General features: G+C 71.2%; 219 protein-coding genes and 1 pseudogene (2 of these 220 running past the window's edge). 100 read left to right on the plus strand and 120 right to left on the minus strand.

Annotated features, from left to right (window positions below):
- The 5 genes in view from JNX00_RS03225 to JNX00_RS03245 are tightly spaced (at most 53 nt apart) and all read left to right on the plus strand, a layout consistent with a single transcriptional unit that may run on beyond the window.
- Window positions 1-493, plus strand: partial view of an SAM-dependent methyltransferase gene (locus tag JNX00_RS03225; RefSeq protein WP_204744059.1) — the 3' end only. 650 nt of this gene lie to the left of the window's left edge; the window shows 493 of its 1,143 coding nt (coding positions 651-1,143); its start codon lies off the left edge, out of view; the stop codon is at window positions 491-493.
- A gap of 2 nt (window positions 494-495) precedes the next feature.
- Window positions 496-690 carry a DUF2905 family protein gene (locus JNX00_RS03230; RefSeq protein WP_070400356.1) on the plus strand — a complete coding sequence of 65 codons (195 nt, stop codon included), beginning with the start codon at window positions 496-498 and terminating at the stop codon, window positions 688-690.
- Window positions 691-734: 44 nt separating this feature from the next.
- Entirely contained in the window at window positions 735-1,184 is a 450-nt protein-coding gene (gene trxC, locus JNX00_RS03235; RefSeq protein ID WP_204744060.1) for a thioredoxin TrxC, read from the plus strand.
- Between the two features lie 26 nt (window positions 1,185-1,210).
- Window positions 1,211-2,194 carry a glucokinase gene (gene glk / locus JNX00_RS03240; protein WP_204744061.1) on the plus strand — a complete coding sequence of 328 codons (984 nt, stop codon included), beginning with the start codon at window positions 1,211-1,213 and terminating at the stop codon, window positions 2,192-2,194.
- A 53-nt stretch (window positions 2,195-2,247) separates the two neighbouring features.
- Entirely contained in the window at window positions 2,248-2,502 is a 255-nt protein-coding gene (locus JNX00_RS03245; RefSeq protein ID WP_070400353.1) for a hypothetical protein, read from the plus strand.
- A 31-nt stretch (window positions 2,503-2,533) separates the two neighbouring features.
- Here JNX00_RS03245 and JNX00_RS03250 read toward each other — a convergent pair whose 3' ends face one another.
- From JNX00_RS03250 to JNX00_RS03295, 10 genes are all read right to left on the minus strand, one after another.
- On the minus strand, window positions 2,534-2,962 hold the full coding sequence (locus JNX00_RS03250) for a hypothetical protein (protein WP_204744062.1): 429 nt from the start codon (window positions 2,960-2,962) through the stop codon (window positions 2,534-2,536).
- Window positions 2,963-3,073: 111 nt separating this feature from the next.
- Window positions 3,074-3,985: a mechanosensitive ion channel domain-containing protein gene (locus JNX00_RS03255; protein WP_204744063.1), complete on the minus strand. Its 912-nt coding sequence runs from the start codon at window positions 3,983-3,985 to the stop codon at window positions 3,074-3,076.
- On the minus strand, window positions 3,982-5,376 hold the full coding sequence (locus JNX00_RS03260) for a trehalose-6-phosphate synthase (protein WP_070400350.1): 1,395 nt from the start codon (window positions 5,374-5,376) through the stop codon (window positions 3,982-3,984). The genes JNX00_RS03255 and JNX00_RS03260 overlap by 4 nt, the downstream gene beginning before the upstream one ends.
- The gene (locus JNX00_RS03265; RefSeq protein WP_204744064.1) at window positions 5,373-7,199 is read right to left on the minus strand and encodes a glycoside hydrolase family 15 protein; all 1,827 of its coding nucleotides are present in this window, start codon (window positions 7,197-7,199) and stop codon (window positions 5,373-5,375) included. The genes JNX00_RS03260 and JNX00_RS03265 overlap by 4 nt, the downstream gene beginning before the upstream one ends.
- The gene (otsB, locus tag JNX00_RS03270) at window positions 7,196-7,930 is read right to left on the minus strand and encodes a trehalose-phosphatase (RefSeq protein WP_070400349.1); all 735 of its coding nucleotides are present in this window, start codon (window positions 7,928-7,930) and stop codon (window positions 7,196-7,198) included. The genes JNX00_RS03265 and otsB overlap by 4 nt, the downstream gene beginning before the upstream one ends.
- 101 nt (window positions 7,931-8,031) lie before the next feature.
- The gene (locus tag JNX00_RS03275) at window positions 8,032-9,222 is read right to left on the minus strand and encodes a multifunctional CCA tRNA nucleotidyl transferase/2'3'-cyclic phosphodiesterase/2'nucleotidase/phosphatase (protein WP_204744065.1); all 1,191 of its coding nucleotides are present in this window, start codon (window positions 9,220-9,222) and stop codon (window positions 8,032-8,034) included.
- A 58-nt stretch (window positions 9,223-9,280) separates the two neighbouring features.
- Complete coding sequence (locus JNX00_RS03280; protein WP_070400347.1) at window positions 9,281-9,979, minus strand: glutathione S-transferase family protein; 699 nt, start codon at window positions 9,977-9,979, stop codon at window positions 9,281-9,283.
- A 110-nt stretch (window positions 9,980-10,089) separates the two neighbouring features.
- On the minus strand, window positions 10,090-10,401 hold the full coding sequence (locus tag JNX00_RS03285) for a metal-sensitive transcriptional regulator (protein WP_070400346.1): 312 nt from the start codon (window positions 10,399-10,401) through the stop codon (window positions 10,090-10,092).
- Window positions 10,402-10,503: 102 nt separating this feature from the next.
- Window positions 10,504-11,457 (minus strand): complex I NDUFA9 subunit family protein, encoded by a 954-nt coding sequence (locus JNX00_RS03290; protein ID WP_204744066.1) that lies wholly within the window; start codon window positions 11,455-11,457, stop codon window positions 10,504-10,506.
- A gap of 26 nt (window positions 11,458-11,483) precedes the next feature.
- Window positions 11,484-13,439, minus strand: coding sequence for a lytic transglycosylase domain-containing protein (locus JNX00_RS03295; RefSeq protein ID WP_239478250.1), 1,956 nt, complete (start codon window positions 13,437-13,439; stop codon window positions 11,484-11,486).
- 96 nt (window positions 13,440-13,535) lie between these two features.
- Between JNX00_RS03295 and JNX00_RS03300 the strand changes: the two genes are divergently transcribed.
- On the plus strand, window positions 13,536-14,186 hold the full coding sequence (locus JNX00_RS03300; protein ID WP_239478251.1) for a 5-formyltetrahydrofolate cyclo-ligase: 651 nt from the start codon (window positions 13,536-13,538) through the stop codon (window positions 14,184-14,186).
- 6 nt (window positions 14,187-14,192) lie between these two features.
- On the opposite strand, the gene JNX00_RS03305 is transcribed toward JNX00_RS03300, so the two are convergent.
- Window positions 14,193-15,101, minus strand: coding sequence for a DMT family transporter (locus JNX00_RS03305; RefSeq protein ID WP_070400344.1), 909 nt, complete (start codon window positions 15,099-15,101; stop codon window positions 14,193-14,195).
- Between the two features lie 73 nt (window positions 15,102-15,174).
- Window positions 15,175-16,200, minus strand: coding sequence for a LysR substrate-binding domain-containing protein (locus JNX00_RS03310; RefSeq protein ID WP_070400343.1), 1,026 nt, complete (start codon window positions 16,198-16,200; stop codon window positions 15,175-15,177).
- Window positions 16,201-16,315: 115 nt separating this feature from the next.
- Between JNX00_RS03310 and JNX00_RS03315 the strand changes: the two genes are divergently transcribed.
- On the plus strand, window positions 16,316-16,777 hold the full coding sequence (locus JNX00_RS03315; protein ID WP_204744067.1) for a DUF2917 domain-containing protein: 462 nt from the start codon (window positions 16,316-16,318) through the stop codon (window positions 16,775-16,777).
- On the opposite strand, the gene JNX00_RS03320 is transcribed toward JNX00_RS03315, so the two are convergent.
- Window positions 16,763-17,134 (minus strand): TfoX/Sxy family protein, encoded by a 372-nt coding sequence (locus JNX00_RS03320; protein WP_204744068.1) that lies wholly within the window; start codon window positions 17,132-17,134, stop codon window positions 16,763-16,765. The genes JNX00_RS03315 and JNX00_RS03320 overlap by 15 nt on opposite strands.
- Before the next feature lie 34 nt (window positions 17,135-17,168).
- Here JNX00_RS03320 and JNX00_RS03325 point away from each other — a divergent pair, with 34 nt between their 5' ends.
- From JNX00_RS03325 to JNX00_RS03335, 3 genes are all read left to right on the plus strand, one after another.
- A complete protein-coding gene (locus JNX00_RS03325) occupies window positions 17,169-17,780 on the plus strand; it encodes a TetR/AcrR family transcriptional regulator (protein WP_204744069.1) in 612 nt (203 codons plus the stop codon).
- Window positions 17,781-17,865: 85 nt separating this feature from the next.
- The gene (locus JNX00_RS03330; RefSeq protein ID WP_070400339.1) at window positions 17,866-18,846 is read left to right on the plus strand and encodes an MBL fold metallo-hydrolase; all 981 of its coding nucleotides are present in this window, start codon (window positions 17,866-17,868) and stop codon (window positions 18,844-18,846) included.
- 254 nt (window positions 18,847-19,100) lie between these two features.
- Window positions 19,101-20,351 carry an SLC13 family permease gene (locus tag JNX00_RS03335; RefSeq protein WP_070400338.1) on the plus strand — a complete coding sequence of 417 codons (1,251 nt, stop codon included), beginning with the start codon at window positions 19,101-19,103 and terminating at the stop codon, window positions 20,349-20,351.
- A gap of 18 nt (window positions 20,352-20,369) precedes the next feature.
- Here JNX00_RS03335 and JNX00_RS03340 read toward each other — a convergent pair whose 3' ends face one another.
- Window positions 20,370-21,278 (minus strand): DUF6279 family lipoprotein, encoded by a 909-nt coding sequence (locus JNX00_RS03340; protein WP_204744070.1) that lies wholly within the window; start codon window positions 21,276-21,278, stop codon window positions 20,370-20,372.
- Between JNX00_RS03340 and glmU the strand changes: the two genes are divergently transcribed.
- Window positions 21,277-22,686 (plus strand): bifunctional UDP-N-acetylglucosamine diphosphorylase/glucosamine-1-phosphate N-acetyltransferase GlmU, encoded by a 1,410-nt coding sequence (gene glmU, locus JNX00_RS03345; protein ID WP_204744071.1) that lies wholly within the window; start codon window positions 21,277-21,279, stop codon window positions 22,684-22,686. The two genes, JNX00_RS03340 and glmU, sit on opposite strands and share 2 nt — an antisense overlap.
- A gap of 1 nt (window position 22,687) precedes the next feature.
- Here the strand turns inward: glmU and JNX00_RS03350 are convergent, their stop codons facing one another.
- On the minus strand, window positions 22,688-23,434 hold the full coding sequence (locus JNX00_RS03350; protein ID WP_070400336.1) for a DUF2726 domain-containing protein: 747 nt from the start codon (window positions 23,432-23,434) through the stop codon (window positions 22,688-22,690).
- A gap of 150 nt (window positions 23,435-23,584) precedes the next feature.
- Window positions 23,585-24,076, minus strand: a complete 492-nt coding sequence (locus JNX00_RS03355; protein ID WP_204744072.1) for an Lrp/AsnC family transcriptional regulator — start codon at window positions 24,074-24,076, stop codon at window positions 23,585-23,587.
- A 136-nt stretch (window positions 24,077-24,212) separates the two neighbouring features.
- On the opposite strand from JNX00_RS03355, the gene glmS reads away from it, so the two are divergent.
- On the plus strand, window positions 24,213-26,081 hold the full coding sequence (gene glmS / locus JNX00_RS03360; RefSeq protein ID WP_070400334.1) for a glutamine--fructose-6-phosphate transaminase (isomerizing): 1,869 nt from the start codon (window positions 24,213-24,215) through the stop codon (window positions 26,079-26,081).
- A 73-nt stretch (window positions 26,082-26,154) separates the two neighbouring features.
- Here glmS and JNX00_RS03365 read toward each other — a convergent pair whose 3' ends face one another.
- Both JNX00_RS03365 and JNX00_RS03370 read right to left on the minus strand, forming a co-directional pair.
- Window positions 26,155-27,207, minus strand: coding sequence for a hypothetical protein (locus JNX00_RS03365; RefSeq protein WP_204744073.1), 1,053 nt, complete (start codon window positions 27,205-27,207; stop codon window positions 26,155-26,157).
- A gap of 232 nt (window positions 27,208-27,439) precedes the next feature.
- On the minus strand, window positions 27,440-28,492 hold the full coding sequence (locus JNX00_RS03370; protein WP_204744074.1) for a DMT family transporter: 1,053 nt from the start codon (window positions 28,490-28,492) through the stop codon (window positions 27,440-27,442).
- 266 nt (window positions 28,493-28,758) lie between these two features.
- Between JNX00_RS03370 and JNX00_RS03375 the strand changes: the two genes are divergently transcribed.
- Together JNX00_RS03375 and JNX00_RS03380 are read left to right on the plus strand one after the other, a co-directional pair.
- Entirely contained in the window at window positions 28,759-30,303 is a 1,545-nt protein-coding gene (locus tag JNX00_RS03375) for a methyl-accepting chemotaxis protein (RefSeq protein ID WP_204744075.1), read from the plus strand.
- 167 nt (window positions 30,304-30,470) lie between these two features.
- The gene (locus JNX00_RS03380) at window positions 30,471-30,782 is read left to right on the plus strand and encodes a DUF4148 domain-containing protein (RefSeq protein ID WP_204744076.1); all 312 of its coding nucleotides are present in this window, start codon (window positions 30,471-30,473) and stop codon (window positions 30,780-30,782) included.
- 80 nt (window positions 30,783-30,862) lie between these two features.
- Here JNX00_RS03380 and JNX00_RS03385 read toward each other — a convergent pair whose 3' ends face one another.
- From JNX00_RS03385 to JNX00_RS03405, 5 genes are read right to left on the minus strand one after another with little or no spacing between them, the layout of a single operon-like run.
- Entirely contained in the window at window positions 30,863-31,543 is a 681-nt protein-coding gene (locus JNX00_RS03385; RefSeq protein ID WP_070400790.1) for an ABC-type transport auxiliary lipoprotein family protein, read from the minus strand.
- Window positions 31,540-32,508 (minus strand): MlaD family protein, encoded by a 969-nt coding sequence (locus tag JNX00_RS03390; RefSeq protein WP_070400791.1) that lies wholly within the window; start codon window positions 32,506-32,508, stop codon window positions 31,540-31,542. Before JNX00_RS03390 ends, JNX00_RS03385 begins: the two co-directional genes overlap by 4 nt.
- Window positions 32,505-33,290 carry an ATP-binding cassette domain-containing protein gene (locus JNX00_RS03395; protein WP_204744077.1) on the minus strand — a complete coding sequence of 262 codons (786 nt, stop codon included), beginning with the start codon at window positions 33,288-33,290 and terminating at the stop codon, window positions 32,505-32,507. Before JNX00_RS03395 ends, JNX00_RS03390 begins: the two co-directional genes overlap by 4 nt.
- Window positions 33,291-34,055: an ABC transporter permease gene (locus JNX00_RS03400; RefSeq protein WP_070400793.1), complete on the minus strand. Its 765-nt coding sequence runs from the start codon at window positions 34,053-34,055 to the stop codon at window positions 33,291-33,293. It lies immediately after the preceding gene.
- A gap of 60 nt (window positions 34,056-34,115) precedes the next feature.
- Window positions 34,116-35,456, minus strand: coding sequence for an MFS transporter (locus JNX00_RS03405; RefSeq protein WP_204744078.1), 1,341 nt, complete (start codon window positions 35,454-35,456; stop codon window positions 34,116-34,118).
- A gap of 201 nt (window positions 35,457-35,657) precedes the next feature.
- On the opposite strand from JNX00_RS03405, the gene JNX00_RS03410 reads away from it, so the two are divergent.
- From JNX00_RS03410 to JNX00_RS03430, 5 genes are all read left to right on the plus strand, one after another.
- Window positions 35,658-37,703 (plus strand): AsmA family protein, encoded by a 2,046-nt coding sequence (locus JNX00_RS03410; RefSeq protein ID WP_204744079.1) that lies wholly within the window; start codon window positions 35,658-35,660, stop codon window positions 37,701-37,703.
- A gap of 105 nt (window positions 37,704-37,808) precedes the next feature.
- Entirely contained in the window at window positions 37,809-38,732 is a 924-nt protein-coding gene (locus JNX00_RS03415; protein ID WP_070400795.1) for a LysR family transcriptional regulator, read from the plus strand.
- A 134-nt stretch (window positions 38,733-38,866) separates the two neighbouring features.
- On the plus strand, window positions 38,867-39,859 hold the full coding sequence (locus tag JNX00_RS03420) for a tripartite tricarboxylate transporter substrate binding protein (RefSeq protein ID WP_070400796.1): 993 nt from the start codon (window positions 38,867-38,869) through the stop codon (window positions 39,857-39,859).
- Between the two features lie 13 nt (window positions 39,860-39,872).
- The gene (locus tag JNX00_RS03425) at window positions 39,873-41,066 is read left to right on the plus strand and encodes an aromatic ring-hydroxylating dioxygenase subunit alpha (protein ID WP_070400797.1); all 1,194 of its coding nucleotides are present in this window, start codon (window positions 39,873-39,875) and stop codon (window positions 41,064-41,066) included.
- 8 nt (window positions 41,067-41,074) lie between these two features.
- Complete coding sequence (locus JNX00_RS03430) at window positions 41,075-42,034, plus strand: PDR/VanB family oxidoreductase (protein WP_204744080.1); 960 nt, start codon at window positions 41,075-41,077, stop codon at window positions 42,032-42,034.
- A gap of 21 nt (window positions 42,035-42,055) precedes the next feature.
- On the opposite strand, the gene JNX00_RS03435 is transcribed toward JNX00_RS03430, so the two are convergent.
- The 4 genes from JNX00_RS03435 to JNX00_RS03450 all read right to left on the minus strand — a co-directional run bounded on the left by JNX00_RS03435 (window position 42,056) and on the right by JNX00_RS03450 (window position 44,396).
- Window positions 42,056-42,538 (minus strand): hemerythrin domain-containing protein, encoded by a 483-nt coding sequence (locus tag JNX00_RS03435; RefSeq protein ID WP_204744081.1) that lies wholly within the window; start codon window positions 42,536-42,538, stop codon window positions 42,056-42,058.
- A gap of 105 nt (window positions 42,539-42,643) precedes the next feature.
- Complete coding sequence (locus tag JNX00_RS03440) at window positions 42,644-43,192, minus strand: hypothetical protein (RefSeq protein WP_204744082.1); 549 nt, start codon at window positions 43,190-43,192, stop codon at window positions 42,644-42,646.
- Window positions 43,193-43,201: 9 nt separating this feature from the next.
- Window positions 43,202-43,444, minus strand: coding sequence for a F0F1 ATP synthase subunit C (gene atpE, locus JNX00_RS03445; protein WP_070400801.1), 243 nt, complete (start codon window positions 43,442-43,444; stop codon window positions 43,202-43,204).
- A 67-nt stretch (window positions 43,445-43,511) separates the two neighbouring features.
- Entirely contained in the window at window positions 43,512-44,396 is an 885-nt protein-coding gene (locus JNX00_RS03450; RefSeq protein WP_239478252.1) for a LysR substrate-binding domain-containing protein, read from the minus strand.
- A gap of 95 nt (window positions 44,397-44,491) precedes the next feature.
- Here JNX00_RS03450 and JNX00_RS03455 point away from each other — a divergent pair, with 95 nt between their 5' ends.
- From JNX00_RS03455 to JNX00_RS03465, 3 genes are all read left to right on the plus strand, one after another.
- On the plus strand, window positions 44,492-45,457 hold the full coding sequence (locus tag JNX00_RS03455; RefSeq protein WP_204744083.1) for a tripartite tricarboxylate transporter substrate binding protein: 966 nt from the start codon (window positions 44,492-44,494) through the stop codon (window positions 45,455-45,457).
- An 11-nt stretch (window positions 45,458-45,468) separates the two neighbouring features.
- Window positions 45,469-46,266 (plus strand): alpha/beta fold hydrolase, encoded by a 798-nt coding sequence (locus JNX00_RS03460; RefSeq protein ID WP_204744084.1) that lies wholly within the window; start codon window positions 45,469-45,471, stop codon window positions 46,264-46,266.
- Between the two features lie 105 nt (window positions 46,267-46,371).
- Window positions 46,372-46,698, plus strand: a complete 327-nt coding sequence (locus JNX00_RS03465) for a hypothetical protein (RefSeq protein WP_070400802.1) — start codon at window positions 46,372-46,374, stop codon at window positions 46,696-46,698.
- A 6-nt stretch (window positions 46,699-46,704) separates the two neighbouring features.
- Here JNX00_RS03465 and JNX00_RS03470 read toward each other — a convergent pair whose 3' ends face one another.
- A complete protein-coding gene (locus JNX00_RS03470) occupies window positions 46,705-47,145 on the minus strand; it encodes a PACE efflux transporter (RefSeq protein WP_204744085.1) in 441 nt (146 codons plus the stop codon).
- A gap of 122 nt (window positions 47,146-47,267) precedes the next feature.
- On the opposite strand from JNX00_RS03470, the gene JNX00_RS03475 reads away from it, so the two are divergent.
- Together JNX00_RS03475 and JNX00_RS03480 are read left to right on the plus strand one after the other, a co-directional pair.
- Window positions 47,268-48,182, plus strand: coding sequence for a LysR family transcriptional regulator (locus tag JNX00_RS03475; protein WP_204744086.1), 915 nt, complete (start codon window positions 47,268-47,270; stop codon window positions 48,180-48,182).
- Window positions 48,183-48,255: 73 nt separating this feature from the next.
- Window positions 48,256-48,459 carry a putative motility protein gene (locus tag JNX00_RS03480; RefSeq protein WP_070400805.1) on the plus strand — a complete coding sequence of 68 codons (204 nt, stop codon included), beginning with the start codon at window positions 48,256-48,258 and terminating at the stop codon, window positions 48,457-48,459.
- 16 nt (window positions 48,460-48,475) lie between these two features.
- Here JNX00_RS03480 and JNX00_RS03485 read toward each other — a convergent pair whose 3' ends face one another.
- Window positions 48,476-49,468, minus strand: a complete 993-nt coding sequence (locus tag JNX00_RS03485; protein WP_204744087.1) for a LysR substrate-binding domain-containing protein — start codon at window positions 49,466-49,468, stop codon at window positions 48,476-48,478.
- Between the two features lie 126 nt (window positions 49,469-49,594).
- On the opposite strand from JNX00_RS03485, the gene JNX00_RS03490 reads away from it, so the two are divergent.
- Genes JNX00_RS03490 through JNX00_RS03500 form a run of 3 tightly spaced genes read left to right on the plus strand, consistent with a single transcriptional unit; the run spans window position 49,595 to window position 51,817 of the window.
- The gene (locus JNX00_RS03490; protein ID WP_204744088.1) at window positions 49,595-50,572 is read left to right on the plus strand and encodes a tripartite tricarboxylate transporter substrate-binding protein; all 978 of its coding nucleotides are present in this window, start codon (window positions 49,595-49,597) and stop codon (window positions 50,570-50,572) included.
- A 1-nt stretch (window position 50,573) separates the two neighbouring features.
- On the plus strand, window positions 50,574-51,131 hold the full coding sequence (locus tag JNX00_RS03495; protein ID WP_204744089.1) for a DUF4863 family protein: 558 nt from the start codon (window positions 50,574-50,576) through the stop codon (window positions 51,129-51,131).
- Complete coding sequence (locus JNX00_RS03500) at window positions 51,128-51,817, plus strand: nitroreductase (protein WP_204744090.1); 690 nt, start codon at window positions 51,128-51,130, stop codon at window positions 51,815-51,817. The genes JNX00_RS03495 and JNX00_RS03500 overlap by 4 nt, the downstream gene beginning before the upstream one ends.
- Before the next feature lie 54 nt (window positions 51,818-51,871).
- On the opposite strand, the gene JNX00_RS03505 is transcribed toward JNX00_RS03500, so the two are convergent.
- The 4 genes from JNX00_RS03505 to JNX00_RS03520 all read right to left on the minus strand — a co-directional run bounded on the left by JNX00_RS03505 (window position 51,872) and on the right by JNX00_RS03520 (window position 58,737).
- Window positions 51,872-53,308, minus strand: a complete 1,437-nt coding sequence (locus tag JNX00_RS03505) for an efflux transporter outer membrane subunit (RefSeq protein ID WP_204744091.1) — start codon at window positions 53,306-53,308, stop codon at window positions 51,872-51,874.
- 12 nt (window positions 53,309-53,320) lie between these two features.
- Window positions 53,321-56,545: an efflux RND transporter permease subunit gene (locus JNX00_RS03510; protein WP_204744092.1), complete on the minus strand. Its 3,225-nt coding sequence runs from the start codon at window positions 56,543-56,545 to the stop codon at window positions 53,321-53,323.
- Between the two features lie 25 nt (window positions 56,546-56,570).
- Window positions 56,571-57,809: an efflux RND transporter periplasmic adaptor subunit gene (locus JNX00_RS03515; RefSeq protein ID WP_070400812.1), complete on the minus strand. Its 1,239-nt coding sequence runs from the start codon at window positions 57,807-57,809 to the stop codon at window positions 56,571-56,573.
- Between the two features lie 91 nt (window positions 57,810-57,900).
- The gene (locus JNX00_RS03520) at window positions 57,901-58,737 is read right to left on the minus strand and encodes an alpha/beta hydrolase (protein WP_204744093.1); all 837 of its coding nucleotides are present in this window, start codon (window positions 58,735-58,737) and stop codon (window positions 57,901-57,903) included.
- Window positions 58,738-58,857: 120 nt separating this feature from the next.
- On the opposite strand from JNX00_RS03520, the gene JNX00_RS03525 reads away from it, so the two are divergent.
- The 4 genes from JNX00_RS03525 to JNX00_RS03540 all read left to right on the plus strand — a co-directional run bounded on the left by JNX00_RS03525 (window position 58,858) and on the right by JNX00_RS03540 (window position 62,632).
- Window positions 58,858-59,769 (plus strand): LysR family transcriptional regulator, encoded by a 912-nt coding sequence (locus JNX00_RS03525; protein WP_070400814.1) that lies wholly within the window; start codon window positions 58,858-58,860, stop codon window positions 59,767-59,769.
- 49 nt (window positions 59,770-59,818) lie between these two features.
- A complete protein-coding gene (locus JNX00_RS03530) occupies window positions 59,819-60,439 on the plus strand; it encodes a response regulator transcription factor (RefSeq protein ID WP_204744094.1) in 621 nt (206 codons plus the stop codon).
- An 8-nt stretch (window positions 60,440-60,447) separates the two neighbouring features.
- Window positions 60,448-62,244, plus strand: coding sequence for a hybrid sensor histidine kinase/response regulator (locus tag JNX00_RS03535; protein WP_204744095.1), 1,797 nt, complete (start codon window positions 60,448-60,450; stop codon window positions 62,242-62,244).
- A gap of 79 nt (window positions 62,245-62,323) precedes the next feature.
- Window positions 62,324-62,632: a hypothetical protein gene (locus tag JNX00_RS03540; RefSeq protein WP_070400817.1), complete on the plus strand. Its 309-nt coding sequence runs from the start codon at window positions 62,324-62,326 to the stop codon at window positions 62,630-62,632.
- Between the two features lie 7 nt (window positions 62,633-62,639).
- Here JNX00_RS03540 and JNX00_RS03545 read toward each other — a convergent pair whose 3' ends face one another.
- From JNX00_RS03545 to JNX00_RS03600, 12 genes are all read right to left on the minus strand, one after another.
- On the minus strand, window positions 62,640-63,152 hold the full coding sequence (locus tag JNX00_RS03545) for a hypothetical protein (protein WP_204744096.1): 513 nt from the start codon (window positions 63,150-63,152) through the stop codon (window positions 62,640-62,642).
- Between the two features lie 103 nt (window positions 63,153-63,255).
- On the minus strand, window positions 63,256-64,134 hold the full coding sequence (locus JNX00_RS03550; protein ID WP_204744097.1) for a sugar phosphate isomerase/epimerase family protein: 879 nt from the start codon (window positions 64,132-64,134) through the stop codon (window positions 63,256-63,258).
- Window positions 64,134-65,318 (minus strand): dihydrodipicolinate synthase family protein, encoded by a 1,185-nt coding sequence (locus tag JNX00_RS03555; protein ID WP_204744098.1) that lies wholly within the window; start codon window positions 65,316-65,318, stop codon window positions 64,134-64,136. Before JNX00_RS03555 ends, JNX00_RS03550 begins: the two co-directional genes overlap by 1 nt.
- Before the next feature lie 131 nt (window positions 65,319-65,449).
- On the minus strand, window positions 65,450-66,625 hold the full coding sequence (locus tag JNX00_RS03560; protein ID WP_204744099.1) for a Gfo/Idh/MocA family oxidoreductase: 1,176 nt from the start codon (window positions 66,623-66,625) through the stop codon (window positions 65,450-65,452).
- Window positions 66,626-66,663: 38 nt separating this feature from the next.
- On the minus strand, window positions 66,664-67,635 hold the full coding sequence (locus tag JNX00_RS03565) for a tripartite tricarboxylate transporter substrate binding protein (protein WP_070400822.1): 972 nt from the start codon (window positions 67,633-67,635) through the stop codon (window positions 66,664-66,666).
- 27 nt (window positions 67,636-67,662) lie between these two features.
- A complete protein-coding gene (locus JNX00_RS03570) occupies window positions 67,663-69,018 on the minus strand; it encodes an enolase C-terminal domain-like protein (protein WP_204744100.1) in 1,356 nt (451 codons plus the stop codon).
- Window positions 69,015-69,845, minus strand: a complete 831-nt coding sequence (locus JNX00_RS03575; RefSeq protein WP_204744101.1) for a sugar phosphate isomerase/epimerase family protein — start codon at window positions 69,843-69,845, stop codon at window positions 69,015-69,017. Before JNX00_RS03575 ends, JNX00_RS03570 begins: the two co-directional genes overlap by 4 nt.
- Window positions 69,842-71,341 (minus strand): tripartite tricarboxylate transporter permease, encoded by a 1,500-nt coding sequence (locus JNX00_RS03580; RefSeq protein ID WP_070400824.1) that lies wholly within the window; start codon window positions 71,339-71,341, stop codon window positions 69,842-69,844. The genes JNX00_RS03575 and JNX00_RS03580 overlap by 4 nt, the downstream gene beginning before the upstream one ends.
- A gap of 12 nt (window positions 71,342-71,353) precedes the next feature.
- Entirely contained in the window at window positions 71,354-71,857 is a 504-nt protein-coding gene (locus tag JNX00_RS03585; RefSeq protein WP_204744102.1) for a tripartite tricarboxylate transporter TctB family protein, read from the minus strand.
- Between the two features lie 18 nt (window positions 71,858-71,875).
- Window positions 71,876-72,883, minus strand: a complete 1,008-nt coding sequence (locus JNX00_RS03590; RefSeq protein ID WP_204744103.1) for a tripartite tricarboxylate transporter substrate binding protein — start codon at window positions 72,881-72,883, stop codon at window positions 71,876-71,878.
- 78 nt (window positions 72,884-72,961) lie between these two features.
- Window positions 72,962-73,612: a TetR/AcrR family transcriptional regulator gene (locus JNX00_RS03595; protein WP_070400827.1), complete on the minus strand. Its 651-nt coding sequence runs from the start codon at window positions 73,610-73,612 to the stop codon at window positions 72,962-72,964.
- A gap of 118 nt (window positions 73,613-73,730) precedes the next feature.
- Window positions 73,731-74,129 carry a DUF4148 domain-containing protein gene (locus JNX00_RS03600; protein ID WP_070400828.1) on the minus strand — a complete coding sequence of 133 codons (399 nt, stop codon included), beginning with the start codon at window positions 74,127-74,129 and terminating at the stop codon, window positions 73,731-73,733.
- A gap of 210 nt (window positions 74,130-74,339) precedes the next feature.
- Between JNX00_RS03600 and JNX00_RS03605 the strand changes: the two genes are divergently transcribed.
- Entirely contained in the window at window positions 74,340-74,939 is a 600-nt protein-coding gene (locus JNX00_RS03605) for an NAD(P)H-dependent oxidoreductase (RefSeq protein ID WP_070400836.1), read from the plus strand.
- 22 nt (window positions 74,940-74,961) lie between these two features.
- On the opposite strand, the gene JNX00_RS03610 is transcribed toward JNX00_RS03605, so the two are convergent.
- The 8 genes from JNX00_RS03610 to JNX00_RS03645 all read right to left on the minus strand — a co-directional run bounded on the left by JNX00_RS03610 (window position 74,962) and on the right by JNX00_RS03645 (window position 82,401).
- A complete protein-coding gene (locus JNX00_RS03610) occupies window positions 74,962-75,711 on the minus strand; it encodes a glucose 1-dehydrogenase (RefSeq protein ID WP_204744104.1) in 750 nt (249 codons plus the stop codon).
- A 7-nt stretch (window positions 75,712-75,718) separates the two neighbouring features.
- Window positions 75,719-76,222, minus strand: a complete 504-nt coding sequence (locus JNX00_RS03615; RefSeq protein ID WP_070400830.1) for a flavodoxin — start codon at window positions 76,220-76,222, stop codon at window positions 75,719-75,721.
- A gap of 12 nt (window positions 76,223-76,234) precedes the next feature.
- Window positions 76,235-76,747 (minus strand): CBS domain-containing protein, encoded by a 513-nt coding sequence (locus tag JNX00_RS03620; RefSeq protein ID WP_070400831.1) that lies wholly within the window; start codon window positions 76,745-76,747, stop codon window positions 76,235-76,237.
- Window positions 76,748-76,890: 143 nt separating this feature from the next.
- Window positions 76,891-77,676, minus strand: coding sequence for a helix-turn-helix domain-containing protein (locus tag JNX00_RS03625; RefSeq protein WP_204744105.1), 786 nt, complete (start codon window positions 77,674-77,676; stop codon window positions 76,891-76,893).
- A gap of 157 nt (window positions 77,677-77,833) precedes the next feature.
- Window positions 77,834-78,472 (minus strand): response regulator transcription factor, encoded by a 639-nt coding sequence (locus tag JNX00_RS03630; RefSeq protein ID WP_204744106.1) that lies wholly within the window; start codon window positions 78,470-78,472, stop codon window positions 77,834-77,836.
- Window positions 78,473-78,543: 71 nt separating this feature from the next.
- On the minus strand, window positions 78,544-80,607 hold the full coding sequence (locus JNX00_RS03635; RefSeq protein ID WP_204744107.1) for a PAS domain S-box protein: 2,064 nt from the start codon (window positions 80,605-80,607) through the stop codon (window positions 78,544-78,546).
- Complete coding sequence (locus tag JNX00_RS03640) at window positions 80,604-81,266, minus strand: phosphoribosyltransferase family protein (RefSeq protein ID WP_070401098.1); 663 nt, start codon at window positions 81,264-81,266, stop codon at window positions 80,604-80,606. Before JNX00_RS03640 ends, JNX00_RS03635 begins: the two co-directional genes overlap by 4 nt.
- 94 nt (window positions 81,267-81,360) lie before the next feature.
- Complete coding sequence (locus JNX00_RS03645; RefSeq protein WP_204744108.1) at window positions 81,361-82,401, minus strand: hypothetical protein; 1,041 nt, start codon at window positions 82,399-82,401, stop codon at window positions 81,361-81,363.
- 184 nt (window positions 82,402-82,585) lie between these two features.
- On the opposite strand from JNX00_RS03645, the gene JNX00_RS03650 reads away from it, so the two are divergent.
- Window positions 82,586-83,038 carry a hypothetical protein gene (locus JNX00_RS03650; protein ID WP_204744109.1) on the plus strand — a complete coding sequence of 151 codons (453 nt, stop codon included), beginning with the start codon at window positions 82,586-82,588 and terminating at the stop codon, window positions 83,036-83,038.
- 70 nt (window positions 83,039-83,108) lie between these two features.
- On the opposite strand, the gene JNX00_RS03655 is transcribed toward JNX00_RS03650, so the two are convergent.
- The 3 genes from JNX00_RS03655 to JNX00_RS03665 all read right to left on the minus strand — a co-directional run bounded on the left by JNX00_RS03655 (window position 83,109) and on the right by JNX00_RS03665 (window position 88,613).
- Entirely contained in the window at window positions 83,109-84,095 is a 987-nt protein-coding gene (locus tag JNX00_RS03655; RefSeq protein ID WP_070401096.1) for a hypothetical protein, read from the minus strand.
- A complete protein-coding gene (locus JNX00_RS03660) occupies window positions 84,092-86,782 on the minus strand; it encodes a bifunctional acetate--CoA ligase family protein/GNAT family N-acetyltransferase (protein ID WP_204744110.1) in 2,691 nt (896 codons plus the stop codon). The genes JNX00_RS03655 and JNX00_RS03660 overlap by 4 nt, the downstream gene beginning before the upstream one ends.
- Window positions 86,783-86,843: 61 nt before the next feature.
- Window positions 86,844-88,613 carry an alpha/beta fold hydrolase gene (locus JNX00_RS03665; protein ID WP_204744111.1) on the minus strand — a complete coding sequence of 590 codons (1,770 nt, stop codon included), beginning with the start codon at window positions 88,611-88,613 and terminating at the stop codon, window positions 86,844-86,846.
- A 168-nt stretch (window positions 88,614-88,781) separates the two neighbouring features.
- Here JNX00_RS03665 and JNX00_RS03670 point away from each other — a divergent pair, with 168 nt between their 5' ends.
- The 10 genes from JNX00_RS03670 (at window position 88,782) to JNX00_RS03715 (ending at window position 96,885) form a co-directional block, all read left to right on the plus strand.
- Entirely contained in the window at window positions 88,782-89,771 is a 990-nt protein-coding gene (locus JNX00_RS03670; protein ID WP_204744992.1) for a zinc-dependent alcohol dehydrogenase family protein, read from the plus strand.
- 116 nt (window positions 89,772-89,887) lie between these two features.
- Entirely contained in the window at window positions 89,888-90,319 is a 432-nt protein-coding gene (locus tag JNX00_RS03675; RefSeq protein ID WP_204744112.1) for an Hsp20/alpha crystallin family protein, read from the plus strand.
- Entirely contained in the window at window positions 90,316-91,818 is a 1,503-nt protein-coding gene (locus tag JNX00_RS03680; RefSeq protein ID WP_070401091.1) for a bifunctional aminoglycoside phosphotransferase/ATP-binding protein, read from the plus strand. Before JNX00_RS03675 ends, JNX00_RS03680 begins: the two co-directional genes overlap by 4 nt.
- An 84-nt stretch (window positions 91,819-91,902) precedes the next feature.
- Entirely contained in the window at window positions 91,903-92,256 is a 354-nt protein-coding gene (locus JNX00_RS03685; RefSeq protein WP_204744113.1) for a hypothetical protein, read from the plus strand.
- A gap of 383 nt (window positions 92,257-92,639) precedes the next feature.
- Window positions 92,640-93,650, plus strand: a complete 1,011-nt coding sequence (locus tag JNX00_RS03690) for a thiamine pyrophosphate-dependent dehydrogenase E1 component subunit alpha (protein ID WP_239478253.1) — start codon at window positions 92,640-92,642, stop codon at window positions 93,648-93,650.
- A 22-nt stretch (window positions 93,651-93,672) separates the two neighbouring features.
- Window positions 93,673-94,731 carry an alpha-ketoacid dehydrogenase subunit beta gene (locus JNX00_RS03695; protein ID WP_070401089.1) on the plus strand — a complete coding sequence of 353 codons (1,059 nt, stop codon included), beginning with the start codon at window positions 93,673-93,675 and terminating at the stop codon, window positions 94,729-94,731.
- Window positions 94,728-94,997 carry a lipoyl domain-containing protein gene (locus JNX00_RS03700; RefSeq protein WP_070401088.1) on the plus strand — a complete coding sequence of 90 codons (270 nt, stop codon included), beginning with the start codon at window positions 94,728-94,730 and terminating at the stop codon, window positions 94,995-94,997. Before JNX00_RS03695 ends, JNX00_RS03700 begins: the two co-directional genes overlap by 4 nt.
- Before the next feature lie 3 nt (window positions 94,998-95,000).
- On the plus strand, window positions 95,001-95,696 hold the full coding sequence (locus tag JNX00_RS03705) for a hypothetical protein (RefSeq protein ID WP_204744114.1): 696 nt from the start codon (window positions 95,001-95,003) through the stop codon (window positions 95,694-95,696).
- On the plus strand, window positions 95,693-96,346 hold the full coding sequence (locus JNX00_RS03710) for a BON domain-containing protein (RefSeq protein WP_070401086.1): 654 nt from the start codon (window positions 95,693-95,695) through the stop codon (window positions 96,344-96,346). Before JNX00_RS03705 ends, JNX00_RS03710 begins: the two co-directional genes overlap by 4 nt.
- Window positions 96,347-96,411: 65 nt before the next feature.
- Window positions 96,412-96,885, plus strand: a complete 474-nt coding sequence (locus JNX00_RS03715; protein WP_070401085.1) for a phasin family protein — start codon at window positions 96,412-96,414, stop codon at window positions 96,883-96,885.
- A gap of 25 nt (window positions 96,886-96,910) precedes the next feature.
- Here JNX00_RS03715 and JNX00_RS03720 read toward each other — a convergent pair whose 3' ends face one another.
- The 5 genes from JNX00_RS03720 to JNX00_RS03740 form a co-directional block, all read right to left on the minus strand.
- On the minus strand, window positions 96,911-97,378 hold the full coding sequence (locus tag JNX00_RS03720; RefSeq protein ID WP_204744115.1) for a helix-turn-helix transcriptional regulator: 468 nt from the start codon (window positions 97,376-97,378) through the stop codon (window positions 96,911-96,913).
- 91 nt (window positions 97,379-97,469) lie between these two features.
- The gene (locus tag JNX00_RS03725) at window positions 97,470-98,024 is read right to left on the minus strand and encodes a dihydrofolate reductase family protein (RefSeq protein ID WP_070401083.1); all 555 of its coding nucleotides are present in this window, start codon (window positions 98,022-98,024) and stop codon (window positions 97,470-97,472) included.
- Window positions 98,025-98,078: 54 nt separating this feature from the next.
- Window positions 98,079-98,927, minus strand: coding sequence for a CoA ester lyase (locus JNX00_RS03730; protein WP_204744116.1), 849 nt, complete (start codon window positions 98,925-98,927; stop codon window positions 98,079-98,081).
- The gene (locus JNX00_RS03735) at window positions 98,924-100,159 is read right to left on the minus strand and encodes a CoA transferase (RefSeq protein ID WP_070401081.1); all 1,236 of its coding nucleotides are present in this window, start codon (window positions 100,157-100,159) and stop codon (window positions 98,924-98,926) included. The genes JNX00_RS03730 and JNX00_RS03735 overlap by 4 nt, the downstream gene beginning before the upstream one ends.
- The gene (locus JNX00_RS03740; protein ID WP_204744117.1) at window positions 100,152-101,531 is read right to left on the minus strand and encodes an amidase; all 1,380 of its coding nucleotides are present in this window, start codon (window positions 101,529-101,531) and stop codon (window positions 100,152-100,154) included. Before JNX00_RS03740 ends, JNX00_RS03735 begins: the two co-directional genes overlap by 8 nt.
- A gap of 151 nt (window positions 101,532-101,682) precedes the next feature.
- Between JNX00_RS03740 and JNX00_RS03745 the strand changes: the two genes are divergently transcribed.
- From JNX00_RS03745 to JNX00_RS03785, 9 genes are all read left to right on the plus strand, one after another.
- On the plus strand, window positions 101,683-102,507 hold the full coding sequence (locus tag JNX00_RS03745) for an IclR family transcriptional regulator (protein ID WP_204744118.1): 825 nt from the start codon (window positions 101,683-101,685) through the stop codon (window positions 102,505-102,507).
- Between the two features lie 61 nt (window positions 102,508-102,568).
- A complete protein-coding gene (locus JNX00_RS03750) occupies window positions 102,569-103,261 on the plus strand; it encodes an aldolase/citrate lyase family protein (RefSeq protein WP_204744119.1) in 693 nt (230 codons plus the stop codon).
- A gap of 30 nt (window positions 103,262-103,291) precedes the next feature.
- On the plus strand, window positions 103,292-104,116 hold the full coding sequence (locus JNX00_RS03755) for a class II aldolase/adducin family protein (RefSeq protein ID WP_204744120.1): 825 nt from the start codon (window positions 103,292-103,294) through the stop codon (window positions 104,114-104,116).
- Between the two features lie 66 nt (window positions 104,117-104,182).
- Window positions 104,183-105,262 (plus strand): TRAP transporter substrate-binding protein DctP, encoded by a 1,080-nt coding sequence (dctP, locus tag JNX00_RS03760; protein WP_204744121.1) that lies wholly within the window; start codon window positions 104,183-104,185, stop codon window positions 105,260-105,262.
- Between the two features lie 58 nt (window positions 105,263-105,320).
- On the plus strand, window positions 105,321-105,863 hold the full coding sequence (locus JNX00_RS03765; RefSeq protein WP_204744122.1) for a TRAP transporter small permease: 543 nt from the start codon (window positions 105,321-105,323) through the stop codon (window positions 105,861-105,863).
- Window positions 105,860-107,152, plus strand: a complete 1,293-nt coding sequence (locus tag JNX00_RS03770) for a TRAP transporter large permease (RefSeq protein ID WP_204744123.1) — start codon at window positions 105,860-105,862, stop codon at window positions 107,150-107,152. Before JNX00_RS03765 ends, JNX00_RS03770 begins: the two co-directional genes overlap by 4 nt.
- Entirely contained in the window at window positions 107,152-108,552 is a 1,401-nt protein-coding gene (locus tag JNX00_RS03775) for an amidase (RefSeq protein ID WP_204744124.1), read from the plus strand. The genes JNX00_RS03770 and JNX00_RS03775 overlap by 1 nt, the downstream gene beginning before the upstream one ends.
- 9 nt (window positions 108,553-108,561) lie before the next feature.
- Window positions 108,562-110,313 (plus strand): thiamine pyrophosphate-binding protein, encoded by a 1,752-nt coding sequence (locus JNX00_RS03780; protein WP_070401072.1) that lies wholly within the window; start codon window positions 108,562-108,564, stop codon window positions 110,311-110,313.
- Window positions 110,306-111,247 carry an NAD(P)-dependent oxidoreductase gene (locus tag JNX00_RS03785; RefSeq protein WP_204744125.1) on the plus strand — a complete coding sequence of 314 codons (942 nt, stop codon included), beginning with the start codon at window positions 110,306-110,308 and terminating at the stop codon, window positions 111,245-111,247. Before JNX00_RS03780 ends, JNX00_RS03785 begins: the two co-directional genes overlap by 8 nt.
- Window positions 111,248-111,312: 65 nt before the next feature.
- On the opposite strand, the gene JNX00_RS03790 is transcribed toward JNX00_RS03785, so the two are convergent.
- Window positions 111,313-111,624 (minus strand): DUF4148 domain-containing protein, encoded by a 312-nt coding sequence (locus JNX00_RS03790; RefSeq protein ID WP_070401071.1) that lies wholly within the window; start codon window positions 111,622-111,624, stop codon window positions 111,313-111,315.
- A 171-nt stretch (window positions 111,625-111,795) separates the two neighbouring features.
- On the opposite strand from JNX00_RS03790, the gene JNX00_RS03795 reads away from it, so the two are divergent.
- The 4 genes from JNX00_RS03795 (at window position 111,796) to JNX00_RS03810 (ending at window position 113,884) form a co-directional block, all read left to right on the plus strand.
- Complete coding sequence (locus tag JNX00_RS03795) at window positions 111,796-111,984, plus strand: hypothetical protein (protein WP_070401070.1); 189 nt, start codon at window positions 111,796-111,798, stop codon at window positions 111,982-111,984.
- 30 nt (window positions 111,985-112,014) lie between these two features.
- Window positions 112,015-112,743, plus strand: coding sequence for a phenylalanine--tRNA ligase beta subunit-related protein (locus JNX00_RS03800; RefSeq protein WP_204744126.1), 729 nt, complete (start codon window positions 112,015-112,017; stop codon window positions 112,741-112,743).
- Window positions 112,744-112,892: 149 nt separating this feature from the next.
- The gene (queE, locus tag JNX00_RS03805; RefSeq protein WP_204744127.1) at window positions 112,893-113,525 is read left to right on the plus strand and encodes a 7-carboxy-7-deazaguanine synthase; all 633 of its coding nucleotides are present in this window, start codon (window positions 112,893-112,895) and stop codon (window positions 113,523-113,525) included.
- On the plus strand, window positions 113,522-113,884 hold the full coding sequence (locus tag JNX00_RS03810; RefSeq protein ID WP_204744128.1) for a 6-carboxytetrahydropterin synthase: 363 nt from the start codon (window positions 113,522-113,524) through the stop codon (window positions 113,882-113,884). Before queE ends, JNX00_RS03810 begins: the two co-directional genes overlap by 4 nt.
- A gap of 58 nt (window positions 113,885-113,942) precedes the next feature.
- Here JNX00_RS03810 and JNX00_RS03815 read toward each other — a convergent pair whose 3' ends face one another.
- The 7 genes from JNX00_RS03815 to JNX00_RS03845 form a co-directional block, all read right to left on the minus strand.
- On the minus strand, window positions 113,943-114,638 hold the full coding sequence (locus JNX00_RS03815; RefSeq protein WP_204744129.1) for a helix-turn-helix transcriptional regulator: 696 nt from the start codon (window positions 114,636-114,638) through the stop codon (window positions 113,943-113,945).
- Between the two features lie 9 nt (window positions 114,639-114,647).
- Complete coding sequence (locus JNX00_RS03820) at window positions 114,648-114,992, minus strand: antibiotic biosynthesis monooxygenase (protein WP_204744130.1); 345 nt, start codon at window positions 114,990-114,992, stop codon at window positions 114,648-114,650.
- Complete coding sequence (locus tag JNX00_RS03825; protein WP_070401064.1) at window positions 114,989-115,327, minus strand: NIPSNAP family protein; 339 nt, start codon at window positions 115,325-115,327, stop codon at window positions 114,989-114,991. The genes JNX00_RS03820 and JNX00_RS03825 overlap by 4 nt, the downstream gene beginning before the upstream one ends.
- Before the next feature lie 84 nt (window positions 115,328-115,411).
- Window positions 115,412-116,170 carry an ABC transporter permease gene (locus tag JNX00_RS03830; RefSeq protein ID WP_204744132.1) on the minus strand — a complete coding sequence of 253 codons (759 nt, stop codon included), beginning with the start codon at window positions 116,168-116,170 and terminating at the stop codon, window positions 115,412-115,414.
- Entirely contained in the window at window positions 116,167-116,955 is a 789-nt protein-coding gene (locus tag JNX00_RS03835) for an ABC transporter permease subunit (RefSeq protein WP_204744134.1), read from the minus strand. The genes JNX00_RS03830 and JNX00_RS03835 overlap by 4 nt, the downstream gene beginning before the upstream one ends.
- Window positions 116,948-117,739: an ABC transporter ATP-binding protein gene (locus JNX00_RS03840; RefSeq protein WP_204744136.1), complete on the minus strand. Its 792-nt coding sequence runs from the start codon at window positions 117,737-117,739 to the stop codon at window positions 116,948-116,950. Before JNX00_RS03840 ends, JNX00_RS03835 begins: the two co-directional genes overlap by 8 nt.
- On the minus strand, window positions 117,736-118,674 hold the full coding sequence (locus tag JNX00_RS03845; protein ID WP_204744138.1) for an ABC transporter substrate-binding protein: 939 nt from the start codon (window positions 118,672-118,674) through the stop codon (window positions 117,736-117,738). The genes JNX00_RS03840 and JNX00_RS03845 overlap by 4 nt, the downstream gene beginning before the upstream one ends.
- Before the next feature lie 231 nt (window positions 118,675-118,905).
- Between JNX00_RS03845 and JNX00_RS03850 the strand changes: the two genes are divergently transcribed.
- Window positions 118,906-119,355, plus strand: a complete 450-nt coding sequence (locus tag JNX00_RS03850; RefSeq protein ID WP_070401060.1) for an SRPBCC family protein — start codon at window positions 118,906-118,908, stop codon at window positions 119,353-119,355.
- A gap of 22 nt (window positions 119,356-119,377) precedes the next feature.
- On the opposite strand, the gene JNX00_RS03855 is transcribed toward JNX00_RS03850, so the two are convergent.
- Window positions 119,378-120,148 (minus strand): SDR family oxidoreductase, encoded by a 771-nt coding sequence (locus tag JNX00_RS03855; protein ID WP_204744140.1) that lies wholly within the window; start codon window positions 120,146-120,148, stop codon window positions 119,378-119,380.
- A 107-nt stretch (window positions 120,149-120,255) separates the two neighbouring features.
- On the opposite strand from JNX00_RS03855, the pseudogene JNX00_RS03860 reads away from it, so the two are divergent.
- Window positions 120,256-121,140, plus strand: a pseudogene (locus JNX00_RS03860) (LysR family transcriptional regulator); the annotation flags it as partial.
- A 17-nt stretch (window positions 121,141-121,157) separates the two neighbouring features.
- Here JNX00_RS03860 and JNX00_RS03865 read toward each other — a convergent pair.
- From JNX00_RS03865 to JNX00_RS03885, 5 genes are read right to left on the minus strand one after another with little or no spacing between them, the layout of a single operon-like run.
- Window positions 121,158-122,054 carry a ThiF family adenylyltransferase gene (locus JNX00_RS03865; RefSeq protein ID WP_345774096.1) on the minus strand — a complete coding sequence of 299 codons (897 nt, stop codon included), beginning with the start codon at window positions 122,052-122,054 and terminating at the stop codon, window positions 121,158-121,160.
- Between the two features lie 19 nt (window positions 122,055-122,073).
- Entirely contained in the window at window positions 122,074-123,375 is a 1,302-nt protein-coding gene (locus JNX00_RS03870) for a TRAP transporter large permease (RefSeq protein ID WP_070401058.1), read from the minus strand.
- Window positions 123,372-123,857, minus strand: a complete 486-nt coding sequence (locus JNX00_RS03875) for a TRAP transporter small permease subunit (protein ID WP_204744144.1) — start codon at window positions 123,855-123,857, stop codon at window positions 123,372-123,374. Before JNX00_RS03875 ends, JNX00_RS03870 begins: the two co-directional genes overlap by 4 nt.
- Window positions 123,857-124,846, minus strand: coding sequence for a TRAP transporter substrate-binding protein DctP (gene dctP / locus JNX00_RS03880; protein ID WP_070401056.1), 990 nt, complete (start codon window positions 124,844-124,846; stop codon window positions 123,857-123,859). The genes JNX00_RS03875 and dctP (JNX00_RS03880) overlap by 1 nt, the downstream gene beginning before the upstream one ends.
- A gap of 45 nt (window positions 124,847-124,891) precedes the next feature.
- Window positions 124,892-125,344, minus strand: a complete 453-nt coding sequence (locus JNX00_RS03885) for a type II 3-dehydroquinate dehydratase (protein WP_204744146.1) — start codon at window positions 125,342-125,344, stop codon at window positions 124,892-124,894.
- A 154-nt stretch (window positions 125,345-125,498) separates the two neighbouring features.
- On the opposite strand from JNX00_RS03885, the gene JNX00_RS03890 reads away from it, so the two are divergent.
- Together JNX00_RS03890 and JNX00_RS03895 are read left to right on the plus strand one after the other, a co-directional pair.
- A complete protein-coding gene (locus tag JNX00_RS03890) occupies window positions 125,499-126,293 on the plus strand; it encodes an IclR family transcriptional regulator (RefSeq protein WP_070401054.1) in 795 nt (264 codons plus the stop codon).
- Window positions 126,294-126,367: 74 nt separating this feature from the next.
- On the plus strand, window positions 126,368-127,087 hold the full coding sequence (locus tag JNX00_RS03895) for an MgtC/SapB family protein (protein ID WP_070401053.1): 720 nt from the start codon (window positions 126,368-126,370) through the stop codon (window positions 127,085-127,087).
- A 3-nt stretch (window positions 127,088-127,090) separates the two neighbouring features.
- Here JNX00_RS03895 and JNX00_RS03900 read toward each other — a convergent pair whose 3' ends face one another.
- Window positions 127,091-127,513 (minus strand): VOC family protein, encoded by a 423-nt coding sequence (locus tag JNX00_RS03900; protein WP_070401052.1) that lies wholly within the window; start codon window positions 127,511-127,513, stop codon window positions 127,091-127,093.
- A 97-nt stretch (window positions 127,514-127,610) separates the two neighbouring features.
- On the opposite strand from JNX00_RS03900, the gene JNX00_RS03905 reads away from it, so the two are divergent.
- The 4 genes from JNX00_RS03905 to JNX00_RS03920 all read left to right on the plus strand — a co-directional run bounded on the left by JNX00_RS03905 (window position 127,611) and on the right by JNX00_RS03920 (window position 130,822).
- Entirely contained in the window at window positions 127,611-128,192 is a 582-nt protein-coding gene (locus tag JNX00_RS03905) for a TetR/AcrR family transcriptional regulator (RefSeq protein ID WP_070401051.1), read from the plus strand.
- Window positions 128,193-128,317: 125 nt separating this feature from the next.
- Window positions 128,318-128,941: a TetR/AcrR family transcriptional regulator gene (locus JNX00_RS03910; RefSeq protein ID WP_070401050.1), complete on the plus strand. Its 624-nt coding sequence runs from the start codon at window positions 128,318-128,320 to the stop codon at window positions 128,939-128,941.
- Window positions 128,938-129,291 carry a DUF1428 domain-containing protein gene (locus JNX00_RS03915; RefSeq protein WP_070401049.1) on the plus strand — a complete coding sequence of 118 codons (354 nt, stop codon included), beginning with the start codon at window positions 128,938-128,940 and terminating at the stop codon, window positions 129,289-129,291. Before JNX00_RS03910 ends, JNX00_RS03915 begins: the two co-directional genes overlap by 4 nt.
- Window positions 129,284-130,822, plus strand: coding sequence for an MFS transporter (locus JNX00_RS03920; protein WP_070401048.1), 1,539 nt, complete (start codon window positions 129,284-129,286; stop codon window positions 130,820-130,822). Before JNX00_RS03915 ends, JNX00_RS03920 begins: the two co-directional genes overlap by 8 nt.
- 119 nt (window positions 130,823-130,941) lie before the next feature.
- On the opposite strand, the gene JNX00_RS03925 is transcribed toward JNX00_RS03920, so the two are convergent.
- From JNX00_RS03925 to JNX00_RS03940, 4 genes are all read right to left on the minus strand, one after another.
- On the minus strand, window positions 130,942-134,094 hold the full coding sequence (locus tag JNX00_RS03925; protein WP_204744148.1) for an error-prone DNA polymerase: 3,153 nt from the start codon (window positions 134,092-134,094) through the stop codon (window positions 130,942-130,944).
- A 58-nt stretch (window positions 134,095-134,152) separates the two neighbouring features.
- Window positions 134,153-135,487, minus strand: a complete 1,335-nt coding sequence (locus JNX00_RS03930) for a DNA polymerase Y family protein (protein ID WP_204744150.1) — start codon at window positions 135,485-135,487, stop codon at window positions 134,153-134,155.
- Entirely contained in the window at window positions 135,429-136,220 is a 792-nt protein-coding gene (gene imuA, locus JNX00_RS03935) for a translesion DNA synthesis-associated protein ImuA (RefSeq protein ID WP_070401046.1), read from the minus strand. The genes JNX00_RS03930 and imuA overlap by 59 nt, the downstream gene beginning before the upstream one ends.
- Before the next feature lie 168 nt (window positions 136,221-136,388).
- Window positions 136,389-136,820: a YciI family protein gene (locus tag JNX00_RS03940; RefSeq protein ID WP_070401045.1), complete on the minus strand. Its 432-nt coding sequence runs from the start codon at window positions 136,818-136,820 to the stop codon at window positions 136,389-136,391.
- A 200-nt stretch (window positions 136,821-137,020) separates the two neighbouring features.
- Between JNX00_RS03940 and JNX00_RS03945 the strand changes: the two genes are divergently transcribed.
- The 11 genes from JNX00_RS03945 (at window position 137,021) to JNX00_RS03995 (ending at window position 148,307) form a co-directional block, all read left to right on the plus strand.
- Complete coding sequence (locus tag JNX00_RS03945) at window positions 137,021-137,626, plus strand: TetR/AcrR family transcriptional regulator (RefSeq protein ID WP_070401044.1); 606 nt, start codon at window positions 137,021-137,023, stop codon at window positions 137,624-137,626.
- On the plus strand, window positions 137,607-138,029 hold the full coding sequence (locus tag JNX00_RS03950) for a cobalamin-dependent protein (protein WP_070401043.1): 423 nt from the start codon (window positions 137,607-137,609) through the stop codon (window positions 138,027-138,029). Before JNX00_RS03945 ends, JNX00_RS03950 begins: the two co-directional genes overlap by 20 nt.
- Window positions 138,026-139,708: an acyl-CoA mutase large subunit family protein gene (locus tag JNX00_RS03955; protein WP_070401042.1), complete on the plus strand. Its 1,683-nt coding sequence runs from the start codon at window positions 138,026-138,028 to the stop codon at window positions 139,706-139,708. The genes JNX00_RS03950 and JNX00_RS03955 overlap by 4 nt, the downstream gene beginning before the upstream one ends.
- A gap of 5 nt (window positions 139,709-139,713) precedes the next feature.
- Window positions 139,714-140,907 carry a methylmalonyl Co-A mutase-associated GTPase MeaB gene (gene meaB / locus JNX00_RS03960; protein ID WP_204744152.1) on the plus strand — a complete coding sequence of 398 codons (1,194 nt, stop codon included), beginning with the start codon at window positions 139,714-139,716 and terminating at the stop codon, window positions 140,905-140,907.
- Entirely contained in the window at window positions 140,904-141,230 is a 327-nt protein-coding gene (locus tag JNX00_RS03965) for a hypothetical protein (protein WP_139147146.1), read from the plus strand. Before meaB ends, JNX00_RS03965 begins: the two co-directional genes overlap by 4 nt.
- Before the next feature lie 12 nt (window positions 141,231-141,242).
- On the plus strand, window positions 141,243-143,189 hold the full coding sequence (locus JNX00_RS03970) for an AMP-binding protein (protein ID WP_204744154.1): 1,947 nt from the start codon (window positions 141,243-141,245) through the stop codon (window positions 143,187-143,189).
- Between the two features lie 11 nt (window positions 143,190-143,200).
- Window positions 143,201-144,058: an ABC transporter ATP-binding protein gene (locus tag JNX00_RS03975; protein WP_070401343.1), complete on the plus strand. Its 858-nt coding sequence runs from the start codon at window positions 143,201-143,203 to the stop codon at window positions 144,056-144,058.
- Window positions 144,059-144,074: 16 nt separating this feature from the next.
- Entirely contained in the window at window positions 144,075-145,004 is a 930-nt protein-coding gene (locus tag JNX00_RS03980) for a branched-chain amino acid ABC transporter permease (protein ID WP_070401342.1), read from the plus strand.
- A 10-nt stretch (window positions 145,005-145,014) separates the two neighbouring features.
- Complete coding sequence (locus JNX00_RS03985; RefSeq protein WP_204744156.1) at window positions 145,015-146,091, plus strand: branched-chain amino acid ABC transporter permease; 1,077 nt, start codon at window positions 145,015-145,017, stop codon at window positions 146,089-146,091.
- Between the two features lie 69 nt (window positions 146,092-146,160).
- Window positions 146,161-147,486 carry an ABC transporter substrate-binding protein gene (locus JNX00_RS03990; protein ID WP_204744994.1) on the plus strand — a complete coding sequence of 442 codons (1,326 nt, stop codon included), beginning with the start codon at window positions 146,161-146,163 and terminating at the stop codon, window positions 147,484-147,486.
- The gene (locus JNX00_RS03995) at window positions 147,483-148,307 is read left to right on the plus strand and encodes an ABC transporter ATP-binding protein (RefSeq protein ID WP_070401108.1); all 825 of its coding nucleotides are present in this window, start codon (window positions 147,483-147,485) and stop codon (window positions 148,305-148,307) included. The genes JNX00_RS03990 and JNX00_RS03995 overlap by 4 nt, the downstream gene beginning before the upstream one ends.
- Before the next feature lie 41 nt (window positions 148,308-148,348).
- On the opposite strand, the gene JNX00_RS04000 is transcribed toward JNX00_RS03995, so the two are convergent.
- The 5 genes from JNX00_RS04000 to JNX00_RS04020 all read right to left on the minus strand — a co-directional run bounded on the left by JNX00_RS04000 (window position 148,349) and on the right by JNX00_RS04020 (window position 156,186).
- Entirely contained in the window at window positions 148,349-149,863 is a 1,515-nt protein-coding gene (locus JNX00_RS04000) for a Do family serine endopeptidase (protein ID WP_070401109.1), read from the minus strand.
- On the minus strand, window positions 149,860-150,216 hold the full coding sequence (locus JNX00_RS04005; RefSeq protein WP_070401110.1) for a hypothetical protein: 357 nt from the start codon (window positions 150,214-150,216) through the stop codon (window positions 149,860-149,862). Before JNX00_RS04005 ends, JNX00_RS04000 begins: the two co-directional genes overlap by 4 nt.
- 155 nt (window positions 150,217-150,371) lie before the next feature.
- Window positions 150,372-152,969, minus strand: coding sequence for a bifunctional lysylphosphatidylglycerol flippase/synthetase MprF (mprF, locus tag JNX00_RS04010; protein ID WP_204744158.1), 2,598 nt, complete (start codon window positions 152,967-152,969; stop codon window positions 150,372-150,374).
- Window positions 152,970-153,126: 157 nt separating this feature from the next.
- Window positions 153,127-153,432, minus strand: a complete 306-nt coding sequence (locus JNX00_RS04015; RefSeq protein ID WP_204744159.1) for a hypothetical protein — start codon at window positions 153,430-153,432, stop codon at window positions 153,127-153,129.
- A gap of 174 nt (window positions 153,433-153,606) precedes the next feature.
- Window positions 153,607-156,186, minus strand: coding sequence for an ATP-binding protein (locus JNX00_RS04020; RefSeq protein WP_204744161.1), 2,580 nt, complete (start codon window positions 156,184-156,186; stop codon window positions 153,607-153,609).
- An 82-nt stretch (window positions 156,187-156,268) separates the two neighbouring features.
- On the opposite strand from JNX00_RS04020, the gene JNX00_RS04025 reads away from it, so the two are divergent.
- A complete protein-coding gene (locus tag JNX00_RS04025; RefSeq protein ID WP_070401113.1) occupies window positions 156,269-157,018 on the plus strand; it encodes a response regulator transcription factor in 750 nt (249 codons plus the stop codon).
- A gap of 21 nt (window positions 157,019-157,039) precedes the next feature.
- On the opposite strand, the gene arsC is transcribed toward JNX00_RS04025, so the two are convergent.
- The gene (gene arsC, locus JNX00_RS04030) at window positions 157,040-157,465 is read right to left on the minus strand and encodes an arsenate reductase (glutaredoxin) (RefSeq protein WP_070401114.1); all 426 of its coding nucleotides are present in this window, start codon (window positions 157,463-157,465) and stop codon (window positions 157,040-157,042) included.
- A gap of 110 nt (window positions 157,466-157,575) precedes the next feature.
- On the opposite strand from arsC, the gene JNX00_RS04035 reads away from it, so the two are divergent.
- From JNX00_RS04035 to JNX00_RS04085, 11 genes are all read left to right on the plus strand, one after another.
- Window positions 157,576-157,896 carry a helix-turn-helix transcriptional regulator gene (locus tag JNX00_RS04035; RefSeq protein ID WP_070401115.1) on the plus strand — a complete coding sequence of 107 codons (321 nt, stop codon included), beginning with the start codon at window positions 157,576-157,578 and terminating at the stop codon, window positions 157,894-157,896.
- Between the two features lie 61 nt (window positions 157,897-157,957).
- Window positions 157,958-159,274, plus strand: coding sequence for a HipA domain-containing protein (locus JNX00_RS04040; protein ID WP_070401116.1), 1,317 nt, complete (start codon window positions 157,958-157,960; stop codon window positions 159,272-159,274).
- Window positions 159,275-159,375: 101 nt separating this feature from the next.
- Entirely contained in the window at window positions 159,376-160,554 is a 1,179-nt protein-coding gene (locus JNX00_RS04045) for a glycosyltransferase (protein WP_204744163.1), read from the plus strand.
- 199 nt (window positions 160,555-160,753) lie between these two features.
- Window positions 160,754-161,143 carry a response regulator gene (locus JNX00_RS04050; protein ID WP_070401118.1) on the plus strand — a complete coding sequence of 130 codons (390 nt, stop codon included), beginning with the start codon at window positions 160,754-160,756 and terminating at the stop codon, window positions 161,141-161,143.
- 216 nt (window positions 161,144-161,359) lie between these two features.
- Entirely contained in the window at window positions 161,360-167,662 is a 6,303-nt protein-coding gene (locus JNX00_RS04055; protein WP_204744165.1) for a PAS-domain containing protein, read from the plus strand.
- A gap of 120 nt (window positions 167,663-167,782) precedes the next feature.
- The gene (locus tag JNX00_RS04060) at window positions 167,783-168,976 is read left to right on the plus strand and encodes an ATP-binding protein (protein ID WP_070401120.1); all 1,194 of its coding nucleotides are present in this window, start codon (window positions 167,783-167,785) and stop codon (window positions 168,974-168,976) included.
- Window positions 168,977-169,108: 132 nt separating this feature from the next.
- Entirely contained in the window at window positions 169,109-170,110 is a 1,002-nt protein-coding gene (locus JNX00_RS04065; RefSeq protein WP_083293358.1) for an ABC transporter substrate-binding protein, read from the plus strand.
- Window positions 170,107-172,758 (plus strand): PAS domain-containing protein, encoded by a 2,652-nt coding sequence (locus tag JNX00_RS04070; protein WP_204744168.1) that lies wholly within the window; start codon window positions 170,107-170,109, stop codon window positions 172,756-172,758. Before JNX00_RS04065 ends, JNX00_RS04070 begins: the two co-directional genes overlap by 4 nt.
- The gene (locus tag JNX00_RS04075) at window positions 172,755-173,285 is read left to right on the plus strand and encodes a response regulator (protein ID WP_286850866.1); all 531 of its coding nucleotides are present in this window, start codon (window positions 172,755-172,757) and stop codon (window positions 173,283-173,285) included. The genes JNX00_RS04070 and JNX00_RS04075 overlap by 4 nt, the downstream gene beginning before the upstream one ends.
- 29 nt (window positions 173,286-173,314) lie before the next feature.
- Window positions 173,315-173,749 carry a universal stress protein gene (locus JNX00_RS04080; RefSeq protein WP_116958491.1) on the plus strand — a complete coding sequence of 145 codons (435 nt, stop codon included), beginning with the start codon at window positions 173,315-173,317 and terminating at the stop codon, window positions 173,747-173,749.
- Window positions 173,750-173,884: 135 nt separating this feature from the next.
- Window positions 173,885-174,391 (plus strand): hypothetical protein, encoded by a 507-nt coding sequence (locus JNX00_RS04085; protein ID WP_139147149.1) that lies wholly within the window; start codon window positions 173,885-173,887, stop codon window positions 174,389-174,391.
- Window positions 174,392-174,484: 93 nt separating this feature from the next.
- Here the strand turns inward: JNX00_RS04085 and JNX00_RS04090 are convergent, their stop codons facing one another.
- The 8 genes from JNX00_RS04090 to JNX00_RS04125 form a co-directional block, all read right to left on the minus strand.
- Window positions 174,485-176,764, minus strand: a complete 2,280-nt coding sequence (locus JNX00_RS04090; protein ID WP_204744169.1) for an ATP-binding protein — start codon at window positions 176,762-176,764, stop codon at window positions 174,485-174,487.
- Window positions 176,761-177,291 (minus strand): hypothetical protein, encoded by a 531-nt coding sequence (locus JNX00_RS22315; protein WP_239478254.1) that lies wholly within the window; start codon window positions 177,289-177,291, stop codon window positions 176,761-176,763. The genes JNX00_RS04090 and JNX00_RS22315 overlap by 4 nt, the downstream gene beginning before the upstream one ends.
- Window positions 177,292-177,316: 25 nt before the next feature.
- Window positions 177,317-178,414 (minus strand): chemotaxis response regulator protein-glutamate methylesterase, encoded by a 1,098-nt coding sequence (locus tag JNX00_RS04100; RefSeq protein ID WP_070401126.1) that lies wholly within the window; start codon window positions 178,412-178,414, stop codon window positions 177,317-177,319.
- A gap of 117 nt (window positions 178,415-178,531) precedes the next feature.
- The gene (gene cheD / locus JNX00_RS04105) at window positions 178,532-179,182 is read right to left on the minus strand and encodes a chemoreceptor glutamine deamidase CheD (RefSeq protein WP_116958538.1); all 651 of its coding nucleotides are present in this window, start codon (window positions 179,180-179,182) and stop codon (window positions 178,532-178,534) included.
- Window positions 179,183-179,255: 73 nt separating this feature from the next.
- Window positions 179,256-180,188, minus strand: a complete 933-nt coding sequence (locus JNX00_RS04110) for a CheR family methyltransferase (RefSeq protein WP_083293360.1) — start codon at window positions 180,186-180,188, stop codon at window positions 179,256-179,258.
- 2 nt (window positions 180,189-180,190) lie between these two features.
- Complete coding sequence (locus tag JNX00_RS04115) at window positions 180,191-182,302, minus strand: chemotaxis protein CheW (protein ID WP_204744171.1); 2,112 nt, start codon at window positions 182,300-182,302, stop codon at window positions 180,191-180,193.
- A gap of 111 nt (window positions 182,303-182,413) precedes the next feature.
- Entirely contained in the window at window positions 182,414-182,776 is a 363-nt protein-coding gene (locus JNX00_RS04120; protein ID WP_070401129.1) for a response regulator, read from the minus strand.
- A gap of 47 nt (window positions 182,777-182,823) precedes the next feature.
- Window positions 182,824-183,267: a hypothetical protein gene (locus tag JNX00_RS04125; protein WP_070401130.1), complete on the minus strand. Its 444-nt coding sequence runs from the start codon at window positions 183,265-183,267 to the stop codon at window positions 182,824-182,826.
- Between the two features lie 165 nt (window positions 183,268-183,432).
- Between JNX00_RS04125 and JNX00_RS04130 the strand changes: the two genes are divergently transcribed.
- Genes JNX00_RS04130 through JNX00_RS04140 form a run of 3 tightly spaced genes read left to right on the plus strand, consistent with a single transcriptional unit; the run spans window position 183,433 to window position 185,631 of the window.
- Window positions 183,433-184,587, plus strand: coding sequence for an ATP-binding protein (locus tag JNX00_RS04130; RefSeq protein ID WP_070401131.1), 1,155 nt, complete (start codon window positions 183,433-183,435; stop codon window positions 184,585-184,587).
- The gene (locus tag JNX00_RS04135; protein ID WP_070401132.1) at window positions 184,565-185,194 is read left to right on the plus strand and encodes a response regulator transcription factor; all 630 of its coding nucleotides are present in this window, start codon (window positions 184,565-184,567) and stop codon (window positions 185,192-185,194) included. The genes JNX00_RS04130 and JNX00_RS04135 overlap by 23 nt, the downstream gene beginning before the upstream one ends.
- Window positions 185,191-185,631: a hypothetical protein gene (locus JNX00_RS04140; protein WP_070401133.1), complete on the plus strand. Its 441-nt coding sequence runs from the start codon at window positions 185,191-185,193 to the stop codon at window positions 185,629-185,631. The genes JNX00_RS04135 and JNX00_RS04140 overlap by 4 nt, the downstream gene beginning before the upstream one ends.
- Window positions 185,632-185,646: 15 nt before the next feature.
- On the opposite strand, the gene JNX00_RS04145 is transcribed toward JNX00_RS04140, so the two are convergent.
- From JNX00_RS04145 to fliF, 16 genes are all read right to left on the minus strand, one after another.
- Complete coding sequence (locus tag JNX00_RS04145) at window positions 185,647-187,044, minus strand: MATE family efflux transporter (RefSeq protein ID WP_204744173.1); 1,398 nt, start codon at window positions 187,042-187,044, stop codon at window positions 185,647-185,649.
- A 2-nt stretch (window positions 187,045-187,046) separates the two neighbouring features.
- Window positions 187,047-187,745 (minus strand): SDR family oxidoreductase, encoded by a 699-nt coding sequence (locus JNX00_RS04150; protein WP_204744175.1) that lies wholly within the window; start codon window positions 187,743-187,745, stop codon window positions 187,047-187,049.
- A gap of 77 nt (window positions 187,746-187,822) precedes the next feature.
- A complete protein-coding gene (locus tag JNX00_RS04155; RefSeq protein WP_204744177.1) occupies window positions 187,823-188,434 on the minus strand; it encodes a TetR/AcrR family transcriptional regulator in 612 nt (203 codons plus the stop codon).
- A 105-nt stretch (window positions 188,435-188,539) separates the two neighbouring features.
- Window positions 188,540-189,304, minus strand: a complete 765-nt coding sequence (gene fliR, locus JNX00_RS04160) for a flagellar biosynthetic protein FliR (protein ID WP_070401137.1) — start codon at window positions 189,302-189,304, stop codon at window positions 188,540-188,542.
- Window positions 189,305-189,411: 107 nt separating this feature from the next.
- Window positions 189,412-189,681 (minus strand): flagellar biosynthesis protein FliQ, encoded by a 270-nt coding sequence (fliQ, locus tag JNX00_RS04165; protein WP_070401138.1) that lies wholly within the window; start codon window positions 189,679-189,681, stop codon window positions 189,412-189,414.
- Between the two features lie 8 nt (window positions 189,682-189,689).
- Window positions 189,690-190,466, minus strand: coding sequence for a flagellar type III secretion system pore protein FliP (gene fliP / locus JNX00_RS04170; protein ID WP_070401139.1), 777 nt, complete (start codon window positions 190,464-190,466; stop codon window positions 189,690-189,692).
- A 1-nt stretch (window position 190,467) separates the two neighbouring features.
- Window positions 190,468-190,839 carry a flagellar biosynthetic protein FliO gene (locus JNX00_RS04175; RefSeq protein ID WP_204744178.1) on the minus strand — a complete coding sequence of 124 codons (372 nt, stop codon included), beginning with the start codon at window positions 190,837-190,839 and terminating at the stop codon, window positions 190,468-190,470.
- Between the two features lie 117 nt (window positions 190,840-190,956).
- Window positions 190,957-191,376, minus strand: coding sequence for a flagellar motor switch protein FliN (gene fliN / locus JNX00_RS04180; protein ID WP_070401141.1), 420 nt, complete (start codon window positions 191,374-191,376; stop codon window positions 190,957-190,959).
- Window positions 191,377-191,395: 19 nt separating this feature from the next.
- On the minus strand, window positions 191,396-192,400 hold the full coding sequence (gene fliM / locus JNX00_RS04185) for a flagellar motor switch protein FliM (RefSeq protein ID WP_070401142.1): 1,005 nt from the start codon (window positions 192,398-192,400) through the stop codon (window positions 191,396-191,398).
- An 18-nt stretch (window positions 192,401-192,418) separates the two neighbouring features.
- Window positions 192,419-192,976, minus strand: coding sequence for a flagellar basal body-associated FliL family protein (locus JNX00_RS04190; protein ID WP_204744179.1), 558 nt, complete (start codon window positions 192,974-192,976; stop codon window positions 192,419-192,421).
- A 126-nt stretch (window positions 192,977-193,102) separates the two neighbouring features.
- Window positions 193,103-194,383, minus strand: a complete 1,281-nt coding sequence (locus tag JNX00_RS04195; RefSeq protein WP_204744180.1) for a flagellar hook-length control protein FliK — start codon at window positions 194,381-194,383, stop codon at window positions 193,103-193,105.
- Complete coding sequence (fliJ, locus tag JNX00_RS04200; RefSeq protein WP_070401145.1) at window positions 194,380-194,859, minus strand: flagellar export protein FliJ; 480 nt, start codon at window positions 194,857-194,859, stop codon at window positions 194,380-194,382. Before fliJ ends, JNX00_RS04195 begins: the two co-directional genes overlap by 4 nt.
- Before the next feature lie 58 nt (window positions 194,860-194,917).
- Window positions 194,918-196,363, minus strand: coding sequence for a flagellar protein export ATPase FliI (gene fliI / locus JNX00_RS04205; protein ID WP_239478315.1), 1,446 nt, complete (start codon window positions 196,361-196,363; stop codon window positions 194,918-194,920).
- Between the two features lie 53 nt (window positions 196,364-196,416).
- Window positions 196,417-197,121: a flagellar assembly protein FliH gene (locus JNX00_RS04210; protein WP_070401147.1), complete on the minus strand. Its 705-nt coding sequence runs from the start codon at window positions 197,119-197,121 to the stop codon at window positions 196,417-196,419.
- A 7-nt stretch (window positions 197,122-197,128) separates the two neighbouring features.
- Entirely contained in the window at window positions 197,129-198,127 is a 999-nt protein-coding gene (gene fliG, locus JNX00_RS04215; RefSeq protein ID WP_070401148.1) for a flagellar motor switch protein FliG, read from the minus strand.
- Window positions 198,128-198,142: 15 nt separating this feature from the next.
- Window positions 198,143-199,831: a flagellar basal-body MS-ring/collar protein FliF gene (gene fliF / locus JNX00_RS04220; protein ID WP_204744182.1), complete on the minus strand. Its 1,689-nt coding sequence runs from the start codon at window positions 199,829-199,831 to the stop codon at window positions 198,143-198,145.
- 200 nt (window positions 199,832-200,031) lie between these two features.
- On the opposite strand from fliF, the gene JNX00_RS04225 reads away from it, so the two are divergent.
- Both JNX00_RS04225 and fliE read left to right on the plus strand, forming a co-directional pair.
- On the plus strand, window positions 200,032-200,742 hold the full coding sequence (locus JNX00_RS04225; protein ID WP_204744183.1) for a hypothetical protein: 711 nt from the start codon (window positions 200,032-200,034) through the stop codon (window positions 200,740-200,742).
- 118 nt (window positions 200,743-200,860) lie between these two features.
- Window positions 200,861-201,175 carry a flagellar hook-basal body complex protein FliE gene (gene fliE / locus JNX00_RS04230; protein WP_070401151.1) on the plus strand — a complete coding sequence of 105 codons (315 nt, stop codon included), beginning with the start codon at window positions 200,861-200,863 and terminating at the stop codon, window positions 201,173-201,175.
- A gap of 55 nt (window positions 201,176-201,230) precedes the next feature.
- On the opposite strand, the gene JNX00_RS04235 is transcribed toward fliE, so the two are convergent.
- Window positions 201,231-201,764 carry a hypothetical protein gene (locus JNX00_RS04235; protein WP_204744184.1) on the minus strand — a complete coding sequence of 178 codons (534 nt, stop codon included), beginning with the start codon at window positions 201,762-201,764 and terminating at the stop codon, window positions 201,231-201,233.
- Between the two features lie 10 nt (window positions 201,765-201,774).
- Entirely contained in the window at window positions 201,775-202,713 is a 939-nt protein-coding gene (locus tag JNX00_RS04240) for a hypothetical protein (RefSeq protein WP_204744186.1), read from the minus strand.
- Window positions 202,714-203,087: 374 nt separating this feature from the next.
- Between JNX00_RS04240 and JNX00_RS04245 the strand changes: the two genes are divergently transcribed.
- The 3 genes from JNX00_RS04245 (at window position 203,088) to JNX00_RS04255 (ending at window position 206,986) form a co-directional block, all read left to right on the plus strand.
- Window positions 203,088-204,014: a hypothetical protein gene (locus JNX00_RS04245; RefSeq protein ID WP_204744187.1), complete on the plus strand. Its 927-nt coding sequence runs from the start codon at window positions 203,088-203,090 to the stop codon at window positions 204,012-204,014.
- A 92-nt stretch (window positions 204,015-204,106) separates the two neighbouring features.
- Entirely contained in the window at window positions 204,107-205,651 is a 1,545-nt protein-coding gene (locus tag JNX00_RS04250) for a hypothetical protein (protein WP_204744189.1), read from the plus strand.
- 147 nt (window positions 205,652-205,798) lie between these two features.
- On the plus strand, window positions 205,799-206,986 hold the full coding sequence (locus JNX00_RS04255) for a hypothetical protein (protein ID WP_204744191.1): 1,188 nt from the start codon (window positions 205,799-205,801) through the stop codon (window positions 206,984-206,986).
- Between the two features lie 57 nt (window positions 206,987-207,043).
- Here JNX00_RS04255 and JNX00_RS04260 read toward each other — a convergent pair whose 3' ends face one another.
- The 8 genes from JNX00_RS04260 to JNX00_RS04295 form a co-directional block, all read right to left on the minus strand.
- Window positions 207,044-207,349: a flagellar protein FliT gene (locus tag JNX00_RS04260; protein ID WP_070400978.1), complete on the minus strand. Its 306-nt coding sequence runs from the start codon at window positions 207,347-207,349 to the stop codon at window positions 207,044-207,046.
- 1 nt (window position 207,350) lies between these two features.
- Window positions 207,351-207,758 (minus strand): flagellar export chaperone FliS, encoded by a 408-nt coding sequence (gene fliS / locus JNX00_RS04265; RefSeq protein WP_070400979.1) that lies wholly within the window; start codon window positions 207,756-207,758, stop codon window positions 207,351-207,353.
- Between the two features lie 202 nt (window positions 207,759-207,960).
- Window positions 207,961-209,142: a flagellin gene (locus JNX00_RS04270; protein WP_070400980.1), complete on the minus strand. Its 1,182-nt coding sequence runs from the start codon at window positions 209,140-209,142 to the stop codon at window positions 207,961-207,963.
- A gap of 32 nt (window positions 209,143-209,174) precedes the next feature.
- Window positions 209,175-210,347: a flagellin gene (locus JNX00_RS04275; RefSeq protein ID WP_070400981.1), complete on the minus strand. Its 1,173-nt coding sequence runs from the start codon at window positions 210,345-210,347 to the stop codon at window positions 209,175-209,177.
- Between the two features lie 262 nt (window positions 210,348-210,609).
- The gene (locus JNX00_RS04280; protein ID WP_116958463.1) at window positions 210,610-211,764 is read right to left on the minus strand and encodes a flagellin; all 1,155 of its coding nucleotides are present in this window, start codon (window positions 211,762-211,764) and stop codon (window positions 210,610-210,612) included.
- A 27-nt stretch (window positions 211,765-211,791) separates the two neighbouring features.
- A complete protein-coding gene (locus JNX00_RS04285) occupies window positions 211,792-212,979 on the minus strand; it encodes a flagellin (RefSeq protein WP_204744193.1) in 1,188 nt (395 codons plus the stop codon).
- Window positions 212,980-213,162: 183 nt separating this feature from the next.
- On the minus strand, window positions 213,163-214,578 hold the full coding sequence (gene fliD / locus JNX00_RS04290) for a flagellar filament capping protein FliD (protein ID WP_070400983.1): 1,416 nt from the start codon (window positions 214,576-214,578) through the stop codon (window positions 213,163-213,165).
- Between the two features lie 26 nt (window positions 214,579-214,604).
- Window positions 214,605-215,804 carry a flagellin gene (locus JNX00_RS04295; RefSeq protein ID WP_204744195.1) on the minus strand — a complete coding sequence of 400 codons (1,200 nt, stop codon included), beginning with the start codon at window positions 215,802-215,804 and terminating at the stop codon, window positions 214,605-214,607.
- A gap of 376 nt (window positions 215,805-216,180) precedes the next feature.
- On the opposite strand from JNX00_RS04295, the gene flhD reads away from it, so the two are divergent.
- From flhD to cheY, 5 genes are all read left to right on the plus strand, one after another.
- Window positions 216,181-216,522: a flagellar transcriptional regulator FlhD gene (gene flhD, locus JNX00_RS04300; RefSeq protein WP_070400985.1), complete on the plus strand. Its 342-nt coding sequence runs from the start codon at window positions 216,181-216,183 to the stop codon at window positions 216,520-216,522.
- Between the two features lie 26 nt (window positions 216,523-216,548).
- Window positions 216,549-217,088, plus strand: coding sequence for a flagellar transcriptional regulator FlhC (flhC, locus tag JNX00_RS04305; RefSeq protein ID WP_070400986.1), 540 nt, complete (start codon window positions 216,549-216,551; stop codon window positions 217,086-217,088).
- Between the two features lie 127 nt (window positions 217,089-217,215).
- Window positions 217,216-218,079, plus strand: coding sequence for a flagellar motor stator protein MotA (gene motA / locus JNX00_RS04310; protein WP_070400987.1), 864 nt, complete (start codon window positions 217,216-217,218; stop codon window positions 218,077-218,079).
- 102 nt (window positions 218,080-218,181) lie between these two features.
- Window positions 218,182-219,180 carry a flagellar motor protein MotB gene (gene motB / locus JNX00_RS04315; RefSeq protein ID WP_070400988.1) on the plus strand — a complete coding sequence of 333 codons (999 nt, stop codon included), beginning with the start codon at window positions 218,182-218,184 and terminating at the stop codon, window positions 219,178-219,180.
- 41 nt (window positions 219,181-219,221) lie between these two features.
- On the plus strand, window positions 219,222-219,544 hold the 5' portion of the coding sequence (gene cheY, locus JNX00_RS04320; protein ID WP_070400989.1) for a chemotaxis response regulator CheY. It continues 64 nt past the right edge of the window; 323 of the gene's 387 nt are visible here — the first part of the coding sequence; its start codon is at window positions 219,222-219,224; its stop codon lies off the right edge, out of view.

The raw sequence follows: 219,544 nt of genomic DNA on the forward strand, positions 1-219,544 counted from the left end.
CGGCGAGCACGACTACACCACCGAGGTGCACCCGCAGGTCGAGGCCTTCGTGCGCACCATCGCCGATCGGCTGGCGCGCGGCGCGGCCCTGTTCATCGACTACGGTTTCCCCGAGGCCGAGTACTACCACCCGCAGCGCCACATGGGCACGCTGGTGGCGCACCGCGCCCACCGCAGCGACGACGCCGTGCTCGATCACCCGGGCGAGAAGGACATCACCGCGCACGTGAACTTCACCGGCGTGGCAGTGGCGGCGCAGGACGCGGGGCTGGACGTCATCGGCTACACCAGCCAGGGGCGTTTCCTCATCAACCTGGGCCTGGTCGAGCTCGCGCAGGGCGCCGACCCGCGCGAGCGCTCGCGCATGCAGATGCTGGTGCTCGAGCACGAGATGGGCGAGCTGTTCAAGGTCATCGCGCTGGCGCCGCCCGCCAGCGCCGGGGGCTGGACGCCGATCGGCTTCGCGCAGGGCGACCGCACCCACCGGCTCTGAGCATGATCCGCTGGATGATCGTCATCTTCCTGGCCCTGCTGCTCATCAGCTGGGCCACGCCGCTGCTGCGCCGCCTGGGCCTGGGGCGGCTGCCGGGCGACCTGCGGTTCCGCGCCTTCGGCCGCGACTGGTTCCTGCCCTTCGCCAGCACCGTGCTGCTGAGCTTCATCGCCAGCCTCATCGGCTACCTGGTCTGAGCCGACGGGCTTGCAATCGGCGCGCCGGCCTTCATCTGAAGACCATGAACGCCACCGCCGCCCCCCTGCACCTCGTCTGCCCGCACTGCGGCACCACCAACCGGCTCGCGCCCGACGCGCTGGACCGCGCGCCGGATTGCGGCCGCTGCCACGCCCCGCTGTTCACGGGCGCGCCGGTGGCGCTGGACGAGGCCGGCCTGCGCAAGACCATCGAACGCTCCGATCTGCCGGTGCTGGTGGACTTCTGGGCGCCCTGGTGCGGCCCCTGCCGTGCGATGGCTCCGCAGTTCGAGGCGGCGGCGCGCGAACTCGAGCCGCGCGTGCGGCTGGTGAAGCTCAACACCGAAGAGGCACCCGCGCTGTCGGCGGCGATGAACATCCGCAGCATTCCCACGCTGGCGCTGTTCTCGGGCGGCCGCGAGATCGCGCGCCAGCCCGGTGCCATGGGCGCGGCCGACATCGTGCGCTGGGCGCGCGCCCACCTGCCCCGCTGAGGCGGCGCGGCCTATCATCGGCCGCCATGAGCCAGCGCATCCCCAGCCCCGGTGGCCGGCTGCTCGCCGACATCGGCGGCACGAACGCCCGTTTCGCTTTCCAGTCCGCGCCCGGTGAGCCCTTGAGCGAGGTGAGCGTGCTGCCCGTGGCCCGCTACCCGGCGGTGCAGGACGCCTTGCGCGAGTACCTGGGGGGCCTGGGCCCGCGCCGCGTGCGCGCCGCGGCCATCGCCATCGCCAACCCGGTCACGGGCGACGCGGTGCGCATGACCAACCACGACTGGGCTTTTTCGCAGCGCGCGCTGCAGGCCGAGATGGGCTGGGAGCGCCTGCGCGTGCTCAACGACTTCACCGCGCTGGCCCTGGCGCTGCCGGTGCTGCCGGCGAGCGATCTGCGCCAGCTGGGCGGCGGCGACGCCGTGCCGCGCGCCGCGCGCGCGCTGCTGGGGCCCGGCACGGGGTTGGGCGTCTCGGGCTTGCTGCCCTGCGGCGGGGACGGCTGGGTGCCGCTGGAGGGCGAGGGCGGCCACGTCACGCTGCCGGCCGCCACACCGCGCGAGCGACTGCTGATGGACGCGCTGGCGGCGCGCCACGGCCGGGCCTCGGCCGAGCGCGTGTGCTCGGGCGCGGGCCTGCTCGAGAGTTTTCGCGTGCTCTGCGAGGCCGACGGCGTGGCCGTGCGGGGTGTGGAGCGGGCGGCCGACGTGACCGAGGCCGCGCTCCAGCACGGCCAGCCGCAGGCGCTGGAGGCGCTGAACCTCTTCTGCGCGCTGCTGGGCTCGGTGGCCGGCAACCTCGCGCTCACGCTGGGCGCGCGCGGTGGGGTGTACCTGGGCGGCGGCATCGTGCCGCGCCTGGGCGCCTGGTTCGACACCTCGCCCTTTCGCGCGCGCTTCGAGGACAAGGGCCGCTTCAACGGCTACCTGCGCGCCATTCCGGTGTGGGTGATCACCGCGCGCGAATCGCCCGCGCTGCTGGGCGCGGCGCGCGGCCTGGACGGCTTGGACTGAGCCCCGCCTTGCGCTAACCTGGGCCCTCGCCCGCTGCGTCACCAGGAGACCCCATGACCACCCCGCTCAGAACCGTGCTCGTCTTCACCCCCGAGGACCAGGCCTGGCTGCGGCGCATGCAGCTGGTGGTGCCCGACTACTGGCGAGGCCACGGCGCCGCGCCCATGCCGGGCGACGTGTTCCGCGTCGGCGGGCGCCAGTTCACCATCCAGGGCCGCCTGTGGGAGCACGACCTGCAGGGCCCGATGCTGCGCGTCTTCGTGGGTTCGGCCCACGCGGAGAGCGATTCGGTGTTCGCGGGCATGTGAGGGCGGCGGCCGAGGCGCGCGCCGGCGCGCCTCAGCTGTCGTCCACGTCCCACTCGAACGCGCAGCGCTTGCAGCACACCGGTACCAGGCGCGCCGCGCCGTCCTCGCCGCCGCGGCGGCGCACCGGCCGCTCCGACAGGCTCAGCTGCCCATAGGCGTGGCAGCGCGGGCAGTTGGCCTGGTTGGCCACTTCCTCGGCGTGCATCAGCAGGTAGGCGTAACGCTGCAGCGCCCACAGCGTGATGCCGCCGGTGAGCACCACGAAGGCGGTGTCCATCAGCTTCTCGCCCACGCTGGCGCCGCCGAAGGCCTCGAAGCTCGCCAGCATGGCCACGGCGGCCAGCACCGCCAGGGCCATGTGCGCGTGGCTGGAGAGCAGCTCGCGCTCGTACCACTTGCGAAACCCCAGGCGCCGGATGCCTTCGGCGAGCGGCGGGTTCAACGGGTTGGATGCGGGCATGGCGGCCTCCGGTGGTCGAAGGCGCATGGTGGCACCGCGCGCGGCGCCGGACCAAGGCCGTCTGGCAATCCTGCGCGCCGCGCTCGGGCAATTGGCCGGGCGGGCGGCCGTTCAGCGCGTCGCCGCGGCGGCGGCGGCCTCGCGCAGGCTGGCGGCGTTGGCGGCCTCGGCGTCGGCGTGCACCGTGAGGTTGGGGTAGGGCAGGCGGATGCCGCGCGCGACGAACGCGCCCTTGAGCCGGCGCAGGAACTCGCGGCGGATGCCCCACTGCTCGATGGGCAGGGTGCGGAAGCGGCAGCGGATCACCACCGAGGCGTTGTCCCAGCGCTCCACGCCGGCCACCTCCAGGTCGGCCAGGATGCGGTCGCCGAAGGCCTCGTCGGCCCGCAGCCCGGCGGCGACCTCGCGGATGACCCGGACCACGGCGTCCACGTCCTCGTGCACCGAGACGGCGATGTCGCAGACCGCCTGGCTGAAACCGCGCGTCATGTTGATCACCGTGGTGATGGTGCCGTTGGGCACGTAGTGCACGTTGCCGTCGTAGTCGCGCAGCTGCACGTAGCGCAGCGTGACTTCCTCGACCACGCCGGAGTGGCTGCCGAGCTGCACCACGTCGCCCTGGCGGATCTGGTTCTCCAGCAGCAGGAAGAAGCCGGTGAAGTAGTCCTTCACCAGGCTCTGCGCGCCAAAGCCCACGGCCAGGCCGACCACGCCGGCGGCGCCGAGGATGGGCGCCACCGATACGCCCAGTTCGCCCAGCACCAGCATGCCCGCGATCAGGCTGACCACCACCACGACCAGGTAGCGGAACACGCGGCTGAGCGTCTCGGCGCGCTTGATCGCCTCGCGGTCGTCGTCGAGCCGGCCGGCCACGCGGTTGCGCAGCAGGCGGATGGCGCGCTGGGCGACGCGGACCACGACCCAGGCCAGGATCAGGATGAGCACGATGCGCAGCCCGCTGGTGGCCAGGCTGCCGAGGCACTGCCACCAGCCGGTGGCGATGTCGATGAGGTTGTCGTTCATGCTTCTTTCTCCGGTTCTTGTGTGTCGCGCAAGGCGCGCAGGAAGCTCTCGCGCCACCAGTGCACGTCCTGCGCGCGGATGCGTTGCAGCAACGCCGCGTGGCGCTGCTGGCGCTCGGCCAGCGGCATCTGCAGCGCGCGTTGAATGGTTTCGGCGGTGCGCGCCGTGTCGTAGGGGTTGACCAGCAAGGCCTCGCTCATCTGCTCGGCCGCGCCCGCGAAGCGCGAGAGCACGAGCACGCCGGGGTCGGCCGGGTCCTGCGCGGCCACGAACTCCTTGGCCACCAGGTTCATGCCGTCGCGCAGCGGCGTGACCAGCGCCACCGCGGCCGCGCGGTACAGGCCGGGCAGGCGCTTGCGCGCTACGTTGCGGTGGATGTAGCGCAGCGGCATCCAGTCGAGTTCGCCGTGCTCGCCGTTGATGGCGCCCGACAGGCTCTCCAGTTCGGCGCGCAGCGCGGCGTAGGCGTCCACCGATTCGCGGCTGGGCGAGGCGATCTGGATCAGCGTGGCGCTGCCCTGGTTCTCGGGGTAGTTCTGCAGCAGGGTGCGAAAGGCCTTGAGGCGCTGCGGCAGGCCCTTGGAGTAGTCCATGCGCTCCACGCCCACCAGCAGGCGGCGGCGCGCGTAGTCGCTGCGCAGCTGCTCGAACATCTCGCGCGCGTCCTTGCCTTCGCCCAGGGCCTGGAACTCGTCCACGTCGATGCCGATGGGGAAGGCGCGCACCTGCAGGGTCTTGCCGAAGGCGTGCCAGCCGTGCTGGCCCACCCATTGCGCGCGCAGTTCGTCGCTGGCGTAACGCTCGAAGTGCGTGACGTCGGTCTGGCTCTGGAAACCCACGAGGTCGTACGCGAAGAGCGAGCGCATCAGCCAGTCGTGCTCGGGCAGCGCGGCCAGCATCAGCGGCGGCGGCAAGGGCACGTGCAGGAAGAAGCCGATGCGTTGCTCGCAGCCCATGGCGCGCAGCTCGGCCGCCAGCGGGATCAGGTGGTAGTCGTGCACCCAGATGGTGTCGTCGGGCCGCAGCAGGGCCTTGAGTTTCTGCGCGAAGAGCTGGTTCACGCGCCGGTAGCCCGCGATGCCGCCGCTGTCGAAGTCGGCCAGGTCGAGCCGGTAGTGCAGCACCGGCCACAGCACGCCACTGCTGTAGTTCAGGTAGTAGCTGTCGTGGTCCTCGCGGCTGAGGTCCAGGGTGGCGAGCTGCACCGCGCCGGCCTGCTGGCGGTTGACCTCGCCCTGGCCCGGCGCGCCGTTCTCGGCGATGCGCCCGCTCCAGCCGAACCACAGGCCACCGCTGGCCTCCAGCGCCTGGCCCAGCGCCACGGCCAGGCCACCGGCCGCGGTCTTGCGCGGATCGGCGATGCGGTTGGAGACGACGACGAGGCGGCTCATACCACCGAATCCCAGTGCGCGGACAGGCGAACGGCGGCGTTGATCAGGCCCACCATCGAATAGGTCTGCGGGAAGTTGCCCCACATCTCGCCGGTGGTGGCGTGCGTGTCCTCGGACAGCAGGCCCAGCGGGTTGCGCACCGCGAGCATGGCCTCGAAGACCTCGCGCGCCTCGCGCACGCGCCCGGTGCGCGCCAGCGCGTCGATGCGCCAGAAGGTGCAGATGTTGAAGGCCACCTCGGGCTTGCCGAAGTCGTCGGCGGCCTCGTAGCGGCGCATGTAGGGCCCGTCGCACAGGTGGGCCTCCAGCGCGTGCAGCGTGGAGAGGAAGCGCGGGTCCTTGGGGTCGATGAAGCCGACCTCGGCCATCAGCAGCACGCTGGCGTCCAGGTCGTGGTCGCCGAAGGCCGCGGCGAAGGCCTGGCGTTGCTCGCTCCAGGACTCGGCCAGGATGCGCTCGCGCATGGCCTGCGCGTGGCCCGCCCAATAGGCGGCGCGATCGGGCAGGTGCAGGGTGCGCGCGATCTTGGCCAGCCGGTCGCAGGCGGCCCAGTTCATCAGCGCCGAGGAGGTGTGCACGCGCGCGCGGGTGCGCAGCTCCCACATGCCGGCGTCGGGCTGGTCGAAGACGCGCCGCGCGTGCTCGCCCACGGCCTCCAGCCGCTCGAACTCGGCGCGCCCCGGTGGGTGCAGCAGCCGGCGGTCGTGGAAGGCCTGAGAGGACGCGAGAACGATGTTGCCGTACACGTCGTGCTGGAAGTGTTCGTGCGCCTGGTTGCCCGCGCGCACCGGGCCCATGCCGCGGTAGCCCGGCAGGGTGTCGACGATCCGCTCCGGCAAATGGCGTTCCAGCCCCACGCCGAAGAGCGGCTGCACGTGGCCGCCGCTGTCCAGGCGCGCGCTGCCCACCACCACGTCGGACAGCCAGCGCAGGTAGTCCTCCATGGTGCCGATCTCGGACAGGCTGTTGAGCGCGCGCACCACGAAGAAGGCGTCGCGCAGCCAGCAGTAGCGGTAGTCCCAGTTGCGCTGGCTGTTCGGCGCCTCGGGGATGCTGGTGGTCATGGCGGCGACGATGGCGCCGGTGTCCTCGAACAGGGAGAGCTTGAGCGTGATGGCCGCGCGGATCACCGCCTCCTGCCACTCCAGCGGCAGCGCCAGGCGCTGGCTCCAGGTGCGCCAGTAGGCGCGCGTTTCCTGTTCGAAGTGGCGCGCCACGTCGCTCACGCTGCCGGCGACGGTTTCGTCGGGGCCGAGCAGGAAGTTGTGCTCGTGCACCAGCAGGAAGGGCTCGCTGGAGAGCACGTGGCTGATGGGCGCGTCGGTGTAGAGGCGCAGGGTGAGGTCCTCGCCCACGTAGCGCACGTGGTTGCTGCCCGAGGTGATGCGCGGCGCCTGCGAGCCCCAATGGAAGCGCGGCGCCAGGCGCACGCGGATGCGCGGCGTGCCCTTGAGCGCGCGCACGCGCCGCACGATCTGCATGGGCCGGAAGAAGCGCCCGCGCGCGGCGAAGCGCGGCGCGAAGTCGACCACCTGCAGGCCCTGGCCGTGCCGGTCCCACAGCTCGGTCACGAGCACGGCGGTGTTGGGTTCGTAGCGCTGGCGCGTCTCGGCCAGGTCCTCGATTTCGATGGCCCAGGAGCCGGACTCGCCGTCGGCGCCGCCCAGCAGCGAACAGAACACGGGGTCGCCGTCGAAGCGCGGCAGGCAGCTCCAGACGATGCGCGCGCGCGCATCGACCAGCGCGCCGATGGTGCAGTTGCCGATCACGCCCAGGTGCAGCGACGCGGCTGCTGGCGAGGCGAATCCACTGGCGGGGGTCATGGCGAAACCTCGTTGGTTTGTTGTCGCAACCAGTCGCGCAGGGCCTGGGGGCTGTCGCAGCGCAGGCGCGCCGCGCTCGGCCCCTGGCCTACCTTGATGCCGTCGCCACCGTGCGACTGGACCACCGCGAAGCCGTCCTCGTCCGTCACGTCGTCGCCCGCGAACACCGGCCGGCGGCCGGCGAAGGGCGGCTCGCGCAGGAAGCCGGCGATGGCGGCGCCCTTGCTGGTGTGCGCGGCCTTCACCTCCACCACGGCTTTGCCCTGCAGCAGGCGCAGGTCGGGGTGGTTGGCGATGGCCTGGAACATCGCCTCCACGCAAGCCGGTCCCAGTTCGGGCGCGGCGCGGTAGTGCAGGGCCAAGGCGGTCTGCTTCACCTCCAGCAGCAGCGCCGGGTGGCGGGCGGCGAAGGCCTGCGCCGCCATGACCACGGGGCCCAGCTCGGGCGTCACGGCCAGTCGGTCGACGCCATCGGCGCCCACGCGCAGCGCGCCGTGTTCGAAGGCGCCGGGCCAGCGCTGCACCGGCAGCCAGCGCTGCAGGTCGATGCGGGCGCGGCCGGTGACCAGCGCGAGCGCGCCCCCCAGCCGCTCGTGCAGGGCATCGAGCAGGCTCGGCAAATCGGGAGGGATCCGCACCGCATCGGGTCGGCTGGCCAGTTCGGCCAGGGTGCCGTCGAAGTCCAGAAACAGTGCCGACCCATGGGTCGACAGCGTGGGCAGCGTCGTCATCAGCCCGCCACCGTACCTTGGCCCCGCCCCTGGGGCAAGTTGCGGCGGCTTTGTCCGAGCCCTCGGGTGAGAGACTGCGCCAGCGCTTGACGCGCGCGGCTTCAGTCGTTCCAGATGTCGCGTTGCAGCAAATAGTGGAGGCGAGCTGTGTGTAGGCGCTCACCTATCTGCTCACCCATGGCGCCATCGGCCTGGGCCTGGCGCACGGCGGCGGCACTGTCGAAGCCCAACAGGGCCTGCAGCGCCCGATCGAGGCGGCGGATGCTGCGCCGCACCGCGGCGCCGCCGTCGGGATCGGCCAGAGCCAGGCCTTCGATCGCCCGCAGCAGTTCGCGGCAGCGCTCGGGTTTGCGCAGGGCGTCGCAGCGCTGCAGGCGCCGCAGCGCCTCGGCGGCGTCCAGGGCCTCGGGCGCGGGCCAGTCGGCGCGCTCGCGCTGAGCCATCTGCGCCAGCGCCTGCAGGGCATTGGGCACGCGCCAGTGCGCGCCCAGGGCCTGCTGGGCGGCCGCGTCGAGCGGTGCCACCAGCCAGGCCCAGCGCACGGCCAGCGGCGCGCCGGTGAACAGCGGGTGGTTGTCGGCCTCGCCGGGCAGCGCCGTGGGCAGCCGATCGGCCTGCGGGCGCGCGGCCGGCGGCAGCAGCCGGGGCAGGGCGCCGCAGTCGCGCAGGGTGTCGAGCAGCCGGCCGGGCCGGGCCTCCATCAGGCCGCGCGACACCTCTTGCCACACGCGCTCGGCCACCAGGTGGTCGGCCTCGCCGCGCTCGACCATGGCGCGCATCAGCGCGGCGGTTTCGGGCGCGGCGTCGAAGCCGGGCCAGCGCGCCCGAAACCGCGCCAGCCGCAGGATGCGCACCGGGTCCTCGGCGAAGGCCTCGGTGACGTGGCGCAGCGTGCGCGCGCGCAGGTCGGCCAGGCCGCCCCAGGGGTCGATCAGCGGGGCGCTGTCGGGGTGCTCGGCGTCCTGCGCCGCGACGGCCATGGCGTTGATGGTGAGGTCACGGCGTGCCAGGTCTTGTTCGAGCGTGACGTCGGGCGCGGCGTGGAAGGCGAAGCCGTGGTAGCCGGGCGCGGTTTTGCGCTCGGTGCGCGCGAGCGCGTATTCCTCGCGGGTGCGGGGGTGCAGGAAGACGGGAAAGTCGCGCCCCACGGGCTCGTAGCCCTCGGCCACCATGGCCTCGGGCGTGGCGCCGACGACGACCCAGTCGCGGTCGGCCTGCGCGGGCGCCGGCAGCCCGAGTTCGCGCGCCATGAGCGCGTCGCGCACCGCGCCGCCCACCAGATAGATCTGCATGGGCGCGAGTGTAGGTGGCCGGTTCGGGCCGGTCTCGCGCGGGGCCCGGCCGTGGGCGTCAGCGTGCGGCCGGGCGCAGGCGGTAGGGCTCGTCGAAATCGATGAAGTCGCGCTCTTTCAGGGCGCCGTCCACCCAGGCCGTCACGCCGGGCAGGGCGAGCACGCGGTCGACGTAGGCGCGCACCACGTCCGACACCGGCAGGGCGTAGGTGCGGATGCGCGTGCACACGGGCGCGAAGAAGGCGTCGGCGATGCTGAAGGCGCCGAACAGCAGGCCGTCGCCGGGCTGGGCGGCGAGCAGCTCGCCCCACATGGCCTCCAGGCGCGCGACGTCGGCGCGCAGGCCGGCCTGGTCGCGCCAGAGCAGGGCGCCGGTCTCGGGCAGCGAGGCCTCGATGTTCATGGGGCAGTGGTTGCGCAGGGCCGAGAAGCCGCTGTGCATTTCCGCGCAGACGCTGCGCGCGCGGGCGCGCTGGCGGGCGTCGGTGGGCCAGAGCGACTGGTCGGGGAAGCGCTCGGCCAGGTACTCGGCGATCGCCAGCGAGTCCCAGATGGCGAAGCCGTCGTCGACCAGCGCGGGCACCTTGCCGAGCGGGTTGACGGCCTTCACGCGCTGTTTGAAGACGGAGTCGGCTTCGAAGGAGTCGAAGCGGATGAGGACTTCCTCGAACGGGATGCCGGCCTGGCGCATGAGCACCCAGGGACGCATGGACCAGGACGAGTAATTTTTGTTGCCGATGAACAGTTGCAGGGGCATGGACGGGCTCCGTGAGAAGCCCGCATGCTAGGCGCCCCCGGCGGCCGAATCGATGCGAAAAACGGGCCCGATGGATGCGGGCCCGTCATGAATGCCTGGGTGCGCCGCGGTCAGGCGTATTTTTCGAGGATGCGCGTGGAGCGCTCCACGTCGCGCATGGCCGAACCTTCACCCGCGGACTCGGAAACGGCGGTCATCAGGGAGCAGGCCATCATGCGGTAGAAGGCCTTGTCCATCGCCTTGCGCGCGGCCGACATCTGCTGGGCCACCTCTTCGCAGGAGCGCTCGGTCTGCACCATGTCGATGAGACCGCGGATCTGCCCCTCGATGCGCTTGAGCCGATTGACCACATCGCGCTGGTTTTCGCTGCGCGGTTGGCTGGCGTGGCGGGAGGGGGGCGAAAAACCGTCGTACTGGGTCATGGTCCACCTATCAGTGAAAGGTACTCATTTGCGGAGGCGCGAGTGTGCCCCGAAACACCACCCCCGTACCGTTCGATGGACGCGATTGCGATGATGAAGCGATCAACGTCGCGCCTGCTGCCGCAAATGCAGTAGCTGGCTGCGCGGGTTGCGCTCGCCCAGGTAGGTGGGCGCGATGGCGTGCACGCTGGCGGGCGCGATGCCCAGGCTGTCCAGGCCCGGCAGCGCGCCGCTGGCCACGTTGGGCACCGACAGCGAGGCCACGTTGTCGCGGCTCATGAGCGGCTCGCCGGGCAACAGCTCCAGCAGGGCGGCTTGCCAGCGGCCGACGGCCAGCGGCAGCGGAACCACGGGACGCTGGGTGCTGCCCAGCCGGCCGGCGAGCCGCACCAGTTCGCCCAGCTCCAGCACCTCCGGTCCGGCGCACTCGATGGTGCGGCCAATGCTGGCGCGCCCCCAGGCGTCGTCGCCCAGGCAGGCCGCGACCGCCTCGGCCACGTCTTCCACCCACACCGGCTGCAGGCGCGCGTCGGCACCGGCCAGCGGCACCAGGGGGGAGAAGCGCTGCAGCCGCGCGAACAGATTGAGGAAGCGGTCGCCGCGCCCGAAGATGACGCTGGGGCGCAGCAGGGTGAGGGCCAGGCCCGAGGCGCGCAGCACCTCTTCGCCGCGCGCCTTGCTGCGCTGGTACATGGAGGGGCCATCGACCGAAGCGCCGAGCGCGCTGATGTGCACCAGGCGGCAGGCCGCGTCGGCCAGGCAGGCCTCGGCGATGGCCAGTGGCAATTCCACGTGCACGCGTTCGAAGGCGGCCTCGTCGCCGTGCAGGATGGCCACCAGATTGACCACCGCGTGCTGCCCCTCCATGAGGCGCAGCAGCTGGCGCGTGTCGTGCACGTCGGCCTCGACCACCGTCACGCGCGGCAGGGGCAGCACGGCGGCGGCCTTGGCCGGCTGGCGCGTGGGCACCGTGATGTGCCAGCCGCGCCGCTGCAGCTTCTCGCAGACGTGGCGGCCGACAAAGCCGGTGCCGCCGAGCACGAGGACCTTCTTCATGACGCACCTCCTGGGGCGATGGCTCCTTATGGCAACTCGGTGTTCTCCGCCGGTGCCGCCACGCTGCGCGGCCCGACGGTGCCCAGCCGCTGACGCAGCGACTGCGGCGCGCCGCTCATGAGCGCGGCGTAGTTGACGGTGTTGGTGAGCACGCGCTGCACGTAGTCGCGCGTTTCCTCGAAGGGGATGTTCTCGGCCCAGATCTCGCCGGGCAGCACGGGGCCGTTGCGCCAGGCGCGCGCGCGGCCGGGGCCGGCGTTGTAGGCGGCCGCGGCCAGCGGCATCGAGCCCTCGAAGTCGTCGAGCGCGAACTTGAGGTAGGCGGTGCCGATCTGGATGTTGGTGTCGCGCTCGCCGATCTGCTGCGGCTGGAAGTTGGACAGGCCGATCTTGCGGGCCGTCCAGCGCGCGGTGGCCGGCATCACCTGCATCAGGCCCGAGGCGCCCACCTGCGAGCGTGCCTCCACCACGAAGCGGCTTTCCTGGCGGATCAGGCCATACACGTAGGCCGGGTCCAGGCCGATGTCGCGCGTGCGGGCCACCACCTGCTCGCGGTGCGGCGTGGGAAAGCGCTGCTGCATGTCGATGGCCTCGCGGGTGCGCTGGCTGGTGTTGATGCAGCGGTCCCACAGCTGTTCGCGGCAGGCCAGGTCGGCGGCGGCGAGCAGCTCGCGGTCGCCCATGCCGCCGGGCGCGTGCAGCGCGATCTGGTAGTTCCACTCGCGCACCCCTTCGCCGCGCAGGCCCAGGCGGATGGCGGCGAGCGCGCGGCGCAGGCCAGGGTTCTGTTCGGCGGCGCGGCGCTCCTCGGCCGTCAGGGGCTCGGGCGGCGCGGGCGCCACGATGGGCAGGCCCAGCGACTCCATGGCCAGCATGCCGTGGAAGTCGCGCGGCGAGGCGATGGTCTCGTAGATCTCGCGCGCCTGGGCGCGCGCCACGCCGGCGTCGGGGTCCTGCAGGGCCTCGATGGTGCGCGCGCGCCAATAGGTCCAGCCGGCCTCGCCGCGCTGCGCGGGGCTCATGGCGTAGATGGCGTCGCGCACCGCGTCCCAGCGGCCCAGGCGCAGGCCGGCGCGCGCCATCCAGGCCAGGTGGTCGTCGGTCATGAAGCGCAGCTCGCCGCGCGCGAAGTAGCCCAGCGCCTCGGCCTGCAGGCGCTGCGCGCTGCGCTTGCCGATCACGCCCCAGAGCCAGCCGCGCTCCTCGGCCGTGAGCTGGGCGCGCCACTTCAGGCTGTCGAGTTCGCTGGCCGCGGCCGCCGGGTCCTGCGAGGCCAGGCGGATGATGGCCAGCGTGACCAGCTCCTTGGTGCGCGGGCGGATCGCGGTGATCTTGTCGTCGAGGTATTTCGCCGGGTTGGCCGCGACGGCGTCCACCGTGGGCACGGCCTCGGGCCGCACCAGGCCCACGGCCTGGCTGGCCGCGCGGCCGCGGCCGACTTCCATCATGAGCCGCGCGCGCTGCCAGGCCACGGCGGGCCGCAGGTGGCCGCTGGCCAGCAGGGCCTGCGCGGCGGTGGCGCAGCCGTCCTCGGCGTCGCGCTGCGCCAGCCAGAGCTCGCGCACGCGCTCGGCCGCCACCTCGGGCGGCAGCCGGCCGCCGGCGGCGTCCAGCATGACCGTGTAGCAGGTGACCTGGCGGTCGTCGTTCATGCGGAACAGCGGGCGCTCGGTCTCGAAGCGCGCCCAGTCGCGCGCCTTGCCGAGCTGCAGCAGCCAGTCGTTGCGCAGCCGGTCCTCCCAGTAGGTGCCGGCCATGGCGTCGAGCGCGGCGCGGATCTCGGGGGCGGGCGCGCTGTCCAGCCGCACGCGCATTTCCCAGTAGCGCGCCAGCGGCTCCAGCACATGGCCGCGCGCGCTGGGCAGCAGGCGCGTGAGTTCGCCGGACTGGCCGCGGCGGTAGGCCTCGCTCATGGCGAGCAGGGTCTGGTCGGACGCGGCGTTCTGCGCCCAGGCCATGGAAGGCAGCAGCAGCGCCGCCATAATGAGCCGCGCCCCCTGAATGGGGCGGGCCGCGAAACGCGCCATCCAGCGCTTGCGAAATCCCTGCATATCGACCTTCGTGACCACCAGCCGATTATGGACAGCAACGACGGCCAGAGTTCCCCCCCGCCCGTGGACAAGACGGCCGGCGGCACGCCCGGCGAGCAGAAGGCGCAGTGGCGCAAGGCGCTGGTGGACAAGCGCCAGCGCCTCGGCGACCGCCTGTGGCGAAACGACCAGTTGCAGCGGGTGATGCGCGTGTGGCTGGTGAACCGGCCCGACAGCGTCATCGGCGCCTACTGGCCCATCAAGGGCGAGTTCGATCCGCTGCCCGCGCTGTTTCGCTGGCAGGAAGCGGGGCTCGAAGAAGACGCGCAGGGCCAGCAGCGGCACCGCCGCATCGCCCTGCCGGTGGTGAACAAGATCGACAAGACGCTGACCTTCTACACCTGGTACCCCGGCTGCCCCATGGAAGAGGACGCCTACGGCATCCCCAAGCCCAAGGACACCGAAATCGTCCATCCCACGCTGATCTTCGTGCCCTGCGTGGGGTACGGCCCGGGCGGCTACCGCCTGGGCTACGGCGGCGGTTTCTACGACCGCACGCTGGCCACCTTGCGGCCCCGGCCGTTCACGGTGGGGTTGGGCTATGACTTCGCCTTCCTGCCCATGCTGCGGCCCGAGCCGCACGACGTGCCGCTGGACGCCGTGCTGTGCGACACCGGCGTGGCCTGGCCGGTGAACTGAGTGGTCTCAGGGGTGCTCGGCCGTGGCGTGCGCCTCGGTGATGCGGCGCTCGTGGCGGACCAGGTAGATGCCGCTGCCCACCACGATGGCCGCGCCCAGCCAGGTGTGCGCGCCCGGTAGCGTCTGCCAGATCAGCCAGTCCAGTCCCAGCCCCCAGGCGAGCGCGCTGTACTCGAAGGGCGCCACGATGGAGGCCTGGCCGTGGCGGAAGGCCTCGGTGATGGCGAGCTGGCCGCAAAACCCCGTGATGGCCAGCGCCAGCAGCAGCGGCAGGTCGGCGCGCGCGATCGGCAGCCAGTTCGGCAGCGCGAGCAGGCCCGCGCCCACCGCCATGGACAGCATCATGGTGAGGATCAGCGATTCGCTGCTGTCGCTGCGGCTGGCCAGGCGGCCCGCCACCGCGGCCACGGCGTAGCACAGCGCCGCGCCCAGGATGGCCAGCCCACCCGCGGTGGCCAGGCCAGCCTGCAGTTCGCTGCCGCTGGGCCGCAGGGCGATGAGCACGCCACCGAAGCCCACCGCGATGGCCCACCAGTGCGCGGGCGGCACGCGCTCCTTGAGGACCGGCACCGATAGCGCGGTGATCAGCAGCGGGGCGATGAAGAACAGGGTGTACGCGGCCGACAGTGGCAGCGTGCGCACGCCCAGCGTGAACAGCGTGAGCATGACGATGCCCAGCACGCCGCGCAGCGCGTGCAGCGGCCAGCGCGCGCGCAGCACCGTGTGCCAGGTGCCGCGCCAGGCGATATAGGCCAGCACCAGCGGCAGCGCGGTCAGGCCGCGCAGCGCGGCGATCTGCAGCGCCGGGTAGCGCGCCGACAGGGTCTTGAGCACCGCGTCCATGAGCGCGAAGAAGCCCACGGCGATGAGCATGGCGACGATGCTGCGGAGGTTGCCGTTACTGGGTGGGGACATGTGTTGGCGCGAAGAAGCGTTGAGTCCGAGGGGGCGCGGAACCGGTTTTGCCGGGCCGCAGGCGGCGCGGGGGTTAGTCAATCTGATCGACGGTGTCGGGGTCCGGTACGTCGCCGATGGCGTTGCGCGTGGCGGCGGCCTGGCCCAGCAGCCAGTCGGCGAAGGCCTTCACCTCGGGTCGTTGCTCGCTGCGCGGCGCCAGCACCAGCCAGTACACCAGCGGTGAGTCGATGCGCGTGTGCGGCAGCGGCTCCACCAGTGCGCCGCTGGCCAGGCTTTCGGCCACCAGCGGCAGGCGCGCCAAGGCCACGCCCTGGCCGATGATGGCCGCCTGCACGATCTGCTGCGCGTAGTTGAAGTACAGCCAGCGCTGCGGGTTCAGGCGCGGCTTGCTGCTGGCCCCCTTGCGCCCGCGCGGCGCGGGCTCGGGGCCGGCGAAGTGGTCCAGCCAGCGCTGCCAGGTGAGCCATTCCAGGTGGCGCGTGCGGTGCGCGTCGCCAGCCTCGATGAGCGAACAGCCGGCCAGGTCCTCGATGCGCTGGATGGGGTGGCTCTGCAGCAGCCAGGGGCTGGCCACGGGCGTGAGTTTTTCGCCGAACAGGCGCACCGCGCCCGGCGGCACGGCCTGCGGCACGGCGTAGCGCAGCGCCATGTCGACGTCCGCGGTGGCCAGGTCCACTGCGGCATCGGTGGCGTCGATGCGGATGTCGATGTCGGGGTGGTCGCGCTGGAAGGCCTCCAGGCGCGGGATCAGCCACATCGAGGCGAATGAGGCCCAGGTGGTGATGGCCACGCTCTTGCGACCGGCGTTCTGGCGGATGTGGCGCACCGTGTGGTCCACGCGCTCCAGCGCGCTGGAGGCGGCGCGCAGCAGCATGCCGCCCGCGCTGGTGAGTTCCACCGCGCGCGTGTGGCGCAGGAACAGCGAGGTGCCCACCTCGTCCTCCAGCGACTGGATCTGCCGGCTCACCGCGCTTTGCGTGAGCGACAGCTCCTCCGCCGCGGCGCGGAAGTTCAGGTGCCGCGCGACCGCCTCGAAGGCGCGCAGGTGCCCCATGCCGATGGGGCGGGTTCGGGGGTGGCGGGGCGTCAGGCTCATGACCGATTGATGCGGTGGACGAATCAATAGCTTAGCCGGCTTTCATTGGACGTGTTGCGCTCCAGGCCCGAGGATCACATCCGCGCCAATACCCCCTGGCGCATGGAGAAACCCCATGGAAACCCGTTCCGAATCGGCATCAACCTCGCAGCGTCCCGGCTTCGCTGTGGGCGCCCACCGGGCCATCAGCCTGCGCCCCGCCGAAGACAGCCGCCTGCTCATCACCGCCGGGCGCGCCTGGGTCACGCTGAACCTGCCGCACCAGCCCGACGGCTTCGGTGACCACCGCGTCTGCGCCGGCGAATCGCTGCTCGTGCCGGCCGGCGCCCACCTGGTGATGGAGCCCTGGACCCGCGGCGACGCCCTGCGCTTCGACTGGAGCGTGCTGCCGCAGGCCGAGGCCCGCCCGCAGCGCTTCTCGCGCGACGTGGTCAAGCCCTCGCGCGAACTCGCGCTCGCGCTGGGCCAGGCCGCGCTGGCCTTCGGCCGGCTGCTGCGCGGCGTGCTGGGCTACACCGAGTTCCTCGTCGCCGGCCGCGGCCGCGTGCTCTCGCGTTTCGAGTCAAACCCGCCTTGATCGCGCGGCGGCCTTCTTGCGCGGCGCGCGCGCGGCCACCGCGGCCTGCAGCGCCAGTCGCGCCCAGGGCTGCATGAGGGCGGGCGATTCCATCGCCTCCTCGGGCGCCGTGAAGTAGTTCAGCCGCATGGGCTTGCCTTTGGCCTCGTAGACGAAGGGCTGGCAGCCCGCCGCCAGCCAGCGCGGCTCGGTCTCGGCATTGCCTTTCAGGTACAGCGTGTTCCAGGCCACCAGGCCCACGTTCATGCCGTCCACCGACACACCCCAGCCCCCGAACATGCGCCGGGCCACCACGGGGCCCAGCGGCGACAGCAGTTCGCAGACGTGTTCGACGAAGGGATCGGAGGCGGCGGGCATGGGCGGATGAAAAGGCGGAAGGCAGAATCCTGACATGGCTCGCCCCAAGTCCGCTACCCATGACCTCAAACGCGACGAAATCCTCGACGTCGCCGCCCAGTGCTTCGCGCGCCAGAGCTTTCCGGCCGCCAGCATGAACGACATCGCCAAGGCCTGCGGCACCAGCAAGGCGCGGCTGTACCACTACTACGAGAGCAAAGAAGCGATCCTGTTCGACCTGCTGGACCGCTACACCCAGCGCCTGCTGGCCCTCATCGGCGAGGCCGAGGGCCGGGCCCAGCGCAAGAATCTGTCCGAGCGCGACGCGCTGAGCGAGCTGGTGCGCGCCTTCCTGGCCGAGTACGAAACCAGCGCCACGCGCCACGCGGCCCTGGTGTCCGACACCAAGTTCCTCGGTCCGGCGCAGCGCGAACTGGTGGTGAACCGCCAGCGCGACGTGGTGGCGGCCTTCACGCGCTTCATCCGCCGCGCCTACCCCGAGCGCGTGACCCCCACCAACCAGACCGCCCTGACCATGATGCTGTTCGGCATGATCAACTGGACCTTCATCTGGCTGCGCCCAGGTGGCCCGATGAGCTACGCCGGCTTCGCCGAAGAGGTCGTGTCGGTGCTGGAAAACGGCCTGGCCGGGCGCCGGCCCGACTGAATCCGAGGGGATTTTGGGCGTTTACTTATATGAAATGAATTTCGTTTAGTTAAAATCGCAGCTTCCCCCACCGGAGACAGACCCCATGAGCAAAGCCTTCGCTTCCCAAGCCGACCTGCAGGACAAGAAGATCACCTTCGAGCAGCTCAGCCCGCACTGCTGGGCCTACACCGCCGAAGGCGACCCGAACTCGGGCGTGATCATTGGCGAGAAGTTCATCATGGTCAGCGACGCCACGGCCACGCCCGCCATGGCGCAGGACCTGATCCAGCGCATCCGCCAGGTCAGCGACAAGCCCATCAAGTACGTGCTGCTGACCCACTACCACGCGGTGCGCGTGCTGGGCGCCAGCGCCTACCTGGCCGAAGGCGCCACCGAAATCATCGCCAGCCGCGGCACCTACGAACTCATCGTCGAGCGTGGCGCCGAGGACATGCAGAGCGAGATGGAGCGCTTCCCGCGCCTGTTCCGCGGCGCCGACAGCGTGCCCGGTCTGACCTGGCCCACCATGGTCATCGGCGATGGCCAACCCGGCCGCCAGGGCTCGCTCACCGTGGACCTGGGCGGCGTGAAGGTCGAGATCTGGCACCCCGGCCAGGGCCATACGCGCGGCGACACCATCGCCTGGGTGGAAGACGAAAAGGTGCTGTTCAGCGGCGACCTGGTCGAGTACGAGGCCGGCGTGTACACCGGTGACGCCCAGCTTGAGGAATGGCCCGCCACGCTCGAGGCCCTGCGCGCGCTCAAGGCCGAGGCCATCGTGCCGGGCCGGGGCGAAGCCATGAAGGGCAATGCCGACGTGAACAAGGCGCTGGACTACACCAAGCGCTGGGTCACCACCCTGTTCCAGGCCGGCAAGGAAGCCGCGGCCGCGGGCATGGACCTCAAGGCCGCCATGGCCCACACCCGCAAGAGCATGGACCCGGTGTTCGGCCACGTCTTCATCTACGAACACTGCCTGCCCTTCGACGTCAGCCGAGCCTTCGACGAAGCCCAGGGCATCAAGAACCCGCGCATCTGGACGGCCGAGCGTGACAAGGAGATGTGGGCGGCCTTGCAGGCCTGAACGCGCAGCGGGCGGGCCTACAAGCCCCCCGCGGCCTTGCAGGCCTGAACGCGCAGCGGGCGGGCCTACAAGCCCCCGCGGCCTTGCAGGCCTGAACGCGCAGCGGGCGGGCCTACAAGCCCCCGCGGCCTTGCAGGCCTGAACGCGCAGCGGGCGGGCCTGCAAGCGAACCGAGCCGCCCGTCCTCGGGCCGCGCCCTTCGAGAAGCCGCCTTCGGGCGGCTTTTTGCTGTCCGCCGCTACGATGCGCGCTCCATGCCCTCCAACGATCCCCTGCTGAACGCCGCCACCGACTGGGCCGTCATCGCCATTTTTGGCGTGGTCTACCTGGGCATGTTCCTCGGCGGCCTGCCGCGCCTGCGGCTCGACCGCTCGGGCGTGGCCTTGCTCGGCGCCATCGCCGTGATCGCGGTCTCGGGCATGGGCGTGGCCGAGGCGGCCCAGGCCATCGACCTGCCCACCATCCTGCTGCTGTTCGCCTTCATGGTGATCTCGGCGCAAATGCGCCTGGGCGGCTTCTACGCCGCCCTCACGCAGCGCGTGGGCGCGCTGCCGCTGTCGGACAACGCCCTGCTGGCCGCCCTGATCGCCGTGGCGGCCACGCTGTCGGCCGTGTTCTCCAACGACGTGGTCTGCCTGGCCATGACGCCCATCGTGGCGCGCCTGTGCCTGCGGCGCGGCGCCAACCCGTTGCCCTTCCTCATCGGCCTGGCCTGCGCGGCCAACATCGGCTCGGCCGCCACGCTCATCGGCAACCCGCAGAACATGCTGATCGGCTCGGTGCTGCGGCTCGACTTCGCGGGCTACGCGCGCGCGGCCGTTGTGCCGGTGCTCATCAGCCTGGTGCTGTTGTGGGGCTGGCTGGTGTGTGTGCCGCACGTGCGCGTCGAGCCCCTGCCGGCCACCGACCGGCGCGCCAGCGACCCGCCGCTGGACATGTGGCAAACCACCAAGGGCCTGGTGGTGGCCGGCGCGCTGATGGGCCTGTTCCTGTTCCGCGACGGCCCGCACGAGGTGATGGCCCTGGTGGGCGCGGCCCTCCTGCTGCTCAGCCGCCGGCTGGCCTCGGCCGACTTCCTGAGGCAGGTGGACTGGCCGCTGTTGATCCTGTTCATGGGCCTGTTCGTGGTGAACCACGCCTTCGAGCGCACGGGCCTGTCCGCCGGGGCCGTGGCCTGGCTGGCCGGGCAGGGCGTGCGCCTCACCGATCCCGGCCCGCTGATGGTGGTGGGCGTGGTCCTGTCCAACCTGGTGTCCAACGTGCCGGCGGTGATGCTGCTGTTGCCGCACCTGTCGGGCGAGCCGGGCGCGGGGGTGTTGCTGGCGCTGGTGACCACCTTCGCAGGCAACCTGCTGCTGGTGGGCTCCATCGCCAACCTCATCGTGGCCGACCTCGCGCGCGCCCAGGGCATCGTCATCGACTGGCGGCGCCACGCCGTGGTGGGCGCGCCGGTGACGCTGCTGTCGCTGGGGGTGATCTGGATCTGGCTGCGCTGGGGGGCTTGAGCCCGGCGGCCACGCGGCTCAGCGCTGGGCGCTGAGCACTTCCATGTCGCGTTCGTACGACTGCAGCTCGCGCACGGCCTTGCGCCGCTGCTCGGGCGTGGTGCTGTTGTGCAGCGCGGCGACTTGCGCGCAGCCGTGGCGCACGCCAGCGTCGCTGTGCGCCTGGTAGCCCGGCGTGGGCGAGTCTTGCAGGCGTTGCAGGTAGGCCCGCAGAGCGGGCTGTGCCTGGGCGGGGTCGGCCCGGACCCGGCGAAGCGTCTGCAGCAGATCGGCCTGGCGGCGCTGGCGCTCGGCCTGGGCGCGTTCGGGGTCCCAGGGCGATTCGGCGAGCCAGCGGCGCAGCAGCTCACGCTGGGCCGCGCTGAGCGGGCCGTAGAACGTTTCGCTGCGCGAGACCGCCTGCTCCAGCCGGCGCTGCAGGCGCTGCTCGGGCGAGCCGCGCAGGAAGTCGCGCGCGAACTCCTCGTCCCCGCGCGCCTGGCGGCGCTGCAACTGCTGCAGCTGCGCGGCGCTCAATTGGGGGGCCAGGCGCGCGAAGGGGGGGATCAGCCGCTCGCCCGTGCTGACGAGGCGGGCGCGCACGGTTTCGAACTGTGCGCACACCTCTTGCGCGGTGAGCTCGCGCGCGGCCATGGCCTGCCACTGGCGCAGCAGGCCCGCCACGGCGGGCAGCTCCTCGCGCCGGTGCCAGGCGAAGAAGGCGTCGATGTCGCCGCGCACCTGCTCGGCCTGCGCGTCGTCGAAATCGAAATGGCTGTCCAGCCACCAGTAGCCGAAGTGGGGCGCCTGGTTGTAGGCGAAGCGCGCGGCGGTGCAGGCGGCCAGCAGCGCGACCAGGGCCAGCACCAGCAGGGCGCGGGCGATAATCCGCCGCGTTCCGGCGCTGCCCTCCTGGCCGCGTCCGGCGGACGCGAAAGAGGTCTTCATGTCGTTACCGGTGGATGTGGTGGTGATGGCCGCGGGCAAGGGCACCCGCATGAAAAGCCAACGGCCCAAAGTGTTGCACCGACTGGGCGGCCGCGCGCTGGCCCAGCATGTGATCGACTGCGCCGCGGGGTTGTCGGCGCGCTCGGTGGTGGTGATCACCGGCCATGGCGCCGAGCGGGTGGAGGCCGGCCTGGCGGCGCCCGCCGCCACGGCCCTGCGCTTCGTGCGCCAGGAGCCGCAACTGGGCACCGGGCATGCGGTGCAGCAGGCGGTGCCCGTGCTGGCCGACGACGGCGTGGTGCTGGTGCTCAATGGCGACGTTCCCCTGATCGAGCCGGACACGCTGCGCGCGCTGATCGCGGCTTGCGCCGGGCAGCACCTGGCGCTGCTCAGCGTGGACACCGGCGAAGACGCCAGCGGCTACGGCCGCATCGTGCGCGCCCCGGATGCCGGGCGCTCGGTGCGGGCCATCGTGGAGCACAAGGACGCGAACGCCGAGCAGCGCCGCCTGACCGAGTGGTACAGCGGCGTGATGGCCGCCCCCGCGGCCCTGCTCAAGCCCTTGCTGGCCCGGCTGACGAACGACAACAGCCAGGGCGAGTACTACCTCACCGACGTGGTGAAGCTCGCCGTGGCCGAGGGCCGCGAGGTGCGCGCCATCGTCACCGACGACGCCGTCCAGGTGGCCGGCGTGAACAGCCCGCAGCAACTGGCCGAGCTGGAGCGCGCCTACCAGCGGCGCCTGGCGAACCGCTTCATGGCCGATGGCGTTCGCCTGGCCGACCCGGCGCGCTTCGACGTGCGCGGCGAACTGGTCTGCGGGCAGGACGTGGAGATCGACGTCAACACCGTGTTCGAGGGCCGCGTCGAACTCGGGGACGGCGTGCGCATCGGCGCGAACTGCGTGATCGCCAACGCGCGCATCGGGGCCGGCGCGGTGATCCATCCCTTCACCCACATCGACGGCGAAGCGGCCGGCGTGCGCGTGGGCCCGGGCGCGCTGGTGGGGCCCTTCGCGCGCCTGCGCCCCGGGGCGGACCTGGGCGCCGAGGTGCACATCGGCAACTTCGTCGAGGTGAAGAACAGCACCCTGGCCGCGGGCGCCAAGGCCAACCACCTGGCCTACCTGGGCGACGCCACCGTGGGCGAACGCGTCAACTACGGCGCGGGCAGCATCACCGCCAACTACGACGGCGCCAACAAGCACCGCACCGTGATCGAGGCCGACGTGCACGTGGGCAGCAACTGCGTGCTGGTGGCGCCGGTCACCATCGGCGCGGGCGGCACGGTGGGCGCGGGCTCGACCATCACCAAGAGCACCGAGCCCGGGGCGCTGGCCGTGGCGCGCGGCCGCCAGTCCAGCATCGCGGGCTGGGCGCGGCCGAAGAAGGCCCCGAAGGCCTCTTGACTCAGCGCCCGCCGCGCACGTCGAACGAACTGCCGTCGTAGCGGCTGTCGCCGCCGCCAGCGCCGCCGCGGCGGCGCTGCTCGCGCGGCTTGAGTTCGTCTTCCAGGTCCATCAGGCCGCTCAGGCCCAGCACCTCGGAGTCGCGGTAACCCGAGCGGCCATAGCGGTCGTCGAAGCCGGACATCTGCGTTTCCAGCTGCTGCATCACGCTGTCGCGCTCATCGGCCGGCTTGGGCGCGGGCGCCTTGGGCTTGGGCAGTTCCACCAGGTTGAGCTGCTCGCGGAACTCGGCCGGCGAGGGCATGCGGTGGATGCCGTTCTTGAGGAAGACGAAGCGCACGCCAGCGGTCTTGAGGATGCGGTTCTTCACCTTCGTGCGCTGGCTCTTGGCCTCGGCGTTGCTCAGGTGGTACTGCTCGATGTCGAAGGCGAAGGTGGGGCGGCCGTCGGTGGCGCACACCACGAAGTCCACGCGGTGCTCGCGCAGGCGCTCCTTCGCGGCCTTCTTGCTCGCGGCGCGGCGCACCGACAGCATCTGTCCGAGGTTGATGTTGGGCAGCACCACCTGGCCGGGGAAGGTGTCCTGCAGGTAGTCGAGCATGGCCACCTGCTCGGCCGACAGGATGCGCTCCGGCCCATAGCGGTCGTCGCGGCCGTCGTCCTGGGCCCGCATGAAGCGCAGGTAGAGCCAGACGCACAGCGCCAGCACCACCGCCGCGATCACCGAACCCGTCACCATCATGTCCATGAAACCTCCTGGAGAGATGCCGCTTTTTTGAGCAAGCTTGAGATTGTATGAGGTTGTAACAGCCGATCGGGGCCGTCAATCCCGTCTCTCCCCACGACTGAGGAAGTGTGCGTTTTGCAATGCCCCCAAGGCGCTGTTTAAGCCGTTCGGTCAGAGGGGGCGGCTGAGCGGCAGGCTGGGTTTGAACTTGGCGCAACGCGTGCTGAAGAAGCCTTTGACATTTCGCACGTTCGCGTCGCCCGTGAACAGGCGTTGCGTGAGGGACAGGTAGTCGGGCATGTCGGCGCAGCGCACGATCAGCACGAAGTCGGGTCCGGGGCTCACGCGGTAGCACTGCTGCACGCGCGGCTCGGCCATGGCACGGGCCTCGAAGGCGTCCAGCGCCTCGGCGCTCTGGCGCTCCAGGCTCAGCTCCACCACCACGGTGAGGCCGTGGCCCAGCAGCGGGGCGAGGCGGTCGGCGTCGAGCAGGGCCACTTCGCGCGCGATCAGCCCACGCTCGCGCAGGCGCTTGACGCGGCGCAGGCAGGTGGGCGGGCTGAGGTGGGCGCGCTCGGCCAGGGCCTGGTTGCTCAGGGAGGCGTCCTCCTGCAGCAGCTCCAGCAGCCGCAGGTCGATGGCGTCTATATCCAAAGATTCCATTATTCAATTGTCGATGGAATAAATCGTCCTTCAATGACAAGGAGGATAAAAATGGTCATTTTTGTGTGAATTTTGACCATTCATTTCACACAAGGCTCACTAGCATTCGCCCACTTTCTTGTTCAGGAGCGATCACATGTGCGGCATCGTGGCGGGGGTTTCGGGGCGCGACATCGTGCCGGTGCTGGTTCAGGGCCTGCAGCGGCTGGAATACCGGGGTTATGACTCCTGCGGCGTGGCCGTGCACAACGACGGCCTCAGGCGCGCGCGCAGCACGGCACGCGTGGCCGAACTTGCCCAGCAGGTGCAGAGCGAGCGCATCGCCAGCGGCACCGGCATCGCCCACACGCGCTGGGCCACGCACGGCGCGCCGGCGGTGCACAACGCGCACCCGCACTTCAGCCATGGCCCGGGCGCTCCCAGTGGCACGAACGGCGGCGCGGCCGGGCGCGTGGCGCTGGTGCACAACGGCATCATCGAAAACCACGACGAGCTGCGCGCCGCGCTGCAGGCCAAGGGCTACGTGTTCGAGAGCCAGACCGACACCGAGGTCATCGCCCACCTGATCGACTCGCTCTACGACGGCGACGTGTTCGCCGCGCTGGCCGCGGCCGTGGCGCAGCTGCACGGCGCCTACGCGCTGGCCGTGTTCCACAAGGACGAGCCGCACCGCGTGGTGGGCGCGCGCGCGGGCTCTCCGCTGGTGCTGGGCGTGGGCGCGAGCGGCGGCGAACACTTCCTGGCCAGCGACGCCATGGCGCTCGCCGGCGTGACGGACCAGATCGTTTACCTGGAAGAGGGCGACCTGGTGGACCTGCAGATGGGCCGCTACTGGGTCACCGACGCCGGGGGCCGCTCGCTCGACGCCACGCAGCGCCCCGTGCGCACCGTGCAGGCGCACAGCGGCGCGGCCGAGTTGGGCCCCTACCGCCACTACATGCAGAAGGAAATCTTCGAGCAACCGCGCGCCATCGCCGACACGCTGGAAGGCGTGGCCGGCGTCACGCCCGAGCTGTTCGGCGACGGCGCGCACCGCGTCTTCAAGAACGTGGACCGCGTGCTGATCCTGGCCTGCGGCACCAGCTACTACAGCGGCTGCACCGCCAAGTACTGGCTGGAGTCGATCGCCAAGATCCCCACGCAGGTGGAGGTGGCCAGCGAGTACCGCTACCGCACCAGCGTGCCCGATGCGCGCACCCTGGTCGTCACCATCAGCCAGAGCGGCGAGACCGCCGACACCCTGGCCGCGCTGCGCCACGCGCAAAGCCTGGGCATGCAGGAGACGCTGACCATCTGCAACGTGTCCACCAGTGCCATGGTGCGCGAGTGCAAGCTGGCCTACATCACGCGCGCGGGCGTCGAGATCGGCGTGGCCTCGACCAAGGCCTTCACCACCCAGCTCGCGGGCCTGTTCCTGCTGACGCTGGCCCTGGCGCAGGTACGTGGCCACCTGAACGAGGCGGACGAGGCCGAGCACCTGAAGCGCATGCGCCACCTGCCGGTGGCCCTGCAGGCCGTGCTGGCGCTGGAGCCGCAGGTCATCAGCTGGGCCGAGGACTTCGCGCGCATGGACAACGCGCTGTTCCTGGGCCGCGGCCTGCACTACCCCATCGCGCTGGAGGGGGCACTCAAGCTGAAGGAGATCAGCTACATCCACGCCGAGGCCTACCCGGCCGGCGAACTCAAGCACGGCCCGCTGGCCCTGGTGACCGCGGCCATGCCGGTGGTGACCGTGGCGCCCAACGACACCTTGCTGGAGAAGCTCAAGAGCAACATGCAGGAGGTGCGCGCGCGTGGCGGCGTGCTCTACGTGCTGGCCGACGCCGACACGCGCATCGCCAGCAGCGAAGGTATTCACGTCATCCGCATGCCCGAGCACTATGGCGCGCTCTCGCCCATCCTGCACGTGGTGCCGCTGCAGCTGCTGGCGTACCACACGGCGCTGGCCAAGGGCACGGACGTCGACAAGCCGAGGAACCTGGCGAAGAGCGTGACGGTGGAGTGAGGCGCTGCGGATCGCGCATCGCCTGGTGCGATCCGGCGGTGGCCCTTGGCGAATCCGCCGAGCGGATGGGGCGCTATTTCGATGCCACGGCGGGCAGTTCGTACGTGGGTTGAGGTGCGTTTCCCTGCTTCAAGGCCGCCGCCAAGGCACGGATCGAGGCCAACTCGGCATCCGACACCACGATGTCGCCCACCTGCATCTTCTGCGCTTGAGCGCGAGCGAACATCTCGATGCCCGGTGAGGGGTCTTCGCCCAGTGCGTGCAGCTCCCGCGTGGCGAATTCGGCGGCTGTCGGGTAGACACCGTCCAGGCCGAAGTAGAGGATCGACTTCGAGACGTACCGTCCGGACAGCCAACTGCCTCCCGGGATGATCGCCAGCGCCACATGCCCCGCCAAGCCAGGCACCGCCGCGATTCGCGCCTTGGTTCTGCGCGACTCGGCTTCAGGCGACGACGTGATGTACAGGCCATAGGCCGCCAGCCAGCGCAGATCGGCCGCCGTTTGGGCCTGCTTGAGCAGGTTCGTCGGGAGCTTGATGCCCGGCGACAGGTCGAACCCCAGCTGGTGCGGGTAGGGGTCGAAATAGGTGCTGTACACACCCGCTTCGCAAACCGGCTGTCCAAGCAGTTCCACCGACTGGCCATCGTCGAGCTTCACCTTGAAGGGCTGGTCTGGCTGGAGGTCATGGCGGGCTTTTCGAAGGGCCACCATCGCCGAGTAGGGTTCGTCGGGCTCAATGTCCCGGCCGTTGATGGCCACCACGACGTCGCCGACCTTGAGCTTCGGCTCAGCCGTCGGGTCCACCCACACGACACGGGCCTTGTGGTCCACGCCGAGCTGGGCATAGGCCGCGCGCAGCTCGTCGCTCAGCTGCTTGGGGTCGACGTGGCCCGTCGTCATCAGAATGAAGGGCTCGTGCGGTTGAACCGTGCTGCAGTAGCGCTGCGTTGCCATGCGCTGGGCCTGTTCGTAGACGGCGCGCAGCAGCCCGATCTCGTTGTGCAGTTGAACCCGCGCCTGTTCTTGGGCGCCGGTGGAGATCGGCATGTCTTTGGCGATGCGCTGTGAGGCGCAGCCTGTCAGTGCGAGAAGCGAAGTCGCCAAAATGAGTGTGCGCAGTGTCATTTCAGGTGGTTCGGCGCTGTCGCATGGCGGCGTCGACAGCCGGTTGTCCCGCGGTGGCGAAAGCCCGCCGTGTCGCGGGCCGTGAATCCTTGAATTTGGACCAACTATCGGCGAAGGGGCCGAAAGCTTGAGGCCTTGCCGAGCGCCCCCGGTTCAAGGCGGCGGGTCTGGCCTCACCGCGTCGCGCCCGCCCCTGCTTCCCGCCGGGGTGTTCGACGCTCGATGGCGTCTGTCAATGCTTGTGGCCATGGTGCAGGTCGGGCACGTGGGGGTGCGTGTGCACCAGTGCCGCATGGGCATGGCGATGGCTGTGGGCACCCTGTGGCATGGGCTCATGGCGGTGGTCGTGATGGCCGTCGTCGTGCGTGTGGGCGTGTTCGTGTTCGATGGGCTCGTGCGCGTGTTCGTGCTCGTGCGACTCGAGCAGATGGAGCACGACGCCCGCGAGCATGAGGGTGCCGCCCAGCACCAGCAGCAGCGATCCACCGCGTTCCCCGAGACCCCATGCACCCAGCGCGCCAATGAAGGGCGCAAAGGCGAACACGGATCCGGTGCGCGCGGCGCCAAAGCTGCGCTGGGCCAGCAGGTAGAAGCGAAGGCTCAGGCCATAGCCGCTGGCGCCGATGCCCACCAGCCCGCAGGCCACCCAACCGCCGGGCAGGGGTTCGCCGAATGCCCAGGCCAGCGTGAACGTGGCCACCGCGCCCAGACAGGATTTGCTCAGCACGACTTGCCCGGGGTCGCGGTCGGCGAGCCCTCGCGACAAGCTGTTGTCCAAGCCCCAGGCGGCCGTGGCCACCATCACCGCGACCAGGCCGAACAGTTGCGCGCGGCCCTGAACGCCTTGTTCGAGGGCGAGAACCATGCCGCCGGCCAGCAGCGACGCCATGGCCAGGACGACTCGCTTGTCGATGGTCTCTCCGTACAGGCGCCATGCCAGAAAGGCGGTGAAGAAGGCTTCGAGGGACAGCGTCAACGAGGCCGAGGTGCCGCTGGTGCGCTGCAGGCCCCAGGCCAGGGCAACCGGTCCGATGACGGCGCCCGACAGCGCCATGCCCAACAAACGGCCGGCGTCGCCGAGCCTCAGGGGCGCTTCACGCTCCCGGGGGTGTCGGATGAACAGCGACACCAGGCTGGCGCCGCCGTAGAGAAGGCCGGCCGTGGTGAATGGACCGAGGCCCTGGCCCCAGCGCTGCACGAAGGGCGTGCTCAAGCCAAAGAGGGTGGCCGCCAGCAGCGCCAGCAGGCCGCCTTTGAGCACGGCGGAAAGCGGTCCGTGTGTCATGTCATGGCGACCGGTGAAAGCCGCGGCAATGAGGTGGCCCGGAGGCGAGAGGGCGGTACGCGGATTCTGCTTCCTTCTGTCGGCGATGACCGGAACGCGCGAACCCGTCGCCCGCGCCGGCCTTGGCGCGCGGCGCGCCTGCCCGCGGTCCGCCAGTCGGTGAGCGGCTCAAGATCGGCAACACGCCGTCGATACGCGAAGCACGCCCCGTTGTGTCTGGTCGAGGGGCGAGACCTACCCTTCCGCATGACATCGGTACCCCCCGCATGAAACTCAATGACCTCAAGGTCGGCAGCCGCCTGGCCTTTGCCTTTGGACTGGTTCTGCTCATCACGGCCCTCATGTCCGGCATCGGTGTGTGGCGCCTGCAGGAGCTGGCCGACACCACGCAGCGGCTCGCCACCACCGACAACGAGAAGCTCCAGCTGGCTGTGCGCTGGCGCCAGACCATCGACCTGAACTGGGTCCGCACGCGCGCCGCTGTGCTGGACTCGGACACCAGCCGCATCAGCGATTGGCAGGCCCGCATGGACAAGACCTCCGAGATCACCCTGGCCTCGCGCAAGCGGCTGGTGGAACTGGTGCAGGAGGACGAAGGCAAGCGCCTGATCGCGGCCATCGACGCCGCGCGCGAGGCCTACCGCACGCCGCGCGCGAACCTGCTCAAGCAGCGCCTGGTCGGCGAGGACGTGAGCGCCGCGCTGGAGCGCGACCTGCGCCCGCTGGCCGAGGCCTACCTGGGCTCCATCGCCAAGCTCGAGGAGTACCAGCAGTCCCTCTACGACCAGGCCCTGGCCCAGGCCCACGCCAACGCGGCCCAGGGCCGCTGGATCCTGATCGTCGGCGGCGTGTTCGCCGTGCTGCTGGGCGCGGCCGCCGCCTTCGTGCTGAGCCGCTCCATCACCGTGCCGCTGCGCCAGGCCGCCGACGGCGCGCGCCGCATCGCCGAGGGCGACCTCACCAGCCGCATCCACAGCGAAGGCCGCGACGAAGCGGCGCAACTGCTGCAGGCCCTCAAGGGCATGCAGGACAACCTGTCGCGCGTGGTCGCCAACGTGCGCGGCAACGCCGAAGGCGTGGCCTCGGCCAGCACGCAGATCGCGCAGGGCAACAGCGACCTCTCGGCCCGTACCGAGCAGCAGGCCTCGGCACTGGAAGAGACAGCCGCATCGATGGAGCAGCTCAGCTCCACCGTGCGCCTGAACGCCGACAACGCGCAGCAGGCCAACCAGCTGGCGCGCAGCGCCTCCACGGTGGCCGAGCAGGGGGGCGAGGTGGTGGCCCAGGTGGTCGACACCATGAAGGGCATCAACGACAGCTCGCGCCGCATCGCCGACATCATCAGCGTGATCGACGGCATCGCCTTCCAGACCAACATCCTGGCGCTCAACGCGGCGGTGGAGGCCGCGCGCGCCGGCGAGCAGGGCCGCGGCTTCGCGGTGGTGGCGGGCGAGGTGCGCAACCTGGCCCAGCGCAGTGCCGAAGCGGCCAAGGAGATCAAGGGCCTGATCACCGCCAGCGTGGAGCGTGTCGAACAGGGCTCGGCCCTGGTGGACCGCGCCGGCGCGACCATGACCGAGGTGGTGGCCAGCATCCGCCGCGTGACCGACATCGTGGGCGAGATCAGTGCCGCCAGCAGCGAGCAAAGTTCGGGCGTGGCCCAGGTGGGCGAGGCCGTGACGCAGATGGACCAGGCCACGCAGCAGAACGCGGCGCTGGTGGAGGAAAGCGCGGCCGCGGCCGCCAGCCTCAAAACCCAGGCCGCCCAGATGGTGGAGTCGGTGGCGGTGTTCCGGCTGAACCCGGGCTGAACCGCGGCGGGTGGCGTTCGCAATAGTTGCTCAATCGGCAACTATTCATTTCCATCTGGCTTGTTTATTCCTTTGAAGGCAGTCTTTACAGTTCATCCCATGCCGAACAGAAAGCGGCATCGAGATTCAAACCACTGTCTATCCGCTGTCTTCTTAAAGGAATTGTCATGAAAACCGCCAAAAACGTCGCCCTTTCGCTTGCTCTGGCCCTCGGTGCCGGTGCCGCCTTCGCTGAAGGCCCCATCGAAGGCAACGAAGTCTTCCACTTCCAATCCACCCTGAGCCGCGCCGAAGTGCAGGCCCAGGCCGTGCAAGCCAACCAGGCCGGCCTGGTGGCCCGCGGCGAGATTGTCCCGGTCGACCAGGCCGTGGCCAGCCGTGGCCTGAGCCGCGACGAGGTCCGCGCCGAAGCGATCCAGGCCCAGCGCACGGGCCGCACCGCCCGCGGCGAGATCGTGTCGGTGGAAGCGGGCGCCTGAGTCCCGCGGCGCGCGCGCCGCGCCCTCGCCCGACGCACACAGCGGCGGCCCTTCGGGGCCGCCGCTTTTGCTTGGGCGGTTTACCCCCCGGGCGCCCTGGCCGGCGATGGGGGTGCGGCGGGTGGCGGTGTGAGCGCTGCCGCACGCGCCACCGCCGCGGCCGCGTCGGTGGCCAGGCGGTCCAGCAGCGCGGCGTAGGCCTGCGCCTGGGCCTGCGGCGTGTCCGCGCCGGCCGCCAGTTCGTAGTCGAGCCGCTGGCTGTTCGCCGTGCGTGGCCCGGCGCCCATGGACGCCACCATGAGGCGCGCGCTCGCCTTCAACTGCCGCTGCGCGCGCGAATAGTCCATGCGGTCGATCACCACGCGCAGCCCCGCCACCGGCGACCACTCCGAACACTGGGCCTCGCAGATGCGCCAGCCCGGTAGCCGGGCGCGCAGCCCCGAGGTGAACTCGCGCGCCAGGCCCACCTCGATGCGCTCGGCCCAGAAGGTGTCGGGCCATTCGGCCAGGGTGGCGCCGTCGGTGCGGTAGCGCACGCGCCGCGAGACGAGGTACTCCGGAATCTCCAGGCGCGCGACCGCGAGCGTGGCGTTCTCCACCGGCGGCGCGGCCGATGGCGCGGTGGCGATGGTCGGGGTGCCCGGCAGGGTCAGCAGCGTGGGCGCCCGCTCGGGCGCCGAGGCGCAGCCGGTGAGGACGGCCGCGGCGGCGGCGGCGAGCGCGAGGGCCGCGGCGCGGCGGGGGAAGGAGGGCGTGCTCATTCGCGTCGGTTCCCGAAAATGATGGCGTTGGGTTTCTCTTCGAGCAGCTCGGCGAACGAGCGCAGCCCGCGCGCGGCCTGCGACAGGTCGCGCACCGCGGTTTCCAGGTCGGCGCGCAGCGGCGCGTCCGGCGCGGAGAGGTCGGCCAGGCGGTCCATGGCCAGCTTGGCCGATTGCGTGGCCTCGCGCGCGCCGACCAGCGCGCGCTGCAGTTCCGGCCGCGCCTCCTGAATGGATTGCTCGGTGCTGCGCGACAGCCGCTCGACGGACGCCAGCGTCGCCGTCGAGCTGGCCTGCACCTGGTGGATGGTCTCCGTGGCCGCGGCCAGGGTCTGGCGCGAGGCCGCCGTCGTCAGCTTGAGCTCGGCCGAGGCTTCGGACAGCGCCACCTGCACGCCGCTCAGCGTCTTCTGCACCACCACGAGCGTGTTGCGCATCTCCTCGGCCGTGGCGCGCATCTCGCTCACGGTGTCGCGCAGCGGCAGCTCGGCCACCTGTTGGATCAGCGGGCCAAAGCGGTCCTGCAGTGCCGGGATCTCCGGGTGGCGCGAGCCGCCGTGCAGCGTGGCGGGCGTCTGCGGGGCGAAGTCGAGCTCGACCGCCTTCTGGCCGGTCACGATGCTTTCCGACACCAGCCGCGCGCGCAGGCCGCGCGCCACCAGCGCGGGCACGTCGACGCCCGCGCCCGCGAGCGCCGAGGCCTGCAGCCGCATGACCACGGGCACCGTGGTGCGCAGCGTCGCGCCATCGACGCGGATGCCGATCTCGGTGACCTGGCCGATGGCGACGCCGCGAAAGGTCACCGGCGCGCCGATCGACAGGCCGCTGACGTTGTCTTCGTAGAAGACCGTGGCCTTCTGCTGGTCGCTGAACCAGTCCCTGCCGCCGAGCCAGAAGATGGCGGCCAGCACGATGAACAGGGCGGCGACGACGAAGCTGCCGATGAGCAGGGCGTAGCGTTTCATGCGGAATCTCCCCGCGCGCTGGGCGCTGGTGGGTCGGGCGGCACTTCCCTTCGCAGGAAGGCATCGACCGTGGGATGGACGTGGGCCCGCGCGAGTTCGCGCGGGCAGCCGCGCGCGATGGGCGTTTGGCTGTCGGCGTCCAGGAACAGGCCGTCGTCCGCGATGGCGAACAGGCTGGGCAGTTCGTGGCTGACCAGGACCACGGCCGCGCCGGTGCGCTGGCGGATGTCGAGGATCAGGTCGTCGAGCCGGCGTGAGCTGATCGGGTCCAGGCCCGCCGAGGGCTCGTCGAGAAACAGCAGCGGCGGCTCGGCGGCGATGGCGCGCGCCAGCCCCGCGCGTTTCTTCATGCCGCCGCTGAGCTGGGCCGGCATCTGGTGGGCGGCGTGGTCCAGGCCCACCCAGGCCAGCACCTCGCGCGCGCGCGCCTCCTGCGCCCGGGCGTCCAGCGCCGTCTGCCGCGCCAGCGCCAGGCAGACGTTGTCCAGCACGGTCATAGACGACCACAGCGCCGCGCTCTGGAACAGCATGCCGAACTTCAGCCGCATGGCCTCGCGCTCGGCCTCGCCGCTGGCCCAGTAGTCGACGCCGCCGTGGCGCACCGTGCCGTTGGCCGGCGGCAGCAGGCCCACCAGGTGCTTGAGCAGGGTGCTCTTGCCGCAGCCGCTGCCGCCCATGATGGCGAAGATGCGGCCGGCCTCCACCTCGAACGAGACGCCGCGCTGGATCAGGCGATCGCCGAAGCGCATCTCCAGGTCTTGCACGTTCAGCAGCGCCGCCATTCAGATCCCCAGCGTGTTCGCGACCAGCGCGAACACGGCGTCGATGACGATGATGGCCACGATGCTGGTCACCACCGCGCCCGTGGTGGCCAGGCCCACGCCCGCAGCGTTGCGCTGCGCGTAGAGGCCGTGGTAGCAGCCCACCATGCCGATCAGCGCGCCGAACACCAGCGACTTCGCCGCGCCCAGGCCGAGGTGCGTCCAACTGAGCGCCTCGGCCGTGCGGTGCATGTAGGCGGCGGGCGAGAGATCGAGCATCACCGAGGCCACCACCATGCCGCCCACCAGGCCCGCGAGGCAGGCGAAGACGAACAGCAGCGGCATCATCACCAGCAGCGCCGCCACGCGCGGCAGCACCAGGAAGTCCATCGCCGGCAGGCCCAGCACCTCCAGCGCGTCCACCTCCTCGTTGGTCTGCATGGTGGCCAGCTCGGCCGCGAAGGCCGCGCCGGTGCGCCCGGCGATGACCACGGCGGTGATGATGGCCGCCATCTCGCGCGCCACCGAAATGGCCACCAGGTCGGCGACGAAGATGCCGGCCCCGAACTTGAGCAACTGCACGGCGCCGACGAAGGCGAGGATGGCGCCCACCAGGAAGTTGACCAGGCAGACGATGCCCACCGCGCGGGCGCTGGTGTCGGCCAGCACGCGCAGGGCGTCCTGCACGCGGTAGCGGCGCCGTCCGCCCAGCGCCGCCACGGCCGCGAGCAGGACCTCGCCGAGAAAGGCGACGGGCCGGCGCGCGAAGGCGAGGGAGACCGGCATCAGGCGCGGACCTTTCGGCGCACGGGGGTGGCAGCGGGACGGGCTGTCATCGGTCCTATCTTATGCAGCCGCGGGCGTTTCCGGCTGTAACCGGTCTCTGCGCGCCAGCGCCGGGAACACCCGCCACCACACGGCCACCACCACCAGGGTGCCGATGCCGCCCAGCAGCACCGAGCCCACCGGCCCCAGCAGCGCCGCCGTCGCGCCCGACTCGAACTCGCCGAGCTGGTTGCTCGCGCCAATGAACACCGCGTTCACCGCGCCCACGCGGCCGCGCATCTCGTCCGGGGTTTCGAGCTGCACCAGCGACTGGCGGATCACCACGCTGAACATGTCGGCCGCGCCGCTGACGGCCAGCGCCGCGAAGGCCGCCCAGAAGCTGGTGGACAGCGCGAAGGCGATCATCGCGGCGCCGAACACCGCCACCGCGCCCAGCAGCCGGCGCCCCGCGCGGCGTGCGATGGGAAAGCGCGCCAGGCACAGGCCCACCAGCACCGCGCCCAGCGCCGGCGCCGAGCGCAGCAGCCCCAGGCCTTCGGGACCGGTGTGCAGCACATCGCGCGCGAAGATGGGCAGCAGCGCCGTGGCGCCGCCCAGCAGCACGGCGAACAGGTCCAGCGACACGGCACCCAGCAGCACCGGCCGCCGCCAGATGAAGCGCAGGCCGGCCGTGAGCTGCGACAGACCAGGCGCCGCGCGCGGTCCCGGCGCGGGCCGGTGGCGCATGCGCAGCACGCCGGCGATGGCCACCATCAGCAGCAGCCACGACAGCGCGTACACGACCGCCGCGCCCCAGTGCGCGCCCAGGGCGCCGGCCTGGCCGGCCGCGTCGGCGGCGGCCAGCGCCCGCGGGTCCATCCGCCGCGCCACCGCCGGCCCCAGGGCGTACAGCGCGCCGCCCAGCGCGGGCCCGCCGATCACGGCGGCCTGCATGGTGGAGCTGGCGGCGGCCACCGCGCGCGGCAGCAGGCCCAGCGGCACCAGCGTGGGCAGCAGCGCCTGGTGCGCGGGCATCTGCAAGGCGCGCGCCGCGCCCAGCAGCACGGACAGCAGCAGGATCACCTGCGGCCCCACCCAGCCCCCGGCGCTGGCCAGGGCCAGGCAGAAGGCGGCCAGGCATTGCAGGCCCAGGGCGCCGGCCAGCAGCAGGCGCCGGTCGTGCCGGTCCACCAGGTGGCCGGCGGGCAGGGTCAGCAGCAGCGCAGGCAGGAACTGCGCGAGCCCGACCAGGCCCAGGTACCAGGCGCTGGCGGTGAGGTCGTACATCTGCCAGCCCAGCGCCACCATCAGCATCTGGTTGGCGGCGCCGCCGGTCACGCGCGCGGCCAGCAGGCGCAGGTAGTCGCGCTGGTCGCGCAGCCGCGCCGGGACCGTGTCGGGCCGCGTGTCGGGAGGGGGCATGCGGCGAGTCTAGGCGCGTGGGCGACGCCGCCTCGGCGGCCGGGAACATGCCCATCCGGTTCACAGACCGATACAGCGGCCCGGGAACGCCGCTTGCCGCGCGGGCTTCCCACACCCATGGCAACGCCGTTCCACTTCCATCGCCGGGGCCCGGGCTTGCCGCGGGGCCGCCAGGCGCGCGCACCGCGCGGGGGGCACTGAATGGGGCCGCGGCGGCGCACGTTCATAGGCCTGGGCCTGGCCGGCGCGGCGTTGGTGGCCGCGCTGGTGGTGGCCGAGCACCGCGGCTGGCCCTTTCTGCGCGAACCGGTGCAGCGCGCGGCCACGCGCGCCGCGGCGGTGCCGGTGCGGCTGGAGGGGCCGTTTCGCCTGCACCTGTTCGGGCGCCCGCGCATCGAGGTGGGCCAGTTGAACCTCGCCTCGGCCGAGCGCTTCGGCGCGCCGCACCTGGTGGACGCGCGCGGCGTGCGCCTGTCCTGGCGCTGGGGCGACATCTGGCGCTGGTGGCGCGGCGACCGCCTGCGCCTGCAGGCGCTGAGCGCGGACGCGCTCGACGCCCGGCTGCGGCGCCTGGACGATGGCAGCGCCAACTGGCAGCTGGGCGCGCGCGAACCCCGGCCCGAGGCCGAGCCCCTGGGCGGCCTGCCGCGCTTCGGCTCGCTGGTGATCGGCCAGGGCGAGGTCGATTGGAAGGACCCCATCGCCGACGTCGACATCGACATCCGTCTGCGCGGCCGCGAGGGCGAGGCCGAGGCCGCGAACGCCGGTTACCAGGCCTCGTTCAGCGGCCGCTACCGCGCCCTGCCGCTGCGCCTGCAGGCCCACGCGGGCGGCACGCTGCCGCTGCTCAACGACCCCGAGACCGCGCCCGACGCGCCCTGGGTGCCGGTGCGCGTGGAGGGCACGGCGGGCGCCGCGCGCCTGCGGTTCGACGGCGAGGCCGCGGCGCTGCTGGGTCTGCCGCGCCTGCGGGGCGCGCTGGCCTTGAGCGGCCCCTCGCTGGCGGCGGTGGGCCGGCCGCTGGGCATCACATTGCCGCGCACGCCGCCCTTCGAACTGCGCGGCACGCTGTCGCAGGGCGACGGCGTGTGGCGGCTGCAGGCCGAGCGCGCCCACATCGGCAGCAGCCGGCTCGCGGGCGATCTGCGGTTCCACCAGCGCGCCCGGCCGCGCCGCCTGACCGGCGAATTGCAGGGACAGCGGCTCGCGCTCGCCGACCTCGGGCCGGCGATCGGTGCCGGGGGTGGTGCCGCCGCGCCCGCCCCCCAGGGCCCGCGCCGCGTGCTGCCGCAGCACCGCTTCGACCTGCCGTCGCTGCAGGCCATGGACGCCGACGTGCGCGTGGCCATCGGGTCGCTGGACTTCGGCACGCGGGCCATGGCGCCGCTGCGTGGGCTGCGCACCCGCGTGCGATTGGCGCAGGGGGTGCTGAGGCTCGACGATCTGCGGGCCGAGGTGGCCGGCGGCCGCGTCGAGGGCATGACCCAGCTCGACGCCACGGCCAGGCCCGCCTCGTGGCGGGCGCGCCTCGAGATGAACGGCGTCGACGTCGCGGGCTGGCTGCGCGGCCTGCGCCGCGAGGGCGCGCCCGCGCCCAGCGCCGCCTCCGCCCTGAAGCGGGAGCGCGAGCGGGCGCGCCAGGGCGACGAACAGGGCCTGAAGTCCTACCTCACCGGCGTGCTGTCGGCGCGGCTGGACGTGACGGGGGCGGGCCAGTCCACGGCCGAGATCCTGGGCTCGCTCGACGGGCCCATCGACCTGCGCCTGCGCGACGGCACCATCTCCCACGTGGCCACCGAAGCCATGGGCCTGGACCTCGCCCAGGCCCTGGGCGTGGTGGTGGGCGGCGACCGCCCGCTGCCGCTGCGCTGCGCGCGTTTCGACCTGCGCGCGCGCGAGGGCGTGGTCGAGCCGCGGCTCGCCGTGCTCGACAACCGCGACAGCACGGTGCATGCCGAGGGCCGCGTGAACCTGCGCGACGAAAGCCTGGCGCTGCGCCTGGTCACGCAGCCCAAGGACTGGTCGCCGCTGTCGCTGCGCACGCCGGTCACGGTGGGCGGCACGCTGGGCCAGCCCAAGGTCGGCATCGAGGGCGGGCGCCTGGCGGGGCGCGTGGCCGGTGCGATCGCGCTGGGGGCCGCCGCCGGCCCGGCGGCGGCGGTGATCCCTTTCATCGAGCGCGGCCGCCAGGAGGACGGCGACCCCTGCGAACCGTCGGCGCCCGCCGCGCCCGCGAACAAGCGCTGAGCCGATGCGGACCGGTGCGGGGCGGTGGGCCCGCGGGCGTCCGTCAGAATCGGCCTGCGCGGCGCGTGCCCCCCGAGGCCCGTGGCCGCCGCAGCAGGAGACCCCATGGACGACCCCTCGTACGCCGAGGTGCGCGGCATCGACGTGACGATGCTGCGCGCCTTCGACGCGCTGATCCGCGAGCGCAGCGTGTCGCGCGCCGCGGCGCGGCTCTTCTTGAGCCAGCCCGCCGTCAGCGCCTGCCTCAAGCGCCTGCGCGTGGCCTTCGGCGACGAGCTGTTCGTGCGCACCCAGTACGGCGTCGAGCCCACGCCGCGCGCGCTCGCGCTGGCGCCTGGCGTGGAATCGGTGCTCTCGGATCTGCAGCGGCTCATGAGCCGCCAGCAGCCCTTCGACCCCGCCGCGTCCGACCGCATCCTGCGCGTGGCCGGCAGCGACCACCTCTGCCGCACCCTCATGCCCGGCCTGTGCCAGACGCTGGGCGCGCTGGGCTCGCGCATGCGCGTGTCCTGGTCGCTGGCCGACTACAGCAAGACCGCCGAGGAGCTGGCGCGCGGCGACATCGACCTGGCGCTGATCCCGCGCATCACGCAGGTGACCGGCGTGCAGACCTCCATCCTGTGCGAGGACTCCTACGTGGGCGTGGCGCGCCTGGGGCACCCGGTGCTGGCCAGCGGCCTCGACCTCGACGCCTTTTGCGCCTGGCGGCACGTGGTGCTGGGCCAGTCGCGCTCGGTGCTCGACGACACCATCGACAGCCAGCTCGCGCGCCTGGACCGCCGCCGTGTGGTGCAGGCCGGCGTCAACTCCTTCAGCCAGATGGTGGACCTGCTGGCCGAGACCGACCTGATCGCCGTCTTCCCGCAGCGCGTGGCGCGCCGCTACCTGCATGCGCTGGGTTCGCGGCCGCTGCCGCTGGAGCTGCCCGACTACCGCCTGCACGCCTGCTGGCACAAGCGCAGCGAGGCGGACGAGGCCGTGGTCTGGCTGCGCGGGCAGGTGATCGAGGCCATCGAGCGCACGCTCTGACGGGCGCGCCAGCGGCGCGGGTGGGGCAGCTATCAGCCCCACGCATATCTCATATCCAAACGTTTGCTTTGATCCGGCGCGCGCACCGGCCTATCGTGCGGCCCCGCATTGCACAACCCACGACGGAGACACGCATGAACCGACGCGACCTGGTGGCCCTTGGCCTGGCCTCGCCTTTCCTGGGCACGGCCCTGGCCCAGACGGCCCCCAGCTTTCCCAACCGCCACGTGCGCCTCATCGCCTTCGGCGAGCCCGGCGGCCCGCTGGACATCCTGGGCCGCGTGTTCGCCGAGCGCCTGTCCAAGGCCTGGGGCCAGCCGGTGGTGGTGGAGACCCGGCCCGGCGCGGGCGGCATGATCGCCGCCGACTTCGTCGCCAAGGCGCCGGCAGATGGGCACACCTTCCTGTTCACCATCACGCACACGCAGCTGGTGCTGCCCTTCCTGCAGAAAACGCCGTACGACCCGATCAAGGACTTCCAGCCCCTCACGCCGGTGGGCGTGGGCGGCCCGGTGCTGATGGTGCGCGCCGACTCGCCGGTGACCAACGTGCAGGAGTACGTGGCCTGGGCCAAGGCCAAGGGCCGCGCCACCTGCGCCACTTGGGGCCAGGGCACGGCCGCGCACCTCTACACCGAGCTGCTGCGCAAGCAGACCGGCGCGCCCATCGACCACGTGCCCTACAAGGGCCAGGCCGGCGCGCACATCGACCTGTTCGGCGGCGTCATCGACTCGGCCTGGGCCAACCCCGCCACCGCCAAGGTGCACCTGCAGGGCGACAAGAACTCGGGCGGCAAGCCCAAGGTGCGGGTCATCGCCATCGCCGGCAGCCAGCGCAGCGGCACCCTGCCCGACGTGCCCACGTTCGTGGAGCAGGGCTTCAAGGGCGGCTTCGAGACCGAGAGCTGGTTCGGCTTTCTCGCGCCGGCCAAGACGCCGCGCCCGGTCGTCGATCAGATCGTCAAGGGCCTGCACGAGGCCGCCAGGACCGACGAGGTGCGCCAGCGCCTGGTCGACCTCGGCCTGACGCCGCTCACGCAAAGCCCCGACGAGTTCGCCCAGTCGCAGCAGAAGGAAATGCCGCAGTGGGAGGCGCTGATCCGCGCCGCCGGCATGCGCGCCAGCTGATCGCCCCCGACCCATGAACGCACGGATCATTCCCCTCATTCCCGACCAGGGCACGGCCTACGGCCGCCCGGCGCCCAGCCACAAGAAGGAGCTCACCGAGGTGGGCCCGGGCACGCCCATGGGCGAGCTGCTGCGCCGCTACTGGCACCCCATCGGCCTGGCCGCCGACGCCACCGACACGCCGCGCCAGGTGCGCGTGCTCGGCGAAGACCTGATCCTCTTTCGCGACAAGCAGGGCCGCGCCGGCCTGGTCTACCCGCACTGCGCGCACCGCGGCACCTCGCTGCTGTACGGCAAGGTGGAAGAGAACGGCATCCGCTGCTGCTACCACGGCTGGCTGTTCTCGGCCGACGGCCGCTGCCTGGAGCAGCCGTGCGAGCCCGAGGGCGGCAAGTTCCGCGACAAGGTGCGCCAGCCCTGGTACCCGGTGCAGGAACGGTACGGCCTGGTCTGGGCCTACATGGGCCCGCCCGAGAAGAAGCCCACGCTGCCGCGCTACGAGGCGCTGGAGAACCTCGACCCGGGCGAGTTCCTGGAGGCCAACGACCGCAGCATCGGCGGCGGTGGCCCGCAGATCATCGACTGCAACTGGCTGCAGCACTACGAGAACCTGGTCGACCCCTTCCACGTGGTGGTGCTGCACTCGACCTTCAGCGGCACGCAGTTCGTCGAGCAGATGGCGCTCATGCCCCAGGTCACCTGGGACAAGGTCGAGCTGGGCGTGCGAACCACCTCGGTGCGCCAGCTCGACGACGGCAAGACCTTCCGCCGCGTGAGCCAGGCCGCCATTCCGACGCTGCGCGTGATTCCCAGCCCGCGCCTGGGCAAGTTCGGCCGCGTCGAATCGCTCGGCTGGATCCTGCCCATCGACGACCACCATTTCCGCATCTACGTGGTGGGCCGCGTGAGCGAGGCCGGTGAGCTGGCCAAGATGCGCTCGCGCCAGAACGGCAAGCTGTGGGAGGAGCTCACCGAAGAAGAGCACCGCGCCTCGCCGGGCGACTACGAGGCCATGGTCAGCCAGGGCAAGATCGCCAGGCACTCCGAGGAGCACCTGGCCACCTCCGACCGCGGCATCGTGATGCTGCGCCGCTTCCTGCAGGCTCAGGTGGAGGCCGTGCAGCGCGGCGACGATCCGGTGGGCGTGAGCTTCGACCCCGAGGCGCCGCCGGTGTTCTTCGACGCCGGCAACTTCCTGGAAGGCTGATCGCGGCGATGGGCCTGGATTTCGTGGTGAAGGTCGCGCGCAAGCGCGTGGAGGCCGAAGGCATCGTGCTGCTGGACCTGGAGGGCGAGGGCGTCGCGCTGCCGCCTTTCACCGCCGGCGCGCACATCGACGTGAAGACGCCCTCGGGCGCGGTGCGGCAGTACTCGCTGTGCGGTCCGCCCGGCCAGCCCGGGCCCTACCAGATCGCCGTGCTGCGCGAGGCGGCGGGACGCGGCGGCTCGGCGTCGATGCACGACGCGCTGGCCGAAGGCGACCGACTGGCGGTGTCTGCGCCGCGCAACCACTTCGCCTTGAGCGAGGCGCCGGGCGCCAGCCTGCTGTTCGCGGCGGGCATCGGCATCACGCCCCTGGTGGCCATGGCCGACGCGTTGCACGCCCAGGGCCGCGAGTTCACGTTGCACTACTGCGCGCGCAGCGAGGCGCGCACCGCCTTCCTGCACCGCCTGCGCGAGCGGCCCTACGCCGATCGCGTGCGCTTCCATTTCGATGGCGGCGAGGCCAGCCGGCAACTGGACATCGCCGCCGCGCTGGCCGCGGCACCGGACGGCGCGCACGCCTACGTCTGCGGCCCCCAGCCCTTCATCGCCGCCGTGCGGGACGGCGCGGCCCGGGCCGGCTGGCCCGCGGCGCGCGTGCACTTCGAACACTTCTCGGGCGGGGCCGCCGACACCCGCGGCGACGGCTCCTTCGACGTCGTGCTGTCGCGCAGCGGGCGCACGGTGCGCATCGCGCCCGACGTGTCCATCACGCAGGCGCTCGCGGCCGAGGGGGTGGCCATCGACACCTCCTGCGAGCAAGGCGTCTGCGGCACCTGCCTGATCCGCGTGCTCGAAGGCGAGGTGGACCACCGCGACCTCTACCTCACGCCCGAGGAGCAGGCCTCGCACACGCAAATGCTGCCCTGCTGTTCGCGCGCGGCGTCGGCGCGGCTGGTGCTGGACCTGTAGGCGCGCGCCGGTGGCGCCGGCTCACGCCATTTCGGCGCCCATCAGCGCCTCCTTGCGCGATTGCAGATCGTCCTTCATGGCCACCAGGTCCAGCTGGCGCGCCGCGCGCGCCTTGGGAAATATCTGGCCACGCTCTTCCTTGACGTGGTGATCGATGTGCTCGCCCAGCACCTTGACCTTGGCGTCGAACATTTCGTCGACCTCGTCGATGGACTCGAGCTGGGCGATCAGTTCCTTGGCGCTGGCGTGTTCCACCTCGGCCTCGGCCAGGGGGGCGGTGTCCTTGAGGGCGGCGCGCAGCGCGGGGTAGAAGACTTCTTCCTCGAGGGTTGCGTGCACCGTGAGCTCGCGGCAGATCTCGCGCGCGAGATCGAGCTTGCGCTGGGCGACGCCGCGTGCGCTGGAATGGGCGATCTCCTCGTACGCCTTGAACAGCTTCTTGACCGCCTTGTGGTCGGCGTCGAGCAGGGTGCAGGCATCGGATGCATGGCGGGTGGTGGGCATGAAGGACTCCTTGGATCGTGGGGGTGGGCCGGCCGCGTGGTACCCGGCCGGCTGGCAGGCAAATGGCGTTCCCAGGCCGCGCCCCGTGCCGCGGGAGGTCGGCGGCTAGCGGGGCGGCCGCATGCCCAGTGCGTACAGGGTGTCGATCAGGGTGCGCAGCATCCAGGCGGCGAGGCGCTCCAGCCAGCCGCCCGTGGTGGCCTCGCGCGGCCGCGGCGACGGCGGGCGGACACCGGCCTCGCGCGCGCCATAGCCCAGGGCCTGCACCGCCGCGCGTTCGGCCGCGTTCGGGGTGTGGCCCGGGCCGTGCACCAGTTCCAGCCGGCGCACGCCCCGCGCGTGCAGGGCCTGCATCAGCGGCACCAGCGCCGCCCGCTCGGGTCGCCAGAACACGGCCTCGCGCGCGTGGCGGCGGGCGTCGAGCACGACCACCACCTCATCGCTCGGCGCGACATGCGGCAGGCCGGCGCGCCAGCCATCGCCGTCCACCACCGCATGGCCCAGGCCGCGCGGCAGGTGCGCGAAGGCGCGTGTGCAGAGCACGGTCACCGGCACCGCGTCTACCCGGCCCAGCCGCTCGCGCAGCACCGCGGCGCCGGCGCGGCCGACGGCGCCGATCACGAGCACGCGGTGCGGGGCGGAGGAGGGGCGCATCGCCGGCGTTCAGGTGGGGAAGGGCGCCGCCAGCGCGAACCACACGCCCAGCGCCACCGAGATGATGAAGGCGCCGTCGAGCAGGCCCGCGAGCAGAAAGACCTTGGGTTGCAGGGCTTCCATCATCTCCGGTTGCCGCGCCGAGGCCTCGAGGTAGCGGCTGGCCATGAGGCCGATGCCGACGCACGAACCGAGCGCGCCCAGGCCAATCATGTGGCCGACGGCGAGGGGGAGTTGGGACAGGTCCGACATGGGAGGCTCCTTGTGGTGTGGGGCCCACTGTGCCGGCCGGCGTGCATCGGATCCATGACCTTGCAGGTCAAGGCGGACCGGACGCCTCTTGCAGCAGCCAGTCGCGGAAGGTGGCCAGCGGCGGCAGCTGGCGCTTGTTGTCGGGGTAGGCGAAGTGGTAGCCCGCCTGGCCCAGCATGTCCTGCGCGAAGGGCGCCGACACCAGGCCGGCGTCGATGTCGTCCTGCACAACGCAGCGGGGCAGCAGGCCCAGGCCCATGCCGACCATGACCGCGCGCACGATGGACGTGACCTGGTCCAGCTGGGGGCCGCCGCGCACCGCCGGGTGCTCCACCCGGTGCTGGACGCACCACTGGGCCCAGGCATCGGGCGTGGCCGGGTGGCGCAGCAGCACGTGCCGCGCGATGTCGCGCGGCCGGCGCAGGCGCTCGGCCGCGGGCAGGTGCGGTGGCGCGACGACCGTGTACTCGCGCCCGGCGATGTAGTGCGCGCTCATGCCCGGCCAGGTGCCTTCGCCGAACAGCAGCGCGCAGTCGAAGCCGGCCGTCTGGGCGGCCTCGCGGGAGTAGGGCAGGAAGTTCAGAAATACCTCGGGGTGCCGGGCCATGAAGCGCGGCAGCCGGGGAATCAGCCATTTGGCGCCGAAGGTGGGCGTGGTCATGAGGTTGAGCACGCCGCCGCGGCCGCGCAGCGTCATCACGTTCAGGGTCGACTGTTCGAGCTGTCCCAGCGCCGCTTCGACCTCCGGCAGGTAGCGTAGGCCCGCGGGGGAAAGCGCCAGCCGGCCCTTGATGCGGTCGAACAGGTCCACGCCCAGCAGGCCCTCGAGTTCCAGGATCTTCTTGCTCACGGCGCCCTGCGTGAGGTGCAGCTCGCGCGCCGCGGCCGAGATGGAGGCCTGTCGGGCGGTGGCGGCGAAGGCTTGGAGCAGGTGCAGTGGTGGCAGCCTCAAGGCATTTCCAGAAGGAATGGGCGGATGCGGATTATTCGATTGTCCCGGCGCAGGGGCAACCACAGAATGCGCGGACCCCCCACACGGAGACAGACATGACACCCATCCGCCGCTGGACCACCGTCCTTGGCCTGTCCGCCGCCATGGCGGCCAGCGCCAGCACCGCCTACCCCGAGCGTCCCATCACCCTGGTGGTGGCCTATCCCGCCGGCGGCTCCACGGACACCGTGGCCCGCAAGTGGGGCGAGGAGCTGGGGCGCCAGCTGGGCCAGCCGGTGGTGATCGAGAACCTGGGCGGCGCGGGCGGCATGATCGGCGCCCGCAAGGTGGCGCAGGCGCCGGCCGACGGCTACACCCTGCTGCTGGGCGCGCTCAACGAGGTGGTGCTGAGCCCGCTGACCAACAGGAGCGCGCCGTACCAGACCTCGGACTTCAAGCCGGTGGGTATCGTGGGCGCCTCGCCGGTGGTGCTGCTGACCGGCATGGGCAAGCCCTATCGCTCGCTCAAGGACATCGCCGCCTCGGGCAAGGCGAAGCTGACCTACGGCACGCCGGGTCGCGGGACCTTCCAGCACATCGTGATGCACGCCCTGGCCACGCGCCTGAAAACCGAGCTGCTGCACATTCCCTACAAGGGCGGCGCGCCCTTCATCACCGACCTCATGGGCGGGCAGATCGACCTGATCCTGCTGCCCACGGTCACGGCGCTGCCCAACCTCACGGGCGAGAAGATGCGCGGCCTGGCGGTGAGCTCGCTGCTGCGCCTGGAGGCCGCGCCGGCGCTGCCCACCTTCGCCGAGAGCCTGCCCGCGTTGCGCGACTTCGACTTCAGCATCTGGTTGGGTCTGTTCGCGCCGAAGGGCACACCGGCGCCCATCGTGGACCGCCTCAACAAGGCCCTGCGCGACGCCCACCAGACCGAGGCGGTGCAGTCCTTCATCCGCGCCAGCGGCATGGCCACGCCGCCTTTCGGCCTGAGCGCCGACGGCGCGCAGCGCTACCTGGACGCGGACGAGCGCAAGTACCGGGCCATCGTCCCCGGCATGAAGCTGGACGAGTGAGGGCGCGGCGCATGGGCTTCGTTCACACCGGTGGCGCCCGCGTCTACTGCGAACGCCATGGCCAGGGGCCGGCCATCGTGTTCTGCCACGGCGCGGGTTCGAACGCCGCGACCTGGTGGCAACAGGTCCCGCACTTCACCCGTCGCTTCACCTGCCTGACGCTGGACCTGCGGTGCTTCGGCCGCTCGCAGGCCGAGCCGCACACGCTCACCTGGGAGGCCTTGTGCGCGGACCTGCTGGCGGTGCTCGACGCCGAGGGCATCGGGCGCGCGGCCCTGGTCTGCCAGTCCCTGGGCGGCGGCCTGGGCCTGCGCTTCGCGCTGGAACACCCGGCGCGGACCTGGGCCCTGGTGTCCAGCGGCTCGTCCATGGGCATCGACCTGTCCGAGGCGCAGGCGAGCGTGGCCCGCTACCTCGCCTCGGCCGAGGGCAGCCAGGTGGAGCAGCGCGCCCTGGGGCCGGCGTTCCGGGCGGCGTCGGCCCCGCTCGCCTTCCTGTACCAGCAGGTCAATGGCTTCAACCCCCTCGTGTTCCAGGGCGCGGGCGCCGAGCTGCGCGCGCGGCTGGCGGTCTTGAACAGCGAGGCCATGGCCGTGCCGCGCGAGCGGCTGAAGCGGATCGCCTGCCCGGTGCTGCTGCTGGGCGGCGAATTCGATCCGCTGATGCCGCCGGACCTCGTTCGCGCCGTCGCGGCGCACTTCGCGCGGTCGCAGTCGGCGGTCATGGCGAACTGCGGGCACTCGCCGTACTTCGAGCGACCGGCCGAATTCAACGATCGCGTGGAGCGCTTCCTGGACGCGGCGGGCTGAGGCGCGGCGGAGCCGCCACAGATCAGTGGCTTAGGTCCTACAGATGGGCGACAGTGAGGGGCTTCCCGGGGGTGCGCCGCGGCGGCCCGATGCTCTAATTTCTTCATGTTGAAGAAAGCGTGGTTTCGTTTCGGCCTGAGCCGCGCCCTCGGCGAACTGGGCATTCCGTCGAACACGGTGCCCTCGCACCTGCGCCAGGCGGTCATCGATCTGGGCCTGAGCGAAGGCTTCAACCCGCGCGAGGCCGCGCTCATCATCTACTTCCGTACCCCGGCCATGCGCCTGCTCGAGGCGCAGCGGGCGCAGACCACCATCGCGGCCTGGCAGACCAGCCAGGCCGTGCGCCAGGGCTACTTCGGGCGCGCGGTGCGCCAGGAGTTCCCGCTGCCCGAGGTCTCGGGCGTGCGGGAGAGCCTGTTCCAGGATTCCTGAGCCGGCTCAGCCGCCCGGGGCCGGCTGCGGCGCGGCCGAGGCCGGCAGGCCGAACACGCGGTCGAAGCCCAGGTTGAACACGTAGGTGTAGACCAGAAAGAACACGATCAGGCCCAGGTCCAGCACGAAGGCCTGCCACAGCGACACGCCCAGCCACCAGGCGAACAGCGGCACCAGCATGAACACCAGGCCGGCCTCGAAACCCAGGGCGTGCGCGATGCGGCGCGCCACGCCGCGCCCCTTGGTGGCCTGGCGCGCTTCCCAGCGCTCGAACAGGGTGTTGTAGGCCAGGTTCCAGACCACGGCGATGGCCGAGGCCGCGACCGCCGCCACGCTGGCGTGGCCCAGGCCGCTGTCGGACAGCAGGGCCAGGCCGGCGCTGGAGGCGGCGATGGCGAACAGCTCGTAGAGGGAAACGTAGACGATCTTGCGTCGAATGCCTTGCATGGTCGGGAATCCTTCGGGTGGCCCCCGCGGCGGATGGGCGGGGGCGATGGGGGCACTGTATGCGCACATTTCTGAAGGGAAAAGTCAGATAATTTCAAAAAATCTGACAGATAGGGGCGGCCATGGCCTTCACCAGCGACAACCTGCGCACCTTCCTGGCGGTGCTGGACACCGGCTCCTTTTCGGCCGCCGCGCGCCAGCTGGGTCGCGTGCCCTCGGCGGTGAGCATGGCCATCGCGCAGCTGGAGGCCGAGCTGGACCTGGTGCTGTTCGACCGCCGCGCGCGCGAGCCCCGGCCCACCGACGTGGCGCGCGCGCTGGAGCCGCAGGCGCGCCAGATCGCCAGCCAGCTGCGCCGCCTGGGCGCGCACGCCCAGGCCCTGCACCAGGGGCTGGAGCGCCAGCTCACCATCGCCATCGCGCCCGAGCTGCTGTCGGCGCCCTGGAGCCGGTCGCTGGCGGTGCTGGCCGAAGAATTTCCGGCGCTGCTGGTGGAGGTTTTGTCGGCGCCGCAGGCCGACGCCTTGCGCATGTTGCACGCCGGCGAGGCGCAGCTGGCCCTGGTGTTCGAGCGCCCGGGCAGCGACGAGCGCGAGGGCTTTCAGGAGCTGGGCACCGAACTGTTCGTGGCCGTCATCGCCGCCGACCACCCCGAGGCCCTGGCGCGCCAGGGCGCGCTGCAGCTCAACGACCTGATCGAGATCCGCCAGATCGCCGTGGCCAGCCGCGACCCGCGTGGGCGCGACCCGCGCATGCTGCTGTCGCGCCACCTCTGGCGCACCGACAGCCACCTGGCCACGCTGAGCCTGGTGCAGGCCGGCCTGGGCTGGGCCTACCTGCCGCGCCGCCTCATCGAGCCGCTGGTGGCGGCGGGCGGGCTCACCGAGATTCGCTTCGGCAACATCAGCAACCAGCTGCGCCTGTGGGTGGACGTGGTGTGGAACGCGGAGCGGCCGCTGGGGTTGGGGGCGCAGCGGTTCATCGAGCTGATGCGGCAGGCGACGCGGGAGGCGGGGGAGGGCCCCGGCCTGGGCTGAACCGGGCGCGCGGTTCAAGAACGGGGGCGACCGACCGATACCAGGAACAAGGCATTGAGCAACAGGAGTTCCCGTGGACGTTTCACCCGCCGCCATGGTCCAGGCCGTCGTGGCCAACCAGCAGGCCGACGTGGCCCAAAAGGTGCAGATCGCGATGCTGCGCAAGTCCATGGACATGCAGGGCAGCGCCGCGCTGGCGCTGCTGCAAGGCGTCACCGGCGCGCTGCCCCTGGCCACGTCGGGCAGCGTCGGCACACAGGTGAACGTGCTGGCCTGAGCTCGGGCCGCGGTCCTCAGGCCTTCGCCACGCGCCGCTCACCAAGCGCGCCCGCCACCTCGGCCACCGTGTCGCGCAGCCAGGTGTGCCCGGCGTCGTGGTCGTGGCGGCTGTGCCAGACGGCGCGCGTGGTGGCCTGGCTGGCCGGGTAGGGCGGCTGGCGCATCACCAGGCCGGTGTCGCCGCGCGTGAGCGCCCGCGCCAGCGAGGCCGGCACGATGGACAGCATGTCGCTGTCGCGCAGCAGCGCCGGGATCGCGAGCGAATGCGGCACGGTCACGCGCACGCGGGGCTGCACACCCTGCGCGTCCAGCGCCTCGCGCAGCGCGCCGCGGTCGAACATCTCCGACTGGCGCGCCAGGCCGCGCTCCAGGATGAAGCCGTCCACCGCGCCTTCTTCCTGCCCGCCCACCGAGATGGTGACCAGCGGGTGGCGCGCGAAGGCCGTCAGCGTGAGCCGGCCGCGCGACGCCGGGTGGTCCTTGCGCATCAGGATCGCCTCGCCCTGCGACATCAGGGTGCGCGCGCTCATGCGCGGTGGCACCTGAGAGAAGATGCCGATCGCGAGATCGATGCGGCCAAGGTCGATCTGCTCGGCCAGGTCCAGCCGCGTGGACGGGCGGATGACCAGGTCCACGCCCGGCGCGGCGCGCTGCAGCTTGCGCGCCAGCGGCGCCACCAGCACGGCGGTGACGTGGTCGTTGGCCGCGATGACGAACTGGCGTTGCGAGCCGCGCGCCGAGAATGGCGCCACGTCCAGCGTGGCCTCGATGCGCCGCAGCGCGTCGCGCAGCGCGGGCGCCATGCGCAGTGCACCCCCGGTGGGCTCCATGCCGCGCCCCGTGCGAACGAAGAGCTCATCGCCCACCACCTCGCGCAGCCGCGACAGCGCGTGGCTGACGGCCGACTGGCTCAGGTGCAGCCGGCGCCCCGCGAGCACCAGGTTGCGCTCCTCAAAGACCGCGTCGAAGACCTTCAGCAGATTGAGGTCCACCTTGCCGATGCTCATGCTCGCCCACTCCGATATGAATGCTGTGCAACGAACCATTGCACAGAGACCAGTTCCCTGCAATCCGCAATCGTCGCAGCATTCGGGTCTACGGACATCGGTTGCCGTTGAAAGCAGAGGACCCGCATGAACACACTCTCCCGCCGCGCCTTCGCGCAGTTGCTCGCGGCCCTGCCGGCCGCGGGCGCTTCCTGGCCTTTGCTGGCCAACACCCCTGGCAAGCTGTTGGTGGGCTACCCCGCCGGCGGCACGCTGGACACCACCGCGCGCCACCTCGCCGACGCCTGGCGCCGCGAAGGCCGAACCTTCATCGTCGACAACCGCGCCGGCGCGGCCGGGCGCATCGCCAACGGCCAGCTCAAGCGCGAAGCGGCCGACGGCAACACCCTGCTGTGCACGCACACCTCGGCGCTCACGATCTACCCGCACGTCTACACCAAGCTCCAGTACGACGCCGAGGCCGACTTCGTGCCTGTGTCCTCGGTGGTCACGGCGGGCTGCGCCTTCGCCATCACCGCCAACGCCCCCGCCGCGGTGAAGACCTTGCCCGACTACGTGGCCTGGGTGCGCCAGACACCCAACGCGGCCCTCTATGCCTCACCTGCCGCGGGCTCGGTGGCGCACTTCCTGGGCTACCAGCTGTCCGAGGCCGGCGGCCTGAAGCTGGAGCACATCGCCTACCGCGGATCGGCCCCCGCCATGCAGGACCTGCTGGGCGGCCAAATCCCCGCCTACTTCGGTTTCGTGGCCGACTTCCTGCCCTATGTGCAGCAGGGCAAGGTTCGGATCCTGGGCGTGACGGGCGAGCGGCGCTCGCGCTTCCTGCCGAACGTCGCCACGTTCGCCGAGCAGGGCCTTGGCCAGATTCGCGGCGCGGAAACCTATGGTGTCTTCGCGCCACCGGGCACGCCGGCCGACACCGTCAACGCCCTGCACGCCGCCATCGACAAGGCCAGCCGGGACGCCGCTCTGCGCGCCGGCTTCGAGAAGGTCGGGCTGGAGGTGCGCGCACGCACGCCCAAGGAGTTCGCGGCCCAGATCCGTCAGGAACGCGAGACCTGGGCGCCGGTGGTGCGCGCGTCGGGCTTCCGCATGGAGGAGTGAGATGAACCCGGACACCGACATCCGCGAACGCGAGGAACTCATCGCGTGCTGCCTGCCCTTTCTCGCCGAGGTGAAGGACATGACGGCGGGCACCGAGGTCGAGCGATGGCTCAACGCGCAACGTGGCCCGGGCAGCGCGCTGTTCGACACGCTGGCAAAACTGATCAGGCGGGGCGTGGCCGATGGCTGGGCCGCCAACATCGAGATCGATGGACCCATCTACCGCCGCAGCCGCCTGCTCGAACCCTCGGCGCGCACGCACCACTTCAGCATCACCGCCGTGTACATGGACAGCCGGGGCAACACGCAAGGCAACCCCGAAGGCAGCTACCGCGGGCAATACCACGCGCACCCTTACGGCGAATTCAACATGGTGATCCCCGTGACGCCGGGCGCCGCGCTGGCGGGCCCGAATGGCTGGTGCGAAGCGGGCTGGACCGCGCCACCGCCCGGCAGCCACCACTACCCCGAGGCCAAGGGCGGCGCGGTGATCGCGCTGTTCTTCCTGCCGGCCGGGCGCATCGCCTACCACCCGGCACCGGACGGGGGCGCGCGATGACGCTGTCCATCGACGACACCACCGCCTGCCTCGACGGCCTGCTGCGCTCGCGCTGTTCGGTGCGCGCGTTCCGGGACGAAGCGGTGTCTCGCGAGACGGTGCTGGAAATTCTGCGCGTGGCCAGTCGCGCGCCGAGCAATTCCAACACGCAGCCCTGGCAGGTCTATGCGCTGGCCGGCAAGGCCATCCGCGAGGTGGAGGGGGCCATCACCGCTGTCTTCGACAGCGGCGAGCTCCCGCCGACCCACCACTTCCCCACACCACTGCCCGAAGCCTACGGCGCGCGCCAGGCGGACTTCGCCGCGCGCTACTACCAGGCCCTGGGCATCGACCGCACGGACGCCGCCGCGCGCGCACGCCAGACGCGGCGCAACTTCGGCTTCTTCGGCGCGCCGGTGGGCCTCATCTTCAGCATCGACGCCTGCCTGAAGCCGCACAGCTGGCTGGACCTGGGCCTGTACCTGCAGAGCGTGATGCTCGCGGCGCGCTCGCGCGGGCTCGATACCTGCCCGCAGGTGAGCTTCGCGCCGTACCACGCGGTGATCTCGCCGGTGCTCGGCCTGCCCGAGGGGCAGGTGACGGTGTGCGGCATGTCGCTCGGCTACCGCGACGAGCGCGCGGCGGTGAACGGCTTTGAGACACCGCGGCGCGAGGTGGGCGAGTTCGTCCGAATGATGGGGTTTTGACGCAAGCCCCCTTTCGTGGCGTCAAGGCCCCAGAGTGGGGCGCCGCGCCATCGCTCAGCCGCGCTGCGGCTCGCCTGTCCCCCATCCCCCACCCAAGGCCCGGATCAGCCGCACCGTGGCCTGCTGCCGCGCCGCCTCCACGCGCTGCGCCTGGCGGCGGTTCAGCAGTTCGTTGCGGCGCGCGTCCAGCAGCTCGAGCTGGCTCACCAGCCCGTTGCGCCAGCGCGTCTCGGAGATCGCGCTGGCGCGCTGCGCGGCGTTGACCGCGCGGCCTTGGGCCAGCGATTGCTCGTGCAGCAGGCGCAGGGAAGACAACTGGTCCTCCACCTCGCGCAGGGCGTTGAGCACCTGGCCGCGGTACTGCGCCGCCACCGCGTCGAACTCGGCTTGCGCGTTCTGCACGCCGGCCTGGCGCCGGCCGCCGTCGAACAGCGGCAGCGACAGCAGCGCGCCCACGCCCCAGGAACGCGCGGACCACTGGAACAGATCACCCAGCTCCGGCGAGGCAAAGCCCGCCGCGCCGGTGAGCGAAACGCGCGGGAACCAGGCGGCCTGGGCCACGCCCACGCGGGCCTGCGCGGCCAGCAGCGAGGCCTGCGCCGCGGCCACGTCGGGCCGGCGCGCGAGCACGGTGGCGGGCACGCCGGGCGGGATCACCGGCAACGTGCGCGCCGTGGCGGTGGGGGCCAGCGCGAAGCCCGAGGCGGGCTCGCCCAGCAGCACGGCCAGCGCGTGTTCCAGCTCGGCTCGTGTGCGCTCCAGCGCGATGACCTCGGCCTCGGTCGCGGCCTGCTCGGTCTGGATGCGGATGACGTCCAGCTCGGCCACGTCACCGGCCTCGAAGCGGCGCTGCGTCAGGCGCAGGGTGTCGGTGTAGGCGTTGGCGGTGTCCTGCATCAGGGCGCGCTCGGTGTCGGTGGCGCGCAGGGCCAGGTAGGTTTGCGCCACCTCGGCCTGCACCAGCAGGCGCGTGCTCTGCAGCAGGGCCTGGCGCGATTGCGCATCCAGTGAAGCGGCGTCCTGCGCGCGGGCCAGGCGCCCGAACAGGTCCACTTCGTATGAGAGGTTCAGGCCGGCTTGCAGCAGTGTGGCCGGCGTCGAACCGTTCGCGGTGTTGGCGCCCGCGCCACGGTCCGCCGAGGCGCCCGCGCCGATCTGTGGCGCGCGCTCGGCCTGCGCGCCGCGCAGCAGCGCGCGCGCCTGGGCCAGCCGCGCGGCGGCCTGCTGGATGTCGGTGTTGCCCACGGCCGAGCGCTCGATCAGTGCATCGAGCACGGGATCGCCGAAGGCCTTCCACCAGGTGCCCCGGCTCTGGGCCTCGGCGGGCGGGGCGATGGTCCATTGCGCAGGGTCCGTGGCCTGCGCGGCCGGGCCTTGTTCCTTGAACTGCGCCGGCGTGTCCACCGACGCGGGCAGCGGCGGCAGCGCGGTGGCGCAGCCGGCCAGCACCAGGGCGGCGGCCAATGGCAGGAGGCGGTTGATGGTGTTCATGGTGGAAATCCTTCAATGCGTGACCGGGGCCGCGGGCAGGGGCCGGGCGTCGGCGCCGCCGCTGGCCAAGCCCTCGAAGTGGGGTGTCTCCCCGTGTTGCCGCAGGGGGCGGTTGCCCGTCAGCTGGCGCAGCAGCACGTAGAACACCGGCGTGAGGAAGAGACCAAAGGCGGTCACGCCGATCATTCCGGCGAACACCGCCACGCCCATGGCCGAGCGCATCTCGGCGCCGGCGCCGCTGGCCAGCACCAGGGGCAGCACGCCCATGACGAAGGCCAGCGAGGTCATGAGGATGGGTCGCAGGCGCAGGCGGCTGGCTTCGATGGCGGCCTGCACCGGCGTGCGGCCCGCGAACTCCAGTTCGCGCGCGAACTCGACGATCAGGATGGCGTTCTTCGCCGACAGGCCCACCAGCACGATCAGCCCGATCTGTGTGAAGACGTTGTTGTCCCCGCCGTCCAGCCACACCCCCGTCATGGCCGCGAGCAGGCCCATGGGCACGATGAGGAGGATGGACAGCGGCAGCGTCAGGCTCTCGTACTGCGCGGCCAGCACCAGGAACACCAGCAGGATGGCCAGCGGAAACACCCAGAGCGCGGAATGGCCCGCCAGGATCTCCTGGTAGGTGAGTTCGGTCCATTCGAAGCCGATGCCCGCGGGCAGGGTTTCGGCGGCGATGCGCTCGATGGCGGCCTGCGCCTGGCCAGACGAGAAGCCTGGCGCCGGGCCACCATTGATGTCGGCCGTGAGGTAGCCGTTGTAGCGCATGGCGCGCTCGGGGCCGAAGCTGGCATCGACCTTCATCAGCGCCGACAGCGGGATCATCTCGCCACTGGTGGCGCGCACCTTGAGCAGGCCGATGTCTTCGGCGCGCGCGCGGTAGGGTGCGTCGGCCTGGGCGCGCACGCTGTAGGTGCGGCCGAATTGGTTGAAGTCGTTCACGTACAGGCTGCCGAGGTAGATCTGCAGGGTGTCGAAGATTTCCGTCACGGGCACGCCCAGCTGGCGCGCCCTGGTGCGGTCGATGTCGGCATAGAGCTGCGGCACGTTGACCTGCCAGCTCGTGAACATGCCGGCCAGCTCGGGCGTCTGGTAGGCCTTGGCCATGAAGGCCTTCACCGCCGCGTCCATGGCCTCGTAGCCGAGCGAGGCCTTGTCTTCAAGCTGCAGCTTGAAGCCGCCGGTGGTGCCCAGGCCCGCCACCGGCGGCGGCGGGAACATCACCACGAAGGCGTCCTGGATCTCTCCGTAGGCCTGGTTCAACTGACCCGCCACGGCGGCGCCGCTCTGGTCGGCGTTCCGGCGCTCGGCGAAGGGCTTGAGCGTGGCGAACACGATGCCCGCGTTGGAGCTGTTGGTGAAGCCGTTGATCGACAGGCCCGGGAAGGCGATGGCGTCTTCCACGTTGGGGTTTTGCCGGGTGATCTCGCCCATGCGCTGGATGACCGCGTCGGTGCGGTCCAGCGTCGCGCCGTCGGGCAACTGCGCGAAGCCGATCAGGTACTGCTTGTCCTGCGCGGGCACGAAGCCGCTGGGCACGGCCTTGAACAGGCCGATGGTCAGGCCCGCGAGCGCGAGGTACATCACCATCATCAGCGCCTTGCGGCCGATGGCGCGGCGCACGCCACCGCTGTAGGACGCGGCGCCGCGGTGGAACACGCGGTTGAAGGCGCGGAAGAAGCCGCCGAACAGGCGGTCCATGCCACGCGTGAGCGCGTCCTTCGGTTCGTGGTGGCCCCTGAGCAGCAGGGCCGCGAGCGCGGGCGACAGCGTGAGCGAGTTGATCGCCGAAATCACCGTGCTGATGGCGATGGTCACCGCGAACTGCTTGTAGAACTGGCCGGTGAGACCGCTGATGAAGGCCAGCGGAACGAACACGGCCACCAGCACCAGGGCGATGGCGACGATGGGTCCCGAGACCTCGCGCATGGCGCGGTAGGTGGCCTCGCGCGGGCTCAGGCCCGCCTCGATGTTGCGCTCCACGTTCTCCACCACCACGATGGCGTCGTCCACCACGATGCCGATGGCCAGCACCAGGCCGAACAAGGACAGCGCGTTGATGGACAGGCCCAGCAGGTGCAGCACCGCGAAGGTGCCCACCACGGAGACTGGCACCGCCAACAGGGGAATGATGGAGGCGCGCCAGGTCTGAAGGAACAGGATCACCACCAGCACCACCAGGGCGATGGCTTCCAGCAGGGTGGTGACGACCGAGTCGATGGAGGCGCGAACGAACTGCGTGGGGTCGTAGGCGATGCGGTACTCCACGCCCTCGGGCATGTGCTGCTGCAACTCGGCCATGGTGGCGCGCACCTGGGCCGAGATCTCCAGCGCGTTGGAGCCCGGGGCCTGGAACACGCCCATGCCCACGGCGGGCTGGTTGTTCAGCAGCGAGCGCAGCGAGTAGTCGGCCGCGCCCATCTCCAGGCGGGCCACGTCGCGCAGGCGCGTCACCGCGCCGTCGGTGCCGGTCTTGACGATGATGTCGCCGAACTCCTGCTCGGTCTGCAGGCGGCCCTGCGCGTTGACCGAGAGCTGCAGGTCCACGCCCGGCAGGCCGGGCGAGGCACCCACCACGCCGGCGGCGGCCTGCACGTTCTGGCCGCGGATGGCGGCCACCACGTCGCCGGCCGACAGGCCGCGCTGCGCCACCTTCTGCGGGTCGAGCCAGACGCGCATGGCGTAGTCGCCGCCGCCGAAGATTTGCACCTGGCCGACGCCTTCGATGCGGGCCAGCCGGTCCTTCACGTTGAGCACCGCGTAGTTGCGCAGGTAGTTGATGTCGTAGCGGTCGTTGGGCGAGACCAGGTGCACGACCATGGTGATGTCGGGCGAACTCTTGACGGTGGTCACGCCCAGGCGGCGCACCTCCTCGGGCAGGCGCGGCTCGGCCTGCGAGACGCGGTTCTGCACCAGCTGCTGGGCCTTGTCGGGGTCGGTGCCGAGCTGGAAGGTCACGGTCAGCGTCATCACGCCATCGGTGGTGGCCTGGCTGCCCATGTAGAGCATGCCCTCGACGCCATTGATGGATTCCTCCAGCGGCGTGGCCACGGTCTCGGCGATCACCTTGGGGTTGGCGCCCGGGTACTGGGCGCGCACCACCACGGAGGGCGGCACCACCTCGGGGTACTCCGAGATCGGCAGGCCACGCAGGGCGACCAGGCCGGCGATGACGATCAGCAGCGAGAGCACGCCCGCGAAGATCGGCCGGTCGATGAAGAATTTGGACAGGTTCATGGGAAGTCTGTTTCTGCGGCGCGCCTCAGGGCTGCTTGGCCGCGAGTTCCTGCGCGTCGCTGGTGACGCGCGCCTGGTTCATGGGGACGGGTTGCGGCTGCACCAGCGCGCCGGGGCGCACGCGCTGCAGGCCGTTGACGACGATGCGCTCGCCCGCCTTCAGGCCGCTCAGCACGCTGCGCAAGCCATCCACCGACGCGCCCAAAGCCACCTCGCGGTACTCGGCCTTGTTGTCTTGGCCCACCACCAGCACGAACTTCTTGTCCTGGTCGGTGCCGATGGCGCGTTCGCTCACCAGCAACTGGTGCGCGCTGCGTGGCTGCGCCATGCGGATGCGCGCGAACTGGCCCGGCATGAGCGTGCCGTCGGCGTTGTCGAAGACGGCGCGCACGCGCACCGTTCCGCTGCGCGGATCGACCTGGTTGTCGATGAGTTGCAGCCGGCCGGTGAAGGGCGTGTCGGCGTCGCCAGCCGTGCCCATGCGAACGGGGATGCGCTCGAGCGAGCGGCGCGCGCTGGCGCCGCCCTGGTTCAGGCCCTGCAGTGCGCGCGCCACGGTCTGTTCGTCGGCGTCGAAGCTGGCGTAGATCGGGTTGACCGACACCAGCGTGGTGAGCACCGGCGCGCCCGGTCCGGCCGCGACGAGGTTGCCCGCGGTCACGTCGACCTTGCCGATGCGCCCGGCCACCGGCGCGCGCACCTGGGTGTAGCCCAGATTGAGGCGGGCGGCCTGTACCTGGGCGCGCGCGGCCTGCAGGTTGGCCTCGGCTTCGCGCAGCGCGTTCTGGCGGTCGTCGAGCTCGCGCTGGGCAATGGCCTTGTCCTGCCAGAGCCGCTGCGAGCGCGCGAACTCGCCGCTGGCATGGCTCAGGCGGGCCTGCGCGGCGCTGGCCTGCGCCTCGGCCCGTGCCACCTCGGCCTCGTAAGGCGCGGGGTCGATGGAGACCAGCAGCGCGCCTTTGGCCACCAGCGCGCCCTCCCGGAAGTGCGTGGCCAGCACGGCGCCCGCCACACGCGAGCGGACTTCCACGCGCTCCACCGCTTCCAGGCGGCCGGAGAACTCGTCCCAGAGGGTGGCGTCGCTTTCGGCGACGGTGGCGACCGACACCGGCAGGGGCGGCGGTGCCGCATCGGCGGGCGCGCTGGCTTGCGCGGTCATGGCCTGTTGCGCGATCGCGAACGCGGCGGCTGAGATCGCGGCCAGCGCGGCGATGGGCAGCCAGATGCGACCCAGGGACGAAGGCTTGGTGGACGGGCGGGACATGGTCTGATCCTTTTTGAGGGTGAGCAAAGCCATCCCCGGCGTGTGGCCGGGGATGGCGTCGGGAGAACGGGGGGAGGGGTGCGGGCGTCCGTCAGGACGGTGGCGGCGGCGTGGCGGCCTGCAAGAAGGCGCGCAGGTGTTCCCGTGCCTCGTGGGCACAGGGACATTCCGCCGTCAGCGGCTCGGCCAGCGAGTCGGGCCAGCCCGTGTCGATGCCGAGCACATGGGCCCGCACGGCGATGCCGGCGCCGCGCAGGCGCTCGGCGTAGGCCAGGGCCTCGTCGCGCATGGGGTCGTCGGCGCCCGTGAGCACCAGCGCGGGCGGCAGACCCGCCAGGCGCTGGGCCAGGCCGGGCACGGCGTAGGGATGCTCGGCGTCCATGGGGCCGCGCAGGTACTGTTGCCAGCCATGCGCCCATTTGCATTCCACGCACTCGCCCAGGCTCTCGCGCAGCGAGGCGGTGGCGTTGCACGGGTCCAGCATGGGCGCCACCAGGATCTGCCCGGCCAGCGGCGGGTGGGCGCGGTCACGCGCCATCAGCGCGGTGGCGGCCGCGAGGTTGCCGCCGGCTTCTTCGCCGGCCACGAACAGGGGAGCGTCCTTGCCAGCCAGGCGCGGGCGCTGCTTGTGCAGCCACTCCAGCGCGGCGTAGCCGGCCTCCAGCGCTTCGGGAAAGCGGTGCGCGGGCGCCAGCGGGTAGGCCAGCGAGGCCACCACCGCGCCCGCGCCGGCCAGCAGCTCCGCCAGGCAGGCGCCGCTGTCCAGGTCGCCCGAGACGAACGCGCCGCCATGGAAGTGCAGCACCAGCGGCCGTGCGCCGCCGCGCGGCTTGCGGCCCAGCACACGCAGCGTGAGCGGCGGCTGGCCCGGCACGGACAGCGTCTGCGCCGCCGCGGCGGCGGCGAAGGGGGAGGCAGTGGAATCCATGGCGGCGACTATAGGCACAGCGGCCGTGCGGAAAAAGCGGGACCGCGCCACCGCTCTGTTTCCCGTGCATGAACAATCCGGCCCCCACAATCGCCGCACAGCACACACAGGAGCCGGGGAATGGACCAGTTGCAATCGATACGCGTGTTCGCGCGCGTGGTGGAGGCGGGCACCTTCACCAAGGCCGCGGAATCGCTGGACCTGCCCAAGGGCACGGTGACCAAGCTGGTGCAGCACCTGGAGTCGCGCCTGAAGGTCAAGCTGCTCAACCGCACCACGCGGCGCGTGACGGTGACGCCCGACGGCGCGGCCTACTACGAGCGCACCTCACGCCTGCTCAATGACCTCGACGACGTCGAGGCCAGCATGACCAATGCCCAGGCCAAGCCCAGCGGTCGCCTGCGCGTGGACGTGGGGACCTCGGTGGCGCAGCTCATCCTCATTCCCGCGCTGGCCGACTTCTATCGCCGCTACCCCGACATCCAGCTCGACATGGGCGTGACCGACCGCCCGGTGGACCTGATCACCGACAACGTGGACTGCGTGATCCGCGGCGGCGAGCTGCTGGAGCAGTCGCTGGTGGCGCGGCGCATCGCCAACCTGCCGCTGGTGACGGTGGCCTCGCCGGCCTACCTGAAGGCGCACGGCACGCCCACGCACCCCGAGCAGCTGCAGACCGAGCACACGGTGATCAACTACTTCTCCACGCGCACGGGGCGGATGTACCCGAACGAATTCCACAAGGACGGGCAGAAGCTGGAGATTTCGGGCCGCTACCGGCTCTCGGTCAACGAGAGCAACGCCATGACGGCCGCGCTGCTGGCTGGCCTGGGCATCGGACAGACCGGGGGCTTCGTCGCCATGCCGCTGATCGAGCGCGGCGAGCTGGTGCAGGTGCTGGAGGAATGGGCCTGCGAAACGATCCCGGTGTACGTGGTGTACCCGCCCAACCGGCACCTCAGCGCCAAGGTGCGGGCCTTCGTGGAATGGGCGGCGGAACTGTTCGCCAGGCACCCGCACCTGGGGCGCTGATAGGCTTGGCCCATGGCAGGCGAGCGACAGAGGAAAGGCCGATCCCGCGATGTCCGAGCAGCAGCAACCGAGAACCCTACTGGTGGTGGACGACCATGAGCTGGTGCGCGTGGGCCTGCGCCAGGTCATCGCCCAGCGCTTCGCCGACCGCTTCCATGTCGAGGAAGCGCACAGCCTGGAGCAGGCCCTGTCGTTTCTGGAGCGCCACGCCGATGAGGTGTTCCTGCTCCTGCTCGACTTGAACCTGGGCGATGCGCGCGGCCTGTCCGGGCTCAAGCTGCTGGGCCGGCTCTACCCGCGGCTGCGGGTGGCCATCGTGTCGGGCACGCACGATGCCCGTGTGCGCGAGGAGGCGCTGGCCCACGGCGCTCTGGGGTACTTCTGCAAGACCGGCGACACCCGCGACCTGAGCGGTTTGCTCGACACGATCGAACGCGCCGCGGCGCCGGGCGCGGCAGGGCCGGGCGCGGCGCGTGGCGCGGGGCTGCCGTCGGTGCCCTTGAACAACCGCCAGATCCAGGTGCTGGAGCTGCTGCTGAGCGGCCTCGACAACCGGGCGATCGCGGCCGAGACCGGGCTGGCGCTGGGCTCGGTGAAGAACTGCGTGTCGGCGATTTTTCTCTCGTTCAACGTGCGTTCCCGGGCCGAGCTGATCGGCCGCTTTTCCTGAGGCCCGCCATGACCGCCTGGCCATGGCAGTTCCCCCCCGCGCTCACCGCGCCGCTGGCGGTGCAGCGCATCCAGCTTGAGCTGCTGCTGGAAAAAACCGGGCCGGTGCGCATCCTCTCGCCCATTCCCTTCGCAACGCCGCTGGCGATCGTTTTCTACTGGAAATGGGCCTCCAGCCTTCCGCTGGTCTGGCTCGGCCTGTTCTATGCCGCCGTGCTGCTCACTTACCTGCGGCGGCGGCGGCTGGCGGCCCGGGGCCCGCTGCAGGACCACGAGCTGTCGGCGGTGCTGCGGGGCCGCGTGCGCGACATCTTTTTGCTGGGCGCCATGTGGGGGGCCGCGCCCTGGCTGCTGAGCGCGCACCGCAGCGTCGACGGCCTGCTGCTGATCTCCCTGTTCATCATCGGCGCGATCTCGCTGGGCTCGGCCATCGTCTCCACGCACCGCCAGACCATCGCCGCGTTCAGCGTGCCGGCCGCCGCCGGCATGGTCAGCGCCTGCGTCTGGCACGGCGGCCTGGTCGGCTGGGTGCTGGCCTTTTGCATGGCGCTCTTTCTGGCGATGACGCTCAAGTGGACGTTCCAGCAGGCCGATCTGCTGGCGCAGTCGCTCACGGTCCGCTTCGAAAAGGAAGACCTCGCGCGCCGCCTGGCGCAGCAGGTGGCGCTGGTCGAAAACGCCAACCGGGAAAAGAGCCGCTTCCTCGCCTCCGCCAGCCACGACCTGCGCCAGCCTCTGCACGCCATCTCGCTGTTCACCTCGGTGCTCGAGCGCGCCCGGCTCGACGCCGACAGCGCGCGCACGGTCGCGCGGCTGGGCCACTCGGTGCGCGTGCTGAACCAGTCGCTCGACACCATGCTGGACATCTCGCGGCTGGACGCGGGGGCGGTGCAGCCCCGGCTGGCGCCCTTGCGGGTGCACGAGCTGTTCCTCTCGCTGAGCCACACGTTCTCGGGCAGCGCCCAGGCGCGCGACCTGCAGATCCGTTTCCGCGCGCCGGGGGACCTGGCCGTCGTGAGCGACGCGCAGCTGCTCACCCGCCTGCTCGGCAACCTGATCGACAACGCCATCAAGTACACGCGCCGCGGTGGCGTGCTGATCGCGGCGCGCTCGGGGGCGCCGGCGGCCCGCGAGGGCTGGGCCTGCTTCGAGGTGATCGACACCGGCATCGGCATCGCCGCCGAGCACCAGCAGCGGGTGTTCGACGAGTTCTACCAGCTCGCCAACCCGCAGCGCGACCGCGCCCATGGCCTGGGCATCGGCCTGTCCATCGTCAAGCGGCTGTCCGGCCTGCTGGACCACCCCATCGCGCTCGTGTCCGCGCCGCAGCGGGGCACGCGCTTTCGGGTCTGGGTGCGACGGGCCGCCGCGCTCGACGCGCCCCGGCCGGCGGACGCCGGGCGGGCGCCGGCCGCGCCGGCCGAGCAGCAGCTGCCGCGCCACGTGCTGGTCATCGACGACGAGCCGGTCGGCCGCGAGGCCCTGGCCTTGCTGCTCTCGTCCTGCGGTTGCACCGTGTACCCCGCCGGCGACCTCGGGCAGGCGCGGCAGCTGCTGGACCGGCACCCGATCGAGGCCGTGGTGTCCGACTTCCGCTTGCCGGGCGAGGGCAACGGCCTGGACCACCTGCTCGCGCTGCGCCGCGCGTCGCCGCGGTTGCGCACCGTGCTGGTCACCGGCGAGACCGCGCCCCAGCGCATCGCCGACATCAAGGCCAGCGGCGTGCCCTACCTGCACAAGCCCGTGCGGGCGCAGCAACTGATGGACGCGCTGGCGGGCACGGTGGTGGCCCCGCCCGCGATGTGACCGGGGTCACTTACGCCGGGCACAGGCGCCCGGGATACTCGCGGCCGTCCACACAACGCCCCCGCTCAGGCCCGCTCCCATGTCCCAACCGCTGCTCGGTCTCGTCCTGTCCCTTCTTGCCACCACCGCCCTGGCCGCGCCCGACCCGCAGTGCGCCGAGTACGACACGCTGCGCGCCCAGCGCGACAAGGCCTTGCAGGCGAAGAACCTGCCGCAGTACTGCGGCGCCCTGTCCGGTCTGATCCGCCTGATGCCGGCCACGCCCCCCGCACCGGCGCGGCTTCAGTGCGAGGCCAGGGCCACGGGCATGAAGGTGGAGACCTGGCTGGGCATCCGCCCCGACGTGATCGCCAACATGAAGAGCACCTGGGACGGACAGTGCCGCTGACCCACCGTCACTGAGGCCGGTCGGCGCCGGCCTTCACCTGGGACAGCTTGCAGTCCTTCTTCAGGAACAGGTCGGCCAGGTGTTCGCTGCGCGCCTGCGTGCGCTCCAGGGCCTGCTCCGCGTTCATCTGCCGCGTGGTGGCCTGCATCATCTTGTCGACGCTGTCCTGCATGTCGGCCCGGCGCGCCTCGGCCGCGGCTTGCATGGCATAGCCCTGCACCTGCGCGCCGCCCGGGATCAGGCCGAGCAGCCCGCCGCCGATGGCCGAGCCCATGCCGCCGCGCGCGCCGCTGGCCTGCTGCACCATCTGGTTCTGGATGTCCGTCATGGCCTGCTGGGCCTGCAGGGCATCGGCCCGCTGCGCCTCGCTGGCTTGCTCCAGGGCCTGGCTCTCCGCGTAGATCTGCGCGCAACTCAGTTCACCGTCGCCCAGCTTGCGCACGCTTTGCGCGCCGCCGACCACGGGGGCGAGAGCCAGCAGGCCATACAGGGACAAACGCGTGAACGGGGCGGGCGGCATGGGGCTCCTTCGTGCGGGGCGGGGCCGCGCGGGCGGCGATCCGGCCAGTGTCGGGCAGGCGCCACCCGCCGGGAAGTGACCCAGGTCACACCGCGCCTGTGACTCAGACCACAGTGCGGTGCCGGGCGATGCAGGTTTGCAGCACCTCGTCGTGCCCGCGCCGCCACCAGTGGCCGGTGGAGAAAATTTCCACCTCGCTGAAGCCCCCGAAGCCCTGGTCCTCCACCCAGCCGCGGATGCGCGGGATGTCGATCACGCCGTCGCCCATCATCCCGCGGTCGTTCAACAGGTCGGTGGTGGGCGTGAGCCAGTCGCACACATGGAAGGCCAGCAGGCGCTCGCGGCCCGCGCGTTCGATCTGCGCCCGCAGCTTAGGGTCCCACCACACGTGGTACACGTCCACCGCCACGCCGAGCGCGCCGCTGCGCCCGGGGTCGAGCGCGTCGCACACGTCCAGGGCCTGCTCCAGGGTGTTGATGCAGGCGCGGTCGGCCGCGTACATGGGGTGCAGGGGCTCGATGGCCAGCGGCATGCCCTTGTCCTGCGCGTAGTGAAGCAGCTCGGCGATGCCCTCGCTCACCTGCTGGCGCGAGCGCGCGATGTCCTTGTGCGCGGCCTGGCCCGTCAGGGCGCCGGGCAGCGCGCCCACCACCAGCACCAGGCAGGGCGCGCCGAGCTCGCAGGCCTCGTCCACGGCGCGGCGGTTGTCGTCGCGCGCGGCGGCCAGGCCGGCCGCGTCCACGGCGGGGAACATGCCGCCCCGGCAGTAGCCCGAGAGCTTCAGGCCCAGGGCCTTGACCTGCGCGGAGACGGCCTTCAGGCCGGCGGCCGCGACCTGGTCGCGCCAGGGCGAGATGGCGGGAATGCCGTGGCGCGCCACGGCGTCCAGGATCTGCGGCAGCGGCAGGTCCTGGCCCTGGCTCTTGCGCACTGTGGCGGTGTTGATGGACAACCAGCGGTGGTCGGTGGAGAAGTCGCGCATCACTCGATCCCGTGCAAGGCCAGCAGGGTCTTCATGCGCCGCAGCGCCAGCTCGGGCTGTTCGAGCAGGTTCGCGGCGTCGGCCAGGCGGAACAGCTCGGCCAGGTGCGGCAGTGAGCGCGTGCTTTGCTGGCCGCCCACCATGCTGAAGTGGCTCTGGTGGCCGTTGAGCCAGGCCATGAAGACCACGCCCGTTTTGTAGAAGCGCGTGGGCGCCGCGAAGATGTGGCGCGACAGCGGCACCGTGGGGCCGAGGATGTCGTGGAACTGGCGGGTGTTGCCCTGCGCCAGTGCACCCAGCGCGGCGCTGGCGGCGGGCGCGATGGCGTCGAAGATGCCCAGCAGCGCGTCGCTCTTGCCGTGGGTGGGCTCGCTGCCCCAGCCGTCGCCCGCGATGAGTTCGGCGTAGTTGAAGTCGTCGCCCGTGTACATGCGAACGCCGGCCGGCAGGCGCCGGCGCATGGCGATCTCCTTGTCCTTGTCGAGCAGCGAGATCTTGATGCCGTCCACCTTGCCGGCGTGCGCTGCGATGATGCCGAGCGCCGTGTCCATCGCGGCGTCCAGGTCCCGGGTGCCCCAGTAGCCGCCGAGCGCGGGGTCGAACATGTCGCCCAGCCAGTGCAGCACCACGGGCTGCCGCGCCTGGCTCAGCACGCGGCCGTAGACGCGCTCGTAGTCGGCCGGTCCCTTGGCCACGCGCGCCAGCGCGCGGCTGGCCATCACGATGAGCCGGCCGCCGAGCTTCTCGATCGCGGCCATCTGTTCCTCGTAGCCGGCGATGACCTCGTCGACCGTCTTCACGTGCTCCAGCACCAGGTGGTCCGTGCCGCAGCCCGAGGCCACCAGCGCGCCGGGGTGGTCCTGGGCGGCGTCGAGCGAGCGGCGGATGAGTTCCAGCGAGGTCGGCCAGTCCAGGCCCATGCCGCGCTGCGCGGTGTCCATGGCCTCGGCCACGCCCAGGCCCAGCGACCACAGGCGCTGGCGGTAGGCGATGGTGGCGTCCCAGTCGATGGCGCATTGCAGCCAGGGGTCGATGGCCGCGCGCGGGTCGGCCACCACGTGCGCGGCCGAGTAGGCAATGCGGTTGAATGTCAGGCCCGGTGTGGGTTTCACCGGCGCGCTGCCGCGCAGGGTGTAGGCCTCGATCGCGCCCGAGGCGGTGGGCAGTTGAAGGGACAAGTTCATTGTTCGGATGCCGAGGCGACTCGCGTGAGGTGATCTGATCGGGAGACACCGCGGAACCGGCTGTGCCGGGCCGCAGGTGTCGCCCCCTGGAGGGGGTCGCGCGAAGCGCGGCGGGGGTGGTTCACTTCACTTCAGACCTTCAGCGCCGGCACGTCGATCCAGCGGCGCTCGCTCCAGCTCGCCAGCGCGGCCTCCACCAGCTGCACGCCCTTGGCGCCTTCGGGCAGGGTCCATTGGTAGGGCGCGTCCTCCACCACGTGGCGGATGAAGTGCTCCCACTGGATCTTGAAGCCGTTGTCGTAGACCTGGGTGTCGGGCACGTCCTGCCACTGCTCGGAGAAATTCATGGTGTTCTTCACGTCCGGATTCCACACCGGGCGCGGCGTGTTCACGCGGCTCTGCGCCTTGCAGCCGGTCAGCGTGGCGACGGCGGACCCGTGGGTGCCATCGACGTGGAAGGTCACCAGGTCGTCGCGGTTGACGCGCGTGGCCCAGCTCATGTTGAGCTGCGCGATCACGGGCTCGCCGTTGTGGCCGGTGAGCTCGGCGGTGGCGTAGGCCGCGTCGTCCGCGGTGCACTCGTAGGGCTGGCCGGCCTCGTCCCAGCGCTTGGGGATGTGCGTGGTGCCGATGCAGGACACCGCCTTCACCTCGCCGAACAGGTTGTCCAGCACGTAGCGCCAGTGGCACATCATGTCGAGGATCATGCCGCCGCCGTCTTCCTTGCGGTAGTTCCAGCTCGGGCGCTGGATGGGCTGCAGGTCGCCCTCGAACACCCAGTAGCCGAACTCCAGGCGCACGCTGAGCATGCGGCCGAAGAAGCCGGCGCGGCGCAGCATGTCGAGCTTGCGCAGGCCGGGCAGGAAGAGCTTGTCCTGCACGGCGCCGTGCTTGAGGCCCTGCTTCTTTCCGGCCTCCTGCGCCAGGCGCGCGATCTCCACCGCCTCGTTCAGGTTGGTGGCGATGGGTTTCTCGCAGTAGACGTGCTTGCCCGCGCGGATGGCCTTGGCCAGCAGCGTGGGGCGCATCTGGGTGGTGCCGGCGTCGAAGAACACCGTGTCGGCGGGGTTGGCCAGCGCGGCATCGAGGTCGGTGCCCCAGCGCGCGATGCCGTGCGCCTTGGCCAGGGCCTCGATCTTCTCGGCGTTGCGGCCGATGAGGATGGGGTCGGGCATCACGCGGTCGCCGTTGCTCAGGGCGACACCGCCCTGGGCGCGGATGGCGCAGATCGAACGGATGAGGTGCTGGTTCATGCCCATGCGCCCGGTCACGCCGTGCATGATGAGGCCGAGTGTCTTGACTGCCATGTGAAGGTCCTTGCTGGTGCTGTCGTCGTGCGGGGGATTCAGTTGCCGACCTGCAGGCCGGCGGCCTTGACCAGGGCCGCGTTGGCCTTGATCTCGTCCTTGATGTAGGCGTCGAACTGCTCGGGCTTGAGCGTCCAGGCGTCGGCGCCGAGCTTGAGGAAGCGTTCCTTCACCTCGGGCGTGGCCAGGGCCTTCACCACCTCGTCGTGCAGGCGGTTGACGATGTCGCGCGGCGTCTTGGCCGGCGCCATCATCCCGATCCAGAAGTTGAACTCGGAGCCGGGCACGCCGGCCTCGGCGGTGGTGGGCACCTCGGGCAGGGCGCTGGCGCGGCGCGGCGAGCCCACGGCCAGGGCGAGCAGCTGGCCGTCCTTGATCTGGCCGATGACGGGCGCGATGGGCGAGAAGTAGTAGTCCACGCGGCCCGCGATCACCTCGGTCACGGCCTCGGCCGAGCCCTTGAAGGGGATGTTCACCGCGTCGATCTGCGCGGCCATCTTGAACTTTTCGGCGTTCAGGTGCGTGGCACTGCCCTGACCGGCCGAGGCGAAGTTCATCTTGCCGGGGTGGGCCTTGGCGTGGGCCACGAGCTGCGGCAGGGTCTTGAGGTTCTTGCCGGGCGCGATCACCAGCACGTTGGGCGTGGAGGAGATCGGCGTGACCCCGGCGAAATCGTTCGCGGTGTCGAAGGAGAGTTTCGCGAAGGTGGAGGGGCTCACCGTGTGCGAGGACGAGTGGATCATGATGGTGTAGCCATCGGGCGCGGCCGTGGCCACCGCGGCCTGGCCGATGGTGCCGCTGGCGCCGCCGCGGTTGTCCACGATCACCGGCTGGCCCATGCTCTGGCTCATCTTGTCGGTGATGGCGCGGGCGATGATGTCCGTGGTGCTGCCGGCGGCGAACGGCACGATCACGCGGATCGCCTTGTTCGGGTAGCCGCCCTGCGCGGCGGCGGGCAGGCCCAGGGCCAGGGTGGACACGGCCAGGGCCGCGGCGAAGAGGGTTTTCATGGGTCTCCTTGGGGGTGATGGGGGAAGTCAGTCGATGGCTTTCAGGCGGCGCCACAGCGGCGCCGCCGCGCTGGCGAAGCCCGGCGTGTGCAGCGAGCGCAGGTCCAGCCGGCCCTCGCGCACCGCGAGGCGGGGCCGGCCGCCGCCGTTGTCGTAGAAGCCCGCGTGGGCGCTGGCGAAGGCCTGGGCCTCCTCGGCGGGCGCGCTGCCGAAGCCGTCCACGTAGTGGTGGCCGTTGCGCTCGATGTGGCGCACGCCCAGGCTGGCGGCGAGCAGTGTGTCCTGCTGCACCGCCAGGCCAGCCTGGCAGGTGAGGTCCTCACCCGACAGCAGCAGGCGCGGGTCCTGCGCGATGCGCCGCGCGTTGCGCAGCGAACGGTAGATGCCCTTGCAGGCCTTGCTCGAGATGCCGCGGTAGCCCAGGGCCAGGCCTTCGTCGAGCGCGTGGGCGTGGTCGTCGGATTCGTCGAGGATCACGGGGACGTCGATGCCCAGCGGCGCGATGGGTTCGCGCAGCGCCACGGCGCGCGCCAGCGGCTGCTCCAGCAGCAGGGTGCGCCGCAGCAGATCGGCCAGCGCGGGCGTGGCGCGCAGCGCCTGCCAATAGGCGCCCAGGCTGGCGGCGTCGGCGAAGGTTTCGTTGCCGTCCAGCGTGACGCGGTGCTCGGGCGCGTGCGCGCGCAGCACGGCGGCGATGCGCGAGAGGCGGTCCACGTCGGCCTCGATGCGCCCGCTGAGCTTGAGCTTGAAGTGGTGCAGGCCCTGGCGGCGGATGGCGGCCTCCAGCGTGGCGGGCAGGCCGTCGCCGGGGTCGCTGCCGGGGTCGTCGTCGTTGAGGCGGTCGGCCAGGCCGACGGTGTGGCGCAGCACCACCGCGTCGGGGCGGGCGATCGTGAGGCCCGCGCTCCAGGGATCGCCGAGCGCACCGGCGCGCAGGCCGTCCACCCACGAGAGGCCGGCCGCGCGCAGGGCCGCGTCGGCCACGGCCTTGTCCAGCAGCGCGGCGCCGAACTGCGCGGCCAGGCGCGGCAGGCCGCGGGCCACCGACACGGCGATGGCCGATTCACCACCCGACTGCGAGTGCGCGAAAGGCGTGAGCGGATCGCGCTGGGCCAGCAGCGCCTCGCGCGCGTTGCGCAGCGACTCGCGCAGCTGCTCGAAGTTCTGTTCGTGCGTGAGCGCGGGCGACTTGTCGAACCACTTGGGCACCATCAGCTCGGCGCCGGCGCCCTCCACGCGGCGGCCCTGGGCCTCGGCGTGCACGCGCACGAAGGCCTGCGGGCATTGCGTGACGGTGGCCGCGCCGAAGCGAAAGGGCAGGCGCAGCGTGACGTGTCGCTCGTACAGCTCGATGGCGTGCAGGCGCAGGTTCACGCCGTTCATGTCAGCTGGCTCCAAAGTTCGTGCACGTGACGCGCGCTGGCCTCGGCGCAGCCTGGGCCGTCGGGCATGTAGTCGAAGGGCTCCACCGCCACCCAGCCGGCGTAGGCGCTGTCCTTGAGCGCCTGCAGCACGGGGCGCTGGTCGGTGTCGCCCTGGCCGGGGCCGCGCCGGTTGTGGTCGTTGAGCTGCACGTGCGCGATGTGCCCGCTGGCCAGGAAGCGGCGCAGCACCTCGTGCACGGGCTCGCTCTCGCTGTGCGAGGCCGCGCTCACGTCGAGCATGGTGCGCAGCGCGGGCGAGCCGATGCGGTCCACCAGGTTGGCGGCCTCGGCCACGGTGTTGATCACCGGCGTCTCGAAGCGGCCCAGGGGTTCCACGCAGTAGGTGACGCCGGCCGCGGCGGCGTGCGGCGCGAGCTCGGCCAGCGCGGCCTCGAAGCGCGCGAGCGCGTCGGCCACGCTCTGCCCCGGGCCGGGCGAGCGCTGGCGCGGCGAGCCGTGCACCAGCACGCGCGCGCCGCAGGCGGCGGCCAGGTCGATCAGCTGGCGCAGCAGGTCCAGCGTGCGCCGGCGCTGCGCGGCGTCATCGCTCACCAGCGACAGGCCCTCGGGCCGCATCAGTAGCCAGTGCAGGCTGCTGATGGCCAGGCCCTGCTGTTGCGCCGTGTCGCGCCAGCGGCGCGCGTCGGCGGCGCGCAGCGTGGACGGGTCGTCGGCCAGGGTGAAGGGCGCGAGTTCCAGCGCCGCGTAGCCCCAGCGCGCGGCGGCCTCGCACTGCGCGGCCAGCGGCAGCGGGTGCAGCACCTCGTTGCACAGCGAGAGCTTCATGCCGGCGCGCGCCCCGTGCGGGAGGGGCGGACCAGGGACCACACCCGCCAGGCGATGGTGGCGAAGATCAATGCCGCCACGGCGGCGGCGATGGGCCGGGTGAAAAAGGGCGTGAGGTCGCCGTCGGAGAGGATCAGCGCGCGGCGCAGGTTCTTCTCCAGCAGGTCACCCAGCACGATGCCCAGCACCAGCGGCGCCATGGGGTAGCCATGGTGGCGCAAGGCGAAGCCGATCAGGCCGAAGGCCAGCATCACGTAGATGTCGAACAGCCGGCCCGCGATGGCGAAGCTGCCGACGGCGCAGAGCACGAAGATGATGGGCACGATCAGGTGCTGGGGCACGCGCAGCACCTGCACCAGGGCCTTGGTGAGCACCAGGCCGTAGATCAGGATGCCGATGGTGGCGAACAGCATCATGGCCACCACGTCGTACACGAACTGCGGGCTCTCCACCATGATCATGGGGCCTGGCTTGACGCCGTGGATGATCATCGCGGCCATCAGCACGGCGGCCGGCGCCGAGCCCGGAATGGCCAGCGTGAGCACCGGGATCATCGCGCCCGGCACGCAGGCGTTGTCGCCGGTCTCGGCGGCCATCAGGCCTTCCACCGAGCCCTTGCCGAATTTTTCTTTCTCCTGGCTGGCGCGCTTGGCGGCGGCGTAGGACGACCAGGCCGCCACGTCCTCTCCCACGCCAGGGACGATGCCCACGCCGGTGCCGATGAGGCCCGAGCGCAGGATGGTGCGCCAGTACTGGAAGACGTCGCGCAGCTTGGGAATGACGGTGTCGAAGGCGCTGATGGTCACCGGCGCCTGGCGCGCGCGCATGCTGGTGAGCAACTCGGCGAAGCCGAAGGCGCCGACCAGCGCGGGCACCAGCTGGATGCCACCCGCCAGGTCGCGCAGGCCCCAGGCGAAGCGCTCGTAGCCGTACTGCGGCTCTTGTCCGATGGTGGCCACGAACAGGCCCGCGATGCCGGCGATCCAGCCCTTGAGCGGGTCGTCGCCGGTGAGCGTGCCGGCGATGATGACGCCGAACAGCGCGAGCCAGAAGAACTCGTAGGCGCCGAACTTCAGCGCCAGGCCGCCCAGCACCGGCGTGAGCGTGGCGAGGAAGAACATGCCGATCAGCGTGCCCATCACCGAGCCGGTGGTGGCGATGCCCATGGCGCGCCCGGCCAGGCCCTGGCGGGCCAGGGTGTAGCCGTCCAGGCAGGACGCGGCCGAGGCCGGCGTGCCCGGGATGTTGAGCAGGATGGCCGAACGCGAGCCGCCGTAGATGGAGCCCACGTAGGTGCAGATCAGGATCAGCAGCGCCTGCGAGGGCGGCAGCTTGAGCGTGAGCGTGGTCATGAGCGCCAGCGCCATGGTGGCCGTGAGGCCGGGCAGGGCACCCATGACCACGCCCACCAGCGAGGCCAGCAGGGCCAGGCCGATCGTCGAAGGCGAGGAGAAGTGGGCGATGGATTGGCCGAACAGGAGCAGACCGTCGAACATGGTGCGTGAAGCTCAGGGAAGGCGGACCAGGAAGATGGACTGGAACACCCAGGTGACCACGGCCGAGGTGAGCGCGCCGGCCAGCAGCGCCACCGCCAGGCGGCGCGCGGCGCGCTGCTCGCTCGGCGCGTACAGCGCCACGAAGGCCGCGACGAAGGCCGCCGTGGCCAGCCAGAACGGCAGGCGCCCGATCAGCACCGCCGCGTAGGCCAGCGTCAGCGCCAGCGTGGCGGCGATGCGTCGGTTGATCAGCGGCGCGGGGCCGGCTTCAGGGGCGCCGCCCGTGCGGGCGGCCTGGCGCCGGCGCGTCCAGCCGCGCAGCATCAGCACCGCGCCCAGCAGCACCAGGGCGCTGCCCAGCAGGCCCGGCACGAAGCCCGGCATGGCGTAGAGCTGCGCGCCCATGGACTCGAAGCGCTCCATGCGCCAGGAGCCGATCAGGATCAGCAGGCCAAAGCCCACCCAGCCCGCCCCGCCCCGCAGATCGGAGCGGGCGGCGGTTCCACCCTCGGTCATGTGGGACCCCGCGGTGCGTCAGGGCTTGGGGATGCCCACGGTGTCGGGCGACACCTTGGCCTTGCCGGCGGCCTGCTGCGTCCAGGCATAGGCCTGGACCGCGGGGAACACGGCCTTCTGCGCTTCCTCGCCCGCCATCGGCGCGAACATGGCGCCGCGCGACTGCGCGTACTTCTTCAGCGCCTCGCTCTTGCTCATCTCGGTGGTCCAGAGGCGGTTGAGCGTCTGCGCCACCTCGGGCGGCGCGGCCTTGGGCACGAAGACGCCGAAGTAGTTGATCGGGTCCTTGAAGCCCGGGATGAACTGCGACAGCGGCGGAATGGTGCCGAAGCCTTCGATTTCGATCGACTTGTCGCCCACCACCGCGAGCGGGCGGATCTTCTTGGCGCGGATCATGTCGGTCTGCTCGGCCGCGAGCTGCGTGGTCACCTGCGTCTCGCCCGAGGCGGCGGCCACCGCGGCCGGCGCGCCGCCGTCGTAGGTGACGTGCTTGTAGGTGACGCCGGCCGCGCGCGCCAGCGCCTCGATCGCCGAGTGGCCGCTGGAGTTCACGCCCGCCGTGGCCACCGAGACCGTGCCCGGGTTGGCCTTCATGGCCTTGAGCAGGTCGTCCATGGTCTTGTACGGCGTGTCCGCGTTGACCCCGACCACCGCGATGTGCGCCACATTGAGGTACAGGTTCCAGTCGGCGATGGAGGTGTCCAGCATGCCCAGCACCTTGTAGGTGCCCAGGTCCTTGGCGCCGCCGGCCGTCCAGGTGTAGCCGTCGGCCGGCGCGGCCAGCGCGTTCTTGGTGCCCACCGAGCCCGAGGCGCCTGGCTGGTTCAGGATGACGATCTTCTGGCCCAGGTGCTTCTCCAACTCGGCCGCGGTCACGCGCGTGACCTGGTCGGTGGAGCCGCCGGGCGCCCAGGGCACGATCAGCGTGATCGGGCGGTCGGGCTTCCATTGGGCGAAGGCGCCGGCGGCGGCGGCGGCGAGCAGGGAGGCGGCGAGCAACTGGCGCAGAGGCCGGGCGGTGGTCATGCGATGTCTCCTGGGGGTTAATTCACCGAACGGTTAATGCTAGGAACCGCTCCCCCCGCCGTCAAGGCGCCCGCCGGCTCAGCCTCTCAGGACATACCCTAGGATCACGTCGCACATGTGCGAGAGCCGTTCGTTGAGGGCCTTGGGGGCCATCAGGTCGCGCCCGAAGATGGCCGACAGCGTGTGGTTGTTCGACAGGTAGAAGTACGCCAGCCCGGCGATCGACACGTAGAGCTGCACCGGGTCGATGCCGCCGCGAAAGCTGCCCTCGGCCTGGCCGCGCTCGATGATGTCCTGCAGCATGAGGACCAGCGGCGAGTTCAGTTCGCGCGCCCGTTCGGACTGCGCCAGGTGCCGCGCCTTGTGCAGGTTGGCGCTGTTGAGCAGGGTGAGGAACTCGGGGTGCTCGAGGTAGTAGTGCCAGGTGAACTCCACCAGGCGGCGCAGCGCGGTTTCGGGCTTGAGGTGCAGCAGGTTGAGCTTGTGCTCTTCTTCGCGGATGTGGTGGTAGGTCTGCTCCAGCACCGCCTGGAACAGCCGCTCCTTGTCTGCGAAGTAGTAGTAGATGAGCCGCTTGTTCAGGCCCGCGCGCTCGGCGATGCGGTCCATGCGCGCGCCGCCCAGCCCGTGTTCGGAGAACTCGTCGCGCGCGGCCTTGAGGATGGTGGCCTGCGATCGGTCGGCGTCGCGCAGGCGCTCTTCGGGGGCCACGGGGGAGGGCTTGTTCACGCGCTTTAATTCTCTATTGAGTTAATTAAGTCCAGTATCGCAGATCGGATTCTGCGGGACGGCGCGGGCGCAAAAGAAAACGGCCCCGCAGGGCCGTTGTCGTGGAGGCGTTGGCCGCTCAGTGGGCGGTCACGGCGGGCTGGCCCGACTGCACCAGCTTGTCGCCGGCCACGGCGCGCAGGCCGGCGGTGCGGATCTGCTCGACCTGGGCGGGCGTGGCCACCGGCAGGATCTCGCCGCTGGCGATCAGGCCCAGGCGGCGGGCTTCGATGGTCTCGGCGCGGACCTGCGCACGGCTCAGGCCGCTGTCGGCCACGGTTTCCTGCACGGGGACGATCTCGCCACGGGCGACCAGGCCGGCCCGGTTGGCTTGCACGGCCTGGGCCTGCACTTCGGCGCGGCTCAGTGTGGATTGGAAGTTGAAGACTTCGTTGCCTTCGATGGGGCCTTCGGCGAAGGCGGCACCGGCGCCCAGGGCAAGGGCGATGGAGAGGGCGAGGTTTTGAGCGGTTTTCATGGCAATTCCTTGAAGATGGGTGGCTGTTGGTGGTGTTTGTCTGTCAATGCCGTTTTCTGTTTGGCATGGGTGTACTTTAGGGTTTTCCCCTAGTCGAAAAAACCACCCCGGGGGCAACGCAGCGTTTCTGTTTCCGCAACGGTGGGGGCCGGCGCCCGCCCCTTGACGCCCGTCAAGCCCCCGCCGCCGCGCCCGGCCTACAGTGCGCGCATGGTCCCGCCACCCGCCCGCGTGCTCATCGTCCAGGGCCACCCCGAGCCCGGGACCTCCCACCTCTGCCATGCGCTCGCGGACGCCTACGCCGCGGGCGCGCGCTCGGCCGGCCACGCGGTGCGGCAGATCCGCGTGGCGGACCTGGACTTCCCCTTGCTGCGCAGCCCGGGCGAATGGGAGCGCGGCGCCGTGCCGGCCGCGCTGGCGCCGGCGCAGGAAGACATCCGCTGGGCGACGCACCTCGTGCTGGTGTACCCGCTCTGGCTGGGCGGCATGCCGGCCTTGCTCAAGGGCTTTCTCGAACAGGTGGCGCGGCCCGGCTTCGCGTTTCGCTACGACGCGACCAGCGCGCTCGGCACGCGCCGGGGCCTGGGCGGGCGCTCGGCGCGCGTCGTGGTGACCATGGGCATGCCCGCGCTGGCCTACCGCTGGTTCTACCGCGCCCACAGCCTCAAGGCGCTCAAGCGCAACATCCTGGGGTTCGTGGGTTTCGCGCCGGTGCGCGACACGGTGGTGGGCGGGGTGGGGCGGTTCGGCGCGCGGGACGTGGCGCGCTGGCAGGCCCGCTTGCGGGCGCTGGGCGAGCGCGCCCGCTGACGTGGGCCGGTACCCCGCGCGCTCAGCGCGCGAGGTAACCGCCGTCCACGGGGTAGTAGGCGCCCGTGACGAAGGACGCCGCCGGGCCGCTGAGCCAGAGCACCAGCTCGGCCACCTCCTCGGGCCGGCCCAGGCGCCCGATGGGGTGCAGCGCCACGAGCTGCGCGGCCGAGGCCGGGTCGTCTTCCAGGCGCGCGATCATGGGGGTGTGGATGAAGCCCGGGCCGACCGCGTTGAGCCGTATGCCCTGCGCGCCGTACTCCAGCGCGGCCGCCTGCGTGAGCCCCACCACGCCGTGCTTGGCCGCGGTGTAGGCGGGCGCGTTGGCGAAGCCCACCGCGCCCAGGATGGAGGCGATGTTGACGATGGCGCCACCGCCGCCCTTGAGCATGGCCGGGATCTGGGCGCGCAGGCCGAGGAACACGCCCGAGAGGTTGATGCCGATCACGCGGTCCCAGGCCTCCAGCGGGTAGTCGGCGGTGGGCGCCAGCTCCCCGCCGATGCCCGCGTTGTTGCAGGCGATGTCGAGGCGGCCGAATTGTTTGAGGCAGCGCTGCACCAAGCGCTCGTGGTCGCGGGGCTTGGTGACGTCGGCGGGGACGAAGAGGGCCTGGCCCCCGCGCTCGCGCACCTGCGCCACCGTGGCCTGGCCGCCGTCGGCGTCGGTGTCCGACACCACCACGCGAGCGCCCTCGCGCGCATAGGCCAGGGCGATGGCGCGGCCGATGCCCGAGGCGGCGCCGGTCACCAGGGCGGTCTTGTCCTTCAGCATGACCACCTCAGCCCATCGCCGCGCTCAGGCGAGCGGCCGTGTGTCCGGGGCGCAGCCGCTCGCCCATGTCGAGCAGGCGCGTGGTGCCGCTGCCCGTTTCCACCTCGCGCGCGGTCAGCGCCAGCGTCGCCACCGGCGGCTTGCCGGTGAGCCGCTGGACCTCGGCGAAGGCGTTGGAGGCGCCGGCCGAGCCCATGGTCACGACCACGGCCACGCGGCGCAGTCGGTGTGCGTGCAGGAAGCTGCGCATCGGCCCCGCCAGGCGGTACATCCAGATGGGCGCGACCAGCACCACGGTGCGGAAGTCCTCGGGTCGGGGCCCCGCGTAGCGGATGCGCGGCCGGCGGCTCAGCAGGGAGTCGAGCACGCAGCGCCAGGTGCCGCTGGCGCCGGCGCGCCGGTGCAGGTCTTCCACCTGGCCCAGCGGCCAGCCGTGGTGCGAGGCGAGCAGCTGCGCCGCGCGGCGCGACACGCCGGTGTACGAATAGTGGACGACGAGAATGCTGTCCATGTTGACCCGGCCTCAGTGCGTGGCCGCCGTGCCGAAGTAGGGGTACACCGGGCGCTGGCCCTGGGGCGGCAAAGGTGCCTGGCGGTCCTGGTGTTCGTGGGCGAGGCCCTTGCGCAGCGCGCCGGCGAGCAGCCGCAGTTCCTCGGCCACGGCGGCGAACAGGTCGTCGATGGAGAGCACGCCGACCACGCCGCCGTCCTCCTCGACCACCAGCAGCCGGCGCACGCCGGCCTGCTCCATGGCGCTGGCCGCTTCGTGCACGTCGGCCGTGCCGCGCACCGCGAGCGGCGGCGACTTGGCCAGGTGGCCGATGCGCAGATCGACGCCGGCCGCGCTGGAGCGCGCCAGGGCGTCGATCACGATGTCGCGGTCGGTCACCACGCCCACCACCTGGGGCGGGTTCTCGCCGGTGACCACGAGCAAGGCGCCGACGTGTTCGTCGAACATCCGGTGGGCGGCTTCGTTGAGGGGGGCGTCGGCGTCGATGGCCACGGCGGCGCGTTGGCAAAGGCTGGCGATGTTCATGGGCTTCTCCGGTGGGGTCCTGTGGGGGCCGCGGGGCGCGGCAACGGGACCCATCTTGGAGCGCCGGGCCAGCGGCAGGATGATGCGGATCAAGTCGCGCGCGTGCGGCGCCGCCGCCGGTCCGCCGGGGCCGTGGGCGCGGGCTAGACCGAGTCGGCGTAGCTCGCGCGCAGGCCCTCGGGGTCGATGATTTCGATCTGCCGGCGGCGCACCGTGACGAAGCCCTGGCGCGCCAGCGAGGACAGGCAGCGGCTCACGGTCTCCAGCGTGGCGCCGAGGTAGCTGCCGATTTCTTCGCGCGTCATGCGCAGCTGGAAGGCGCTGGCGGAATAGCCGCGCGCGTGCAGCCGCTGCGACAGGTTGAGCAGGAAGGTCGCCACGCGCTCCTCGGAGCGCGTGCTGGCGATCAGCGCGGCCACGTGGCGCTCGCGCACCAGCTCGGCGCTCAGCGTGCTGGTGAGGTGGTGCAGCACCGAGCGGCTCTCGCCCGCGGCCTCGCTCAGTTCCGCGTAGGGCAATACGCAGACCTCGGCGTCCTCGATGGCGCGCACCGAGGTGGGGTGCTTGCCGGTGGCCAGGCCGTCGAAGCCGAACAGCTCGCCGGGCAGGTGGAAGGACATGACCTGTTCGCGCCCATCGCGCAGGCTCGCCACCGACTTGAAGGAGCCGTAGCGCACCGCGTAGATGAACTCGCAGCGCTCGCCGTCGCGGAACACGCTCTGGCCCTTGCGCAGGCGGCGCCGGGCGATGGGGGTGCGCTCCAGCGGTGTGTGCGCGCCGGGCTCGGCCCAGGAGGGCAGGCAGACGTGCCGCACCAGGCAGGTGTCGCAGGTGCTGTGGCCGGGCGCGGCGGCCGGCGACAGGGCCGCGGACAGGGGCATCGACGAATCGACGAAGTGGATGGGCTGGACAGCGGATTGAAGTTCCATGCGGGGCTCCTGGCGGGGGCGTCGGGGTGGGCCGGCGAGCGGTCCGGCCGTGGGACCTGCGCGTTGGCCGGCGCGCGCGATGCCATGTTCAGGGGCCGGCCGCTGGCCTTGATAGGTACCTGTACCTAGGCGGTAAACCGTTGGTGCGCCGGGGCGTTCAGGTGCGCCGCGTGCCGGAGGCGATCACCGCCGCGGCGCTGCGCAGGCCCAGCTTGCGCTTGATGTTGGCGCGGTGGATGTCGACCGTGCGCGCGCTCAGGCCCAGGGCGTTGGCGATCTCCTTCGTGGCCTGGCCCTGGTGCACCAGATCCAGCACCTCGCGCTCGCGCGGCGTCAGTGAGGACTCGCCAGCGTCCGCGACGTCCGGGCGGTGGCGCTTGAGCGTGCGGCTGAGCAGCCGCGCGTTCAGGCGCGGGCTCATCCACAGCTCGCCCTTGAGCGCCGCCAGCGCGGCCGGCACGATCTCGGCGGAGGCGCGCTCCTTCATGAGGTAGCCGCTGGCGCCCAGGGCCATCACCGGCTCGCCGTAGAGCATCTCGTCCTGCATGCTGAGCACCAGCGTGGCGCGCGGCCCCTGGGCCGCCAGCACCGCGCGCACGGTGGCCAGGCCGCTGGAGTCGCCCGTGCCCATGTCGGTGATCACCAGCGCGGGTTGGTGGCGTTCGATCAGGGCCAGGCCGTCGCGCAGGCTGGCCGCGCTGCCCAGCAGGCGCAGGTGGGGGCTGTCGGCGATCAGCGTCTCCAGGCCGAGGCGAACGATGTCGTGGTCGTCGATGACGATGACGGTGTTGTCCATGGAGCACCCCATCCCGATGGAGCGGAAATCGGCACCTTATGCCGGCCCGTCGCGCGCGCCCCTGACGAAGATCAAAGTTCCTCGGGGGGTTCCGACCAGCGGAGCACCACCTCGCAACCGCCGCTGCGCCGGTTGCGCAGCGCCAGCCGCCCCTGCAGCGCCCGCGCGCGCGCCTGCATGGACTTCAGGCCCATGCCAGGGTGCGAGGGGTGCACCAGGCTCAGGTCGCAGCCCTTGCCGTCGTCGCGCACCGTCAGGCCGCACAGCGCGCCGGCGCGCGCCAGGTGCACGGCGATGCGCCGCGCCTGGCCGTGGCGAACCGCGTTGGTGACGGCCTCCTGCACCACGCGGTAGACGTGGCCCGCGTTCTCCGCGCCGACGTCGCTGAAGTCGCCGCGCGCGCGCAGCGTGCATTCGATGCCCATGAGCGCGGCGGCGTCGAGCAGGTACTGCTCCAGGGCCTGGTGCAACGCGCCGGCCTCGCTGCCCGCGGGCACGATGCCGCGCGAGAGCTGGCGCAGCCGCTCGGCCACCACCTGCACCTGCTCGCGCGACTTCTCCAGCAGCGCGCCGACCAGCGCGGGGTCGTTGCGCCGCGCGGCCGCCGCCTCCAGCAGCATCGAGACGCCCGCCACCGCGGAGCCCACGGCGTCGTGCAGTTCGCGCCCGATCTGCTCCTGGCGGGCGTCCATCTCCCGCAGCAGCATGCGCTCGAAGCGCTGGCTCACCTCCTGCACCTCGTGATGGGCGGCCAGCAGCGAGGCTTGGATCTCCTCGCGCTCGGTGACGTCACGCACCGTCACCGACAGCAGTCGCTCGCCGTCGGCGCGCGGGATCGGGGCCACCGAAAACTCGGCCGGAAAGACGTCACCGCCCAGTCGCACGCAATGCCCCGAGGTCACGCCGTCGGGGCCGCGCACCGTGCCGCGCAGCACCGCCGCGATGTCTTCCTGGCAGTACCGCCAGCTCAGCGGGGTGAACAAGGGCTCCAGGCTGCGGCCCAGGATCTGTTCCGGCGCGTGGCCGAAGAGCGCGCGCGCGGCCGGGTTGAAGGAGCGCACGCGGTGCGTCTCGTCGATCAGCAGGGTGGCGATGGGCGCGGCCTGCAGCATGCCCTCTAGGCGCTGCTCGCCCCGGCGGCGGCCCGCTTCGGCGGCCTCGGTGGCCGCACGCATGGCGTTCAGTGCAGCCGTGAGGCGCCGGCGCACCAGCCAGGCACCGGTTCCCCCGATGGCCATCAGCAGTCCCATCGACACGCCCAGGGTCAGCAAAGTGCGCCAGGCGGACGCGTCGATGACATCAGCCGGCACCGCCACCAGCGCCGTCCAGTGCGTGGCCGGTGCGGTCCAGTAGGACACCGTCATGGGCGGGCCGCCCTGTTCGACCCAGCGCAAGGTACCGAAGCCGTCGCGGGCCAGGCGCTCCTGCAGCGCCGCGCCCACGCGTTCGCTGGCCGGGCCTTGGGGGCCAGCGCTGTTTGCCAGATAGCGGCCCGCGTTGTCCACGATGGCCGCCTGCCAATGCGACGGCAGCAGACCGGCCTCCAGCAGCGGGGTCAGCCGCGGCAGCTCCAGCACGGCTTGCAGGGCCAGGGTTTCGCCTCCGGCGCGCGTCACCGGCACGCCGATGCCCACCACCGGCCCCTCGCGGGCGGGCCAGGTGGTGGCGTTGACCACGCCCGCCCGGCCCGTTCGGGCCACCTCGGTGAAGGCAGGCGGCGCGGTGCGCGGCGGCTCGGCCCCGACCGCCAGCGGGACGTGCACCAAAGACTGACCATTGGCACGCGCCAGCACGATGGCGTCGATCTCCAGGTCGCGAGCGAGGGCGCTCGCAGCGCGCTGGAAGTCGCGCAGGTCCTGGCCGTCGGGTGGCAGTTGCTGGGCCAACCGCTGCAGCGCGTCCTGCACGGCCACCACGCGCGCATTCACGCGGTGCGACAGGGCCACGGTCCGGGCCATCAGCCGCTGCTCCAGAGCCGCCTGCTCGCGATCCATGGCCAGCCAGGCCGCCACCCCGAACAGCAGCAAGGCCGGCAACTGAAAGGCCAGCAGAAGCCACAGCAGCAGCCAGCGCAGGCGCCGGCGTGGCGGCACGCCCTCAAGCGGTGGCGCGGGCTCGCTCAGCGCCCGCATCATGGCAACGCCCCGGGTCCTTCGGGCCCCGCGGCGGGGGCGGCGTCGCGCAGGGCGCGCACCACCTCGGCGTCCTCCACCTGCGCAAAGTGGGCGTAGAACTGGCCCACGGCCTGGAAATCGGCGGGCGTGAGCAGGCACACCAGTTCGTCGGCCGCCGGGCGCACCAAGGCCACGCTCTCGCGGGAACCCACGGGCACGGCGCACACCAGGTGCGCGGGCGCGCGCTGGCGCACCGCGTGCAGCGCGGCCAGCATGGTCGCGCCCGTGGCCAGACCATCGTCGACCACGATCACCGTGCGCCCGCGCGCCGACGCGGCGGTGCGCCCCGGCGTGTAGGCGGCGCGGCGGCGGGCGATCTCGGCGAGCTGTTCGCGCCGCACGCGCGCGAGGTAGTCCGCGTCGGCGCCCGCCAGGTTGGCGTGCGGGGCCACGTAGACCCAGCCCGATTCGTCCACCGCGCCCACCGCGAATTCGTCGGAATAGGGCGCGGGCAGCTTGCGAACGAGCACGATGTCGAGCTCGCCGCCGAGGGCCTGGGCCAGGTGCGCCGCCATGGGCACCGCGCCGCGCGGGATGGCGAGCACCAGCGGGTGGCTGCCGCGGTGGTGGGCCAGCGCGGCAGCGAGCTGGCGGGCGGCGTCTAGGCGGTCATGGAACATGGGGGCTCGCTTTCATGGGCCGGTGGGCGGCTGGCTCCGGTGCGCGATGGCCAGGTCACTGTAGTGGCGTGGCGGCGTCGCCGTTTGCGCCAGATCAAGGGGGCGGCAGGCCGCGCCCAGGCCCCGGCCGGCGCGCCGCCTGCAGGTGGCGCGCCGCCAGGCGCAGGTACTGCCGCGCGCGGCGGCGCCAGCGTGCCTCGCCCTGGTAGCGCGCCTCGGCCAGGTGCGCGATCGCCAGGCCGGCGCGCTCGCAGGCCCGAAGGGCCTGGTAGAAGTGCACGAGGGCGCGCGGCGGCTCGTCGCCGCTGGCGTTCGCGTAGTGGCGCAACAAGGCCTCGCCCAGGGCCGGCGCGCCGGCGCGTTCGCATTCCAGCGCCAGGAAGCCGACCTCGTCGGCGCCGTCCTGCTGGCGCAGCGCCTTGGAGAACTCCAGGGCGTCGATGATCGCCAGCGGGTCGCCGAGCCAGATGTGCTCCGGCCGCAGGTCGCCATGGGCCTCAAGCACGCAGCCGGCCATGGCCCGCGCCTCGATCAGCGGCGTGCTGGACGCCAGCCAGGCGCGCAGCGCGCCCAGCACCACGTCCACGCGCGTGCGCGGCAGCCGCCATTCGGGGCGACCCAGCAGTTGTTCGCAGTCGGCCAGGCGCTGCCACAGCCGCAGGCGGTAGCCGTTGGGGTCCAGGCGCGGGCGAGGCTGCCAGCGATGGAAGCCGGCCAGTTGCTCAGCGATGCGGCGCATGTCGTCCTCGCTGGCCTCGCCGCGCAGCAGGCGCTGGTCCAGCATGGGCCCCGGCGGCAGGCGGCGCATGGCCACCAGCCACTCCACCGGCTCGCCCGGCCCGTCCAGGCGCAGGCGGCCGTTCTCGTCCGCCGCCAGCGGCACCAGGCCCAGGTAGACCTGGGGCGCCAGGCGCCGGTTCACGCGCAGTTCTTCGCGGCAGTAGTGGCGCCGCCGCTCGAGCGTGGAGAAGTCCTGCAGGCCCTGGTGCAGCGGCTTCTTCATCTTGTAGGCGCGCTCGCCGGCCAGGAACACCCACGAGAAATGGGTTTCGATGGCCTCGACGGACGAGACCGGCAGGCGATGGTTCGCCGGGTCCCGCAGCGCGTCCACCTTGTCCTGCAATGTGTGCTTCATGGCGACCACTATCCGGCCAGTCGACAGGGCGCGTGCTTGACGGCGGTCAAGGATGCGCGCGCCGCCACGAAGCGGTGCGCGCGGACCGCGAGCTTGACCGGCATCAATGAACGCCCCGCCGCCCGCGCCGACAGTGTGCAGGCGCCCGATGTGGGCGTCTTTTTGCCTCACACAGGAGGGCGTCATGAACCGGTTCATTCCCCCACTGCTCGCCGCCGCCCTCATGGCGGCTTCGGGCATGAGCGCAGCCGCCGACAAGGAACTGAGCTGCACCCTCAAATTCACGTCCAGGCAGTGGTCGGCCGTGTACTCGAGCGCCGAGGGCGAGGGCACGGTGAGCTGCGACAACGGCGCGTCCCTGCCGGTGACGATCAACGCGAAGGGCGTCGGCCTGACCGCGGGGAAATGGAAGATCACCGATGGCACGGGCAAATTCACCCACGTGTCCGCGATCGAGGACGTGCTGGGCAGCTACCTGGCGGTCAGCGGCGACGCCGGCGTGGCCAAGGCGGGCACCGCGCAGGTGCTGACCAAGGGCAAGGTGTCGCTGGCGCTGGCGGGCAAAGGCGAGGGCTTCGACCTCGGCATCGCCATCAGCGACTTCAAGATCGGCAAGCGCGCGGCCGAAGCCAAGTAGACGACGCGGGCCGCGCCGCCGCGCACAGGCCAAGGCGTGTCCGTGCCGCCATGGGGGGTCCCGCGCGCCCTCAGGGGCGCGGGGCCGTGGCGGGCCCGCCGGTGCCGAAGGTCTGTTCGAACGCCGCCAGAAACGCCGGCAGGCGCGCGCGCGGCAAGCGGTCGATGCCGGCCGCTCCCGCGCGGCCCCCGCCACCGAAGTCCCGGCACAGCCGGTCCGCGTGCGGCCGTTGCCGGGGGGCCCTCAGGTTCACCATGAAGGCGTCGGTCCCCGCGGCGCGCAGCACCGCGCAAGCCCGCTCGGGTTCGCGCTCGATGCAGCGGTAGGCCAGGCTGCCCTGCACGCGCCGCGCCCAGTCCTCGTCGGGCAGCTCGTACACCGAACCGGCAGCCAAGCGCCAGCGCGGCGCCAGCGCGTCGGCGCGCTCGAGGTCCTGGCGTCGGCGCTCGATGAGCGCGGGAGCGATGGGCTCGCGCCGCAGGAAATCCAGCGGGTCGGCGTGCGCCCGCATGAGGCCGTGCAGCGCGGCCGGCGCGATCAGCACGTCGGCCTCGGACTCGCCATAGGCGTTGTGGTTGATGGCTTCGCCGAGCGCGCGCAGCGTGGCCAGTTGCGGGTCGTCCAGGCCCGCCGCGTGACCGAGCGCGCGCGCGCTCGCGCCCATGCCGTCGCCGAAGGCGCCGGTGACGGCCCAGGCCGCGTGCGGCCCCCCCAGGTGGCGGTGCACGATGAGGCTGGTGCAGCGCGTGGGCGCGGTCTCGATCACGAGCTTCAGGGCGGGGTGGCGCGGCAGGGGGTCGTCGCCGGCGTGGTGGTGGTCGAAGTACTCGATGCGCACGCCGCGCGCCAGCAAGGCCAGCAGGGGCGCGCGGTTGCGCGCGAGGGAGATGTCGAGCACCGTGACCGTGTCGTCCGGGCCGGCGTCCACGCGCTCCAGCAGCGCGATCTCGCGCTTGAGGCCGGTCACCAGCCGCGACTCGCGCGGTCGCGCCAGCCGCAGCTGTTGCAGCGCGCACAGGCCGTCGGCGTCGCCATTGAAGACGTCCCAGTGGCTCAAGGCGCAGCCTGCTCGGCGGGGGCGGCCGGCGGCGGGCCGAGCGCCAGCCGCAGCTCCAGCGTGCCGTCGGCGCTGCCGCGCATGCCGAAGCCGATCGCGCGCGCGAGGTTCACCATGCCGTGGTTGCCTTCGAGGCACCAGCCCACCAGTTCGCGCGTGCCGCGCGCGCGCAGGTGATCGATCAGCATCCCCAGCAGCGCGCGGCCCAGGCCACGGCGCTGCCAGGGCCGCGCCACCTGCACCGCGAACTCGGCGGTGTCGTTGTCGGGGTCGCAGGCGGCGCGCGCCTCGCCGCACAGGGTGTCGCCGGACAAGGCGATGAAGCACATCTCGCGCTCGTAGTCGATCTGGCAGTAGCGCGCCAGCTCGCTGGGCGGAACCTCACGTCGCGTGAAGAAGAAGCGCAGGCGCAGTTCCTCGGGCGAGCAGCTGGCGTAGAAGCGCGCGAGCCGCTCGCCGTCCTCCGGCCGGATCGGGCGCAACTGGAGCGCTTCGCCGTCGATGACGGTGACGCGCTCCAGGCCCGAGGGGTAGGGGCGCAGCGCCAGGTGCGCGCCGTCGCGCGTGGGCGCGGCCGGGCGCACGCGCACGCGCGCGTCCAGCGCCAGCGCGCCCTCGGCGTCGACCAGCAGGGGGTTGATGTCGAGCTCGGCCACCGGCGCGAGGTCGCTGGCGAGCTGGCTCAGGCGCAGCAGCACGTCGACGACGGCGTCGAGATTCGCCGGCGGGCGCGAGCGGTAGCCGCGCAGCAGGCGGGCCACGCGCGTGCGGCCGATGAGGTCGCGCGCCAGCACGGCGTTGAGCGGCGGCAGCGCGATCGCGCGGTCGGCCCGCACCTCCACCGCCGTGCCGCCTTCGCCGAACAGCAGCACCGGGCCGAACACCGGGTCGCTGGCGATGCCGACGATGGTCTCGACCGCCAGCGGGCGGTGCGCCATCGCCTGCACGGTGAAGCCGGTGAGGCGGGCGTCCGGGCGCGCCAGCGCCACGCGCTCGCGCATGGCCAGTGCCTCGGCGCGCAGCTGCGCGGCGTTGGCCACGTCCAGCACCACGCCGCCCACGTCGGACTTGTGCAGCACCTCGGGCGAGACGATCTTGAGCGCGACCGGGTAGCCGATGCGCCCGGCCGCGTCGAGCGCGGCGTCCAGGTCGGGCACGCGCTCGGTGGCCACGCAGGGAATGCCGTAGGCGCCCAGCAGGCGCTTGGCGTCGAGTTCGTCGAGCCAGTCGCGCCCGCCCGCCAGGGCGGCCTCCACCAGGGCGCGCGCGCCGTCGCGGTCGGGGTAGTGCAGCTCGGGGCGCGACTCGGGCAGCTGCAGCAGCGCGGCCTGCGCGGCCTGGTGGTCGCGCAGCTGCAGCCAGGCGGCGGTGGCGTTCTCGGGTGTGTCGTAACAGGCCACGCCCTGCGCGTCGAACAGCTCGCGCGCGGCGGCCACGCGCTGGCCGCCGAGCCAGCAGGCCAGCACCGGCCGGTCGGCGCCACGCAGCAGCGGCAGGCAGGCCTGCGCGATGTCGGTGGGCGAGGCGATGGCGGTGGGCGCGTGCATGAACAGCAGCCCGTCCACCTCGGGCGCGGCGAGCAGCACCCGCAGCGCGTCGAGGTAGCGCTGCGGCGGAGCGTCGCCAATGATGTCCACCGGGTTGCCGCGCGACCAGTTGGCGGGCAGGCCGGCGTCCAGCGCCGCCAGGGTGTCGGGCGAGAGCGTGGCGAGTTCGCCGCTGCCCAAGGTGTCGGCCGCGAGCACGCCGGCGCCGCCGCCGTTGGTGAGCACGGCCAGGCGCGGGCCGCGCCAGCGGTGCACGCGCGCCAGTGTCTGCGCGGCGTCGAACAGGGCCTCCAGCGTGTCCACGCGCAGCATGCCGGCGCGCCGCACGGCGGCGTCGAACACCGGGTCGGAGCCCGCCAGCGCGCCGGTGTGGGAGGCGGCGGCGCGCGCGCCGTCGGGCCGCCGGCCCGACTTCACCAGCACCACGGGCTTGTTGCGCGCGGCCGCGCGCGCGGCCGACATGAACTTGCGCGCCTGTTTGACCGACTCGATGTAGAGCAGGATGGCGCGCGTGCGCGGGTCGCTGCCGAGGTAGTCGAGCAGGTCGCCGAAGTCCACGTCGGCGCTGTCGCCGAGCGAGACGAAATGCGAGAAGCCGACGCCGCGCGCGTTGGCCCAGTCGAGCATGGCCGTGGCCAGCGCGCCCGACTGCGTGACGAAGGCCAGTTCGCCCACGCGCGCCTGACCCGGCGCGAAGCTGGCGTTGAGCGCCTGCCCCGGCACCAGGGCGCCGATGCAGTTGGGCCCGAGCACGCGCAGCAGGTGGGGCCGGGCGGCGTCGAGCATGGCCTGTTCCAGGCTGCGGCCGTCGCTGGTTCGGCCTTCGCGCAGGCCGGCGGTGAGCACGATGGCCGCGCGCGTGCCGCGGCGGCCCAGCTGGTCCACCAGCTCGGGCACGCTGGCCGCCGGCGTGCAGATCACCGCGAGCTCGGGCGCCTGCGGCAGCGCGTCCACGCTGGTGAACACCGGCCCGCCGTCCAGTTCGAAGGGCTGGCGGTTCACCGCCCACAGCGGCCCCGCGAAGCCGCCCTCGCGCAGGTTGCGCCAGACCAGCGCGCCCACGCCGTCGGCCCGGCGCGAGACGCCGATCACCGCCACGCTGCGCGGCTGGAACAGGTGCTCGAGGTGGCGCACGCTCATTGGACGGCCCTCCGTGCGGCGCACTGCGGGGCTGAGCGCCTTGGGAACGGCCCAGCGGCGCTCATTCGGCCACCTCCGCCGCGGGGTCGAACACATAGGCGCCCGGCGCGGGCACGGCACGGCCGCGCACGCGCAGGCCCGACACGGCCCGGGCCTTCACCCGGCGCGAGGAATGCGCGGCCAGCCACCGCTGCCAGTGCGGCCACCAGGAACCCGGCGAGGCCTTCGCGTGCGCGAGCCAGTCCTGCGGGTCGGCCGGCGCCGCGCGCGGCGCCCACTCGCCCACGCGGTAGGAGGCCTCGGGGCTGGCCAGCGGCCCCTCGGGCGGACTCACGATGCCTACGTTGTGGCCGCCCGAGCTCAGCACGAAGTGGGCGTTCGAGTGTGTCAGGCGCATCAGCTTGTAGACCGATGTCCAGGGCGAGACGTGGTCGCGCTCGGTGGCCAGCAGGTAGAGCGGGACGCGGATGCGGTCCAGGTCCACCGGCTCGCCGCGCACGCGGTAGCGGCCTTCGGCCAGGTCGTTGTGCAGGTACAGGCGGCGCAGGTACTCGCTGTGCATGCGCGCGGGCAGGCGCGTGGCGTCCGCGTTCCAGGCGCGCAGCGGCGTCACGGGCGTGTGCGCGCCCATCAGGTACTCGTGGACCAGCTTGGACCACACCAGGTCCTTGGAGTTGATGAGCTGGAAGGCGCCGGCCATGCGCTGGCCGTCCAGGTAGCCGCGCTCGGCCATGATGTCCTCCAGGAAGGCGATCTGGCTCTCGTCGATGAACAGCCCCAGCTCGCCGGGCTCCTGGAAGTCCACCTGCGCGGCCAGCAGCGTCAGGCTGCGCAGGCCCTCGTCGCCGCGCGCGCCGAGCAGGGCCGCCGCCATGGACAGCAGGGTGCCGCCCAGGCAGTAGCCCATGGCGTGCACGCCCGCGCCGGGGCAGCGCTCCCGCACCGCCGCCAGCGCCTGCAGCACGCCGAGGTCCAGGTAATCGTCCATGCCGAGGCCGGCGTCCGCGCTGCCCGGGTTGCGCCAGGACACCATGAACACGGTGTGGCCCTGAGAGACGAGGTAGCGCACCAGCGAGTCGTCCGGCGTCAGGTCGAGGATGTAGAACTTCATGATCCACGAGGGCACCACCAGCACCGGTTCGCGCCACACCGTGGGCGTGGCGGGGGTGTACTGGATCAGCTCGATCAGGTGGTTGCGCATCACCACCTGGCCCGGCGTGAGCGCGAGCGCCCGGCCGGGCTCGAAGGCCTGCAGCCCGCGCGCTTCGCCGCCCGAGGCCACGGCCATGGCATCGCGCGCCCAGTTCGCCGCGCCGCTGGCGAGGTTGGCGCCGCCGGTGCGCAGGGTTTCCTGCAGCACTTGCGGGTTGGTCAGCGGCGAGTTGGACGGCGACAGCATGTCCAGCCACTGGCGCGCCACGAAGGCCGTCACCTCCTCGTGGTGGCGCGAGACGCCGCGCACACCGTGCGTGGCCTCGTCCCACCAGCGCTCCTGCAGCAGGAAGCCCTGGGCCAGCGCGTTGAAGGGAAAGCGCCGCCACTCGGGCCGGCTGAAGCGCTTGTCCTGGGGCGCGGGCGCCACGCAGTTCTCGCACGGGCCCTGGGCGGCGCGCCAGAGGTAGTGCGCCCAGGCCTGCGCCTTGTGCAGCGCGCTAGCCGACAGCTGCGCCTGCCGGGTGGGCGACACCAGGAGGTGCAGCCACCAGTCGGCCTGGGCCTGCGCCAGCGCGACCGGCGACAGCCCGTTGGACAGCCGGGCGAGCCACAGCTTGAGCGGCAGGTCCATGGGCGGCGGGCCGGTCGTCGTCGGCGGCGGGTCGTCGGTTCGCATGCCGCCATGATCGGCCCCGGCCGCCGCGCGCGCTTGCGCTATGTCAAGGGCGGCGCGGATCGGGCTTGCGCCGCGCCCGGGGGCGCCTAGCATGGGCCGGACGGGAAGCGCCGCCGCCGGGGCGCGCGCCACACCCCGCGCGGAGCTTGTTCATTGAGCGTTTCGAGCATGCGGGCCATGGCCATCGACGCCGCCACGCGGCGGCTGGTGCCGGTGCGCCGGCCCGTGCCCGTGCCTGGCCCGCGCGAGGTGCTCCTGCGCGTGCGCGCCTGCGGGGTGTGCCGCACCGACCTGCACATCATCGACGGCGAACTGCCGCGGCGCGAGCCGTCGGCCGTGCCGGGCCACGAGGTGGTGGGCGAGGTGGTGGGCCTGGGGCCGCAGGCGCGGCACTTCGCGCCCGGTCAGCGCGTGGGCGTCGGCTGGCTGGGCCGCAGCTGCGGGGCCTGCCCTTTTTGCGCCATGGCGCGCGAGAACCTGTGCGACGCGCCGCTGTTCACCGGCTACGACCGCGACGGCGGCTACGCCGAGTACTGTGTGGCCGACGAACGCTTCTGCTTTGTTCTGCCCGAGGGCGTCGACGACCTGCACGCCGCGCCGCTGCTGTGCGCGGGGCTGATCGGGATGCGCGCCTGGCGGCTGGCGGGCGGGCGCCGGCCGGCGCGGCTGGGCCTGTGGGGCTTTGGCGCCGCGGCGCACATCGTGTGCCAGATCGCGGTCGCGCAGGGACAGCAGGTGCACGCCTTCACGCGGCCCGGCGATGCGGCGGCGCAGGCCTTCGCGCGCCGCCTGGGCGCGCACTGGGCGGGCGCGAGCACCGAGGCGCCCGCGGATGGGCTGGACGCGTCGCTGATCTTCGCGCCCGACGGTGCCCTGGTGCCGGCGGCGCTCGCGGCCGTGCGCAAGGGCGGCGTGGTGGTGTGCGCGGGCATCCACATGAGCACCATCCCGGCCTTCGACTACCGCCTGCTGTGGGGCGAGCGCGAACTGCGGTCGGTGGCCAACCTCACGCGCGACGACGGTGAAGCCTTTTTCCACCTGCTGCGCGAGGTGCCCGTGCACACCCACGTGCAGGCCTTCCCGCTGGAGGAGGCGCAGGCCGCGGTGCAGGCGCTGCGCGAAGGGCGGCTGCAGGGGGCGGCGGTGCTGGTGCCCTGAGCGGTGGGCGGCCGCGCGCAGCTTGCGCCACATCAACAAGCCCCGCGCGGGCGCGGCCTACAGTGAAAGCGCGCCCTGCCGTGCGCAACCGATTCCATTACCTGATGAGGACCACCATGAGCAAACTTCGCCTGCTGGACCCGATGTTCAGCGATTCGTTCGAGAACACCATGCGCCGCTTCTTCTCCCCGGCGACCTTCGACATGGAGCCCGCGCCCCTGCTCAAGATGCGCGTGGACGTGACGGAGAACGACAAGGCCTACGAGGTCAAGGCCGACATTCCCGGCGTGAAGAAGGACGACATCAACGTGCGCATCGATGGCAACGTGGTGCAGATCGACGCCGAGGCGCGCAGCGAGAAGGAAACCAAGGGCAACGGCGACAAGGTGCTGCGCAGCGAGCGCTACCAGGGCTCCATCTCGCGCACCTTCAGCCTGGCCAGCGACGTCGACGAGGCCAAGGTGGAGGCGCGCTACGCCGATGGCGTGCTCACGCTGACGCTGCCCAAGAAGGCCACCGAAGGCGCGCGCAAGATCGCCATCCAGTGAGCGAGGCCGGTGCCAGCCCGCCCGACGCGCTGGCGCGCAGCGCGGCGCTGGCCCATGCCCTGGCCGCGCGCCTGGGCGCGTCGCTCATCGAGACGCACATCTCCTGGGTGCTGTTGGCGGGAGACCGCGCCTACAAGCTGAAGAAGCCGCTGCGCCTGCCCTTCCTCGACTACTCGACGCTGGCGGCCCGCCGGCGCTGCTGCGAGGAGGAGCTGCGGATCAACCGCCGGCTCGCGCCCTCGCTCTACCTGGACGTGGTGGCGGTCACCGGCGGCGTGGACGCACCCGCAATCGGTGGCGCCGGGCCCGCGATTGACTGGGCCGTGCGCATGCGCCGCTTTCCCGAGGGCGCGCTGTTCGGCGAGCGGCTGCGCGACCGGCGCCTGGGCGAGGCCGAGGTGGACGCCTGCGCGGCCCTGCTGTCGCGCTTTCACCTGGAGGCCTCGGTGGCGCGCGCGAACAGCGGCTTCGCCGGTGCGCCGCACCGCGCGGCGCTCGCCGCCGCCGCGCTGGCGGGGGCGGCGCCGGTGGTGTCGGCCGAGGAAGCGGCGCTGCTGTCGCGCTGGCTGCGCGCGCAGGCGCAGCGGCTCGCGCCGCACTGGGCCGAGCGCCTGCGCACCGGCCACGTGCGCGAGTGCCACGGCGACCTGCACCTGGCCAATCTCATCGTGGTCGATGGCGACGTCAGCGCCTTCGACGGCATCGAGTTCGACCCGGCGCTGCGCTGGATCGACGTCATCGACGACATCGCCTTCCCCGTGATGGACCTGCGCGCGCGCGGGCGGGCCGACCTGGCGTTTCGCCTGCTCAATGCCTGGCTGGACGCCACCGGCGAGCACGCCGGCCTGCCGGGTTTGCGGCACGCCCTGGTGTACCGCGCGCTGGTGCGGGCCCAGGTGGAGTGCCTCAGGGGCCACGAGGCGTCGGCCCGCCGCTATGTCGAAGCCGCCTTGCGCTGGGTGCGCCATGCACCGCCCTGGCTGGCCCTGATGCACGGCCTGCCCGGTTCGGGCAAGAGCTTTGTCTCGCAAGGCCTGCTGCAGGCGCAGGGCGCCATCCGGCTGCGCTCGGACGTGGAGCGCAAGCGCCTGTTCGGTCTGCCGGCCAGCGCCGATTCGCGCGCCAGCGGGCGGGACATCTATGGCGAGGAGGCCACGCGGCGCACCTACGACACGCTGTTCGCGCTGGCGCGCACCGCGCTGGAGGCCGGCTTCCCCGTGATCCTGGACGCGGCCTTCCTGCGCCGCCACGAGCGCGAGGCCGCCGCCGCGCTGGCGCGGCGCGCGCGCGTGCCCTGGCGCATCGTGCACTGCGAGGCGCCCGACGGGGTGCTGCGCGAGCGCCTGCGCGCGCGGCGCGGCGATGCCTCGGAGGCCGACGAGGGCACGCTGGCCGCGCTGCGCGGCGCGCAGGAAGCGCTGGGTGAGGACGAGTGGCTGCGCACCGAGATGGCTTCCCAGGCCCTGGCCCCGCCGACCGCCCCGCCCACCGATTCTTGACGGCGGTCAAGGTTGCCCGCGCCCGGTCTGCCAGACTCGCTTGCCTGGTGGGCGCCAGGGAACGATTCGATTCAAGGAGACCACATGTCCGCCATCGATCCAGCGCGCCGCCTCATCAACGCCGACCTGCGCGCCCTCATGCACCAGCGGCGCGAACGCCTCGTCGCCCGCCTCTGCCGCGAGAACCTGCCGCTCGGGCAGGCCGACGACATCGTCGAAGAAGTGGACCGCCTCGACAGCGCCATGGCCCGCCTGGAAGACCCCGGTCCCGACGCGTGCGCCCGTTGTGGCGACCCGATTTCGATCACGCGCCGGACCCTGTCGCCCGATGGCGACCTGTGCACCGCCTGCTCCCTGGTGCCCGAAAGAACCTCGCGCGGCGGACGCGAAGGCCCGGCCTCGACCTGGGACGCCGAGTTCCTGCCCGAGCTCGGGTAGGTCCGGGCATCGGTTGGGCGCCCCTGGGTGCCCAAGGGTGCTCGACGGTACCCAAGAGACGAGCGGCCGACGAGGCCAACCGCGGTCACCGGCGGGGTGGGCGCCCAACGCTGCCTGCGTCCAGGGGCGGCGAGCGCGGGTCGTGCCGCGACGGCCGGCGGGGGCGCCGGTCGCCTTCACCACCTTCGACAGCCAGGACAGCCGCCCGTGGCGCGGTTGGCGCAGCCACTGTGCGCGTGGCCCGGGCGGCCGTGTTTGCGGCGGATCAAGTTCGCCCGCGCCCCGCGGTCGGGGCAGGGCGGCGGCCTTCTTGCGCCACGTCAACTTTCCTTTCGTCGCCAGGCCTAGATTGATCGCACCCATTCAACAAGCCGGAGACCACCGTGACCAAACTGTCGCCCGACAAGCTGCTCTGGATGTACGAGACCATGCTCGTGATCCGGCGCTACGAAGAGACCCTGGCCCAGGTGTACCTGGAGGGCAAGCTGCCGCCGCACATCCAGCAAGGCCTGGCCTTCGACATCGCGTCGGGCCCCGTGCCCGGCGAGATGCACCTGGCCGCCGGGCAGGAGCCCGTGGCCGTGGGCGTGTGCGCCCACCTGAGCGAGGCCGACACCGTGGTCGGCACGCACCGCCCGCACCACTTCGCCATCGCCAAGGGCGTGCCGCTGGACCGCATGACGGCCGAGATCTTCGGCAAGGTCACCGGCCTGGGGCGCGGCAAGGGTGGCCACATGCACCTGTTCGATCCGGCGCACCGCTTCAGCTGCAGCGGCATCGTGGGCGCCAGCCTGCCGCCGGCCTGCGGGGCGGCGCTCGCGGCCAAGCTCACCGCCAGCCAGGCCATCGCCGTGGCCTTCTTCGGCGAAGGCGCGGCCAACCAGGGCACCTTCCACGAGGCGCTGAACCTCGCGGGGCTGTGGCGCCTGCCGGTGGTCTTCGTGTGCGAGGACAACCGCTGGGCGATCTCGGTGGCCAAGGACAAGGCCACGGCCATCGCGTCCAACGCCGAGCGCGCCAGTTCGTATGGCATCGCGGGCATCGCGGTGGAGCACAACGACGCCATCGCGGTGTACGAGGCCGCCGCCCAGGCGGTGGAGCGCGCGCGCAGCGGTGGCGGCGCCACCCTCATCGAGGTGAAGACCGACCGCTACTTCGGCCACTTCCAGGGCGACGCCGAGGTCTACCGGCCCAAGACCGAGGTGAGCGAGCTGCGCCAGCACGACCCGATCCCCGCCCTGGCCGCTTCGCTGCGGCGGCGCAAGCTGCTGGACGACACCCTGGACCACAACATCCACCAGCGCGCCGAGGCGCGCGTTGCGGCGGCCTTCGAATTCGCGCGGGGCAGCCTGTATCCGGCCGCTTCGGAGGCCATGGACCACGTATTCGCCTGAGCGGCGAGGAAGGACCCCCACCATGAGCACCCCTGAGAGCGCTGCCGCCAGCGCAGTGCGCACCCTCACCATGGCCCAGGCCATCGCCGAGGCGATCGGCCAGGAAATGGCGCGCGACCCGCGCGTCTTCGCGATGGGCGAAGACATCGGCCGCTACGGTGGCATCTTCAGCGCCACCGGCGGCCTGCTGGACCGCTTCGGCCCCGAGCGCGTCCGCGACACGCCGATCTCGGAGAGCGCCTTCATCGGCGCGGCCACCGGCGCCGCCGCCGCCGGCCTGCGACCGATCGCCGAGCTGATGTTCGTGGACTTCTTCGGCGTCTGCATGGACCAGATCTACAACCACCTGGCCAAGAACCGCTACATGTCGGGCGGGCAGGTGAAGCTGCCGGTGGTGCTGATGACGGCCATCGGCGGCGGCTACGGCGACGCGGCCCAGCACTCGCAGTGCCTGTACGCCACCTTCGCGCACATGCCCGGCCTCAAGGTGGTGGTGCCGTCCAACGCCTACGACGCCAAGGGACTGATGACCCAGGCGATCCGCGACGACAACCCGGTGATGGTCTTCTTCCACAAGGGCATCATGGGCTTGCCCTGGATGCAGTACCACGAAGGCGCCACCACCGCCGTGCCCGAGGAGGCCTACACCCTGCCCTTCGGCCAGGCGGCGGTGGTGCGCGAAGGCCGGCACGTGACGATCGTGACGCTGAGCCAGATGGTGCACAAGGCCCTGCTGGCCGCGCGCACGCTGCACACGCAGGGCATCGAGGCCGAGGTGATCGACCTGCGCACGCTGGTGCCGCTGGACACCGAGACCGTGCTGCAGTCCGTCGGCAAGACCGGGCGGCTGCTGATCGTGGACGAGGACTACCTCAGCTTCGGGCTGTCGGGCGAGATCGCCGCGGTGGTGGCCGAGAACATGGACCGCATCGCGCTCGCCGCGCCGGTGCGCCGGCTGGCGGTGCCCGATGTGCCCATTCCCTACAGCCGGCCGCTGGAGCAGGCGGTGATCCCCTCGGTGACGCGCATCGTCGAGGCCTGCTGCGAGCTGGTCGATGCCAAGCTGAAGGCGGCGGCATGACCACCATCGCCCGGGGCCGCGTGGAGCTGGGCCTGCCGGCCGACCACTGGAGCGGCGTGGACGAGGGCGTCCAGGCCCTGCTGGACCGCTGGCTGGTGGCCGAAGGCGCGCGGGTGAGCGCGGGCCAGGCCGTGGCGCGCGCGGTGCTCGTCAAGAGCACGCTGGACATCGTCGCGCCGGCGGACGGCGTGCTCGAGCGCATCCTGGTGCCGTCCGGCGCGAGCTTCGCGCGCGAGCAGGCGATCGGCTGGCTCGCGCGGGGGTGAGCCATGCAGATGCCGATGGCGCTGGCCGGGGTGTCTTCGCACGCGGGCCTCTCGCTGGGGCGCTCGCAGCGCGGCGAAAGCGCCGAGGCCTTGTCGCCCTGCCGTCTGCGCGCCAGCGGTGGCGGCGCGGTGCTGCTGGGGCCCTGGCTGCTGCGCGCCATGCTGCTGTTGCCGGCGGGTCACCCGCGGCTGCAGCCGGGTCCCGCGGCCGCCGCCCTGTGGTTTGGGGCGCTGCACCGCGACTGGCTGCGCGGCCACGGCATCGACGCCATCTGCCACGAGGGGCCGGTGGTGCCGCACTGGGCCTGCTTCGCGGGGCGCTCGCCCGGCGAGGTGCTGGTGGACGGGCGCAAGCTCACGGGCGTGTCGCAGACCTGGCGGCGCGATCGCGTGCAGCTGTGGTCGGGCACGCTGCTGAGCCCGGTGCCCTGGTCGATGCTGTGCCAGGAGTTGAACCGGCGGGCCGAGCACGCGCAGGTGCTGGCCGCCACCACCACCACGGTGCAGGCCTGCCTGGGCCACCCACCCAACGCGGCGCGCTGGGCGGTCGAGCTGGCCGCCCATCTGCGCGAGGCCGCGGCGCGGGACGCAACTTGCGCCGCATCAATGCAGGGGCCGCGCGCGCGGCCCAGACTGGGGCCTCCCGTCGAGGCCCCCATGGCCGACGGCCCCATTCGACACGAGGAGTTGTTTTCATGAAAACGGACGAGCAACTGAAGCAGGACGTGGCGGCGGAACTCGCCTGGGACCCCGCCATCAACACCACCCAGATCGGCGTGGCCGTGCGCGCGGGCATCGTCACGCTCAACGGCACGCTGGACAGCTACGCGCAGAAGCACGCGGTGGAGCGCGCGGTGCGCCGCGTGGCCGGCGCGCGTGGCATCGCGCTCGACCTGGAGGTGCGCCTGTCCCCCGGGCACGCGCGCACCGACAGCGAGATCGCGCAGGCCGCGGCGCATGCCTTGCGCTGGCATTCGCTGGTGCCCGACGACCGGGTGAAGGTCGAGGTCGAGGAGGGCTGGGTTCGCCTCTCGGGTGAGCTGGACTGGGCCTACCAGCGCGCGAGCGCCGAGCAATCGGTGCGCCCGCTCGTGGGCGTGCGCGGCGTGACGAACGACATCTCGATCAAGGCACGCGCCAACGCCGGCGAGATTTCGCGCGGCATTGCCTCGGCCCTGGAGCGGCATGCCCGGCGCGAAGCCCAGCGCATCGCGGTGGACGTGGAGGGCGGCGTGGTCACCCTCAGCGGCACGGTGGAGTCGTTGGCCGACCGGCAGGCCGCGGTCGGCACCGCCTACGCCGCCCGCGGCGTGTCGCGCGTGGTCGACCACCTTGAGGTCGCCGCCTGAGGCACGCCCCCGCGCGCCCGGCGGCCACCGCCTTTGTGCCCCCTTTGAACGATCAGGAGCCAACCATGGCCACCAAACGCCACACCACCCCCAGCGCCGCGCCGGTCGCGGCAACGCCCGAAGCGGCCTGGAACGCCGCCAGCGACCTGCCGCGCCAGCAATTGAGCCTGGCGACCGAAAGCGCCTGCGCGATGTTCCGCGGCTTCGAGGCGATGCGAAAGATCCAGGAGAGAGCGGCGCACCAGGCGCTGCAGCACTACGCGCGCGCGGCGGAAAAGCTCAAGGAGGCCAGCGAGCCCGCGCAGCTCATGCAGATCCAGGCCGACCTCATGCGCTTCGATCTTGAGAGCGCCACGCAGTACTGGCAGCAGCTGGGCGCCGCGGCCGCGGACATGCAGCGCGAATGGATGGCCTGCTACACCCACTTGGCCGACAACGGGGCCCTGGAGCGCGTGAGTTCGGCCGTGGACGGGTTTTCGGGGCTGGCGAACGGCTTCAACCCGTTCTTCCCCGTGTCTTTGCGCACCGAGGCTTCCTGAGAGGCGCGCCGCGCGCGGCGCGGGTTCAGCCGGCCGCGCCGCCGCTCGATGAGGCCAGCTGCCTGAGCACCTCACGCTTGCCCTGGCTGCGCAGCGCCAGGATGGCCGGCAGGAAGCGCGCGCGCGGCGTCACCTGGCCGGTTTCCCACTTCCACACCGACAGCGTGGAGGTGCCGAGGTAGGCGGCCATTTCCTTTTGCGTGAGGCCCAGGCGTTCGCGCTGGGCCTTCAGGCGCTCGGCGCTGAACACCGCGCGGCGCCCGCGCTGGGGCGCCTCGGCCGGCGCGTCGGGCGCGACGGTGTGCAGGGCCTTGTCGGCGCGCCGGCTGGTCTGGCGCAGCGCCACCTGCAGTTCGCGCACCTGGCGCTTGAGCGCGGCGATCTCGCTGCGGTGGCTGGCGCTGGCCTTGCGCAGAGCGTCCAGCTCCTCGCGCAACTCCTTGCGCGCGACGCGCGCGATTTCCTTCTTCAGCGAGGAAGCAAATGTGGTCATCGTCCCATCCGACGGCATTGGTGCCGAATCGCAGAATAGCGCAGGCCCGAGATGTGACCGGATGTGACGGATGCCTGGGGCGCGGCGGGTGTCAAGCCTTCACCACTTCGTAGCGCAGTTGCGCGAAGCCGGTGCCGAAGGCCTTGGCTTCCAACAGGCGCAGCGGTGGCGTGACGATGCGCCGCGGCAGCAGTGGCGCGCCCGCGCCCAGCGTGACGGAGCCGATGGTGACGATGAGTTCGTCCAGCAGCCCGTGGTCGTGGAACTGGCCGACGAGTTCTCCGCCGCCCATGACCCAGAGGTTGCGCCCGTTCGCGGCGGCGGCCATCTCGGCGTGCACCGCGCGCACGTCGCCGCGCGCGAAGCGGATGTCGGCGCCCGTCACCGTGGGCAGTTCGCGCGAGCTGAACACCCAGCAGGGTTGCGCGTAGGGCCAGGGCTGGGCGTCGGGCTGGCCGGGCTTGACGTGGTGGCGCAGCATCCATTCGTAGGTGGATGAGCCCATGGCGAGCGCGCCCACGCCGGCCAGGAAGGTGCCGATGTCGGCGTCCGCCGCCTGGCCCAACTGGAACAGCCAGTCCAGGGAATGTTGGGTGTCGGCGATGAAGCCGTCGAGCGAGCTGGCGACGTAGTACTGGGTTTTCATGGCGGGGTGTGTGCGGGTCGTTGAACGGGCCCGCCATTGTCCGCGCCGCGCGGTTCAGCGGCCCGCCCGCGCCATCAGCCGCCGCGCCCGTTCCACGATGGGCTTGTCCAGCATGCGGCCCTGGTGCTGCACGGCCCCTCGGCCCTCGGACAGGGCGCGCTCGAAGGCGGCCACGATGGCCGCGGCGTCGCTGAGCTCCTGTTCGTTGGCACCGAAGGCCTCGTTGAACACGGGCACCTGCGTCGGGTGGATGGCCAGCGCGCCGGTGAAGCCCGCGTGCCGCGCCGCGCGCGCCATGCGGCCCAGCAACGCCAGGTCGCCGAACTCGGCCAGGCTGCCGACCACGCCCCAGGCCGCGCGGCCGTGGGCGCGCGCGGCCAGCGCCACGGCGTGCGCGGCGTATTGCATGGACTCCATGGTCGGCACCACGCCCAGGGCGTTGGCGTAGTCCTCGCTGCCGAAGACCACGCCGATCACCTCGTCCGGGCAACAGGCCGCGAGCTCGGCCGCGCGCAGCACCGCCGGCGGCGTCTCCAGCAGCAGCACCAGGCCCGCGCCGGCCGGGCGCAGGCGCGCGGCCACGGCGCCCACCTGCGCCGGGTCCTCGGCCTTGGGCAGGAAGACGCCGGCCAGCGGCGTGGCCAGCGCGGCCTCGAGGTCGTCGCCCAGCAGGCCGGGGTCGTTGTTGACCCGCACGAACACCGGCACGCCGTGCGCGGCGATGCGCCGCACCACGCCGGGCAGCGCGCGCCGCGCCTCGGCCTTGGCCTCGGGCGCGATGGCGTCCTCCAGGTCCACGATGATGGCGTCGGCGCCGCGCTGGTGCGCCTTGTCGACGAAGCGCTCCGACAGGGCGGGCACGAAGAGCTGCGAGCGCAGCGCGTGGGCTTGTTCGAGTTTCATGGGGCGATGAGCTTGCTGTCGATGAGTTCCTGGATGGCCGCTTCGCTCAGGCCGGCGCCGCGCAGCAGCTCCAGCGTGTGCTCGCCCAGGCGCGGCGCCGGCCGCGCCAGCCCGCCGGGCGTGCGCGACAGGCGCGGCACGACGGCGTGCATGGGCAGCGAGCCGGTGTCGGCGTCGGGCGCGCGCACCACGATGCCGCGCGCCACCACGTGCGGGTCGGTCACGATCTGGGCGATGTCGTAAACCGGGCCCACGGTGACCTCGCGTTCGCGGAAGAAGGCGAGGTTGTCTTCCAGCGTGCGCTCGCCGATGAAGCCGCCGACCACGGCGTCCAGCGCGTCCACGTGGGCCAGCCGGTCGGCGTTGGTCCGGAAGCGCGGATCGTCGATCAGCTCGGCGCGGCCGATGGCGCGCAGCAGGCGCTCGGTCATGCCCTGGGTGGAGGCGGACAGGGCTACCCAGTCGCCGCCCTTGGTGCGGTAGATGTTGCGCGGCGCGGTGATGGAGGTGCGGTTGCCGGTGCGCGCGGGCACCTGGCCGCTGACGTGGTGGGCGGCGGCGTCGGGGCCCATGATGGACAGCAGCGGCTCCAGCAGCGACAGGTCGATGACCTGGCCGGCGCCACCGTTCGTTTCGACCTCGCGCACGGCGGCGGCCACGGCGAAGGCGCCGTACAGGCCGGCCACCATGTCGGCCAGGGCCATGTTGGGCAGCATGGGCGGCGCCTCGGGCGCGCCGTTCTTGGCCGCGAAGCCGGACATGGCCTCCACCAGGCTGCCGAAACCAGGCTGCTGGTGGTAGGGGCCGGTCTGGCCCCAGCCGGTGAGCCGAACGATCACCAGCTTCGGGTTGAGCGCCAGCAGCGCCTCGGGCGCGAAGCCCATCTTCTCCAGCGTGCCGGGCCGGAAGCTCTCGATCAGCACCTGGGCGCCGGCGGCCAGCGTGCGCAGCGCCGCGCGCCCGGGCTCGCTGCGCAGGTCGATGGCCAGGCTCTTCTTGTTGCGCGCGTAGACCTTCCACCAGACCGGCACGCCCTCGGGGTGCTCCGGCCCGCGCTCGCGCCACTGGCGCAGGGTGTCGCCGCCGTCCGGGTCTTCCACCTTGATGACCTCGGCGCCGAAGTCGGCCAGTTGCAGCGACAGCATGTTGCCCGCGACCAGGCGCGAGAGGTCGAGCACGCGCAGGCCGCGCAGCGGGCCGCTGTGGGTGGGGTCGAAGCTGACGTCAAGCATGCAGGACGGGCGCGGCGCGCAGGTGGTGGTCGGTGAGGGACTGGTAGGCGTGCCCCAGGCGCAGGAGGGTGGGCTCGTTGTACCAGCCGGCGGCCAGTTCCAGCGACATGGGCAGGCCTTCGCCGCTCAGCCCGCAGGGCACGGCCAGGCTGGGGATGCCGGCGATGGGCCAGGCGCAGCTGAAGCGCGGGATGCGCCGGATCGCCTGCGCGAAATCCAGGCCCTGTGCGGCGGGCGCGGTGGCCGGCGTGGTGGGCGAGAGGATCGCGTCCACGCGCTGGAACACCCCGCGCAGGCGGTGGCGCCAGCCCTCCATCCAGCGCATGGCCTGCGCGTACTGCTCGCCGCTGACGTTCTCGCCCAGGCGCATGCGCATGAGCACGTCGGCGCCGTAGTCGGCCGCGCGCTCGGCGATGCGCTCGCGGTGCAGGCGCATGGCGTCGGCGGGGATCATGGTGAAGGTGAGCATCTGCTGCGCGTTCTGCACGTCGCCGAGGTCGATGTCCACCAGCTCCACGCCCAGCGAGCGGAACACGTCCAGGGCGCGCTCCATGGCGGCGGCGATGTCGGGGTCGAGGTCCTCGTAGAACCAGCGCCGCTGGATGCCCAGGCGCAGGCCGCGCACCGGCTCGTTGAGCTGGGCCAGGAAGTTCGGCACCGGCACGTCGGCCGACAGGGGGTCGCGCGGGTCGTGGCCGGCGATGGCGGCGAACACGCGCGCCACGTCGCTCACGCGGCGCGCCAGCGGACCCAGGGTGTCGAAGGGCGGGCTCACGGGCAGCGAGCCGGTGGTGGAGATGCGCCCCACCGTGGGCCGCAGGCCGGCCACGCCGTTGAACGAGGCCGGCAGGCGGATGGAGCCGGCCGTGTCGCTGCCGATGGAGGCCACGCACATGCCGGCCGCCACCGAGGCACCCGAGCCGCCGCTGGAGCCGCCGGCGATGTGGCCGGTGTTCCAGGGGTTGCGCACCGGGCCGAAATGCAGGCTCTGGCTGGTCGGGCCGAACACCCATTCGTGCAGGTTGGCCTTGCCCACGATCACCGCGCCGTTGCGCACCAGGCGGTCCACCACGAAGGCGTTGGTGCGCGCGATGTTGTCTTTCAGGATGACCGAGGCCGCGGTGGTGGGCACGCCGGCCAGGTCCACGTTGTCCTTCACGCTGACGGTCATGCCGTGCAGCAGGCCGCGCCATTCGCCGGCGGCCGCCGCGCGGTCCAGCGCCTCGGCCGTGCGCAGCGCGGGCTCGGCGGTGGTGCAGATCATGGCGTTGATCGAGGGGTTCAGTCGCTCAATGCGGTCCAGCGCGCGGCGCGTTTCCTGCACGGCGCTGCCCAGGCTGGACGGGAAAAGGGGGGTCTCGGGATCGGACACGGGCGCTCCTCTTGGGTGGACGTCGGGTGGGGGACCGTCTTTCACTCTATCTCATTTAATGTTGTTGACATACCGTTAAATGGTATGCATAGTCCGCCGCCTGAAATCGAATAAGCTTTCGTTTCATTTAATGAGACGAAAGGACGTCCCAATGCCCGCAGTCGCCGAATCCGACCACGACACCGCCAGCCCGCAGGCCTCGCTCACGCAAAGCCTGGACCGGGCCATTGGCCTGCTGGAAGAGGTGGTGAACCACGCTGCGTCCGGCGCCGCGCTGGGCGCGCTGGCCGAACGGGCGCGCCTGTCCAAGCCCACGGCGCACCGCCTGCTCAACGGCCTGCGCAAGCTGGGCCTGGTGGACTACGACGAGAAGACGCGCCTGTTCTTCCCCGGCCTCAAGCTCTACCGCATGGGCCTGGCCTCGGCCGCGCGCTTCGACCTGGTGCAGTTGGCCCAGCCCGGCATGGCCCTGCTGGCCGAGGAGACCGGCGACACGGTCTACCTCTCGCTGCGCGCCGGCGACAGCGCGCTGTGCGTGGCGCGCCAGACCGGCTCCTTCCCGATCCGCACGCTCACGCTGGAGGTGGGCGACTACCGCCCGCTGGGCCTGGGCGCCGGCAGCCTGGCCTTGCTGGCCGCGCTGCCCGACGCCGAGGTCGAGCAGGTGATCGCGCGCAACCGCGAGAAGCTCGCGCCGCACGCCAACTTCGACCCGGTCAACCTGCGCGCCATGGTGCGCCAGACGCGCGAGCAGGGCCACTCGCTCAACGACGGCAAGATGCTGCCCGAGATGGCCGCCATCGGCGTCACCGTGCGCGACGTGGCGGGCCGTCCGGCGGCGGCGCTGTCCATCGCCACCATCACCAGCCGCATGCGGCCCGAGCGGCGCGCCTCCGTCGTGGCGCTGCTGATGCGCGAGGCGCGCGCGCTCGAGCAGGCCCTGGGCGTGGCGCCCGCCCCGGAGGCGCCCCGATGAGCGCCGCCGGCCAACTCACCCGGCGCGCAGCCCCGCGGTGCGCCGCGCGGAGGGCCGTCCTGTGAAGGCGGCGCAGCGCTTCAAGCAGGCTTTGCGCGAGGACCGGCCGGTGGCCGTGATCAACGCCGACTACGCCAACGCCGGCCTGGTGGAGTTCCTGGCCCGGCCCGAGCTGGGTGTGGACGCCGTGATGCTGGACGCCGAGCAGGGCAGCCCCGACTTCGAGCGCATCGAGGACATGGCGCGCGCCGCGCGCCTGAGCGGCCTGTGCGTGCTGGTGCGCCTGTTCTCGCCCGAGCCCTGGGTCATCGAGCGCATGCTGCTGCGCGGCATCGACGGCCTCATCGTGCCGCGCCTGGACACCGCCGAGCAGGCGCGCGCCGCGCTGGAGGTGCTGCGCTACTGCCACCCGCACGACGCCGACGACAAGCTGTTCGTGGTGCAGATCGAAAGCGCCGCCGCGCACGCCAACCTGGACGATTTCCTCGCCGTCGACGGCATCGACGCGCACTTCATCGGCCCGGTGGACCTCTCCCGCAGCATGGGCCATCGCGGCGACTACGCCGCGGCGCCCGTGCAGGCGGCGGTCGACGACATCCTGCAGCGCAGCCGCGCGGCCGGGCGCGCCGTCGGGACCATGGTCAAGCCGGGCGACGCCGAGCAATGGATGGCGCGCGGCGCGCGCTTCCTCTACTTCCACGTCAACGACTGGCTGCGCATCGGCGCGCGCTCGTTCCCGATCGCGCGCGGCTGACGCCGCCCTTCTCTCCACAAGGCCTCCCGCATGGACATGACCCCTCCGACCGCCGCCGCCAAGGCGTCCGTTTACCAACCGTCCCAGCAGGGCCTGTACTTTCCGCGGCCGCCGGTCTTCAAGACCCTGGAAGAAGAGCGCCTGCACCGCAAGCAGCGCCTGGCCGCCGTGTGCCGCGTGTTCGCGCGCTACCGCTACGAATACGGCTTCGCCGGCCACGTGACGGTGCGCGACCCGGAGTTCCCCGACCGCTTCTGGACCAACCCCTTCGCCATGGACTTCGGCCGCGTGCGCGTGTCCGACCTGCTGCTGGTCGACCACGACGGCACGGTGCTCGAAGGCGGCTGGGCCGTGAACCAGGCCGGTTTCGTGCTGCACTCGGCCATCCACCGGCAGCACCCGCACGTGCTGGCCTCGTGCCACATGCACACCGCCAACGGCATGGCCTGGGCCGCGCTGGGCCGCCCGCTGGACCCGATCACGCAGACGGCCGCCGGCTTCTACAACGACCACGCGGTCATCACCGAACAGGCCGGCGCCGTGGTGGTGGAGCGCGAGGCCGGCCAGGCCGTGGCCGCCGCCTTCGGCGACAACAAGGCCGTCATCCACCAGAACCACGGCCTGTTCACCGTGGGCCGCGAGAGCGTGGACGAGGCCGCCTGGTGGTTCATCGCCATGGAGCGCGCCTGCGAGATCCAGCTCAAGGCCGAGGCCACCGGCCACCCGCTCAAGCTCATCTCGCCGGAGGCCGCCGCGCACTCGGCCAAACACCTGGCCACGCCGCTGGCGGCCTGGCTGCATTTCCAGCCGATCTACGACGCCGTCGCGCGCGCCGAGCCCGACCTGTTCGATTGACCGGCTCGACCGATCGCCTCGCTTTCCCTCACCCCTCCCGCAACCCTGACCTGGAAGAAGACCTGCATGAACACCTTCGGACGATTCTTCAAGGGCGCGCTGATCGCCGCCTGCGCCCTCACCGCCCTCGGCGCCGCCGCCCAGCAGCCGCGCAAGCTCACCTACGCCACCTTCTACGGCTCCAGCGAGTTCTATGAGATGTCGGCGAAGTACTTCATGGACGAGGTCACCAAGCGCACCCAGGGCAAGGTCACCTTCCAGCCCTACTACGGCGGCACCCTGCTCAAGACGGCCGAGATGAGCACCGGCCTGGCCAAGGGCGCGGCCGACGTCGGCGCCGCCGTGCCCGCTGCCTTCAACCCGCGCGAGTTCCCGCTCACCGGCGTGGTCATGCCCTTCATCTCGGAGAACCCGATCGCGGTGACCTACGCCTTCAAGGAGCTGATGGACACCACGCCCGAGCTGCAGCAGGAGTACCAGCGCAACAACCAGAAGCTGCTGTGGGCCCTGGCGTCCGGCGAGAACTCGCTGTGGACCAACAAGCCCATCCGCACCGCGGCCGACCTCAAGGGCTCGCGCATCCGCGCCATCATCGGCGTGGCCGACGGCATCAAGGCCCTGGGCGGCACGCCCATCAGCATCCCCTGGGTGGAAGCGCTGGAGCTGGTTCAGCGCGGCGGCGCCGAAGGCGTGAGTGGCACGCCCTTCAACCAGGCCGTCATCACCAAGGTCTACGACATGGCGCCCTACGCGTCCAACGCCGGCCGCATGGGCGTGTACACGCCGGTCACCTGGTCCATCAACCTGGACACCTGGAAGTCGCTCGACCCCGCCACGCAGAAGGTGATGGAAGAGGTGGCGGCCGAGGTGCCGGGCAAGTACTTCGCGGCCTACGAGGGCGAGATGAACAAGGCCGTGGAACAGGCGCGCGCCGCCACCAAGATGACCTACGTGCCCATGGACGAGGCCGAGGTCAAGCGCTGGCAGGACGTGGCGCGCCCCGAGGTGCAGAAGAAGTGGGCCGACATGGCGCGCCGCTACTACAAGGAGCCGCAGCAGCTGGTCGACAAGTTCACCGCGCTGACCCGCAAGTACGAAGCGCAGCACCCCTACGTGACCGGCTTCGACCGCCTGAGCAAGAAGTAATTCCCATCCCCTGGTGGCCCTCGCGCGCCCAGCGGCGCGGGGGCCGGGAGACCCCTCCGTGTTCTCACCCCTTTCAGGCGCGATCCGGCGCCTCAGTCTGGCGCTGGGCGTCATCGCCGGCGCGGGCACCGCGCTGCTGATGCTCACCGTGGTGCCCGACCTGTTCTCGCGCAGTTTCCTGGGCGAGGCCGTCTACGGCATGGCCGAGACGGGCATCTTCCTGCTGGTGCTCATCGTCTACCTCGCGCTGGGCTCGGCCCAGGTGCGCAAGGAGCACTTCCACGTCGGCGTGCTCGACACCCTGATCGGCCGCGACGCGCAGCGCTGGGTCTGGGTGCTGCGCTTCGCGCTGTCGGCCCTGGTGTGCGGCGTCTTCACCTGGTACGCCAGCAAGGGCGCGATCGACTCCACCCTGAGCCTGGAGCAGTCCTACGCGGTGATCGAGTACCCGATCTGGCCCGCCAAGATCGTGGTGGCGCTGGGCCTGCTGCTGCTCACCGTGCAGTTCCTCATGGACCTGGTCGATGCCTTGACCACCCCGCAATACCTCCCCGACGGCGGCCACGAAGGCGCGCCCGACCACGCAGGCGAAGCACCATGACCCCCTTGGAAATCGGCTACCTGATGGTGGCCGGCGTGATTGTTCTGCTGGCCCTGGGCATCCCCGTGGCCTTGAGCCTGCTGGCCGTGGGCGCCTCCGGCCTGTTCGCCATCCGCGGCGTGCGCGGCACCGAGTTCCTGCTGGAAAGCCTGCCCTATACCAGCGTGGCCAACCTGGCGCTGATCGTCATTCCGCTGTTCATCCTGATGGGGCACTTCGCGTTCTCCGCCGGGCTCTCGGACAAGGCGTACAAGGCCGCCAAGGCCTGGGTCGGCCACATCGCCGGCGGCCTGCCCATCGCCACCGTGTTCGCCTGCGCGGGCTTCGCCACGGTGTGCGGCTCCAGCGTGGCCACGGCCGCGACCATCTCCAAGGTGACCGTGCCCGAGATGCTGCGCGCCGGCTACAACCAGCGCCTGGCCGCGGGCCCCGTGGCCATCGCGGGCGCGCTGGGCATTTTGATCCCGCCCAGCGGCATCCTGGTGATCTACTCGATCGCGACCAATGTGTCGGTGAGCGACCTGTTCATCGGCGCGCTGATCCCCGGCATCCTCACCGCCATCGTCTACGCCTTCGGCATCTACTTCATGGTGCGGCGCGACCCCGAGCTGGTGAAGCGCACGCGCATTCCCAAGGCCACGTGGGGCGAGCGCGCCAAGGCCACGGCGGCCGCGTGGGAGGTGGTGGTGCTGTTCCTGGTGGTGATCGGCTGCATCTACACCGGCGTGGCCACGGCCACCGAGGCGGCCGGCATCGGCGCCGCGCTGGCGCTGGTCTTCGCGCTGTTGCGCAAGGGGCAGAAGGGCACGATCTGGAAGGGCCTGGTGGAAACCGGCTCCAGCACCGCCTCCATCTTCCTGCTGATGATCGCCTCGGCCGTGTTCAGCGTGGCCCTGGGCACCACGCAGCTGCCCACGGTGCTGGCCGAGGCCGTGACGGGCCTGAACCTCTCGCCGGCCGTGCTCCTGTTGCTGCTGATCGTTCCCTACCTGATCCTGGGCTGCCTGATCGATGGCATCTCGATGATCTTCATCACCATGCCGGTGGTGTTCCCCATCATCGAAGCGGCCGGCATCCACCCGGTGCTGTTCGGCATCTTCGTGACCAAGCTGGTGGAGGTCGGCGCGGTGACCCCGCCGGTGGGCATCAACGTGTTCGTGGTGCAGGGCTCGGTGCCGGGCCTCAAGTTGGGCGAGATCTTCCGTGGCGTGATTCCCTTCATCCTCATGGAGCTGGGGCTGATCGGCCTGATGATCGCCTTCCCGCAGATCGTGACCGGGGTGCTGTGATGGGCGATCCGCTGCGCCTGGGCGCGACCGAGCTGCGCGCGGCCTACCTGCGCCGCGCGCTGTCGCCGGTGGAGGTGACGCGCGCCTACCTGGACCGCATCGCGGCGCGCAACAGCCACCTGCACGCTTACCTCGAGGTCTACGCCGAGGGCGCGCTGGCGCAGGCGCGGGCCAGCGAGCAGCGCCTGGCCAGCGGCCTGCCCGTGGGGCCGCTGGAAGGCGTGCCGCTGGCGCTCAAGGACCTGCTGCACATCGAAGGCCGGCGCACCACGGCCGGCTCCACCGTGTTCGCGGACCGGGCGCCGAGCGAGCTCACCTCCACCGTGGCCGCGCGCCTCATGGGCGCGGGCGCGGTGGTGCTGGGCAAGGCCAACCTGGTGGAATTCGCCTACGGCGGCTGGGGCACCAACCAGGGCCTGCGTTCGCCGGTGAACCCCTGGGACGGCGCGGTCGAGCGCTGCGTCGGCGGCTCCAGCAGCGGCTCGGGCGTGGCGGTGTCGGCCGGCCTCGCGGCCGGTGCCATCGGCACCGACACGGGGGGGTCGGTGCGCATTCCCTCGGCCTTCTGCGGCCTCACCGGCTTGAAGACCACGCAGGGCCGGGTGAGCAACTTCGGCGTCGAGCTGGTGAGCCACACCCTGGACACCGTGGGCCCCATGGCCTGGACGGCCGAGGACGCGGCCCTGCTGTTGCAAGCCATGCACGGCCCCGACCCGCGCGACCCCGCCACGCTCGCGCACGCGCCGGAGGACTTTCTCTCGCGCCTGGGCGAGCCCATTGCCGGCCTGCGCATCAGCGTTGCACCGGCCGGCGTGCTCGGTGCCGTCGAGCCCGCCATCGCCCAGGCGGTGGACGAGGCGGTTCGCGTGCTGCTCTCGCTGGGCTGCCTGCGCCGCGACGAGGCCTTCGCCCGCATCGACTTCGTCGCCGACCAGGCCGAGACCGGCGTGATCATCTCCAGCGAGGCCTACGCCGAGCACGGCCACCTGCTCGCCGGCTCGCCGCCGCCGGGCGACGCCGCCGCGCGCGCGCGGCTGCTGAGCGGCGGCGCCATCGCCGCGCCGCGCTACGCCGCCGCGCTGCGCGAGCGCCAGCGCCGCGTGCGCGATTTCGCCCGCGTGTTCGAACACACCGACCTGCTGGTGCTGCCCACGCTGCCCGTCACCGCGCGGCCGCTGGCCACGATCGACGAAGCCGATCTCGCGCCCAGCCGGCTCACGCGCTTCGTCGGCTACCACGGCCTGAGCGCCATCGCGCTGCCCTGCGGCCTCTCGCCCGAGGGTCTGCCGGTGTCGCTGCAGCTCGTGGCGCCCGCCTTCCACGAGGCGCGCCTGCTGCGCGCCGGCGTGGCCTTCCAGTCCGCCACGGCATTCCACCGCGCGCGGCCGTCCACCTTCTGAGTTGTCCGAATGTCCACCGCTTCTTCCGCTTCTCCCGCCACCCTGACGATGTCCGGTGGCGCCGCCATCGCCCGCATGATCCGCGCCTTCGGCGGCGGCCCCATGTTCGGCATGGGTGGCTTCCAGGTGCTGCCGCTCTACGAGGCCGCGCGCGAACTGGGCCTGCCGCACCACCTCATCCACGACGAGCGCAACGCTGTCTTCGTGGCCGACGCCTACGCCAAGGTCAGCGGCCGCGTGGGCCTGGCCGACGCCACCGTGGGCCCCGGCGCCACCAACATGCTCACCGCGCTGGCCGAGGCGCTGAACGCCGGCTCGCCCCTGGTCTGCGTGGTGGGCGATACGCACCGCGACCACTCCTGGAAGAACATGACGCAGGAGAGCCGCCAGGTGGACGCGCTGCGCCCCATGTGCAAGGAGTTGATCCGCGTCGAGTCCATCAAGCGCATCCCCGAGCTGATGCGCCGCGCCTTCGCCGTGGCCACCACCGGCCGCCCCGGTCCCGTGGTGGTGGACGTGCCCGAGGACCTGATGCACGACACCTGCGACTTCAGCGAGGCCGATTTCGTGGTGAACCCGGCCTACGAGGCCGCACCCGCGCTGCGCTCGCGGCCCGACGGCGAGGCGGTGGCGCGCGCGGCCGACCTGCTGGCGAACGCGAAGCAGCCCATCGTGCTGGCCGGTGGCGGCGTTCACCTGTCGGGCGCGGCGCAGGCGCTGACCGACTTCGCGCGGGCCACGAACATCCCGGTGGCGCACACCCTCACCGGCAAGGGCGCCATCCCCTGCGTCGATCCCTTGAGCGCTGGCCTGTTCGGTCGCTACGACCGCATCGCCAACGGCCTGATCGAGCAGAGCGACGTGGTGTTGGTGGTGGGCTGCAAGCTCGGCGAGATCGCCACCAAGCGCTACACCGTGCCCGCGCCGGGCAAGACCGTCATCCACCTCGACATCGTGGCAGAGGAGTTCGGCCGCACCCTGCAGCCCGAGGTGATGCTGTGGGGCGACGTGAAGCTGGGTCTGCAGGACCTGATGGCCGCGCTCGGCGGGCGCGCCGCCGCGCTCAAGGCCCGCCTGCGGCCGCTGGCCGAGAGCGTGCCCGCGCGCATGGCGAAGTGGCGCGAGGAGGTGTCGGGGCGCCTGTATTCCGAAGAGAAACCGATTTCGGTCGCGCGCCTGATCACCGAGATCAACAAGGTGCTGCCGGAGGACGGCATCCTGGTCGCCGACGGCGGTTTCGCCGCGCACTGGGCCGGCCTACTGTTCGACACCAAGCGCGCCGGCCGCGGCTTCGTGCCCGACCGCGGCTTCGCCTCCATCGGCTATGGCCTGCCGGGCGCCATCGGCGCCGCGCTGGCCGCGCCGGGCCGCCCGGTGTTCAGCCTCACCGGCGACAGCGGCTTCTGCATGGTGCTGGGCGACCTGGAAACCGCCGCCCGCCTGAACCTGGACTTCACCGTCATCGTGGTCAACAACGCCGCGTCCGGCTACGTGAAGGCCTTGCAGCACCTGGTCTACGGCGCGGGCAAGCACATCAGCGCGGACCTGAATGAGGTGAACTTCGCCAAGGTCGCGCAAGCCTTCAACTGCACCGGCATCCGCGTGGAAGAACCCGGCGAACTGGAAGGCGCGCTGCGCCAGGCCATGGCCACCAAGGGGCCGGTGGTGATCGACGTGATCGTCACGCGCGACCCGGCGAAGATGCTGCCCGGCGTGGACAGCCGCGCCGCGGTGATCAAGAAAGGGGACCGCATTGCCTGACGCCGGCCGGCCGACCGCCCCGCCCAGCGCCGGTGCCGGTGCCGGTGCCGGTGCGGGCCGCCGCGTGGGCGTCATCGGCCTGGGCATCATGGGTGGCGCCATGGCGGCGCGCCTGCTGGAGGCCGGCCACACGGTGAGCGGCTTCGACATCGACGCCGCCGCGCTCGCGCGCTTCAGCGAACGCGGTGGCACGGCCTGCGACTCGCCGGCCAGCGCCGCGCAAGGCGCCGAGGTGCTGCTGCTCATGGTGCATGACCAGCAGCAGGTGGAGCGCGTGCTCGAAGGACCCAGCGGCGCCCTCAAGCGCCTGCTGGCGGGCAGCGTGGTCTGGCTGGGTAGCACGGTCCCGCCGGCCTGCGCCGCTGCCTGGGCCGAGCGGCTGGCCGAGCGTGGCATTGGGCTGATCGACGGCCCGGTGAGCGGCGGCGCCACCGGCGCCGAAGGCGGCGAACTGGTGGCGATCTGCGGCGCCAGCGACGAGGCCTTGGCGCGCGCCGGCTTCGCGCTGCGCGCCTGCACCCGCCACGTCTACCACGTGGGCCCGCCCGGCGCGGGCGCCACCGTGAAGATGATCAACCAGCTGCTGGTGGCGGCGCACGCCGCGCTCACGGCCGAGGCCATGGCGCTGGCGCACCGCGCGGGCGTGGAGCCGCTGCAGCTCATCGAGGTGGTGTCGAACAGCGCCGGCCAGTCGCGCATCTTCGACAAGCGCGCGCCGCGCATCGCGGTGGGCGATCACGCGGTGCACGTGTCCATCGACACCTTGCGCAAGGACCTGGGCATCGCCATCGACACCGCGCGTCAGCTCGGGCTGGCGCCGCGCCTCGCGCTGGGCGTGCAGGCGCTGCTGGACGAGGCCAGCGGCGCGGGGCAGGGCGCCGACAGCGACACCCGGCTCATCGAACGCTACCTGGTCCCGCGCGGGCCGCGCTGACGGCCCCCCAAGAAAAACGGCCCCGAAGGGCCGTTGTCGTGGGGCGAGCGGGTCGTCGCGGGGGCTTACGCGCCGGCGGACACCGACGCGATTTCGCCGCGGGCCACCAGGCCCAGGCGCTCGGCTTGCGCGGCTTCGGCGCGCACCTGCGCACGGCTCAGGCCGCTGTCGGCCACCTTGTCTTCCACCGGGAAGACCTCACCGCGGGCCACCAGGCCGGCGCGGTTGGCTTGCACGGCCTCGGCCTGCACTTCGGCGCGGCTCAGGGTGGATTGGAAGTTGAAGACTTCGTTGCCTTCGATGGGGCCTTGGGCGAAAGCGGCACCGGCGCCCAGGGCAAGGGTCAGGGAGAGGGCGATGTTTTTGGCGGCGTTCATGGCAGTTCCTTCAAGATAACGGGTGGTTAATGGGGTTTTGCTTTTCATGCCGCTTGGTGTTCCGGCATGGGATGAACTGTAGGGATTGCCGTCTCGGGAATAAACAACCGGATGCGGAATGAACAGTTGCCGAACCGGAAATAATTCCCGCCTCCGCTAAGCTGTGCCCCCATGCCACGCGACCCCGACGCCCTGTTCAAGACCGTGCTGCAGGTGTTGGCCATCCTGGGCCTCATGGGCCTGCTGGCCATGGTCTTCCACAAGGCCTTCACCGACCTTGCCTTGCTGTGGCAGCAGCACTCGGGCACCGACTTCTGGCCCGCGGTCGTGCGCTACGTGTTCAAAAACCTCGCGGGCTGACGCCGTCGCCCGCCCCTATCGGGCCCCGCCATGACCCCCACCACCCTGCACTACCAGCTCGCGGCCGAGGTGCTCGCCGCCCACCCGGGCTACTGCCGTGGCGTGGTGGTGGTGCGCGGCGCCGACAACACCCGCGCCGCGCCGGCCCTGGCCGCCCTGCTGCGCGAGGCCGAGGCCGGCCTGCGCGAGGCGGTGCGCGGCAACGTGGCCGAACACGAGCGCATCGCCGCCTGGCGCGAGGCCTACCGCCGCTTCGGCGCCAAGCCCTCCGAGCACCGCGCCGCCATCGAGGCCCTGGCGCGGCGGGTGCTCAAGCCCGACCAGTTGCCCTCGATCAACCCGCTGGTCGACATCGGCAACATCGTCTCGCTGCGCCACCTGCTGCCGGCCGGCGTGCACCCTCTGGGCGTGGGCGAGAACCGGCTGGCGCTGCGCCACGCGCGAGCGGGCGATGGTTTCGCGCCGCCCGATGGCGGACCGGCGGAGGCGCCGCCCGGGGGCGAGATCGTGTTCGCCGACGGCGCGCGTGTGCTCACGCGCCGCTGGACCTGGCGCCAGGCCGCCAGCACCCAGACCTTGCCCGAGACCACGCAGGTGTTCTTCAACATCGACGGCTTGCCACCCACGCCGCGCGAGGCCGTGCTGGCCGCCATGGACGACGTGCGGGCGCTGGTGCGCGAGCACACGGGCGGCGAGGTGGTGGCCGCGCAGCTGCTGTCGGCCGAACAGCCCGCCATGGCGTGGGGCCTGGGCGGCTGAAGGCCGGCCGCTGGGCGGCCTTTGCGGGGAGCGGCGCGGCCATGCGGCCGGCGCCGTGAAGGGGGCCGTCTCGGCCACAGGGCCGAGGGTATGCGCGGTCCCCGCGCGCGACACTGGCGGTTTTTTCCGGCCCGCCCGGGCCCGCCGCCATGGCCTACAGCGTCAAGGAAATCTTCTACACCCTGCAAGGGGAAGGCATGAACGCCGGACGCCCCGCCGTGTTCTGCCGTTTCGCGGGCTGCAACCTCTGGTCGGGCCGCGAACCGGACCGGGCCGGGGCGGTCTGCCGTTTCTGCGACACCGACTTCGTCGGCACCGATGGTGGCGGCGGGGGGCGCTTCGCCGACGCCGCGTCGCTGGCCGGCGCGGTGGCCCGGGCCTGGACCGCCGGTGCGGCGCGGCGGCTGGTGGTGCTCACCGGCGGCGAGCCCCTGCTGCAGGTGGACCCGGCCCTGATCGAGGCCCTGCACGCGCGGGGGTTCTTCGTCGCGGTGGAAACCAATGGCACGGTGGCCGCGCCCGCGGGCATCGACTGGTTGTGCGTAAGCCCCAAGCAGGGCGCGCCGCTGGTTCAGCGCGAGGGCCAGGAGATCAAGGTGGTGGTGCCGCAGCCCGGCCTGGACCTGGACGCGCTCGCGGCCCTGGCCTTCGAACACCGCCTGCTGCAGCCCATGGACGGGCCCTCGCGCGCGGCCAACGCGCGCCTGGCCGTGGCCTGGTGCCTGCGCGACCCGCGCTGGCGGCTCAGCGTGCAGACCCACAAGGCGCTGGGCATCCGATGAAGCTGGAACTGACGCAGCGCTTCTTCTTCGACGCCGCGCACACGCTGGAGCGCGCGCACGACAGCGCGCCGAGCCGGCGGGTGCACGGCCACACCTACCACGCGGCGGTGACGGTGAGCGCGCCGGCCGCCGCCGACAGCGGCATGGTGGTGGACCTGGCGCTGCTGCGCCAGGGCATCGCCGCGGTGCGCGAGCGCCTGGACCACCACCTGCTCGACGAGGTGTCGGGCCTGGGGCGGCCCACCCTGGAAAACCTGTGCCGCTTCATCTTCGAGGGCATGGCCAGCGGCCTGTGGGTGGTGGAGCGCGTGGACGTGGAGCGGCCCGCCAGCGGCGACGCCTGCCGGCTCAGCCGATGAGGCGAGCGTGGGTCCGTGACCGATGGACCGCTGTGATCAGAATGGGCGCGCGCGGCGCTCAGGCGTTCGCCACCATGTCGTGCAGGCGGGGCAGCCACAGGGTTTGCCCGCGCGGCGTGAGGGCCAGCGCGCGGCCCTCGCCCGGCCGCAGCCAGCCCTGTCCGATGAAATGCCCCAGCAGTTGCTCGGCCAGCTCGCCGGCCAGGTGGTCCACGCCCTCGGACCAGTCGTGGCAGGCGTAGGCGTAGCGGCGGCGCCGGCCCGAGGGCGTGGGCGTGAAGCCGAAGGCGCGCAAGGCCTCGTGCCCGGCGGGCGTGAGCGCCAGGCCCTCGGGCACGGCCTCGAAGGCGCTGCGCCGCATCAGGCCCGAGAACAGCGCCACGCCCAATTCACCGGCCAGGTGCCGGTAGCAGCAGCGCGCGTACTTCAGCCGCGCGCGCGCCGGGTGGCGCCAGGCGGGGCTGGTGGTTTCGCGCTCGGACACCGAGGCCAGCGATTCGAGCAGGCGCGCCACCGATTCGTCGGCCAGCGCGTAGTAGCGGTGCCGCCCACGCGGCTCCACGCGGATGAGCCGGCCGTCGAGCAGTTTGTGCAGGTGGCCGCTGGCCGTGGCCGCCGACACGCCGGCCACGGCGGCCAGGTCGGAGGCGCTGGCCTTGCGCCCGCCCAGCAGGTGCAGCAGCATGCGCGAGCGCGAGGGGTCGGCCAGCAGGCTGGCCACGGCGGTGAGGGCGGGTTCGAACGGGGCGTGCATGCGGGGGCTTCAGTTCAGCGCGGCGCGTGAATCGGGCGGGGCCTGGTCGCGTTCGTGCAGGCCATAGTCCCGGACCACCTGGGCCACACGGATGCGGTAATTCTGGAACACGCCGCCGCGCCCTTTTCGCTGGCCCTCGCGGTGCGCGCCCTGGCCACGCCAGGCGTGCACCGCGGCCTCGTCGCGCCAGAAGCTCAGCGAGAGGAACTTGCCCGGCTGGCTGAGGCTTTCGAAGCGCTCCACCGAGAGAAAGCCGTCGATGTGCGCGAGGTGCGGGCGCAGGTCCTGCGCGATCTGGAAATAGCGCTGCGCGCCGCCCTCGACCGGCTCGACCTCGAAGATCACCGCGATCATGGCTGCACCTGGCGCGGCTGTGCGAGGGTGCCCGGCACGCCGCTGAGCCAGCTGCGCTGCTCGCGCAGGATGAAGCGCTGCGTGCGCGCGCGCTCGAAGTTGGCGCGTCCGGCCTCGTCGGCGCGCAGCCGGGCGCGGTAGCGCTCGTAGGCGGCCAGGTCGTCGAAGCCGATCAGGCCCCAGGCGATGTCGTTCGTGCCTTCGCTGGGCACGAAGTAGCCGATGAGGTGGCCGCCGCAGCGCGGGATGATCTCGCCCCAGTGCCTGGCGTACTCGGCGAAGGCGGGGACCTGGAAGGGGTCGAGCTGGTAGCGGATGAAGCAGACGGTGTTCACGGGGCGTTCTCCTGAATTGGGCCAGGGCCCCACTGTGGCGCGGATCGCGTGTGCCACGCTTCGGCGCGTGGCGAAGCGTGGTGCTCAGGCCCGGCGCCCGCGCAGCAGCCCGTGTTCGGCCAGCACCAGCAGGGCGTGGCCCGCCAGGCCGATCAGGCTCAGCAGCACCAGACAGGCGAACAGCTCGTTCGCGCGGTAGGCGCGCGCGGCCAGCAGGATGGTCAGGCCCAGGCCGTCCTGGGTGGCCAGCATCTCGCCCAGCGTGCAGACGAGCAGCGACACCGTGAGCGACAACCGCAGGCCGGCCAGGATGTCCGGCGCCGCATGCGGCAGGCCCATCTTCCAGAGAAAGGCCGGGCGCGACAGCCGCAGGCAGCGCGCCACGTCGAGCAGGCGCGGCTCGACGCTGGACACGCCATGCACCGTGGCCAGCAGGGTCGGCCAGATGGCGCCGAAAGCGATGACGGCCAGCACCATGGCTGGGGACAGGCCGTACAGCGCGATCGCCAGCGGCATCACCGCCGAGGCGGGCAGCGGCCGCAGGAACTCCAGCGTGGGCTGGACCCAGGGGCGCAGGGCGGCCGTGCTGGCGATGGCGGCCCCCAGCACGACGCCCGCCGCGGAGGCCAGCAGCCAGCCGAGCAGCAGGCGCCCGATGGTGTTCAGGGCGGCGTGCAACAAATCACCGCGCAGGCCGTCGATCAGGCTGAGCGCGGTGGCCTCGGGGGTGGGCAGGAAGGCCGGGCTGACCCAGCCGGCCCGGCCGATGGCCCACCACAGCGCGAGCAGCGCGGCAAGCAGGCCGAGCGACGCCGGCCAGTGGCTGGGCTGGGCCTGTTTCATGGCACGGTCACGCCGAGGCGGCGGTTCAGCGCGCGCTGCAGGCGCAGCATGCCGGTGTTGATCAGCACGCCGATGGCGCCGATCCACATGAGCCAGCCGATCATCATGGCCGGCTCCAGGCTTTGCTGGGCCAGCAGCATGGCGAAGCCCATGCCCTGGGGATTGCCGGCGATCTCGACGGTGAGGGCGATGACCAGGGCGAAGCCCGTGCCCATGCGCACGGCCGTGAGCAGGCGCGGTGCGATGGCGGGCAGCACGATGAGGCGGATGCGCCGCGTCGTGGACAGGCCCAGCAGCCGGCCCAGCTCGAGCAGCTGGGGGTCGACCTGCCGCACCGCGCTCTGCACCAGCAAGACCTGGGGCCAGAACGTGCTGAAGGCCACCAGGCTCACTTCCAGGTCGGTGCCGAAGCCGAACAGCAGCATCACCAGGGGCAGCAGCGCCACCGACGGCAGCGGCCGCAGCAGCTCGATGCTCAGGAAGCCGGCGCGCGAGGCGCGCGGCGACAGGCCCAGCCCGATGCCGACCAGCGTGCCGAGGCCGGCGCCGATCAGCAGGCCCAGCGCGGCGGCGCCGAGCGTGAAACCGGTGGCGGGCCACAGCGAGCCGTCCAGGGCCGCGCGCAGCAGCGCGCGCAGCGCGGCGCTGGGCGGCGCCAGCTGCTCGCTGCCCAGGGCGGCCGCGCGCCGGGCGAGTGCTTCGAACAGGCCCAGCAGCAGCAGGGGAAGGGCCGCGGCGCGCAAGGCGCGCCACGGTCCGGATGCGCGGGCATGCGCTTCAGGCATGGCCCCGTTCGACGTGGTCGAACAACTCGCGGCGCAGGCGCAGGAAGTCGGGGCCTTCGCGGGTGCTGAGCTGGTGGCGCGGGCGCGCGATGGGCACCTCGATCGCGTGCGCCAGGCTGGGCCGCCCGGGCCCGGGGTGGGCGCGCATGGCGATCACGCGGTCGCCGAGGTAGATGGCCTCTTCGAGGTCGTGGGTGACGAACAGGACGGTGAGGCCGTGCTCGCGCGCCAGGCGGGCCAGCTCGTCCTGCAGGCCCTGGCGCGTGAGCGCGTCCAGGGCGCCGAAGGGCTCGTCCAGCAGCATGAGCCGGGGCCGCTGCGCCAGGCAGCGCGCGATCTGCGCGCGCTGTTGCATGCCGCCCGACAGCTGCACCGGGAAGTGCTGGCCATGGTCTTGCAGGCCCACCTTGCGCAGGGCGTCGGCGATGCGGGCGGTCCGTTCGCCGCGCGGCACGCCAGCGGCCTCCAGCGCCAGGCCCACGTTGCCTTCCACCGTGCGCCAGGGCAGCAGGGCGCGGCCGTAGTCCTGGAACACCAGGGCCATTTCGCGCCAGGGCCCGGTGATCGGACGGCCCTCGCAGCGCACCTCGCCTTCGGCCGGGCGCAGCAGGCCGCTGGCCGCGCGCAGCAGCGTGGTCTTGCCGCAGCCACTGGGTCCCACGATGCAGACGAACTCGCCACGCGCGATGTCGAGCCGGTGAATGGAGACGATGTCCTGTCCGCCAAGGCGGATGGCCACCCGGTCGAAGCGGAGGAAAACGTCGGACGGGGCGCCGGGGTTCACTTGGCGATCAGGCGCTGAACGTCCGGGGTGGTTTTCAGCATGTCCTGGTCTTTCATCAACTCGACCCAGTAGGCGAGCTGGTCCGGGGTCAGCGTGGCGTTGGGCCGGGTGATCGGCACCTTGGCCAGCACCTCGGCGGGCAGCTTGAGAAACTGCTTCAGGGCCGCCCGCACGCGCGGTTCGTTGGCCGGCTGCCGCACGAACTGGGCGCCTTCCTGCACCGCTTCGCGGAAAGCGCGCACGGCCTCGGGGTTGCGTTGCACCCAGTCGCGCCGCGCCACGTGCAGCACGGTGGGCCGGTTGTCGGGCAGGAAGGTGGTGTAGTAGGACACGACCTTGGCGAGGCCGCTGTCGACGAGGCGGGTCAGGAAGGGTTCGGCCGTCACCGTCGCGTCGAGGGAGCCGCCGCGCAGCAGATCGGCCTGCAGGATGAAGGGCACCTCGACGAACTGGACCCGCCGGTGGTCCACGCCCTGCTGCTTGAGCCAGGCGCGACAGGTGATGTGCAGAAAGGCGTTGAGGCCCGGGACGCCGATCTTGCGGCCCACGCAGTCCGCGGCGGTGACGATGCCCGCGCCCGGCCGGGCGACCAGGCCGGTGTTGACGATGTCCTTGGCGGTCACACCGCCGCCCGCGACCGCCACCAGGTCCAGGCCGCCTTCCACGGCCTGCAGGAAGCCCGAGGGGGTGGGGCCGCCGATCTGCAGCGCGTCCGATTGCAGCGCCGCCGGAATCGTGGAGTTGACGGGAATGAAGCGGAGCTCGATGTCGAGCTTGCGCCGACGGAAGAAGCCTTCGGTGGCGGCGACGAAGACCGAGGCGAAATCCGTGACGGCGCTGTAGCCGAACTGTATGGGCGCGGCCCCCAGGGCCAGACGGGGAAGGCCCAGGCTGGCCGCGGCGGCCAGCAGCAGGGGGCGTCGTGAGAGTGGCATGCGATGGCTCCTGCAGACGTTGACGGCATCCGCCACCCATGGGTGGGTGCCGGGGGACGCTCCCTGTCTTGTCGGGCCTGGGATCGCGATGCCGATCGCTGTTGATCCGATCAGCGGTTGTCGATCTCCGGGCCTCTGCTCCGTCGAGACAATGCCAGGGCCATGGGTCTTGGGTGGTGTGTCGGCCGGGTGGCCGTCATGATTTGGTTGTTTGTCTTAAAGGAGTCTTACATGCCCACCGGAACCGTCCGCCTCCACCGCGTCCTCAAGGCCCCGCCACAACGGGTCTTCCGTGCCTTCACCGAACCCGCCGCCCTGTGCCGCTGGCTCCCGCCCTACGGTTTCACCGCCGCGGTGCAGCAGATGGACGCCCGCCTGGGTGGCCAGCACCGCATGTCTTTCACCAATTTCGGCACCGGCCAGTCGCACAGCTTCGGCGGCGAGTACCTGGAGTTCGTGCCGGGCGAGCGCCTGCGCTACACCGACAGCTTCGATGACCCGAACCTGCCCGGCACCATGACGGTGAGCGTCACCCTCAAGGCCGTGGTCTGCGGCACCGAACTCCAGGTGGTGCAGGAGGGCATTCCCGAGGCGATTCCCGCCGAGATGTGCTACCTGGGCTGGCAGGAATCGCTGGAGCAGCTGGCCAAGCTGGTGGAGCCCGAGATCCCCAGCGAGTGAGGTTCCGCGCCCGGGCACCGGTTCAGAGGAACATGCCGCCCGAGACTTCGATGCGCTGGGCGTTGATCCACCGGTTTTGCGGCAGCAGCAGCGTGGAGATGGCGTCGCCGATGTCGTCGGCCTGGCCCACGCGGCCCAGCGCGGTCTGCGCGGCGATGAACTGGTTGAGGCCCGCGTTGTCGCGCACCGCGCCGCCGCCGAAGTCGGTTTCGATGGCGCCCGGCGCCACCACGTTCACCGCGATGCCGCGTGGCCCGAGTTCCTTGGCCAGGTAGCGCGTCAGCACCTCGACACCGCCCTTCATGGCGGCGTAGGCCGCATGGCCCGGCAACGCGAAGCGCGCCAGCCCGCTGGAGAGGTTGACGATGCGCCCGCCGTCGGCGATCAGGGGCAGCAGCGCCTGCGTCAGGAAGAAGCTGCCCTTGAGGTGGATGTTCATCAGCTCGTCGAACTGCGCCTCGGTCGTCTCGGTGAAGGGCGCGTGGATGCCGATGCCGGCGTTGTTCACCAGGTAGTCGAAGCGCTCGCGCGCCCAGACGCTGGCCAGCCGCTCGCGCACCGCCCGCACGAAGGCGGGAAAGCCGCGGCTGTCGCCCACGTCCAGCGGCAGCGCCACGGCGCGCGCGCCCAGGCGCTCGATGTCGGCGAGTACCGCCTTCGCCTCGTCGGCGCGGCTGCGGTAGGTGAAGACCACGTCCACGCCGCGCGCGGCGAGCTTGAGCGCGGTGTTGCGGCCCAGGCCGCGGCTGCCACCGGTGATGAGGGCAATGGGGTTCGGGATCGGCGCGTTCATGGTGGGCTCCTGAGAAAAGGGGGATGGAGCCAGTCTATTGATCAGAAGAAGATGAATAAACTGTCTTAATATGTTCAATCTGTTCGAAATTTCAGAACAAATAGCCCATGAACACCCTGGACGCCATGAAGATCTACGCCCGCGTGGCCGAGCTGGGCAGCTTCACGCAGGCGGCCGCTGGCCTGGGCTTGCCCAAGGCCAGCGTGTCCTCGGCCGTGCAGCGGCTCGAGGCGATGCTGGGCACGCGGTTGCTGCAACGCACCACGCGGCGCGTGGTGGTCACGCAGGACGGCCAGCTGTTTCTCGAGCGCTGCCGCGACCTGCTGGACGACGTGGAGGACCTGCGCACCCTGTTCCAGTCCGAAGGCGCCGTGCTGCGGGGCCGCTTGCGCGTGGACATGCCGCTGGGCGTGGCGCGCCAGATGGTGTTGCCGCGCCTGCCCGAATTCCTGGCCGCGCACCCAGGGCTCGAGCTGGAGCTGAGCAGCACCGACCGCCGCGTGGACCTGGTGCGCGAAGGCTTCGACTGCGTGCTGCGCGTCGGGCCGCCGGGGGATTCCAGCCTGGTGGCGCGCCCCCTCGGCGGCTGCGAGCTGGTCAACGTGGCGAGCGCGACCTATGTGCGCGCCCATGGCAAGCCCACGCGGCTGGAACAGCTCTCGGCGCACCGGCTGGTGCACTACGTGGGCACGCTGGGCGCGCGCTCGCCGGGGTTCGAATACCTTGACGCCAGTGGCCAGGCGCGCCGCGTCACCATGGCGGGCGCGCTCACCGTGGACAACTCCGAGGCCTACATGGGCGCCTGCCTCGCGGGCCTGGGCATCGTGCAGGTGCCGCGCTGGGGCGTGGCCGATCGTCTGCGCGCCGGCGAGCTGGTGGAGCTGCTGCCGCGCCACCGGCCCGCGCCGCTGCCGGTGAACCTGCTGTACGCGCACCGGCGGCACCTGCCGCGGCGCGTGCAGGTGTTCATGCAGTGGATCGCCGGGGTGATGGGGCCGCTGGTGGTGCCTCAGCGCGCCCCGCTCGCGCGCGGCGGTGGTGACGCTCTGGGGGCGGCGGGCGGCCCATCGAGCGCCGCGAGCTCACGCAGACGTTCGGGCGTGGCCACGGGCAGGCCGAAGAATTCGAGGTAGGCGGGGATCTGCTCGAAGAGCATGTCGGTGCCCACCTGCACGCGGCAGCCGCGCGCCTGCGCGGCCGACAGGAAAGCGGTGACGCGCTCGCGCATCACCACCTCGCCAACGAAGGTGCGCGCGTCGAGTCGGTCCACGTCCAGTGGCAGCGGATCGCCGGGCGCCATGCCCAGTGGCGTGGCGTTGACCACGAGATCGAGGCCCGCCGGGTCGCTTTTGCCGGTGCTGATCTGCAGCAAGGGATAGGCCGCGCGCAGGCGCTGGCTCAGGGTTTCGCTGGCCGTGCCGTTCGTGTCGAACAGCGCCAAATGCGCCACGCCGGCCGCCGCCAGCGAGGCGGCGATGGCCGAGCCCACGCCGCCGCTGCCCACCACCAGCGCGCTGGCGCCCTTGAGCACGAGGTCCTTGCGCTGCACGCCGCGCACGAAGCCCTCGCCATCGAACAGGTCGCCGATGAGGCGGCCGTCGGCCGCGCGCTTCACGGCATTGCAGGCGCCGGCCACGCGCGCGGTGCGCGAGACCTCGTCGAGCAGCGCCACCACGCCCACCTTGTGCGGCATGGTGATGAGCGCGCCCAGCACATTGGGCGCGGCCATCAGCGGCGGCAGCAGCGAGTCGAGCGCGCCGGCCGGGCAGTCGATGGGAACCACCACCGCGTTGGTGCCGCTGGCCGCGAACCAGGGGTTGTAGATGAGCGGCGCCTTGAAGCTGTGCGTGGGGTGGCCGAGGTGGGCGATCACCCGGGTGTGGCCGTCGATGCGGGGCACGGTCATGCGCGGCACCCTCGCGGGTTCAACCCGTGTAGCCCGCCAGCCGCGGCAGCAAGAGCACGAAGTCGGGCCAGAAGGTGGTGATGGCCAGCGCGATCACCATCACGCCCAGGAAGGGCAGGGTGGCGCGCACCAGCGCGCCCAGCGAAACGTCGGCGATCTTGGTCATCATGAACAGCAGCAGGCCGTATGGCGGCGTGACCAGGCCGATCATGATGTTGAGCACGGCCACCACGCCGAAGTGCACCGGGTCCACGCCCAGCGCCACGGCCGTGGGCAACAGCACGGGCAGGATCACCAGGATGATGGTCGAGCCTTCGAGGAAGGCGCCCAACACGAGCAGCAGCAGGTTGGCGAGCAGCAGGAAGGTGAAGGGCGACAGCTCCAGCCCGCGCATCATCGCGCTCAGCGAGGCGGGGATGTTCTCCGAGGTGATGACGAAGTTGAACACCGTGGCGCCCGCGATGAGGATGCCGATGGAGACGCTGGTGCGCGCGCTCTGCTGCAGCGACTGGTAGACGTCGCGCAGGCCCAGGCTGCGGTAATAGAAGGCCGAGATGAGCAGCGCGTAGGCGGCGGCCACGCCGGCGGCTTCGGTGGGCGTGGTGATGCCGCTGTAGAGGCAACCCAGCAGCAGCACGGGCATCATCAGCGCGGGCAGGGCCTCGCGCGTGATGCCCGGCAGCTCGCGCATCGGCACGGCGTCTTCCACCGGGAAGCGGTGGCGCTTGGCCAGGTAGTGGATCAGCGCCATCTGCACCGCACCCAACAAGAGCCCGGGCAGCACGCCGGCCAGGAAGAGGTAGCCGATGGAGGTGCCCGAGACCAGCGCGTACAACACCAGCGGAATCGACGGCGGCAGGATGGGCCCGATGACCGCCGAGACGGCGGTGAGCGCGGCCGCGAAGGCGGGCGGGTAGCGGCCATCGCGCGTCATCATGGCCTGCATGAGCTTGCCCGAGCCGGCGGCGTCGGCCAGGGCCGAGCCCGACATGCTGGCGAACACCACGCTTTGCAGCACATTGACCTGGGCCAGGCCGCCGGGAAAGCGACCCACCAGCGCGTTGCACCAGCGCAGCAGTCGGTCGAGCACGCTGCCCGAGCTCATGAAGCTGGCGGCCAGGATGAACAGCGGAATGGCCAGCAGCAGGTAGCTGGAATAGGTGCTGTTGAGCAGCTGCTCGGCCGCGCTGCCCATGTCCATGCCTTTGAGCCAGAGGTACAGGATGGACGCGCCGATCATGGCCTGGCCGATCGGCACGCCCAGCAGGCTCAGCAGGACGATGGCCGCCACGGCCAATGAGAACGGACTCGTCGGATTCACAGGGAACCTATGTGTGTGGGGTCGGCCGACGAGCGTCCGCGCAGGGCGTTCACGATCAGCCACAGGTGGCGCGCGATGACGGCGGCGGCGAACACGAGGTAGATCGAGTACAGCCAGTCGAAGCGGATCTTCAGGTATGAGCTGCTCTCCACCTTCATGAAGCTCACGTAGTCCCAGGTGGCGGGCATGGCCAGTGCGAACAGCGCGACGGTGGCGATGGAACCGATGGACGCCAGCACGCGCTGCCCGCGCAGGCCGAACAGCGCCTTGAGCAGGTCGATGCGGATTTCCTCCTCGTCCCTGAGCACGAAGGCCGCGCCCCACAGGATCAGCCAGAGCCAGGCGACGAGCGAGATTTCGGCCGTCCAGCCCACCGGCAGATCGAACAGGTAGCGCAGCGCGATCTGCAGGATGAAGGCGAGGAAGATCACGCCGAGAAGGAGGGCGGCCACGGCCTCGGCCGCCCGCGCGAGCAGGCGCATCACTTGACCGCGGCGATCTTGTCGATGATCCCCGGGGCCCAGGCCTTCGCTTCGTCGGAGGCCAGGTAGATCTTCTGCGCGTGCTCGCGGAAAGCGGTGATGTTGGGCACGTACACGTCCAGTCCCTGGCGCTTGAAGCCCTCGGCCAGCTCGGCCTCGCGCTTGACGTGCTCGTTGGCGCTCCAGGTGATGGCCTTGTCGACCGCCGCCTGGAAGGCCTTCTGCTTGTCCGCCGGCATGGCCTGCCAGGCCTTGAGATTCATGGTGAGCAGATCGAAGGCCACCAGGTGCGAGGTCAGCACGATCTGGCCCATGACCTCGTAGAACTTCATGTTCTGCACGTTGGGCAGCGGGTTGTCCTGGCCGTCCACGGTGCCGGTCTGCAGGCCGGTGTAGGTCTCGGCGTAGGCCAGTGGCGTGGGGTTGGCGCCGAGCGAGCGGCCCAGCAGCTGCCACGCGTCGCCGGCGGGCATGCGCAGTTTCACGCCGGCCAGGTCGGCCGGCACATTGACCTTCTTCTTGCCGCGCAGGCCCACGTGGCGCGTGCCGAAGAAGGTGGGGCCCAGGATCTTCACCTTGAGCTGGTCCTCCACCTGCTTCTTCATCTGCGCGCCCAGTTCACTGGCGAAGAAAGCGTTGAGGTGGTTGGCGTCGCGGAACAGGTAGGCCGAGGTCAGAACCGACCAGGCCGGCACCTGCTTGGAGATGTCCTGCGGCGCGATGTTGCCCATCTCCAGGTTGTCGCGCTGCAGGGCGACCAGCTCCGTGCCCTGGCGAAACAGCGTGGAGTTGAGGTGGGCCTCGATGCTGTGGTCGGGCGCGATGTCGGCGCCCAGGCGCTTGATCATCTCGGCGCGAATGTCGGTGTCCGAGAACACCGCGGCGAAACGCAGCTTGGTTTGCGCGCGGGCCTGCCCGGGCAGCAGCGCCCCAGCGGCCAGGCCGGCGCCGGCGCAGAGGAGGGAGCGACGATCGATGGTGCGGTTCATGGTGCTTGTCTCCAGGGAATGGCGGTTGTTGTGAAGGAAAGCGTGTCAGGGGGTGGTGGCCGCGCGCAGTCGCTGCGCCACCGCGTGCAGCGCGAGCTCGTAGCCGATGGGTCCCAGCCCGCAGATCACGCCGGTGCTGGCCAGCGAGGTGAGCGAGTCTCTGTACGGCGCCTCGCGGCGGTGGATGTTGGTGATGTGGACCTCGATCACGGGCTGATCGAGCATCTTGAGCGCGTCCAGCAGCGGAATGGAGCGGAAGGACAAGCCGGCCGGGTTGATGACCACGGCCGCCCCCTCGGCGCGCGCTTCCTGAACCCAGTCCACGAGCACGCCTTCGTGGTTGGACTGTCGGAACACGCAGCGCAGGCCGAGTTCGGCGGACAGGGCCAGGCATCGGTCCCGCACCTGGGCCAGGGTGGTGTGGCCGTAGAGATGCGGCTCGCGCACGCCCAGCAGGTTCAGGTTGGGGCCGTTGAGGATGTGGACGGTGGCGGTCATGGTGGGGCGGGAATGTGGCGGCGGGCTTGGCCGCCAAGGGCGCCTGGCCTACAGTCGTCTCCTGTTGTCGCTTGGCGGTGAGACGATTTTTGTGCCGCCACAGGAAACACTTTCCAGGCTGGAAACGGCTTCCGCATAACAAAATCCTCGAGACATGAACCTTGCCCTGGACCGCGGCCTCTCGCTGCTCGAGCACCTGTCGCGCCACCCCGACGGCCTGCCCCTGGCCCTCATGGCCGAGGAGCTGGACATTCCGCTGAGCGCCTGCCATCGCCTGCTGGCCGATCTGCAGCAGCGCGGTTATGTGCGCCAGAAGCGCAAGCAGGGCGACTACCAGCTCACCACCAAGGTGGTCTCCATTGGCCTTGGCTACCTCAGCCACGGTGGCATCGTCGATATCGCCGGGCCCCTGCTGGAGCGGCTGGCGCAGCAGTCCGGCGAGCTGGTGCGCCTGTCCCTGGTGGACGACGACCGCCTGACCTTCGTGGCCAAGGCCCAGGGCGTGCGCCAGCAAGGCGTGCGCTACGACCCCGACATGGGCGCGGACGTGTGGCTGTCTTGCTCGGCCTCGGGCCATGCCTGGCTGCACACGCTCAGCGACGAGCGAGCGCTGGAGCTGGTGACGCGACAGGGCTTCGGGCAACCCAAGGACTACGGCCCCAAGGCGCCGACAACGGTCAAGGCGATGTTGGGCTTCCTGCACGCGGCCCGCGTGCGGGGCTACGCCATGATCGACGAGGTGTTTGCGCCGGGCATGAGTGCGATGGCGGCGCCGGTGATGCGTCGCCACGAGGCCATTGGCGTCATCAGCATCGCGGGGCCGCGCACGCGCCTGGGCGTGGCGCGCATGCAGGAGCTGGCGCCCTCGCTGCTGGCCGCGGCCGCCGAGTTGGGGCCGATCAGCAACGCGTCCAGCCTCTTCGGACGGCCACCCCTGGGCAAGGGGTGAGCCCGCGGCGCTAAGGGATTTCACGCCGCGGGGCTTCGCGGGCCTCGGCGTAGCATGGGGCAGGAGGAACCGCGATGGACCCGTTGAAACTGCCCGATCCCGAGACCCTGGCGCTCTACAAGGAAATCGCGCGGCACCTGCTCTTCGCCATGGTGGCCGGCGGCCTGATCGGCCTGGAGCGCAGCTTCCATGGCCGGCCCGCGGGCTTTCGCACCCACACCCTGGTGTGCCTGGCCTCCAGCCTGCTGATGCTGGTGACGCTGTACCAGGGGGTCTGGTTCGAGCAGGACAGCAAGGGCAACGTGACCATGGACCCCACGCGCATGGCCCAGGGCATCATGACCGGCATCGGTTTCCTGGGCGCGGGCGTGATCTTCAAGGAGGGGCTCACGGTGCGCGGCCTCACCACCGCGGCGTCCATCTGGATGACCGCCTCCATCGGCGTGCTCATGGGCATCGGCTTCTACTTCCCGGCGGTGCTCGCCACGGTGCTGACGCTGGCGACATTGGTGCTGCTGCACCGCGTCGAACGCGTGGTGCCGACGCACATCTACGCCCAGCTCAATGTGCGCTTCGACCGCTTCAAGGCCATGCCCGAGGCCGACCTGCGCCAGCTGCTCAAGGCGCACGGCTTCACCATCGCCAACCTGAGCTACCGGCTGGAGGAGGGCGACGCCTTCGAGTACCGCATGATGCTGCGCACCATGCGGGCGAAGAACCTGGGGGCGCTGGCGCGCACCTTGGGCACGCAGAAGGTGGTGGAGCAGTTCCGCCTGTCGCCCACGGGCGACTGAGCCTCAGACCCTGTAGCGGTCCCAGAAGCCGGCCTGCGGCTCGATCTGCTCGACCACGTCCACCCACAGGCCCGAGGGGTCGCGAAAGCCGAAGCGGCGCTGGCCGAAGGCCTCGTCGCGCAAGGACAGGCCCGCCACACCGCCGCGCGCCAGGAAATCCGCGTGCGCGGCGGCCGCGTCGGCCACCTGCAATTCGAAGCACAGCCCCTGGCCGCTGAAGGTTTCGGGCCCGGGCGGGGCCGAGGGGTGGTCGGGCGCCATGAAGGCCAGCGAGGCGCTGCCGTCCTCGGCGCACAGCCACACGAACCAGCTGCTGGCGAAGCCGCATTGCCAGCCCAGGCGCCGCTCCCAGAAGGCCTGGCAGGCGCGGATGTCCGGCGTCACGACGATGGGGTAGCGATCCTGGTAGCGGGCCAGATGGGTCATGGATATCTCCTTAAAAATAGACAGACAGTCGGTTTATTCAATGTAAGATACCGACAGACTGTCTGTCAATGATCTGGATGATCGAAAAGGAGCGCCCATGAAGAACGCCGAACGCGCCAGCGCCACCCGCGCACGCCTCATCGCCGTGGCCCGCCGCATGTTTGGCGAGCAGGGCTACGCCGGCACCGCCACCGAGGCGGTGCTGCAGGAGGCCGGCGTGGCGCGCGGCGCGATGTACCACCACTTCGCCGACAAGGCCGCGCTGTTCGAGGCGGTGTGCCTGGCGGTGTGCGAAGACATCGTGCCCGCCGTGGAGCGGGCGGCCGACGCGCGGCGCGACCCGCTGGACGCCTTGGTGCAGGGCTCCATCCGCTGGATCGAGAAGACCTCGGAGCCCGAGGCGCGCCGCATCCTCATGATCGACGCGCCCACGGTGCTGGGCTGGGCCCGCTGGCAGGCGCTGGACGACCGCCTGAGCCAGGCCTCGCTTGCCGAGGGCATGCAGGCCGCGATCGCGGCCGGGGCGATCCGCCTTGACTGCCGCCTGGAACTGGCGGTGGCCATGATGAATGGCGCGCTCAACGCGCTGGCGCTGCGCGTGAACGCGCCCGAGGCGCCGGTGCCGCCGCGCGAATGGCGGCGCGCGGTGCGCGCCCTGTGGGCCGCGCACGCGGTGTGACGGTCCGCCAGACGCGCTGCGCGCGCCAGGCTCGCCGTTTGCCGGATGCCACGGCCCGTCGCTTGACGAACATACCAACTGGTCGGTAGTCTTCGACCCCTTCCCATCAACCCCCGGAAATTGCCATGGCCACCCCCGCGCCCAGCTCCCGCGACCGGCTGCTCGAAGCGGCCATGACCCTGGTTCGCACCAAGGGTTACGCCGCCACCACGGTGGACGAGCTGTGCGCCGCCACGGCCCTCACCAAGGGCGCGTTCTTCCACCACTTCAAGACCAAGGAAGACGTGTTCGCCGCCGCCGCGCAGCGCTTCGGCGAACAGGCCGACGAGCTGTTCCGCCACGCCGGCTACATGGACAAGACCGACCCCTTGCAGCGCCTGCTGGGCTATGTGGACTTTCGCATCGAGTTGCTGCAGGGCGAGATCGCCGAGATCACTTGCGTGCTCGGCACCCTGGTGCAGGAAGTGCACATCACGCACCCCGTCCTGCGGGAGGTTTGCGAGCGCCACATCACGGCCAACGCAGACCTGGTGACCGAGATGGCTGTGGCGGCCAAGCGCCAATACGCGCCGCGTGCGCGCTGGAGCGCCGAAGCCCTGGGTTTGTATGTGCAGGCCGTCATTCAGGGCGCCTTGCTGCTCGTCAAGGCGCGCCAGTCGATCGAGCCCGCGGTCGAGTGCCTGCGCGTGCTGCGCCGCCACCTCGAACTGCAATTCCTTCCCAGCCCCACCAAGGAGACAGTGAAATGAGCTACGTCGATGGATTCATGGCCCCTGTTCCCACCGCCAACCGCGAGGCCTACCTGAAGCACTGCAAGGAGGCTGCGGCGGTCTTCAAGGAGCACGGCGCCACGCGCGTCGTCGAAACCTGGGCCGACGAGGTGCCCGAGGGCAAGCTCACCTCCATGCCGATGGCGGTGAAGCTCGAAAAAGACGAGGTGGTGGTCTTCTCCTGGATCGTCTGGCCCTCGCGCGAGGTGCGCGACGCCGCCTGGGAAAAGGTCATGGCCGACCCCCGCATGCAACCCGACCGCGCCCCCATGCCGTTTGATGGCAAACGCTTGATCTATGGGGGCTTCAAGGTGATCCTCGATGTCTGAACACACTTCATCCGCGCCCGCCAAGGCCACCAGCCGCGAATGGTTGGGATTGGCGGTGATCGCTCTGCCCTGCATGGTCTATGCCATGGACATGACCGTGCTCAACCTCGCGCTGCCCGTGCTCAGCGCCGAGCTGCGGCCCAGCGCCGCGCAGTTGCTGTGGATGGTCGATATCTACAGTTTCCTGGTGGCGGGCTTCCTCATCACCATGGGCAACCTGGGCGATCGCATCGGCCGGCGCAAGCTGCTGCTGATCGGTGCCGCCGCCTTCGGCCTGGCCTCGCTGATGGCCGCCTACTCGACCAGCGCCGAGATGCTGATCGCCATGCGGGCCCTGCTGGGCGTGGCCGGCGCCACGCTCGCGCCGTCCACCATGTCGCTGATCCGGAACATGTTCCACGACGAGGAGCAGCGCCGTTTCGCCATCGGGGTGTGGATCGCGAGCTTCTCCATGGGCGCGGCCATCGGCCCGCTGGTGGGCGGCGCGCTGCTGCAGTGGTTCCACTGGGGCGCGGTCTTCCTGGTGGCGGTGCCGGTGATGGTGCTGCTGCTGGTGCTGGGCCCGCTGCTGCTGCCCGAGTTTCGCGACCCCGAGGCCGGCCCGCTCGATCTGGCGAGCGCCTTGCTGTCCTTGGCCGCGGTGCTGGCGGCGGTCTACGGCATCAAGACCATCGCCACCGATGGCCTGGTGGCGGCCGGGCTGCTGCCGCTGCTGGCGGGCGTGGCCCTGGGCTGGGTGTTCGTGCGGCGCCAGTCGCGCCTGGCGCACCCGCTGCTCGACATCGCGCTGTTCCGCCAGCCGCGCTTCGCCGCCGCGCTGTCGGCCTACGCGCTGTCCTGCCTGGCCATGTTCGGCATCTACATCTTCATCACGCAGTACCTGCAGGTGGTGCGCGCGCTCGACCCGCTGAGCGCGGGCCTGGTCACCTTGCCCTGGGCGCTGGCCTTCGTGGTCGGTTCGCTGGGCGCGCCGCGCCTGGCGAGCTGGTTCGCGCCGGTGCGCATCCTTGTCGGCGGCCAGGTGGCGGCGGCGATCGGTTTCCTGATGCTGCTGATGGTGGACACCGGCACGGGCCTGCCTTGGCTGGTGGCGGGCACGGTGATCATGAGCCTGGGCATGGCGCCGGTGTTCACGCTGGGCAACGAGATCATCATCACCTCGGCACCGCCCGAGCGCGCGGGCGCGGCCTCGGCGCTGTCGGAGACCGCATCCGAGCTGAGCGGCGCGTTGGGCGTGGCCTTGCTGGGCAGCCTGGGCGTGGCCTGGTACCAGGCGCGCGTGGGCGCGGCGATGCCGTCGGCCTTGCCCGCCCCGGCCGCCGACGCGGCGCGCGACACGCTGGCGGGCGCGTTGCACGCGGCCAAGGCGCTGGGCGGATCGGACGGGCCGCTGTTCGCCGCGCTGGCGCGCGGCGCTTTCGTGGAGTCGCTGCACCTGGTCACGCTGGCCGGCGCGGCGGTGATCGCCTTGGCCTGCCTGACGACGGCGCTGCTGCTGATGCGGCGCCCGGCGGTGGCGGCGCCGGGCTGAAGCACGTCGCTCAGGCGGGGCGCGGGAACAAGCAATCGCGCCGCCGGTGCGCTGGATGAACGGCGCGTGAATGAAAAAAATCCGGACGAAGTCAAACAGGACAAGGTCCCGAAATCGAATCAGTGGAAGTCCCGGCTTTCGGTCGCCAGCCGGCCGAGCAGCGGGGTGAGGTCTTCCAGCCGTCCCGCGATCAGGTTGCACAGCGGGCCCTCGCGCTGCCACACGCCGTGCACCGCGAGCAGCCGCGCGTGCAGCAGCTCGGCGCGCTGGCGCTCGCGCACGTGGCGCCAGACGATCACCTGCACCGCGCCGGTCTCGTCCTCCAGCGAAACGAAGATGGTGCCGTTGGCCGTCTGTGGCTGCTGGCGCACGGTGACGATGCCGCAGGCGCGCGCGAAGCGCTTGTCGGGTAGGGCCTTGAGTTCCTCGGCCGTCATCAGGCGCCGCGCGCGCAGCTGCGGCCGCAGCAAGGCCAGCGGGTGGCGGCGCAGCGTCAGGCGCGTGGCCGCGTAGTCCCAGACAATGGCCTCGCCCTCGGGGGCGGGCGGCAGTTCGATGGGCGCCTCGTGCACGGGTGCCTGGCGCAGCAGCGCGGGCGGCGCGCGATGGCCCGCCGCGTCCCACATCTGCAGGCGCCGGTGGCCGGACAGGCCGATCAGCGCGTCGGCCGCGGCCAGGGCCTGCAGCTCGCGCCGGTCCAGGCCCGCGCGCCGCGCGAGGTCTTCGGCGTCCTGGAAAGGCGCGTCGCGGCGCGCGGCGGCGATGCGGTCCGCCGCCGCGCGCGACAGGCCGCCCACCCGGTTCAGGCCCAGGCGCACCGCGGGTTCGCGCGGCAGGTCTTCCAGCGTGCAGTCCCGGTCGCTGTGGCTCACGTCCACCGGGCGCACCTCCACGCCATGGCGCTGCGCGTCCTGCACCAGCTGGCTGGGCGTGTAGAAGCCCAGCGGCTGGCTGTTGAGCATCGCGGCCAGGAAGGCGGCCGGGTGGTGGCATTTGATCCAGCAGGAGGCGTAGACCAGCAGCGCGAAGCTCGCGGCGTGGCTCTCGGGAAAGCCGTAGTCCGAGAAGCCGTGGATCTGCTGGTAGATGCGCTCGGCGAACTCGGCCGAGTAGCCGTTGCCGGTCATGCCCTTGACGATCTTCTCGTGGTACTTGTGCAGGCCGCCCTTGCGCTTCCACGCGGCCATGGCGCGGCGCAGCTCGTCGGCTTCGCCGGGCGTGAAGCCGGCGGCGATGATGGCCAGCTGCATCACCTGCTCCTGGAACACGGGCACGCCCAGGGTGCGCTCGAGCGCGGGCTTGAGTTCGTCTTTCTCGAAGTGCACCGGCTCCTTGCCCTGCCGCCGGTTCAGGTAGGGGTGCACCATGCCGCCCTGGATGGGGCCGGGCCGCACGATGGCGACCTCGATCACCAGGTCGTAGAAGGTGCGGGGGCGCAGGCGCGGCAGCATGCTCTGCTGCGCGCGCGATTCGATCTGGAACACGCCGATGGTGTCGGCCTCGCAGATCATGTCGTAGGTGGGATCGTCGCCGTCGGGGATGTCCTGCAGCGCGAAGGGCCGGCCGCGTTGCTGGCCGATGAAGACCAGGGCCTTGCGCAGCGCGGTGAGCATGCCCAGCGCGAGCACGTCCACCTTGAGCAGGCCCAGGGCGTCGAGGTCGTCCTTGTCCCACTCGATCACGGTGCGGCCTTCCATGGCCGCGTTCTCCACCGGCACCAGGCGCGTGAGCGGGTCCTGCGTGAGCACGAAGCCGCCTACGTGCTGCGAGAGGTGGCGCGGAAAGCCCGTGAACACGTCGCCCGCCTTGTCCTCCTCTTGGTCGGAGGCCTCGCCCGTGAGCACGCCGACCAGGTCGATGAGCTGGCGCACGGCCAGGTCGTCGGGCCGCAGTCCCACGGCCAGCAGGCGCTCGGCCGAAGGCGTCCGGCCGTCGAACCACTGCTGCTCCTTGGCCAGGCGGTCGATCGCCTCGGCGTCGAAACCCAGGGCCTTGCCCACGTCGCGGATGGCGCTGCGCCGGTGGTAGGTGATGACGGTGGCGGTGAGCGCGGCGCGCTCGCGACCGTACTTGCGGTAGAGGTACTGGATCACCTCCTCGCGCCGCTCGTGCTCGAAGTCGACGTCGATGTCGGGCGGCTCGTTGCGCTCCTTGCTGAGGAAGCGTTCGAACAGCACGGTCTGGCGCTGCGGATCGACCTCGGTCACGCCCAGGCAGTAGCAGACCACCGAGTTGGCCGCGCTGCCGCGGCCCTGGCACAGGATCTTTTCCCCGCGCGCGAAGCGCACGATGTCGGCCACGGTGAGGAAGTAGTGCTCGTAGCGCAGCTCGGCGATGAGCGCGAGTTCGTGTTCGATCTGCGCGCGCACCTTGTCGGGCGTGCCCGCGGGCCAGCGCCGCGCCGCGCCCCGTTCCGTGAGTTCGCGCAGGTAGGACGCGGGCGTTCGCCCTTGGGGCACCACCTCGGCCGGGTACTGGTAGCGCAGCTCGTCGAGCGAGAAGGCGCAGCGCTCGGCCACGCGCAAGGTTTCGGCCAACAGATCGGACGGGTAGGTGGTGGACAGGCGCAGCCGCGAGCGCAGGTGGCGCTCGGCGTTGGGCTGCAGCTGTTGGCCGCAGTCGGTGAGCGGCCGGCCCAGGCGCGTGGCGCTGAGCACGTCCTGCAGGGCCTGGCGCGAGCGCCGGTGCATCAGCACGTCGCCCGTGGCCACCAGCGGGATGGCGCTGAGTTCGCCGGCTTCGCGCAGGCGCGCGAGCCAGGCCTCGTCGTCGAGCTGGCGCAGCAGCGTGACCGCGAACCAGCAGCGCCCGCTGAAGCCGGTGAGCAGCCAGCGCGCCAGTTCGATCAGGCGCGGCAGCGGCGTGCCGCGCTCGGGCGCGGCGAGCACCAGGCAATCGGCCAGCGCCGTGGGGTCGATGTCGGCCAGGCGCAGGCGGTACTCGCCTTTGGTCGGGCTGGCGCGGCGCAGCCGCGAGATCAGCTCGCACAGGTTGCCATAGCCGTTTCGGTTCTGCGCCAACGCGACCAGTGTGAAGGGCGCGTCGTCCACGCGGAACTGCGCGCCGATGATCAGCGGCAGGCCGCGCGCCTTGGCCTCCACGTGCGCGCGCACCACGCCGGCCATGGAGCATTCGTCGGCGATGGCCAGCGCGGCATAGCCCAGTTGCACCGCGCGCCGCACCAGTTCCTTGGGGTGGCTGGCGCCGCGCAGAAAGGTGAAGTTGCTGAGGCAGTGCAGCTCGGCGTAGGCGGGCAGTGCGGGCGTGTTCATTCGGAAACTTCCGTGCCGCGCACCGCGGTGCGAACCCCTTCGGGCGGCCGAGCGGGGTTCATGCAAACACCCCGTGCAGGTACCAGGCGCCGCCCTCGTCGGCCAGGCGTTCCTGGAACACCCAGAGCACGCCGGCCCGAGCGTCGAACGCGACGAAGTAGTCGCGCTGCGCGTGGCGGTGCTGGACGCCGTCGGGCGCGCGGTCCCACCAGCCGCCTTCCACGCGGTGTGGCCCGGCGATGAGTTGCAGCGTTTCGCGGTACACGGGCCGGTGGTCACGCACCGGCAGCCGCAAGGGCTGGGGCAGCACCCAGCTCGGCTGCGGCGTGCGGTCGGCGGCGCAGGGCGCGGGACGGGCGCGCGGCAGGGGCTCGCCCACAGGCTGCCAGCGCTGCATGTGCTCGAGCCGGTGGTCGTCCAGCGGCACGGGCCGCAGCACGCGCGCCGCGCCCAGCCGCGCCGCGAGGCGCTCCAGGGTGTCGTCCAGCGCGGCGTCGCTCGCGCCGTCGTCGGGCAGGAGCGAGGCGCTGGGCGGCGCCAGCGGCTGCGTGTCCAGGGCCTCCAGTTCCAGCTCACCCACCGGCGCCAGCAATTCGGTGCGCGCCAGGTGTTCGGCGAGCAGGCGCGCCAGGTGCTCGACGCGGCGCGTGGGCGTGCGCGTGCGCAGCACCAGTTCGCCGCCTTCGCCCGCGGCGCGCGCGCGCAGGGTGTCGTGCGCCCAGCGCAGCGCGAAGGCCGTGACGCCGCGGTGCCGCGCGCCCAGCCAGCCGCCCAGGCGCAGCAGCAGGCGGTGCGCGCCGTGCATGAGCGAGGGCGCGTCTTCCACGCGCGACATCAGTTCCAGCCGCGCGCGAAAGGTCTCGGGGGGCGCGAGCCAGCCGTGCGTCTCGGGGCGTTGGCCATGGGCTTGGTCCAGCGCCTCCAGCAGCGCGGCGTCGAAGCGTCGGCCGAGGCCCGCGCGCGGCAGGCGGCGCAGGTCGCCCAGCGTGCGGCAGCCCAGGCGCGCGAGCGTGCCGCGGTGCGGGGCCACGGCCCCAAGCGTGTCCATCGGCAAGCGGTCCAGCGCGCGCGCCAGCGGTACACCAGGGTCGACGCCCTCGACACCCGCGCGCGCGAAGGCCAGCGCGGCCAGGCCGGTCGGGGCCCAGCCGATGCGGTGGATGCCGAACTCGGCCGCGGCCGCCTCGCGCACGCGCTCGCGCAGCGCCGCCTGGCCGCCGAACAGGCGTTGGCTGGCCTCCAGTTCCATGAGCGTGGCGCCCTCGACCAGGGCCACCCGCGGCGTGAACTGCAAGGCCCAGGTGCCCAGTTCGGCGAGGCGCCACCCTGGCGCTTCAGGCGCGCTGCCGCTGCCGCCGCTCGCTTCGGGAAGGATCAGTGCGGCCCACCACATCGGCGGCCTCCTCGTTTTCAGGGGTCCGTCGGCCCAGCGCGCGCAGACGCGGGGTGAGCAGGGCGTCCAGCGCGCCCGGCACCGAGGGCAGGCGCAATTCGCTGTCGTGCGGCGGGCCGCGGCGCTTGAGCAGGCGCACGCGCAGGGCCCAGTCGGGGCTGTGCTGCACCAGCAGGCGCAGCGGCGCGGGCGAGGCCTGGTGCCGCGCGGCCTGCGGGCGAAACAGCAGCACCAGGCCGTCGTTGCCTTGCGCGCTCACCTGCAGGCGGCGCAGGGCCTCGGGGCTGGCCTGCGGCAGCCAGGCCAGCAGCGCGCCGCAGGCGTTGGCGCGGATGAGTTGCTCGCTCGCCCACAGGCGCTCGGCCTCGCTGTCGGCTTGCACCCAGATCAGCTGGCGCGCCGGCAGTCCCAGCTGCTGCAGCCCTGGCCCATGCGGCACCCAGGGCGGTCCCACCAGGGCCAGGCTGCGCCCTGCGCTGGCCAGGCGCGGCAGGCAGGGCGCGAGCAGGCGCCACTCATGGGCGCCGGCGCGGGCCTGCAAGACCTCGGTGAGCGCGCGGCAGGGCCAGCCGCCGCCGGGCAGCTCGCGGTCCAGCGCGTCCCAGCCCGAGGGGTGCACGCGCGCCAGCGGCGCGCCGATTTCATGGCCGCGCCAGAGGGCGTCGGCCACGCGGCGCGGCCAGGGCGCCGCGGACGGGGGGAGGGCCGAAGGCTCGGCCGAGGGGGAGAGCATGGCATCTAGATACTGTATTTATGTACAGTATCACATGTGATGCTTGCCTGAAGGATTCAGGCGATGAACCGAGGGCTGGCGCCCGGGCGCCTGCCCGCACGCACCTCACCAGGCGCTGCGTGGGGCCAAGGGCTTGCGTCCCCTCGGCCAGGAGACGGACCCGCTGTCTCAGCGCTTGTGCTGCGCGATCAGCTGTTCGCGCAGCCGCTCCTCCTGTTCACGCAGCTCGGGCGTGAAGGCCTCGCCGAAGTCCTCGGCCTCGAAGACGCGGCGGATCTCGATCTCCGATTCGCCGCGCATGGGGTTGGGGCAGCGCTTGACCCAGTCGATGGCTTCTTGCAGCGAGGCGCATTGCCAGATCCAGAAGCCGGCGACGAGCTCCTTGGTCTCGGCGAAGGGGCCGTCGATCACGCTGCGCTGCTGGCCCGAGAAGCGCACGCGCGCGCCCTGCGAACTCGGGTGCAAGCCTTCGCCCGAGACCATCACGCCGGCCTTCACCAGTTCTTCGTTGAAGCGGCCCATCTCGGCCAGTTCCTGTTCGGTGGGCATCACGCCCGCTTCGCTGTCGGCCGTGGCCTTGACCATCACGATGAATCGCATGGGGTTCTCCTGTGTGTTGAGTGATCGCAATAGGGCATTGCATCACCACGACGGCCCAGCCCGCGCGGCATCGACATCCCGGCCGGTGGCGCGGCCCACAAGCCGATGAACGGCAGATCCAAGAAAACCCTGGGTGGGGGCCGGTTGACACCGGCCGAATCTGGAATCACACTTAAACCTAACGAACGATTGCTTTTTATATGCCGGCCGCCACCAAGACCTCCCGGGGTCCACGCTCCGACAACCGCCTGCCCGATCTGCTCGACGCAGCCGCGCGGTTGTTCGCGCTGCACGGCTACGCGGGCACGTCCATGCGCGACATCGCGGTGGAGGCCAAGATGCTCGCGGGCTCGGTCTACTACCACTTCCCTTCGAAGGACGAGCTGCTGCTGGCCGTGTACGCCACCGGCGTGCAGGCGCTTGAAACCGCCTCCGCCACCGCCGTGGCGCGCGAGGCCGATCCCTGGCAGCGGCTCGAGGCCCTGTGCCGCGCCCACCTGGAGACCGTGCTGCGCGACAGCGACTACGCGCAGGTGCTGATCCGCGTGCTGCCCGACGACATTCCCCGCATCGCCGATCGCCTGCGCGATCTGCGCGGCAACCACGAGCGCTACTTCCGCGAAGCCATCGCCGGCCTGCCCCTGGCGCCCGGCATCGACCGCCGCTCGATGCGACTGATGCTCATGGGTGCCCTGAACTGGGCGCCTTTCTGGTTCGACCCCCAAGGACGCGATACCCCACGCGCCCTGGCGCGGAAATTCGTGGGGCTGGTCAAGGAGAAGCAGGATGTTGAAACGTCCGCCTAGGGTGATCGTCACCAAGATTGGGTTTGATGGCCACGACCGTGGCAGTCGCGTGATCGCGGCCTGCCTGCGCGACGCGGGCATGGAAGTGATCTACACGCCGCCGTGGCAGGAGATTCCCACCGTGGTGAAGCTTGCGCTGGAAGAGGACGCCGACGTGATCGGCATCTCCTCGCTGGCCACCGACCACCTCATCGTGCCCCGGCTCATGGCCGCGCTGCGCGAGGCCGGCCTGGGCGACGTGCAGGTGATCGTCGGCGGCATCGTGCCGCACAAGGACGAAGGTGTGTTGCTCGAGAGCGGCGTGGCTCGGGTGTTCCACCCGGGCACCTCGCTCGACGAGGTGGTCGAGCACGTGAAGGCGCTCACGACCAAGCGCCGCGAACTGCAAGGAGCGCAAGCATGAACGCCGTCGACAAGCACCTGCACGCCGCGTCCGTGCCCGAAGGTGAGCAGCGCTGGGCCGATGAGTTCGCCAAGGCGGTGCCGGGCGATGCCACCGTGCACAACCGATCGGGCATTCCGGTCAAACCGCTGTACACGCCCAGCGACCGGCGCACCGAGTCCTACGCGGAAAGCCTGGGCTATCCGGGCCAGTACCCGTTCACGCGCGGCATCTACTCCACCATGTACCGGGGGCGCAGCTGGTCGCAGCGCCAGCTCATCGGCCTGGGCGTGCCCGAGGATTACAACGTCCGCGTCAAGGAGATCCTGGGCCTGGGCGCCTCGGCGCTGTCGCTGATTCCCTGCAACTCGGTCTTCCGCGGCTACGACGCCGACGAGGTGCCGGCCGAGCTGCTCGGCACCTGTGGCACCGTGGTCAACAACGCCGACGACATGCAGGTCGCGCTCGATGGTGTGCCCATCGACAGCATCTCCACCGCGATGAACGATCCATCGCCGTTCACCCTGCTGGCCTTCGAGCTGGCGGTGGCACGCCGCCGCGGCATTCCGTGGACGCGCATCACCGGCACCTCGAACCAGAGCGACTGCATCTCGCACTTCGTGGCCAACCACATGTTCTTCCGCCTCGCGCTGCAGGGCGCGCGCCGGGTCATCGTGGACCACATCCGCTTCTGCAACGCGCAGGTGCCCCACTGGAACCCGCTGTCCATCGTTGGCCAGCACATGCAGCAGGCCGGCGCCACGCCCGCCGAAGCCATGGCCTTCACGCTGTGCTCGGGCATCCAATACGCCGAGGACTGCATCGCCGCCGGCATGGACCCCGACCAGTTCCTGCCGCGCTTCACCTTCTTCTTCGACATCTCGATCAGCTTCTTCGAGGAAGTGGCCAAGTTCCGCGCCGGTCGCCGGGTCTGGGCTCGCCTGTGCCGTGAGCGCTTCGGCGCCAAGGACCCGCGCTCCTGGCGCTTCAAGTTCCACGGCCAGACCTCGGGCGTGGACCTCACGCGCCAGCAGCCGCTCAACAACATCGCGCGCGTCACCACGCAGGCCATGGCGGGCATCTTCGGCGGCCTGCAGTCGCTGCACACCGACGCCTACGACGAGGTGCTGTCCACGCCCAAGACCGAGGCCGCGCGCATCGCCGTGGCCACGCAGAACATCCTGCGCGAGGAGGCCCACCTCACCGACGTGATCGACCCGCTGGGTGGCTCGTACTACATCGAGTCGCTCACCGACCAGATGGAGCAGCGCATCAACGCCATCATCGACATGATCGACGAGGCCGGTGGCATGTACCAGGCGGTCGAGAAGGGCATCGTGCAGCAGATGATCGGCGAGTCCGCGCTGGCGTTCCAGAAGCGGGTCGACACGGGCGAGCAGACCATCGTGGGCGTCAACGCCTACCAGGTCGAGGAAGACCCGGCCACCTACCCCTCGCTCGAGTACCCGGCGCCCGAGCGCATGCGCGCCTACGTGGAACGCCTCGGCGCCTACAAGAAGAACCGCTCGAACGCCGAGGTCGACAAGGCTATCGCCGCGCTCGCGCGCTCGGCCAACGACCGCGAGCAGAACGTGTTCGAGCACGTGGTCCGGGCGGCCGAGGCCGGTGCCACCCACGGCGAGATCTGCGGCACGCTGCGCAAGGAGCTGGGCTTCGGTCAACCCTTGACGATGGTGTGATCGCCTTGATCAATACCCTCAGCGAACGCATCGCCTGCGGCGACCGCCTGACCCTCGCGCGGGCCATCAGCAGCCTGGAAAGCAACGACGAGCGCGCGCACGACGTGCGCCAGGCGGTGGCGGGGCGCACGGGCCGCGCGCACGTCATCGGCGTCACCGGGCCACCGGGCGCGGGCAAGTCCACGCTGGTGTCCGCGCTCATCGTGGGCCTGCGCCAGCGCGGCCGCACCGTGGCCGTGGTGGCGGTCGATCCGTCCAGCCCCTTCACCGGCGGTGCCGTGCTGGGCGACCGCATCCGCATGGGCGAGCGCCAGTCCGACGAGGGCGTCTTCATCCGTTCGCTCGCCTCGCGCGGCCACCTGGGTGGCCTGGCCGCCGCGGCCGGCGACGTAATCGACGTCTTCGACGCCGCCGGCTTCGACGTGGTGATCGTCGAGACGGTGGGCGCGGGCCAGTCCGAGGTGGAGATCACGCGCTACGCCGACACGCGTGTCGTGGCCTGCCCGCCGGGCCTGGGCGACGACGTGCAGGCGATCAAGGCCGGCGTGCTTGAAATCGCCGACATCTTTGTCGTCACCAAGGCCGACCTGCCCGACGCGCGCCGCACCGAGTCGGACCTGAACGCCATGATCGGCCTGCGCCGCCACGCCGACTGGACGCCGGTGGTGACGAAGGTGTCTGCGCCGTCGGGCGAGGGCATGGACGCGCTGGTGGAGTGGCTGGAGCAGCGACCGCAGCGCGGCCTGCGCCACGCCCCCGGTGGCGCGCAGCAGGCCCGAGCCCTGGTGACGCGCTGTCTGGGCGCCGACGGCTTCGGCCAGGCCATGGGCATGCAGTTGTTGTACGCCGCGCCCGGTGAAGTGAAGCTGCGCATGCGCGTGCAGCGCATGCACATCAACTTCAACAAGCGGTGCCACGGTGGCGCGATCTTCTCGCTTGGCGACATGGCGCTCGGCCTGGCCTGCAACACCTACGGCAGCATCGCCACGCTGGTCGACTCCCAGATGAGCATCTCCACCGCGGTGGAAGAGGGCGAGTGGCTGATCGCGCACGCCACCGAGGTGGCACGCTCGCGAAAGATCGGCACCTACCAGGTGCGGGTTTCGCGCGCGCGCGACGACGCGCACGTCGCGCTGCTCAATGGCGTGGTGTACGTGATCGACAAGCCGGTCGAGGTGGCCGGGGACGGACCGGCATGAGACCGTCGCCGCCTTCGCCGCCCGCGCGTGGCGGGCGCCAGCAGTTGCGCACGCTCAAGCGCCAGGCCCGCCGCGGCGCCGCGCCCGGCGCCTCGCCCGTGCAGCGCGAGCAGGGCCGGCGCATCGCGCTCGACCTGCTGGAACGCAGCATGCGCTTCGGCCACGGCCGCCTGGCCGTGCAGCGCCTGTGCGAGGCCGCGAGCCTGGGGGCTCCGCTGAGCCTCGAGCACTGGTCCTATGGCGAAGGCGTGGTGGCGGGCTCCAACGACCGCCTGCTCAAGGACCGCTTCCTGGCCGCGCGCCGACAACACGTCCCTCTCTGAGAAAGCCATTCCGTGGACACCACTTTCCCCCGCCAACTGAAACGGCAGGCCGCCCGATACCCCAACCGACCCGCGATGCGAGAGAAGGCGTACGGGATCTGGCAGACGACGAGCTGGGGCGAGATGCTGCGGCTGGTGAGGTGTCTGGCGTGTGGTTTGCACGAGGCGGGCTTGAGGCGTGGGGAGCACCTGGTGGTGATAGGGGCGAACCGGCCGAGGCTGTACGCGACGATGCTGGCGGCGCAGTCGCTGGGGGCGATCGCGGTGCCGCTGTACCAGGACGCGGTGGCTGGGGAGTGCGTCTTTCCGATCAACAACGCCGAGGTGCGGTTGTGCGTGGTGGAAGACCAGGAGCAGGTGGACAAGATGCTGGAGATCCGGGGGCAGTGCCCGCAGCTCGAGCGCATCTGGTACGACGATGCGCGCGGGCTGAGGAACTACGAGCAGGCGGGGCTGCAAAGCCTGGACGCGCTGGTGGGCGCGGGCGAGGCGTTCGATCGGGCGCACCCTGGGTTCTTCGACGAGCAGGTCGAGCAGGGCCAGCCCGATGACGTGGCGGCGATGTTCTTCACCAGCGGCACGACGGGCAACCCCAAGGGGGTGGTGCACCTGCACCGCGGCCTGCTCGACCGCGCGGGGGCGGGCGCGCGCTTTGACAAGCTGGGCCCGAGCGACGAGGTGCTGGCCTACCTGCCGCCGGCGTGGATCGGGCAGAACATCTTCTCCTACGCGCAGTGGCTGGTCAGCGGCTACGTGGTCAACTGCCCGGAGAGCAGCGCCACGGTCAGCATCGACATGAAGGAGGTGGGGCCGACCTACTACTTCGCCCCGCCCCGGGTCTTCGAGGGCCTGCTGACCAGCGTGATGATCCGCATGGAAGACGCGGGCGCGCTCAAGCGCTGGCTCTTTCACAGCGCCATGGGGCTGGCGCGCCGCGTGGGCCCGGACCTCATGGACGGCAAGCCGGTGGGCGCGTGGGACCGGCTGAAGTACCGCCTAGGCGACTGGCTGGTCTACGGCCCGCTGCGCAACAACCTGGGCCTAAGCCGCGTGCGCGTGGCCTACACCGCGGGCGAGGCCATCGGGCCGGACCTCTTCAGCTTCTACCGCAGCATCGGGGTGAACCTGAAGCAGCTCTACGGCTCCACGGAGACGGCCGTCTTCGTGTGCCTGCAGCCCGACCACGAGGCCAGGGCCGACACGGTGGGGGTGCCCTGCGAGGGGGTGCAGATCAAGCTCAGCGAGACGGGCGAGATCCTGGTGCGCTCGCCCGGGCTGCTCAAGGAGTACCACAAGAACCCGCAGGCCACGGCCGAGGTGCTGGACGCCGAGGGCTGGTACCACACCAGCGACGCGGGCTTCATCGACGCGGCGGGGCACCTGAAGATCATCGACCGGGTCAAGGACGTGGGGCGCCTGAGCGGTGGCGCGCACGACGGCGCCATGTTCGCGCCCAAGTACGTGGAGAACAAGCTCAAGTTCTTCTCGCACATCAAGGAGGCGGTGGCCTTTGGCGACGGGCGAGATCGCGTGTGCGTGATGGTCAACATCGACTTCGAGGCCGTGGGCAACTGGGCCGAGCGGCGCAACTTGCCGTACACGGGCTACACCGACCTGGCGGCCAAGCCCGAGGTCTACGAGCTCATCGCGCAGTGCGTGGAGCAGGTCAACGCCGACCTCAGCCGAGACGAGCGGCTGGCGGGCAGCCAGATCAGCCGCTTCTTGGTGCTGCACAAGGAGCTCGACGCCGACGACGGCGAGCTCACGCGCACGAACAAGGTGCGCCGCGGCTTCATTGGCGAGAAGTACCAGGCGCTGGTGGAGGCGCTGTACGCGGGCAAGCGCGAGCAGTTCATCCAGACGCAGGTCAAGTTCGAGGACGGTCGCACGGGCTCGGTCAGCGCCACGCTGCAGATCCGAGACGCCAAGACCTTCGCCCCGGTGAAGGAGGCGGCATGAGGCAGATCGACATGGACCAAACGGGCGAGTCGGGCAGCGCCGGGGGCGCGGCCGCCAGCGCGGGCGCCAAGAAGATCGGCGAGGTGATCCTGGATGTGAAGAACATCAGCCTGCGCTTTGGCGGGGTCAAGGCGCTGACCGACATCAGCTTTGACGTGCGAGAGCACGAGGTGCGCGCCATCATCGGGCCCAACGGCGCGGGCAAGAGCTCCATGCTCAACTGCATCAACGGGGTGTACCAGCCGCAGGAGGGCTCGATCAGCTTTCGTGGCCAGACCTTCCGGCACATGAACAGTCGCCAGGTGGCCGAGATGGGGATCGCGCGCACCTTCCAGAACCTGGCGCTGTTCAAGGGCATGAGCGTGATCGACAACCTCATGAGCGGGCGCAACCTGCGCGTCAAGAGCGGCTTGCTCGCGCAGGCGTTTCGCCACCCGTTCGCGGGCCTGAAGTGGCTGGGCTCGGCGCAGCAGGAGGAGGAGCAGCACCGCGCCTTCGTCGAGAACATCATCGACTTCCTGGAGATCCAGGCCTACCGCAAGACGCCGGTGGGCACGCTCCCCTACGGGCTGCAAAAGCGCGTGGACCTGGGCCGCGCGCTGGCCATGCAGCCGCAGGTGCTGCTGCTCGATGAGCCCATGGCGGGCATGAACCTGGAGGAGAAGCAGGACATGAGCCGCTTCATCCTGGACGTCAACGACGAGTTCGGCACCACCATCGTGCTGATCGAGCACGACATGGGGGTGGTGATGGACATCTCCGATCGCGTGGTGGTGCTCGACTACGGAAAGAAGATCGGCGACGGCACCCCCGAAGAGGTGCGCGGCAACGAGGAGGTCATCCGCGCCTACCTCGGCACGAGCCACTGATGGAGCAGATGTAGCCATGGCCTTCTTCCTCGAATCGCTCTTCGGCGGCCTCATGGCCGGCATGCTGTACTCCCTGGTGGCGCTGGGCTTCGTGCTGATCTTCAAGGCCTCGGGGGTGTTCAACTTCGCGCAGGGCGCGATGGTGCTGTTCGCCGCGCTGGCGATGGCGCGCTTCTCGACCTGGGTGCCGCAGTGGATCGGCATCGAAAGCCTCATCCTGGCCAACGCCATCGCCTTCGTGCTGGCCGCCGCGCTGATGTGGGTGGTGGCCTGGCTGATCGAGCGCCTGGTGCTGCGCCACCTGGTCAACCAGGAGGGCGTGACGCTGCTCATGGCCACCCTGGGCATCACCTACTTCCTCGACGGCCTGGGCCAGACCCTGTTCGGCTCGAACATCTACGCCATCAACGTGGGCATGCCCAAGGACCCGGTCTTCCTCATGGAGAGCACCTTCCCCGGCGGCGTGCTCATCAACCTCGAAGACGTCTACGCCGCCTGCATCGCCGCGCTGCTGGTGGGCGCGCTCAGCCTGTTCTTCCAGAAGACCAGCACCGGGCGCGCGCTGCGCGCCGTGGCCGACGACCACCAGGCCGCCCAGTCCATCGGCATCGCGCTCAACCGCATCTGGGTCATCGTGTGGTTCGTCGCCGGCGTCACCGCCCTGGTCGCCGGCATCATCTGGGGCTCCAAGCTGGGCGTGCAGTTCTCGCTCACCACCCTGGCGCTGCGCGCGCTGCCCGTGGTCATCCTCGGCGGGCTGACCTCCGTGCCCGGCGCCATCATCGGCGGACTCATCATCGGCGTGGGCGAGAAGCTCTCCGAGGTCTACCTCGGCCCCTTCGTCGGCGGCGGCATCGAGATCTGGTTCGCCTACGTGCTCGCCCTCGTCTTCCTTCTCTTCCGACCCCAAGGGTTGTTCGGCGAGAAGATCATCGATCGCGTCTGAGGAGCTGACCATGTTCTATCGCGAAAACGGTCAGTTCAAGACCTCCTACCGCGCCGACCAGCAGATCTTCCCCATCGACCAGGACCGGTGGCTCGTGCTGGCCCTGCTGGCGGTCGTCTGCCTGGTGGTGCCGGCGCTCGCGAGCGATTACCTGCTGCGGGCGATTCTCGTGCCCTTCCTGATCCTCGCGCTCGCGGCCATTGGCGTGAACATCCTGGTGGGCTACTGCGGCCAGATCAGCATGGGCTCGGGCGCCTTCATGGCCATGGGCGCCTACATGGCCTACAACAGCCTGGTGCGTGTCGATGGCATGCCCCTGATCGTGGCCCTGCTCATCGGCGGCCTGTGCGCCACGGTGTTCGGCGTGCTGTTCGGCCTGCCCAGCCTGCGCGTCAAGGGCCTGTACCTCGCCGTCGCCACGCTGGCCGCTCAGTTCTTCGCCGACTGGATGTTCCTGCGCGTGAAGTGGTTCACCAACGACTCGCCTTCTGGCTCGGTGTCCGTGTCGAACCTGCAGCTGATGGGCTGGACGATCGACACGCCGGTGGAGAAGTACCTGTTCTGCCTGGGTTTCGTGGTGGTGTTTGCCTGGCTCGCGAAGAACCTGGTGCGCAGCGCCATCGGCCGCGAGTGGATGGCCATCCGCGACATGGACGTGGCCGCCGCGGTCATCGGCATCCGCCCGATGTACGCCAAGCTCACCGCCTTCGCGGTCTCCAGCTTCATCATCGGCGTGGCCGGTGGCCTGTGGGCCTTCGTTCACCTGGGCGCCTGGGAGCCCGCCGCCTTCGGCGTGGAGCGTTCGTTCCAGCTGCTGTTCATGATCATCATCGGCGGCCTGGGCTCCATCGTCGGCGCCTTCTTCGGCGCGGCCTTCATCGTGCTGCTGCCGATCTTTCTCAACCAGTCCCTGCCGGTGCTGGGCGCGCTCGTGGGCGTGTCCATCAGCACCACGGGCGTCGCCCACGCCGAAGCCATGGTCTTCGGCGCCCTGATCGTCTGGTTCCTCATCGTGGAACCGCACGGGCTGGGCCGCCTGTGGGCACTGGGCAAACAAAAGATGAGGACCTGGCCGTTCCCTCACTGACAGGCAGCGGGAGAGTGCACGACAACGGCCGATTCGCCCCGAACCGATAACCCACAGGAGACAGAGATGATGAAACGAACGCGCGCCCTGATCGCCGCTTCCGCGGCCCTCGTGCTCGCCACCACCACCACGGCCGGCTTCGCGCAGGCAAAGGAGCAGTTCTTCCCGCTGCTGACCTTCCGCACCGGGCCCTACGCGCCCAGCGGCGCGCCCTGGGCCAACGGCTTCGTGGACTACTTCAAGCTGGTCAATGCCAAGGGTGGCATCAACGGCGTGCGCGTGGCCTGGGAAGAATGCGAGACCGGCTACGCCACCGACCGCGGCGTGGAGTGCTACGAGCGACTGAAGGGCAAGAACGGTGGCGCCACGGTGTTCCAGACCATGTCCACGGGCATCACCTTCGCGCTCACCGAGCGCGGCGCGGCCGATGGCATCCCGATCCTCACGCCGGCCTATGGCCTGAGCGAGAGCGCCGACGGCGAGGTGTTCAAGTGGAGCTTCCCGATCGCGGGTTCGCACTGGGCGTCGGCGGACACGCAGATCCAGTTCGTGGGCCACAAGCTTGGCGGCATGGACAAGCTCAAAGGAAAGAAGATCACGCTGCTCTACCACGACAGCCCGTATGGCAAGGAAGCGATCCCGGTACTGACGGTGCGCGCGAAGCAGCACGGCTTCGAGCTCACCAATATTCCGGTGCCGCACCCCGGCGTGGATCAGAAGGCGCCCTGGCTGCAGATTCGCCAGAGCCGCCCCGACTACGTGCTGCTGTGGGGCTGGGGCGTGATGAACTCCACCGCGCTGAAGGAAGCGCAGGCCACCGGCTTCCCGCGCAACCGCATCGTGGGCGTTTGGCCTTCGGGTTCGGACTCCGACGTGAAAGGCGTGGCCGGCGCCGAAGGCTACAGCGCGGTGCTGATCCTGCCGGGTCCGGGCTTCGACTCGAAGGTCGCCAAGGAGGTGCTGGCCACGCTGCACGCCAAGAACGAAGGCGCGGGTCCGAAGGACGAGGTGGGTTCGGCGCTGTACATGCGCGGCCTGATGAACGCGATGTTTGCCGTCGAAGGCGTGCGCCGCGCACAGGAGAAGTTCGGCAAGGGCCAGGTGATGACGGCGGCGCAGGCGCGCTGGGGCTACGAGAACCTCGACATCGACCAGAAGCGCCTGCGTGAGCTCGGCCTGGACGATGTGATGCGGCCGGTGGCGACGAGCTGCAAGGACCACATGGGCCCTTCTTCCGCGCGCGCCTATACCTGGAACGGCAAGACCTGGGACGTGAGTTCGGACTGGCTGCAGGCCGATCCCGCCATCATGAACCCGCTGCTTAAGGCCGCCGCCGACAAGTACGTGGCCGACAAGAAGCTGACGCGCCGCGCCGCGGCCGACTGCGCGTCATGAGCGCGCCCGCCGCCCAGGCCGCGCCGGTGGTCCTCAACGTCAACGGCATCGAGGTCATCTACAACCACGTGATCCTGGTGCTCAAGGGCGTCTCGCTGAGCGTGCGCGAGGGCCAGATCGCGGCCATCCTGGGCGGCAACGGCGCGGGCAAGACCACCACGCTGCGCGCCGTCTCCAACCTGCTCAAGGGCGAGCGCGGCGAGGTCACCAAGGGCAGCATCGAGCTGCGCGGCGAGCGCATCGAGAACCTCTCGCCGGCCGACCTCGTGCAGCGCGGCGTGGTGCAGGTCATGGAGGGGCGCCACTGCTTCGCGCACCTCACCATCGAGGAGAACCTCATGACCGGCTCCTACACCCGCAAGGACCGCGCCGAGGTCGCGCGCAACCTGGAGAAGGTCTACACCTACTTCCCGCGCCTGAAGACGCGGCGCACCAGCCAGGCCGCCTACACCAGCGGGGGCGAGCAGCAGATGTGCGCCATCGGGCGCGCGCTCATGGCCAACCCCAGCGTGGTGCTGCTCGACGAGCCCAGCATGGGCCTGGCGCCGCAGATCGTGGAGGAGGTCTTCGAGATCGTGAAGGACCTCAACCACAAGGAGCGCGTGACCTTCCTGCTGGCCGAGCAGAACACCAACATGGCGCTGCGCTACGCCGACTACGGCTACATCATGGAGAGCGGGCGCATCGTCATGGACGGCCCCGCGCCCGAACTGCGCAACAACGAGGACGTCAAGGAGTTCTACCTCGGCATGGGCGGCGGTGAACGCAAGAGCTTCAAGGACATCAAGTCCTACAAAAGAAGAAAGCGGTGGCTCGCGTAGCGGGCCACCGCCTCATGCCTCGGGCCTGAAGCCCGCAACGTTCAGCCCACGCGCAGGGGCACGAACAGCGTGTTGCCGTCGCGCAGGAGCTGCAGCGCGATGGCCTGTTTGGCCTCGCGCGCCTCGGCCTTGACCTGGGCCACCGTGCTCACCGGTTTGCCGTTGATGCCGATGAGCAGGTCGCCAGCCTGCACGCCCGCGAGTTCGGCGGCGCCCGTTACGTCCTCGATCAGCAGGCCCTGGCGCGCGCCGCTGGCGCGCCGCTCGGGCTCGCTCAGGGGCCGCAGCATGAGGCCCAGCTTGTGCTCGCTGCCAGCGGCCGAGGCGGTCTTGGCCTTGCCCGTGCTGTCGTCGCTGGCGCTGGCCAGCTCGACAGAGGCCTGGGCCTCGCGCCCGTCGCGCCAGTAGCTGATGTCCACGCGCTCGCCGGGCTGCGCCTGGCCCACCAGCAGCGGCAGGTCAGCGATGCGGTCCACCGGCTCCTTGCCTACGCGCAGGATGACGTCGCCCGACCGCAGGCCTGCCTTGTCGGCGGGGCTGCCGGGCTCCACCTGCGCCACCAGCGCGCCCCGCGGCGCATCCAGTCCGAAGGATTCGGCCAGTGTCTGGTTCACTTCCTGCGCCGCCACGCCCAGGCGCGCGTGCTGCGCCTGGCCGCTCTTCACGATCTGGTCCTTTACCTTCAAGGCGACGTCGATCGGGATGGAGAAGGACAGGCCCTGGTAGCCGCCGGTGTGGCTGAAGATCTGCGAGTTGATGCCGACCACCTGGCCGCGCGCGTTGAACAGCGGGCCGCCGGAGTTGCCGGGGTTGATCGCCGCGTCGGTCTGGATGAAGGGCACGTAGCTTTCGTCGGGCAGCGATCGGCCCTTGGCGCTGACCACGCCCACGGTGGCGGTGTTCTCGAAGCCGTAGGGCGAGCCAATGGCCAGCACCCAATCGCCCACGCGCAGGTCCTTCTCGGTGCCGAGCGGCACGGTGGGCAGGTTCTTGGCCTCGATCTTGAGCACGGCCACGTCGGTCATGGGGTCGGTGCCGAGCACGCGGGCCTGGAACTCGCGCCGGTCGGGCAGCTTCACCGTGACGTGCGAGGCGCCGTCCACCACGTGCGCGTTGGTCAGCACCAGGCCGTCCTTGTCGACGATGAAACCCGAGCCCTGGCCGCGCACGATGTCCTGGCGGGGGGCTTCGCCGCTTCCGTCGGGGAAGGGGAAGGGGAAGCCGAAGGGATTGGCGCCCTGGCGCGACGCACCGTCGCCCGACAGGCCCACGCGGCGCGTGCCGCTGACCGAAATGTTGACCACCGCCGCGCCATTGGCCTGCGCGATGGTGGCGAAGTCGACCGGGCCGCCGGCGGGCGCCGCCACCGACGCGGCGGTGCGCAGGAAGGCGGTCGGCGTGGTGGGGGCGGCGGCGGGTATGGAGGCTGGGTTGCCGTGGCGCGAGAGGCCCCAGCTCACGGCCAGGCCGCCCACGGCGCCCGACACCAGCATGGCCGTCACCAGCGGCAACAGGCGGAGGCGCAGGTAGCGCGCGCTCATCAGGGGTTTGTTCATGCTCGGCCTCCGTCCAGTCGCGCCATCAGCAGCGCGTCACCGGCCTGGCGCAGGGCCGACAGCGCGGACCACGGGTGGTGCAGCCGCAGGTGAAAGGCCGCCTCCTCCAGCAGGGACCAGGCCGCCATCGAGGCACCCGCCTGATCGCGCAGCAGCGAGCGGGCGTGCTCGATGCGGTGCGCGGCCTGCGCGTCGTGGTCGCAGTAGATGGCCACCATGGCGTCGCGCACGTCGTCGAGCAGCGGCACGAGGTTGGTGGTGGTCGCGCCAGGCGCGAGCGGACGGTGGTGACCGGCCGCGTGGATCAGCGAATCGATACCGGTCACCGACGATGGCAAGGGGTTCTGTTGCATGAACTTCTCCAGTCGTTGGGGCCGGCGCGGCGGCGGGATTGCCACGGTGCCGGCGTGGAAAAAATCATGCGCGCGGGAGGTTGCGGGCCGGCTACCGGCCGCGGCGCCCATGTTTCGTATGCAACGGAGAAGGGAGGATCGCCTGGCGGGCGGCGTCAGCGCGCGACGATGCCGCGCCAGCCGCCGCCGATGAGCGAGGCCAGGTCGAACAGCACGCCCGGCAGGGCCAGGCCGCCGGGCGCGGCCAGGTAGCGAGGCTGCCAGACCGGGTCGAACTTGGCCTTGTAGGCGCGCAGGCCCTGGAAGTTGTAGAAGTGCTCGCCGTTGTGGAACAGGGCGGTGCCCACGCGGTGCCACAGCGGCGCCAGCGGGTGCGTTTCCAGCCCGGCCAGTGGCGCCATGCCCAGGTTGAAGCGTTGAAAGCCGCGCGCCGCGCCCCAGAGCATGGTCTCCACGAAGAGGTAGTCCATCACGCCACCGGGCGCCGTGGGCAGGTGGCGCATGAGATCGATGGACAGTTCCGTGCGGCCGTCGCCGGTCCACAGGTTGGCGAAGGCCACCAGCTCATCGCCGCGCCACACCAGGGCGTGTGGGAAGTGGCGCAGGTAGGACTCGTCGAAGCGCCCCAGCGAGAAGCCCTTCTCGCGCGTGGTTTTGCCCTGCAGCCAGGCCTGCGACACGGCCCGCAGGCGCGGCAGCGCGGCGTCCACCGCCGCCGCGTCGATCACCTCGTGGCGCAGGCCCTCGCGCTCGGCCTTGCGGTGCGCGCGCCGCAGGTTGGCGCGGGCCGCGCCCTCCAGGCTGAAGCCGGCCAGCGGCACGATCGCCTCCTCGCCCAGCTTGGTGGCGGCCAAGCCCATGTCCAGGTAGAGCGGCAGCCGGTGCGCCTCGACCTGATAGAACGCCGCGCGCGCGCCGTGGCGGTCGGCCATTTCCAGCAGCTGCCAGGCCAGGCGGTCGCCCTCGGGCGCGGCGCCCACGGGGTCGCCCATGGCGATCCAGCTGCCGCCGTGCACCTGGTACATCACAAAGGCCAGGCCCTCGGGGTCGATCAGCAGGCGCTTGTCGCCCAGCAGGGCCAGGGCGGCATCGGTGCGGGGGGCCTCGGCTATCAGTCGCTGGGCCGTCTTCAGGCCGCTGGCCGTGGGCTCGGCGCTGCCCGGCGGTCGGGGCCGCACCGCCTGCCACAGCGCCAGCGTGGCGCAGGCCACCGACACCAGCAGGGTGGCGCGCAGGTAGCGTGGCGCGTTGCCGTGCAGCGCGACATGCCACCAGAGTTCGTTGCGGTACTCCACGTGCCGGTAGCTGAACAGGCCCACCCAGGCGCTGGCCAGCACCACCGCGCCGATGCCCAGCCAGGCCGCGGGGCCCAGGTCGGTGGGCTCCAGCCGCGCGGGGCGGTTGAAGGCCGCGCGTCCCGCGTACAGCACACCCGCCGTCAGCAGCGCGATGGCGGATTCCTCCACGTCCAGGCCCTTCACCAGAGACGCCGCCGCGCCTGCGAGCAGCAGCAATACCGCCAGGCGGTGCGCGGCCGCGATGCGGCGCAGCAGCGCCTGCGACAGCACCAGCAGCGCCAGGCCGATGAGGCTGCCCGCAAGGTGCGAGACCTCCAGCAGCGGCAGGGGCAGCACGCCACCGAGCCAGTGCAGCCGCTCGCCGCGCGCCGGCAGGCTGCCGGAGACCAGCAGCACCGCGCCAGCGGCGAAGACCATGGCGCTGCCCACCCAGGGTGCGACCCAGGTGACCGCGGGCTGCGCGCGCCGCGCCAGGCGCCACCAGCGGCGCCCGTGCGCGCGCAGCAGCATGGCGCTGGCGATCAACGCCGTCAGTGCCAGGGGCAGCAGGTAGTAGATGGCGCGGTAGGCGAGGGCCGCGGCCAGCAGGTCCTGCGCGTTCGCCTGCGGCAGGCCCGCGATCAGCACCGCTTCGAACACGCCCAGCCCGCCGGGCACGTGGCTGGCGATGCCCACCAGCGCGGCCAGCACGAACAGGCCCAGGAAGCTTGGCCAGCCCACCGTGCCCGCGGGCAGCAGGCTCCACAGCACCAGGGAGGCGGCCGACAGGTCGATCACGGCCAGGGTGAGCGAGGCCAGGCCGGCCGTGGGTCGGGGCCGGGGGTAGGGCCACCAGGGCAAGGCCTGGCCGGGCCGGGCGCGGGCGAGCCAGGCCAGACCGGCCAGGGGCAGGGCGGCCAGCAGCAGGCCCACCCCGTGGCCCAGGGCCGCTGGCAGGCCCAACGCGGCCAGCAGGGTCGGGGGCTCCAGGGCCAGTGCGAACCCGCCGCAGAACAGCAGGCCCATCGCCAGTCCCGCGGCGCCGAGTCCCATGACGGTGGCGACTTCGGCGGCCGACAGGCCCCAGGCGCCATACAGGCGCAGGCGCACCGCGCCCCCGCTGACCAGGGCAAAGCCCAGGTTGTGCCCGACGGCCGTGGCCATGAAGGCGGTGGCGGCCACGCGAGGCGCCGGCAGCGGCCGCCCGATCAGGCGCAGGGCCAGGGCGTCCTGCCCCGCCAGGGCGGCGTAGCTGATGGCGGTGGCCGCCAGCGCCGCGAGCAGGGCCGAGGCGGGCAGGGCCGCGATGGCGTGGCGCACGTCGGCGGGGCGCAGGTGGGCGAGCTCGCGGTGCAGCCACCACAGCGCCAGCGCGAGCAGGGCCAGGCTCGCGAGGCTGAACAGCCAGCGCCAGGGCCAGGCCCGCCAGCGGGCCAGTGTGGCGAGAGAGGGGTGGGGCCAGGGGGGCGAGGGCATGGGGTGCGGGCAGGGGGTGTGCCGCCATGTTGCGGTAAAGGCGGGGCCCGTCGCGATTACCCGAGCGCGACGGCGCATAAAAAAGGCGGACCCGGAGGTCCGCCAAGGGGGCAAACGGCACGGGCCCGTCCAGCCGGCCGTCTGAAAACGGAGGGGTTTACTGCGCGGGTTTGGCGGCCGGCTTGTGGGTGGTCTTCTTCATCTTGTGGTCTTTCTTCGTGGCCTTGGCGTGTTTCTTCTCGGCCTTCTTCACGGCCGGCTTGGTCGCCATCTTGTCGGCGGCCGGCGGGGTGGCGGCCGGCATGGCGGCGGGTGCGGGGGTGGACGGCATGGCAGCGGGTGCGCTGGCCGGGACCGGCGGGGCCGGTTGCTTGAGCGCGCCGCTGGCGCTGCCTTGCGCCCAGGCACTGGCGCCCAGGGCGAGGATGGCGGCGGCGATGAGGGTGTTGCGCGTGTTCAGCATGAAAACTCCGTGGTCGCAGTGCTTGTGTGTCGCGGTCGATGCTGCGTGTCATCGACCACGGGGCGGATCGTGGCGGTGCTCGTGCATCGCGGCGTGTCGTCGCCCGGGTGGCGGCATTTCACTTGCAACAGAGCGCGGGCAAGGGGGCGCCCCCCGGGGCTTGAGGGGAGGGGATCAGCGCGGGGCGCGCAGCAGCCGCTGCAGGACGGCGTCGAGCTCGCTCCAGCTCAACGGTTTGGCCAGCACCGCCTGCACACCAGCGGCGCTGGCACGCGCGCCGAAGTCGGTGCCGCCGTAGGCCGTGGCGATGATGGTCACCACGCCGGGCGACAGGCGCCGGCAGCGCTCGATCAGCTCCAGCCCGCCCAGGCGCGGCATGGCCTGGTCGCTCAGCACGGCGGCGAACAGTCCCGGTTCGGCCTTGAACGCCTGCCAGGCCAACTCGGCGTCGCTGAAGCCGCGCGGCTCGAAGCCGCGTTCGGCCAGGTGTTCTTCCAGCAAGGCCACGAGCGCGGGTTCGTCGTCGACCACCAGCACCACCTCGCCCTGGCCGGACCACGCGGCCTCTTCGGCGCTGGGCGCCGTGGGCGCGGTGGCGGGCTCGGGCAGCGGCAGGTACAGGGTGATGGTGGTGCCCTCGCCGGGCGCGGTGCGCAGGTCGATCGCGCCGTGCGCGTCGCGCACCGCGGCGTGTACGACGGCCAGGCCCAGGCCGGTGCCGCCCTGCGCGCTGCGCGTGCTGTAGAAAGGCTCGAGCAGGCGCGGCAGGTGTTCGGCGTCGATGCCGGGGCCGTCATCCTCCACCCGCAGGCCGAGCCAGCGGCCCGGGCGCAGGCTGCCTTGCCAGAGCACGCGCGGCTGGTCCACGGTTTCGCTGGACAGGCGCGCGCGCAGTGTGCCGCGATCGCCCACCGCCTGCACCGCGTTGCGCAGGAGGTTGAGCGCGGCCTCGAAGAAGGCCACGCCATCGCCCACCAGCTCCGGGTCCTCGGCGTCGAGGTCGAGCCGCGCCTGCACGCTTTCCGGCACGCCCTGCACGGCCAGGGTCCAGGCTTCCTGCACCAGCGCGCGCGGGCGGTAGGGCTGGCGCAGGCCCTGCCCTGTGCGGCCGAAGGCCATCATGCGCGCGACCAGGGTCTTGCCGCGCTCGCCGGCACTGAGCATGTGCTGCACGTGGCCGGCCAGCGCGCTGCCCTCGGGCACCAGCGCGCGCGCGCGTTCGCCGAAACCCAGGATGGCCGCGAGCACGTTGTTGAAGTCGTGCGCCACGCCGCCGGCCAGCGCGCCCAGGGCCTCGAACTGGCGCGCGCGCTGCAGCTGTTCGTCGAGCCGGCGCGCGGCCTCCGACACCGCCACCTCGTCGGACACGTCGTAGGCGGTGCCGGCCAGCAGCAGCAACTGCTCGCGCGCGTCGCGCAGGCCCTGGCCGCGCAGGCGCACGTGGCGCGGCGGCTGGCCGGGCGGCATCACACGCAGGGTGACGGAGAAGTCGCGCGTGCGCTCGCGCACGTGCGCGTCGATCGCCTCGCGCAGGCGGCGGCGGTCGTCCTGGCTCACGCGGTCGGGCCAGGACAGCGCGTGCGTGGCCGGCGGGGCGCCGGCGCTGGCGTCGAAGCCCAGTAGCTCGCGCATGCGCGGCGACAGGTAGTGGCGCTCGCTCGCCGGGTCCCATTCCCACAGGCCTTCGCGGGCGGCGGCGAAGGCGCGCGCGGCGCGTTCGCGCTGGCGCTGCAGGTCGCGCTGGCTGTGTTCGCGCCAGCGCTGTTCGCGCGCGTGGCGCAGGCTCAGCACGGTGGTGACCAGCAGCGCGGCGAGCGCGAAGCCGCCCACCAGCCAGGCCTGCAGGTGCCAGTCGGCCAGCACCACCTGCGTGTCGCGCGAGAGCACCACGGCCAGCGGGGCGCGCTGCATCGCATGGCCGGCCAGCAGCAGGTCGTGGCGCCGGCCGTCGTCGCCGGGACGGGACACGATTTGCGTCCAGGCGCTCACGCCGGCGGGCGGATGCAGCGTGCCGGCGCGCTCGGGCCAGCCGCTGGACGGATCGGATTCCAGCAGCGGCGTGCCGTCGATGCGCAGCACGCGCAGGCGCGCGTCGGGCGCGGGCGAGCGCCGCTCGAAGCCGCCGAGCAGCAGGGCCGTGTCGGCCGCCACCACGATCACCCCGCTGTGCCGCCCATGGGGCGTGGACCAGGGCATGGACAGCGGGATCCAGGGCGTGTCCTGCCCGGGCCACACGGTGGGCGCACCGATGTGGGCCGAGCCCGGCGCGGCGGCGAGCGCGCTGAGGAAGTAGTCGGCGCGCGCGTGCGGGGGCTCTTCCAGTTCCTCGTCGGCGGCCTGCAGCACATTGGCCTGGGCGTCGAGCAGCAGCATCTGGCGCGCGGCCGGCAGGGCGGCGGCGCGCGCGCGCAGCACGGCGCCGGCCACCACGGTGTCGGGCACCCAGGCGCCGCCCACGATTTCCTCGGCCGTGGCCTGCATCGCGGTCTGCGCGGCGGCCAGCGCGTTGTCGGCCTGGTCGGCCAGGGCAGCGGACAGGGCCGCGAGCATGCGCTCCTCGCTGTTGAGCACCTGCTGGCGCAGCGTGGCCAGGCCGACGCCCAGGCCGCCGGCGAGGCAGGCGGCGATCAGCACCGGCACGATGACGACCCGGTCGAACAGCAGCTCGCGCCAGCGCGGCGCGCGCGCGGCGGACGCGCCACCGTCGTCGAGCGAGAGCTCGCTGATCGGGGTGGGGGCTTGTTCGTAGGCCATGGGGCGGGGGTGGACGCTACCATCGACCATAGCGGATGCGGGCACGCGCCGCACCGTTCGCCACGACATTCCTCTGCCGCCGATGACCGACGACGCCCAGGCCAGTACCCACCCGCCGCACATCCTGGTGGTGGACGACGACCCCGCGCTGCGCGAGCTGCTGCAGGGTTACCTGGGCGAGGCCGACATGCGCGTGAGCGCGGTCGACAGCGGGCGGCGCCTGTTCGAGGTGTTCGACCAGGAGGCCATCGACCTGGTGGTGCTGGACCTGCGCTTGCCGGGCGAGGATGGGCTGGCGCTGGCGCGCCAGCTGCGCGAGCGCGCGCCGGTGCCGGTGATCCTGCTGACCGGCCGCGCCGAGGAGGCCGACCGCGTGATGGGCCTGGAGCTCGGCGCCGACGACTACGTCACCAAGCCCTTTAGCCCGCGCGAGCTGCTGGCGCGCATCCGCGCCGTGCTGCGCCGCTACCAGCCGCGGGCGCCCGAGGAAGGCGTGCGCGAGGACCAGCGCCGCGCCTTCCGCTTCGCCGGCTGGGAGCTGAACCTGCGCACGCGCCGCCTCACCGGGCCCGACGGGCGCAAGGTGGAACTGGGCAACAACGAGTTCAGCCTGCTGATGGCTTTCTGCGCCGCACCGCAGCGCGTGCTCAGCCGTGACCAGTTGCTGGAGCTGTCGCGCCTGCACAGCGCCGAGGTCTACGACCGCGCGATCGACGTGCAGGTGCTGCGCCTGCGCCGCAAGATCGAGGCCGACCACAGCAAGCCCCTGCTGATCGTGACCGAGCGCGGGGCGGGCTACCGGTTCAATGCCGCGGTGGAGACGCTCTATTGAACCGGGGGCCCCGCGCGGCGCTCAGCGCAGGCGCCGGCCCTGATCGTCCAGCACGGCCTCGCCGTCCGACTTGACGAAGGCCTTCTTCGGCGGCTCGGGCAACAGGTCCAACACGCGCTCCGACGGCCGGCACAGCCGCGTGCCCAGGGGCGTGACCACGATGGGGCGGTTCATCAGGATGGGGTGGGCCTCGATGAAGTCGAGCAGTTGCTCGTCGCTCCAGTGCGGCTGGTCCAGGCCCAGCTCGGCGTAGGGCGTGCCGCGCTCGCGCAGGATGTCGCGCACGCCCAGGCCCATGGCGGCGAGCAGCTCGCGCAACTCCTGGCGCGTGGGCGGTGTGTTGAGGTATTCGATGACCTTTGGCTCGACGCCGCAGTGGCGCATCAGCGCCAGGGTGTTGCGCGAGGTGCCGCAGGCGGGGTTGTGGTAAATCTGATGCCCGTTCATGATCTATAAAACTATCTTCTTTGAATAAAAGCTACTCAAATCAATCATTTTGGCTTGATAGTCTCAAAAAGCTAAGTTAAATTGGCTTTTCATAAAAAATGATCGCTTATATGAGCATTTTGGACGAGCTGGAAGCCGCTCGCAAGGCCAGCGGTCTGACGCAGGCCGAGCTCGCCGAGCGCGCCGGCGTGAACCGCATGACCGTGGGCCGGCTGGAGGCCGGGCTGGACCCCCGCCTGTCCACCCTGCAGGAACTCGCGCGCACGCTCGGGCTGGAGCTCATGCTGGTGCCGCGCGAGCTGCGCCCCGCCATCGACGACTTCGTGCGCGCGGGCGGCCGCCTGATGGCCCAGCCGGCCGGCGTGGGCGCGCCCAAGTCGGTGGTGGACCTGCTCGCGGTGCCCGAGCCCGCGCCGGGCAAGTCGCGCTGATGGCACCGCCCGGCCCGCCGAAAGGGTTCGCGCCGCCGCGCGCCGCGCGGAGGGCCGCCCTGTGAGCACCGCCATCCGCTACCTGCGCCTGTACCTGCACCTGCCGCAGGGTGGGCGGCGCGGCATCGGCCACCTCTCGCGCTACGGCGACATCCTGCGGGTGTCCTTCGACGAGGACTACATTGCCGATCCGCAGCGGCCCACGGTGTCCATGAGCCTGCGCGGGGTGAACGACGCGCAGACGCGCCAGATCCTGTCCGCGCCGCGCGACGAGCGCCTGGTGCGCGTCGACGGCCGCTGGCCGGTGTTCTTCCAGAACCTGCTGCCCGAGGGCCACAACCGCGAGCGCCTGGCGCGCCAGCGCGGCTGCGACGTGGACGACGAGTTCGAGCTGCTCGCCGCCGCCGGCCACGACCTCATGGGCGCGCTGGAGGTGGAGCCGCCGCCCGCGCACCAGGAGATACCCCAGGCCGTGCGCCACTGGCACACCGCGCTGGGGTTGGACGTGCTGGAGCCCGGCTTCGTCGAAGACCCGGTGGAGGACGCCACCGCCTTGCCCGGCGTGATCGCGAAGTTCTCCGCCGTGCAGGACGGCCGCCGCTACGTGGTGCGCCGCCACGGGGCGGCCGGCGAGTTCATCCTCAAGCTGCCGACCAGCCGCCACCCCGACCTGGTGCGCAACGAGGCCGCGGGCTACCGCCTGTGCGCCGCCCTGGGCCTGCGCACGGCCGAGGCCCGGGTGATCGCCCGCGCCGAAGCCGATCTGCCCGAGCGGGTCCCGTTCGAGGAGATCCTGGCCGTGCGGCGCTTCGACCGCCAGGACGGCCGGCGGGTGCACATGGAGGAGTTCGCGCAGGCCCTGGGCTACGCGCCGCGCGCCAAATACGGCCGCGGCATCCGCGAGGACTACGGCCGCATGCTCGCCGTGCTCGACCGCTACTCCAGCGCGCCGGTGCCCGACGTACGCGAGTTCTTGCAGCGCTTCGTGGCCTTCGTCCTCATGGGCAACACCGACGCCCACCTGAAGAACTGGGCCCTGGTCTACCCCGACGGGCGAGAGCCCCGCCTGGCGCCGCTGTACGACCCGGTCTGCGTGAGCGCGCTGTTCGAGGCCGTGCCCGAGCCCGACTACGGCGTCAACCGCGGCATCGACGCCAGGCTGCGAGCCTTCGGCTGGGACGCGCTGCGCGAGCTGATCGCCGCCGCCGGCCTGCCGCGCCCCGGCGCGCTTCTGCGCGTGTGCCGCGACACCGTGCGCCGCGCCCAGGCCGACTGGCCCGCCCTGCTGGCCGAGGCGCCCGACAGCGTGCGGCGCAGCGTGAGCGAGCGCCTGCAGGGCGGCGTGGCGCTCACGCGCGAATCGCCCGGCTCTGCCTGAACGCCCCGGCCGAGGCCGTCACCACGGCGTCGCCCGGACGTCACGCCACTGTCGCCTGACCTTCATAGCCTGTTCGCTTCGCCACCACGCGCGGCAGGCCCATGACCCAGGTCGATCTCATCTACTTCAACGCCGGCGGCGGCCACCGCGCCTCCGCCCTGGCCCTGCAGGGCGTGCTGAACGAACTGCAGCTGCCCTGGACCGTGCGCCTGGTCAACCTGTTCGAGGTGCTGGACCCCTCGCAGAGCTTTCGCCGCCTCACCGGCAGCGCACCCGAGGACTGGTACAACCGCCGCCTCGCGCGCGGCTGGACCCTGGGCATGTCGCAGGAACTGAAGCTGCTGCAGGCCGTGATCCGCCTGGCCCACCCGACCCTGGTGCGCCGGCTGCGCGCGCATTGGGCCGCCACCCAGCCCGACCTGGTGGTCTCGCTCATCCCCAACTTCAACCGCGCGCTCTACCAAAGCCTGGCACTGGCGCGCCCCGGCGTGCCCTACGCCACCGTGCTCACCGACCTGGCCGACCACCCGCCGCGCTTCTGGATCGAGCGCGGCCAGCCGCAGCATTTCATCTGCGGCACGCCGCGCGCGCGGGCCCAGGCCCTGGCGGCCGGCCACGCGCCCTCGCGCGTGCACGCCACCAGCGGCATGATCCTGCGCCCCGGCTTCTACGGCCCGCCCGTGGCCGACCGCGCGGCCGAACGCGCGCGCCTGGGCCTGGACCCGCATCGGCCCACCGGCCTGGTGCTGTTCGGCGGCCACGGCTCGCGCGCCATGCTGGGCATCGCGCGGCGCCTGCCGGACGTGCCGCTGATCCTGATGTGCGGCCACAACCAGGCCCTGGCGCGGGCCCTGGCCGGGCTGCCGGCGCGCGCGCCGCGCCACATCGTGGGCTTCACCCCGGAGGTGACGCGCTACATGGACCTGGCCGACTTCTTCATCGGCAAGCCCGGCCCCGGCAGCGTGAGCGAGGCCCTGCAGCGCGGCCTGCCGGTGGTCGTTGCCGACAACGCCTGGACCATGCCGCAGGAGCGCTACAACGCCACCTGGATCCGCGAGCAGGGCGTGGGCCTGGTCTACCGCCGCGCCGCCGGCCTGGCGCCGGCCGTGAGCGCACTGCTGGCCGACCTGCCGGCCTGGCGCGAGCGCGTGCGCGGCCACCACAACCGCGCCTTGTACGAGGTGCCACAGATCCTGGCCGGCATCCTGGGGCGCGCCCCCGCGAGGCCCCGGCCCGCCGAGCGCGGCGCGGCGGGCCCTGCGTCTGCCGCCGCCCGCTGATGTGGCCGCGCGGAAAGCGGGCGCTCACATGGCGGTGCGTCGACGCCATGGCGCCCTGAGCCCGTGGCGGGCCAGGCCGCGCGCGGCGCGCCATCCCGACCTCCCGATCCACTGGGGTGTTCGGGCCGCGCATTGTGTGCGCCCTGACGCGGCGCTTACAGTTGCGGTTGTTTCCCGTTCGTGCCCCCTTGGAGATTCGATGCCCCGCCGCGTGATGATGGTCGACGACAGCGACAGCGATCTGCTGTTCACCCGGCTGGCGCTGCAGCGCTGCGGCGTGCCGTGCGAGGTGCTGGGCTTCGAGCGCGCGCAGGACGCGCTGGACCACTTGGCCGCCTCGCCCGACCACGGCGTCGACCTGATCCTGCTGGACATCAACATGCCCGTGATGGACGGTTTCGCCTTCCTAGAGGCCTTCGAGGCGCTACCGCCCGCGCACCGGGGCAGCGCCGTGGTGGCCATGCTCTCGTCCTCCTCCGATCCGGCCGACCGCGCGCGCGCCGGCGGCTTCCACAGCGTCAAGGGCTACCTCACCAAGCCGCTGGGCAAGGCCGAAGCGGCGGCCGTGCTGCAGGACGTCGCGGCCTGAGCCCGCGGCCGGCCGGGCGCGCCGCCGGGCGAATTGCCCCGGGGAATCCCTTCATTTCGCGCGCCGGGCGCCGACATCCCTCGTTAGCATGCTTTGCGTGCGCCCCCCGCGTGGGCGCCTCAGGCTGACAACACCGCGACCGCCAGCGCCAGGGCCCGCCGGGTCCTCACGCGGGCGGTTCGCGCAACAGGGCCCAGGGCCCGAAGGACACCGGATTTGGACAAGGTCGCTCACGACGCGCCGCACCGCTGGGCTTGGGGGCTGTGGATTGCCGGTGTGCTGCTGTGCGCGGCCGTCGCCGCCGCCTGGACGCAGGCCGAGCGCGCCGAGAGCGTGCAGGAGCGCCTGCGCGAAGAGGCGGGCCAGCTCACGCAACGCCTGCAGGACCGCCTGAGCCGGATCGAGTACGGCCTGCGCGGCGCGCGCGGCGCCGTCATGGCCGCGGGGGGCGATGCGATCACCCGCCGCGGCTTCGAGGCCTACATGGCCACGCGCGACCTGCCGCACGAATTCCCGGGCGCGTTCGGTTTCGGCTTCGTGCGCCGCGTCGGCGTGGACCAGAGGGACGACTTCCTCGCCCAGGCGCGGGCCGAGGGGCCGGCGGACTTCCAGGTGCGCGAGCTCGGGCCCAACCCGGGCGAGGCCTACGTGACGCAGTACGTCTACCCGATGCCCGCGAACGCGCACGCCATGGGCCTGGACCTCGCCTCGGAGCCGCTGCGCCGCGCCGCCGCCGAGGCCGCCGCGCGCGAAGGCCGGGCGCTGCTGAGCGCGCCGCTCAGCCTGAAGCAGCCCGGCGGCCAGCCCGACCACGGCCTGCTGTTCCTGCTGCCGGTCTACCGCGGCCTTGACCCCGGGGCCGGCGACCGCGAGCGCCGCTGGCGCGACACCGTCGGCTGGGTGGTCGCGCCCCTGGTGATCAAGGAGCTGGTGGCCGAGCTGATGCCCGCGTCGCGCGACATCGCCGTCACGCTCGCGGACGGCGGCGACCCCTCGCCGCTGTTCGACGCGCGCGACCCCACCGGCGGCGCCACCGTCGCCAGCCTGGACAGCGGCTTCGACGCCCACGGCCGCCGCTGGACGCTGCGGCTGCAGGCCACGCAAGCGCTGCAGGCCCACCTGCCCGGGCCCACGCCCGTCGGGGCGGCGGCCATCGTCGCCTTGATCGGCGCCGGGCTCGGCGGCCTGGTGCTGGCGCTGCGGCGCTCGCGCCGGGCCATGGACTGGATCGCCGCGCCCGGCCGCTCCGGGGCGCGCGCGCCGCGGGGGCCGATGGATTTCGTGCGCAGTCCCTTGTTGCGCCGCGGCGCCCTGATCGGCGCCGTGCTGGCCCTGATCAGCCTGGCGGTGAGCTACCACGCCGATTTCAACCAGGCCATGGACCAGTCGCAGCGCCAGCTCGAGGCGGCGGCGCGGGGCTTCGCCGACAACACCCAGGCCCAGCGCGCGTTCCGCCGCAAGTCGGTGCAGTTCCTGGGCGGCTCGCCGCCGCTGCAGGGGCTGGTGCGTGCGCGGGAGAACGGGGGCATCGACCCCGAGGACGCCTCGACCGAAGACCAGTGGAGGGTGCGCCTGCAGGAGACCTTCGAGCGCTACATCGACACCTCGGCCGATGTGTTCCGCGTCAGCCTGCTGCTGGCCGGGCCGAACCCGCGCGAGCTGGTGCGCGTGGAGCGCAATGGCCTGGGCGTGGAGGCGGTGCCGCCCGAGCGCCTGACGGATGCGCTCGATGAGCGAGAACTGGGCGACACGCGCTGGGTCGCGCCCGGCATGGTGTTCGTGCACGACATGGCCTTGCACCGCGAGAACGGCGCGGTGGTGTTGCCACGCCGCCCGGTGGCGCGCTACGCCACGCCGGTGTTCGATGGGCGCGGTCAGCTCTTCGGCCTGGTCGTCATCCACGTCGACCTGGATCGCGCCGTGATGCAGTTCCCCTCGCGCTCGCCCGAGGGCGCCTTCTTCGTGCTCACCAACGCCGCCGGCGACTACCTGCGCCACCCCCAGCGCGACCGCGAGTACGGCTTCGACACCGGCCAGCGCCAGCGTTGGCAGGACGAGTACGTGGCCGTCAACCCCTACCGCGCCGGCGGGCCGCCGCGCTGGCAGGGACCCCAGGGCCTCATGCTGGTGGGCCAGGCCGAATTGCGCGGCAACCCCAACAGCGACATCGGCCTGCTGCGCTTCCTGGTGGTGATGCCGCAGGAGCACGTGGCCGAGGAAGCGCGCCTGGCCGCGCTGCGGCAGTTGCCCCTGGTGCTGCTGGCGCTGCTCGTCGGCCTGGCGCTGATCTACCTCTACTGGGTCAACGGCAGCCGCAGCGACGAGGTGCGGCGCCAGCGCCTGCGCCTGGCGGCCATCGTCGAGCAGACGCGCGACGCCATCATCGGCCTCGATCCGGAAGGCCGCGTGACCTCCTGGAACCGCGGTGCGCAGGCGCTGTTCGGTTACAGCGCCGAGGAGGCCGCCGGCGCCACCATCGAATCGCTGCTGGTGCCCACCGACGATGACGGCGCGCAGGTGCAGGCCCAGGGCGAGGACGGCGCCGGGGACACGCCGCGCATGGAGCGCTGGTTGCGAACCCGCAGCGGCCAGCGCGTGGAAGTCTCCATCACGCTGTCGCCGATCCTCGATGCCGGCGGCGAGCCGGTGGGTACCGCCGCCATCGTGCGCGACATCACCGATGAGCGCGCGGCGCAGCGCGAGGTGGTGGAGCTCAACACCAGCCTGGAACAGCTGGTGCGCGAGCGCACCGCCAGCCTGTCGCGCGAGCGCGAGCGGCTGCAGAACATCCTGCGCGGCACCAACGCCGGTACCTGGGAGTGGAACGTGCAGACCGGCGAGCGCCTGTACAACGCGCGCTGGGCCGAGATGGTCGGCCTCACGCTGGACGAGCTCAACACCATGGGCCCGGGCGCCTGGCAGCAGCTGATCCACCCCGACGATATCGATCGCGCGCGCGATATGCTGCGCCGCCACTTCCTGGGCGAGATCGCGCAGTACGAGTGCGAGGTGCGGCTGCGCCACCGCAACGGCTACTGGGTGTGGATCCTCGACCGCGGGCGCGTGAACAGCTGGACGCAGGAGGGCGAGCCGCTGTGGATGTACGGCACGCACCGCGACATCACCGCCGCCAAGGAATCGCAGCAGCGCCTGGCCGCCAGCGAAGCCCTGCTCAACCGCACGGGCCGCGTGGCCGGCGTGGGCGGCTGGCAGTACGACGTGGTCGACGGCACGGTGGTCTGGACACCGCAGATGTACGCCATCCACGAGGTCGGCATCGAGTTCGCGCTGGACCCGGCGACGCCCCTGAGCTTCTACGAAGGCGAGGCCAAGCGCGAGCTGCTCGACGCGCTGCGCGCCGCGCGCCGGCGCGCCGAACCGTTCGATATCGAGCTGCCGTTCCGCTCGGCCAAGGGCCGCGAGCTGCGCGTGCGCGTGGTGGGCGAGCCGGTGCAGGACTTCGACGGCAAGGTGGTGCAGATCGTCGGCGCCATGCAGGACGTGACCGATCGCCACCTGATGCAGGCCGAGCTGATGCGCGTGAACGCGCTGCAGCACAGCATCCTGGAGAACATGCCCTGCGCGATCAGCGCCTTCGACGCCGATCTTCGGCTGGTGGCCTGGAACAGCGAGTTCGTGCGCCTGCTCGAACTCGACGCCCTGTTCGCGCGCGGCGTGCCGGGCTTCGAGGACATCGTGCGCTTCAACGCGCGCCGCGGCGAGTACGGCGAGATCGACGTCGAGCCCACCATCGAGCGCCTGCTGGCCAACGCGCGCAGTCCCGTGCCGCACCGCTTCGAGCGCGTGCGTCCCGACGGCACGCCGCTGGAGATCCGCGGCACCCCCATGCCGGGCGGTGGCTTCGTCACCACCTACATGGACATGAGCGAGCGCAAGCGCGCCGAGCAGAGCATCGCGCGCACCGAGGCCCTGCTGCGCGGCGCCATCGACTCCGTGGACGAGGCCTTCGTGCTCTACGACCTGGAGGACCGCCTGCTGCTGTGCAACGAGAAGTACCACCGCCTGTTCGCGCATGTGGGCGACCTGCTGCAACCCGGCACGCCGTTCGAAACCATCATCCGCGCCAGCTTCGAGCGCGGCCAGGTGCTCGACACCGGCGATGACCGGGAGAAGTGGGTGGCGCAGCGCATGGCCCATCACCGCGCGGGCAACAGCGTGTTCCTGCAGCGCCTGCGCAGCGGGCGCGTGGTGCGCATGATCGAGAACCGCATGCCCGACGGCCACATCGCCGGCTTCTGCATCGACATCACCGACCTCGTGCACGCCACCGAGGCGGCCGAGGCCGCGTCGCGCGCCAAGGGCGAGTTCCTGGCCAACATGAGCCACGAGATCCGCACGCCGCTGCACGCGGTGATCGGCCTGTCGCACCTGCTGGCCGACACGCCGCTCACCGTGCGCCAGCAGCAGCTGCTGGCCAAGTCGCAGATGGCCAGCCAGTCGCTGCTGGGCATCGTCAACGACGTGCTGGACATGGCCAAGATCGAGGCCGGTGCTTTCACGCTCGAAGAAGCGCCTTTCAGCCCCTCCGTGCTGCTGGCCGAGCTGGACGCGGTGTTCCGCCAGCAGGCCGAGGCCAAGCGGCTCGCGCTCACCGTGCGCGCCGCGCCCGATCTGCCGGCGCGGGTGAGCGGCGACGCGCTGCGCCTGCGCCAGGTCTTCACCAACCTGCTGGGCAACGCGCTGAAGTTCACCGCCGAGGGCGGGGTCGAGGTGGGCCTGGGGCTGGTCTCGTCCGGTGGCGGCACCGTGCGCCTGCGCGGCGAGGTGCGCGACAGCGGCGAGGGCATCGCGCCCGAGGTGCAGGAGCGCCTGTTCACCCCGTTCTCGCAGGCCGACGCCTCCACCTCGCGCCGCTACGGCGGCACCGGCCTGGGCCTGTCCATCGTGCGCCACCTGGTCGAGATGATGGGCGGGCGCATCGGCGTGCAGAGCGCGCCCGGCCAGGGCAGCCTGTTCTGGTTCGAGGTGAACCTGCGCGAGGCAGAGGCCACGCCCTCGGCGCTGGCGCCGCTCACCGCCCCCAGCGGCGCGCTGGAGGTGCTGGTGGTCGACGACGTGCCGGCCGAGCGCCAGGCCCTGGTCGACATGGCGCGCGCCTTCGGCTGGCGCACCGAGTCCTGCGAATCGGGCGAGGCCATGCTGCACTGGATCGAGGGCCGCCTGGCCGCCGGCCAGCCGCTGCCCGACGCCCTGCTGGTGGACTGGCAGCTGCCCGGCATGAACGGCCTGCAGTCGCTGGCCGCGCTGGCCGAACGGCACGGCCTGCTGCGCCTGCCGGCCGCGCTCATGGTGTCGGCCAGCGACCGCGAGCGCGTCGCGCGCGAGGACCACCTGCGCCTGGCCGACGACATCCTCACCAAGCCGGTCAACGCCTCCGTGCTGTTCAACGCCGTCAACCAGGGCGTGGTGGCGCGCCACGGCCACAGCCGGCGCGTGCTGGACGCGCAGCGCCACACCGCGCCCGAGACCGTGCAGCGCCTGGCTGGCACGCGCGTGCTGGTGGTGGACGACAGCGAGATCAACCAGGAGATCGCGCAGCACATGCTGGAGCGCGAGGGCGCCAGCGTGTACCTGGCCAGCAATGGCCGCGAGGCCCTGGCCCTGCTGCGCGACGGGCCGCACTTCGACGTGGTGCTCATGGACGTGCAGATGCCCGAGATGGACGGCCTGCAGGCCACGCGCGAGATGCGCGCCGATCCGAACCTGCGCCAGTTGCCGGTGGTGGCGCTGACGGCTGGCGCGCTGGCCGAGGAGCGCCGCCGCGCGCTGGACGCCGGCATGGACCGCTTCCTCACCAAGCCCATCGACCCCGACCAGCTGCTGGAGGTCGTGGCGCAGGCGCTGGCGGGCCCGGACGGGGCCGTGGCGCCCCCGAGCGCGCCGGCGCCGCTGGCGGCCGTGGCCGATCACTGGCCCGAGATCGACGGCATCGACGGCGCGCAGGCGCACCGCCGCCTGGGCGGCGACGTGGCGCTGCTGCGCCGCAGCCTGCGCCGCCTGTTCGACGAGTTCGCGCCGCTGGCCGAGGAGCCCCTGCCCGCCGCCCTCGCGCCCGACGCGCGCCAGGGGCTGGCCGCGCGCGTGCACAAGCTGCGCGGGGCGGCCGGCCTGGTCGACGCCCTGGCCCTGCACCGCCATGCGGGCGTGGTGGAAAACGCGCTGCGCGACGGCCAGCCCGCGCAGTCCCTGCAGGCGCCCTGGCGCGAGCTGCAGGCCAGCCTGCGCCGCCTGCGCCTAGCGGCGGGGGCCTGGCTGTCGCAGGCCGGGGCCGCCGCGCCCGGCGACAGCGCCGAGCCGCCCGCCAGCGACGAGGCGCTGCGCCGCCTGCACGAGCTGCTCGCGCGCCACGACCTCGACGCCCTGAGCCTGTTCGACACCCAGGGCGCCGCGCTGCGCCGCCGCCTGGGCGAGGCACGGGCCTCGGAACTGGAAAACCACATCGGCGCGCTCGACTTCGCGGCCGCCGCCGAGCTGCTGCAGCGGGAGCTGGCCACATGAACGACGCACGGCCGCCCGAAGGCGTTCGCACCGCAGCGCGCCGCGCGGAGGTTTTTCTATGAACGACGCACGGCCGCCCGAAGGCGTTCGCACCGCAGTGCGCCGCGCGGAGGTTCTGTTATGAACGACGCCATGAACGACGCCGCGTTGCCCGACATCCTGATCGTCGACGACGACCCCGGCATGGTGCAGGTGCTGGCCAAGGCGCTGCGGCCCCTGGGCCGGCTGCGCTTCGCCATGCACGGGCAGGACGCGCTCGAGCGCATCGCCAGCGCCGTGCCCGACATCGTGCTGCTGGACGCCCAGATGCCCGGCCTCTCCGGCTTCGACGTGCTCGACGCCATCAAGGCCAACCCGGCGCTGGTCGACCTGCCGGTGATCATGGTCACCAGCCACGCCGAGGCCGATTTCGAACAGGCCGGCCTGGAGCGCGGCGCGGCCGACTTCATCGCCAAGCCCATCCACCCACCGGTGGTGCAGGCGCGCGTGCGCACCCAGCTGCGCCTAAAGCAGGCCAACGACCAGCTCCGGCAGATGTCGGCCGCCGACCGCCAGAACCTCGCGGTGGCGATGGTGGAGCTGCGCGAAAGCCACGCCAGCCTGCAGCGCACCGCCGACGAGCTGCGCCAGGCCAACGACAGCCTGGTGCAGTTCGTGCGCATCGCCTCGCACGACCTGCGCGAGCCGCTCAACACCATCGCCCAGTTCGTGGGCCTGATCGACGAGGACCACAGCGCCCAGCTGCCGCCCGAGGCGCAGCGCTACATGCGCCTGGTGCTGCGCGCCAGCGCGCGCATGCGCACCCTGCTCGATGACGTGGTGCGCTACGCGCGCCTGCAGGCCGGCGAGACCGACGAGCCCACCCTGGTGCCGCTGGACCGCGTGATGGCCGAGCTGCGCGACGCCCTGGCCGCGCGCATCGCCGAGACCGGCGCCGAGCTCCACATCGACCCGCTGCCCGTGGTGCCGGGGCACGCCAGCCTGCTCTCGCTGCTGTTCCAGAACCTGCTGACCAACGCGCTGAAGTTCGTGCCGCGCAACCGCGCGCCCCGGGTGAGCGTGAGCGCCTGCCTGTCGGACGGCCGCGTGAAGGTCTCGGTCGGTGACAACGGCATCGGCATCGCGCCCGAGCACGCGGGCCGCCTGTTCCAGCCCTTCCAGCGGCTGAACCTCAAGAGCGAGTACGAGGGCACCGGCCTCGGGTTGGCGGTGGCGCGCCAGGTGGCCGAGGCCCACGGCGGCACGATCGCCGTGCGCCCGAACGCGGGCCAGGGCGCGGTGTTCGAGGTGCTGCTGCCGCTGCCGCCGGCCTGACCAGCGCCACGCGGGCGTCGGTGGAAAGTACTCGCGTCGGGCGCCCGCGACGCCTGCGTATCTTCCCTAGCGAGATTTGTTTCAGAAAGTGACAAGCTCGGCCGACAATGCGGGCTGATACGGAAGCGGGGCATGAACGATCAGGGTGGCCGACACACGAAAACCTGGCTGGCGCGCATGGGGCGCGCCGCTGGCTGCGCCGTTCTCCTGCTGCTGGCGGGCTGCATGGAGGTTCCCCAGCCGCCCCTGGCCGTGGGCACGAACATGCGCGTGGGCGCCGATCCGCTGGTGCTCGCGCGCGAGCGGGGCCTGGTGGACCCGGGGCGCGTCAAGGTGGTGGAGCTGGCCTCGGGTTCGGAGGTCCAGCGCGCGCTCAACAACGGCCTGCTCGACGCGGCCGCGCTCACGCTGGACGAAACCCTGCGCCTGGTGGACGCGGGTGTGGACCTGCGCATCGTGGCCTTGCTCAATGCCTCCCAGGGCGCCGACGTGGTGGTGGCGCGGCGCGACATCCAGTCGCCGCGCGACCTGCGCGGCGAGATGGTGGCCGTGGAGGACACCTCGGTGGGGGCCTTCATGCTGCAGCGCATGCTGGGCAAGACCGGGCTCACGCGCGCCGAGGTCCGGGTGGTCAACCTGGAGGCCAACGCCCACCTGGACGCCCTGCGCGATGGCCGCGTGGCGGCCGCGGTGAGCCATGCCCCGCTGTCGGGCGCGCTGATCGCCGCCGGCTACCGACCCATCTTCAGCAGCCGCGCCATCTCGGGCGAGGTGGTCGACGTGATGGTGGTGCGCGCCAGCGTGCTGCGCGCGCGCCCGGAGGCGGTGGATGGGCTCCTGCGGGCCTGGGCCGCCGGGCTGGCCGAGGTGCACGCCGATGCCACGCGCGCCGCCGCCGCGCTGTCGCCCGGCACTGGCCTGAGCACCCTCGAGTACGTGGGCGCGCTGCGGGACGTGGCCTTCATGCCGCTGGACGTGTCGCTGGAGCAGCTCACCGGCCCCTCGGTGGCGCTGGAGGCGCGGGCGCGCTCGGTGGGCGGCGCGCTCATGGACGTGGGCCTGCTGCGCCGCATGCCGCTGCTGGTGGATCTGGTCGACACCTCGGCCCTGCGGCGCGTGGTGGGGCACCCGTGATCGGACAGGCCGGTCGCTGGATGCCGCAGGGCCGCTGGCTGGTGCCGCTGCTGCTGGCGCTGGTCGCGCTGCTGACGGCCGGCACCAAGTACGTGGTCGGCATGCGCCAGGTCGAGGCCGAGGTGACCGAGGCCGAGACGCGGCGCCTGCGCGAGCGGCTCACCGTGGAACAGAGCCGGCTGAACCTGCAGGCCGATCCGTCCAGCCTGCCGTTCGCGCGCGGCGTGGTCGGCGGCCTGGGCCTGTACAAGGGCATGCGCGCGGCCTGGCTGCTGCGGCCCGACGGCCAGGTGCAGGCCTCGCTCACGCGCGCCGACGTCGGCCGCGACTTCACCGAGGTGGCCGCCGCCCGGCCCGAACTGCTCTACCTGGACACCCTGCCGCGCGGCGCGCTCGACCCGCTGGCCATCGTGCCGCGCTACTGGGTCGGTGGCCAGGAACTGGTGGGCGCGGTGCCGCTGAGCAATGGGCGCCGGCTGGTGGTGCTGGTCGACATCACCGTGCCGATGGCGCAGCGCCACGCGGCCTTGCGCGAGGCGATGCTGCGCGAAACCCTGCTGCTGCTGGCGCTGGCCGGCGCGCTGGGCCTGGTGCTGCACTTCGCGTGGTTCCGCCGCGCCGAGCACCTGGCCCGCTCGCTCACCGACATGGGCGAGGGGCGCCTGCAGGCGCGCGCCGGCCTGCAGGGCTTCGACGAGTTGGCCTTGATCGGCGCCGCCGCCGACCGCATGGCCGAGCGCCTGGAGAGCGACCAGGCGCGGCTGCAGCACCTGCACGCCCTGGTGGACCGCTCCCCGGTGGTCGTCATCGAATGGGCCAATCAGCCTGGCTGGCCCATGACCTACCTCAGCCGCGCCGTGGCGCAATGGGGCTACGAGGCCCAGGACCTGCTGAGCGGGACCATCGACTGGGACGACCTCGTGCACCCGGACGATGTCGAGCGCATGAACACCGAGATCGCGGCGCACTGGGCGGCCGGCCGGCACGAGTACCGCCAGGAATACCGGCTGCGCCGCGCCGACGGCGTCTACGCCTGGATCGACGACCGCACCTCGATCACGCGCCGCCCCGACGGGGAGATCGACAGCATCAGCGGCATCCTGCTCGACATCACCGCGCAGAAGGAGGCCCAGCTGGCGCTGCGCGAGCAAAGCGAGGTGCAGCGCCTGTTCTACGAGCTGCCCTTCATCGGCATGGCGATCTCCGACCCCGACAGCAAGCGCTGGCTGCAGGTGAACGACCGCCTGTGCGAAATCCTGGGCCGCCCGCGCGAGGAAGTGCTGCGCATGAGCTGGGCCGAGATGACACCGCAGCCCGACCGGGAACGCAACATCGAGCGGTTCGAGGCCCTGCGCGCCGGCCACATCGACAGCTACCAGCTGCAGAAACGCTTCGTGCGCGGCGACGGCGGCATCGTGCACGTGGAGCTCGACGTGCGCCCCCTGCGCCTGGCCGACGGCAGGCTGCACCGCCTGTTCGCCACCATCCAGGACGTGACCGGCCGGCTGCGCGCCAGCGAGGCGCTGAACGAGCAGAAGGGCCTGCTGGAACAGGCCGAGGGCCTGGCCGGCCTGGGCAGCTGGCGCTTCGACATGGCCGACGGCCGGGTGTGGTGGTCGGAGCAGATGTTCCGCAACATCGGGCGCGACCCGGCCCTCGGCCCGCTGCCCACGCTGGACGCCTACCTGGACTGCATGCACCCTGAGGACCGCGACCGGGTGCGCAGCTTCATGCAATCGCCGGCCGAGGGCGACGGTGTGGCCCACACCGAATTCCGCCGCCACCCGGGGCTGGGCGAAGAGCGCTGGTTCCGCGCCAGCGTGGCGCGCCACCGCGCGCCCGAGGGCAGTGGCTGGCGCTACTCGGGCACGCTGCTGGACATCACCGCCCTCAAGCGGGCCCAGCTCGACCTGCAGCGCACCAACGCCGAGCTGGAGCACCGCGTGCGCGAGCGCACCGAGCAGCTCAGCGCGGCCAACCGCGAGCTCGAGGCCTTCACCTACACCGTCTCGCACGACCTCAAGGCGCCGCTGCGCGGCATCGACGGCTACAGCCAGCTGCTGGAGGAAGAGGCCGGCCAGCGGCTGAACGAGGAAGAGCGCGGCTTCGTGCGGCGCATCCGCCGCGGCGTGCAGCAGATGAGCGAGCTCATCAACGACCTGCTGGATTACTCGCGCATGGAACGCCGCGCCATGGACCCGCAGCCGCTGGACCTGGAGGCCACGGTGCGGCGCGTGCTCGACGAGTTCGGCGCCGACATCGAACGCAGCCGCGCCGAGGTGCGGCTGGCGCTGCCGCCGCTGAGCCTTCGCCTGGACCGCGAGGGCATGGCCGTGGTGCTGCGCAACCTGGTGGGCAACGCGCTGAAGTTCGCGCGCGCCGGCCAGCCGCCGCGCATCGAGCTCGGCGCCAGCCCCGTGGAGGGCGGCCACCGGCTCTGGGTGCGCGACCACGGCGTGGGCTTCGACATGAAGTACCACGACCGCATCTTCGGCATCTTCCAGCGCCTGCAGCGCGCCGAGGACTACCCGGGCACCGGCGTCGGCCTGGCCCTGGTGGCCAAGGCCGTGCAGCGCATGGGCGGCCGCGTCTGGGCCGAGAGCGTGCCAGGCCAGGGCACCACCTTTTTCCTGGAGTTCCCCGCATGAACAAGGACCCCCACGCTCCGCCGTTTCACGGGTCGTTGCCCCCCGAGGGGGCTGAGCCGCCGGGGGGCGGCCCGGCGGCGGCTCGCACCCTCAAGCGCCCCGGTCCCTTGCCGCCCATCCTGCTGGTCGAGGACAACCCCATGGACCTGGACCTCACGCTGCGGGCCTTCAGCAAGCGCCAGTTCGCCAACCAGATCCAGGTGGCGCGCGATGGCGAGGAGGCGATGGCCTGGCTGCCGCGCTGGGAGGCCGGCGAGCCCATGCCCGCGGTCATGCTGCTCGACATCAACCTGCCGCGCATGACCGGACTGGAGGTGCTGCAGGCCTTCAAGCGGCACGAACTGGCGCGCCGCATCCCGGTGGTGGTGCTCACGTCCTCGCGGGATGACCGCGACCTCGGGAAGGCCTACGATCTGGGCGTGAACTCTTACATCGAAAAGCCAGTCAGCTTCAACAAGTTCATCGAGGTCGCCGGGCACATCGAACTGTACTGGTGCGTATTCAACGAGCGCCCCTACCGGCCCTGAGGCCGGCCGGTGCCAGCAAGGAGACGGTCATGTTGCGCATCCTCATTCCCATCGACGGTTCGCCCGCTGCCATGGCGGCCGTGCGCCATGTGCTGTTGCTGGTGGGCCGGGGCCTGCGCGCGCGCTGCGTGCTGGCCAATGTGCAGGCCGGCGCCAATCTGTACGAAATGGTGGTGGCGCGCGACCCCGGTGTGCTGGACCGCGTGGCCGAGGAGGCCGGGCGCGACCTGATCAAACCCGCGCAGCAGCTGCTGGGCGCGGCCGGCGTGGCCGTGGACGTGGAGGTGGTGCACCAGGGCGACGTGGGGCCGGCCCTGCTGGACCTGGCCGAGCGCCACGGCGTGGACGCCATCGTGGTGGGCGCCGGCGCGCCGGGCCTGGCCGACCGCGTGCTGGGCTCGGTCACGCTGGACCTGGTGCAGAACGCGCGCGTGCCGGTCACGGTGGTGCGGGTCGAGGGCTGAGGCCGGGCCGCGCACCGCCTGTCGCGGCGCGGCCAATCGCTAGAAAAGCCCCTCAAGTCACCCCCAATTCCGCCGATAGGGTGTTCAGAGCGCCGGGCTTGTCTGCGCCCGGCGACCGAATCATTGGGGGTGCCCATGATCCCGTCCCAACCGACTTCTTCCGTTTCCTGGTCCAGCACGGCCGCGCCGGTGGCCGCCTCGGTGCCCGCCGTGGTGGCGGTGGCGCCGTCGGCGCCGGCCGCGCGCGACACGCAGGCCAGCCTGCAGCAGGGGCCGGGCCGCCAGCCGCCCCAGGCCTCGGCGCGCGCGCCGGCGGTGGACACCGCGCCTGGCGAGCCGGTGCGCCAGGCCACCGAACTGGCCCTCAAGCGCGAGGCCGAGGCGCAGCTGCGCGCCCAGGAGCTGGAGCGTGCGCGCCTGCGCCAGGAGGCGCAGCGCGACACCGTCGAACAACTGCGCCAGACCCTGCGCCAGGTCTGGGACGCCAGCGCCACCGTGGTGGAGCAGGCGCTGCAGCGCGAGGCCGACGCGGCGCGCGCCCCGGAGGCCGCGAGCGCGGCGCGCTCGAAATCGCTCGATGCCTACGAAGGCCCCGCCGTGGCGCGCGACCCGGCCGGCAGCCACGTGAATCGGCGGGTCTAGTACCGCCCCGCGCGCGCGGGCCGTGTCCGGCCGCGGCGCCTTGGGCCGCCGCCCCACTGCCTTCCTCTGGCCACCGCGCTTGCGCGCCCGGCTTCAGCGGGTGGTGAGTTCCTCGGTCTCGGTGGGGGGGAAGGTGTGCAGGGCCGCCTGGGTGTCGCGCACGTCCTCGTCCAGTGTCTCGCGCAGGGCCCCCAGGGCGCGCACGTCGCCTGCCGTCCCGGCCTTCTCGAGGCGCGCGGCCACGTTCGCCAGGGCCTTCAGGCCCAGCAGCATGGCCGAGCCTTTCAGCCGGTGCGCGTGGTAGACGACCTGGGCCACGTCCTCCGCATTCAGCGCGGCCTGCAGTTCGGGCACCGTGGCCTCCTCCCCTTCGAACAGCATGTCCAGCAGTTCCAGAAGGGTTTCGCGGGGCATCATGGCGGCCAGTTGGCCGTAGATGTCGGCATCGATCAGCTGATGCGGTTCACGTCCCGCGCGCGGCAGGGGCATCAGCGGCGCGGGCTGGGTATCGGCGGCCTCGCCGAGCAGGCCGCAGCGGCGCAGGGCGCGCCGCAGATCGGCCTCTTGCAGGGGCTTGGGCGCGAACTGTGTGACGCCGGCTTCGGCCGCGAGCTTGCGCGTGTCGTTGACCACATCGGCCGTCACCATGATCACGGGCACCTGCCCGGCCTCGCCAGGCAGCAGGCGGATTTCGCGCGTGGTGGCGATGCCGTCGAGCACCGGCATGTGGTAGTCGAGCACCACGGCATCGAAGCGCTCGTTGTGCAGCAGCTGAAGGGCCTCGAAGCCGTTCTCGCAGAACACCGCTGCATGGCCCATGCGCTCGACCAGCAGATTGAGGTACTTCAGATTGACCGGGTGGTCTTCCGCCACCAGCAGCCGCAGGCGGCGAATGGGGGCGCGGCGGCGGTTTTCCCACGCCTCATCGTCCTCGAACGGCACGCCGCGGGCGGCCTCGGCCGGGGCCTCGGTGCGCGGCAGGCTGAGCGTGACCACGAAGACCGACCCCTGGCCGGGCGTGCTGCGGACCGTGATGTCGCCACCCATCATGCGCGCGAGCGTGCGGGAGATCTCCAGGCCCAGGCCCGAGCCGCCCACGCGGCGGCGCAGCGAGTTGTCGGCCTGGTAGAAGCGGGTGAAGAGCTGGGCCACCGTGGCCTCGTCCATGCCGATGCCGGTGTCCTGCACCGTCATGCGGATGCCGTCGGGCAGCGAAGTGTCGGGCTCCAGGATGGCCTCGATGCTGCCCTGGGCCGTGAACTTCACCGAGTTGTTGACGAGGTTGAGCAGGATCTGGCGCACGCGCGTGGCGTCGGCCGTGACCCAGGGGGGCAGGCGCTCGTCGCACAGGCAGCTCAGGGCCACGCCCTTGTCGCGCGCCAGGGACTCCAGCAGGCTCACGACCTCGTCGGCCATGGCCGGCAGGTTCACCGCCGTGGGCGACAGCTTGAGCGTGCCCGATTCGATGGTGGACACGTCCAGGATGTCGTTGACCACGCTCAGCAGGTGCAGGGCCGAGTCCGAGGCCGTCTGCACGAAGTCGCGCTGCTGGCCGCTCAGGCGGGTGTCCTCCAGCAGCTTGAGCATGCCCAGAACGCCCTGGAAGGGGGTGCGGATCTCGTGGCTCATGTTGGCCAGGAACACGCTCTTGGCGTGGTTGGCCGCCTCGGCCTGGTCGCGCGCTGTGGCGAGCTCCTGGCTCAGCTGCTGCAGGCGCGCGAACTGGCGGGACTGTTGGCGGATGTGGCGCACCAGCAGCGCCACGAACAGCAGCATCACGCCCACCTGCAGCCCGGCCAGGGCGATGAGCAACAGGCTTTGGTGGCGCAGCTGCTGGTTGCGCTCATCCACGAAGCGGGCCACCGCGCGGTTGGCCGCCTGCGTCAGCTCGGCCAGCAAGGGGCTGAGGGCGGTCGCCCGGGTGTGCAGGCGGTCGAGCGCGGCGCTGTCCTTGAGCAGGGCATTCGGGTCCTTGAACGCGGGCTCCGCCTCGCGCTGGAAGCCCTCGATCTCTTGCAGCACCGCGCTGAAGCCGGGCCAAGCGTCGAGCAGGTCGCGACGGGGAATGTCGCTGAGCAGCCGGATGCGGCTGAGGAACACCTCGTAGCGCTCGCTCAGGTCGTCGGGCGGCACCTCGGGTGAGCCGTCCATGGCTTCCAGCAGCACGCCATCGAGCCGGGACAGCTCGCGTTCGAGCTGGTAGGCCTGCCACATGATGGAGTCGACCTGGCGCGTGTCCGTGTCCTGCAGCATCTGCCACTGGCGCCACTGGATGAGGCCCAGGGGGATGAGCGTGAGCGCGAGCAGGGCGATGACCACCAGGCTCCATTGCCGCATGCCCCAGGCGGCAAAGCCTTTGGGCGGGCTGTTCATTCGATGCTCATGCGCTTGAGTTGCCAGATCGAGCGCTCGTAGTAGGTGGAGGTGCGCAGCTCGGCCTTGTTGTCGAATGGGTAGACCACGAACAGCGGCCCCTTGTCCCGCACCGCCATGGGCTGGTCGTCGAGCAGGCGGGCCACGATGGCGCCCTGTTCCTTCGCATCCGCGACCGGAATGCGGATGGTGTAGTCGTTGATCGCGGTCGCGCTGACCGTGCCGCCCTGGGCCTTCACCGCGTCCAGCAGGTCGGACAGCAGCGGGCCGGTGAACTTCACGGGCCGGTCGTACCAGGGCGTGCGGGTGGTGAAGCTGTGCTGGGGCAGCGCTTCGAGCATGGCCATGTCGAACACCGCGTCCTTGCCCTTGTTGGGCTGACCGATGTGGCCGCTGATGGTGAGGATCACCCGGCCCTTGGGCTCGGGCAGGCCGTCGGCGCTGGCCAGCGGCGAGAGGGTGGTCAGCGCGGCCGCCAGGCCGAGCCCGAGCGCCAGGCGGCGCGAGCAGGAGGTGAGACGGAACATGGGGGCTCCAGGGTATGCATTGGCATCAGATGCGATGACGCACACCGGCTGGTGCGTTCGCGAGGCGGGCCAATACCGCCGGCGCGATCTGGTTGAGCGGCAGCACCTCGTGCGCCGCGCCGTGCTGAATGGCCATACGCGGCATGCCGAAGACCACGCAGCTGGCCTCGTCCTGCACATAGTTGTAGCTGCCCGCGTCCTTCATTTCGCGCATGGCGCTGGCGCCGTCGGCGCCCATGCCGGTGAGCATGATGCCGATGGCGTTCGGCCCGATCACGCGTGCGGCGGACTTGAACAGCACCTCCACCGAGGGCCGGTGGCGGTTCACCGGTTCGGTGTCTTCCACCACGGCCACGTAGTTCGAGCCGCTGCGGTCGATGCGCAGGTGGCGTCCGCCTGGCGCGATGTAGGCGTGGCCGGGCAGGATGCGCTGGCCGTCGCGCGCCTCGGCCACGCTGATCTTGCACAGACCGTCCAGCCGGGTGGCGAAGCTGGTGGTGAAGCCCGGCGGCATGTGCTGGGTGATGACGATGGCGGGCGCGTCGGCCGGCATCGGCACCAGCACTTCGCGGATGGCCTCGGTGCCGCCGGTGGAGGCGCCGATGCAGATGATTTTCTCGGTCGACAGGCGCGGCAGCGGCACGCCCGGGCGTGCAGGGGCGGCGGCGCCAGCGCCGGTGGTGTTCGGCGCGGTGGGCGCGGGCGCGCTCAGGCGGCGCACTTGCGCGGCGGCGGCCACGCGGATCTTGTCCACGATGTCGCCCGCGAGCTCGCTCAGGCCCTGGCTCACGCCGATGCGCGGCTTGGCCACGAAATCCACCGCGCCCATCTCCAGCGCGCGCAGCGTGATCTCCGCGCCCTGTTCGGTCAGCGTGGACACCATCACCACCGGCATGGGGCGCAGGCGCATCAGGCGGGAGAGGAACTCCAGCCCGTCCATGCGAGGCATCTCCACGTCCAGCGTGATGACGTCGGGGTTGAGCTCGCGGATCATCTCGCGCGCCACCAGCGGGTCGCTCGCGGCGCCCACGCATTGCATGTCGTGTTGGCGATTGATGATCTCGGCCAGCAGGCTTCGCACCAGCGCCGAATCGTCCACCACCACCACTCTCGTCTTGGCCATCTCAAACTTCCTCTCGAAGACCGGTACCTGGCCCAGGGGCACCGAGGAACCGGCTTTGCCGGGCCTCGGGTGTCGCCCCTTTGAGGGGGGACGCGCGAAGCGCGGCGGGGGTGCGTGTCAAAAAAGATCGATGGAACCGCCGGCGGTGCTCTTGACCACGGCGGCCGCGCTGCCCTTGCGTTCCTGCGTTTCCAGCGTCTCGGGCTGGGCATGGGCCAGTCGCTTGACCATGGCCTTGCCCGTCACCGGGAAGAAGCAGACCTTGCGCGGGTGGATATCCAGCACGTCCTTGGATACCACGGCGATGCGTTCGGTCTGCAGGTAGTCGAGCACGAATTTGGTGTTGCGCTCGCCCACGTTCATGGTGGTGAAGCTGCTCATCACCTGGCCGCCGCCGAAGACCTTGGCCTGCATGGTCTCGCGCCGCGCGCCGAGCTTCATCATTTCGTTGATGAGCAATTCCATTGCGTACGAGCCATAGCGGCCGCCCGAGTCGCTGCCGCCCTCGGGCAGCATGAAGTGGTTCATACCGCCCACGCGCACGGACGGGTCCCAGATGCAGGCGGCGATGCACGAGCCGAGCACGGTCATGATGACCAGGTCCTCGGTGCTCACGTAGTACTCGCCGGGCAGCACCTTCACCGCGTCGCTGCGGAAGTGCGGCTCGTGGAAGAAGAAGGAGGCCTCGCCTGGCTTGGGCGTGCGCGCCTTGAGTTGGTCCACGCGCGAGACCACGCCAGCGGCCGGCGTCACGCGCGGCAGCGCCATCTTCGACAGCGGTGTCAGGGGCGTCAGGGGCGTGACCAGGCCGGCGGCGCCCGCCGCGTTGGACCGGGCAGGGCTATAGGCGCTCATAGACGGTCTTGCCGCGCAGGGCGAACAGGTGGCGCGCGTCGCTGAAGTTCTCGGCGTGGCCCACGAACAGGGTGCCGCCCGGGCGCATCACGCGGTGGATGCGCTCGAGCACGGCGCGCTGCGTGGGCGCGTCGAAGTAGATCATCACGTTGCGGCAGAACACCACGTCGAAGGTCTCGCGCAGCGGCAGCTCGTGGATCAGGTTGACCGGCTGGAAACTCAGGTGCTTCTGCAGCTCGGGCTTGACGCGCATGTACCCAGCGTTGGCGCCCTTGCCGCGCAGGAAGAAGCGCTGCAGCCGCTCGGCCGACAGGCCCTTGTTGCCATCGGTCTTGTAGACGCCGCGCTGCGCGGCGGCGAGCACCTTGGTGTCGATGTCGCTGTTGACGATCTCGTACTGGCCGTTGGCGCCCAGCGACTCGGCGCAGGTCATGGCGATGGAGTAGGGCTCCTCGCCGGTGGAGGCGGCCGCGCACCAGATGCGCCAGGCGTGCGTGGGCTTGGCGCGCAGCAGCTGGGCCAGGGCGTCGAAATGGTGCGACTCGCGGAAGAAGGCCGTGAGGTTGGTGGTCAGGGCGTTGATGAACTCCTGCCACTCGGCGCCGTCGTGGCGCTCGAGCCAATCGATGTAGTCCTTGAAGCTGGCGTGCCCGGTCTCGCGCAGGCGGCGCGAGACGCGGCTGTAGACCATGGCGTGCTTGCCGTCGTGCAGGCTGATCCCGGCCTTCTTGTAGATCAGCGCCTTGATGCGCGCGAAGTCGGCGTCGGACCAGACGAACTCGCGGCCTTCGGCGACGGGGCCTTCCTCGGTCGCGACGAGCGCCGAGGCCGAGCCGGGGAACACCGCGGAGCCGGCTTTGCCGGGCCGCAGGTGTTGCCCCCCTGGGGGGGTGGCGCGCAGCGACGCGGTGGGGTACATGTTCAATGCCTGGAGCGGCGAACCAGGGACGAGGTGTCCAGGATCAGCGCCACCTTGCCATCGCCCAGGATGGTGGCGCCCGAGACGTTGGGCACCTTGCGGTAGTTGCTCTCCAGGTTCTTGATCACCACCTGCTGCTGGCCGAGCAGCTCGTCGACCATCAGGGAGACGCGCTGGCCCTCAGCCTCGACCACCACCATGATGGGGCTCGCGGCGTTGTGCTCGAAGCGCGGCACCGAGAAGATCTGCTCGAGCTCGACCACCGGCATGTACTCCTCGCGCACCTTCACCACGCGGGCGTTCTGCCCCATGGTGTTGATGTCGGTCGGCTTGATCTGGAAGGACTCGATCACGCTGGCCAGCGGCAGGATGTAGACCTCGTCGCTCACGCGCACCGACATGCCGTCCATGATGGCCAGCGTGAGCGGCAGGCGCACCGAAACGCGCATGCCATAGCCCTCGGCCGAGTCGATCTCGACCGTGCCGCCGAGGGCGGTGATGTTCTTCTTGACCACGTCCATGCCGACGCCGCGGCCCGACACGTCGGTGACCTGGTCGGCGGTGGAGAAGCCCGGCGCGAAGATGAGGTTCCAGACCTCGGGATCGCTCAGCGAATCGGGCGCGTCGATGCCCTTCTCGCGGGCCTTGGTCAGCAGCTTCTCGCGCGACAGGCCCTTGCCGTCGTCGCGCACCTCGATGAGGATGCTGCCGCCCTGGTGCGTGGCCGACAGGGTGATGGTGCCGGTTTCGCTCTTGCCCTTGGCGCGGCGCTCCTCGGGCATTTCGATGCCGTGGTCGCAGCTGTTGCGGATCAGGTGCGTCAGCGGGTCGGTGATCTTCTCCACCAGGCCCTTGTCGAGTTCGGTGGACTCGCCCTGCGTCACCAGCTCGACCTTCTTGCCCAGCTTGGAGGCGAGGTCGCGCAGCATGCGCGGGAAGCGGTTGAAGACCACCGACATGGGAATCATGCGGATCGACATCACGGCTTCCTGCAGGTCGCGCGTGTTGCGGTCCAGGTCGGCCAGGCCCGCCAGCAGGGGGTTGTTGGCGTTGTTGTTGTCCAGTTCGCGGCTCTTCTGCGCCAGCATGGCCTGGGTGATGACGAGCTCGCCCACCAGGTTGATGAGCTGGTCGACCTTGCTCACCGACACGCGCAGGGTGCTCGACTCGAGGCCGGCGCCGCCCGCGGCGGCGGGGGCGGCCGCGCTGGCCCGGGCCTCGGCGGCGCGCGTGTCGCGGGCCGCGGCGGCGCTGGCGTGCGCGCTGGGCGCGCCGGGCAGGCCGGGCGAGCCCTCAAAGAAGCCGTAGTCCTTGCCCTCGGTGGCCGGGGGCATGGGCACCTTGCCGTGCACCACGTCGCCGGCCGGGTGGATCTGGATCTGCTCCTTGCTCACGTGGAAGGTGAACAGGTCCAGCAGTTCGTTGTCGCTGGCCGCGGTGCGGGCGCGGAACACGCGCTTGCCGGGCTGGTCGCAGGGCATGGCCGAGACCGTGCCCAGGCCGGGGATGTCGCGGAAAAGCTCGGCGATGCCGTCGGCCTGCGCGGGGTTGTCGATCGGGCCGATGTGGATGTCGATCTCGCGCTCGGCCTTGGACGCGGGGGTGGCGGCCACCGGCGCGGGGGCCGGCGCGGGCGCTGCGACCACGGGGGCTGGCGCGGCCACGGGCGCTGGCGCGGTGGCGGCGGGCGCGTCCTGGCCCTGGGCCAGGGCGTAGATGCGCGCCACCAGGTTGCCGGTGTCGGGCGGGCTGCCCACGCCCTGGTGGGCGCCCAGCTGGCCGCGCAGCGCGTCGCTGGATTCGAGCAGCACGTCCACCATGGCGGTCGTGGGCTGCAGTTCGTGGCGGCGCAGCTTGTCCAGCAGCGACTCGGCCTGGTGCGTGAGTTCGGCCACGTCGGCGAAGCCGAAGGTGGCCGCGCCGCCCTTGATGGAGTGGGCGCAGCGGAAGATGGCGTTGAGTTCCTCGTCCTGCGCGGCGTTCACGTCCAGCGCGAGCAGCATCTGCTCCATCTGATCGAGGTTCTCGCCCGCTTCCTCAAAGAAGATTTGATAGAACTGGCTGAGGTCGATGTCGTTGCCGAGGTGTTGGCCCTCGTTCATCATGTCGCCCATTTCACTTCTCCTGCAGGGGTGTTCTTTGGCCAGAGGTCCCACGGAACCGGCTTGGCCGGGCCGTTGGTGCCGCCCCCTTGAGGGGGTCGCGCGAAGCGCGGCGGGGGTGTTTCATCGAATCACTTTGTTGATGACTTCGATGAGGCGGCCGGGATCGAAGGGCTTGACCAGCCAGCCGGTGGCGCCCGCGGCGCGGCCGGCCTGCTTCATGGCGTCGCTGGACTCCGTGGTCAGCACCAGGATCGGCGTGTTCTTGAATTTGGGGTGCTCGCGCAGCTTGCGCGTCAGGCCCAGGCCGTCCAGCTTGGGCATGTTCTGGTCGGTCAGCACCAGGTCAACGCTGTGGTTCTGCGCCTTTTCCCAGGCGTCCTGGCCGTCCACCGCTTCCACCACGTGAAAGCCGGCACCCGTCAGGGTGAAGGACACCATTTTTCGCATGGATGCCGAGTCGTCGACGGCAAGGATCGATCGCATGGGAGTTTCTCCGTTCTTCGGGTGTTATCGGCGGCGCGCGGGCGTTCTTAAAAGAGCTCCACCGAACCCGCGTCCATCTCGCCCTGTGTCACGGGGCTGGGGCGTTCGGGCATGGGGTCGAGGTCCAGGGGCACCTCGTCCTCCTCGGGCGCCATGGCCTGCTCGGCCAGGCGCCAGGCGCAGCCCTTGAGCATGCGGCCGGTGTGCGCCAGCAGCTGGGTGGCCATGTCGTGGAACTGCAGCTCGGTCACCGCCTGGTGCAGGCTGTGGCGAATGCGGGTGAGCTCCTCGCCCAGAACGCCCTCCAGGGCTTCCAGGTCGCGGTTGGCGTTGCCGAAGCGCTCCAGCAGGTTGCCGGTGGCGTGGTCCAGCAGGCCTTCCAGGCGCTGCAGATCGGTCATGGCGATGAGCAGCGAGTCCTGCAGATCGGCCACCAGCGCCACGGGCAGCGTGACCGAAGGCGGGGTCGGCGGCGAAGCGGGGGTCTCCATGGGGGGCAGGGGGAAGGTGGTACGGATACGGGGTATTACAATTTTCGGCAGCCGCCTCCTGGGGTATCGACCGAATACGGCCTGGAATTCAGCCCTTTTGGCCGTCTCCGTCGACCTCCAGGCGCTTCTAATCCCTTCTTCGCCAGGCGACACAGAGCACCTCCCATGACCGGTACCGGTGAAGCGACAGCGAGCCACCCGCGACCGGTGCGCATCCTCCACCTGGAGGACTCCCGCGTGGACCACGCGCTGGTGAAGTTCGCGCTGCAGCGCAGCCAGCTCGCCAACGACATCACGCTGGTGGACACGCTGGAGGATTTCCGCCGCGAGGTGCAATCGGGCCAGCACGACATCGTGCTCGCCGACTACCACCTGCCCGGCTTCACCGGCCTGGACGCCTGGGACGTGGTCTGCAAGCTGGGCATCCAGGTGCCTTTCGTCATCCTCTCCGGCGCGATCGGCGAGACCGCCGCCGTGGACGCCATGCACCGTGGCGTGAGCGACTACCTGCTCAAGGACAGCATGCACCGCCTGGCGCACGTGGTGAAGCGCGCGCTGGAGATCAGCGACGCGCGCAAGGCCAAGGCGCGCGCCGACGCCGAGCTGGCCGAGTCGCGCCAGCGCCTGGCCGAATTGGCCGAGCACCTGCAGACCAGCATCGAGCAGGAGCGCGCGGATATCGCGCGCGAAATCCACGACGACATCGGTGGCGCGCTGGCCGCGATCAAGCTGGATCTGGCCTGGGTGGGCCGGCGCGCCAGCGACGCCGACATGCAGCGCCACGTGAACACCGCGCTGGACATGGTGCAGCACGCCCTGGGGGCGAGCCAGCGCATCATGATGAACCTGCGCCCGCCCATCCTGGACCAGGGCCTGGTGGCCGCGGTGGTCTGGCTGGCCGCGGGCTTCGAGCGGCGCACCGGCCTGCGCGTGCACGTGCGCCGCACGGCCGAGCGCATCGAAGTGCCGCGCGACGTGCAGCTCGTGGCCTACCGCACCGCGCAGGAGGCCATGACCAACGTGGCCAAGCACGCCGCTGGCGCGACCCACGTGGAAATCGATCTCAACGACGGAGAGGGCGTGCTCACGCTGGAGGTGAGCGACAACGGCCCTGGCATGGACAGCGGCGCGCTGCGCAAGGCCAAGTCCTTTGGCCTGCTGGGCCTGCGCGAGCGCGCGGCCAAGGTGGGTGGCTGGCTGGACGTCAGCGCCTCGCCGCGTGGCACCTCGGTCATTCTCTCGGTACCGCTGCCGTCGGGCGACACATTGCCGCCGCCGATGGAGCACAAGGAAGCCCATGATCAAGGTGATTTTGTGTGACGACCACGCCGTGGTGCGCCGCGGCATCCGCGACACCATCAGCGAAGCGGTCGACATCCAGGTCGTCGGCGAAGCCGGCAGCTACCCCGAACTGCGCGACCTCATGCGCAGGACGCCCTGCGACGTGCTGGTGCTGGACCTGAACATGCCCGGCCGCGGCGGCCTGGAGGTGCTGGGCGCGCTCAAGGAAGAGGGCTCGCCGGTGAAGGTGCTGGTGGTCTCGATGTACCCCGAGGACCAGTACGCCATCCGCTGCCTGCGCGCGGGCGCGCGCGGCTACGTCAACAAGGCCGGCGACCCGGCCGAGCTGGTCGGCGCCATCCGCGTGGTGCAGCAGGGCCGCAAGTACGTCACGCCCGAGGTGGCGCAGATGCTGGTGGACACGCTCAGCGCGCCCGAGACCGAGGAGCTGCACGCCAGCCTGTCCGAACGCGAGCTGCAGACCCTGCAGAAGATCGCCTCGGGCAAGAAGCTCAGCGACATCGCCGAGGAGCTGATGCTCAGCCCCAAGACCGTGAGCGTGTACCGCGCGCGGGTGCTGGAGAAGCTGCACCTGTCGAACAACGCCGAGCTCACGGTGTACGCGATCCGCAACGGGCTGGTATGAGCGGCGGGACGACGCGCCGGGCGGCGCTGGTGGGCCTGGGCGCCGCGCTGCTCGCCGCCTGCGGCAAGGGCGACCCGCAGGCCCGGCTGGAGGCCGCCGCCAAGGCCCTGCAGGCCGCCATCGAGGCGCGCCACACCGGCGACGTGATGGACCTGCTCGACGAGCATTTCCAAGGCAGCGGCAACCTGGATCGCGACGGCACGCGCCGGCTGCTGACCGCCACCTTCCTGCGCTACCAGAACATCCAGGTGATGGCGATGTCGAGCCGCCACCGCGTGGACCCGCAGACACCCACGCTGGGCGTGAGCGAAGCGCAGGTGCTGGTCACCGGCGCGCAGGGCCTGGTGCCCGAGCGCGCCGAGCCCTACAAGGTGCGGCTGGAGTGGCGCCTGGTGGGCGGGGACTGGAAGCTGGCGGACCTGCGCTGGGACGATTGACGATGTGGACGGCCCTCAGCGCGAACGGCCCGGCGTGGACCAGTCGCTGCGGTGCGTGGCGATGGCCAGCGTCAGGCCCATGAGCAGCAGGCTCAGGCCCACCACCGTGTACAGCGCCTGCGGCTGATCGCCGGCCAGGCGCGTCGCCAACCAGCCACCCGCCGCCACCACCACCAGCCGCGCCGCGCTGGCCACCAGTGGCCAGGTGAGCCGCCCCGCGCCCTGCGACGCGAAGAACAGCGCCAGACCCAGGCCGAAAAAGCCGTAGACCCCGCCCACGATGCGCAGGTAGCTCGCGCCCGCTGCCTGCACGGCCGCATCCCGGGTGAACGCCGCCATCCACAGGTACGGCCACAGCGCGGCGACCAGTCCGATCGCGCCCGTGATCGCCCAGACCAGTGCGGCACCCGTCCAGGTGATGCGCTTGGCGCGCGCCGCCTGCTGCGCGCCAAGGTTGGTGGCCACCATGGCGGTGAGCGCGCCGCCGATGCCGAAGGCGATGGGCACCAAGATGTACTCCAACCGCGCGGCGATGCCGTAGCCCGCCACGGCCAGGCCGCCGAAGCCCGCCACGTAGGCCGTGGCCAAGGCAATCGAGCCGTTGCTCAGGATCGGGTTGATGGCGGAGGGCAGGGCGAGGCGAAGGATCTCGCGCGCGTCGTCGCGCCGCAGCCGCCAGCCCACGCCCAGCGGCCTGGCCGGCGCGCCCCGGCGCGACAGCCAGGCCAGCAGGGCCAGCGCCGACACCGCGCTGCAGGTGACGGTGCTGGTCGCCGCGCCGGCCACGCCCAAGGGCGGCAGGGGGCCGAGGCCAAACACCAGTTGTGGCGCCAGCAGCAGGTGCATCACCGTGGTGGCGATGAGTGCCAACGCGGCCGCGCCCATCTGCCCGGTGCCGCGCGCCACGCCGGCCAGCACGTTGACCGTCCAGACCGCTGAGGCGCCCCCGAACAGCACCCCGGCGTAGCGGGTGGCCTGATCCAGCGCCGAGCCGCGCGCGCCCATGGCACCGTACAGCAGTGGCGACGCGGCGATGAGGGTGAACAGCAGCGAGGCGATCAGCCCCAGCACCAGCGCGTGCCAGGCCAGGCGCGCGGCGCGCGCGTCGTCGCCCGCCCCGGCCGCGCGCGCCACCACGGCCGTGGCGCTGCCACCCAGGCCGCCGGCCGACATGTGCAGCATCAGCATGGCCAGCGGCAGCACCACCGCCACGCCGGCCAGCGCGTCGGCGCCCAGGCGGCCCACGATGTAGCCGTCGAAGCCGATGACGATGGTGTTGGCGAACAGGCCCAGCACGTTGGGCGTGGCCAGTCGCATCAAGGTGGGCAGCACGGGACCGTGCAGCATGCGCTGGCGGGTGTCGGCGGCGCTGGAAGGGGCGTTGGCCTTGGCGGTGGTGGTGGCGGCGTTCATGCTCAGGCGTGCAAATAGGCCGCTGTGGCGCTGGCGAGCGACTGTTTCACTTGGCGAGTCATGTCGTCGGCCAGCACCTCGGGCAGGCCGGCCTGCAGGCCATCGAAGGCGGCGCGCACGATCGCCTGCGGCGTGGACTTGGGCGCGTCGATGCCCTGCGTGAGGCTGGTGTCGACGAAGCCCATGTGCAGTGCCGTCACCTGTGTGCCCTGTTGCAGCAGCTCGTGCCGCAGGCCGTTGGTGAGCGCCCAGGCCGCCGACTTGGTGGCGCCGTAGGTGCCCAACAGCGGACGATTGATCCAGCTCGCGATCGACAGCACGTTGAGCATGGCGCCGCCGCCATTGGCCGCGAGCACCGGCGCGAAAGCCAGGGCCATGCGCTGCATACCGAAGACGTTCACCTCGAGTTGGCGCCGCAAGGCCTCGAGCGCGTCGGGCAGCAGGAAGCCGCCGAGCTCGGCGACGCCCGCGTTGTTGATGAGCAGGGTCACGTCACCGCAGTCGCGCGCGGCGCGAAGAACCTGCTCGGGGCGGGTCACGTCCAGTTCGATGGGCGTGACGCCGTCGAGCGTCACATGCTGGGGTTGGCGGCTGGCGGCGTAAACGCGCTTCGCGCCGCGCGCCAGGGCTTCGCGTGCGAAGGCCAGGCCAATGCCACGGTTGGCGCCGGTGATGAAGACGACAGCGTTTTCTATCTGCACAAAGGACTCCTGAAGAATATGATGACCGTCATATTTGCGGCCGTTGAGGAACGCGCGCCGAAGGCGCGCGATGGGGGTCAGTGTGTGGTGTCGGGTGGTGTGTTGGTGTTGTCCGGCGCGAACTGTTCCAGCAGGAAGCGCCGGCTGGCCGCGAGGTGGCGGCGGCCCTTCGCGTTGTCGCCGAGCGTGCGGGCGATTTGCAGAGCGCCCACCAATTGCGACGCGATCACACCGGCCGTCTCGCTCGCCTGCGCGGGCGCCAGCGTGGCGGCCACGGTGCGGGTCAAGGCCTCGATGCGCGCTGCGGCGGCCTCGCGCACGGGGTCGGGCTGGCGCGGCATTTCAGAGGCCAGCGCGGCCACCGGGCAACCACTCTCCGGGGAACGCAGGTGGCGGTCGGCGAGGTAGTTGTCGACCAGGGCCTGGAACCGGCTGCCGCCCTTGGCTTCGCCCGCGTCCAGCGCGCGGCGCAACCGGACCTGGCTGTCCTCTCCCGCGCGTTCCAGCGCTTCGGCCAGCAGCGCCTCGCGCGAGGCGAAGTGCGCGTAGAAGCCGCCGTGCGTGAGTCCCGCGCGCTTCATGATGTCGGCCACGCCCACGCCCTGGAAGCCGCTGGCGCGCAGCACGCCGGCGGCGGTGTCCAGGATTCGTTCGTGCGTGGCCTGCTTGCGGCTGGTGGGGTTGTCCATGGCGGGGACGGTGAGGTTGGAAGCGCGAGTCTATTCAAATATGATAACCATCATATTTGAGGGGGCATGGGCACGAATCATGGCCCGCGCAGGCCCGCCAATGGATCAGCCCATGAACAGCGCCGTCGCCAGCCGCAGCAGCGCGGCCACCGGCGTGTCCAGCATGGGCAGGGTGAAGGCGATGCCGATCAGGCCGGCCGACAGCGTGATCGGGAAGCCGATGGCGAAGGCGTTCATCTGCGGCGCGATGCGCGAGACGAAGCCCAGCACGGTGTTGATGAACAGCAGCATGCCGATCAGCGGCAACGCGATCCACAGGCCGTAGCGGAAGACCACGGCGCCCAGCTCGTGCAGGCGCATGGTGTTCACCGCGTCCAGCGCGCCGCCGCCCACGGGAAAGGTGCCGAAGCTGGAGACCACGGCCTGCAGCAGCATGAGGTGGCCACCCATCACCACGAACAGCAGCATCGTGGTGTTGCCGAAGAAGCGGCCCACGGTACTGCTCTGGCTGCCGGTGCTGGGGTCGAAGAAGCCGGCGAAGTTCAGGCCCATCTGCAGGCCGATGAGTTCGCCCGCCAGTTCCACCGCCGCGAACACGATGCGCACCGCCAGGCCCATGGCCAGGCCGATCAGCACCTGCTGCACCACGGTTTCGAAGGCGCGCGCGTCGGTCAGCGCCACCACCGGCTGCTCGGGCAGCGCGGCCTGCGCGCAGAAGGCGATGAGGAAGGCCAGGGCCACGCGCGTGCGCACCGGCACCGAGCGCGAGGAGAAGATGGGCGCGCTGCTGAAAACGGCCAGGATGCGCAGGAACGGCCAGAACACCGGCGAGACCCAGGCCATGATCTGTGCTTCAGTGAAAGTGATCATGGATGAGCGAGCACGCGCAAGCCAGGGGCACCGGGGAACCGGCTTTGCCGGGCCTCAGGTGCCGCCCCCTCGAGGGAGACGCGCAGAGCGCGGCGGGGGTGCTTCACTTACACGGCGTATTGGGGAATGGACAGGATCGTGGTGCGGATGAACTCGACCATGGTGGTCAGCATCCAGGGCCCCGCGATGGCGAATACCGCGATCGCGGCGATCAGCTTGGGCACGAAGGACAGGGTCTGTTCGTGGATCTGGGTGATGGCCTGGAACAGGCTGATCACCAGGCCCACGCCCAGCACCGTGGCCAGCACGGGCGCGGCCACCGCGAGCAGCAGGAAGAGGGCGTTCTGGCCAAGCGTGAGGGCGGCTTGCGGTTCCATGGTGTTCCCTACTGGGCGAATGAGGCGGCCAAGGAGCCGATGAGGATGTTCCAGCCGTCCGCGAGCACGAACAGCATGAGCTTGAAGGGCAGCGCCACCAGCACGGGCGACAGCATCATCATCCCCAAGGACATGAGCACGCTGGCCACCACCATGTCGATGACCAGGAAGGGGATGAAGATCATGAAGCCGATCTGGAAGGCGGTCTTCAACTCGCTCGTGACGAAGGCCGGCACCAGCACGCGAAAGGGCGCGTTCTCGGCCGTCACGCCCTCGGGCAGGCGGGCCAGGTTGGCGAACAGTTCGAAGTCGGACTGGCGCGTCTGCTTGAGCATGAAGGCGCGCATGGGCTGTTCGCCGCGCTGCAGCGCCTCCTCGAAGCTGATCTGGTTGCGCGAATAGGGGCCGTAGGCGTTGCTGTAGACCTGGTCCAGCGTGGGGCCCATGACGAACAGCGTGAGAAAGAGCGACAGGCCCACGATCACCTGGTTGGGCGGGGCCGACTGCGTGCCCAGGGCCTGGCGCAGCAGCGAGAGCACGATGACGATGCGGGTGAAACCCGTCATCAGCAGCAGCACCGCCGGCAGGAAGGACAGCGCGGTGAAGAACAGCAGGGTCTGGATCGGCACCGAGTAGCTGGCGCCGCCCGCGCCCTGGCCTACCACCAGGGGCAGCGACGGGCCTTGCGGCGTGGCCACGGGCGCGTTCTGCGCCCAGGCGCCGATGGACAGCAGCATCAGGGCCAGCAGCAGCGCGAGCGCGCGCAGCCAGACCAGCCGGGGCATTTCAGCGCGGCGCATCGCCCGGGCCTTTCACGAGTTGCTGCGCCAGGCGTGCGGCGAAACCACCGGCCAGCGGTGCCGCCGGCGCCGACGGGGCGGCGGTGTCGGCCGGCATCGCCATTTCGTGCAGGGCGTTGACGCTGCCCGGCGCGACGCCGAGCACCAGGCAGGTGGCGGACTCGCCCTGGCCCACCTGCAGCGTGACCAAACGCTGCTGCGGACCGAGCGAGACGCTGCCCAGCACCTTGAGGACGGGGCCGCTTTGCCCGGGCACGCCCGGCAGGCCGGGCAAGCGCCCGCGCGCCCACTTCAATGCCCAGGCGATGCCCACCATCAGGGCGAGCAGGACCAAGGCGGGCCAAGCGTTTTGCCACATAGCTTCAATTCCTTGAGAGCGCCGACCCGCCACCCAGGGCCACCGCGGGACCGGCTTTGCCGGACCGCTGGTGGCGTCCCCCCTGGGGGGGAAGGCGCCGAAGGCGACGCAGAGGGGTCACGTTCTGCTCAGGCGCTTCATGCGCTCCGAGGGCGTCACGATGTCGGTGAGCCGGATGCCGAACTTGTCGTTCACCACCACCACCTCGCCCTGGGCGATCAGGTAGCCGTTGACCAGCACGTCCATGGGTTCGCCGGCGAGCGCGTCGAGCTCCACGATGGAGCCCTGCGCGAGCTGCAGGATGTACTTGATGGGCACGCGCGTGCGCCCCAATTCCACCGAGAGCTGGACGGGGATGTCCAGCACCATCTGGATGTCTTGCGCGCCGCCCGCGCCCATGGCGGTCTTGACCGGCGTGGCCTCGGCGTCGAAGGCCGGTGCGCCCTCGTCGGCGACGGTGGCGGCCTGCTCTTCGAGCGCCTGAGCCCATTCGTCGGCGATGGCGTCCTGGTTGGGTGCGTTGGTATCGGTTGACATGGTTTCTCCTGAACGCCGGTCACATCTCGGGGGACGACCCCAGCCAGTTCATGTCCCTGCCGCGCAGGTTGCGTTCCACGCGCAGCGCGTACTTGCCCTTGTGCGTGCCGTACTGGCACTCGAACACGGGCACGCCGTCGACGTGGGTGGTGATGGTGGGGTTGCGGTCGAGTTCGATGAAGTCACCGATCTGCATGGCCAGCAGCTGCTCCACGGTGGCCTCGGTCTTGGCCAGCTCGGCCACCATGGTCACCTCGGCGGCCTGGATTTCGTGGCTCAGCAGCTTGACCCAACGGCGGTCGACCTCGATGGCATCGCCCTGCACGCTGGAATAGAGCACGTCGCGGATCGGCTCCAGCGTGGCGTAGGGAATGCAGATGTGCAGCGAGCCGGTGATGTCGCCGATCTCCAGCGTGAAGCTGGTGGAGACCACGATCTCGCTTGGCGTGGCGATGGTGGCGAACTGCGGCTGCATCTCCGAGCGCTGGTAGGCCAGCTCGATCGGGTAGACGCCGCGCCAGGCCTTCTTGTATTCCTCGGCCACCACGTCCACCAGCCGGTTGATGACGCGCTGCTCGGTGGGCGAGAAGTCTCGGCCCTCGATGCGGGTGTGGAACTTGCCGGTGCCGCCGAACAGGCTGTCGATCACACCGAACAGCAGCGTGGGCTCGCACACCACCAGGCCGTTGCCGCGCAGCGGCCGCACGGCCATGATGTTGAAGTTGGTGGGCACCACCAGCTCGCGCAGGAAGGCGCTGTACTTCTGCACCTGCACGCCGCCGACGGAGATCTCGGGGCTGCGGCGGATGAAGTTGAACATGCCCACGCGCAGGTTGCGCGAGAAGCGCTCGTTGACGATCTCCATGGTGGGCATGCGCCCACGCACGATGCGTTCCTGGCTGGAGAGGTTGTAGTTGCGAACGCCGCCTTCCGGCACCTCTTCCTTGGCGAGCTTCTGGCTTTCACCGGTCACGCCCTCCAGCAGGGCATCGACCTCTTCCTGTGACAGAAACGATTCGGACATGGTCTGATCGCTCCGCGCTTACTGCACGATGAAGCTGGAGAACAGCACGGCCTGCACGGGGCTGGCCGGGCCGCGTTTCTTCTTGCCCTCGTCCTCGGCCTTGGGCGCGGGATAGCCCATCACCTCGGAGACGGCGGCGATGATGTCGTTGCCGAGCCGGCTCTTGCCTTCGGCGCTGAGCACGTCCTCGGCGGTGCGCTTGGACAGGATCACCAGGATGCGGCTGCGGATGCTGGGCATGAAGGCCTTCACGGCGTCGCCCGTGTGGGCGTCCTGCAGCTGCAGCGTGAGACCGATCTGGATGTAGCGGTTGCCGCCGGGGTCGGCCAGGTTGACCACCATGTTGTCCAGCGGCAGGAAGGTGGGGGCCGATTTCGGGTCCACCGGCTTGTGCGCGGGGGCTTCCTCGTCCAGGCCCTCGTCCTCGGCGGTGTTCTTCTTGAGGATGAACAGCGCGGCGCCCGCGCCCGCGATGCCCAGCACGACCACGCCGATCAGGGCGAACAGCAGCTTCTTGCCCTTCTTCTTGGGGGCGGCTTCGGCCGGTTGGGCGGCGGCGGTGGCAGCGGCGGACATGGCTCTCCTTCGTCGGTTGCCGCGGGCTCAAAGGCGCGCGGCTTGAGAAGGATTGTGGGAGGGCCCCCCCCACGCCGTTCGCTCGATAAGCGCGGAAAAACCGGTTCTTTCCCGCGCCCCGGGGGCTCAGATGAAGAGGTCCAGGCCCGGGCCGTTGGCGCCCGGCGCGGCCGGACGCGGGGGGGCGGCCTCGGCCGGGCCGGCGTCGGCGCGCTCGGCGCGCGGCGCGGGGGCCGGCGGAGTGGGGCCGTCGCGGCGGGCATCGCCCTGGCCCTGGTCGCCGACGGAAACCTGGCCCAGCGTGAGGCCGCCCTGCTGCAGGAGGTCGCCCAGCGCGGTCTGGGCGTGCTCGCGCAGCAGGCCGCGCGCGGCGGCGTCGTCGGTGCGGAAGTCCAGCCGCACCTCGTCGCCGCGCACGGCGAGCTGGATGTCGATGGCGTTCTGGGCGTCCTCGCCCACGCGCAGGCTGGCGTGGCGCATGGCGCCCGCGCCCCAGTGCTGCACCTCCACCGCCTCGGCGTCGGCCGCTGCGGCGTAGGGGTCTTGGGCGCTGTTCGGGTCGGTGCCGGCCTCGTGCCGCGCGTGGCCGCCGTCGGCGGTGGCGTCACCACCCAGGCCGCTGTCGGCCGCCGTGGCGCCGGCGGTGGCCGTCGGGCCGGCGGACGCTTCGCCAGTGGCGCGGACGCCGCCCGTGGGCGAGGCGCCGGGCAGGGCGGGCTCGTCGCCGTCGGCCGCGCGCCCGGCCAGGGCCGCGAGCGCACCGGTGGGTGTGGCGGTGGGCGAGGTGGCCTGGAAGCGCGCGTCCAGCGCGACCGTGCTGCGCACGGGCCAGGCGGCGCCGGCGCCGGATTCGGTGGGCGTGGCCGCGCGGCTCCAGCGCAGGGCGGGGGTGTCGGCGCCGCCGGCCGGCTGGCCCGCGGCGGTCGCCAGGGCGGTGGCCGCGCCGGGCGCCGAGGCCCGCGCGGCGGCGGGCTGCCAGGGGGCGGCCACCTGGCGGCCCGGCGCGCTGCCGTTGGCCAGGGGCAGGCCCTCGGCGGGCGCGCCACCCAGGCGATCGGCGCGCGTATCCAGGCCGCGCGTCTCGCCGGCCAGCGAACCGTCGCCGGCCAGCGGCGCGGGCGCCAGTTCGTGCGGCGCGGTCCAGGCCATGAGTGCGGCCAGGGGGTTGTCGCTGTCGGCAGGGTCTTCGGCCAGCGGGTCCTCGCCCGGCGCGCCGGCGGCGGTGGCGGTGGCCGTGCCCAGGGGGTCCAGCGGCGCGGCGTCCGGCGACAGCAGGGCCAGCAGGCTGGAGAACAGGTCGGTCGGCTGCTGGGGCCCGTGCGCCGCGCGCGCGGCGTGGCTGGGCGGCTGGCTGTGCGCCGCCTGCGACGCGGGCGGGTGGGGGTTGCTGGGCGCGGTCGTGGTCATGCGGAGAAGCTCTGGAACGTGCTGTCGGATTCGGCGCGGCGGCGGTGGGCGTTGAGCGCCATCTCGTCGGTCTGTTTCTGTTCGCGGCGCATCAGGCGCTGCTGGATCGCTTCCTGCTGACGCGCGACGTACTGGCGCAGCGTGGCGAGCTCGCGCTCGGCCTCGTGCACCTGCTGCTGGACCTGGTCGATCTGGCGCTGCTTCTGCCCGAGCACGCCGGTCTGGAAGTCCATCGCGTGCTCGACCTTGGCCATGAACTGGCGGTGGTGCATGAGCCAGGCGGCGTCCACGCCGCTGGCGCAGCGGGCCTGCCAGCGCTGCTGCGCCTCGGCGGCGTAGGCGGTGAGCTGGTCCATCTGCTCCTGCGCGGCCTGGTGCTCGCGGCGCGCCGCCGACAGCGCGGCGAGCGCCTCGTCGCGCTTGCGCTCGGCGAGTTCGATGACCTTGTCCAATGTCTCCAAGCCCTGTGCGGTCATTCTTTAACCTTCGCGCGGCGCGCCGCGGTGCGAGCGCCTGCCGGCGGCCGTGCGGCGCTCATGGGTTGCCCTCATACGGGTTGTGGTGGGGCCGCGCGCCGCGCGCGGCGTTGCCCGCCGTGGCGTCGCGCGCCGGTTTGTCTTCCTGCAGCGCGGTCTGCAGGCCGCGCACGCTCTCGCCCATGGGGGCGGCCTCGCGCATGTCCTGCATCAGGAAGCGCTGCAGCCCGGGGTAGAGCACGATGGCGCGGTCCGTCTCGGGGTCGCTGCCGGCCACGTAGGCGCCGAGCTGGATCAGGTCGCGGCTTTTCTGGTAGCGCGAGTAGTTCGCACGGAACTTGCGCGCCAGCTCCAGGTGGCTGGGCGGCGCCACGTTGTGCATCACGCGCGAGGCCGAGGCCTCGACGTCGATGGCGGGGTAGTGGCCCGACTCGGCCAGCGCGCGCGACAGCACGATGTGGCCGTCCAGGATGGCGCGCGCCGCGTCGGCGATCGGGTCCTGCTGGTCGTCGCCCTCGGACAGCACGGTGTAGAAGGCGGTGATGGAGCCGCGGCCGTTCAGGCCGTTGCCGCTGCGCTCCACCAGCTGCGGCAGCTTGGCGAAGCACGAGGGCGGGTAGCCCTTGGTGGCCGGTGGCTCGCCGATGGCCAGCGCGATCTCGCGCTGCGCCATGGCGTAGCGGGTGAGCGAATCCATCAGCAGCAGCACGTGCAGGCCGTCGTCGCGGAAGCGTTCGGCGATGGCGGTGGCGTAGCTGGCGCCCTGCATGCGCACCAGTGGCGGCGCGTCGGCCGGGGCGGCCACCACCACCGAGCGGCGGCGGCCTTCCGGGCCCAGGATGTCCTCGATGAATTCCTTCACCTCGCGGCCGCGTTCGCCGATCAGGCCGACCACGATCACGTCGGCCTTGGTGTAGCGGGCCATCATGCCCAGCAGCACGCTCTTGCCCACGCCGGAGCCGGCGAACAGGCCCAGGCGCTGACCGCGGCCCACGGTGAGCAGGGCATTGATGGCGCGCACGCCGGTGTCCAGCGGCTCGCGCACCGGGTCGCGGTCCATGGCGTTGAGCGGCGCGCGCTCCAGCGGCGAGACGCTCACCCCGCGCAGCGGGCCCTGGTGGTCCAGCGGCTCGCCGTGCGCGTCCACCACGCGGCCCAGCAGGCCGGCGCCCATGGGCAGGCTGAGCACGCTGCGGTCGTTGGGCGAGGGCGGCGGGTTGTCCTGGCCCAGGCGCGGCACGGTTCGGTAGGGCGGCAGCGGCGTCACGCTGGCGCCGCTGGCCAGGCCGTGCACGTCGCCGGCGGGCATGAGGAAGGCGCGGTCCTTGGAGAAGCCCACCACCTCGGCCAGCACGGGCTGCTTGTGGCCGTTGTCGATCAGGCACTGCGCGCCCACGGGCACGCGCAGGCCCACGGCCTCGAGCACCAGGCCGGCGAGCTTGGTCAGCGTGCCGCGCACCTCCAGCGGCGTGGGCGCCTGCGCGCTGGCGCGCAGGTCGTCCATGAAGTGGCCCCAGCGGCTCGGCGTTTCGTCGAAAGTGCTGTCGGTCATGCGGGTCAGACGTCGGTGTCGGCGGGGTCGAAGGGGGCGCTTAGGCCCAGGTTGCCGATGGCGCGCAGCCAGCGCTTCTCGACCGTGGCGTCCACCGAGTTGGTGCGCGACTCGAGCACGCAGCCGCCCGGGGTGATGCCGGGATCGGGCACCAGCTCGGGCCGGGGCTCGCCCAGGGTTTCGAGCAGCGCGCCTTTCATGAGCGCCAGGTCGGCTGGGTTCATGCGGATGGTGGCGGGCAGGCCGTCGTCGATGAGCTGGGACATGGCCTCGCTCACCACGCCCTGCAGCTGCGCCGGGTTCTGCACCAGCTCGCGGCGCACCACCTGGCGCGCCAGGTCGCAGGCGATCTCCAGGATATGGCGCGAGATCTCGTGCTCGCTGTGTTTGAGGTGCTCGCGCGTGGTGCGCAGCAGCTGGGCCATGCGCACCGCGGTTTCCTCGGCGGTGCGGCGCATGCTGGCCTCCATGGCGTCGCGCACCGACTGCGCGCCGGCGTCGTGGCCGTGGCGAAAGCCCTCGGCGTAGGCCTGCTCGCGCGCCTCGGCGAGGCGCTCGTCGGGCGGCGTGGTCTCGGCCGCGCCGTCGCTGGGCAGGGCGGGGCGCTGGTCGCTGCCGTCCACGGCGGCGAACTGCCAGGCGGCCACGCCGTCGATCTCCTCGCGCGGGATGAAGCGCGAGTACGGGTCGTTCTTGGGGCGTTGGTTCATGGGGCGCTCAGACGAAAGCCTCTTCCTCGCCGCCGCCGCCGATCACGATCTGGCCTTCGTCGGAGAGGCGGCGAACGATCTTGAGGATCTCCTTCTGCTGCGCCTCCACCTCGGACAGGCGGATCGGGCCGCGGGCTTCGAGGTCCTCGCGCAGCGCCTCGGCCGCGCGGCTGGACATGTTGGACAGCACCAGCTCGCGCAGCTCGGCGGTCGCGCCCTTGAGCGCCACGATGAGCTGGTCGGTGGCCACTTCCTTGAGGATGAGCTGCACGGCCTTGCCGTCGAGTTTGAGCAGGTCCTCGAAGGTGAACATCTTGTCCATGATTTTCTGGGCCAGCTCGGGGTCGAAGTCGCGGATCGACTCGATCACCGAGCTCTCGATCTGCGTGCCCATCATGTTGATGATCTCGGCCGCGGTCTTCACGCCACCCATGGAGGTCTTGCGGATCTTGTCGCCGCCGGCCAGCACCTTGTAGAGCACCTCGTTGAGGTCCTTCAGCGCCGTCGGCTGGATGCCCTCGAGCGTGGCGATGCGCAGCATCACCTCGTTGCGCGTGCGCTCGGTGAAGTTCTTCAGCACGGCGGCGGTCTGGTCGGCCTCCAGGTGCACCAGGATGGCGGCCACGATCTGCGGGTGTTCGTTGCGCAGCAGCTCGGCGATGGACAGCGGGTCCATCCACTTCAGGCTCTCGATGCCGGAGACGTCGCCGCCCTGCAGAATGCGGTCGATCAGCAGCGCGGCCTTGTCGTCGCCCAGGGCGCGCTTGAGCACCGCGCGCACGTAGTTGTCGGTGTCGCTCACCAGCAGGCTCTGCGACGAGGCGGTGGTGGTGAAGCGCTGCATCACCTGGTCCACGCGCTCGTGCGAAACGGCGCGCGTGCGCGCGATGGTCTCGCCCAGCTTCTGCACCTCTTTCGGGCTGAGGTGCTTGAACACCTCGGCCGCTTCCTCTTCGCCGAGCGACATGAGGAAGATGGCGGCGTCCTGCAGTCCGGTGTCGTCCATGCTCTGCTCCCTGCCTCAGTTCGGCGCTTCGCCGTTGACCCAGCCCTTGACGATGTTGGCCACCGCCGCCGGGTTCTCCAGCGCCAGCCGCTTGGCGTCGGCGATGCGGCGTTTCTCGGGCGTTTCCTCGTCCGGCGTCGGCATCGGCAGGCCGGGGCGCTCGGGCATTTCGTTGAGCACGGCGTTGAGCGGCTGCACCTCGGTGATGCGCGGCGGCGGCGCCTTCATGAGCTTGAGCGCCGGGCGCACCATGCCCATCAGCACGATCAGGCCCAGGCCGACCATGCCGAGCGGGAACGCCAGGCTGCGCGCCAGTTCGATCTTGTCGGCCTGCTGCCAGAAAGGCAGGGCCTCGGGCTCGGCGGCCACCACCTCGTTGAAGGCGGCGTTCATCAGGTTCACCGAGTCGCCCCGGGCCTGGTTGAAGCCGATGGTCTCGCGCACCAGGGCGGTCATCTGCTCGATCTGCTGGGCCGGGATGGGGGCGCTGACGGGCTTGCCGTTCTTGTCCAGCGTGGTCTTGTGGTTCACCACCACGGCCGCGCTCAGGCGCTTGATGCTGCCGCTGGACTCGCGCACGGTGCGCACGGTGCGGTCGACCTCGTAGTTGATGACGGATTCGCGGCGCGTGGAGCCACCCTGGCCGGCGTTGGCCTGGCCCTGCGGCGTCACGCCCACCGGCGCGGCCTGGCCGTTGATGGGCGCGCTGCTGGGCGCCGGCGGCTGGTTGCTCACCGCGCCGGGCACGCCGGCGGGCTGGGCGCTGCCGGGGCGGCCGTCTTCGATGGTCTGCTGGCTGCGCACCGCGCTGGGCTCGTTGCCCTGGTTCGGCCGGTGCTGCTCCGAGGTCATCTCGGCCTGGGAGAAGTCGATGTCGGCGCTCACCTGCGCCTTCACGTTGCCCACGCCCACCAGGGGTTCGAGCATGTCCAGGATGCGGCGGGTGTAGAGCTGTTCGAGCTGCTGCGCGTACTGCAGTTTCTGCACGTCGGCGCCGGTGGCGTTCTGGCCGTCGGGCGGGTTGGACAGCAGGTTGCCCTGGTCGTCGACCACGCTCACGGCCTTGGGGTTCATCTCGGGCACGCTGCTGGCCACCAGGTGCACGATGCCGGCGACCTGCGCGCGGTCCAGCGTGCGGCCGGGGTGCAGGGTCAGCAGCACCGAGGCGCTGGGCTTTTGCTGTTCGCGAAAGAAGCCGTTCTGGTTGGGCAGGGCCAGGTGCACGCGCGCGGCCTGCACCGAGGCCAGCGACTGGATGGAGCGGGTCAGCTCGCCTTCCAGGCCGCGCTGGAAGCTCAGCCGCTCCTGGAACTGCGTCATGCCGAAGCGGTTGTTCTCCATCAGCTCGAAGCCGGTGACCGAGCCCTTGGGCAGGCCTTGGGAAGCCAGGCGCAGCCGGGTGTCGTGCACTTTGTCGGCCGGCACCATGATGGCGCCGCCACCGTCCGAGTACTTGTAGGGCACGTTCATCTGGGCCAGCTGGGCCACGATGGCGCCGCCGTCCTTGTCGCCCAAGTTGGCGTAGAGCACGCGCCAATCGGGCTGGCGGCCCATGAAGAAGAAGGCCAGGGCGATGGCCAGCAGCGCCAGGGCGCCCAGGCCGAGCTTGATCTTCTGCGCGTTGTCCATGCGCGCCAGGCCTTCGGCCAGGGCGTTGGCGCGCACGGGCTGGGCATTCACTTCGGCGACGGCGGTGGTGCTCATGGGCGGGATGGCTCGCAAGGGGGCACGAGGGCCCCGGATGCGGATGAGTATCCCGGGGGGGGCCGGCGGGCATTGCCGGAAAAAGGCGCCGTAATGGGCCTTTATTTCCCGCGCGCCGTGCCGAGGGGGTGGGATTTGTGACCGCGCCGGGGTGCCCGTCCGGGTATAAGCCTCGCACCGCAACTACCGACTTGAAGCCCATGCACCGCATCGTCCTGGCGCTCACTTTCCTGCTGTTCGCCGCCGGCGCCCGTGCCGCCGATGGCGACCCGTTGCCGGCCCGCAGCGTTCTGCTCATTCCGGCAGGCGATCCCGTGGAGTACACGGTCACGGTCCGGACGGCGGCCACCATGCTGTTTCCCCTCGCCTCGCTGGGCGCGCTGTCGGACGGGCGCCAGAAGTCAAAAGACCTCACGGCCCTCATGCGGGCCCATGCGCCGGGCCACGGCCTGTTCTTCGCCGAGCGGGTGGCGCACCGGCTGCGGGCCGCCGGCTATGAGGTCCGGGTGTTGGAGTCGATCGCCCGCCGGCCGGACGACCCCGACAACGTCGACATCGAAAACCTCGCTTTCGACGAAGACATCGGATTGCAGCTGGGGTTCGACGCCATCGGCTTTCATTCGGGCATGGGCACGCAGGCCTACGTGCCCAAGCTCAACGTCGACGTCCACTCCTTCCCGCGGGGGGCCCAGTGGTACCCCTACAGCACGACGCTGTTCTTCGGCGTGGACGCCTGGCCGAATGAGGATTGGGCCATCGTGGCACCCGCCGAGGCCAGCTTTCCGTCCTTCGATGCATTGATCTCTGGCCCGGCCGCCGTGGACGCCGTCTACCGCCAGGCGCTCGACCAACTGGCCGAACGCGTGGCCGTGCAGTTCCAGGCGCAGTCGCCGCTCAAGGCCGCGCCCTGAGCGGGGTCGCCCGGTCAGGGCCCGAAAAGGCCGGCTTATTGGGGCTTTATTTCCGGACCCGGTTGCCGAGGGGGGCCTAGCATCCAGGCCTGTCGATCGCTTCCCGAAGGAGTCCCCCATGGACATGCGCCTGTCCCCCCTGACCAGCCAGACGCTGGGCAACGTGGCCGCGTTCAAGCGCCCGGCCGCGGGCGCCGCGGGTGGCGCGGGCGCGGCCTTCGCCGACAACCTCAAGGCGGCCCTGCACCAGGTGAGCAAGGCCCAGAACGAGGCCAGCCGCCTGCAGACCGAGGTGCAACTGGGCAACCCCAAGGTCAGCCTGGAGGAAACCATGATCGCCATGCAGAAGGCGCAGATCGGCTTCCAGAGCGCGCTGCACGTGCGCAACCGCATGGTGCAGGCCTACACCGACGTGATGAACATGTCGGTTTGAGGCCACCAGACCCGCGGGGCGGGCATCCCGCCGGCCCGCGGGCCAAGGGCTTGGCCTAACCGGTGGCGCGCAGGGCCTCAGCCTTGTCCTGGGCCAGCCGCTGCAGTTCCGCCAAGGCCGGACGCTGGCGGCACGCCTCGACCGCCGCATCGAACACCGCGATGGCATCGTCCGCCCGGCCCATGGCGGCCAGGCATTCGCCCGAGCGAAAGGCGGCCAGCGCCGCATAGCGGTTCCCGTCCTGCAGACCGGCCAGGCCGAACATCGGCAGCGCAGCGGCCGGCCGGGCCGTGCGCTGCAGGCAGGTGCCGGCCAGGAAGGCGAATGCCGCCCGCCCGGGGTGTTGCATGACCAGGACCAGGGCGGGCCGCAGCGCCTGATCGAACGCGCCCTCGTCGCACAGGCGGGTGGCGGTGGTCAGCAGCCGCGCGGCCTCGGCGGGCCCGTGCGCCGGCAAGACCGGCCGTGCCTGTCCCGCCGTGGCCGCGCGCACCCAGTCGCCGATTCGCTCGCCGGCCTGGGCCAGGCGGGCGGCGCATTGTTCGACCAGCGCGGCCACCTCGGGGTCGGGATGGGGGTGATGCTGCATGGCGGACTGTTCAGCCCTGCAGCGATGCCAGCGCCTGGACAACCAGGAAAAGCATCAGCAGCTTCATGGCCGCCACCGGGTCCAGGGCCTGGGCCACGGAAACGCACACCTGCTTCAGGAGATGGCCATCGCTCGCGTCGCGGTAGATGCCCTGCGAGAAGCGGTCCTTGATCAACGGCACCCACTCATCCATGTTGTTCAAGGTGGCGTTGACCAGATAGGGGCATTGCTCGTGAACCGCCTGCAGCAGGGCATTGGCCTCGGTGGCGTTCATGCGCAGGTAACTGCAGGGCGAGGAGGGGTCATGGGTGCCTGTCAGGTAGATGGCCAAAACCACCGCGCCCGTGACAAAGAGCGTGGCCGCCGGGAGAGCTGTCCCCATGACGCAGCACGTCGCCAGGCATGTGGGGTCGGTCATGGTGTCCGGCGCATAGATCCTGGCCCAGCGGTAGACCTCGATCCGCTGGGACTGGCTCAGTGAGGTGTCGCCCAGGATGCCGGGCATATCGGGGCCGCCGTTCGGCAGCGCATGCCTGGCCGGGTCGAAACGCCAGGGGGGAGCCAGCGGTGCCCCCTGGGCGAAATCCCGGGCGCAGTTGAGCAACTGGGCGGTCTCTTCCCCCGAGAGCCCGCCGTTGTTGATGGCGCTGTAGTTGGGGCGCAGGCCCTCTGCATCCAGCGTGAGGTGCCGGGACGGCTTGAACAGCCGTCTGATTTCCCCGCTGGGCTCGGCGGCCGACATGGGTGAGGGGCCGGCGGTGAGGTCCTCGGGTTCGAGGTTGTGCTTGTCGTTCTCGTTCGACAGGCAGAAGTTCCAGCCGGCCGAGGCGCAGCCAGGGGACAGCGAGCGGCTGGCGGACGACGGCGGTGCTTGGCGCGAAGCGCCTCTTGACCTGCCCTCCGGGCTGCTTGAACGTGAGGAAGAAGAGGACGACGTGGCGGATTGCATGGTGGCGTGGTGGGTCTCAGGGGGGGCTGCGTCGCGCCAGGCCTGTCCAGCGCCACAGAATGGCCTAGGGAACAGCGCCCCCTGCTTTGTTCCCGAACGCGGGGATGGCCCGCGCACAGGGGAGTGGGTGCGCGCCCCATGAAGCGCTCTGCCAGGGGGCTGGCGCGGGCGGCCTAGGCCACTGGGGAGGGCCGATGGTTCGAACCGGCTTCACAGAAGCGTCACCAAAGCCCATGCGCCGCGAAGCGGCCCCTCTGGGCCGTCTAGGGCTTGGCACCCATGCATCCGATGGACCCTCACCATGCACCGTACATCTGATCGCCCCCATCGGGGCGACGCTGACGCGTGTCCCGCTGCCGTACCGGAATGCGGTGGTGGTCACGCACGACACCGACCTGAGCGCGGCCGCCCGAGCACTTGTCAGAAGGGCCGTTCAATCGGGTGAGGCGCTGCGGGCCAAAACCGTGCGCGTGCCGGGCAGCCAAGCGCGGCTGGTCGTGCTGTATGTGACGCAGCGCAAGCCCTATTCGCCGCAGCGCCTGTTGGCGCGCCTGGGTTGGTGGCAGGCGAGCGTCCGGCGCAAGGAAGAAATGGCGAACAGGGTGGTGAGCGGTCTGTTCGGCCGGCAGTTCCCGGTGCCACCGCCCTTCGATGTCGGCGTGCTGGTCGACCGCCATCCCAGCGTGCGCCCGTCCGATCTGGCGGCCATCGTGGGCATGGGCGAGGTGCTCAAGCAATTGGCCGGGGCTCGGATCGATTGGCCGACCTTCGTGGCCATCGCCGGGGGCGCCGACGCGGCCAAGGCGCTGGTGTCCCAGTTGGCCACGCAGGTGCGCCTGGGTGATCCCGAGGGTTCCGCCCGATCGGCGATCCTCAAGACCCTGTCGTACCTCGCGCAGAGGGAGGGGCGCTGGCCGGAACCGGTGGTCGAGGCGCTGCGGGGCGATCCCGGGGTGTTGGCGCGGCTGCAGGCCCACGCCAGAACACTCCCCCCCGCGCTGGCCGTGAGCGCCAATGCCCAGCTCCTGGTCCATCACTTGAAAGGCCTGAGCCCGCCCTTGCATGAGCGCTACGGTCCGGCGCGCCTCGGTGCGCTGAAGGCGATCCAGAACCTCTGCGATGCGCAGGCACTGCCGCCGTCTGAGAGGCGTGCGGCTGTCCGCCAAGCGCTGGTGGGCGGGAGCCTGGCGGCCTTGGGGCCGGAACATGGGGCGCTGGCGAACGCCCTGCGGTTCGCGGCGGCGGTCGACCCCAGCACCGGTGCCTGCGCGCTCGACCCGGTGTTTCAGCCGCTCCTGTAGGGGCCGCCGCCCCCACCTGGCCGCTGGGCCTGTGTCCGTCCGTGGCCCCTTCCGCCGAAGGGTCCGTTTGCCTCTGCGCTTTGAGTCGCGCCATGCCCATCCTCGTGCCGTTCTTCCCTTGCTTTGTCAGGCCCCACCGGTCCGAAGGCCACCAAGGCCTGCCCGTGATCAGCCAGGTGCTGGCCCAGAAGCCGACGGCTGCCACGACCCAGCCGCGGGTGTTGGTGTGCAGAAAAAGGAAGAACGGCGTCGACCTTTCGGTCAAATCCTCCTCGCGCACTGGTTGGATCGGGCGCCTGCTCCATGGGCGGGAGCAGGCGCGCCTGCAGAGGCGGCTGGGCTGGGAGATCGCCTGGTGCGAGAAGCACCTCGGGCATTGGCCGGAGGTGGGCGCGGCGCTGGAACTGCTGCAATCGGAGCGCGCCGCGAGCCCGGATCGGTGCCTCAACACGGTGCAACTGCGGGCCGCTTTGCAGGTGCTCAAGGCTGCCCAGGGGCGGTTCCTCGACATCAGCGGCAGCGTCAAGGCGATGCGGGCCCACAGGGACGCCATGAAGGCCATGGCGCCTTCGGAACTGCGCGCCAGCGTCCGGCAACAGGATGGCCATTCGGCAGCGCGCACCGCCGATCGCGACGAAGCGTGCGCATGCAACTGCGCCTGGGCGCAGGCGGTACCGGACGGTGCGTCTGGCGGCGCAGGACGGGCGCGCACCGCCGCCCTGCGCCGCTTCATCGATCAACGCAGCCAGGCGCGGGGGCAGACGCCGCTGCAGTTCTTGCGGCATGTCCTCCTGCTGGGCACGGCCTCCTTCAACCTGCGGCCCCGGGTGTTCGAGGCCTTGCTGACGTACTTCGTCGAACGGGGGGTGCAGGGCGACATGGCGCTCGCTGTCGACCCCCAGCGGGGGGACAGCCTGGACCAGCTGCTGGAGTGGCTCGCGCCGGTGGTGCCCCAGGGCCAGCCTCTGGCGCCGGCCATGACCCAGGACGCCGAAGGCGGACTGGCGCCCATGAGCGCCCGCGCCTTCGCCTCGGCGCTGAGCGCCACCCTGCATGGGCCGCTGGCCGAGTTGTCCGGCGAGCCGGTCGACGATGGACTGCCGGAGGAGGCGCAATGGCGCCGGTGCATCGAAGGCGTTTTGTGCTGCCAGGTCGATGGCGTGTATCTCGACACACCTCAGTTCCGCGGTGCCCTGGCCCGGCTGGTGCGAGTCAAGAACGAACGGGTCGCTGTCCAGGCGAGGGAACAGCCCTTGATGCGCCTGGCCCGCCGGCTGGAAGCGGCGTACCTTGGCCACCGCGAGCGCGTGCTTGCTCTGGACGGGCTCGACATCTGGCGGGAGTGGGGGGATGGCGATCAGCGGCGGGCGTACGCGGCCATCGCGGCGCGGCTGGACAAGGCCTTCACACCGAAGGACGCCCCCGAGGGCCCCCTTGATGTGGAAGCCGATGAAGTCGAGGCGTTTGTCGCCGCCTACACCACCGACAACGACCCCTCGCCGGCCCCGCACCAGATCCTGCACCTGTGGTTGACCGAGACCCTGGTGCCCCGGTACCTGAGCCCTCCGGTGTTCCAGGCCCTGGCGCGGTATTGCATGCGCGCGCAACTGCAGGAGGCGGCGCAAGCGCCGCTCTGAGCCTTTTCTCCGGGGCGCGCACGAGGCCAGGGTTGAGATGGCCTAGTTCCATCTCATGAACGCTTTGGTGTGTGGCTGTTACCCACAGGCCGCATCGGTTTTGCCCGATGCCGCTTCTGTACCACCGCCACTGCCCGAGGAGTTCGCATGCGCCGCGTCAGCCCCAAAGCACCGCCGATCCCGAAGCCCGTTTCGCCGGCCAGGCCAGTCCCGGCGTTCTCGCCGATCCGGCGGGGTGAACGCTTCGATGTCGAAGGGTTTGCAAAGACCTTGTATGAGAAGTCACCCAGGCCGACCGGGAAAGAGTGGCGTGTGCATGCGGACGAAGGCGATCCCGATCGGGTGATGCCCACCCGCAAACCGGTGGGTCGGTGGCATGGGCGCGTCGAGCCCTGCAGCTTTCGCGAGCTGATGGCGCCGACGATCGCGGAACTGCGGTCGGCGCCGGCCGACGGTCTCCCGGACGACCTGACCCAGGCATGCGACCATTTTTCGAAGAAGCGGGTGGTGGACAGCACGGCGTCGCGCCGACACCTCGAGAGCCTGGCCCGCGCGCAGCGGATGCTGGCGGCGAAAGCGGTTCTGGATGAGGCCATCGCCGCACGAAACGGTGCCGAAGACGACCTGGCGCTCGCGGAGGCGGATGTCGAATTCCATCGCGCGGGCGCGCAGCGGGCATTCGACGAACACTTGCGCGGGATACGGCGGCGCCGAGCGGCGGGCCTCGGCGAAGCGAATGCCCCACAGGAGAAGGACGCGATCGAGTTCAACCGGCGCGCGCTCGTGCCAGTCCCCGTGGCCTCCCCGTTCAAGCCAGGTCGCGCCGCGCCTGGCCAGGCTTCGCCGGGCAAGACCCCGGACCACACTCCGGGCAAGACCTCGGGTGGGAAGGCATGGCCCCTGGTCCAGCTGAGAGCCGTTCTTGACGGATGGACACCCCGTCCGTCGAAGGCAGCAAAGACCGAAGCCCCGGGGGCGCCTGGGCCCATGGCCCTCCGCGCGCCCAAGAAGAAAGCCATGCCAGCGGCGGCGGTGGCGCTGGACAGGGAAGCCCTGTCGCTGACGCTCCAGGCCTTGGCCCAGGAGGCCGGGGTGTCACCGGACGATTTCGTCGAGCGCCTGCTGCTGGAGAGGCCGGTGTTCATCGCGCATCTGCACCCCCTGGTGTTCGACGAGCTGTTGCGCCTGCACGCCCAGACGCTGCGGGAGGAAATGGACGACATGCACCGGGAAAACCTGGAGGTGGTGCAAGCGCTGGCGGACCGGCTCCAGCATCGGCTGGCGGCCTATCGCGAAGCGAAACGGGCCTACGAGCGCCTGCGGCGCCCGGGCTGATGCCCTCAAAGAGAAACGGCCCTTGGGGGCCGTTTCCATGGGGAGGCGGCACCGCGCTCAGTGCGTGGGCGCCGCGCTGTTGCGGTCGATGATCTGCGCCAGGTCGTTCAGCCAGGGCTCGGCCAGGCAGCGGATCTCGGCGTCGGTGCGCAGGATGCGTTGCATGATGCGCGCCTTCTCCTTGCGCTCCTCGGGCGCGAGCTCGGTGTCGCGCGACTTGGCGCGCAGCTGGGCGATGAGCACCGCGCAGGCGCCTTCGAGCCGGACCACGCGGTCCCAGTCCTCGGCCTGGGCGGCGGCCAGCATCTGGTCGCTGGTGCGCTCGATGGCCATGTAGTAGTCGATCAAACCGTGCTGGCCCATGTCAGGCTCCCTGCAGCGCCTGGGCGCGGATGTCTTGCCAGGCCTGGGCCACGGGCTCGATGAGGCCCGCCACTTCGGCCAGGGCCTTGGCGTCGTTGCGCAGATTCGCCTCGGTGAGGCGGCGCACGCTGTAGGCGTACAGCGCACCCAGGTTGCGCGCCATCTCGCCACCGGCCGGGTCCAGGCCGGCCTTCAGGCCTTCCTCGACGATGCGCACCGCCTTGCCGATCTGCTCGCCCTTGGCGACCAGGTCGCCGCGCTCCATGGCGCCGCGCGCGGCCGCCACGGCCTGCAGCAGGCCGTCGAACAGCATGCCCACCAGCCGGTGCGAGTCGGCCGCCTGGACGCCGGTTTCCACGGCGACGCGTTTGTAGACGGAGGCGGAACGGGTGTTGACGGAGGTGAACATGGTGGGGGCTCCTGGCTGGCTATGTTCTTTGTATCGGCCGTCGCGCGCCGGACTGTAGGTATTTGGTGGGCGATCAGAGGTGGGTTTCATGGCCGTTTCCCGGGATACCTGAGAGGGGTGTTGTCCGCTTCAAACGACAACGGCGGCGGCCTTTGCGGGCCGCCGCCGTGGCGGGCGTGGGGCGGCCCGGGGGCCTGGCCGCTCAGCGCAGCAGCGAGAGCACGCTCTGGCCGTTCTGGTTGGCCTGGGCGACCATGGCGGTGCCGGCCTGCTGAAGGATCTGGGCGCGCGAGAGGTTGGAGGTTTCCTTGGCGAAGTCGGCGTCGACGATGCGACCGCGCGCGGCGGAGATGTTCTCGCCGGTGATGTTGATGTTGGCCACGGCGTTCTCGAAGCGGCTCTGCAGGGCGCCGAGGTCGGCGCGCGAGCTGTTGATGGCGTCGATGGCCGAGTCGATCACCTTGATGGCCAGTTGGGACTCACCGAAGCTCGTGATGCTCACGTCGTCCATGGCGGCGTTGGCCACGGCGGCGGTGTCGGTCACGGTGCCGGTGGTGGCGGCGCCGAAGCCGGTGAAATCGCCGGCCGCGGTCAGGGCGCGCTCGGCCCAGACGCGGTAGCCCGTGACGGCGCCGTTGGCGTCGAGCGTGGTGAAGGCGAACACGCCGGTGTCGGAGGACTTGGCGTTGATCGCGTCCACGATCTGCTGCGAGCGCTGGGCGCCGGTGGTGGCCTCGCCGATGGGGCCGAGGTCGACGGCGGTGCCCGAGGCGTCGTCCACCTTCAGGGTGCCAGCGGCCATGGAGGCCAGCACGGCGGGCGCCACGGGGTCGGCCGCGTTGTTGATCTGCGCGGTCATGTGCACCGGCGTTTCACCCAGGGTGTCGGACTTGGCGGAGACGATGGACTCGATGGCGATGCCCTCGCCGGCGTTGGCGCCGACCTGGAAGGTGGCGTTGGCGAAGGAGCCGTCGAGCAGCTTGGTGCCGTTGAAGCTGGTGGTCTTGGCCACGCGGTCGATCTCCTGGCGCAGCTGGGTCACCTCGGACTGCAGGGCCTTGCGGTCGTCGCTGTTGTTGGAGGCGTTGGCCGACTGCACGGCCAGCTCGCGCATGCGCTGCAGCATGTCGCCGACCTTGCCCAGGGCGCCTTCGGCGGTCTGGGCCAGGGAGATGCCGTCGTTGGCGTTGCGGGCGGCGACGTTGAGGCCACGCACCTGGGAGTTCATGCGCTCGGAGATGGCCAGGCCGGCGGCGTCGTCCTTGGCGGAGTTGACGCGCAGGCCCGAGGACAGGCGCTGCATGGAGGTGGCCAGGGAGTTGGCCGAGCTGCTCAGGTTGCGCTGAGCGGTCATCGACATGACGTTGGTGTTGATGGTGGTCATGGGGGGCTCCTGTTGGGCGGTTCAGGCGGGGTTCAGCGCAGCAGCGAGAGCACGCTCTGGCCGTTCTGGTTGGCCTGGGCGACCATGGCGGTGCCGGCCTGTTGCAGGATCTGGGCGCGCGAGAGGTTGGAAGTTTCCTTGGCGAAGTCGGCGTCGACGATGCGACCGCGCGCGGCGGAGATGTTCTCGCCGGTGATGTTGATGTTGGCCACGGCGTTCTCGAAGCGGCTCTGCAGGGCGCCGAGGTCGGCGCGCGAGCTGTTGATGGCGTCGATGGCCTTGTCGATCACCTTCAGGGCGATCTGGGAATCGCCGAAGCTCTCGATGCTCACGTCGCTCAGGTTGCGCAGCGTGGCGGGGGGCGCGGTGTCGCCAGGCGCACCGGTGGCGGCGGCCGTGAAGGCGGCGCCGAAGGTGGTGGCGGCGGTCAGGTCGCGGTCCGAGAAGATCTCGTAGCCGCCAGCGGCCAGCTCGCGGGCGAACACGCCGGTGTCGGAGGACTTGGCGTTGATCGCGGCCACGACCTGCGTGGTGCGCTCGGCGGCGGTGGTCGAGGCGGCGATGCCACCCAGGTCGACGTCGTTGCCGGCGGCGTCCTTGATGGTCCAGCCCGTGGTACCGGCCGGGATGGCGGCGTTGGCGGCGGTGCTCGGCGCGGCCACGGTGGCGACGAAGAACTCGGTGTTGTCCAGTTCGCCCAGCGAGTCGGACTTGGCCGAGACGATGGAGTCGATGGAAATGGCCTCGCCGGCGTTGGCGCCGACCTGGAAGGTGGCGTTGGCGAAGGAGCCGTCGAGCAGCTTGGTGCCGTTGAAGGCGGTGGTCTTGGCCACGCGGTCGATCTCCTGGCGCAGCTGGGTCACTTCGGACTGCAGGGCCTTGCGGTCGTCGCTGTTGTTGGAGGCGTTGGCCGACTGCACGGCCAGCTCGCGCATGCGCTGCAGCATGTCGCCGACCTTGCCCAGGGCGCCTTCGGCGGTCTGGGCAAGGGAGATGCCGTCGTTGGCGTTGCGGGCGGCGACGTTGAGGCCACGCACCTGGGAGTTCATGCGCTCGGAGATGGCCAGGCCAGCGGCGTCGTCCTTGGCGGAGTTGACGCGCAGGCCCGAGGACAGGCGCTGCATGGAGGTGGCCAGGGAGTTGGCCGAGCTGCTCAGGTTGCGCTGAGCGGTCATCGACATGACGTTGGTGTTGATGGTGGTCATCGCTGTTTCCTTTGAAAGGTGGAACCGTCTGAACGATCCGGCGCGTGTCCATGTCGAGGGCCCAGTGCCGGTCACGAACCTTTTCGGGATCCGTTGGCGTCTATTTCGGTGCGCCTCACGGCTTCTTTAGGGGCTTCCATCGGTCGGGTGCCCGGTGGTCAAGCCGGAAATGGGCGGTGTTTGTTCCCCAAAAGAAAAAGCGGCGGTGGCCCGGAGGCCACCGCCGCAAAACGACGGATGTGTCGTTCGAGAAACCGGTCGCTCAGCGCAGCAGCGAGAGCACGCTCTGGCCGTTCTGGTTGGCCTGGGCGACCATGGCGGTGCCGGCCTGTTGCAGGATCTGGGCGCGCGAGAGGTTGGAGGTTTCCTTGGCGAAGTCGGCGTCGACGATGCGACCGCGCGCGGCGGAGATGTTCTCGCCGGTGATGTTGATGTTGGCCACGGCGTTCTCGAAGCGGCTCTGCAGGGCGCCGAGGTCGGCGCGCGAGCTGTTGATGGCGTCGATGGCCGAGTCGATCACCTTGAGCGCGCGCTGCGATTCGCCGAACGAGGTGATGGAGATGTCGTCGAGCTGCGAGGCCACGGCGGCGCCCGCGGCGGCCGGCGAGGCGCCGGTGGTGGCGGCGGTGAAGCCGGTGAAGTCGGCGGTGGCGATGGCGTCGTCCGAGAAGGTGGTCCAGCCGGTGATGGCGCCCGCGGCGTCGGTCACCACGCGGGCGAACACGCCGGTGTCGGACGACTTGGCGTTGATCGCGTCCACCACCTGCGTGGTGCGCTCCGACGCGTCCGCGGCGGCGGCGATGGGGCCCAGGTCGACGCCCTTGACGGTGAGCGTGCCGGCGTCGAGCGCGGCGTTGGCGCCGGCCGTGGTGGTCAGGGTGCCGGCGGCGGTGATCAGTTCGGTGTCGCCCAGGGTGTTGGACTTGGCGGAGACGATGGACTCGATGGCGATGCCCTCGCCGGCGTTGGCGCCGACCTGGAAGGTGGCGTTGGCGAAGGAGCCGTCGAGCAGCTTGGTGCCGTTGAAGGCGGTGGTCTTGGCCACGCGGTCGATCTCCTGGCGCAGCTGGGTCACTTCGGACTGCAGGGCCTTGCGGTCGTCGCTGTTGTTGGAGGCGTTGGCCGACTGCACGGCCAGCTCGCGCATGCGCTGCAGCATGTCGCCGACCTTGCCCAGGGCGCCTTCGGCGGTCTGGGCCAGGGAGATGCCGTCGTTGGCGTTGCGGGCGGCGACGTTGAGGCCGCGCACCTGGGAGTTCATGCGCTCGGAGATGGCCAGGCCGGCGGCGTCGTCCTTGGCGGAGTTGACGCGCAGGCCCGAGGACAGGCGCTGCATGGAGGTGGCCAGGGAGTTGGCCGAGCTGCTCAGGTTGCGCTGAGCGGTCATCGACATGACGTTGGTGTTGATGGTGGTCATGGTGGTGTCCTTGGAATGTGGGAGCGATCAGCGCAGCAGCGAGAGCACGCTCTGCGGCGCCTGGTTGGCCTGGGCGACCATGGCGGTGCCGGCCTGTTGCAGGATCTGGGCGCGCGAGAGGTTGGAGGTTTCCTTGGCGAAGTCGGCGTCGACGATGCGACCGCGCGCGGCGGAGATGTTCTCGCTCGTGATGTTGATGTTGGCCACGGCGTTCTCGAAGCGGCTCTGCAGGGCGCCGAGGTCGGCGCGCGAGCTGTTGATCGAGTCGATCGAGGTGTCGATCACCTTCATCGCCAGCTGGGCGGCGCCGAAGCTGTTGATGTCGATGTCCTCGAGCGCGAAGTCGGCGTCGGCGTAGGTGGCGCCACCGACGTCGCCGGTGGGGTCGGCCGCGAAGGAGCCGCCGAACTCGCTGCCGTCGAGCGTGCGCGAGGACGAGAACACCGAGTAGCCGGTCACGGCGCCCGTGGCGTCGTATTCGATCTTGGCGAAGATGTCCGTGTCCGACGACTTGGCGTTGATCGCGTCGACGATCTGCGAGGTGCGCTGCTCATTGGTGGTGGCGGCGCCGATGGGGCCGAGGTCGACGGCGGTGCCCGAGGCGTCCGTGATGGTCAGGTCGCCGGCGGCCAGGGCCACGCCGTCGGTGGCGTTGTCGGTTTCCACGTCCACCGCGATCACGTCGGACGAGCTCACCGTGGTCGTGCCCAGGGTGTTGGACTTGGCCGAGACGATGGACTCGATGGCGATGCCCTCACCAGCGTTGGCGCCGACCTGGAAGGTGGCGTTGGCGAAGGAGCCGTCGAGCAGCTTGGTGCCGTTGAAGGCGGTGGTCTTGGCCACGCGGTCGATTTCCTGGCGCAGCTGGGTCACCTCGGACTGCAGGGCCTTGCGGTCGTCGCTGTTGTTGGAGGCGTTGGCCGACTGCACGGCCAGCTCGCGCATGCGCTGCAGCATGTCGCCGACCTTGCCCAGGGCGCCTTCGGCGGTCTGGGCCAGGGAGATGCCGTCGTTGGCGTTGCGGGCGGCGACGTTGAGGCCACGCACCTGGGAGTTCATGCGCTCGGAGATGGCCAGGCCGGCGGCGTCGTCCTTGGCGGAGTTGACGCGCAGGCCCGAGGACAGGCGCTTCATGGAGGTGGCCAGGGAGTTGGCCGAGCTGCTCAGGTTGCGCTGAGCGGTCATCGACATGACGTTGGTGTTGATGGTGGTCACGGCGGACTCCTGTGAAATGGTTGTGGAAGGCAACCGGCGCCTGAGCCGGATCACGAACCGCGATCCGTGGTCCGTTGCAGGGTGTTTCGGCCAGGCGCTCGATTACTTGAGCCACGCGCCGCCTAAAGCAAAACGGGCGGTGGATACCCACCGCCCGTCATGCCTTGTCAGCCGCGCTTCGGCTCAGCCGCTGTTCTTGTTCCACATCGAGATCTGCTGAGTGATGTAGGCGTTGAGCGAATTCAGCCGCGCCACATTGGCGTCCATGGCGTTGTAGTAGGCGAGGTAGCGGGTCTCGGCGCGCGCGGCGCGGTCCACCACCTTGTCCATTTCCTGGTTGGTGCGCTTGATGCTCGCGTTGAGCGAATCGGTGCGGTTGCTGATGGTGCCGCCCGAGGCCACCAGGCCATCGGCGAAGGCATCGAGCTTGAGGCCGAAGCCGCGTTGCGTGGGGTCGTCGCTGGTGGCGCCGAAGAGCTTGCCCAGTTCGGCCGGCTTGTTCAGCGCGGCGTCGAGTTTGGTGCTGTTGATGCTCATCTTGCCGTCGGACTTGATCTCGATGCCGATGTCCAGCAACTGCGTGAACTCGCCACCCGGCGTGCTGGAGCGCATCATGCCGCGGATGGCGTTGCGCAGGCCCGTGGCGGTGCTGTCGCCTTGCAGCGAGCCGGCGACCTTGGTTTCCGGGTCGTACTTGGTGGTCGTGGCCAGCAGGTCCATGACGGCGTTGTACGCGTCCACGAAGCCCTGCACGGTCTTCTTCATCGCGTCCTTGTCGTTGCTCACGGTCACGTTCACCGGCGTGGTGGTGAGCTGCTTGAGCTCGAAGCTGAGGCCGTCGATGGTGCCGTCGACGGTGTTGCTGGCCGATTCGATGGCCACGCCGTTGATGGTGGCCTGCGCGTTCAGCCCGGCCTGCGTGAGGGTGCTGGGCGAGCCCGCGCCCAGGTAGGCCAGGCGGCCCAGGTCCTTGCCGTCGGCCGCGTCGGCGTCGGCAGCCTCCACCTGGAAGCCCATCTCGGCGCCGGTGGACTTGGAGCGCAGCAGCAGGCGTTCGCCATTGGCGTCCTTGAGCACGGTGGCGGTGATGCCGGCGTCGGATTCGTTGATCTGCTGGGCGATGTCTTTGAGCGTGTCCTTGCCTTCCTCGACCGTGATCGAGACCGGCTCTGCCTCGCCGTTGGCCACGAAGCTGCCGCTGCCCCAGTTGCCCAGGGTGATGGTGAGCGTGCCCGCGCCCATGCCGCTGCCGGCTGGCACCACGGCGCTGGACGTGTTCTGTGCCGTCGCCAGGCGCTGCACTTCCAGGGAGAAGCCGGTGGGTGGCGTGCCCGCCTTTACCGTCACGCCCACCACATCGGGCAGCGAGGAGCTGGCCTTGACGGCCTTGAACGCGTTCGCTTCGGCCAGCTTCGCGCCCGCGTCGCCCAGCGTGGTGACGAGCGAGTTGATGGTGCCGTAGATCGACAGCTTGCTCTGCGCCTTGCTGACCTGCGTCTGCAGCCCGGTGAGCGGCGCGCGTTCCAGCGCCACGAGCTGCGCGACCATTTCCTTGATGGGCAGGCCGGAGGCCATGCCGGGAGAAGTGATGGTCGCCATGGGGTTCCTTCGGGGTCAGTGGTTGGTCAGCGGCCCAGCAGCGACAGCACGTTCTGCGGGATCTGGTTGGCCTGCGCCACCATGGCGGTGCCGGCCTGTTGCAGGATCTGGGCGCGCGAGAGGTTGGAGGTCTCTTTGGCGAAGTCGGCGTCGACGATGCGACCGCGCGCGGCGGAGAGGTTTTCGCCGGTGATGTTGATGTTGGCCACGGCGCTTTCGAAGCGGCTCTGCAGGGCGCCGAGGTCGGCGCGCGAGCTGTTGATGGCGTCGATGGCGTTGTCGATCACCTTCATCGCGAGCTGGCTGTCGCCGAAGTTCTCGATGTTGATGTCCTCGAGCGTGAGGGGCGTGGCGGTGGGCGTGGTGGCGCCCACGGTGCCGACGTCGGCGGCCGCGCCGGCCAGGCTTTCCAGGGCGCCGCCGGCGGTGGCGGTCAGCGCGCGATCGGAGAAGATCTCATAGCCGGTCACGGCGCCGGTGGCGTCGAGCACCGGGCGCGCGAACACGCCCGTGTCGGAGGACTTGGCGTTGATCGCGTCGATCACCTGGCCGGTGCGCTGCGCACCGGTGGTGGCCTCGCCGATGGGGCCCAGGGCCACGGCATTGCCGTCGGCGTCCAGGATCTCCAGCGTGCCGGCGGGCACGGCGGCCAGCACGGCGGGCGCCACGGGGTCGGTGAGGTTGTTGACCGCGGCCGTGATGTTCGAATCGGTCGCGCCGATGTCCTTGACCCGCGCGCTCACGATGGACTCGATGGAGATGCCCTCGCCGGCGTTGGCGCCGACCTGGAAGGTGACGTTGGCGAAGGTGCCGTCGAGCAGCTTGGTGCCGTTGAAGGCGGTGGTCTTGGCCACGCGCTCGACTTCCTGGCGCAGCTGGGTCACCTCGGCCTGCAGGGCCTTGCGGTCATCGGCGTTGTTGGACGCGTTGGCCGATTGCACGGCCAGTTCGCGCATGCGCTGCAGCATGTCGCCCACCTTGCCCAGGGCGCCTTCGGCCACCTGCGCGAGGGAGATGCCGTCGTTGGCGTTGCGGGCGGCGACGTTGAGGCCGCGCACCTGCGTGTTCATGCGCTCGGAGATGGCCAGCCCGGCGGCGTCGTCCTTGGCGGAGTTGACGCGCAGGCCCGAGGACAGGCGTTGCATGGAGGTCGCGAGCGACCCCGCCGACGTCGCCAGGTTGCGCTGGGCGGTCATCGACATCATGTTGGTGTTGATGGTGGTCATAACTCACTCCTGTGATGGACTGTGAAAGTTGGCCCGGCAGATTCCGGGTCTCACCGCCACTGATCGCCGCCCTGGCTGGCCCGGCGACGAACTCCATCGGGAAGCTCGCTCCGTCAATTTCGGTGATGACCGGGAATTCTTTAGATTTGCCCGATGGCGAACGGTCGGATAAGCGCCGCCGAACATCGCCAATTCCGGGCTTTTAGAACCAAGGTTGTAGGCATTGCGCCGACACCGGGTGCCGGAAATCCCGACAGCACGCACAGACGTTTCCCGATTCAAGTTTGTTCACCGATCGACACAATTCCTCACATCGGGTCCAGCCAAGCACAGGCGAAGACCTCCCACCGACGACCGATACGTGAAGGAGCGAGTGATGGACAGCGAACAACTTCTGGCCGAGATCCGCGAAGCCAACCTGACCTACCTGATGCTGGCGCAGAACCTGATCCGCAAGGACCGCGCCGAGGCCCTGTTCCGCCTGGGCATGACGGAAGAGGCCGCCGACCTGCTGGCCATGCTCTCCACCGCCCAGCTGCTCAAGATCGCCTCCAGCAACATGCTGCTGTGCCGCTTCCGCGTCGACGACGACCTGGTGTGGAACCTGCTGACCAGCCACAACGTGAAGAAGGTGGACAACAGCACCACCACGCAGCTGCACGCCAGCATCCTCATGGCCGGCAAGTACGCCGAGTCCATGGCCACCACCGCTCACTGACCCCTCTCTCGCATCTGGAGTTCGACATGGCCACAGGCAAAAGCATCCTCAACGAGTCGCGCGACATCGAGCGCGCGGTGGCCCTGATTCAGCTGGGCGCGCGCCTGCAGGTGCTGGAGTACGAGACCAGCCTGTCCTACGAGCGCCTGCTGCGCCTGTACAAGGAAGTCGCGGGCAAGAGCCCGTCCAAGGGCCAGCTGCCGTTCTCCACGGACTGGTTCCTGACCTGGCAGCCGAACATCCATGCATCGCTGTTCCTCAATATCCATGAGTACCTCTCCAAGGCCAGCGCCCTGGAGGACATCGACACCGTCATCAAGGCCTTCCGCCTCTACAGCGAACAGATGACCGCCAGCGCGATCGAGCCACTGCTGTCCATCACGCGCGCCTGGCGCCTCATCAAGTTCGTCGACAGCGGCATGCTCACGCTGACCAAGTGCTCCTGCTGCGGCGGCCGCTTCGTCACCGAGCCGTACGAGAACGCCCGCCATTTCGTCTGTGGTCTGTGCCAGCCCCCGGCCCGCGCCGGCAAAGGCAGCGCGGCGGGTTCGCTCCGCTTGCACTGACAGCGCCGGTTCAGGCGGTCAAAGCCGGAAAAGGGCCCCCCCAAGGGCCCTTTTCGCGTTTCTGACGGGCCTTCATCGCCCCTAGAGTCGGTCGATAAGTCCTGTATCCATTCATTCGACCCAGAACATGTTCGTCATCATCGGCTTCGTGGTCTCGATGCTCTGCATCTTCGGCGTGTTCATCGCGCACGGGGGCAACATCGGCGTGGTGCTCAAGGCCCTGCCGTTCGAGATGACCACCATCCTGGGCGCGGCAATGGGCGCCTTCCTGATCAACAACCAGATGAAGGTGGTCAAGGCCGCCTTCAAAGGCATGGCCGGCTGCTTCAAGGGCAGCCGCTACACCAAGGAGCGCTACCTGCAGCTCATGGCCCTGCTGTACGACCTGCTGCAGAAAGCCCGCAAAGAGGGCCTGATGGCCATCGAGCAGGACGTGGACAACCCGCACGAGTCGGCGGTGTTCCAGAAGTACCCCACCATCACCGCCGACCACCACGTGGTCGAGTTCATCACCGACTACCTGCGCATGATGGTCTCGGGCAACCTCAACGCGCACGAGATCGAGTCGCTGATGGACAGCGAGATCGAAACCCACCACCAGGAAGCGCACGCGCCCGTGGCCGCCATCGCCCGACTGGCCGGTGGCCTGCCGGCCTTCGGCATCGTGGCCGCCGTGCTGGGCGTGGTCAACACCATGGGCTCGGTGGGCCAGCCGCCCGCCGTGTTGGGCGCCATGATCGGCTCGGCCCTGGTCGGCACCTTCCTCGGCATCCTGCTGGCCTATGGGGTGTTCGAGCCCCTGGGCGGCCTGATGGAGCAGAAGGTGGAGGAGAGCGGCAAGGAGCTGCTGTGCGTGAAGACCACGCTGCTGGCCAGCATGCAGGGCTATGCGCCCGCCACCGCCGTGGAGTTCGGCCGCAAGGTGCTGTTCAGCGACGTGCGACCCAGCTTCAGCGAACTCGAAGGCCATGTGAAAGGGAAGAAGGCGTGATGCCGCAGAACCCAGTGGCGCCGCGGAACTGGCTTTGCCAGGCCGCAGGGGCCGTCTCCCCTTTGGGGGGAACGCGCGACGCGCGGCAGGGGAGATCCTGATATGGCGGGTGACGGCAAGAAACTCCAGCCGATCGTCATCAAGCGGGTGAAGAAGGCGGGCCACGCGGCACACGGCGGCGCGTGGAAGATCGCCTACGCCGACTTCGTGACGGCCATGATGGCCTTCTTTCTGCTCATGTGGCTGCTGGGCTCCACCGCCAAGGGCGACCTGCAGGGCATCGCCAGCTACTTCACCAACCCGGTCAAGGTCTCGCTCATGGGGGGCGACGGCACCGGCAACAGCACCAGCATCATCCCCGGCGGCGGGCGCGACCTGTCGGCGGCCAACGGCCAGCGCGACTCGGGCGACACCGAGCGCACCGTCAAGGAACTTGGGGCCCAGATGGCGCGCGCCGAGCTGGCGCGCAAAGACCAGGAGCGCATCGACGCGCTGGAGCGCAAGATCAACGCGCTGATCGAGACCGACCAGAAGCTGGGCGAATACCGGTCGCAGATCCGCATGGTCAAGACCCCCGATGGCCTGCACATCCTGATCGTGGACGACCAGAACCGGCCCATGTTCGACACCGGCAGCGCGCTGGTGAAGCCCTACATGCGCGACATCCTGCGCGCCATCGGCGGCTCCCTGGGGAACGTGGAGAACCACATTTCGCTCGCCGGCCACACCGATGCCACGCCCTATGGCAGTGGCGACCGCGGCTACAGCAACTGGGAGCTCTCGGCCGACCGGGCCAACGCCTCGCGCCGCGAGCTGGTGGCCGGCGGCCTGCCCGACGACAAGCTGCGCCGCGTGGAGGGCCTGGCCGCCAGCGTGCCGCTGCTGCCCGACCGGCCCCTGGACCCGAGCAACCGGCGCATCAGCATCATGATCATGACGCGCGACTACGAGGGCCGCATGTTCCCGCCGGCCCTGCCCGCCGCGCCGGTGCTGGGCTTGCCGCCGGCCGCCTCGGTCCCGGCCCCGGCCGCGCCGGTGGCCACCACGGCCCTACAGATTTCCCCCGACCTGACGAAAACAAGCGAGACGAGCACGCGCTGAGCGGCCCGACCTTTCCCGACCCCACCTCTGCGGAGGCTGCCATGTCCACGCCGATGAAATTCCTGATCGTTGACGACTTCTCCACCATGCGCCGCATCGTGCGCAACCTGCTCAAGGAGATCGGCCACGCCGACGCCGACGAGGCCGAGGACGGCGCGATCGCGCTGGGCAAGCTCAAGGCCGGCGCCTTCAACTTCGTCGTCACCGACATCAACATGCCGAACATGAACGGCTTCGAGCTGCTGGCGGCGATCAAGGCCGACGAAAAGCTCAAGCACCTGCCGGTGCTGATGGTGACGGCCGAGGCGCGCAAGGAAGACATCGTGCTGGCGGCGCAGAACGGCGCGGCCGGCTACATCGTCAA

The organism is Hydrogenophaga sp. YM1 (assembly GCF_016903055.1).
In the GTDB taxonomy this organism is placed as follows: Bacteria; Pseudomonadota; Gammaproteobacteria; order Burkholderiales; family Burkholderiaceae_C; genus Hydrogenophaga; species Hydrogenophaga borbori.

Excerpts from the sequence above, each read along its gene's own strand:
- JNX00_RS04260 (WP_070400978.1), bottom strand. The coding sequence starts at position 207,349 with ATGGGCCAGCACGGTTTGATCGACTACTACATGGCCATCGAGCGCACC.
- JNX00_RS04115 (WP_204744171.1), bottom strand. The coding sequence starts at position 182,302 with ATGGGCGACATGATGAACGAGGGCCAACACCTCGGCAACGACATCGAC.
- JNX00_RS03490 (WP_204744088.1), top strand. The coding sequence starts at position 49,595 with ATGAACACACTCTCCCGCCGCGCCTTCGCGCAGTTGCTCGCGGCCCTG.
- JNX00_RS03575 (WP_204744101.1), bottom strand. The coding sequence starts at position 69,845 with ATGAAGCTCTCGCTGTGCAACGAGGTGCTGCACCCGCTGCCGCTGGCC.
- JNX00_RS03440 (WP_204744082.1), bottom strand. The coding sequence starts at position 43,192 with ATGCGCCCCTCCTCCGCCCCGCACCGCGTGCTCGTGATCGGCGCCGTC.
- JNX00_RS03865 (WP_345774096.1), bottom strand. The coding sequence starts at position 122,054 with ATGACCGTGCCCCGCATCGACGGCCACACCCGGGTGATCGCCCACCTC.
- JNX00_RS03625 (WP_204744105.1), bottom strand. The coding sequence starts at position 77,676 with ATGGAACTTCAATCCGCTGTCCAGCCCATCCACTTCGTCGATTCGTCG.
- JNX00_RS03705 (WP_204744114.1), top strand. The coding sequence starts at position 95,001 with ATGCAGATGCCGATGGCGCTGGCCGGGGTGTCTTCGCACGCGGGCCTC.
- JNX00_RS03515 (WP_070400812.1), bottom strand. The coding sequence starts at position 57,809 with ATGTCCCGCCCGTCCACCAAGCCTTCGTCCCTGGGTCGCATCTGGCTG.
- JNX00_RS03295 (WP_239478250.1), bottom strand. The coding sequence starts at position 13,439 with ATGGCGGCGCTGCTGCTGCCTTCCATGGCCTGGGCGCAGAACGCCGCG.
- JNX00_RS03590 (WP_204744103.1), bottom strand. The coding sequence starts at position 72,883 with ATGACCACCGCCCGGCCTCTGCGCCAGTTGCTCGCCGCCTCCCTGCTC.
- JNX00_RS03290 (WP_204744066.1), bottom strand. The coding sequence starts at position 11,457 with ATGAAGAAGGTCCTCGTGCTCGGCGGCACCGGCTTTGTCGGCCGCCAC.
- JNX00_RS04190 (WP_204744179.1), bottom strand. The coding sequence starts at position 192,976 with ATGTCCGCCGCTGCCACCGCCGCCGCCCAACCGGCCGAAGCCGCCCCC.
- JNX00_RS03500 (WP_204744090.1), top strand. The coding sequence starts at position 51,128 with ATGACGCTGTCCATCGACGACACCACCGCCTGCCTCGACGGCCTGCTG.
- JNX00_RS03955 (WP_070401042.1), top strand. The coding sequence starts at position 138,026 with ATGAACGCCGTCGACAAGCACCTGCACGCCGCGTCCGTGCCCGAAGGT.
- JNX00_RS03355 (WP_204744072.1), bottom strand. The coding sequence starts at position 24,076 with ATGGAATCTTTGGATATAGACGCCATCGACCTGCGGCTGCTGGAGCTG.
- JNX00_RS04240 (WP_204744186.1), bottom strand. The coding sequence starts at position 202,713 with ATGCAATCCGCCACGTCGTCCTCTTCTTCCTCACGTTCAAGCAGCCCG.
- JNX00_RS03280 (WP_070400347.1), bottom strand. The coding sequence starts at position 9,979 with ATGCCCCTGCAACTGTTCATCGGCAACAAAAATTACTCGTCCTGGTCC.
- JNX00_RS03715 (WP_070401085.1), top strand. The coding sequence starts at position 96,412 with ATGGCCACCAAACGCCACACCACCCCCAGCGCCGCGCCGGTCGCGGCA.
- JNX00_RS03650 (WP_204744109.1), top strand. The coding sequence starts at position 82,586 with ATGAACCGGTTCATTCCCCCACTGCTCGCCGCCGCCCTCATGGCGGCT.
- fliG (WP_070401148.1), bottom strand. The coding sequence starts at position 198,127 with ATGGACGACACCGGACTGCAGGACGCCGCCATCTTCCTCATGTCGCTC.
- JNX00_RS04075 (WP_286850866.1), top strand. The coding sequence starts at position 172,755 with ATGAACAAGGACCCCCACGCTCCGCCGTTTCACGGGTCGTTGCCCCCC.
- JNX00_RS03725 (WP_070401083.1), bottom strand. The coding sequence starts at position 98,024 with ATGAAAACCCAGTACTACGTCGCCAGCTCGCTCGACGGCTTCATCGCC.
- JNX00_RS04175 (WP_204744178.1), bottom strand. The coding sequence starts at position 190,839 with ATGTGGCAAAACGCTTGGCCCGCCTTGGTCCTGCTCGCCCTGATGGTG.
- JNX00_RS03695 (WP_070401089.1), top strand. The coding sequence starts at position 93,673 with ATGAGCACCCCTGAGAGCGCTGCCGCCAGCGCAGTGCGCACCCTCACC.
- JNX00_RS04145 (WP_204744173.1), bottom strand. The coding sequence starts at position 187,044 with ATGAACGCCGCCACCACCACCGCCAAGGCCAACGCCCCTTCCAGCGCC.
- JNX00_RS03380 (WP_204744076.1), top strand. The coding sequence starts at position 30,471 with ATGAAAACCGCCAAAAACGTCGCCCTTTCGCTTGCTCTGGCCCTCGGT.
- JNX00_RS03390 (WP_070400791.1), bottom strand. The coding sequence starts at position 32,508 with ATGAAACGCTACGCCCTGCTCATCGGCAGCTTCGTCGTCGCCGCCCTG.
- fliR (WP_070401137.1), bottom strand. The coding sequence starts at position 189,304 with ATGATCACTTTCACTGAAGCACAGATCATGGCCTGGGTCTCGCCGGTG.
- JNX00_RS03485 (WP_204744087.1), bottom strand. The coding sequence starts at position 49,468 with ATGAGCATCGGCAAGGTGGACCTCAATCTGCTGAAGGTCTTCGACGCG.
- JNX00_RS22315 (WP_239478254.1), bottom strand. The coding sequence starts at position 177,291 with ATGTTCCGTCTCACCTCCTGCTCGCGCCGCCTGGCGCTCGGGCTCGGC.
- JNX00_RS04080 (WP_116958491.1), top strand. The coding sequence starts at position 173,315 with ATGTTGCGCATCCTCATTCCCATCGACGGTTCGCCCGCTGCCATGGCG.
- JNX00_RS03940 (WP_070401045.1), bottom strand. The coding sequence starts at position 136,820 with ATGCGATTCATCGTGATGGTCAAGGCCACGGCCGACAGCGAAGCGGGC.
- JNX00_RS03260 (WP_070400350.1), bottom strand. The coding sequence starts at position 5,376 with ATGAGCCGCCTCGTCGTCGTCTCCAACCGCATCGCCGATCCGCGCAAG.
- JNX00_RS03645 (WP_204744108.1), bottom strand. The coding sequence starts at position 82,401 with ATGAAGCACACATTGCAGGACAAGGTGGACGCGCTGCGGGACCCGGCG.
- JNX00_RS03665 (WP_204744111.1), bottom strand. The coding sequence starts at position 88,613 with ATGCGAACCGACGACCCGCCGCCGACGACGACCGGCCCGCCGCCCATG.
- JNX00_RS03620 (WP_070400831.1), bottom strand. The coding sequence starts at position 76,747 with ATGAACATCGCCAGCCTTTGCCAACGCGCCGCCGTGGCCATCGACGCC.
- JNX00_RS03545 (WP_204744096.1), bottom strand. The coding sequence starts at position 63,152 with ATGCCGCCCGCCCCGTTCACGCGTTTGTCCCTGTATGGCCTGCTGGCT.
- JNX00_RS03710 (WP_070401086.1), top strand. The coding sequence starts at position 95,693 with ATGAAAACGGACGAGCAACTGAAGCAGGACGTGGCGGCGGAACTCGCC.
- JNX00_RS03430 (WP_204744080.1), top strand. The coding sequence starts at position 41,075 with ATGGGCCTGGATTTCGTGGTGAAGGTCGCGCGCAAGCGCGTGGAGGCC.
- fliJ (WP_070401145.1), bottom strand. The coding sequence starts at position 194,859 with ATGACCGCACAGGGCTTGGAGACATTGGACAAGGTCATCGAACTCGCC.
- JNX00_RS03520 (WP_204744093.1), bottom strand. The coding sequence starts at position 58,737 with ATGGATTCCACTGCCTCCCCCTTCGCCGCCGCCGCGGCGGCGCAGACG.
- JNX00_RS03980 (WP_070401342.1), top strand. The coding sequence starts at position 144,075 with ATGGCCTTCTTCCTCGAATCGCTCTTCGGCGGCCTCATGGCCGGCATG.
- JNX00_RS03685 (WP_204744113.1), top strand. The coding sequence starts at position 91,903 with ATGTCCGCCATCGATCCAGCGCGCCGCCTCATCAACGCCGACCTGCGC.
- JNX00_RS03365 (WP_204744073.1), bottom strand. The coding sequence starts at position 27,207 with ATGACACTGCGCACACTCATTTTGGCGACTTCGCTTCTCGCACTGACA.
- JNX00_RS03990 (WP_204744994.1), top strand. The coding sequence starts at position 146,161 with ATGAAACGAACGCGCGCCCTGATCGCCGCTTCCGCGGCCCTCGTGCTC.
- JNX00_RS04050 (WP_070401118.1), top strand. The coding sequence starts at position 160,754 with ATGCCCCGCCGCGTGATGATGGTCGACGACAGCGACAGCGATCTGCTG.
- JNX00_RS03850 (WP_070401060.1), top strand. The coding sequence starts at position 118,906 with ATGCCCACCGGAACCGTCCGCCTCCACCGCGTCCTCAAGGCCCCGCCA.
- JNX00_RS03310 (WP_070400343.1), bottom strand. The coding sequence starts at position 16,200 with ATGAGCCTGACGCCCCGCCACCCCCGAACCCGCCCCATCGGCATGGGG.
- JNX00_RS04025 (WP_070401113.1), top strand. The coding sequence starts at position 156,269 with ATGACCGACGACGCCCAGGCCAGTACCCACCCGCCGCACATCCTGGTG.
- JNX00_RS03900 (WP_070401052.1), bottom strand. The coding sequence starts at position 127,513 with ATGACCCATCTGGCCCGCTACCAGGATCGCTACCCCATCGTCGTGACG.
- fliI (WP_239478315.1), bottom strand. The coding sequence starts at position 196,363 with ATGGACGACCTGCGCGCCAGCGCGCAGGCGCCCACGCCGCTGGAGGTG.
- JNX00_RS03660 (WP_204744110.1), bottom strand. The coding sequence starts at position 86,782 with ATGAGCGTGCGCCACCTCGAGCACCTGTTCCAGCCGCGCAGCGTGGCG.
- JNX00_RS03735 (WP_070401081.1), bottom strand. The coding sequence starts at position 100,159 with ATGCTTGACGTCAGCTTCGACCCCACCCACAGCGGCCCGCTGCGCGGC.
- glmS (WP_070400334.1), top strand. The coding sequence starts at position 24,213 with ATGTGCGGCATCGTGGCGGGGGTTTCGGGGCGCGACATCGTGCCGGTG.
- flhC (WP_070400986.1), top strand. The coding sequence starts at position 216,549 with ATGGCCACAGGCAAAAGCATCCTCAACGAGTCGCGCGACATCGAGCGC.
- atpE (WP_070400801.1), bottom strand. The coding sequence starts at position 43,444 with ATGTCGGACCTGTCCCAACTCCCCCTCGCCGTCGGCCACATGATTGGC.
- JNX00_RS03400 (WP_070400793.1), bottom strand. The coding sequence starts at position 34,055 with ATGCCGGTCTCCCTCGCCTTCGCGCGCCGGCCCGTCGCCTTTCTCGGC.
- JNX00_RS04130 (WP_070401131.1), top strand. The coding sequence starts at position 183,433 with ATGACCGGTACCGGTGAAGCGACAGCGAGCCACCCGCGACCGGTGCGC.
- JNX00_RS03265 (WP_204744064.1), bottom strand. The coding sequence starts at position 7,199 with ATGACCCCCGCCAGTGGATTCGCCTCGCCAGCAGCCGCGTCGCTGCAC.
- JNX00_RS03300 (WP_239478251.1), top strand. The coding sequence starts at position 13,536 with ATGGACAGCAACGACGGCCAGAGTTCCCCCCCGCCCGTGGACAAGACG.
- JNX00_RS03330 (WP_070400339.1), top strand. The coding sequence starts at position 17,866 with ATGAGCAAAGCCTTCGCTTCCCAAGCCGACCTGCAGGACAAGAAGATC.
- JNX00_RS04005 (WP_070401110.1), bottom strand. The coding sequence starts at position 150,216 with ATGCAACAGAACCCCTTGCCATCGTCGGTGACCGGTATCGATTCGCTG.
- JNX00_RS03285 (WP_070400346.1), bottom strand. The coding sequence starts at position 10,401 with ATGACCCAGTACGACGGTTTTTCGCCCCCCTCCCGCCACGCCAGCCAA.
- JNX00_RS04065 (WP_083293358.1), top strand. The coding sequence starts at position 169,109 with ATGAACGATCAGGGTGGCCGACACACGAAAACCTGGCTGGCGCGCATG.
- JNX00_RS03640 (WP_070401098.1), bottom strand. The coding sequence starts at position 81,266 with ATGTTCCATGACCGCCTAGACGCCGCCCGCCAGCTCGCTGCCGCGCTG.
- JNX00_RS03845 (WP_204744138.1), bottom strand. The coding sequence starts at position 118,674 with ATGCCACTCTCACGACGCCCCCTGCTGCTGGCCGCCGCGGCCAGCCTG.
- JNX00_RS03630 (WP_204744106.1), bottom strand. The coding sequence starts at position 78,472 with ATGGACAACACCGTCATCGTCATCGACGACCACGACATCGTTCGCCTC.
- JNX00_RS03875 (WP_204744144.1), bottom strand. The coding sequence starts at position 123,857 with ATGCGCCTGCTCGCGCGGGCGGCCGAGGCCGTGGCCGCCCTCCTTCTC.
- JNX00_RS03925 (WP_204744148.1), bottom strand. The coding sequence starts at position 134,094 with ATGAACACGCCCGCACTGCCCGCCTACGCCGAGCTGCACTGCCTCAGC.
- JNX00_RS03610 (WP_204744104.1), bottom strand. The coding sequence starts at position 75,711 with ATGCTGAAGGACAAGACCGCCCTGGTGACCGGCGCCGCCTCGGGCATC.
- JNX00_RS03855 (WP_204744140.1), bottom strand. The coding sequence starts at position 120,148 with ATGAACGCGCCGATCCCGAACCCCATTGCCCTCATCACCGGTGGCAGC.
- JNX00_RS03475 (WP_204744086.1), top strand. The coding sequence starts at position 47,268 with ATGGCCTTCACCAGCGACAACCTGCGCACCTTCCTGGCGGTGCTGGAC.
- JNX00_RS03395 (WP_204744077.1), bottom strand. The coding sequence starts at position 33,290 with ATGGCGGCGCTGCTGAACGTGCAAGACCTGGAGATGCGCTTCGGCGAT.
- JNX00_RS03915 (WP_070401049.1), top strand. The coding sequence starts at position 128,938 with ATGAGCTACGTCGATGGATTCATGGCCCCTGTTCCCACCGCCAACCGC.
- fliM (WP_070401142.1), bottom strand. The coding sequence starts at position 192,400 with ATGTCCGAATCGTTTCTGTCACAGGAAGAGGTCGATGCCCTGCTGGAG.
- JNX00_RS04090 (WP_204744169.1), bottom strand. The coding sequence starts at position 176,764 with ATGAACAGCCCGCCCAAAGGCTTTGCCGCCTGGGGCATGCGGCAATGG.
- JNX00_RS03635 (WP_204744107.1), bottom strand. The coding sequence starts at position 80,607 with ATGATGCGGGCGCTGAGCGAGCCCGCGCCACCGCTTGAGGGCGTGCCG.
- JNX00_RS03810 (WP_204744128.1), top strand. The coding sequence starts at position 113,522 with ATGAAGCTGGAACTGACGCAGCGCTTCTTCTTCGACGCCGCGCACACG.
- JNX00_RS03835 (WP_204744134.1), bottom strand. The coding sequence starts at position 116,955 with ATGCCTGAAGCGCATGCCCGCGCATCCGGACCGTGGCGCGCCTTGCGC.
- fliQ (WP_070401138.1), bottom strand. The coding sequence starts at position 189,681 with ATGGAACCGCAAGCCGCCCTCACGCTTGGCCAGAACGCCCTCTTCCTG.
- JNX00_RS03670 (WP_204744992.1), top strand. The coding sequence starts at position 88,782 with ATGCGGGCCATGGCCATCGACGCCGCCACGCGGCGGCTGGTGCCGGTG.
- JNX00_RS03755 (WP_204744120.1), top strand. The coding sequence starts at position 103,292 with ATGGACATGACCCCTCCGACCGCCGCCGCCAAGGCGTCCGTTTACCAA.
- dctP (WP_204744121.1), top strand. The coding sequence starts at position 104,183 with ATGAACACCTTCGGACGATTCTTCAAGGGCGCGCTGATCGCCGCCTGC.
- JNX00_RS04060 (WP_070401120.1), top strand. The coding sequence starts at position 167,783 with ATGAACGACGCCATGAACGACGCCGCGTTGCCCGACATCCTGATCGTC.
- JNX00_RS03745 (WP_204744118.1), top strand. The coding sequence starts at position 101,683 with ATGCCCGCAGTCGCCGAATCCGACCACGACACCGCCAGCCCGCAGGCC.
- JNX00_RS04085 (WP_139147149.1), top strand. The coding sequence starts at position 173,885 with ATGATCCCGTCCCAACCGACTTCTTCCGTTTCCTGGTCCAGCACGGCC.
- JNX00_RS03410 (WP_204744079.1), top strand. The coding sequence starts at position 35,658 with ATGGGGCCGCGGCGGCGCACGTTCATAGGCCTGGGCCTGGCCGGCGCG.
- JNX00_RS03540 (WP_070400817.1), top strand. The coding sequence starts at position 62,324 with ATGTCCCAACCGCTGCTCGGTCTCGTCCTGTCCCTTCTTGCCACCACC.
- JNX00_RS03700 (WP_070401088.1), top strand. The coding sequence starts at position 94,728 with ATGACCACCATCGCCCGGGGCCGCGTGGAGCTGGGCCTGCCGGCCGAC.
- JNX00_RS03425 (WP_070400797.1), top strand. The coding sequence starts at position 39,873 with ATGAACGCACGGATCATTCCCCTCATTCCCGACCAGGGCACGGCCTAC.
- JNX00_RS04275 (WP_070400981.1), bottom strand. The coding sequence starts at position 210,347 with ATGACCACCATCAACACCAACGTCATGTCGATGACCGCTCAGCGCAAC.
- JNX00_RS03830 (WP_204744132.1), bottom strand. The coding sequence starts at position 116,170 with ATGAAACAGGCCCAGCCCAGCCACTGGCCGGCGTCGCTCGGCCTGCTT.
- JNX00_RS04135 (WP_070401132.1), top strand. The coding sequence starts at position 184,565 with ATGATCAAGGTGATTTTGTGTGACGACCACGCCGTGGTGCGCCGCGGC.
- JNX00_RS03560 (WP_204744099.1), bottom strand. The coding sequence starts at position 66,625 with ATGGCAGTCAAGACACTCGGCCTCATCATGCACGGCGTGACCGGGCGC.
- fliE (WP_070401151.1), top strand. The coding sequence starts at position 200,861 with ATGGACATGCGCCTGTCCCCCCTGACCAGCCAGACGCTGGGCAACGTG.
- JNX00_RS03525 (WP_070400814.1), top strand. The coding sequence starts at position 58,858 with ATGGACCAGTTGCAATCGATACGCGTGTTCGCGCGCGTGGTGGAGGCG.
- JNX00_RS03565 (WP_070400822.1), bottom strand. The coding sequence starts at position 67,635 with ATGAAAACCCTCTTCGCCGCGGCCCTGGCCGTGTCCACCCTGGCCCTG.
- JNX00_RS03250 (WP_204744062.1), bottom strand. The coding sequence starts at position 2,962 with ATGCCCGCATCCAACCCGTTGAACCCGCCGCTCGCCGAAGGCATCCGG.
- arsC (WP_070401114.1), bottom strand. The coding sequence starts at position 157,465 with ATGAACGGGCATCAGATTTACCACAACCCCGCCTGCGGCACCTCGCGC.
- motB (WP_070400988.1), top strand. The coding sequence starts at position 218,182 with ATGGCGGGTGACGGCAAGAAACTCCAGCCGATCGTCATCAAGCGGGTG.
- JNX00_RS03920 (WP_070401048.1), top strand. The coding sequence starts at position 129,284 with ATGTCTGAACACACTTCATCCGCGCCCGCCAAGGCCACCAGCCGCGAA.
- JNX00_RS03530 (WP_204744094.1), top strand. The coding sequence starts at position 59,819 with ATGTCCGAGCAGCAGCAACCGAGAACCCTACTGGTGGTGGACGACCAT.
- JNX00_RS04295 (WP_204744195.1), bottom strand. The coding sequence starts at position 215,804 with ATGACCACCATCAACACCAACATGATGTCGATGACCGCCCAGCGCAAC.
- JNX00_RS03335 (WP_070400338.1), top strand. The coding sequence starts at position 19,101 with ATGCCCTCCAACGATCCCCTGCTGAACGCCGCCACCGACTGGGCCGTC.
- flhD (WP_070400985.1), top strand. The coding sequence starts at position 216,181 with ATGGACAGCGAACAACTTCTGGCCGAGATCCGCGAAGCCAACCTGACC.
- JNX00_RS04020 (WP_204744161.1), bottom strand. The coding sequence starts at position 156,186 with ATGGCCTACGAACAAGCCCCCACCCCGATCAGCGAGCTCTCGCTCGAC.
- JNX00_RS04155 (WP_204744177.1), bottom strand. The coding sequence starts at position 188,434 with ATGGACAACCCCACCAGCCGCAAGCAGGCCACGCACGAACGAATCCTG.
- JNX00_RS03325 (WP_204744069.1), top strand. The coding sequence starts at position 17,169 with ATGGCTCGCCCCAAGTCCGCTACCCATGACCTCAAACGCGACGAAATC.
- JNX00_RS04280 (WP_116958463.1), bottom strand. The coding sequence starts at position 211,764 with ATGACCACCATCAACACCAACGTCATGTCGATGACCGCTCAGCGCAAC.
- JNX00_RS03405 (WP_204744078.1), bottom strand. The coding sequence starts at position 35,456 with ATGCCCCCTCCCGACACGCGGCCCGACACGGTCCCGGCGCGGCTGCGC.
- fliF (WP_204744182.1), bottom strand. The coding sequence starts at position 199,831 with ATGAGCACCACCGCCGTCGCCGAAGTGAATGCCCAGCCCGTGCGCGCC.
- JNX00_RS04195 (WP_204744180.1), bottom strand. The coding sequence starts at position 194,383 with ATGACCACGACCGCGCCCAGCAACCCCCACCCGCCCGCGTCGCAGGCG.
- JNX00_RS03495 (WP_204744089.1), top strand. The coding sequence starts at position 50,574 with ATGAACCCGGACACCGACATCCGCGAACGCGAGGAACTCATCGCGTGC.
- JNX00_RS03550 (WP_204744097.1), bottom strand. The coding sequence starts at position 64,134 with ATGCGCGACTTCTCCACCGACCACCGCTGGTTGTCCATCAACACCGCC.
- JNX00_RS03350 (WP_070400336.1), bottom strand. The coding sequence starts at position 23,434 with ATGGACATGATGGTGACGGGTTCGGTGATCGCGGCGGTGGTGCTGGCG.
- JNX00_RS03820 (WP_204744130.1), bottom strand. The coding sequence starts at position 114,992 with ATGATCGCGGTGATCTTCGAGGTCGAGCCGGTCGAGGGCGGCGCGCAG.
- JNX00_RS03600 (WP_070400828.1), bottom strand. The coding sequence starts at position 74,129 with ATGAAAACCGCTCAAAACCTCGCCCTCTCCATCGCCCTTGCCCTGGGC.
- JNX00_RS03585 (WP_204744102.1), bottom strand. The coding sequence starts at position 71,857 with ATGACCGAGGGTGGAACCGCCGCCCGCTCCGATCTGCGGGGCGGGGCG.
- JNX00_RS03615 (WP_070400830.1), bottom strand. The coding sequence starts at position 76,222 with ATGGACAGCATTCTCGTCGTCCACTATTCGTACACCGGCGTGTCGCGC.
- fliN (WP_070401141.1), bottom strand. The coding sequence starts at position 191,376 with ATGTCAACCGATACCAACGCACCCAACCAGGACGCCATCGCCGACGAA.
- JNX00_RS03580 (WP_070400824.1), bottom strand. The coding sequence starts at position 71,341 with ATGTTCGACGGTCTGCTCCTGTTCGGCCAATCCATCGCCCACTTCTCC.
- JNX00_RS04140 (WP_070401133.1), top strand. The coding sequence starts at position 185,191 with ATGAGCGGCGGGACGACGCGCCGGGCGGCGCTGGTGGGCCTGGGCGCC.
- JNX00_RS03275 (WP_204744065.1), bottom strand. The coding sequence starts at position 9,222 with ATGCAGATCTATCTGGTGGGCGGCGCGGTGCGCGACGCGCTCATGGCG.
- JNX00_RS03930 (WP_204744150.1), bottom strand. The coding sequence starts at position 135,487 with ATGTGGTGGGCCGCACTGATCCTTCCCGAAGCGAGCGGCGGCAGCGGC.
- motA (WP_070400987.1), top strand. The coding sequence starts at position 217,216 with ATGTTCGTCATCATCGGCTTCGTGGTCTCGATGCTCTGCATCTTCGGC.
- queE (WP_204744127.1), top strand. The coding sequence starts at position 112,893 with ATGGCCTACAGCGTCAAGGAAATCTTCTACACCCTGCAAGGGGAAGGC.
- JNX00_RS03315 (WP_204744067.1), top strand. The coding sequence starts at position 16,316 with ATGGAAACCCGTTCCGAATCGGCATCAACCTCGCAGCGTCCCGGCTTC.
- JNX00_RS03780 (WP_070401072.1), top strand. The coding sequence starts at position 108,562 with ATGTCCACCGCTTCTTCCGCTTCTCCCGCCACCCTGACGATGTCCGGT.
- JNX00_RS04250 (WP_204744189.1), top strand. The coding sequence starts at position 204,107 with ATGCCCATCCTCGTGCCGTTCTTCCCTTGCTTTGTCAGGCCCCACCGG.
- cheD (WP_116958538.1), bottom strand. The coding sequence starts at position 179,182 with ATGGCGCTGCCGCGCGTGACGCCGGCCGCTGGCGTGGTCTCGCGCGTG.
- JNX00_RS03570 (WP_204744100.1), bottom strand. The coding sequence starts at position 69,018 with ATGAACGGCGTGAACCTGCGCCTGCACGCCATCGAGCTGTACGAGCGA.
- JNX00_RS04225 (WP_204744183.1), top strand. The coding sequence starts at position 200,032 with ATGCACCGCATCGTCCTGGCGCTCACTTTCCTGCTGTTCGCCGCCGGC.
- JNX00_RS03510 (WP_204744092.1), bottom strand. The coding sequence starts at position 56,545 with ATGAACCTGTCCAAATTCTTCATCGACCGGCCGATCTTCGCGGGCGTG.
- JNX00_RS03535 (WP_204744095.1), top strand. The coding sequence starts at position 60,448 with ATGACCGCCTGGCCATGGCAGTTCCCCCCCGCGCTCACCGCGCCGCTG.
- JNX00_RS04235 (WP_204744184.1), bottom strand. The coding sequence starts at position 201,764 with ATGCAGCATCACCCCCATCCCGACCCCGAGGTGGCCGCGCTGGTCGAA.
- JNX00_RS03415 (WP_070400795.1), top strand. The coding sequence starts at position 37,809 with ATGGACGACCCCTCGTACGCCGAGGTGCGCGGCATCGACGTGACGATG.
- JNX00_RS03245 (WP_070400353.1), top strand. The coding sequence starts at position 2,248 with ATGACCACCCCGCTCAGAACCGTGCTCGTCTTCACCCCCGAGGACCAG.
- JNX00_RS03320 (WP_204744068.1), bottom strand. The coding sequence starts at position 17,134 with ATGCCCGCCGCCTCCGATCCCTTCGTCGAACACGTCTGCGAACTGCTG.
- JNX00_RS03255 (WP_204744063.1), bottom strand. The coding sequence starts at position 3,985 with ATGAACGACAACCTCATCGACATCGCCACCGGCTGGTGGCAGTGCCTC.
- JNX00_RS03910 (WP_070401050.1), top strand. The coding sequence starts at position 128,318 with ATGGCCACCCCCGCGCCCAGCTCCCGCGACCGGCTGCTCGAAGCGGCC.
- glmU (WP_204744071.1), top strand. The coding sequence starts at position 21,277 with ATGTCGTTACCGGTGGATGTGGTGGTGATGGCCGCGGGCAAGGGCACC.
- glk (WP_204744061.1), top strand. The coding sequence starts at position 1,211 with ATGAGCCAGCGCATCCCCAGCCCCGGTGGCCGGCTGCTCGCCGACATC.
- JNX00_RS03945 (WP_070401044.1), top strand. The coding sequence starts at position 137,021 with ATGCCGGCCGCCACCAAGACCTCCCGGGGTCCACGCTCCGACAACCGC.
- JNX00_RS03905 (WP_070401051.1), top strand. The coding sequence starts at position 127,611 with ATGAAGAACGCCGAACGCGCCAGCGCCACCCGCGCACGCCTCATCGCC.
- JNX00_RS03465 (WP_070400802.1), top strand. The coding sequence starts at position 46,372 with ATGTTGAAGAAAGCGTGGTTTCGTTTCGGCCTGAGCCGCGCCCTCGGC.
- JNX00_RS03305 (WP_070400344.1), bottom strand. The coding sequence starts at position 15,101 with ATGTCCCCACCCAGTAACGGCAACCTCCGCAGCATCGTCGCCATGCTC.
- JNX00_RS04045 (WP_204744163.1), top strand. The coding sequence starts at position 159,376 with ATGACCCAGGTCGATCTCATCTACTTCAACGCCGGCGGCGGCCACCGC.
- JNX00_RS03895 (WP_070401053.1), top strand. The coding sequence starts at position 126,368 with ATGGACCCGTTGAAACTGCCCGATCCCGAGACCCTGGCGCTCTACAAG.
- JNX00_RS04000 (WP_070401109.1), bottom strand. The coding sequence starts at position 149,863 with ATGAACAAACCCCTGATGAGCGCGCGCTACCTGCGCCTCCGCCTGTTG.
- JNX00_RS03975 (WP_070401343.1), top strand. The coding sequence starts at position 143,201 with ATGGACCAAACGGGCGAGTCGGGCAGCGCCGGGGGCGCGGCCGCCAGC.
- JNX00_RS03455 (WP_204744083.1), top strand. The coding sequence starts at position 44,492 with ATGACACCCATCCGCCGCTGGACCACCGTCCTTGGCCTGTCCGCCGCC.
- JNX00_RS03470 (WP_204744085.1), bottom strand. The coding sequence starts at position 47,145 with ATGCAAGGCATTCGACGCAAGATCGTCTACGTTTCCCTCTACGAGCTG.
- JNX00_RS04255 (WP_204744191.1), top strand. The coding sequence starts at position 205,799 with ATGCGCCGCGTCAGCCCCAAAGCACCGCCGATCCCGAAGCCCGTTTCG.
- mprF (WP_204744158.1), bottom strand. The coding sequence starts at position 152,969 with ATGCCCTCGCCCCCCTGGCCCCACCCCTCTCTCGCCACACTGGCCCGC.
- fliD (WP_070400983.1), bottom strand. The coding sequence starts at position 214,578 with ATGGCGACCATCACTTCTCCCGGCATGGCCTCCGGCCTGCCCATCAAG.
- JNX00_RS04015 (WP_204744159.1), bottom strand. The coding sequence starts at position 153,432 with ATGCTGAACACGCGCAACACCCTCATCGCCGCCGCCATCCTCGCCCTG.
- JNX00_RS03460 (WP_204744084.1), top strand. The coding sequence starts at position 45,469 with ATGGGCTTCGTTCACACCGGTGGCGCCCGCGTCTACTGCGAACGCCAT.
- fliP (WP_070401139.1), bottom strand. The coding sequence starts at position 190,466 with ATGCCCCGGCTGGTCTGGCTGCGCGCGCTCGCGCTGCTGCTGGCCCTG.
- JNX00_RS03730 (WP_204744116.1), bottom strand. The coding sequence starts at position 98,927 with ATGAAACTCGAACAAGCCCACGCGCTGCGCTCGCAGCTCTTCGTGCCC.
- JNX00_RS04035 (WP_070401115.1), top strand. The coding sequence starts at position 157,576 with ATGAGCATTTTGGACGAGCTGGAAGCCGCTCGCAAGGCCAGCGGTCTG.
- JNX00_RS04210 (WP_070401147.1), bottom strand. The coding sequence starts at position 197,121 with ATGAACCAACGCCCCAAGAACGACCCGTACTCGCGCTTCATCCCGCGC.
- JNX00_RS03770 (WP_204744123.1), top strand. The coding sequence starts at position 105,860 with ATGACCCCCTTGGAAATCGGCTACCTGATGGTGGCCGGCGTGATTGTT.
- JNX00_RS04120 (WP_070401129.1), bottom strand. The coding sequence starts at position 182,776 with ATGCGATCGATCCTTGCCGTCGACGACTCGGCATCCATGCGAAAAATG.
- JNX00_RS03790 (WP_070401071.1), bottom strand. The coding sequence starts at position 111,624 with ATGAACGCCGCCAAAAACATCGCCCTCTCCCTGACCCTTGCCCTGGGC.
- trxC (WP_204744060.1), top strand. The coding sequence starts at position 735 with ATGAACGCCACCGCCGCCCCCCTGCACCTCGTCTGCCCGCACTGCGGC.
- JNX00_RS03965 (WP_139147146.1), top strand. The coding sequence starts at position 140,904 with ATGAGACCGTCGCCGCCTTCGCCGCCCGCGCGTGGCGGGCGCCAGCAG.
- JNX00_RS03720 (WP_204744115.1), bottom strand. The coding sequence starts at position 97,378 with ATGACCACATTTGCTTCCTCGCTGAAGAAGGAAATCGCGCGCGTCGCG.
- JNX00_RS04100 (WP_070401126.1), bottom strand. The coding sequence starts at position 178,414 with ATGGCCAAGACGAGAGTGGTGGTGGTGGACGATTCGGCGCTGGTGCGA.
- JNX00_RS03370 (WP_204744074.1), bottom strand. The coding sequence starts at position 28,492 with ATGACACACGGACCGCTTTCCGCCGTGCTCAAAGGCGGCCTGCTGGCG.
- JNX00_RS03775 (WP_204744124.1), top strand. The coding sequence starts at position 107,152 with ATGGGCGATCCGCTGCGCCTGGGCGCGACCGAGCTGCGCGCGGCCTAC.
- JNX00_RS03890 (WP_070401054.1), top strand. The coding sequence starts at position 125,499 with ATGAACCTTGCCCTGGACCGCGGCCTCTCGCTGCTCGAGCACCTGTCG.
- JNX00_RS03800 (WP_204744126.1), top strand. The coding sequence starts at position 112,015 with ATGACCCCCACCACCCTGCACTACCAGCTCGCGGCCGAGGTGCTCGCC.
- JNX00_RS03795 (WP_070401070.1), top strand. The coding sequence starts at position 111,796 with ATGCCACGCGACCCCGACGCCCTGTTCAAGACCGTGCTGCAGGTGTTG.
- JNX00_RS03435 (WP_204744081.1), bottom strand. The coding sequence starts at position 42,538 with ATGCCCACCACCCGCCATGCATCCGATGCCTGCACCCTGCTCGACGCC.
- JNX00_RS04110 (WP_083293360.1), bottom strand. The coding sequence starts at position 180,188 with ATGTACCCCACCGCGTCGCTGCGCGCCACCCCCCCAGGGGGGCAACAC.
- JNX00_RS03385 (WP_070400790.1), bottom strand. The coding sequence starts at position 31,543 with ATGAGCACGCCCTCCTTCCCCCGCCGCGCCGCGGCCCTCGCGCTCGCC.
- dctP (WP_070401056.1), bottom strand. The coding sequence starts at position 124,846 with ATGAACCGCACCATCGATCGTCGCTCCCTCCTCTGCGCCGGCGCCGGC.
- JNX00_RS04270 (WP_070400980.1), bottom strand. The coding sequence starts at position 209,142 with ATGACCACCATCAACACCAACGTCATGTCGATGACCGCTCAGCGCAAC.
- JNX00_RS03375 (WP_204744075.1), top strand. The coding sequence starts at position 28,759 with ATGAAACTCAATGACCTCAAGGTCGGCAGCCGCCTGGCCTTTGCCTTT.
- JNX00_RS03340 (WP_204744070.1), bottom strand. The coding sequence starts at position 21,278 with ATGAAGACCTCTTTCGCGTCCGCCGGACGCGGCCAGGAGGGCAGCGCC.
- JNX00_RS03815 (WP_204744129.1), bottom strand. The coding sequence starts at position 114,638 with ATGCACGCCCCGTTCGAACCCGCCCTCACCGCCGTGGCCAGCCTGCTG.
- JNX00_RS03950 (WP_070401043.1), top strand. The coding sequence starts at position 137,607 with ATGTTGAAACGTCCGCCTAGGGTGATCGTCACCAAGATTGGGTTTGAT.
- otsB (WP_070400349.1), bottom strand. The coding sequence starts at position 7,930 with ATGACGACGCTGCCCACGCTGTCGACCCATGGGTCGGCACTGTTTCTG.
- JNX00_RS03885 (WP_204744146.1), bottom strand. The coding sequence starts at position 125,344 with ATGACCGCCACCGTCCACATCCTCAACGGCCCCAACCTGAACCTGCTG.
- JNX00_RS03420 (WP_070400796.1), top strand. The coding sequence starts at position 38,867 with ATGAACCGACGCGACCTGGTGGCCCTTGGCCTGGCCTCGCCTTTCCTG.
- JNX00_RS03605 (WP_070400836.1), top strand. The coding sequence starts at position 74,340 with ATGGTCCCGCCACCCGCCCGCGTGCTCATCGTCCAGGGCCACCCCGAG.
- JNX00_RS03230 (WP_070400356.1), top strand. The coding sequence starts at position 496 with ATGATCCGCTGGATGATCGTCATCTTCCTGGCCCTGCTGCTCATCAGC.
- JNX00_RS03995 (WP_070401108.1), top strand. The coding sequence starts at position 147,483 with ATGAGCGCGCCCGCCGCCCAGGCCGCGCCGGTGGTCCTCAACGTCAAC.
- JNX00_RS03555 (WP_204744098.1), bottom strand. The coding sequence starts at position 65,318 with ATGAACTTGTCCCTTCAACTGCCCACCGCCTCGGGCGCGATCGAGGCC.
- imuA (WP_070401046.1), bottom strand. The coding sequence starts at position 136,220 with ATGCTCTCCCCCTCGGCCGAGCCTTCGGCCCTCCCCCCGTCCGCGGCG.
- JNX00_RS03675 (WP_204744112.1), top strand. The coding sequence starts at position 89,888 with ATGAGCAAACTTCGCCTGCTGGACCCGATGTTCAGCGATTCGTTCGAG.
- JNX00_RS04125 (WP_070401130.1), bottom strand. The coding sequence starts at position 183,267 with ATGGAGACCCCCGCTTCGCCGCCGACCCCGCCTTCGGTCACGCTGCCC.
- JNX00_RS03985 (WP_204744156.1), top strand. The coding sequence starts at position 145,015 with ATGTTCTATCGCGAAAACGGTCAGTTCAAGACCTCCTACCGCGCCGAC.
- JNX00_RS03505 (WP_204744091.1), bottom strand. The coding sequence starts at position 53,308 with ATGAACACCATCAACCGCCTCCTGCCATTGGCCGCCGCCCTGGTGCTG.
- fliS (WP_070400979.1), bottom strand. The coding sequence starts at position 207,758 with ATGTTCACCTCCGTCAACACCCGTTCCGCCTCCGTCTACAAACGCGTC.